Raw genomic sequence first — 220936 nt, 5'->3', positions numbered from 1 at the left:
CATCGGACGTTCCGAGCGTGGTCACGCAGATCGCCTGCGTTTCGCCGCGCGTGAACAGGGCCGAGCCGTGCGTGCGGGGCAGGAAACCTGCCTCGGCGACGATCGGACGGATCTGGTCCAGCTTGCGGCCGTCGATGCGCTCACCCGTTTTCAGGATGTCGCCGCGCACGACCGAAGCTTCGGCTTCCTTGAAGGCAGCCTTGAACAGCTCTTCCGACATTTCGCCGGGCGCTTCCGCGGTTCCGACGAGGGCGGCTTTCGCCTTGTCGCGGGCTTCGCCGACAGCGGCATAGCGCTCGGCTTTCGCGGTGATCTTGTAGGCTTTCGACAGGTCCTTGCCGACGATTTTCTCGATCGCCTTGACGGCACCGGAATTGTCTTCGGCCTGGAATTCGAACGGCTCTTTCGCGGCTTTCTCGGCGAGCGCGATGATCGCATCTAGCACCGGCTGCATCGCGTCATGACCGGCGACAACGGCGCCGAGCATCACTTCTTCTGAAAGTTCGTAGGCTTCCGATTCCACCATCATCACGGCGTCGGCGGTGCCGGCGAGGACGAGGTCAAGATCGGAGTCTTCGAGTTCGGCGATGGTCGGGTTGATGACGTATTCGCCGTTGATGTAGCCGACGCGGGCCGCGCCGATCGGGCCCATGAACGGGGCACCCGACAGCACGAGCGCGGCAGACGCGCCGATCATGCCAACAACGTCTGCATCGTTCTCGAGGTCATACGAGAGCACGGTGACGACAACCTGGACTTCGTTCTTGAAGCCTTTGACGAAGAGCGGGCGGATCGGGCGGTCGATGAGGCGCGAGGTCAGCGTCTCTTTCTCGGTCGGGCGGCCTTCACGCTTGAAGAAGCCGCCGGGGATGCGGCCCGATGCGAAGTATTTTTCCTGGTAGTTGACGGTCAGCGGGAAGAAGTCCTGTCCCGGCTTGGCCGACTTTGCGTAGACGGCGGTCGCGAGAACCGTGGTTTCGCCATAGGTAACCATGACGGCGCCATCGGCTTGACGCGCCACATGGCCCGTCTCGATTGTGAGTGTGCGGCCGGCCCATTCCAGCGACACGGATTGCGTATTGAACATGTCTGTCTTTCTTTCACATACAAAAAGCCCGCCGCGGCCCTATTGCCCGGCGGGCTTGTTTCGGACCTAGCGGCGGATGCCGAGTTCCGTGATGAGCTTCGTGTAACGCGCCTCATCCTTGCCCTTGACGTAGTCAAGGAGCTTCCGGCGGGTGGCGACCATGGTCAGCAGACCCCGGCGGGAGTGGTTGTCTTTCTTGTTGGATTTGAAGTGGTCGGTCAGGTTGTTGATGCGATAGGTCAGGATCGCGACCTGCACTTCCGGCGAGCCCGTGTCGCCCGGTTTCGTGGCGAACTGCTTGATGAGCTCTTGTTTCTTCTCAGGGGTAATCGACATCGGATAGCCTTCTGGTTTCGCGCCCAAGGGCGCTGGTTTCTATAAACGCCTGAATTGGCGGGATTTTTTGGGAACGGCCCTGTTCAATTGGCCACAGCCGGGATGTCGTCCAGCAGGGTCAAGAGGCAAGCCTCCGCCCCAAAAGCGGGCTTATGACTCAAATGGGGGGCTATGGGAAGGGGTGGGGGTGATTCCGGCGCCGTTCAGCGTACGCTGCAGCGAGATTCGCTCTGGACCCGCACCATGACCCCCACCCCCCGTCCCTGAAGACATCGCCCATATCATCCAGCTCGCCATCGTGCCCGTGTTCACGCTGGCGGGCATCGGCGCGCTGCTCAATCTGATGGCGAACCGTCTCGCCCGCGTCGTGGACCGCTGGGGGCGCTGGAGTGCGAGTTGCCGGGCGCGCCCTGCCCGGACTCGTCCTAGCGCCGCACGCCGTCTCACGAATGGGGCCACACGCACCGGACGACCCCCGCCGTACCGGCCGCATGTGCTGCCTGCACTCCGGTCCTTGCTGGACACAGCCGCCCGCAAGTGAAACGCTGGGTCCAACAAAACGAACCGGGAGGACACGAACATGCAGGTTGCCGCTTACGCCACGCAGGGCGCCACCGAACCGCTGAAACCCTTCGAGATCACGCGCCGGAACCTGCAGCCGGACGATGTGCTGATCGACATCACGCATTGCGGCATCTGCCATTCCGATATCCACGCAGCCCGCAATGAATGGGGCCGCTCGCGCTATCCTTTCGTGCCGGGCCACGAGATCGTCGGCCGGGTGCGCGAAATCGGCCCGAAGGTAACGAAACACAAGGTGGGCGATCTGGTCGGGGTCGGCTGTCTCGTCGATGCCTGTCTCAAATGCCCGGCCTGCCATGACGGCGACGAGCAGTATTGCGAGAAAGGCTCGGTCGGCACCTATGGGGGCACCGAGCCGGTGATTGGCGGGCCGACCTTCGGGGGCTATTCAAAACAGATCGTCGTACGCGACGAATTCGTGCTGAAGATATCGGAGAAGCTCGATCCTGCCGCAGCCGCGCCCCTGCTCTGCGCCGGTATCACCAGCTGGTCGCCGCTCAAGCATTGGGGCGTCAAGAAAGGCGACAAGGTCGGCGTCATCGGTCTCGGCGGCCTTGGCCATATGGGCATCAAGTTCGCGGTGGCGATGGGCGCCGATGTGGTAATGATCACCACCTCACCGGAAAAGGGCGAAGACGCCCGCCGTCTCGGCGTGAAGGATGTGCTCGTCTCGACCGACCGTGCACAGATGAAATCCCATCTCGGCAGTTTCAACTTCCTGCTCAACACCGTGCCGGTGAAGCACGATCTCAATCCCTATCTCGGCCTGCTCGCCCGCAACGGCACGATGGTCATCGTCGGCGCCATCGAACCGCTGGAGCCGATGCATGGTGGCCTGCTGCTCGCCAACCGCCGCCGCGTCGCGGGCTCCGGCATCGGCGGCATCGCAGAGACGCAGGAGATGCTCGACTTCTGCGCCGAGCACGGCATCGTCTGCGACATCGAGATGATCAACATGAAGGACGTGAACCCCGCCTATGACCGCGTGGTCAAGGGCGAAGTGAAGTACCGCTTCGTCATCGACATGGCGACGCTTTAAGCGCGATCAGCCTGCGAACACACGCACCGGCTCGAAATGGCCGGCGCGTACTTCGCCGAGGGCGACCGCGTCGTCGCCGGCGAGGGCCAGCGCCAACCGGTCGTCATCATCGCTGCGGCCCGCACGCCAGGCTTCCACGACATGCGGCATCAGCATGATCGTGCGGCCTTGGCGCAGGCTGCCGGCATCGTTTGCGCTGATCTGGACCTGCGGCATGGAGGTGAGCACAGCATGCAAGGGCTTCAGATGCGCCATCAGGGCCGGACGGTCATCCGCCAGCGCCTGGAGGTCGGCGATGGAGACGGCGCCGGCCGCATCGAAAGCGCCGACGCGCGTGCGCCGCAGCTGGCTGATATGGCCCTCGGCGCCGAGATCGGCCGCCATGTCGCGGGCCATCGCGCGGACATAGAACCCCTTGCCGGAGACGACATGAATCACCGAATGATCCGCATCCGGCATACCGATCACTGTCGCCGCGTGGACATCCACTTCGCGGGCTTCCAGCTCGAACGTCTCTCCGCCGCGGGCCAGGTCATAGGCGCGCTCGCCGTCCACCTTGATGGCGGAGAATTTCGGGGGGATCTGGCGGATCGTGCCGACATAGGCCTTCAGCGCCGCTTCCACCGCTTCGCGGCCGGGGCGGACATCGGAGGTGGCCGTCGCCTCCCCTTCCGCGTCCTGGCTGGCGGTCGAAATGCCCCAGCGGATGGTGAAGACGTATTCTTTGTGCGCATCCATCGCCCACTGGACCGTCTTGGTCGCCTCGCCGAGCGCGATCGGCAGGATGCCGTCCGCCAGCGGATCGAGCGTGCCGCCATGGCCCACCTTCTCGGCATTAAACAGGCGCTTGATGATCGCCACCGCCTGGGTGGAGGTCATGTCGACGGGCTTGAAAAGGTTCAGCCAGCCCGTGACGGGCTCGCCCTTGCGTTTTCTCTGACGGGACAACGGGGTCTCTCCACTGGGTCCGGACGGGCGGGTCGAACGCGGGGCCGGATCGGAACACTTCTGGGGGGCGCATACCCGGTGCCTGCGGCCCGCGTCAATCGTCCGGGCTGCATACTGCACGCAATCCGATTGCGTCATCGCCATTTCACCCCATATTTAGCAGACCAGACCGGGGCCCCGCCATGACGAACACCGAAGATCCCCTGCTTCTCGACAACCAGCTCTGCTTCGCGCTCTATTCGGCCTCGCTGCAGATGACCAAGGTCTACAAACCGCTGCTCGACGAGATCGGCCTCACCTATCCGCAATACGTGACGATGCTCAGCCTGTGGGAAGAGGACGGCGTGACGGTCAGCCGGCTGGGCGAACGCCTGTTCCTCGATTCCGGCACGCTGACGCCGCTGCTGAAACGCCTCGAAGCGGCGGGCCTGGTCACCCGCACCCGCAATGCCGAGGACGAGCGCCAGGTGCTGGTGCGCCTGACCCCGGAGGGCCGGGCGCTGAAGGCGAAGGCCGCGTGCATTCCGGTCAGGCTGGCCGAAGCGGGCGGGTTCTCCCCCTCGGAGATCCAGAGCCTCCGCCAGAAGCTCAAGAAGCTGCGCAGCGCGCTGAGCGCACGCTAGGGCAAGGGCCAGGTACGGCAAAAAAGCCGCTTATTGTCTTGTACACAATTTAATTGCTCTCTATATATTTAGCCTGAAGCAAAGGAGCCTCCGATGAACGTCCTCTACACAGCCCACGCCACCTCTTCCGGTGGCCGCACCGGCGAAGCGAAAACCGATGACGGGCGCCTCAGCGTCCAGCTCGACACGGTCAAGGAGTTCGGCGGCGCGGGCGGGCCGGGCACCAATCCGGAACAGCTGTTTGCCGCCGGCTATGCCGCCTGTTTCCATTCAGCGCTGAAATTCGTCGCCGGCCAGATGAGGGTGAAGGTGCCTGCGGATTCGTCCGTGCGCGCACATGTCGGCATCGGCCAGAATCCCAAAGGCAAAGGCTTCGCGCTCGAAGTCGCGCTTGATGTGTCACTGCCGGGCGTGGACCGCGCGGAAGCCGAGGCACTAGTGCATGAAACGCATCAGGTCTGCCCGTACTCGAACGCAACGCGCGGCAATATCGACGTGCATCTCAACGTCGTCTGACCCGGGTTTTGGCGGCGGCCTCAGGAAACCGTCTTGGGATCCAGGAGGTCGTCGTCATCCTCGACCGGCGGCGGAATGACGACGCGCGGGCTGGCAGCCGTGGCCGCACCGCGCGGCAGGCGAAGGTTCACGCTGTCAATGTTGAGATCGAAATCGCCGGTGACCGTCGTGTCGCCGGTGTCCATCTTGTGACGGATGACATCGCGGATCTTCACCAGGACTTCCCGGTTGTTGTCGACCAGCGGGATCTGGCGCCCGTCCGACGTGCCGATCAGCAGACGGTAATAGGGCTCCTTCTTCTTCAGCCGCATGGCGATCATCGCCGCCCGCGTGCCGAGGAAGAGGCCGACCAGCATTAGGAAGGCCCCGGTCATCAGGGCGAGGACGCCCGCTTCCGGATTGCCCGACATTACGGCCCAGGCGGCGACGCCGACAAGGCCGAAGAACAGGAAACCGACGCAGGCGGTAGCGTAAACGCTCTGGGTCTTGCGATTGGCCGGCGTGTCCCACGGGAAGAACTCGTGGCGCTCCACACTCATTGTCGCGATGCGGCGAATGGCGATCGTGTCGTCGCCCAATTGCAGCGATGCGGCGGACACTTCGCCCTGGCGCGCACCTTCTTCATCAATCGTCTGGCGTTGCATGCCCTAAATCCCCGGCTTTCTGCCCAGTCTCCCTCTCGGAAGTGGGCGAGCCCCTGTCAAATGACAAAGCATCAAGGCAGAAACGCGGCAAAAGCTGCGCCGGCGTCAGCCTTCGACGTCGCGGCGCACGCGCGGATCGGCCAGCAGCCGGTCGATGGCGGTGGCTTCATCATACGATTTGTCGGCGATGAAATGCAGCTCGGGCGTGAATTTCAGCTCGATTTCGCGCCCCAAACGGCCCCTCAGGAAAGCCGACGCCCGGTTCAGGGCCGCCGCGAGTTTCTGGCGGCCTTCCTCCGTATCGTCACCGAGCGGCGTGACGAAGATATTGGCACGCTTCAGGTCCGGCGAGCAGCGCACTTCGCCGACCGTCACCAGCACACCGGCCAGTTCAGGATCGCGGAAATCCTCGCGGGCGATCAGCTCGGCCAGGGCGTGGCGAATGATTTCCCCGGCGCGCAGCTGGCGCTGCGACGGAAGGCCGGGTGTGGAAGTCTTGCGGGCCATCAGCGGCTCACCTTTGCGGTCACATAGTCTTTGAACGCGGCGCAGCGCGCGGAATCGCGCCCAAACCAGTCGTCCGGGATGATCAGCATATCGGCGCCCTCCACAAACACTGCAAGGTGTCCGTTGTTGGATGACACTTTGCGCACACCGTCCCAGGCAATCCGGGTCTCGACCGCGCCCCGGCGCACGACCAGCCCCTCCGGCGAGGCCTCCACGCTTGTCTCGTGGCTGCTCTCGGTGCCCCGGCCCGGGCGGTGGCGGTAGGACCAGCGCATGAAGATCACATACCAGGTGATGCCAGCGAACACGGCCAGGCTTGCCGAGGTCATCATCTGGGAATAGGCGTCCCAGCCCAGCGAGCGGGCCGTATCCTGGGCGAGCAGGGCCACGCTGGCCGAGATGATCGGCGCCGTGAGGCCGGCATAGTACAGCGTGGTCGGCCCGACGGTCCCGCTCCGGCTCAGCCGGATCAGACGCTTTAAATCGCGGCTTTTCAGCCGCCCGGAAACTGAAAGTAACTCGCTCATCCGGAAGAGATTAAGCGAGTGTCCTTGCAATTTCCTCTACCTGGAAGCATTCAATCTTGTCGCCGACGCGAATGTCTTCGTAGCGCTCGAAGGCCATGCCGCATTCCATGCCCGCGTTCACTTCGGTCACCTCATCCTTGAAGCGCTTCAGCGTTTTCAGGCGGCCTTCGTGGATAACCACGTTGTCGCGCAGCAGGCGCACACCGCAACCGCGAAGCACCTTGCCTTCGGAAATCCGGCAACCGGCGACCTTACCCGTCTTCGTGATGTTGAAGACCTCGAGGATGTCGGCATAGCCAAGGAAGGTTTCGCGCTTCTCGGGCGCCAGCATCCCCGACAGGGTCGCTTTGACGTCGTCGATCAGGTCGTAGATCACCGAATAGTAGCGGATTTCCACGCCTTCCCGCTCGGCGAGGTCGCGGGCCTGCTTGTTGGCGCGGACGTTGAACGCGAAGATCGGCGCGCTCGACGACTTGGCCAGCAGGACATCGGATTCGGAAATCCCGCCAACAGCGCCGTGGACGACACGTCCGCGGACTTCCTCGGTCGAGATCTTGTCCAGCGACATCGAGATGGCCTCGACAGAACCCTGCACGTCGGCCTTGAGCACGATCGGCAGTTCGCGGGTTTCGACAGCACCATCCTTGAGGCGGCTGAGCAGCTGGTCGAGCGAGACGCGGGCGGCCACACCGGCATTGCCGGCAATCTGGCGTTTCGTCCGGGCACGGTATTCCGTGATCTCCCGGGCACGCGATTCGCTGTCGACCACGACGAGGGCCTCGCCCGGATCGGGCGCGCCATCTAGACCCAGCACTTCCACCGGAAGCGACGGGCCGGCTTCGCCGAGCTGTTGGCCGCGCTCGTCGACGAGTGCGCGCACCTTGCCCCACTGGGCGCCGGCCACGACGATGTCGCCGCGTTTCAGGGTGCCGCGCTTGATGAGCACGGTGGCGACCGGGCCGCGGCCCTTGTCGAGCTTGGATTCGATCACGACACCGTCGGCAGCCCGGTGGGGGTTGGCCTTCAGTTCGAGGATCTCGGCCTGCAGCGTGATGGCATCGGTCAGGTCATCAAGGCCCGCGCCGGTTTTCGACGAGACTTTCACAGCCTGCGTCGCGCCGCCCATGGCTTCGACCTGGATGTCGTGCTGCAGGAGGTCTGTGAGCACTTTTTCCGGGTTGGCATCATGCAGGTCGGTCTTGGTGACCGCCACGATGATCGGCACACCGGCCGCCTTGGCGTGATTGATGGATTCCACCGTCTGCGGCATGATCGAGTCATCCGCCGCAACCACGAGCACCGCGATGTCGGTGGCGTTCGCGCCGCGGGCGCGCATCGCCGTGAAGGCCGCGTGACCCGGTGTGTCGAGGAAGGTGATGCGTTCGCCGGATTTCAGCTGGACCTGGTAGGCACCGATATGCTGCGTGATGCCGCCGGCTTCGCCGGAGACAACATCGGTCTTGCGCAGGGCGTCGAGCAGCGAGGTCTTGCCGTGGTCGACGTGGCCCATGATGGTCACGATCGGCGGACGCGGCTGCAATTCGCCCTCATCATCGGCCTCGCCTTCGAGACCGATCTCGACGTCGGCTTCCGACACGCGCTTCACGGTGTGGCCGAACTCGGCCGCGATCAGCTCTGCGGTATCAGCATCGACGATATCGTTGCCGCGCAGCATTTCGCCCTGCTTGAACATGAACTTCACGACGTCGGCGACGCGTTCGTTCATGCGCTGGGCGAGATCCTGCAGCGTGATGGTTTCCGGCAAGGTGACTTCGATCGAGACTTTCTCACGGTCACCCGCGCCACCCATCTTGCGTTCGCGTTCGCGTTCGCGGGCACGGCGCACAGAGGCGAGCGAGCGCTGACGGTCGGCATCGTCGCCGAGCGCCGATGCGATGGTCAGCTTGCCACGGCGGCGTTCGCCGGTATCACGGCTGCGGGCAGCCGCTTCGCGGGCCCGGTCACCGCCGGCGCGATCATCCTTGGCAACCTTGCCGCCCCGCTTGACGCGGCCGGCATCTTCATCCTCGACCGGCGCAGAGGCGGCCGGCACGGCGGCAGCAGCGCGCGGACGCGGGCTGGCGGCGCGCTCGACCGGCTGTGCGGCGGCAGCAGCCTCAGCGGCCTTGCGGGCTTCTTCCTCGGCCTTGCGGCGGGCTTCGGCCTCTTCGCGTTCGCGGCCTTCCATGGCCTTGCGCTCCTGCTCGGTGCGCAGACGGTCCTGGGCGGCCTTTTCCTTCTCGGCATCCTTGGCGCGCGCGGCTTCTTCAGCCTTGCGCTGCTCAAGCACCTTCTGGCGGGCCTTCAGCTCGGCGACGGTGATGCCGAGCTTGGAGGCGAGCGCAACGAGCTTGGCCTCCATCGACTCGCTGGCCGGCGCCTCAGCCTCCGCAGGCTGGCCGGACGCAGGCGCCCCGCCAGCGGTGACGGGACGGCGCTTCTTCGTTTCGACCACAACCTGCTTGGAGCGGCCGTGGCTGAAACTCTGCTTCACCGTGCCGGAGGTTTTCCGCACGACGGTAAGCGGCTTGCGCCCACCGGAATTGCCTTGATCGTTGTTATCGCTCATTCGTCCTACATATCACAGTCTTGGCCGGGCCGCCCATGCGTCCGGCATGATTTCGTTACCGTTCCGGTTCTGGGAACCAGTCAAGTTCCGGCGCCAGGCGAAAACCGACAAGACGCCGATAGGCCGTCTCCCAGTTCTTCGCGATGGCACCACGACGGACGAGGCCGTGTATCACACGGTCGCGTCCGAAAGCCATGCCCAATTCCTGAGAGTTGAGCGCTCCGGCCACTTTCACGGCGCTATATATGGCTTTCGCCAGAAAATACACCTTCTTGCGGCCATCCTCGGCCCCGTCTGATGCTTCCAGCAGGAAGGCGGGCTCTTCATTGCGCAGGACATCGCGCACCTGGTCGTGGCCCTGGATCGCCTGCCCCGCCTTGCGGGCAAGGCCGAGGAGCTCGATGCAGCGCTTCAGAAGAAGGCGTTCGGTAAGGTCCGACAGGTCTGGCGGCACGGTGACGGCCGACTTGAACCCGCGCGCGAATGCGCCCTTTGCGGCGGCCGTATCGACATGCCGGCGCTCGGCCGTGACCCAGACGCCGCGTCCGGGCAGCCGGGCGGCAAGATCGGGCGTTACGACATTGTCCGGCGACAGAACAAAGCGGAGCATCGCCTCCTTGGGAAGGCGCTCCCGCGTGACCGCGCACTGACGCTCCGGCGATGCCGAAGCATCGCCGTCGCTGTCCATTTCATTGTCGGGGATCAGACCCGGTTCACTGCTCGGGTACGGCTTCTTCATCGCCGCCCTCCGTCTGCAGGTCTGCCAGGTCGATACCGAGTTCCTCTGCAAGGGCGTCGGTGTCGTCGTCGTCATTGTTGCCCAGTTCGCCGAGGGCGAGGAGCGCGCGCTCCTCTTCCGTCAGCTCCGGTGCCGCGCCTTCGGTGCTGGCCTGTTCGGCGAGCATCGCGTCGATCGCTTCCTGTTCGATCCAGCCCGCGAGGACGCGTGCCTTCATGATGAACATCTGGGCGTCGTCCTTGCGCATTTCGCCCTTCTTCAGGATGCCCTCGACCCAGACCGGTTTGCCGTCCGGACCGGGCTCGCGATAGCCGGTGATATCGTCGGGCACGAGGCCGGCGACGTCTTCCACCGTCTTCACGCCTTCCTGGCCGAGCTTCACGGCGAATGCGGGCGTCATGCCTTCGAGTTCCATCACCGCATCTTCCACGCCGAGTTCACGGCGCTTGGCATCGTTCTCGGCGGCGACACGGTCAAGGAACTCGCGGGCGCGTTCCTGCAGCTCTTCGGCCACATCCTTGTCGAAGCCTTCAATGGTGATGAAGTCTTCCGGCGCAACAAAGGCGATCTCTTCGACCGATTCGAAGCCTTCCGAAGCGAGGAGCTGGGCGAGCGTTTCGTCCGCATCCAGAGCTTTCATGAACAGGTCGGTACGCTCCTGGAACTCTTTCTGGTAGCGCTCCGAATCCGACGACTCGGTGATCAGGTCGATCTGCCAACCGGTGAGCTGGGAGGCAAGACGGACGTTCTGGCCGCGCCGGCCGATAGCCAGCGGGAATTGGTCGTCCGCAACCACAACCTCGACGCGGCGCTCGTCTTCATCGAGTACCACTTTCGACACTTCGGCCGGCTGCAGTGCGTTCACAATGAACGTGGCGGCGTCATTGTTCCACGGAATGATGTCGATCTTCTCGCCCGACAGTTCGCCGACAACGGCCTGGACGCGCGCACCGCGCATACCGACACAGGCGCCGACCGGATCGATCGAGGAATCGTTGGAGATCACGCCGATCTTGGCGCGGCTGCCCGGGTCGCGGGCGCAGGCCTTGATCTGGATCACGCCTTCATAGACTTCCGGCACTTCCTGGGCGAACAGCTTGCGCATGAAGTCCGGCGCGGCGCGCGACAGGAAGATCTGCGGGCCTTTCAGCTCGCGGCTGACCTTGTAGAGATAGGCGCGGACGCGGTCGTTCGGCTGGAAGTTTTCGCGCGGGATACCGTCATTGCGGCGAATGATGCCCTCAGCGCGGCCGAGATCAACGATCACGTGGCCGTACTCGACGCGCTTGACGATGCCGTTGATGACTTCGCCGACACGGTCCTTGTACTCATTGTACTGACGTTCACGCTCGGCATCGCGCACTTTCTGCGTGATCACCTGCTTGGCGGTCTGGGCCGCCACACGGCCGAAATCGAAGGGCGGAAGCTCTTCCTTCAGTTCGCTGCCGATCTGGAGGGTGACATCGATCTTCTTGGCATCGGCCAGGCGCAGCTGTTTGGCTTCGTCTTCGAAGTTTTCGTCGCCGACCACGGTCTGCACGCGCCACAGCGTCTGCTCGCCGGTCGCGGGATCGATCCGGGCGCGGATGTCGTGCTCCTGACCGTACTTTGCCTTGGCGGCTTTCTCGATAGCCTCCTGCATCGCTTCGATCACGATGCGCTGGTCGATCGACTTCTCTTCCGCGACCGCTTTCGCGATCTGGAGGATTTCGAGCCGGTTGGCGGATACGCCTACGGTGGTCATTGGAGATCTCCTGTCTCTTCGTCAGTTTCGTCTTCGGACTCGTCGATTTCAAAATCGTCGAGCATGTCTTCGTCGGGTTGGGGCGGCAGGTTTCCGCTGGCGCGGGCCGCTTCGATCAATTCGTCGGTCAGCACGAGGCTAGCCCGGCTCATTTCATGGACGCCGGCGACCAGTTCGGTCTCGTCGTCGAGTTCGATATGCACGCCGGCTTCGTCTTCCGACATGATGGTGCCGGTAAACCGGCGGCGCCCATCAATCGGGCGCGCCAGTTCGATCCGGGCCGCGTGGCCGATCCAGCGCGCAAAATCGCCCGGACGGGTCAACGGCCGGTCGATGCCGGGCGTCGAGACCTCGAGGATATAGGCCTCCGAAATCGGATCCTCGGCTTCCAGCACCGGCGACACCGCGCGGCTGAGCCGGGCGCAGTCTTCCACATCGGTCGGCGCGCCCCCTGCCCGCTCGGCCATGATCTGCAGGTGCGGGCGCCGGCCTCCGGAGACCCGCAGGCGCACGATTTCCATACCAAGCCCTTCCGCAACGGGGCGGAGCAGGTCCAGCAGGCGGCGTTCCTGTTCAGTCAGTGCAATCATACGCGGCGCGGCAAATCCGGATAAAGAAAAACGGCGGACCCGTTTCCGGACCCGCCGCCGATATATTTCGACTTGGCGGCTAGATAGTCGCGATTTGCCCCGATGTCGAGGGGGGCGCTGAACCAAACGAAAAACGGCGGCCCGGTTTCCCGGACCGCCGCTTCCTGACCTTGGCGGGCCGACAGGCTTAGAGGATCTTGAGATCCACAGCCGAGGTCTTGCCGCGGCGCTCGTCCTTGTGCAGCTCATACGAGATGGCCTGGTTTTCTGCGAGCGTGCGCAGGCCAGAGCGCTCAACGGCGGAAATGTGAACGAAAACGTCCGCACCACCTTCATCCGGCTTGATGAAGCCGAAACCTTTTTGGTCGTTGAACCACTTAACTTTTCCGGTTGCCATTATGGCCTTCCTTTACCGTTACCGGGCCGCAGCAGTCGCGGGATTGCGACGGGCTGGTGCCCATCGAAAGCGGAGGAGGGAAAGTCATTGCCGTCGGTCTGACGGGGTCTTGATATTCAGACCGACCGGTTTCGATGGTCGGTATAAGCGCATAAAACGGCCAAATCGTCAAGATTATCCACAGGCTCAGCGCCGCTGGAAATCCAGGAAGACCGGCGCGCAATCCCCGAGTTTCTTGGTCTCGTAGCGGGTGGTGACATGATCCGCAGGCGCCAGGCGCCAGTCATCGGCCCGCTCTGCCGTCCAGTCGAACTGGCCGCTGGAGAGGACGGCCAGCAAGGCCTCATCCGCATAGCTGGCCACGTCGGTGGCAAAGCGCACCGCAGCGCCCGGCGCCAGCACGCGGGCGAGCGCATTCAGGAAAGCGGGCTGGACCAGACGGCGTTTCTGCTGGCGCCGTTTCGGCCAGGGATCCGGAAACAGGATGAAGGTCCGCGCAATCGAGGCCGGCGCGAGGGCCTCCAGCAACAGGCGCGCATCATCCGGCCAAAGTCGGACATTGGCGAGCTGGTTGTCCTCGATCCCGGCAATCGCCTTGGCGACACCTTCGACGAAGGGTTCGCAGCCGATGAAGCCCACCTCCGGATGCACGCCGGCCTGCGCCACCAGATGTTCGCCGCCGCCAAAGCCGATCTCGAGCCAGACGGGCGGCGCACCCGCAAAGAGGCTGTCCGGGGCAAATTGCGCTGGGAGCGGCGGAGGCACGCGCCAGTGATCGAGCCGCGTGTCGAACAGAGCCTGCTGACGCGGCGACAACGCCCGCCCGCCGGTACGGCCGAAGGTGCGGATCGGGCGATCCCTGAGGTCCTTGTGATCAGCGTTGTTCATCTTGCGCCGCGTCAGTCGGCGCTGGAGCGACTGTCGAAGGCGGAAGCCGCCGCGCGCACGGTGTTGAGCAGCGATTTACGCAGCGACACGTCTTCGATCTTGTGGAAGGCCGAGATCAACTCAAGCGTTTCCGGCGTCATCACCGGGGCATGGGGTTCGTCCTCATCCTCGGCAAATTCTGCATGTTCGGCATCCAGGAACTCTTCCGCGCCTTCGAAGAAGTAGCTGATCGGCACGCCAAGCACACCGGCGATTTCATAGAGGCGCCCGGCCGACACTCGGTTGACACCCTTCTCGTATTTCTGGACTTGCTGGAACGTCAGCTCAAGGAGTTCACCCAGCCGTTCCTGGGTCAGCTTCAACTCGCGGCGACGCCACCGGATTCGCTGTCCGACGACCCGATCGATTCCGCTCGGAAGCTTGCTGTCCGTCATATTTTCCCCGTTCGGCCTGCGATGCCATCGAAGATACGGACTTAACGCCTCCAGCTCAGGAAGGCCAGTAGTGCGAAGAGGCAGAGGCTGAACCAGAACAGTCCCGCGCCCAGACGGGTTTGGTAAACAGTGGGCGGTGCCGGTTCGGGAATCCGGTCTCGGCCATAGGTGGTTGACCAACCTTCCGGTGCGGTCTCCGCAGGCAATGTGCGCATGGTTTCGCGGCCATAGCCATCAACGATGCCGGACATGCCGCGATTGGCTGCGCGCACAAGTGGCAGACCGGTTTCAATCGCGCGGTATCTGTTCTGCGCATAGTGCTGGGCCGGGCCCATGCCGGCGCCGAACCAGGCATCGTTGGAGACGAGCACAATCCATTGCGCGCGGTCGATGAGGTTGGCCTTGCGGGTGATCTCCGGGAACAGGCCCTCATAGCAGATCAGCGTCACGAATGGCGGGATCCTGCCGGTGTCGATCGCGGTCGCGCCGGCGCCGGGCCGGAAACCGGAGGCGGCGAGGCGCTGCGTGGTAGGCGGCAGGAGCGCGGCGAATTCGCGCCCGAAGGGGATGAAGTCCACCGCTGCCAGTTCGCCGAAGGGCACAAGGCGGTGCTTGTCATAGAGCGAGATCGGACCCGTCTTGTTGGCATTCGCATCGAGCACGGCGAGGCTGTTGTAATAGACCGGCGTATCGTCCGTGAACCATTCATAGCGCGTCGCGCCGACGATCAGCGTGCGCTCGCCGATATAGGCAGAGATGGCATCCAGCGAGGCCGATTCCTGAAGCAGGAAACCCGGCACGGCGCCTTCCGGCCAGACGACGATGTCGCCGGGCTTGCTGTCGGGATAGTTCAGCATGCTGACATAGACGCCGAGCACCGGACCGCTGGGCAGACGGTCCCACTCCGCTTGCGGCACGCCGGCATCCATCACCACGACATACTGATCGGTCAGCGGCGAACGCTCGGCCGTGCGCTCTGCGCCCCAGGCCCAGCCGAAAGCGAGCAGGATCACCGCCCCGAAGGACGGCGCAAGGCGCAAGCCGAGGCCGCGCGCGTCGCGCGTGTCCACCAGCGCCGCAGGCGCCGCCATCACGAACACGGTGATCAGCGTCAGCCAGTAGACACCGCCAAGCGACGCGGCTTGCGACAGCGCGCCGCCGGGAATCCAGGTCGTTCCCGGCAGGTTCCACGGGAAGCCGCCGAACAGGTGGCCGCGGATCCATTCGGCGATGGCGAAGAACAGGGCAAAGACAAAGATGCGCGACGGCGAGGCGGACCAGAACGCGCCCGCCATCGCCGCGCAGGCGCCCCAGATGAGACCCATGCCGGCTGGGAGCACGATCAGCGGCAGCCAGATGAAGGCCAGGCTTTCGGCCGGGTTCACCAGGAAGGGCATCGCCGTCCAGTGCATGCTGATGAGGAAGAAGCCCGACCCGAAGGCCCAGCCGCGCAGCGCCACTGCCCTGCCCCAGCGTTTGTGGGCACGCGCGCCGTCGATCAGCCAGACGAGGGCCGGAAAGGACACCGCCAGCACCGCGCTGAAATGGAAGGGCGCAAAAGCGAAGGCGGCAAGCGCGCCGAACAGGGCGGCGGCGCCGGCCGCGGGCCAGCCGGTGAGGCGCGCGAGCGACTCGTGCAAGGGCCCCAGAGCCGTGAAGCCGTGGCTGCGGACAGCGGTGGACATGAAACTCTACTCCTCGGGGGTCGCGGACGCGGGGGGTTCTGGCAGTCGCAGTTTCAACCGCCGGACGCGGCGCGTGTCGGCTTCCATGACTTCCAGCTCCGCGCCGCCGGGATGACGCAGCACCTCGCCGCGCAGCGGCACCTTGCCGGCCAACGCAACTGCAATGCCGCCCAGCGTATCGATTTCAGCATCGCTGTCGGTGAGGCCGAGATCGATGCCCGATTCTTCAGCGAATTCCTCGACCTCCATCCGCGCATCGACTTCCCAGATCCGGGCGCTGCGGCGGATGAACATCGGATCGTCATCATCATGTTCATCTTCGATGTCACCGACGATCACCTCGACGAGATCTTCCAGCGAGACGAGGCCGTCCGTGCCGCCATACTCATCGACAACAAGCGCGAGATGGATGCGCGTCGCCTGCATCTTCACGAGCAGGTCCGTGAGCTTCATTGATGGCGGGACATAGAGCACTTCGCGGTGCAGGCGTTCCAGCGGGCGCTTGGGCGGCGGGGTGTCCTTGGCGAGTTCGCTGACGACATCCTTGATGTGCACGAAGCCTATGGGGTCATCGAGCGTCTCGCGGAACACGGGCAGGCGCGAATGGGTGACTTCGGCAAAGACTTTCAGGAGATCCGGGAACTCCGTGCCGGCCTCAACCGCCTTGATCTCGGCACGCGGGACCATGACGTCGAACACGCGCAGCTTCTCGAACTCGGCGAGGCCGAGGCGCATGACCTGGGGGGCGCCGTCTTCCTTTGCCGCTTCGGCCACAGCGGCGGTTTCGGCCGCTGTCGGCTTGCGGCGGAACCCGAAGAGACCGCGTATCCGGCCGGTAGACGGGGCGTCGGAGGAATCAGAATCACTCATTGGGGCCTGTGTCGCAGAGCAGATATGGATTGGCTATACCGAGCGAGGCAAGCGCCCGGATCTCCTTCGCCTCCATCACCGCCGCCTCGTCGGGCGTTTCATGGTCATGTCCGAGAAGGTGAAGATAACCATGAATGAGCAGATGGGCGAGATGATCCTCCAGCCTTTTGCCCTGGAGGGCTGCATCGCGCGCCGCCACCCCATGGGCCACGGCGATGTCGCCGAGCAGCGGCCGGTCCATCGGCAGCGCGGGAAAGGAGAGCACATCGGTCGGCTTGTCCTTGCCGCGGAAGTCGCGGTTCAGCTGCTGAAGTTCCGTGTCATCGGTCAGCAGCAGGGAGACGAGACCCTCGGCCGGTTCCTCGGCGGCGGCAGCGGCAAAGGCGCGCCGCGAGAGGCCGTCGAGATCGCCCAGGGCGGGCCAGGCCTCCCCTTCCACGATCAAGGCAAGGTCAATCATGGCCGCGCTCAGCTCTCGCCTGCTGCGGCGTAGGCATCGATGATCCGGCTGACGAGGCCGTGACGCACAACGTCCGCGGCGGTCAGGCGGTGGGTGACGATGCCCTCGACCGGTTCGAGGATCTTCAGCGCATGCTTGAGGCCGGAAGGCTGGTTGCCGGGAAGGTCGACCTGGTCCGGGTCGCCGGTGACGACCATGCGGCTGTCCCGGCCAAGCCGGGTCAGCACCATTTTCATCTGCGCGACGGTCGTGTTCTGCGCTTCATCGACAATGACGAAGGCGTTCTTCAGTGTACGCCCGCGCATGAAAGCGATAGGGGCCACTTCGATCTCACCGCGCGTCATGCGCCGTTCCATCTGTTCCTGACCCATCAGCTCGCGCAGCGAGTCCCAGATCGGCAGCATGTAGGGATCGACTTTCTCCTCCAGCGTACCGGGCAGGAAGCCGAGCTTCTCGCCGGCCTCGACCGCCGGGCGCGTTACGATCAGGCGCTGTCGCAGGCCCGCCTGCAACTCGGCCACCCCGGTGGCCACCGCAAGAAAGGTCTTGCCCGTGCCGGCGGGACCGACGCCGAAGACCAGCGCATTGTCCGGCTGGGACAGGAGTTCGATATAGCGCGCCTGGCCGCGCGTCATCGCGGTGACCGGTTTGCGCAGGCCTTTCAGGGCATTGAAGGACTGCGACGGCGACATCGCCGCCTGAAGCGCGCCGTCGAGTTCCATCTCGCTGGCTTCCGATCCGTTGCGCAGGCGCCGTTCGAATTCGGCCAGCGCCGCTTCGGCCATCGACACGCCTTCTTCAGTGCCATCCAGACGGATGCCGCCCCCCTGGCTTTCGGCGCGCAGGCCAAACTGCTTCAGCCGCGTCTCCAGCAGGGTGAGGTTGCGATGGTGCGGGCCGCACAGGTCGCGCAGGCGCTCGGCCTGGTTGACCGGGTAGACACGGCTTACAGTCTCGGGGGTCTGCGGACGTTTCGCGCTCACTGAGCGGGCTCGCAGACCCGGACAAGCTCGCCGGTGAGGGAATTGAGGCTGGCATCGACGATCCTGAGATCGACGAGCTGGTTCAGCTGGGCTTCGGTGCCGTCGAAATGGACGGCCTGCAGATAGGGCGAACGGCCGTGCATCTGGCCTTCATTGCGCCCCTTCCCCGTGACGAGGACCGGTATCGTGCGGCCGATCTGTGCGCGGTTGAACGCGGTCTGCTGATCGCGCAGCAAGGCCTGCAAAGCCTGGAGGCGCCGGTCTTTCACGTCCTCGGGCACATGCAGCGCCATCTCGGCTGCCGGCGTGCCCGGCCGGGCGGAATACTTGAACGAATAGGCAATCGCGTAATCGATATCGCGCACCAGTTGCATCGTTGCCTCGAAGTCGGCATCGGTCTCACCCGGGAAGCCGACGATGAAGTCCGATGCGATGGCGATATCCGCACGGGCAGCGCGCACGCGGGCGATGATGTCCCGGTACTGGTCCGCCGTATGGCCGCGGTTCATCGCCTTCAGGATCCGGTCCGAGCCGGACTGAACCGGCAGGTGAAGGAAAGGCATCATGGCGGGCGTATCGCCGTGGGCGGCGATCAGGTCGTCGTCCATATCGCGCGGATGGCTGGTGGTGTAGCGGATGCGCTCGATGCCGCCGATGCGTGCGAGGTGGCGCACGAGCTGGCCGAGCGTCCAGTCCTCGCCGCCCTCAAGGCGCGGAGCCGGACCATGGAAGGCGTTGACGTTCTGGCCGAGCAGCGTGATCTCACGCACGCCCTTGCCCGCAAGGTCGCGCACTTCGGCCACGACATCATCGACATTGCGCGAAATCTCGGCGCCGCGCGTGTAGGGCACCACGCAGAAGGTGCAGAACTTGTCGCAACCCTCCTGCACCGAGACGAAAGCCGTGGGGCCGTCCGGATCGCGCGTTTTGGGCAGGGCGTCGAACTTCTCGACCGTATCGAACTCGGTTTCGAGCCGGTCGCCGACCGCGCGGCTGGCCCGGGCGATCATTTCCGGCAGCTTGTGGTAAGCTTGCGGTCCCAGCACAAGATCGACCGCAGGCTGGCGGCGGATGATCTCTGCGCCCTCGGCCTGGGCCACGCAGCCGGTGACCGCAATGGTCATGCGCCCACCGGACGCCTCTTTCATGCGCTTCAGCTTGCCGAGCTCTGAATAGACCTTCTCGGTCGCCTTCTCACGGATATGGCAGGTGTTGATCACCACGAGGTCGGCGCCTTCGGGCGCGTCCACGGGTGCATAGCCGAGCGGCTTCAGCACATCGCGGATGCGCTCGGAGTCATAAACGTTCATCTGGCAGCCGTGGGTCCTGATAAACAGGCCTTTTAACGGCTTCGCGTCGGGGGCAGCACTCATCGGGCGGCTTATGCCTCAAATGCGGGCAGGCTGAAAGAACCTTCCGCCATTCGGGCGGGCTCAAGGCAGTGAACGCCTTCACACGCCGGCAAACGCGGTTAGGGTGCCCCCAAATTGACACGATTGGCGCCGGGGAGGCCCTTACACATGTTCGAAACGATCTATCCAGCGCTGGAGCACGGCGTGAACAATGTCAGCGGCTTTATCTGGGCCGGTGAATGGGACGGCCAGTCCGTCCTGCCGTTCGGGCCGATTGCCGTTCTGTTGCTGGGGACCGGCTTGTTTTTCATGATCCGGATCGGCTTTCGCCCGGTGGTGCGCCTTTTGCCCGCGATGGGCGAGGTCTGGGCCGGTCGCAAGGGCAATGGTGACCCGAGCGCCATCACGCCGTTCCAGGCGCTGACGACCGCCCTGTCTGGCCAGGTCGGCACCGGCAACATCGTCGGCGTGGCGACCGCCATCACGCTGGGCGGACCGGGAGCCGTGTTCTGGATGTGGATCACTGCCATCTTCGGCATGGCGCTGGCCTTCGCCGAAAGCTCGCTGGCCATCAAGTTCCGCGAACGCGACGAGTATGGCCGCCTCAATGGCGGCCCGATGTACTATATCGCCAACGGTCTCGGCAAACACTGGAAGTTCCTGGCGATCCTCTTCTGTATCGGCACGATCCTTTCTGCGACGGCGACTGGCGGCATGGTCCAGGCCAACGGCATGACCCAGAATATCGTTTCCGAACTCAGCCCCTTCGGCATCAACGCGCCGACCTGGCTGATCGGCGTGATCGTTGCGGCCCTCGTGTTCGTCATCATCATCGGCGGGATCAAGTCGATCGGCAGCGTCGCTGAGAAACTCGTGCCGGCGATGGCGATCGTCTACGTCTCGATGTGCCTTGTGGTGCTCGGCCTGAACGTCCAGGAACTGCCGCACGCCTTGGGGATGATTTTCTCGTCCGCCTTCGGTCTGCAGCAGGCAGCGGGCGGCCTTGCCGGCTATGCCGTGCTGTCCGCCATCCGCTTCGGAATCGCGCGCGGCCTGTTCTCCAACGAGGCCGGACAGGGCTCAGCGCCCATCGCTCACGCCGCCTCGCAAATGAAGAACCCTGCGACGCAGGGAGAGATCGCCATGATCGGCGTGTTCGTCGATACGCTGGTGATCTGCACCATGACGGCCCTGGTGATCATCACGGCGGAAGGATCGTTCCAAACCTCTGCGAAGTTCCTGGCCGATCCGGCGATGGTCGCCGCCGGCCTCGGCGAGACGACCTCGCACCTCTGGCTGGCCGAAGGCGTCAACCCGGCCACGCTGACCAATCATGCCTTCACCGATGCCTTGCCCGGCCCGGTGGGCGGCTGGATCGTCACGCTCTGCCTGACGCTCTTCGCCTTCACTACGATCATCGGCTGGTCCTACTATGCCGAACAGGCCGTGACCTACCTGATCGGGGAATGGGCCACGAAGCCGTTCCGCTATCTCTGGTGTGTGATCATCTTCATCGGCGCGATCGCGCAGGTGAACTTCGTCTGGCTGTTCGGGGATATCGCCAATGCGGCGATGGCCTTCCCGAACCTGATCGCGATCCTGGCCCTTTCGGGCGTGGTGATCGCCATCCACCGGGCAAATGGCGATCCAGACACGGAAAATGGCGAGAGCGTGATTCCGCTGTCAGAAAAGGCGAAAGCCCTCGGCGTGGCGGAGACACCGGCCGAATAGGCCGGCGTCTCCGCTGCCGCGGGACCTAGATCGTCAAGACGATCTTACCGAAATGCTTCTGGCTGGCCTGGTGGGCGAAGGCGGCGGCGATCTGGTCCAGCGGGAAGGTGCTGTCGATCACCGGCCGGATGCCGCTCGCGTCCAGCGCATCGACCATGTCTTCCTGATGGCGGCGTGAGCCGACCGTAATGCCCGAAAGGGTGATATTGCGCGAGAAGAGCGCGGCGGTCGGCACCTCGCCGGAGACGCCGGTCAACACGCCGATCAACGAGATGTGGCCGCCCGGTCGGCAGGCATTGATCGACTGGGCCATGGTGCCCGGGCCGCCGATTTCGACGACCTCGTCCACGCCGCGCCCGCCCGTCAGCTCAAACGCTTTCCTGCCCCATTCCGGCGTCGTCTTGTAGTTGATCACATGATCTGCGCCGAGGGCCTTCAGCTTCTCCATTTTTTCGTCGGAGGAGGATGTGGCGATCACCCGCGCGCCGGCCGCCTTGGCAAACTGCAGCGCAAAGATAGAGACGCCGCCGGTGCCCTGGACGAGCACCCAGTCGCCGGGCTTGGTGCGGGTTTCCACGAACATGCCCCGCCAGGCGGTGAGCGCCGCGCAGGGTAGCGTTGCAGCTTCCTCGAAGGACCAGCCCGCCGGCATGCGCGTGAAGGCCGTTTCGGGTGCGGCGACGAGCTCGGCGCCGAATCCATCTGCGCCGTCTCCCGGCACGCTGGCGAACCCGGCCGCTTCGATCTGGCCGGACTGCCAGCTGGGGAAGAAGAGCGAGATGACCTTGTCACCCACCTTCCATTTCGTGACGCCCTCGCCGACGGCGACCACTTCACAGGCGCCATCCGACATGGGGATGCGCCCGTCGGGGGTCGGGATGCCGCCCAGCACAACGACAAAGTCGTGATAGTTGAGCGAACTCGCCCGCACGCGGACCAGTACTTCGCCGGCTTTCGGCTTGGGGTCCGGACGAGTCTCGATGACGAGCTTGTCGAGCCCGCCGGGTTTCTTGACGGCTGCTACTTTCATGGAACGTTCCTCCTGTTTGTGGCCTACGGGAGGTGGCGCGCCCTAGGGGAAGTCAAGAGGTGGCCAGGCGGGCCTCGCGCAGCGCCTTGCGCCGCACCTTGCCGGCATCATCACGCACCGGCTCGGTCACGTATTCGAACTGTTTCGGGATCTTGTAGCGCACCAGCCGTTCCGCGAGATGGGCCTCCATCGCTTTCGGATCGGCCGGTCCTTCCGGCCGGTCGACCACCGCGTAGAGGCGCGCGCCCATGTCTTCGTCCGGCAGGCCGATGACGGCGGAGGAGCGCACGCCCGGAAAGGCGTCGATCGCGGCCTCGACTTCGGCCGGGTAGATGTTGGCGCCGCCGACGAGGATCATGTCCGACAGCCGGTCGGTCAGATAGAGGTAGCCTTCGGCATCCATCCAGCCCATGTCGCCCAGGCTTTCCCAGCCGCCTTCGATCGATTTGGCTTCCGCGCCGATATAGCGGTAGGTGGTGCCCGCGCCGGCCAGCGGACGGATGAAGACTTCGCCGACTTCGCCGCGCGGCAGCGTCGCACCGTTTTCATCCACCACCTTCATTTCGCACGTCTCGACCGGCCGGCCGACAGACCCCTTGTGGGTCAGCCACTCCGTACCCTGAATGGTCGTGGAGCCCTGCCCTTCCGTGCCGCCATAGAGTTCCCAGATCACTTCAGCGCCGAGCCATTCGATGAAGCATTCCTTCAGCCAGGGCGGGCACGGCGCCGCGAGATGCCAGAGCGCCTTCAGGCTGGAGACATCATACTTCGTGCGCACTTCTTCCGGCAGCGCCCAGATGCGCCGCATCATGGTCGGTACCGTATAGATCACGTCGACCCTGTGCGCCTCGATCAGGCGAAGCGTTTCCTCGGCGTCGAACCGGGTCGTGACGACGACGGTGCAGCCCTTGAACAGCGCGGTCATGGCCCAGAGGAAGGGGCCGTTGTGATAGAGCGGCCCGGGGATCAGCATGCAGCCTTGCTGCTCGATGTTGAGTAGCGGCAGGTCCGGATCGGCCGCGGCCGGCGATTTCGACACGATCAGCTTGGGCCGGCCGGTCGATCCGCCCGACGTCATCGCCTTGTAGCTGGCGGCCGTGACCTCCGGGAGCGGAGCATCGGAGAGCGATGCATCAGGAACATAGCCCGCCGGCAGGCAGGCGGTCGGCGCATATTCGCCGGGCTCGACACCGACCACCAGGCTGGGTTCACCGACCTCGACGATCTGGTCGCGCTCGAATTTCGGCATGCGGGCCGAAACCGGTTGCGGCGTGGCGCCTGCTTTCCAGGTCGCAAGGCAAGCTTCGAAGAACTCGATGCCGTTAGGCAGCGCGATGGTGACGAAGTCATCCTGTTTGACGCCCAGCGCCTTATAGGCGCGCGCCAGCCGGTTGGTGCGCGCCTCAAGCTGCGCCCAGGTGACCGAGTGGCCTTCGTGAACGAGCGCCGCGCAGGACGGCTGGATCGCTGTCCAGTGCGCGATGATGCGCGAAAGCGAAATGAGTGACATGCAGTTTGGCCTCCCCTGTGTTTTTGTTTGTAGGCTGATGTTCAGATGCCCGCGCGCTTCAGCAGGCGCTGAAAGCCGGACCAGAACTCCGCGCGCCGGTCGTCAGTCTCCATCAGGATTTCGTGCATCGCGCCCTCGACGGTGATGTGCTCGCAATCCTTCAGGCGGCGCGCGATCTCCGCATGCGAGGCATTGTCGACCAGCTTTTCCTCCCCTGCCGAAGCCACGAAGACCGGGATCGTGACTTTCGACAGCGCCTTCGGCTTGGTGAAGGTGGCGAGGATGTCCAGCGACGCGCCGAGCCAGCCCCAGGTGACCGGGCCGAGCTCGAGATCCGGCGCTGCTTCGATCAGATCGCGCTGCATCTCCCAGCGCCGTTTGTCGTGGGTGACGATATTGTTCTCGAACCGCTCCGCCGGTCCCGGCTGAATGGCATAGTCGCCCGACCGGCCGGTCGCGCGCATGGCCCAGACGAGATAGCTCATGCCGAAGAATTTTGACTTCAGGCCCCACATCGGCGCCGAGAAGGCGGCCGCATCGACCTTCACCAGTCCTTGGGCGATGGCCGCCAGCGCAATGGCGCCGCCCATCGAATGGGCGAGGCAGACGCGCGGCTGGGGCAACTGGTCGTTGAACGTCTCAAGACCCCGCGCCAGCGCGCCCATGAAGGTCTCGAACCGGTCGATATGGCCCTTCTTGCTGTCCTCGAGCAGACGCTCGGACAGGCCCTGCCCCGGCCAATCGAGGATCAGGACCGCAAAACCCATCTTCTGGAGTTCGCGGCCGACCTCGAAATATTTCTCGATGAATTCGGTGCGGCCCGGACAGACGATGACCGTGCCGCGGGGCTTGGACGCCGACAGGGCCGGCGCAAGACAGGTACGCAGGGACCGGCCTGAGGCACCCTTGAACCAGACGACCCGGGCGCCGCCCGGCGCCGGATTGTTCTTCACATGGACAAACTCGGACGGTCTCGACTGCGTGTCAGCCATGTCGCGCCTCCTGCTAAAAAATGAAAGGCCGCCCGAAGCTGTCTCCGGGCGGCCTTCAAGGTCAAGCCCTGACGGGCGGGCAGGTTCAGCCGGCGAGCTTCTTCATGAGGCTCTGCAGCTGCATGGCGACCGACATGTCGCCGGCCACTTTCAACTTGCCCTGCATGAAGGCCATCGTGGGATCCATGGCGCCCGACGCGATCTTGGCGAAGTCATCCCAGTTCACCGAAATCGTCGCATCGGCCGGATCGTCCGAATTGTTGGCGGTGTTGTTGACGCCATCGATCAGCAATTTGCCGACGCTGCCGAAGTCAAATTTGACTTTTTTCTTGAAATCGCTGCCGCCTGCCATGGCAGCAGACGCGCGAGCGGTGAGTTCTGCGAGATCCATCCGGGTGATCCTCCTTGGAATTGGGTCTGGCAGGGATAAAGCAAACCGGAACGCGAGGAGCAAGAAGATTCCCTTGACGCGCCCAACGGCAAGGCGATCACCTGCAAATCATGAGTTGGGAAAAGTCGATCGAAGAATTGCGCCGGCGCGAGCGCCTGGCTGAACGGATGGGCGGCGATGAGCCGGTTGAACGCCAGCGCGGGCGCGGCAAGCTGACGGTACGGGAACGTGTCGCCTTCCTGGCCGATCCCGGCAGCTTCCATGAAATCGGCAAGATCGCCGGCAAGGCGGTCTACGGGCCGGACGACACGCTCGAAGCCTTCACGCCGTCTACCTCCGTGACCGGCCGGGCGCGGCTCGAAAACCGGCCTGTGGTGATCCTTGCCGACGATTTCACCGTGCGCGGCGGGGCCTCGGACGCGTCGATCTGGCAGAAGATGGTCCAGATGATCAAGATGGCGACCGAATACCGGATGCCCCTGGTTCAGATGATCGATGGCACAGGCGGGGGCGGCTCGGTCAAGAGCCTGGAGAAGGACCCGCGCACCTACATTCCCGAAACGCCGGGCTGGAACGAGATCGTGCACGGCCTGTCGCAAGTGCCGTTCGTGTCGCTGGCACTGGGCCCCTGCGCAGGCATGGGCGCGGGGCGCGTGGCCGCCAGTCACTTCTCCGTGATGGTCAAGGAACTCAGCCAGGTCTTCGTCGCCGGGCCGCCGGTGGCGATCGCGCTGGGCGAGAATGTCACCAAGGAAGAACTCGGCGGATGGAAGATCCAGGCCCAGAACGGCACGGTCGACAATGTCGTCGATTCGGAAGCTGACGCATTTGCGGCGGCCCGGCGGTTCCTGTCCTACTTGCCTTCCTCCATCCATGAGATTCCGGAGCGCCGTCCGCCGACGGACGATCCGAAACGGCGGGAAGAGAGCCTGCTCTCGATCGTGCCGAAGGACGGGCGCACGCCCTACAAGCCGCGCCGCATCATCGAGGCTGCGGTCGATCAGGGCAGCTTCTTCGAGATCGGCCATGACTGGGGCCGCGGCATCGTCACAGGTCTCGCCCGGATCGATGGCTATGCGGTCGGCATCCTGGCCGGCGATCCCTTCTTCCTGGACGGGGCCTGGACGGCTGATGTCTGCGACAAGGTCACCCGCCACATGGACCTGTGCTCGACCTTCCACCTGCCGGTGGTTCACTTCGTCGATTGCCCCGGCTTCGCCGTCGGCGTGAAAGCCGAGACGGCCGGCGTCACCCGCGCCGGCGTGCGCGCCATGACGGCGGTCTATCAGGCTGACGTGCCGGTCTGCTCGGTGGTGATCCGCAAGGCTTACGGTCTGGCCGGGTCCGCGATGATGAACCAGTCGAAGACCAAGTGGCGCTATTGCTGGCCCAGCGGCGACTGGGGCTCGCTGCCGATGGCAGGCGGGATCGAGGCGGCGTTTCGTAAGGAATTGTCGGAAGCGGAGAATCCGGAAGAGCTGAAAGCCCAGCTTTACCGCAAGTTCGAAGCGATCCGTTCGCCCTTCCGGACGGCCGAGAGCTTCCTCGCCGAGGAGATCATCGACCCGCGCGACACCCGCGCGCTTCTGGTCGATTATATCCACCACGCGCAGCGTGTCCTCACGCCCGGCGAGCGGCGCGTCACCTTCCGGCCCTGATCCTCACGCAAACTCACCCCGGTTCGGGCAACCTCTTGCCATTTTACGGGCGATGATGCGTGAATGCCCATCTGGGGAGGACCATACCATGAAACTCAGACATCTGCTGGCTGCCGGAACATCGGCACTCATGCTTGCGGCCTGCGGCGCACCGAACCGCGGCTATGAATCCAGCCCGGCGATGGCGCCTGAAGCGGCCATGAAAATGGCCGAGCCCATGTACGAAGCGCAAGAGTCCGCCATCGGCGGAGAAGGCGCCAGCGACGGGTCCGTCCAGCCGGGGCAGGAACAATACATCGCCTACATGCACTCGATCGGAATGCGCCTGCCGGTCAAGGCCATCGAGCCGACCATGCAAGGCCATATCGACGCCTGCAACAAGGCGGGGCCGTCCGTCTGCATTATCACCAACTCCTGGCTCAACGCCTATTCCGAGGACGAAGCCTCCGCATCCCTCAACCTGCGCGCCACACCGGCCTGGATCGAGGCCTTCCTGAGCGGGGTCGAAGCCGAAGCTTCGGCCGCCAAGGGTGAGATCACGACGCGCCAGACCACGGCCGAAGACCTGACCGTGTCCATCATCGACACCGATGCGCGGCTCAAGGCTCAGGAGACGCTGCGCGGGCGTCTGGAAAAGCTGCTCGAAAGCCGGCCCGGTGAATTGAAGGATGTTCTCGAAACCGAGCGGGAACTGGCCCGCGTGAATGGCGAGATCGACTCGCTCAAGTCCAGCCTTGCCGCCTTGCGCGTGCGGGTCGACATGAGCCAGCTGTCGGTCAGCTATGAGACGAAGCGCAACCCGGTCTCGCAAGGCGCGCTTTCGCCGCTCGGCGACGCGTTCGGCAACTTCTTCTACAACCTGGCGAGCGCCATCGCAGCCGTCGTCACCGCCTTTGCGGTGGGGCTGCCCTGGCTGATCCTCATCGGCGCGCTGCTCTGGATCTGGCTGCGCCTGATCTGGCCGCGCATCCGCCGCAAGAAACCGTCGGCCTGACCCCGGAGGGTCAGGCGCGTTCGGCCTGCTTCTTCTTCGCCGGAACTTTCCGGGCCAGAAGCAGCGATGCGATTTCCTTGGGCACGATCATCAGCATCTGGCTGAGGGTCGTCTCCCAATTGTCGATCAGGTCCTTGCCGCGCACGGAGCCGGTGCGCCGCGCATGTTCTTCAATCAGGGCTTTCGCCTCGCCGATATGCTCTTCCGGCATGTCGGCCAGCGGATACCAGTCAATCGAGTCCGGATTGACGACCTGTTCGAACCGGCCCGACGGATCCCAGATGAACGCCGCCCCGCCCGTCATGCCGGCGCCGAAATTGTCGCCGACCGGGCCGAGGATCACAGCGCGGCCATTGGTCATGTACTCGCAGCCATTCGCGCCGCAGCCTTCGACCACCGCCTTCGCACCGGAGTTGCGCACGGCAAACCGCACGCCCGCCGTGCCGGCCGCGAACAGCTTGCCGGCGGTTGCGCCATACAGGCAGGTATTGCCGATAATCGCATCGCCGAGCGCCGTACGCCGGTCGCGCGGACGCGGGGTGACCACGATGGTCGCGCCGGACAGGCCCTTGCCGACATAATCGTTCGCATCGCCCAGCACTTCCAGCAGCAGGCCCTGCACGCTGAACGCGCCGAGCGACTGGCCGGCCGAGCCTTCGAGCCGGATGTGCAGCCGGCCTTCCGGCAGCGACTGCATGCCGAACTTGCGGGTGATGCGTGAGCTTGCCCGCGCGCCGATGGCCCGCATCGTGTTCTGCACGCCGTATTCCAGCTGCATCTTCTCGCCGCGCTCGAAGAAGGGTTCGGCATCGCGCAGGATCTGTGCGTCGAGCGTGTCGGGCACCGGCTCGCGGCGGTTGGGCTTGTAGACCACCGGCGCTTCGGAATCGACCTGCACGAGGAGCGGGTTGAGATCGAGGTCGTCGAGATGGGCGGCGCCGCGGCTGACCTGCTTCAACAGGTCGGTGCGCCCGATCGCTTCGTCCAGCGAGCTCAGGCCGAGCGAAGCCAGGATCTCGCGCACGTCCTCTGCGATGAAGCTCATCAGGTTCACGACCTTTTCGGGATTGCCCGAGAAGTGCGCGCGCAGCGCCTCGTCCTGCGTGCAGACACCGACCGGACAAGTGTTCGAGTGGCACTGGCGCACCATGATGCAGCCCATCGCCACCAGCGAGGCTGTGCCGATGCCATACTCTTCCGCGCCGAGCATCGCCGCGATGACAATGTCGCGCCCTGTCCGCAGGCCGCCGTCCGTGCGCAGGGTAATCTTGTCGCGCAGGTTGTTCAGCGACAGCACCTGATGCGCTTCCGCCAGGCCGATCTCCCACGGAAGGCCGGCATACTTGATCGAGGTTTGCGGGCTGGCACCCGTGCCCCCCACACCGCCGGCGATCAGGATGATGTCCGCCTTCGCCTTCGCCACACCAGCCGCGACCGTGCCGACGCCGGACTGGGCGACGAGTTTCACGCAAACACGGCAATCGGGGTTGATCTGTTTCAGGTCATAGATCAGCTGGGCCAGATCTTCGATCGAGTAGATATCATGGTGCGGCGGCGGCGAGATCAGGGTCACGCCGGGCGTGGCATGGCGCAGCTTCGCAATCAGTTCGGTCACCTTGAAGCCCGGAAGCTGGCCGCCCTCGCCGGGCTTGGCGCCCTGGGCCACCTTGATCTCGATCTCGCGGCATTCGTTCAGGTATTCGGCCGTGACGCCGAAGCGGCCCGACGCGATCTGCTTGACCGCAGAGTTCATGTTGTCGCCGTTCGGCAGCGGCCGGTAGCGCGCCCGGTCTTCCCCGCCTTCTCCGGACACGGACTTTGCGCCGATCCGGTTCATCGCGACGTTCAGCGTGCCGTGTGCCTCGGGCGACAGCGCGCCGAGCGACATGCCAGGGGTCACGAACCGTTTGCGGATCTCGTTGATCGACTGGACCTGCGACAGTGGCACCGGCGGGCGGGCCGCCTTGAAGTCGAGGAGGTCGCGCAGCTGGATCGGGTCGCGCGCGTGCACGGCGTCGACATATTTGCGATAAATCGCATAGTCGCCGCGGTCACAGGCCGCCTGCAGTGTGTGGATCAGCGTGCCGTCGAGCGCGTGCAGTTCGTCCGACGCGCGCAGCCGGTAGAACCCGCCGACCGGAAGCGAGATGACGTCTTCGTCAAACGCCTTCTGGTGGCGCGCAAGGGCATTCTCCTCAAGGCCCGCAAGTCCAAGGCCGGAAATGCGGCTCGACATGCCAGGGAAATAGTCCGCCACCAGCGCCCGCGAGAGACCGAGCGCCTCGAAATTGTATCCGCCCCGGTAGGACGAAATGACCGAAATGCCCATCTTGGAGATGATTTTCAGAAGGCCCGCCTCGATCGCTTCCTTGTAGTTCTTCACCGCCTGGCCGAGCGTGATGTCGCCGAGCAGGCCGCGCGCGTGGCGGTCCGCAATAGCATCCTGCGCGAGGTAGGCGTTGACGCAGGTCGCTCCGACGCCGACGAGGACGGCGAAATAGTGCGTATCCAGACATTCGGCCGAACGCACCGTGATCGAGCAGAAGGTGCGCAGGCCCTGCGCAACGAGGTGCGAATGCACCGCGCCGGTTGCAAGGATTATCGGCACGGCAATCCGACTCGCCGATTGGTTCTCGTCCGTCAGGATGATGTGCTCGCGGCCCGCGCGGACGGCTTCCTCTGCTTCGCGCCGGATGCGCTCCAGCGCTGCCTTGAGCGCCTCCCCTTCCGCCGCCGTGACGTCCTCGGCCGCGAAGGTACAGTCAATGATCTCGGTGCCGAGGCCGAGCCGCGTCAGCAGGCGGTCATACATGCCGGTGGTGAGCACAGGGCTCTCCAGTACGAAGATCTCCTGCTGGGACTTGTCCGTATCGAGCACGTTGCCGAGGTTCTTGAACCGTGTGCGCAGGCTCATCACGCGGCCTTCGCGCAGCGGATCGATCGGCGGGTTGGTGACCTGGCTGAAATTCTGCCGGAAGAAATGGCTCATAGGGCGGAAGGCCGAAGACAGGACGGCCGGCGCGGTATCGTCGCCCATCGACCCGATTGCTTCCTTGGCGCTCTCCGCCATCGGCGCGAGGATCAGTTCCAACGTCTCCAGCGAATAGCCCGCTGCCGTCTGGCGCCGCAGCATGTCTTCGCGGTTGAACAGCACAGGCTCCGGGCCCGGGCCGATTTCCGGCTCGAGCTCGGTCACCGCCTGCAGCCACTCCTCATACGGCGCCTGCGCCGCGAGATAGTCGACCATCTCGCGGTGTTCGTAGAACTTGCCGGTCTTCAGGTCGGCCGCGATCATGCCGCCGGCGGGGATCGAGCCGCGTTTTGCAATCTCGTGATTGCCGAGCGGGCACATGCCGGTTTCGGATCCCACCGCCAGGATACCGTCCGTCGTCAGAGCATAGCGCAGCGGACGCAGGCCGTTGCGGTCAAGCCCCGCGACAGCCCAGCGGCCATCATAGGCCGCAATTCCCGCCGGACCGTCCCACGGCTCCATCACCGAGTTGCAATAGTCGTAGAGCGCGCGGTGCGCCGTCGGCATCACCGATTCGCGTTTCGACCAGGCCTCCGGAATCAGCATCGCCTTCGCCATCGGCGCCGGGCGGCCGGACTTGCAGAGCAGTTCCCACACCGCATCGAGCGCGCCAGAATCCGATGTGCCGTCCGGGATGATCGGCTTGATGTCGTCGACATGCTCTCCATAAGCCTCCGAGACCATGCGGATCTCGTGGCTCTTCATCCAGTTCTTGTTGCCGCGCAGCGTGTTGATCTCGCCATTGTGCGCGATCATGCGGAACGGCTGGGCCAGCGCCCATTGCGGGAACGTGTTGGTCGAATAGCGCTGGTGGTAGATCGCGAAGGCCGAGATGAACCGTTCGTCGCGCAGGTCGAGATAGAAATTGTCGATGTCAGCCGCCAGGAACATGCCCTTGTAGATCAGCGACTTGTGGCTGAGCGAACACACATAGAAGGACGGGATAGCCATCTCGCGCGCGCGGCGCTCGATGCGGCGGCGGCAGATGTACAGCGCACGTTCCAGCTCTTCCGGGCTACGGCCGCGCGCGTCGCGGAACATGATCTGCTCGATGGCGGGGCGCGTATCCTTCGCCTTCTGCCCGATCACCGAAACATCGACCGGCGGCTGGCGCCAGCCATAGATGTAGAACCCGAAGTGCAACACTTCGCGCTCGACCAGCGTGCGGCCGGCCTCCTGCGCGCCGAAATCCGTCCGCGGAAGGAAGATCTGCCCGACGCAGATCCGGTCATCGGTCGGCGTATGGCCCGTTCGGCTCACATGTTCGCGGAAGAAATCCTGCGGCACGTCGAGACGGATACCGGCGCCGTCGCCGGTCTTGCCATCGGCGTCCACGGCGCCGCGGTGCCAGACATTCTTGAGCGCCGCGATCCCCATGGCCACGATCTCGCGCTTCGGCTTGCCGTCGAGCGAGACAACGAGGCCGACGCCGCACGCGTCCTTCTCGTCTTCCGGATTATAGGCATGGCCGTCGATCAGTTTCTGACGGTTGGCTTCGTACTGCTTTACGTATTCGCTCATCAACTTACTCCGCCGCCACTCGGTCAGACGCCATGGCTTTCATGGCCTTGTGCATCGCTTCTGCCGCATCGCGGCCATCCTTGATCGCCCAGACCACAAGCGAGGCCCCGCGCACGATATCGCCGGCGGCATAAACGCCCGGCAGACTCGTCTGCATCGTCGCATAATCCACCCGCACGGCGCCCCAGCGGTTCACGGTCAGGGCCGGCTCATCGAACAGTTGCGGCAGGTCTTCCGGATCGAAGCCGAGCGCCTTGATCACAAGGTCTGCCTTTACATCGAACGTCTCGCCCGTCTTCATCGGGCTCTGGCGGCCGGATGCATCCGGTTCGCCCAGTTTCATCCGGCTTGCGCGCACGGCTTTCACCTTGCCCGCCTTGGTGTCGAGGATGGCTTCCGGATTGGCGAGCCATTCGAACACGACACCCTCTTCTTCCGCATTCTGAACTTCGCGCTGCGAGCCCGGCATGTTGGCCCGGTCGCGCCGGTAGAGACAGGTCACTGATTTCGCGCCCTGGCGGATGGCGGTGCGCACGCAGTCCATCGCCGTATCGCCGCCGCCGATCACAACCACGCGTTTGCCTTCGGCATTCAGGTCGCCGGAGTCGAATCCGGGAACCTCGTCGCCAAGACCCTTGCGGTTCGAGGCGGTCAGATAGTCGAGGGCGGCCAGCACGCCGTCAGAGCCGCTGCCCGGGCACTTGAGATCCTTCGCGGCATAGACGCCCGTCGCGATCAGCAGCGTGTCATGCTCGACGCGCAGGGCCGCAAGCTTCACGTCCTTGCCGACGCGGGTATTGAACTTGAAGGTGATGCCGGAGGCTTCGAGATGCGCGATGCGGCGCTCGACGACATCTTTTTCCAGCTTGAAACCCGGAATGCCGTACATCAGCAAGCCGCCGCCCCGGTCATAGGCGTCGTACACTGTGACCTGATAGCCCTTGCGGCGCAGCTGCTCCGCCGCAGCAAGGCCACCCGGCCCCGCCCCAATGATGCCAGCCGACTGCGTACGTTCGCGCGGCGGCTTGATCGGCTGGACCCAGCCTTCGGCCCAGGCCGTGTCCGTGATGTATTTCTCGATCGAACCGATGGTCACCGTGCCATGGCCCGATTGCTCGATCGTGCAGATGCCTTCGCACAGCCGGTCCTGCGGGCAGATACGGCCGCAGATTTCCGGCATGTTGTTGGTGGCCGAGGAAACGCGCCAGGCTTCCTCAAGCCGGTCTTCTGCCGCCAGCTTCAGCCAATCCGGAATATTATTCTGCAAAGGGCAACCTTGCTGGCAGAACGGCACGCCGCATTGCGAACAGCGGCTGGCCTGCGCATGCGCGGCCTCGGGCGAGAAGTCTGCATAGATCTCATCGAAATCGGCCGCGCGCACCGGCGCAGGGCGCTTGTCCGGCATCGACCGGGACACTTTCGTGAATTGCAGCATACGCTCCGCCATACCGGCTTCTCCCTGTCGTCGCACAATCCCACATGGGCGCACGCGGAGCCCTGCTGTTAGAGCGCCGCCGCCCACACGCCAAGTGCGATTTCAGAGAACAATACCATATTGATATCTTAATGGCCATTTTCTGTGTGCTGGAATACAATTTGCAGCTGCTTGTCAAAAATCTAGTATCATTTTGATATTTGGATTTCTGAGGGCATGGGCCAGCCGGCCCTGCGGGGTTTTCACATCGGGCGCAGCCGCAAACGATTCAATCGTTCACCTTTCTGCGCTAAGGGCAGAACTGTTTGCTGTCAGCGGTGCCCGGTCCATGTCCCTTCTCCAGATCCTCATCATCTCGATCGTCCAAGGCATCACGGAATGGCTGCCGGTCTCCTCCTCCGCCCACGTGCTGATCGCGGCAGACTATTTCGGTTATGTCGGCCGGGACGAGCTCTTGATCAACGCGGTCGCCAATTTCGGCACGGTCGCCTCGATGCTGATTTATTTCCGCAAGGAGATCGGCGAGGCGATCTTCGGCGTTTTCGCCCTTCCGGCCGCGCTGAAGGAAAAACGCCCGCTCAGCTCCGGTGAGCGCCTGGCGATGAACCTGCTCGCCTCCCTGCCGCTGACCATCGTCGGCCTCGCCGCCGCCAAGCTTCTTGTGTCCGACGAGATGAACGCGGCCGTCCGTTCGGTGCACGGCGTCGCCATCCCGCTGATCGGCTTCGGCATCCTGCTCGGCCTTGCCGACATGTTCGGCAAGCGTACCCGCACGCTCGACGACCTGACGCCTGTCCATGCGATGATGATCGGTGCGGTCCAGGTGATCGCAGCCGTCCTGCCCGGCACCTCGCGGTCCGGCATCACCATGACCACCGCGCGGGCCCTCGGCTATTCACGGCCGGACGCTGCCAAGTTCGGCATGCTGGTCGGCGCGCCGGTCCTCTCGGCGGTCGGGCTGTACATGATCGCGGAATTCTTCTTCGGCAGCGAAGTCGGCTCCGTCACGGTCACTGCCTCCGAAGCCATTGCGATCGGCATCGGCTCGGCCCTGTCCGGCCTGGTCGCGATCTACATCCTGATGTCGCTGGTGCGCCGAATGAGCTTCCTGCCCTTCGTCGCCTACCGCATCCTGCTGGGCATCGCCCTCATCGCAATGATGCCGGTGCCGGTCGTCTGAGCCTGTCTCAGGCTTCGCTGGGCTTGTGGAACTCGCCGTAGCTGCGGAAGCGCCACAGGTAGCGCGGCACGATCGCCTCGACCGTTTCAAGCCCGGTGACGCCGAGATCAGCAATCGTCAGCGCGCCTTCGCCCACCACATTGTCGGTCTTGAGCAGTTCGATCTGCGAGCCGGTCACCGGCGGGCCGCCCAGCATGCCCCACGAAAAGGGCGGCATATACCGCCACACCGCGCCGGCCAGGTAGCCGAGCGGCTGGGCGATGAAGAACGGCAGACCGATCTTGAAACGCTTCTCGTCGATGGTTTTCAGGATCACGTCGAACAGCTCGTTGAACGTGTAGACCGACGGCCCGCCCAGTTCGAAGGTCTTGCCGTCGGCCGCCTCTGAACTGACAGCGGCCGCAATCGCCTCGGCGACATTGCCCGCATAGATCGGTTGGAACTTCGTCTTGCCGCCGCCGATGGCGGGCAGCATCGGTGCCGATTGGGCCATACCGGCAAAGCGGTTGAAGAAATCGTCTTCCGGCCCAAACACGATGGACGGGCGCAGGATCGTCGCGGTGGGAATCGCCTCACGCACCGCCGCCTCACCGGCCGCCTTGCTCTTCGCGTAGGGCGACTTCGAGGTTTCGCTGGCGCCGATGGCCGAGACCTGGATGAACCGCGTGATGCCCTTGGCCGCTGCCGCTTCCGCCACGAGGGCCGCGCCATCGACATGGGCGCCTGTGAAGGTCTGCTTGCCGCTTTCGTAGAGGATGCCCACGAGATTGATCACCGCATCGGCGCCGTCCAGCGCCCGGTCGACCGAGGCGCGATCACGCACATTGGCCTGCACGATATCGACCCAGCCCGGCGGTCCGGCGAGGCGTACGTCAATCGCAGTGTGGACCCTGCGGCAGGCGACGCGCACGCGCCAGCCTTGCTCCACCAGAGTCCGGGCGGTGTAGCGGCCAATGAAGCCCGACCCGCCAAAAACCGTGACCAATCCCTTGCTCATGCCCGATGCCTCTTGCCGGCCGCCCTTACAGGCGCCGCGATTGCCAGATTCAGTCGCCTTTGACCACAGGAACCTTGCCCCTGTCCATGCGGCATGCGCGGCGCGCGCGGCAGGCCCGTCAGGACCGCATCAGGCCGGAGGCCTTCAGCAGCTTGCCGGCCCGGATCACGCGCTGCAGCTTGTGCTCGCTGGACCGGTCGCCCTTGTTCGAGTCCGGATGGAAACGCCGGACATATTCGGCATAGCGCGCCCGGATCTCTGGCGGCGCGGCGTCCGGCTCCAGGTCGAGTTCGCGCAGCGCCCGCACCTGCAGGCTGGAACGGTGCTTGGCGACATTGGCTTCGGCGGCCGGCATGTCATCCAGATCGAAGAAGCCGCGTCCGGCCCAACGGCGCGGATCATGCACCTGCGCGCTGCGCTTGCCGCCCACTGGCCCGCTGCCGAACCGCCAGGTCCGCTTGTGTCCATAGCGCTCCGACCGCACGAAGGCGGCAGCTTCGGCCTCGCTCATGCCTTCGAAGAAGTTGAACCGGCGATTGTATTCGGAGACGTGCTGCTCGCAGAAGAAATGCCGTCCCTTGCCATTCCGGCGCGGCGCTGGATGGGCCCCTTCCAGATCGCAACCCGGTTCGTCGCACACACGCGTCTGCTTGGCGCGCTCACGCGACGCCTCGTCCGCGGGAGGTTTCACGCGTATATCCTTGAACTTAACGCGGTAGCGGAAGGGATCGCTGTCGGACATGGCCTGTGATAATAGGGAGCACCGCTTAAAGATGCCACAACCAAGTGACAGACAGACGCGAATTGAAGAGGCCCTGACCGAAGCCTTCGCGCCGGTTTCGCTCAAAGTCAGCGATGACAGCGCCAAACATGCGGGCCATGCCGGCGCGTCACCCGAAGGCGAAACGCATTATTCGGTTGAGATCGTCGCCGAAGCGTTCGAAGGTCTGTCGCGGGTTCAGATCCAGCGCACCATCATGATGGTGCTGCAGAAGGAATTCGACACCGGCCTGCACGCCCTCGCGCTGAAGGCCAGTGCGCCGGCAGCAAATCCCTGATCAACTGACTTCGGCCTTTGACACGTTGAGCCCGGTCACCTGGTTGCGGGCGCGGCGCAGGATGTTGAACCGGTAGCCGTAGAAGACGAAGCTCTGTCCGGTCTCCGGAATGGTCTGCGCTTCGTGGATCACGAGACCCGCCACGGTGACGGCTTCTTCATCCGGCAGATTCCAGCCGGTTGCCCGGTTGAGATCGCGGATCGGTACCCAGCCATCGACATTCACCGATCCGTCTGCCTGCACGCGCACACCCTGGATCTGGACATCATGCTCGTCATGGATCGCCCCGACGATCTCTTCGAGGATGTCTTCCAGCGTGATCATCCCCTGCAACTCGCCATACTCGTCGATCACGAGCGCAAAATGCTGGCCCTTGGACAGGAACTGGTCGAGCTGGTCCTTCACCGGCGTCGTCTCCGGCACGAACCATGGCTTGCGCAGGATCGTGTCGAGATCGAGCTTCGAAAGGTCTCCTCCGAGCGGCAATGCCGCACGCAGCAGGTCCTTGGCATGGAGGATCCCGATGATCTCTTCCTTCTCGCCCCGGTAAAGCGGCAGGCGCGTGTGCGGACTGGCCAGCGCCTTCATCACCAGCTGGCGCCGGTCGAGATCGGCGTTCAGCATCTGGATGTTCTTGCGATGGATCATCACGTCTTCGACGGTAAGTTCCTTCAGGTCGAGCGCGCCGACGAGGCGCAGGCGGTCTTCCTGTTCCACTCCGCCTTCCATGGCGTGCAGATCGATGGCCCCGCGGATCTCCTCTTCCGCCGAAACAGGTCTCGCCGGCGTGCCGAGACCCAGGACCGAAAGGATGAAGTTCACGATGAACTGGATCAGCTTGATGATCCATGAGGCGACCCGCACCAGAAGCCCGATGGGCCGGGCCACGACCAGCGCGACACTGTCCGGGCGCGAGATCGCATAGGTCTTCGGCATCACTTCCGAAAAGATCAGCACCGTGATGGTCATGACCGCCGTCGCGATCGCCAGCGCCAGCCCGCCCTGCCCGAACAGCGCGGTGAACATCGTCGTAGCCAGAACCGATGCCAGGATGTTGACGAGGTTGTTGCCCAGCAGGATCGCGCCGATGAAATCCTCGCGATTGGCCAGCAACCGGTTTACCGCACGGGCGCGCTTGTCGCCTTCCTTGTCCAGTTGGTGCATCCGTGCGCGGGAGGCAGCCGTTAGCGCCGTCTCGGAGCCGGAAAAAAATCCAGACAAGCAAAGCAGCAGGGCGATGGCAATCAGGTAACCGGCAATCATGTCGGGTAAAAGGTCTCTTCAGGCTGTTTCAAGGAGTTCTCGGTCGAGGAAGGCTTCGATGGACGCAAGATCCGCATCCGGATGAATATAGGCGGCGCCGATGCCGCGGGCGAGAATCAGCGGAACGCGGCCGCCGCGCGCCTTCTTGTCCTGCTGCATAAGTTCGGCAAGCCGTTTGGCGGTAAACCGGGCGCGGTCGCGTCCGGCAAGGCTGACCGGCAGGCCGGAGGCTTCGATGACATTCGCCACATGCGCGGCGTCCGCCGCCGGGGTGACGCCCAGCTCTGCGCCGTACCGGAAGGCCAGTGCCATGCCCAGCGCCACGGCCTCGCCGTGCAGCAAGTCCGGTCCATAGCCGTTCGCCGCTTCCAGCGCATGGCCAAACGTATGGCCGAGGTTCAGCAGCTGGCGTACGCCGGTTTCAGTCTCGTCCTCGGCGACGATCGCCGCCTTGGAGGCACACGACCGCGCGACTGCCTCCCGCGCAGCGTCCGGCTCCAGCGCCAGCACCCGGCTGCCCTGCTGCGCCAGCCAGGCGAAGAAAGGGGCGTCATTGATCAGGCCGTATTTGAGGATCTCGGCATAGCCGGCTTTGAGCTCTCGTTCCGGCAAGGTGGAGAGCAACTCGGTATCGGCGATCACGAGGCGCGGCTGGTAGAAGGCGCCGACCAGGTTTTTCCCGCGCGGCGTGTTCACGCCCGTCTTTCCGCCCACGGAGGAATCGACCTGCGCCAGCAGGGTCGTCGGCACCTGTACAAACCCCATGCCACGCTTCATCAGGCTGGCTGCCAGGCCGCCCATGTCGCCGATCACGCCGCCGCCGAACGCGATCAGCACATCGCCCCGGTCTGCCCCCCCCGCCAGCAGCCAGTCGAGCACGCCTTCCAGCTGCGCGAAGGTCTTCGTCTGCTCGCCGGGCGGCACGGCACGCCAGTCGAGCGCGATGCCGGCCTTGGCGACGGCCGCTTGGAGCCGCGGCTTGTGCAGGCGCATGACCGTCTCATCCGTCAGCACGAAGGCGCGCGGGCGCTTGACAAGCGCAGACAGCCGCTCGCCCAGCGCCGACAGGGCACCATGGCCGACGAGAATGTCATAGCTGCGCGCGTCCAGCGCGACGCGAACGGTTTCCAGGGGCAAAGACGGGGTCATGCAGGCGTCCAGGTTTGCAGCGCCTTGAGGATGGCGTTGACAGTATTGGTGTGCGGGCCGTCCTTGGACAGGACATGCAGGTCGGCCTGGGAATAGAAAGGCTGGCGCTCGGCCACGAGATTGGAAAGGTGCGCCTTGGCGTCGGCGCGCTTCAGCAAGGGCCGGTTGTCGCGCTTCTGAACGCGCCGCCACAGCGTCTCCAGATCGGCGTTCAGCCAGACGCTGACCGCCTTCTCCTTCATGACGGCGCGCGTCTCGGCGTCGAGGAAGGCCCCGCCGCCGGTCGCCAGAACATGCGGCGGCAGGTCCAGCAGGCGTTTGAGCACCTGTTTCTCGCCGCGTCGGAAGTCCGCCTCGCCATGCAGGGCGAAGATGTCGGAGATGGACAGGCCCGCCGCCTTCTCGATTTCGGCATCGCTGTCATAGAAGGCGCGTCCCAGCTTTTCCGCCAGCCGGCGCCCGACGGTCGACTTCCCGGCGCCCATCAGCCCCACAAGCGCGATCGTGCGCCCGGCATAGGCGGGGCCCGTTATCGTGTCGGGCCTTGAAGGGTCAGTTTCGTCCGGCATGTCTCTCTCTTACCCGGCGTTGCACGCATGTCCTAGACCTGCCACATAGACGGCGCATTCGGGCGGCAGGATTCGCTCGCAAAATCAGCTTTCGGGGCAGAAATCCATGCGCAAATACCTGATCGGCTTCGTCGTGCTCCTCGTGGCGGCACTGGGCGGCATGTGGTGGCTGGGGCAGCAGGCCGTCAAGAACCCGCCGCCGGACACCGAGACCCGGATTCCCGTCGAAGGCGTTTTCTAGCCGCTTTCTTTCGGTGAACCTCAGGGTAAACGGCGCCTGACGCAGCGACTCGTGCGCGCTGAAACCCCAAATCGCCCGCGCCTATTTCTATCTTAATCTGCGCGTCGTCCCGCGCAGAAATAGAAGCCCGGTCCGCCCGGGCGTCAGTATCTGCCGCTTCACGCGCCCTTAAACCGGATGGCCTAGCCTTGCCGGCATGTCAGACCGCCAGCGCATCGGCGCCTTCCTCGAAATGATGTCCGCCGAGCGGGGCGCCAGCCCCAACACGCTCGATGCTTATGGCCGCGACCTGATCGATGCGTCCGAATTCTGCCGCGGTCGCCTGACCCGGGTGAAAGCCGCCGAACTCAGCGCCTGGGTCAACGACCTCGCCGAGCGCGGCCTCGCCCCTGCCTCGCAGGCCCGCAAGCTGTCGGCGTTGCGCCGTTTCTTCCGCTTCCTTTTTGAGGAAGGCGACCGCAAGGACGACCCCACCGCCCGCCTTGACGGCCCCTCCCCCACACGCGACGTGCCGGACGTGCTGAGCCGCGAGGAGATGAAGGCCCTGATCTTCGCCTGCGGGGACGACACGCGCCTGCGCTGCCTGGTGGAACTGCTCTACGGCGCCGGCCTGCGCGCCTCCGAACTCGTCTCCCTCACCCTCGGCAGCCTGCCCCGCCGCAAGGGGCCGCGCTGGGTGACCAGCGACATCATCATCCGCGGCAAGGGCGGCAAGGAACGCCTCTGCCCCCTCGGCCGGCCCGCACTGGAGGCCCTCGCCGACTGGTTGGCGACTCGCACCAGGGAGAAAGCCCCGGCCCGCGCCGAGGACTACGTCTTCCCCTCGCGCGGCGCGAGCGGCCACCTGACGCGCCGCCGTCTCGGCCAGTTGCTGGAAGGCCTCGCGGTCGAAGCCCGACTCGACCCCGCGCGCGTCCACCCGCACGCCCTGCGCCACGCCTATGCGACCCACCTGCTACAAGGCGGCGCGGACCTGCGCGCCGTGCAGATGCTGCTAGGCCACGCCGACATCGCGACGACGCAGATCTACACCCACGTCCTCACTGACGAACTCCAGGAATTGCTCGAGACCGCCCATCCGATGGCAGGCTGAACCCGTAGTCAGGGCAACCTCCGGAGGATTGCCATGTTCCGCCGCGCTGCCCTGTCGCTTGCTGCCGCGCTGTCGGCCTGCGTCTCTGCCTCGCCGCCCTTCGGCGAAGTGCCCCTGCGCACCGCCGCCGAGGTTCGCCGCATTGAGGGCGGCCTCGAAATCTTCTTCCGGTACCTGGACGAGCCCTCCGCTGACGGCCCTTCCACCTACCTGATCGACCCCGGCGGAACCGCGATCGACGGCGAGCCTGTCATGTCGCGCGAGGTTCTCGCGAATGGCGATGTCGTGGTCGAAACGCGGGGACTTTGCGAGGACAACGACCTCCCGGCCGTGTGCACCCACACCTACACGCTCGGCGAGACCCGTTTTTCGATCCGCAAGACGATCGATCCGGACGGTGAAGCAACCGCCTTCCAGCGCAACGCCTACACGTTCACGCGCTGAGCCGCCGCCAGCGGTAAAACACCCATTGCGGGACGATTTTCGCCGTGAGATACGGGCAATTGTGCCAGCGCGTGCTGGTGTTTGCCTTCGGGGAATTGCATGGGCCGCACACTTCGTGCCCTGATTGCCACGCTTCTCATGGTCGAGATCGCCGCAATCTTTTTCGGAACCTCCACCTGGGCCATCCTGTCCGAGCTGCACGCCAGCCAGCCGATCATCTTCGGCGGCGAGGGCATTGCGGCCGTGATCGTGCTGGCCATCGGCGTTGTGGTCTTCCGGCGCGCCCTGGCCGCCGAGCGTCGCATCGAAGCTGGCCTGTCCTCGTCCAGCTGAGGCTTGCCGCCGCAGGCCGCCCCCGCCCTTTGACGCAGCGCAACATGACGCCTATTCCTCTGGCATAACCGGAGGGGGCCAGCATGTCTCAGAAAACGCCGCGCAATTTCTTCAAGCCGCTCGCCATCGGCGCGCCCGAACCGATGCGCGACCTGCCCATCCGCCTCGAGCGGATGATCCATTTCGTCCCCGGCCATAACGAAAAGATCCGCCCCAAGGTGCCGGAGATGGCCAAGCAGGTGGACGTGATCCTGGCCAATCTCGAGGACGCGATCCCCGCCGACGCCAAGGACGCCGCCCGCGCAGGCGCCGTCGAGATGGCGAACATGCGCGACTGGCAGAAATCCGGCACCGGATTCTGGAGCCGCGTGAACCCGCTGAACTCACCCTGGTTCCAGGACGATGTCTCCGAACTGGTCCTCAAGGCCGGCCACCAGCTCGACGTCATCATGCTGCCGAAGGTCGAAGGCCCGTGGGATATTCACTTCGCCGACCAGTACGTCGCCCAGCTCGAAGCCAAAGCCGGCCTGACGCGCCCGATCCTGTTTCACGCCATCCTCGAAACCGCGCAGGGCATGGCGCGCGTCGAGGAGATTGCCCTCGCCTCCCCCCGTATGCAGGGCATCTCGCTCGGCCCGGCAGACCTGGCCGCAGACCGCAAGATGAAAACCACCCGCGTCGGCGGCGGTCACCCCTTCTACCGCGTGCTGGAAGATCCGCATACGGATGGAAGCGCGCGCGCCAACGCCCAGCAGGACCTCTGGCACTACACGATCGCCCGCATGGTCGACGCCTGCCGCATGGCTGGCATCAACGCTTTCTACGGCCCGTTCGGCGACATCTCCGATCTCGATGCCTGCGAGCAGCAGTTCCGCAATGCCTTCCTGCTCGGCTGTTCCGGCGCCTGGTCGCTCCACCCGAACCAGATCGCCATCGCCAAGCGCGTCTTCTCTCCGGACCCGGAGGAAGTGAAGTTCGCCCGCAAGATCCTCGCCGCCATGCCGGACGGCACCGGCGTGGCCATGATCGACGGCAAGATGCAGGACGACGCCACCTGGAAACAGGCCAAAGTCATCTCCGACCTCGCCGACCTCGTGGCCTCGAAAGACCCCGACCTCGCGGCCGCCTACGCCGCTTGATACTCGCCGCGCATTGACGTCTCCCGCTGCTGCAATGAAGATACCGGTGGGAGAAACGCCATGTCAGAGCAGATCAACGAGGACGTTCGCGCGCTGCTTGACGAACTGACCCCGAGTCCGATCAGCGCCGCGCCCGGCCAGAACATGCTGCCGCCGAATGCGCGCTGCGATGTCGGCGATACCCCACTCTGGCGCGGACATACGGGCCCCGCGACGCTGTTCGTCCATGGCTGGAACGACACGCACCGCATCTGGCGCCAGTTCGCACAGGACTTCCTCGCAAGCTCGCGTCCAGTCCTCCTGATGGACCTGCCCGCACATGGCGCCTCGAAACTGATGGAATATGGCGGCGAGGTCGCCGGAAAGTCGGTGCTCGAAGTCTGCACTGCCGAAGCGCCCATTGACACGATCATCGCGCATTCGTTCGGCTGCGTCGCGACAGCCAACGCCATCCGGAATGGTGCGCGCGCGGACTATGTCATCCTCATTGCTCCGCCTGTGCTCGGCTGGGCCGAAGCCAAGCGCCGGCAGGGCACCGATCCTGCCGTGCTCGAGCGCGCGCTTGAGATCATCCGCGCAAACGGCGGCGGCGAACTTGGTCCGTTCGACTTTGCCGGCGCCCTCGGCGGTTTCAAGGGCAAGCTTCTGTTCATCGGCTCCGAGGCAGACGTTGGCTGTCCGCTTGACGAAATCTCGCGTGTCGCCGCAAGCTTGCCCGGGGCCGAAGTCCACGGTGTCACGGGTCTCGACCACCGCGAGCTCTGTCTTGACCGCGGCGTGCTCGCAAGGATTCTGTCCTTTCTCGGGTACGCGTGAGTCCGAAAACTCCGATTGTGGCGCTGCCCTGCCCCGTTTAATCTCGCGCGCCGGAGGACCTCATAATGGCAAAGCACCTGATCCCGACCACCGGCCACAGCCCGAACCTGCAGGCCTGGTTCGACTGGATGGACCGCGACCACTCGCCCGGCGGCCTTGCGCCCCTGCTCGCCGATGACGTCGTCTTCAAAAGCCCGGTCGTCCACACGCCGCAGCAAGGCAAGATGATCACAATGGGCTACCTGCTCGCGGCCGGCGAAACGCTGGGCAATGACAGTTTCCGCTATACCCGCGTTTTCGATTGCGGCGACCGGGCGGTGCTGGAATTCGAGACCGAGATGGACGGCATCCTCGTCAACGGCGTCGACATGATCGAGTGGAACGCCGCCGGCCAGATCATGGACTTCAAGGTGATGGTCCGTCCCCTGAAGGCCATCCAGACCGTTCACGCCGCCATGGGCGCGATGCTGGCGAAGATGAAAGCCGGCGCGTGAAGGCACCCGTCCTCGAAACCGAACGGCTTTGCCTGCGTCCGGCCGAACGTGCCGACCTTGAGCCGGCTGCCGCCATGTGGGCCGATGAGGGCGTTGTGCGCTTCATCGGCGGCAAGCCACGCTCACGCCAGGAGGTCTGGTTCGCGCTGCTGCGCGGCGCCGGTCTTTGGGCCATGGTCGGCCATGGCTATTGGGTGGTCACCGACCGGGCGACCGGCGAATTCCTCGGCGAAGGCGGCTTTGCGGAATTCAAACGCGGCCTGCCCGAACACCTTGTCCCCGGCCCGGAAGCCGGCTGGGCCTTTGCGCCCGCCGCCTGGGGACGCGGCATCGCCTCCGAAGCGGTCGGAGCGATGCATGAATGGCTGGACGCAAACCGGCCCGGCATCAGCAGCTGCGTGATCGAGCCGGCCAATATCGCCTCGGCGAAGGTCGCTGCGAAAATGGGTTATGTGCAGACCGGTGAGACCCTGCTTGGCGGCGAACGCGTGAACACTTACCGGCGCGGCGCCTGACGTTCCTGGAAGTCCTGGATCTGGCTGGTCGCCGAAGGGTTCCAGGCGCGCAGGAAATCCAGGAAGGCCGCTTCCGGCAGGCCGGGGCTGTAGAGGAAGCCCTGCGCCATCGTGCAACCGCGCCGCCGCAGGAACTCGGCCTGCTTGGTCGTCTCGACGCCTTCGGCCACCGTCTTCAGGCCAAGCGTTTCGGCCATCGCGAGGATCATCTCGACAATCGCCGGCGCCTGCTTGTCGGTTTCAAGCGCGGAGACGAACTGCCGGTCGATCTTGAACACGTCGAAGGGCAACTGGGTCAGCGTCGCAAGGTTCGAATGGCCGGTCCCGAAATCGTCGATCGCGAGCTTGGTGCCCATCGCACGCAGCGGCGAGATGAACTCGGCCACGCGCGCCGGATCAGACACCGCCATGCTCTCGGTGATCTCCAGCTCCAGCCGGTTCGGATGCAGACCGGTGCGGCGCAACACCGCCATGATCGAGTCGGTCAGGTCGTGGCGCTGGAACTGGCTCGGCGAAACGTTCACGGCAACGGTCAGGTCGAAGCCTTCGAGCTGCCAGGTGCGCGCGGCTTCGCACGCCGCTTCGAGGATCTGCATGCCGATCGCATCGATCAGCCCGGCCTGCTCGGCCACCGGAATGAAGGTCGCGGGCGAGATCAGTTTGCCGTTCGGCCGGCGCCAGCGGGCCAATGCCTCGGCGCCGGTGATCCGGCCGGTCTGGAAGTCGATCTTCGGCTGGAAGACGGCCTTGAATTCCTTGTTGCCCACCGCGTCGCGCAGCTCGGCCTCGAACCGGTAGCGGCCTTGCACGATCCGCGTCAGGCGCGGCGTGAAGAAGCGGAAGCCGGACTGCGCTTCTGAACGCACAAGCCGCACGGCCAGCTTCGCGTTCTGCATCAGTTTCGGGAAGGACTCCGCATCCTCCGGTGCCATCACGATGCCGCCAGAGATCGACATCGTCACCTGCCGGGTCGGCAGGTCGAACGGTTCAGCGAACGCTGCCCGGACGGCGCGGGCGATGGAGATGACATGGTCACGGTTGATGGCCGAAGGCAGGTAGAGCGCAAACTTGTCCGCCGAGATCGCCGCCAGCATGCTGCCTCGCAAGGCGACCGCCGCCGGATCGCCGAGCTCGGCCAGGGCGCGGGTCAAGCGCTTCGAAGCCGCTTCCAGCAGAGCGTCGCCATTGGCCGCGCCAACCTGTTCGAGAAGCTGGCCGAACCGGTCGATGTCGAGCAGCAGGAACGCAGCCGGATAGTCGAAGCTCGCCTCAGGCAGGGTCGCGTTGACATGGCGTTCCAGCGCAATCGCGTTCGGCAGGTTGGTGCGGCCATCCTTGTAGGCAATGTGGCGCAGCACTTCGTTTTCGCGGCGCAGCTTGCGGACCGCCCGGGTGCTCGCAACCCGCAGACGGCGCAGCTCGGGAAACTGCAGCGAGTCGAGTTCGGCCTGGGCGTCCAGCCGGTCGGTCAGCATGTAGGCGGTGAAACGGTTGAACAGGTCCTGCAGCGGCTTGGCCGTGACATAGGCACCGGCAGCTGAGAGCACGGTGCAAACGAAGAGCAGTGTCGACCAGACCTGCCAGGGCACGGCCAACCCGAACGGCAGGCCCAGCACGAAGGCCCTGTAACTCATGACCGCGAGCAGCGCGACGCTGTACAGGATGAAGGCCAAAGAGGCGCCCGCGATTGCGGCGAAGGCCGTAATCGAAAGGCTACCGGTCAACCGGCCGAGGAAGGTTACGCGTTTCAATCCAATGCCGCCTGGGGCCCCGATTCGGAAAATCCCCTGCAAACTGCGGCATAGATGTTTAGGAATCTGTGAACATCCTGCGCTAGCTGTAATGTTCGCTACGGACTATATGCCTGCCATGACCAAGACCCGCACCGCCACGATCACCCGAAAGACCAAGGAAACGGACATCACTGTCACCGTTGACCTGGACGGAACCGGCAAATCCGATATCGACACCGGGATCGGTTTCTTCGATCACATGCTCGACAGCCTGTCGCGCCACTCGGCAATCGACCTGACCGTGCGGTGCAAGGGCGACCTGCACATCGACATGCACCACTCTGTTGAGGATACCGGCATCGTCATCGGCCAGGCCATCCTGAAGGCGCTGGGCGATTTCGCCGGCATCACGCGCTTCGGCCATGCCTATATCCCGATGGACGAGACGCTGACCCGGTCGAGCCTGGATCTGTGCAAACGGCCTTACCTGATCTGGAAAGTCAGCTTCTCGCGCGACAAGATCGGCGAAATGGACACCGAACTCTTCAAGGAGTTCTTCCATGCCCTCGCCGGCAATGGCGGCATGTGCCTGCATGTGGAAAACCTCTACGGCGAGAACTGCCACCACATCGCCGAAAGCTGTTTCAAGGCCACAGCGCGGGCCCTGCGGACGGCGATCGCGGTCGATCCGAAGCTCGGCGGCAAGCCGGCCAGCACCAAGGGCAGCCTATAGAAACGCCCTGAATACAGGGCCTTAGATCATCCGGGCGTCGACGACCGCCGGGATCAGCGCGCGGTCAGCCGGCACCTGGCCGTCGAGCATCAACATGGCGAGGCCGTGCACCAGCGACCAGGCTTTCAGCCGGCGTGCCTCGCGCACATGCTTGGGCATTTCGGCGCCGAAGACGCCGTCGATTGCATCGACCAGCATCTGCATGCCGTTATGGTCCGTCCCCTCCCCCAGCCCGGGCACCGGCACGGGACCGCTTCCCGGCTGCGCCATCATCAGACGGAAAAGCGAAGGATGGTCGAGGGCGAAATGGACGTAAGCCCGGCCCATGGCATTGAACGCCTCCAAGCCCGGCTGGGCCGCCTGCATCGCATTGCGGAACGCGCGGGCCAGCATCACCTGGCCTTCCGCACACAGCGCGCCCAGAAGCGCGGCCTTGTCCGGGAAGTGCCGGTAGACCGCGGTCGCCGACACGCCTGCATTGCGCGCAATCTCGCGCAGGCTCAGCGCTTCGGCCGGGCCTGAGTCGATCAGTTTCAGGCCTTCGGCAATCAACGCGGCGCGCAGATCGCCATGATGGTAGCGACTTTTGTCGGATGGTATGTTGACAGTGTTATCATTCTCGGGCATGTTATCGGTGTAAACATTATTCCGCGCCCGTTCAACCCGCACACTTCGTCACAGGAGCCTTCCATGCCCAGCCCCGTTGAAACTGCCATCCGCGGTGTCGTCACCCAAGGGATCATGACGGTCGCGAACTTCAACCGGACCCATCGCAAGGCGAAGGAGCCGAACCCCTACCTGACCGGAATCCACACCCCGCTGAGCGCCGAGCAGACCTTCACGGACCTGAAAGTCACCGGCACGATCCCGGCGGGGCTGAACGGCCTCTACCTGCGCAATGGCCCGAACCCCTTCGCCCCGCCCAACCCTGCTACCCATCACTGGTTTGCCGGCGACGGCATGCTGCACGGCGTGCGCCTCGAAGGCGGCAAGGCACTCTGGTACCGCAATCGCTGGGTCCGCTCGGCCGCGATCAGCAAGGCGCTCGGCGAAGCGACCATCCCCGGACCGGCGACTCGTTTTGAAAGTCCGAACACGAACGTCGTGGCGATGGCCGGCAAGATCTGGGCGATCGTCGAAGCCGGCGGCCTGCCCGTCGAAGTCTCCGAAGACCTTGAAAGCCGCGCCCGCAACGATTTCGGCGGCCTGCTGGCCAAGGGCTTCACCGCCCACCCGCACGAGGATCCGCTAACCGGCGAGACCCACGCCATCTGCTACAATGCGATGGAACAGACCACTGTGTGGCACACCGTGATCGGCAAGGACGGCCAGGTAATCCGCCATGAGCCCATCGCCGTGCAGGACGGCCCCTCGATCCATGACTGCATGCTGACGAAAAACTATGTGATCGTCATGGACCTGCCGGTCACCTTCTCTATGTCCGCCCTCGTGGCCGGCGAAAACTTCCCCTTCCGCTGGAACCCGAAGCACGCTGCCCGGATCGGACTCCTCCTCCGATCCGGGAAAGGCAACGATATCATCTGGTGCGATGTCGAACCCTGCTACATCTTCCACCCGGCCAACGCCTACGAAACGGAAGACGGCACGGTGATCATGGACGCGGCGGTGCATTCGCGCGTGTTCGACGACGGACAGAAAGGCCCGAATGCACCGGTTACCGATTTCGAAAGCCTCGAGATCAACCCGGTCACCCACAAGGTCACGCGCACCGTCATCGACGCCGCGCCGCAGGAATTTCCGCGTCCGGACGAACGCCGGATCGGCCAACCCTACCGCTTCGCCTACACGGTCGCCCTGCCCCCGGCCGGCGTGGCCGAATGGATGGGCGCGACCTGTATCTACAAGCATGATCTTGGCGCGAGGACGCGCGAGGTCCATGATTTCGGTTCGGGCCGCGTGCCGGGCGAATTCGTCTTCGTGCCGGCCCATGCGACGGCAGGCGAAGACGAGGGCTGGCTGGTCGGCTACGTGATCGACACGAACACCGACACCACCGATCTCGTCATCCTGGACGCGCAGGACTTTACCCGCGCGCCGGTGGCGGCGGTGACCATTCCGCACCGCATCCCGCCGGGCTTCCACGGCAACTGGATCCCGCTGGGCTAACCTCAGCCGGTCGGGTCTTCGTCACGGGCCGGCAGGCGCGACAGCAGCAGCTTGTCGATCCGCCGGTCATCCATGTCGATCACTTCGAACCGCCAGCCGTTCGAGACGATCGTGTCGGACAACTGCGGCACGCGCTGGAGATGATGGATCACGAGGCCGGCGGCGGTGGCGAAGGAGGCGTCCTCCTCGCTCCGGACATCCGTGCCGAGAACGATCTCCAGATCCTCCAGCGCCATGCGTCCGTCGATCAGCCAGGAGCCGTCTTCGCGCTTCTGCGGGCGCGCCAGGCCATCACCGTCCGAGAAGGCGACATCGCCGGCAATCGCGCCGAGCACATCGGCGGCCGTCACGATGCCTTCGACGTGTCCCAGCTCATCAACGACCAGTGCGAGCTGTACCGGGCTTTTCTGGAGATTCTCGAGCAGGTTCAGGACCGTCATCGTATCCGGCACGAACAAGGGCGGATGCCCGGCCGCCTCGAAGTCCGGTATCCGGCAGCCGCCGGATTGCGCCAGAAGATCCTTGGTCTGAACGATTGCGATCACTTTCTCGAGGTCATCGCGCGCGACCGGAAAACGGGAATGGCCGCTCTCTGCCATCCGCTTCAGCAGGTCCTGCGGCGGATCGTCAAGGTCGAGCCAGACCACATCCTTGCGCGAGGTCATGATCGAGCGCACGTCGCGGTCGGCGAGGCGCATCACGCTGCGGATCATCGTGCGCTCGCCGTCTTCGATCGCGCCGCTCGCGGCGCCTTCCTCGATCACGCTTTCGATCTCTTCTTCCGTGACCTGATGGGTGTTGACCTTCGCCAGACCCAAGATGCCGAGGATCAGGTTGGTCGAGCCACGCAAGACGAACACGAGCGGAAAGGCTACCCGCGAGAGTAAGGCCATGGGCGGCGCAATCGCGCAGGCGAAGGCTTCCGGCGCGGTCATCGCGATCCGCTTCGGCACCAGCTCGCCGATGACGAGCGACAGGTAGGTCGTCGCCGCGATCACCACACCGAAAGCGATCAGCCCGGCCTGATGCTGCAGCGGCGGCATCGTCCGCGCGATCCAGGGCGCGAGATCCTCGGCCAGGGCGGTGGCGCCATAGGCGCCCGCAATAATGCCGATCAGCGTGATGCCTACCTGCACAGTGGACAGGAAGCGCGAAGGATCGGCCTGCAGGCGCAGCGCGGCCTTGGCGCCCCGGTCGCCCTTTTCGGCGCGCAACTGCAGCCGCGTGTGGCGGGAAGACACGATGGCGAGTTCGGACAGAGCGAACAGGCCGTTCAGCGCGATCAGCGCAAGAAGAATGATGAGGTCCATGGGCCACGCCTATCGCACGATTGCGCCGCCGCCTCCAAGCCGATTCGCGGTCAGGCGGGGCAGATCAGGTCGAGCGGCGTGGTGCCCTCGGCCGGGTCGATCTCCTGCCGGATCTGGTCGAGGATCATCGGCAGGGCCACGCCGAACCCGCTGCGCGGACTGTCGAGCCGGATTCCGGGAACCGAGCCGATATGCACGGCAACGACCTGCCCGCTGGTCAGGTCGAACACTGGCGCACCGAAGGCGCCAAGCGTGGTCGAATGGGCATAATAGATCCTGTACGGATCAGACGCGTCTTCGAGCTCCGACACGAAAAGGGTGACCGCCTGCCCGCCCAAGGCGGCGTCGCCGATGCCGTAAAGGGCCAGCGGCCGGCCCGGCATGTTGGCCGGGCTCACCTCCCCTTCCAGGATGCTACAGGCGATGTCTTCGCTTACCAGCGGCCGCGCGCCGAAGGGCGGCGGCGCGTCGAGCCGCCAGAGTTCGAACGGATCTACCCCGCTCATGTGCATGGGCGTCGACCAGATCAGCTCCGCCCCCTTGATCCAGGTCTCGCCATCGAGCACCGGGAACAGCGCACGCAGGCTGACCGGCGGCCCGGCAGACGTGAAATTGACAATTTTCTGTTCCAGCGGCGGTGCATCCAGCGGCACTTCGCCGGCTTCGAATCCATCTTCGACCGGCGGGCTGGACTCGTCCGCACCGGGAACGAAGGCGTTGGGCAGCACGAATGCGGCGGCATCCTCCGCCACGCTGCGCATGGCGGGCACGAGGAGATAGGTGCCGGTATCGCCGCCGCGCAGCAGGCTGCCATCGATCAGCATGCCGGACTGAGCGGCGGCGAGCCGGCCCTCCGCATCCTGCCGCTCGACCTTGGCGATGGCGCCGGAGAACTTCGCAGCCAGCGGAAACCAGCCGCCCTGGATCGTCACGTATCTCGCGCCCGAGGGCGGCGCGCGCAGCGCAATGTCCGCAGACAGACGTAGGTTTGATTTCTCCAGCTCGTTTGTTTTCACGTCCAGCGCATCGAGTGCCGCGATGGCCTGCACCTTCAGGTTCTCCTGGACCTTCTTCGCCTCGAGCGCCTCGAGGGCCTGCCAGCCAGCCCCGGCTGCCAGCAGCGTCATGGCGCCTGCGACCAGCATCGACAGGACCACCGCGCCGCGCCGTTTGACCCGGGCCTCGCGCTCGGCGGCCTCACGCGCGGCAAGGCTTGCGGCAATATGATCCGAGTGCAGATCGGTCAGCGCCGGCGCGCTGGGCGGCCGGGCCGCCGCCCAGTCGCGCGCCGCGTTCAGCTCCTCGCCGCGCAGCAGCGCTTCGTCCGGCCGCCCGCGTGCATCCCAGCGCCGGGCGAGCGCGCCGAGGCGTGAATGCTCGCGGATCCAGCCGACATCCACCCGCAACGCCTGCGCCAGATCGGCGAGACCGCGCGCGAAACTCTTGCCGCCATCGAAGAACACGAAATTCAGCCGCGATAGTTCCTTCGGCATCTGCGTTTCCGGCACCGGCGCCCACACGACCGGCAACAGCCGTTTCGACATCCGCAGCGTCTCGGACACTTCCCAATGGCATTGTTCGGAATTCACCGAATGCGGCGAGATCACATAGATGACCGTATCGGCCTCCGCGATCAGGCCCGACAGTCGCGTTTCCCAGGCTTCGCCGGGCGCGATGTCTTCCCGGTCGATATAGGCCTCGAAGCCGCAGGCCTGCAGGCCGGCCACCAGTTCGTCGGCAAAGGCAGCGTCCTTGCGCGAATAGGAGAGGAACACCTTCGCGGATTCCGTAGCGGGGCCGGGCGCAGAAGCCGGGCCGGCGGGCTGGTTCGGTTTCGTCCCCATAGGTCAGCCTCGCATTTGCGGCGTGGACCAGCAGATTACCCCAAACACCTCTCAATTGCCACGGCCCGCCCGCGCCGCTATGAGCCCGGCCATGTCCCGCGTTGCGCTCATCGACTATGGCTCCGGCAACCTGCACTCGTGCGGGCGCGCCCTTGTGGCCGCCGCCGCCGGCGCGCACGACATCCAGATCACCGCCCGGCCGGACGACCTCGCCGCCGCCGACCGGATCGTGCTGCCGGGCGTCGGCCACTTTGCCGACTGTGCGGGCGCCCTGCGCGCCGTTCCGGGCATGATCGAAGCGCTGGAAGACGCCGTGCTGAAGCGCGCGCGCCCGTTCCTCGGCATCTGTGTCGGCATGCAGCTGATGGCGGACCTTGGCCTTGAGGACGGCGAGACGCGCGGCCTCGGCTGGATCCACGGGCTGGTCGAGGGGCTGGTGCCCGCGCCCGGCCTGCCGGTGCCGCATGTCGGCTGGAACGAGCTCGCCTTCCCGGACGCGCACCCCGTGCTCGCCGGGCTCGGCGCGGGCACGCATGCCTATTTCACCCACTCTTATGTCTTCCGCCCGGAAAACGAGGCCGATGTCGCCGCCTGGTGCGATTACGGCTCGCCCTTCGCGGCGGCGGTTGCCCGCGACAACCTGTTCGGCACGCAGTTCCACCCGGAGAAGAGCCAGAAGGTGGGGCTGGCACTGCTCGGCAATTTCCTGAACTGGACCCCATGACCTTCACCCTCTACCCCGCCATCGACCTTAAGGACGGCGCCTGCGTGCGCCTGCTGCGCGGCGAGATGGACGCGGCCACGGTGTTCAACACCGATCCCGGCAACCAGGCCGCCGCCTTTCACGCGATGGGCTTCACCCATCTGCATGTGGTGGACCTGAACGGCGCCTTTGCGGGCGCGCCGGTTAACCGCGACGCGGTCGCCTCGATCCTGAAATCCACGCCCGCTCCGGTTCAGCTCGGCGGCGGCATCCGCACGCGCGCGCAGATCGACGCCTGGCTGGAGGCCGGCATCTCGCGCGTCATCCTCGGCACGGTGGCCCTGCGCGATCCGGAACTGGTGAAGACTGCTGCCCGCGCCCTGCCCGGCCGGATCGTGGTGGGCATCGACGCGAAGGACGGCATGGTGGCGGTGGAAGGCTGGGCCGAGACGAGCGACATGGCGGCGGTGGACCTCGCCCGCGCCTTCGAGGATTGCGGCGTGGCCGCGATCATCGCCACCGATATCAGCCGCGACGGCCTGAAGACCGGCGTGAACGTGGCCTTCACCTCGGGCCTCGCCAATACCGTCCGTATACCAATCATTGCCTCGGGCGGGGTTGCCAGCGTGGACGACATCCGGCGCCTGCGCGCCGCCCCTGGCACCCCCATCGAAGGCACAATCCTGGGCCGCGCGCTGTATGACGGCGATATTGAGGTGGCGGAGGCTGTTGAGGTAGCTTCCAAGAATCTCTAAAGTTTAACATTTACAAGGCGAATCGGCTCATGATGACAAAGAAAGATCAGAGCCGGTTGGCGCCCGTTTGCAATATTGTCGCCGACCGGAAGCTGCGAGCGGCGGAATTGAGGTAACCTTTGACAAGGTTGAAAATTTATTCCGGAATTTCTGGAGTAGCGAGCGATTTGGTGGGATAGTTTAAGCTGTAGTCCATCACGCCTTTGCTCATCCGTAAACGGATCGAAGCTGCATAACCCTAACCGGAATTTCATCGCCCACGGCTTTGACTTTTTTATCGTGTTCGTGTTATGTTCTTCACATGCTCGTCGAGCCGCCCCGTGCACCGCCTCTGGTGCTTAGCCCACCTCAGCTGCCTTTGGTGCGCCCCGCGTTGGCCAAGCTGCCGATTTTCGTAGTGGCCGGACTCTTCCTGCTGTGCGGGCTGGCCGCGCTGTGGCTGGCCGCCATCGGCTCGGTCTGGTCCGTGCTGGCGCTGATGGTCATCCTGCCCCGGCTGGTTCTCGATACACTCATCGTGCTGACGGGAATTATCGGCGCCGCGCTCATTCTGCCCATGTCGGAAGCCGCATGGAACGCTGTGCCAGCGCTTCATCCGTATTGGCCGCTGATGCTGGCCGCTGCCGTGCCTGTGCCGCTCGCGCTGATGGCGGACCGGATTTTCTTCCGGCGCTAGCGCGCGGAGGAGAGCGGCCGGCGCAGCATACGGCGGTTGCGCAGGGCGTGGGCGAGGTCGGTTTCGGTTTCGTCCGGCGTGCCGGCATCGGCCTGCAGCTGGGTGAGCCGCGCAGCGAGGCGGCAGAGGTTCTCAGTGTCGTCCTGGCGGATCCGCTCGGCGGCTTTCAGGGTTTCACGTTTCAGGCTCATGTCTTTCCTTTCCCGGGCGCGCTGCGCCCTTCTGTTTCAAGACCCCCGCGCCTCTATAGCAGAAACACGGCCCCGCCCCAAACGGGCCGGGCGCTTCAATCGAACTCAACGCCTTTTGCAATGAGCGCGCCGCGCACGGCGTCAAACTCCGCCTGCGCTTCGGCCACCGCGGCGTCGAAGGCTTCCGGCGCAATATCCTGACGGCGGATGAGCAAGGCGTAGCAGGTCTCGTTTGCGGCGCCGAGGCCCCAGGCCGTCATCGAAATCGAGGCCGACAAAGTTCCGGCACCACGGTCAGACACGAGCTGGGCCTGGTGTTTGCCGACATCAAAAATTCCGTAGCGCATCAGCTTTGAATAATAACCGCCGAAGGTCTTCTTGTTGTTATTGACCCGGACCATGTCGGAAAGGAATTCACACTTTTCACGCCTGGAAAAAATGCGCTTGAGCGGACCGTCATCATCCGCGTCGTAGCTCGCGGCTGACAGCACTTCGTCCGGTGTGCGGGTGGGAGTGGCAACCGCCGGCGCGGACATATCCGTCGCGCACAGGACCTCGACCTCGGCCTTGTCGTAGCCGGCCTTCGCCAGCTCGATGCGTTGGTCCACCGAGCAACCTTGTGCCGCTGCGCCCAGCGAGCCCGACAGGAGCACGCTGAACAGGCAAGTGATCAGTACTTTCATGGTAGCGTCCCCTTCCGGCCCGCGAGCCTACCTGCCGTTCCGGCAATCCGGAAACCTTTTTTGCCCGGGCTAGTGGTTTGCCGCCTGGGCGCGCTGTGTCCACGTAACCTCGGCGTCGAGCGCGCAGTTCTTGCCGGCGAGCTTGGCCTGGTAGAGCGCATGGTCGGCGCGGCTGAGCAGGGTGGAGACGGTTTCGCCCGGCGCCGCGATGCAGAAACCGAGGCTGATGGTGAGGCGGCCCTGACGCTCGATGGCAAGGCCGGCTTCGGCGGCCACCCGCGCGACCATCTGCTCGCAGAACACCTGCGCGGCATAGCGGTCGCCGAACACGCCGGCCATGGCGAATTCCTCGCCGCCGAGGCGCGCGATGATGCCGGAGCCGGGCGTCATGGACCGGAATATTCCGCCTACGGTTTTCAGCACGCGGTCGCCAGCCTCGTGGCCGAACGTGTCGTTAACCTGTTTGAAATTGTCGATGTCGGCGATAGCGCAGACGAAGACGCGGTTCTGGCCGGCCGCCGCCTGCAGGCCCTGGGCCGCGGCGAAGAAGGCGCGCCGGTTGGGCAGGCCGGTCAACTCGTCGACATTGGCCAGCCGGTGGTTTTGCCGCGCCAGCTGGTCGGCGCGCAAACGGGCGCGGATGATGTAGAAGGCACAGCTCGGCGCGATCAGCATCGGCAGCACCAGGGCGCTGAGCAGGACATCAGGCGCGCGGATCACGGGGTCGATCTGCAGCCAGATATAAGTCGGCACGACCGAGGCGAAGACGGAGAACGCCGTGATCAGTCCCCCGGATACGAGGCCTCTTCGCAGATCGGCAGACAGGCGCATTCTCACTCCCCTTTGTTGACCTTTTTGTACCTGGGACGGGTTAAATCCGCCTCCGGACGATCGGCGCAATTTCACCGATCGGCTTCAGCGGCGTGCAGGACCTGGCGTGACTCCGCCGCTTTGTTCATTTTATGTTTCTCGGTTGATTGGGCCGGATTGGGGATGGCGCACGCGGCGCCGGGAGGCTAAACCGCGCGCATGCTGAAGACGCGCATCATCCCCTGTCTCGATGTGAAGGACGGCCGCACCGTGAAGGGCGTCAATTTCGTCGACCTGAAAGATGCCGGCGACCCCGTGGCGCTGGCGCGCGCCTATGATGCGCAAGGGGCGGACGAGCTCTGCTTCCTCGACATCACGGCCAGCCATGAAGGCCGCGGCACGCTGCTGGACACGGTGAGCCGCACGGCCGAGGCGTGTTTCATGCCGCTGACGGTGGGCGGCGGCGTGCGCTCGGTGGAGGACATGGTGGCCCTCCTGCGGGCGGGCGCGGACAAGGTGGCGATCAATTCCGCCGCCGTTGCCGACCCGGCGCTGATCTCCGCCTGCGCGGCAAAAGCCGGCCGGCAATGTGTGGTGGTTGCCATCGACGCGCGCAAGTCCGGCGAAGGATGGGAGATCTTCACCCATGGCGGACGCAAGGCAACCGGCATCGACGCGGTGGAATTTGCCCGCGAAGCCGCCCGGCGCGGCGCGGGCGAAATCCTCCTCACCTCGATGGACCGCGACGGCACCAAGTCCGGCTACGACATCGCGCTACTGAAGGCGGTGTCCTCGGCAGTCACCATTCCCGTCATCGCGTCCGGCGGCGCGGGCAGCGTGAACGATTTCGCCCCGGCCGTTCTGGAAGGCGGCGCGAGCGCGGTGCTGGCCGCGTCGATCTTCCATTTCGGCGAAGCCACCCTCGCTGAGGCACGCGGCGCGCTGAACAAGGCCGGCGCGCCGGTGCGGACGGTCTGACTAATCGGCGAAGGACGGGCGGCGCTTCTGCATCTCGGCCATCACCGCTTCGATCTGGTTCGGTGTGCGGATGACCTTCAGCTGCTCGGTGCTTTCAAGGGCGAGCAGCTCGGCGTCGGTGGCATCGGCCATCGCATTGCAGAGCCGTTTGGCCCCGCACATCGCGGCCGGGTGTTTGCCGGCCATGAGCTTCGCGAGCCACAGCGCATCTTCCAGCGGCGTGTCGGAAACCTGGGTGGCGAAGCCGAGTTCGTGCGCTTCGCGGCCCTTGAACTCGCGGTTCGTATAGGTCAGCTCACGGATCACATCGTCGCGCACATTGCCGCGCCAAAGCGGGAAGCCCGCCATGTCCGGCACAAGGCCCCACTTCATTTCCATGATGGCGCAGCGCGTATCGGGATGGATGATGCGGATGTCAGCGCCCGACATGATCTGGAACCCGCCGCCGAAGGCGACGCCGTGCACGGCCGCGATGACCGGCACCGGAAGCTCGCGCCAGCCCCAGGCGACATATTGCGCGAGGTTGGCGATGCCATGGCTGCGGCTGCCGAGACTGCCGGTGGCGCCTTCGCCCTGCTTCTTGCCGTCGCCCGGCTGGGCCATGGAGGAGAGGTCCAGCCCGGCGCAGAAGGCGCGGCCTTCGCCGGACAGCACGACCACGCGCAGGCCATTGGTTTCCTTCAGCTGGGCAATCGCCTCGGCGATGCCGGCGAACATCAGGTTGTCGAGGGCGTTCATCTTGTCCATGCGCACGAGGCGCACATCGGCAACGCCGTCTTCAAGCATGGTAATCGTGACGCGGTCTTTCATGGCATTTCCTCCGGATCCTGTGCCTGAAGCTGGCGCCCTTCCGCTGGGGACGTCAAGCGTTGCCGGGTGACGCGGGACCGCCGGGGCGCTAAACGGCGGGGAACAGGAGACTGACCCATGACCGCCCTTGCCTCCCCTGCCCGCCTCGGCGCGGTGCTGGCCCACCTGGCCGAAACGATCGATGCGCGCGCCGCCGAAGGCGATGCCGGCAAGAGCTGGACCGCGCGACTTCTCGCCAAGGGGCCGGACGCCTGCGCGGCCAAGGTGGCCGAGGAAGGCGGCGAGCTGGCGGACGCCGTGCGAGGCGAGAGCGATGCACGGGTCGCGAGCGAGGCGGCGGATGTGCTCTACCATGTCTTCGTGGCGCTCCGGTCGCGCGGCGTGAGCCTGGATGATGTGGCCGCGGCGCTGGAGGCCCGGCAGGGCACCAGCGGAATCGACGAGAAGGCAGGGCGGAACGGCTAGACCGTTCGGCCCCTCACCCCGAGCCTGCCCGCAAGCGGGGAGCAAACATGCCAATCAACGTCGGCCTGTCCGCCTATCCCAAAAAGCGAGGCGCCGCCCTCCCCTCACCGACTGGGCGGAGGGCGTGGACGCAACCCTACTTCACCTCTTTCGGGGGCTTCAGGCGGCGTTTGGTCTGGTGGGCGTCGGCTTTGTCGCCGGTGGGTTTTTCGCCGCGCATGTAGTGGCGTTGCCAGCGTTCTTTCATGGCGGTCTGTTCGCCGGATTTGAGGCGGGTGTTGAAGTCCGCGCGGCTGTCGCGCCAGGCGTTGTATTCTTCGACAAGCTCGGGATTCGTGCGCATCAGCTTGCGCTCCGGCTCGATCTCCTCGAGGCGCTTGTGTTCCATCAGCGTTATGAAGGCGAAAGGCTCACCCTTGCGGAAAATGACTTCGCCGGGGCGGGTCATCTGCCAGTTCATCGTGAACGGGAAAGGCAGCCAGTCGGTTTCGACAAGGCCGGTGAGCGGGGCGATGCCGTCCTTCGGCCAGTTCGGCGGGCCGGTGACCCAGACGCCCCAGCCAGGCGGGGTACGGAACAGGTGGCCTGTGTGGAAGGTGACGATGCCGCGCATGAAATGGGCGTCGGCGAAGCTGGCGATGGCGGCCGGATCGCCGGTGGTTTTCAGGATGATGTCTTCGTTGCGCGGGCCGCCATTCCAGATGACCTTGATATCGATCGGGCAGAGGATTTCCCAGCCCGTGGAGTTCGCCATGGTGAGCGGCAGGCAGCGATAGGGGTGGCGGTCCACGAACGCGTCCATCCAGGCCCGGTCAGACCGGCCGGGGACAATCTCCGGGGCGACATCGTAGATCTTGTAGCATTCGAGGCGCATGTCAGCTTGGCAATCGTTTCTTGACGGGACGGGCAAGTCTTGGCGAATGGGCGCCATGCCTGCAAGCCCTGATGACCTGTTCGCCTATCTCGATGCCCTCGGCATTGCCCATTCGACCGTGTGGCACGAGGCCATGTTCACGGTCGAGCAGTCCTCCGCGCTGAAGGCGGACATGCCGGGCGCGCACACCAAGAACCTGTTCCTGAAGGACAAGGACGGACAGCTGGTGCTGATCGCGGCGGAAGCACATGGATCGATCCGCCTGAACCAGCTGCACAAGCTGATCGGAACGGCGCGGCTGTCCTTTGGAGCGCCGGGGCTGATGACCGAGGTCCTGGGCGTGGTGCCGGGCTCGGTGACGGCGTTTGCGCTGATGAACGACAAGGCGGGGCGCGTGCGATTCCTGGTGGACGCCGTGCTGGCAGCGGCGGAGATGGTGAACTTCCACCCGCTGGTGAACACCGGTACGACCGCGATTTCACAAGCCGATTTCCGCCGCTTCGTGGAGGCGACAGGGCATGGATTCGAGGTGTTGGATTTCAGCGTGCTTTGAGCAAGGCCCTCACCCGTCCCGGCCCGATCGGACCGGTCCGCCCTCTCCCGCACGCGGGACGGGTGTTTAAGGTCAGACGCGGGCTTTTGCGGTTGCGGGTTTTAGGATGCCGCGGTTCAGGAGTTCCTCGGCGATCTGGACCGCGTTGAGGGCGGCGCCCTTACGCAGGTTGTCTGCGACGCACCAGAAGGCAAGGCCATGCTCGACCGTCTTGTCGGTACGGATGCGGCTGACATAGGTCGCCCATTCGCCGACACATTCCTTCGGCGTGATGTAGAGGTCTTCGGCCGGATCATCAACGACCATCAGGCCCGGGCTTTCGCGCAGCAGGGCGCGGGCCTGCTTGGCGCTGAGCGGGCCATTCATCTCGATGTGGACAGCTTCGGAATGGCCGACGAAGACCGGCACGCGCACGCAGGTGGCGACCAGTTCGATGGCGGGGTCGAGGATCTTCTTGGTCTCGACGGTCATCTTCCACTCTTCCTTGGTGAAGCCGTCCTCCATGAACACGTCGATCTGCGGGATGACATTGAAGGCGATCTCCTTCTGGAAGACTTCCATCACCGGCTCGTCGTTTACGAACACGCCGCGCGTCTGGTTCCAGAGCTCGTCCATGGCCTCCTTGCCGGCGCCGGAAACGGACTGGTAGGTCGACACGACAACGCGTTTGATGCCAACTGCATCGTGGATGGGCTTCAGCGCGACGACGAGCTGGGCGGTGGAGCAGTTGGGGTTGGCGATGATGTTCTTCTTCGCATAACCCATGACGGCCTCAGCGTTCACTTCCGGCACGACCAGCGGCACGTCCGGATCCATCCGCCAGGTGGACGAATTGTCGATCACGATGGCGCCGGCCTTGGCGATCTTCGGTGCCCACTGCTTGGACACCTTGCCGCCGGCCGACATCAGCACGAGGTCGACGCGCGAAAAGTCGAACTGTTCCAGGTCGTGGCACTTCAACGTGCGGTCGCCATAGGAGATTTCCTTGCCGATCGAACGGCGCGAGGCGACGGCGAAGACTTCGTCCGCCGGGAAGAGACGCTCGTCCAGAATGTTGAAGAGCTCGCGCCCCACATTGCCCGTTGCGCCGACAACCGCGATCCGCGTGCCCATGAGTGTCTCCAGTTCCAATGACAGGGGGGCTATATGGCGCATCTCGCCCCCGGCTTAAAGCGGCTTGTGCAATCCGCCCCTGGCTGGCAGGAGGGGGAACCACTCAAAAAGGGATCTGCGCGCCGTGCTGGACGAGATCATCCGCCGTTATATCGCAAGCTATAATGACCGTGACATCGACGCGATGCTGGCCTGTGTGACCGATGATGTCGTGTTCGAGAACATCTCAAATGCCGGCCAGTCGATGCGCCTGGATGGCAAGGCGATGATGCGCCAGGTGGCGGAAGTGTCCGGCAATGCCTTCTCCTACCGCCGCCAGCGGCTGATCAATATTGTCACAGGAACCGGCAAGGCCGCCGCCGAAATCGAGTTCGAGGGCCGCGCCGCCGTGGATCTGCCGAACGGCGTGCGCGCAGGCGAGACCGTGAAGGTGCGCGGGGCCAGCTTTTTCGAGTTCCGCGGCCCCCTGCTCTGCCGGATTGCGGATTATAGCTAGGCGCTCTCTTTCATTTGCGGCCGACGCAGTTCCGGCGCGAGGCCTTCTCCCATCAGGTCGATGAAGTTTTCCGAGTAGAAGTTCGTGATCTGGGTGGGGGTGCAGCCGGAGAGCGTTTCGTCGAAGCGTTTGAGCGGATTGCGGCCGCCTTCGACGTGCGGGTAGTCGGAAGAGAAGAGGCAGATCTCGTCGCCCGAATTGCGGATGATCCAGCCAGCATCCTCGTGCGGATAAGGCGCGGCGCGGAACTGGCGGCGGACGATCTCGGAGGGCCTGGCCGAGAGTTTCTGCAGGCGTTCCTCATTGCGGATGAAGGCGTGCGCGGCCGAATCCATGGAGCGCATCCAACCCGGCACCCAGGCGGCGCCGAGTTCGATGGCGCCCCATTTGAGACGCGGAAACCGGTCGAACACGCCGTCGAAGATCAACGTGGCGAGCGTCTGCATCGCCGATTGCGGGATGGGCATGTAGGAGACGGAGGTAAAATTGTCGTCGCCGCCATGGAAATCCGGCACCGGCGGCAGGCCGTTTTCCTTGTAGACGGGGTTCAGCTTCTCCTCGCCGCCGACATGCAGGAGGATGGGCAGGCCCGCCTCTTCCGCCGCGCGCCAGACGGGGTCGAGGCCAATATGGCTGGGTGAGTGTTTCTGTGGGCATGCGGATGGAACCATGATGCCCTTCGCGCCAAGCCTGATGGCGAGTTTGACCGTGGCCTCGGCGCGGGCGAAATCCTCCAGCGGCACATAGGCGACCGCCAGCAGGCGCGGATCGACGGCGCAGAAATCGGTCATCATGCGGTTGTGCGCATCGGCGGCGGCGTAGCAGAGCTCCATATCGCCGGACTGGTCGAGGCCGAAATTGCCGAGACAGAAGGTGGTAAAGACAAGCTGGCTGGCGAAGCCCAGCCGGTCGAGCGCGGCGGGCCGGTCTTCGCGCCGGAAAGATCCGAGGGCTTCGTAATTCTTCTTCAGCAGGATCGCCTCGCTCGCAGCGGCGCGGTAGGCTTGGTCCTCGTGGCGGGCGCGTTCCTTGTTCATCCAGGACGCGTGGGCGTGCTTGGCCTTGTAGATCGGCAGGTCATGGTAGCGGGCCTGAAGGCGCGCCTCGAAATACGGATCGAGCACGTCCGTCATTTCCATGAGATGGGAGTCGGCGTCATGGATCAGACGCCCGGCAGCATACGACATTTCATTTCCTCCGCACTTTTTTGCAGAGGATGTCACAGACGGGCGGCTTGTCCAGCCGGATCAGAGTGCGGCGATGATCGCGTCGGCCATCTGGCTGGTGGTGAGCTCGCCGCCGAGGTCGCGCGTGCGGGCGCCCCGGTCGAGCGCCTTGCCGACGGCGGCGAAGAGGGCGTCGGCCGCCTTTTCCTTGCCCAGCGACCAGCGCAGCGCCATTTCCAGCGAGAGGATGGCAGCGCAGGGATTGGCGATGCCCTGCCCCGCAATGTCCGGCGCGGAGCCATGGACCGGTTCGTAGAGGCCCGGCGTGCCGGGCGCGCCGAGCGAGGCCGAGGGCAGCATGCCGATCGAGCCGGTGAGCATGGCCGCTTCATCGGAGAGCAGGTCTCCGAAGAGGTTGTCGGCGAGGATCACGTCGAACTGTTTCGGCGCGCGGACGAGTTCCATCGCGCAGGCATCAGCGTACATGTGGGCGAGGGATACGCCGCCGCCGAACTCGGCGTGTGCGAGGGTGACTTCCTGACGCCAGAAGAGGCCCGATTCCATGACGTTCGATTTCTCGACCGATAGGACACGGCCGGTGCGGCCGCGGGCAATATCGAACGCGACGCGGGCGACGCGCTCGATTTCCGGATGGGTGTAGATGGCGGTGTCATAGCCGCGGCGCAGGCCGCCGGCTTCGTCGATGCCGCGCGGTTGGCCGAAATAGACGCCTCCCGTCAGCTCACGGACGATCATCAGGTCGAGGCCTTCGACCTTGTCGCGCTTCAGGCTCGACGCGTCGACCAGGGCCGGGAAGCAGAAGGCGGGGCGCAGGTTTGCGAATACATCGAGCCCCTTGCGCAGAGCGAGGAGGCCGGCTTCGGGGCGCTTGTCGCGGGCAGTGCCGGTCCATTTCGGGCCGCCGACAGCGCCGAGCAGGACGGCGTCCGAATGCCGGGCGCGCTCCAGCGTCTCGTCTGTCAGCGGGGTGCCATGCGCATCGAAGCTGGCGCCGCCAACCAGGCCGGTCTCGATCTCGATGTCGGGCACGAGCAGTTCGGCGATGCGGCGCGCCTGGGCGGTGACTTCAGGGCCGATGCCGTCGCCGGGCAGGAGGAGGAGTTTCTTCTTCATGGGTCGGGCTCTCCGCGCACATCACAGTTGACGGGGTCAGTAGCGAGCCGGGGGCCCGCGCGCAACCGGGGTCAGATCGGCTCGGGGGCCGCCTCGTAAAGGCGCAGGTCGCGGCCCGTGATGCCGAGCTGCGGGAAGAAGGCGCGCCAGGTTGCCATATGCGCCGTCTTGAAATGCGCGGCGAGCACCTCGCGGCTTTCCCAGCGCTCGGTGACACGGATCAGGCCGGGGTCAAGCACGTCAATGCTGTAGGCATAGTCGATACACCCCGCCTCGGCGCGGCTGGCGCGGATCATCTGCTCCATCACCGGGCGGGCGGCCTCTAGATTTTCCGGCGGAATGCGGACCGTGCCCTCGATGACAATCATTCAGCGGTGTCCGGCGCCGGTTCGGCATCCCCGTCCGGCGCGTCCGCATCGGCGGGCGCAGTCTTCTCCGGAATTTTCACGCCGGGCACTTCAGGCTTGATACTGAAGGGATCGTTGTGACAGGCGCCGAGCGCAGACAGGAGGAGCAGCGGCAGGATCAGGCGGGCGGGGCGGATCATGGCGTTGTCTCCCATCGGGCGCTAGCGGGCGGGTTCGAGCCAGGGCGTGGCAGCGCGGCGCTGCTGTTCGAACCGGTCGATCTCCGGCGCGGCGGTCAGCGACGCGCCGATCTCGTCGAGGCCGGCCATCAGGTTGGACTTGCGCCCCGGATCGACATCGAACCGGAAGGTCTCGCCGTCGGGCGTGGTGACGGTCTGCGTGGCAAGGTCCACCGTGAAGACATGGTTGGCGCCGCCGGCGGCCTTGGCGAGCTTCTCGCACACATCAACCGGCAAGCGGACCGGCAGGATGCCGTTCTTGTAGCAGTTGTTGTGGAAGATATCGGCGAAGGATGGGGCGATCACGCAGGTGATGCCCTGGTCGAGCAGCGCCCAGGGGGCGTGTTCGCGCGAGGAGCCACAGCCGAAATTCTCCCCCGCGATCAGGATCGAGGCCTTGGCATAGGCCGGCTTGTTCAGCACGAAGTCCGGATTGGGCGAGCCATCCGCCTTGGTTTTCAGCTCATGGAACAGGCCCGTGGCGAGCCCGGTGCGCGTCGTCGTCTTCAGGAACTGTTTTGGGATGATCATGTCGGTGTCGACATTCGACATCGGCTTGCCCTTCTCGAGCAGGGGCGCGGCAGTTCCGGTGAGGGATGTGAATGGGGTCATGGAGCTGCTTTTAATCCGCCACGCCGGAAATGAACAGGGTGGGCACGTTCAGGGTACCGTCGCGGACGGTGAAGACCTGCGTGCCGGCACGCCGGCCTGTGCGCACATCCGAGACATTAAAGCCCTGACCCGCAAGGCGGGCATGGGCGGCCGCGATATCGCCGACGCGCCAGGTAAGGCCCCAGAAACTGTCCGGCCCGGCGGCATCTTCGTCCTGACTGAGGCGATGGGCAATCTCGACCGTAAGGCCACCGGTGCGGAAGAAGATAAGGCGTACGCCCCATTCCGGCGCGGAGCGGTCCAGCGCGAGGCGCAGGCCGAGCTTGGCGCCATAGAGCGCCATCGCGCGGTCAGGGTTGGGCGTGTTGATCACCAGATGGTCGAGCGCATGGACGGAACCGAGCGGCACTTCGGCCGGCTCCGGGGCGCCGTCGACCGGCTCGACGAAGAACCAGCGCACACCCGCCGTGTGCTCCGGCGGGCAGCGGAAGCGGCGCCAGGTGCGGGTCACTCCGCTCGCGGCATGCCTGCTGGCACCCTCTTCGATGGCGGTGGGCGCCAGGGCGAGGCGGCTGAGCGCGCGGTGATCGCCGGCGAGGTCGCCCGAGCGGAAGGCGAGCGACTTGAGGCCCGGGCCTTCTGAGGTAATGCGTTCGCGCAGGTGATCGGCCGCAGGCGTGTCGCCGGCGGGGGCAACGAGTTCAAGCGCCGTATTGCCAAGCTGGAACAGCGCGGTTGCGATGCCCGCCTCGCTCGTCGCCTGCCAATCCGGCGCACGGCCGAGCAGCGCGGCATAGACCGCCGTGCCGGCCTCGATCTCCGGCGCGAGGATCACGATGTGATCGACGCCGTTGATCATGCCGCCACGCTCGCCTGCGGCAGGCAGGTGTTGACGTCCTTGAAGCCCGGCAGGGCCTCGACCCGGGCCATCCATTTGCGCACGTTCGGATAGGGTTGCAGGTCAATGCCGGCCTGGCCCGAATAGGCGGCGATGCCGTAGATATCGATGTCGGCGATGGTGGGGCCCTTCCCCACCAGCCAGTCGCGGCCGTCCAGCAGCGAGTTCAGTTCCTTCAGCCCGCCGAGGGCGAGCTGCAGGTTCGCCTCGGCGACCTGTTCGGGAAACTTGAAGAAGCCGAGCTTTGCCGCGCGCGTGCGATAGATGCCTGTGGTCAGCGTACCCGCGCCCCAGAGCTGCCATTCGCGGGCGCGCAGGCGCTCACCCCGGTCCTTGCCACCGAACTGGCCGGTCTCGTCTGCGAGATAGTCCAGGATCACCGAGGATTGGCAAAGGCAGTAATCGGTCTGGCTGTCTTCCAGCACGGGCACCTGGCCATAACGGTTCTTGATCAGGAAGGCGTCGGCCTTGTGCGCGCCGGCCCGGAGGTCGACATGCTCATAATTGAACGGCGTAGCGGTGAGGCGCAGCATCAGGCCGACCTTGTAGGTGGGGCCGGACGCGAAAATACCGTGCAGTGTAAAACGGGCCATCGGGAACTCCTGTTTGCAGGCCACCTTATGCAAGCAATGGCGGAAAATGGAAATCATGCCGTAGGGGGATTGGGGGCTGGCAGCACGGGATCGCGGCGCTACACTCCCAGCGAGCCGCACCGCCTGACGGGTACGGACGGAGGACATGTCCATGAAAAGCAGGCTTCTGGCTCTGGCCTTTGCCGTAGCTGCCTTTGCGCCGTCGGCCTCGGCTGAAGACGCCGTGCTCTACCAGTACCGAGCCGGCATGATCCGGGATGGCGCGTCCGGCGCGGTGGCGCAGCTCCAGGCAGCGATGAACCCGGCGCTGGCAGCCTGCGGCATCGACAAGGTCCTTCAGCCGGACGGTGCCTTCGGGCCCGGCACGCGCAGCGCCATCACGCAGCTGAGCGCATGCGAAGCCGTTTCCGCCCGTCTTGAACCGGACAGCCCGGCCCGAAGCGGCGCGATCACGGCGGCGCTGTGGCAGGTCCTGCTGCCGGGCACGCCGTTGCCGGATGTAGACACACGGGCCGCCGCGCTGAAGCTGACCTTCGAAGCGACCGACTATGACCGCATGGAATGGAACTATTGCCAGAGTTCGCCGCGCTACAATCCGGAAGAAGGCCAGCCGGTCTGCTATTCCAATGACCGCGCCTCCTACATCACATGGGGGCCGAACGGCGCGACGGCGGGGCATGGGCGCGAAGTGCAGGCCATTCTGAATGCGTTTCTCGCCGCGAAGCCGGAAACGAGCGGAGCGGAACTCGACGCCGCGTTTGGCAGCGAGGCGCCAGCGGTGCGGCGCATGCTGGAACTGAACGACGCGAACGCGGACTCACCCCTCGAAATCTACCTGTGCGGTGTGTGGATGGACCCAGCGCGGCGCGCGGCGTGGAAGGTGGGCTTCAAGACGTTTGGAACGATCCCGGCCGTCGGGGAGATCTACCGGGATGTGTACCAGTCGCAGTCCTTCGATGGGGGTAAGATCGCAACCTTCTACAAGGTGTGGACCTCTCCGGAATTTGCCCTGCCGGTCACCGAGATCGACCATGCTTTCTTCGTCGACCGCTCTACGCAGATGAGCATTTCTGGCCCGGCGCTGACCAGCGCGCTCCGTACACTGAAGGCTGAACGAGGCGAAGCCTGGCCGCCCTCCCCGGCAGACGTGCGCCGTCACATTGCACTCAATGTGCGCGCATCGAACAAGGCGGTGGTCGCCGATCGTCTGGGCCGTGACCTCGCCTTTTACGCCGCACAGATCGGCGCAGACGCCTTGACCGACGAAGAGCGCAGCGCGGAAAAGCGTGGCAGACCGAACGCCGACGACCTCGGCCTTAGCGATGCGCGCGTAATGCCCGCCTTCAGCCCCACCCCGACACTACCGCACCCGATGCCGGCCGGCACCGTGACGCCGGACGAGGCGGCGATGTGTCCGGTCGCCGTGCTCGCCCCGCAATTGCCGCCGAAGAAGTAGCCCGCGTCACAGCCCTTCGAACAGCGCCGTCGAGACATAGCGCTCGGCGAAGCTGGCGAGGATGACGACGATGGTCTTGCCGGCCATCTCGGGACGCTTGCCGAGCTGGACGGCCGCATGGGCCGCCGCGCCGGACGAGATGCCGCCGGGAATGCCTTCCATCTTCGCAAGCTTGCGGGCTGTGGCGAGGGCGTCTTCGTTCGAGACTTTCAGCACTTCGTCGATCAGGGATGTATCGGCATTGGCGGGCACGAAGCCGGCCCCGATACCCTGGATCATGTGCGGGCCGGGCGCGCCGCCGGAGAGCACCGGCGAGGCCGCCGGCTCCACAGCATACATCTTGAGGCCCGGCTTGCGCGGCTTCAGCACGCGGCCGATGCCGGTGAACGTGCCGCCCGTGCCGATGCCCGAGATGACCGCATCGACGGCGCCGGCCGTGTCGGCCCAGATCTCCTCGGCGGTCGTGTTCTCATGGATGGCGGGGTTGGCCGGATTGTCGAACTGGCTGGGGCTGACCGAGCCGGGGATCGAGTCCAGCAATTCCTTCGCCTTGGCGATGGCGCCGCCCATGCCTTTTTCCTTCGGGGTGAGTTCCAGTTCGGCGCCGAGGAAGGCCAGCATCTTTCGCCGCTCGATCGACATCGATTCCGGCATGGTAAGGATCAGGCGGTAACCGCGCTGGGCCGCAACGAAGGCGAGGCCGATGCCGGTATTGCCCGAGGTCGGCTCGATCAGCGTGCCGCCGGGCTTCAGCTTGCCGGACGCTTCCAGCGCGAGCACCATGGCGAGCGCGATGCGGTCCTTCACGCTGGCCAGCGGGTTGAAGAATTCGAGCTTGAACAGGAGGTCTGCGCCGACACCTTCGGCCTTTGCGAACTTCTCCGCCCGAACGAGCGGGGTGGCGCCAATGGTTTCGAGGATGGAGCCATAGACGCGGCCACGGGGGCCATCGAGCGCAATGCCGCCATCGAGTTTCACGGTCCCGGACATATGTTTCTTCCCTTCAGAGATGATCTTGAAGGGCCGAATATCGGCCTGTGCCCGCAGAAAGACAACCGAAGGGCCGGTTTAGAGGAACTGATGCCCGGTTGAGCCCGCCTGCGCGAACCCTCCTCCGGCACTCAGCCCTTCGAACAGCCGCCGCCGACGGATTCCAGAAGACGGGCGTCCTTGTCGGCGCCGGGCAGCGGTGTGGTCAGAAGCCGGTCGCCGACGAAGATGGAGTTCGCCCCGGCCAGCAGGCAGAGCGCCTGGCCCTCGGGGCTCATCTGTTCGCGGCCCGCCGAGAGGCGCACCCAGCTTTTCGGGAACACGATGCGACACGTGGCAATGGCGCGGGCCAGCTCGATGGAATCAATTTCCTCGCTGCCGCCGAGCGGCGTGCCCTTGATCGGGACAAGCTTGTTGACCGGAACGCTTTCCGGATGCGGGGTCAGTTTCGACAGCTCGTGGATCAGGCCGATCCGGTCGTCGCGCGTCTCGCCCATGCCGAGGATGCCGCCGCAGCACAGCTTGATGCCAGCCTGACGGGCGCGGCCGAGGGTTTCGAGCCGGTCGTCATAGGTGCGTGTGCTGACGACTTCGCCATAGTACTCGCGCGAGGTGTCGAGGTTGTGGTTGTAATAGTCGAGGCCGGCCGCCTTCAGCGCTTCGGCCTGGCCATCTTCGAGCATGCCGAGCGTGACGCAGGTTTCGAGGCCTTCCGCCTTCACGGCCGTGATCATCTCGGCGACTTTCGGCAGATCACGGTCCTTCAGCGACCGCCAGGCGGCGCCCATGCAGAACCGGTCGGCCCCATTGGCCTTGGCGCGGCGGGCCGTCTCGACCACTTCGTCCAGCGGCATGAGCTTTTCGGCCTTGAGGCCGGTGTCGAACTTAGCGGACTGGCTGCAATAGCCACAATCTTCCGGACAGCCGGCGGTCTTGATCGACAGGAGCTGAGACTTCTGCACGGCGCCGTCGGCCCAGTTGGCCGCCTTCACGGCCAGCGCCCTGGCCATCAGCTGGTCGAGCGGGAGTTCATACACCGCAGCGATTTCGGCCCGCGTCCAGTTCTGGCGCGGCAAGAGATCCGTCGTCATGGTCTTGTCCTCGATTTGTAGTCTGATTATCCGATCACGCCATTGAGGGCGGCGCGGGCGGCGAGCGCAGGGCTCATGAGATGAGTGCGTCCGCCGCGGCCCTGACGGCCTTCAAAGTTGCGGTTCGAGGTGGAGGCGCAACGTTCGCCGGGCGCGAGGATGTCGGGGTTCATGCCAAGACACATCGAACATCCGGGCTCGCGCCATTCGAAGCCGGCGGCCAGGAAAACCTGGTCGAGGCCTTCGGCCTCGGCCTGTTTGCGCACGATCCCCGAGCCAGGCACGACCATGGCGCGCACACCCGGCGCGACCTTGCCGGTCTTCGCGACTTCGGCGGCCGCCCGCAGATCCTCGATACGGCTGTTGGTGCACGAGCCGATGAACACGCGCTGCACCGGTATGCCGGCAATCGGCTTTCCGCCCTCTAGGCCCATATAGGCCAGCGCGCGTTCGCAGGCGCCCGCCTTGACCGGATCAGAAAAATCCTCCGGACGCGGAATGAGTCCGGACAACGCGATCGCCTGCTCCGGGCTGGTGCCCCAGGTGATCGTCGGCTCGACGTCTTCGCCCTTGATGTGCAGCACATGGTCGAACACGGCGTCGTCGTCGGAGAACAGGGTCTGCCAGTAGCGCACCGCGGCGTCCCAGGCGTCGCCCTTCGGCGCGGCGGGACGGCCTTTCACATAGGCGAAGGTCTTTTCGTCCGGCGCCACGAGGCCGGCGCGCGCGCCGCCCTCGATCGACAGGTTGCACAGCGTCATGCGCCCTTCCATCGACAGGGCACGAACCGTATCGCCGCGATACTCGATCACGCAGCCGGTGCCCCCTGCTGTGCCGGTGATCGCGATGATGTGAAGGGCCAGATCCTTGGCGGTCACGCCGGGGCGCAGCTCGCCCGACACCTCGACCGCCATGTTCTGCATCTTCCGCGCGCGGAGCGTCTGCGTCGCCAGCACGTGCTCCACTTCGGACGTGCCGATGCCGTGCGCCAGCGCGCCGAAGGCTCCGTGGGTCGAGGTGTGGCTGTCACCGCACACGATGGTCATGCCCGGCTGGGTCCGCCCCTGCTCCGGGCCGACGACATGGACGATGCCATTGCGCAGGTCGCCCATCGGGAAATATTCGATGCCGTATTCAGCGACATTGCGCGTCAGCGTTTCCAGCTGGTTGCGCGCTTCAGGATCTTTCACGCCCGCAAGACCGGCAGCCTGGTTCTCGGTGGGCGTGTTGTGGTCGGCGACGGCCAGCGTCAGCTCCGGGCGGCGCACCCGGCGGCCAGCGGCCTTCAGCCCGTCGAAGGCCTGAGGCGTCGTCACCTCATGGATCAGGTGAAGGTCGATATAGAGAAGGCTCTCGCCAGAGGCGGGGTCCGTGTGGACGACGTGCGTGTCCCAGATCTTGTCGTAGAGTGTCTTGCCCGGCATGGCGGCCTCTCTGTTGCGCGGCGCACAATAGCGGCTGATGCGCCGGAGGAAAGCCCGGCGCGGGCCTGCGCATGGCTCCATTGCGCAAATTTATTGCGCGAGGCGGCCCGAACCGGCATCCGGCAGGCAAAGCTTGCCTGAATGCCGCCAGAACGGAAAACGCCCCCGCCGGATGGCAGGGGCGTTTCGTGAAATCCAGGCCGTAGCCGGAAATCCTATTCCTCGGCGGGCTTCTCAGCCGCGGCGGCTTCCGCAGCAGCGGCTTCGGCGGCCGCGACAGCCTCAGCGGCCGCAGCGGCTTCGGCCGCTTCAGCGCGGGCTTTTGCAGCCGTGTCCTTGCGGGCGGCCTTTTCGGCGTCCTTCTGGCGGCGTCGCTCGGTTTTCGAGACAGCCACTTCCTGGGTCTCGATGCCGTGGCCCGTGGTGCGCTCGGCGATACGGGCACCTTTGCCGCGCAGGTCGCGCAGATAGTAGAGTTTCGCACGGCGGACGCGGCCCTTTCGGACCACTTCGATCGAGTCGATCGAGGGCGAAACAACCGGGAACACGCGCTCGACGCCTTCACCGAAGGAAATCTTGCGAACCGTGAAGCTCTCGTTGAGGCCCTGACCGGCGCGGGCAATGCACACGCCTTCATAGCGCTGCACGCGCTCACGGTCGCCTTCCTTGATCTTCACGTTCACCGCCAGCGTGTCGCCGGGCGAGAAATTCGGAATTTTCTTGTCGCCGAGGACGCGGGCCATTTCGGCCGTCTCAAGCTCTTTAATCAGGTTCATCGCCAGTCTCCGGCGCAGTAGGTGTCGGGGGTTCGGAGTAAGCGGCGTATAAATCGGGGCGGCGATCAAAAGTCAACGCCTTTGAGCGGCTCAAACGCCACTCTTCTATGCGCTTGTGGTCGCCGGAGAGGAGAATCTCCGGAATCCCCTGCCCTTCCCACTCCCGGGGGGCGGTATATTGGGGGTATTCGAGCAGCCCGGTCTCGAAGGACTCCCCGGTCAGCGAAGCCGAATTACCCGCAACGCCGGGCAGCAGGCGCACCGCCGCCTCAACCATGGCCATGGCCGCCACATCGCCGCCGGCGAGCACAAAGTCGCCGAGTGAGACTTCCTGCATGCCCCGCGCCTCGATGGCGCGTTCATCGAGACCCTCGAACCGGCCGCAGAACATCACGACGCCGGGCCCGGCCGCCCATTGGCGGGCCATTGCCTGATCAAACCGGGGCCCGCGCGGGGAAAGGTAAACCAGCGGACGCCCGCCACGCCCGACGCTGTCAATGGCGGCGCAGGCCACATCCGCGCGCAGGACCAGCCCGGCCCCGCCTCCGGCCGGGGTGTCATCGACCTTGCGATGCTTGCCGAGGCCGAAGGTGCGCAGGTCGACCGTCTCCAGCGCCCACAATCCTTCGGCGCGGGACCGCCCGAGGATCGAGACGCCCAGCGGGCCCGGATAGGCGTCTGGCACTAGGGTGATGCAGGTGGCGGTGAACATGGGCGGGGTGTAACGCGCGGGCGCTCATCCGCCAATCGTGCTTTCGTCCGGCTTGATTTCCGGCGCGTCCACGTCTTTTGGCTGGTCCGTCCCGCCATTGCCGACCATCAGTTCACGGCCGGCATGCCTGCCGCCGGTGAGCTGGAGGGCGAAACGCTCCTCGTCGCGGCGGCGCAGTTCATCGATCGCATCGTCGATGGCGTCCTCGGGTTCGCCCAGCCGGTCGAGCGCGGCGCGGGCGAACTTGATTGCGGATTCGAAGGTTTCGCGGACCGGATAGTCCACCCCGGCCTTCACCAGTTCCAGGCCGTGTTCCCGATCATAGGCGCGGGCGAGCAGCAGGGCGTTCGGGAATTCATGGCGCACCAGCTCGACCATTCGGGTCGCCGCCGCACGGTCATCGACGCAGACGAGGATCAGCGAGGCGTTGCCCGCGCCGGCCGCGTGGAGGATGTCCAGCCGCGCGCCATCGCCGAAATAGACCTTGAAGCCGAAAGACGCCGCGACGCGGATCATGTCCGGATCATTGTCGATGGTGGTGACCGAATAGCCGCGCGCGAGCAGCGGTTGGCTGACGATCTGGCCGAAACGGCCGAAGCCGATCAGCAAGGCCGTTCCCACCGCATCCTTCGGGGTTTCCATGCCGCTGTCGTCAATCTCGACTTCCGGCATCAGGCGGTCGTGGATGACCACCATCAGCGGCGTCATCACCATTGAGACGATAATGATGGCCGTCAGGATGGCGCTGCCCTCGGTATCGATCAGCCCGACGCCGAGCGCTGCGCCATAGAGCACGAAGGCGAACTCGCCGCCTTGCGTCATCAGCACCGTGCGTTCGACCGCTTCGCGGTGATTGGCTTTAAACAGGCGCGCGACGCCGTAGACGCCGATCGCCTTGAGGATTGTGAACGCGACAACACTGATCGCGATCAGCCGCCAGTTCTGCACGACGACATCAAGATCGAGCGACATCCCGACGGCGAGAAAGAAGAGGCCGAGCAGGATGCCGCGGAAGGGCTCAACATCGGCTTCAAGTTCATGGCGGTAGGACGATTCCGACAGCAGCACGCCGGCGAGGAAAGCGCCCATCGCCGTGGACAGCCCGCCGAGCTGCATGCCCCAGGCCGCGCCGAGCACGATGAGCAGCGCCGCTGCGGTCATCACCTCGCGCGCCCGCGCCGCCGCCAGCAGCCGGAAGATCGGGTTCAGAAGGTAGCGGCCCGCCACCACCAGCGCGGCAATCGCGCCGAGCCCGACTGCCACGCCGTGCAGGCGCTCGGCCATCGACACCTCTCCCCCGCCCGGCGCCAGGAAGGCGACCAGTGCCAGCAGCGGCACGATCGCAAGGTCTTCCAGCAGCAGGATGGAAATGATCCGCTGGCCCTTCTCCTTGGCGAGATCCCCCCGCTCCTGCAGCATCTGCATGACGATGGCCGTGGAGGTGAGGACAAAGCCGGTGCCGGCGATCAGGGACACGCGCGGCGAGTAGCCGAGCGCAACTCCGACCCAGGACAGAAGCAGGATGCAGGTGAGCACCTGAACCAGGCCGAGCCCGAAGATTTCCTTGCGCATCGACCAGAGCCGCGAGGGCTGCATCTCGAGTCCGATGATGAAGAGGAACATCACGACACCCAGTTCGGCGACATGCAGGATCGCTTCCGGTTCGGTGAACACCCGGAAACCAAAAGGGCCGATCACGAGGCCTGCGGCCAGGTAGCCGAGCACCGAGCCGAAGCCGATCCGTTTGAAGACCGGTACAGCCAGCACGGCCGAGCCCAGAAGGATGACGATGGCGCCGAGATCCGGCCCGTGGGATTCGACTGCCATGCGGGTCTCCTCGATCACCTGTGAACCTTACAGCGCCGCTGTGTTGTCGCAAACGCAAGGGGCGGAACGGACAATATTACATATCGTTGAGTTAGGACTTAGCAGGATTCTGGCTCATACTAGGCCGTCAGACCAAAAGGAGACGCTTAATGAACCCGTCACGCCGTCAACTTCTGGCCGGTACCGGCCTTACCCTTGCCGCCGTCTCACTCAGCGCCTGCGGCACGATCATGTATCCCGAACGCAAAGGCCAGATCGACGGCAAGATCGATCCCACGGTCGCGATCCTCGACGGCATCGGCCTGCTCCTGTTCCTTGTCCCGGGCGTGATCGCCTTCGCGGTCGATTTCTCGAATGGCACGATCTACCTGCCAGGCAGCGGCCGCCGCTCGGACGCGACCGAGGTGAAGGAGGTGGCCTTTGCCGGTGACCTGACCGAAGCCCGCCTCAACAGCGTCTGGACCGAAACCTACGGCTACAAGGCCCCGTTCGCGATTTCGGACCTGGTAAGCCGTCCGGTCGAGAGCCCGGCCGTGCTGCGCGCCGAGCTGACCCGTCATGCCGGCGAACAGGTCTTCGCGGGCTGATCCGCTGTCGCCAATTGGAATCCGGCGCGGGCTGGACTAGGCAAGAGCCGCATGACCCAAGCCCCTGCCCTGTCCGTGCTGATTCCCTTCTTCAACGAAGCCGGCAACGTGCACCCCGTTCTCGACGAGGTGCACGCTGCGCTTTCGGGCATCGATTTCGAGATCGTCTGCGTCAATGACTGTTCGGGCGATGCAACCGGCGCCGAGCTGGCCGAGGCCATGGCAATGCGGCCGGGCACGGTCCGTGTGCTGACCCACATCGCGCGGCGCGGGAAATCAGCCGCCCTCTTCACCGGTCTCCGGGAAGTGCGCGGCACCTGGGTGCAGCTGCTGGACGGCGACGGACAGAACGACCCGGCGGATACGGCCCGCATCTGGCACGCGCGGATTGCGCCCGGCGCGCCGCCGCGTCTCGGCATCATCGCCGGCAAGCGCAACAGCCGGAACGATTCCGGGTTCAAATGGGTCCAGTCGCGTGTCGCCAATGGCGTTCGCCGTTTCGTGTTGCAGGATGACGCGACCGATACCGGCTGCGGCTGGAAACTGATCCGTACGGCCGCTTTCCGCGACCTGCCCTTCTTCGCCTCGATGCACCGTTTCCTGCCGGCGCTGATCAAGCGAGCGGGCTGGGAGGTCAGCGAGGAACGCGTCAACGACCGACCGCGCCTGGCCGGTCAGTCAAAATACGGTTTCCTCGGCCGCCTCGGCGCTGGGATCTTCGATCTGATCGGCATGTTCTGGCTGGTACGCCGGGGCGGATACGGCGTCGCCGCCGAGTGGAACGATCCACGCGGCGGCTAGCCAGCTCCAGTTCAGTTCGGCCTAGTCGTCGCCATTACGGCGGCGGAACCCACCCTTGCCACTGTCACGCGGCTTGTCGCGGCTGACTTCCGGACGTGAGGGTGGCGCTGCCGCAGGGGGCGGAGGCGGAGGCGGCGAATAGGTTGCCGGGGGCGGATCGGACCGGCGGCCAGAGCCGCTATCGCTGCGTCCACCGCGATCTCCATCACCACCCCGGCCGCGCCGCCAGCCATCGCGGTCGCCCGGTGGATCTGAAACAACCGTAGACGGACCACCCAGCAGGCTGCCCGGTTCGCCATCGCGCAGGCGGCCGTCCGGACGCGGACTATCGGTTGGTGCCACAGCAGGCGTACCTGGCGAGAAACCGCCGCCGCTGCCGCGTCCACCCCGTCCGTCCCGGTCACCCCGTCCGCCGCGTCCCGTGCCGGGATCGGACGGTACGGGTGTGGTTACGCTATCGCGGCCACGCCGGTCACCGCCGCCCCGGCCGGGGCGCGGATCTGTCGGCACAGGCGCCACGGCGCCGGACCCACCGGCACCCGGACCCCAACGGTCGCCCGGAACATCCCGGCGCGGACGATCACCGCCGCCGCCCGTGTCACCCGGACGCCAGTCACCGCCTCCGTGGCCATCACCACGGCCGCCCCCATGACCGTCTCCGCGGCGATCGCGATGGTCGCGCCAGTCATCACTACCGCGCCAGCTCCAATGACCCCGCCGCCAATCGGCGCGGCGATAGTCCCATCCCGACCAGTAGGGATTGATCACCACCGGCCGCGGCAGACGGCGATAGGTGGTCGTGGTGTAGCGGATCGAGCCGCGCGGGCCCCAGGCGAAGCCGTAGGGATCGTAGCCCCAGGTCGGGCTGTAATAGCCGTACCGGTAGTAGTCCGACGAATATCCATAGTGTGAAACGCTGATTCCCCAGGAGCTGGCATAGCCATGGCTCCAGGTGTCGTAGCCGTAGACCTCATTGTCCGCGTATCGGATGTAGCCATACTTGTCGCGGGTGAACATGAGGCCATGCTGGGCCTCGGTATATTCAAAGACCGGACGCACCGAGGTGACCTTGCCGGCGAGACCGAACCAGCCGAGATCGCTGACATCCTCGCGGATGAACACGCAGCGGCCGGTGAAGTTCCAGTGCTCGCACAATTCCCATTGTCCGGCGAAGACCGCAACCGAACGCGCCCGGTCGCTGAAGCCGAGATCCTTAAGCGTACTGAAGGGATCGTAGACATCCCGCACATCACCATAGAAGTTCTCCTGGCTGAACAACGCGATGGCGGCCGGCGGATCGTCACCGCCGCGTCCATAGTCGGCCGCGTACTGCGCGAGCGCAGACGGCGAGGCGAGGAAAGCGGGAACCGTCAAGGCAACGACGGCGCGCAGGGATAAGCGGCGCATGCGGACTCCTTTCGTCCATTACACCGTCAAAATGACACGGGGGATATGAACCCTCCGCAACACGCGCCCGCCAAACTGCTATTCGTCGCCGGATTCCTCTTCGGGGCGAGTGCCCGGCTCGCTCCACATCTGGAGTTCCGGGATCATCACGCGCCGCGCCGCCATATCGACGACCGGCACATCCGCGCGGGTGAACGGCACGAAGACAGTCGATGGCAGGCCGGGCACCTCCACTTCGAGCAGGTCGCCGGACCCGAAATTCTGCACGGACCTGATCCGGCCTGCGGGCGCCTCTCCGCCGGCATAGACGTCCAGCCCGGCAAGATCCTCGATGTAGAACTCGTCTTCCTCGGCCGCCGGCAGGCGCGCGCGGGGCACGTACAGCAAGCGGCCGCGCAGCGCGTCCCAGTCTTCCTTCTGCTTCATTTCCTTAGGGCGGACGATGAAATGGTCCTTGCCGGGCCGGGCCGATTTGGGCGTCAGCACCACAGCGCCATATTCATCAGTCAGCGGCCCGTAGCCGAACAGGGCTTCGGGGTCGGCTGTGTAGCTCTTCACGCGGACTTCGCCGCGCACACCATGGGCGCCTTTGAGGACGCCCACGGCAATCAATCTGTCATCGGTCTTGGCTGGCATGCGCCGCTTCTAGCGGCAGAGCACGTCCGAGAGAACAGGGCCCGGTGCTTTATATGCGGCTTCGTCGAAACCGTTCTCCTGGCAGAAGCGGGTGGCCGCCCCGTCCCGGTTGCTGATGCGGGCACCGCGAACGGTCGGCGCCGGGAAGAAGACCGACTGCTCGCCTTCGAAGCCCCCTGCTCCGCCATGGCCCGGCGCCGGCACCGGCGGACGCCACGGGCCTTCGCGGCGGACGTCGTAGCGCCGGAACGAGGTGATCGCATCGTTCATTCCGATAGCGCTGAGATCGCTGACCGAGGCGTCGAGCAATTCGCACCGGCCGCGATAGTCCGCATGTTCGCAAACGAGCCAGGTGCCGCGATTGATCATCACCGAACTGGCGGTGTCGTTGAACCGGAACGGCGCGAAGCTCGCCTCGCCCTCGTCGAACCCCACAAAGGCGCCGCGATAGTTGCCGTTGGCGAAGAAGGTGATGTCATAGCCGCGCGGGCTGCGGTCATACGAGGTGAGCTGGGCCGAGGAGATGTTTCCGGACAGGCCGATCTCGCCGAGATTGCTGACTGTGCGATCGACATATTCGCAGTGGCCGCGCAGGCCGGAATCTGAGCAGAGCTGCCAGACACCGCCTTTCACTTCCACGCTGCGGGCCTTGTCGTTGAAGCGCAGGCTGGCGAAGCTCTGCTCATTGCCGACCAGGGTCACTGCCGTGCCGCGCAGGCTGGTGCCGGAATAGAAGGTGATCTCTGCCGGGCCGCTGGCCGGCGGCGGGCTGCGCCGATGGGCTTCGACATCGCTCTTCTGGGCGCTGGCGCCGGGCGCTGCAGCGATCACCAGGAAGGCAGCGGCCAGAAGGGTTTGAGCGAGAAAATCACGGGGCATGGCACAGTCTCCAGATAACGCGGACTGTTTTGCTGCCGCGCGCCTGAACGGCCCATGCGCGGGCCGTTGGCATCCGTTCACATGAAAAAGCCAGCGCCCCGGAGGGAGCGCTGGCTGTTCCAGACATGGCGATAATCGCCGGTCCGCTCAGGCTTCGGCAGACTCTTCAGCAGCCGGTTCAGCGGCAGCGGCGGCTTTGGCAGCGGCCTTGTCGGCGCGCTCTTTCGCGCGCTCCTGGGCTTTCTTGCCCGGGGCGCCCTTGTTCGGGTTGTTGCTGTTGGTCCAGGTGGCGACCGGCTTGCCGTCGACTTCGACTTTCGAGAGGAAGCGCAGCACGCGGTCGGTCGGCTGGGCGCCTTTCTTGATCCAGTCGGCAGCCTTGACGGCATCGACCTTCACGCGCTCGGCCGAATCCTTGGCGAGGCGCGGATCATAGGTGCCGATCTTCTCAATGAAGCGGCCGTCACGCGGCGCGCGGGCGTCGGCAACGACGATCGAGTAGAAGGGGCGTTTCTTGGACCCGCCGCGGGCGAGCCTGATTTTGAGTGACATGGGGATCTCCTGTTAAGTCTTGTCTCTCGGGGTTCTTGTTCTATTCGGCCTCATGGCCACGGATCTGTTCATGGTGGCGGATCACTTCCGCCACGATGAAGGCGATGATTTTCTCGGCGAAGGCCGGGTCGAGCCCGGACTCATGCGCCAGCGAGGTGAGCCGCGCGATCTGCTGGGCTTCGCGCGCCTTGTCCGCAGGCGGAAGATTGTGCAGCGCTTTCAGCTTGCCCACTTCCTGGGTCAGCTTGAAGCGCTCGGCCAGCGTGTGGATCAGGATCGAGTCCATGTTGTCGATGGACGCGCGCAGCTGGTTCAGCTGGAACAGGGCGAGGGTCTGGTCGGGGTTGGTCATTTCTTCTTGCTCCCGGGAAGGCCGGGCAGCGATCCGCCGCCGAGGCCGGGTAATCCGCCAGCGGACGGTCCGCCGAGACCCGGCAGGCCTCCGCCCATGCCGCCGCCCATCTTGGCCAGGTCAGCCGGGCTGATACCGGCCGCCTGCGCGGCGCCCATCATGCTCTTCATGCCGCCCTTGGTGCGCATCTTCTTCATCATGGTCGACATCTGCAGGTGCATCTTCAGCAGTTTGTTGACGTCTGACACATCCACACCGGCGCCGGCCGCAATCCGTTTGCGTCGCGAGGCGTTCAGCAGCGCAGGCTTGCGGCGCTCGGCCTTTGTCATCGACAGGATGATCGCTTCCTGACGCTTCAGCACGCGGTCATCGAGATTGGCGTTGGCCATCGCTTCCTTGGCTTTGCGCGCGCCGGGCATCATGCCCATGATGCCACCAAGTCCGCCCATGCGCTGCATCTGGCGAAGCTGGTCGGCGAGGTCGTCGAGATCGAATTCGCCCTTCTTAAGCTTCGCGGCCATCCGCTCGGCTTTTTCGGCGTCCATCTGCTCGGCGGCCTTCTCGACCAGCGAGACAATGTCCCCCTGCCCGAGGATGCGGCCGGCAACGCGCTTGGCATCGAAAGCGTCGAGACCGTCCAGCTTCTCGCCGACGCCGAGGAACTTGATCGGCAGGCCGGTGACCGCGCGCATCGACAGCGCCGCGCCGCCGCGTCCGTCGCCGTCCATCCGTGTCAGGACAAGTCCGGTCAGCGGCAGGCGTTCGTGGAAGCGGCGCGCCGTCTCCACCGCGTCCTGGCCGGTCAGCGCGTCGGCGACCAGCAGCACTTCTGACGGATTAGCGATGGCGGCGATCTCGGCCGCTTCGCTCATCATCTGTTCGTCGATCGAGGTGCGGCCTGCGGTGTCTAGGAAGAGGACGTCATAGCCGCCGATCTTGGCGGCCTGCACGGCGCGCCGAGCAATGTCCGCCGGCAGCTGGCCTGCGATGATCGGCAACGACGCAACGTTCGGCCCGGCCTGCTGCGCGAGGATCGCCAGCTGTTCCATAGCAGCCGGGCGGCGCACGTCGAGCGAGGCGACCAGAACGCGCTTCTTGCCGCGATCAGCGAGGCGCTTGGCAATCTTGCCGGTCGTTGTGGTTTTGCCCGAACCCTGAAGGCCGGCCATCATCACGACAGCAGGCGGAACATCGACGCGAAGATGGGATTCCGCTTCGTCCGCCCCCAGCATGTCGACGAGGGCGTCGTAGACGATCTTGATCACCTGCTGGCCCGGGCGGACCGAACGGATCACCTCTTCGCCCACCGCGCGGCTGCGGACGCTGTCGATGAAATCCTTCACCACCGGCAACGCGACATCGGCCTCGAGCAGCGCAACACGGATTTCGCGCAGCGCCTCGTTCACGTCCTTTTCGGACAGCGCGCCGCGACCGGTCAGGCCGTCGAAAATACTGCCAAGGCGTTCGCTCAGGGTGTCGAACATCGCTTCCGTCTCCTCATGACGCGCAAAGCCGAAAAGCCCCGCTGAGCGAAACTTCGCCGGGCGGGGGGCCCCGCTTGCCTCATGGGCCAGTCAGGGCGCGCTTATTGGATTGCGCGAGATGTGCGGCGCGTAAAGCACGCTGTATTCCACAGGTCAAGCCGTCTGGAGGGCCTCGACCCGGTCCTGGAGCAACGTCATGGCGGTACGAATCTCATTATCAACAAGGGCGTAGATCGCCATATTGGCCCAGGTGCCCTTGGCGGCCCGCATATAGCTGCGCAACACGCCTTCGCGTGTCGCGCCCAGCCGCTCCACCGATTTGGTGGCCGCCACGTTCTCCTCATCGATCTGGAATTCGATCCGCCGGATCCGGCAGAGCCGCGCCCGGGTAATCAGCGCCAGCGCGGTGGCCGCCGGCACGATCCCGCTGCGCATCGATTGCGGATGCCACTGATAGCCGATCCGCAGGCGCCGGTGGGTACGCGAGATATCGAGATACGCCGCCACACCCGCAAAGGCGCCATCCGACAGACGGGTCACCGCGAAGGGAATCGAGCGACCGTCCCGGGCGTCGGCCAGCGTGTGATCGAAATAGGCCGTAAAATTGGTCCCTGTCGGGATGACCGGCATCCACTGCCACATCGCCTCGACGGCGCCCGAGTCGGCCAGCGCAGCCCGGTGGGCCTCCGTCAGCAGGTCCAGCCGTACACCAGCAACCTCAAGTCCGGGCGCATCCAGTTTCATGGCGCAAGTCGTGCCATAATCGGGGCGGCCGGACAATTCACATGGGCGCGACCCGGGCACGCTGCCCGAAATGGCCGGAAGGCACTAAAAAAAGACCCCGCGGCACCTGGGTCCGCGGGGCTGGAGAGTCAGCAAGGGGATGGATGGTTTCTTATTCTTCCCGCCCGGACATCATCGAAAGGATGAACTGGAACAGGTTCACGAAGTTCAGGTACAGCGACAAAGCGCCCAGCGTCGTCGCGACCGCCATGGAGCGCTGGTCGCCCTGCAACGCGTAGTAATCGTTCTTGAGGCGCTGCGTATCGAACGCCGTCAGGCCCGAAAAGATCAGCACGCCGAGCAACGAGATCGCAAAGCCCAGCACCGAGGACGCGAAGAACAGGTTGACGAGCGAGGCAAGAACCAACCCGACAACGCCCATGAGAAGGAACGTCCCGAAGCCGGAGAGGTCCCGGCGGGTCGTGTAGCCCCACAGGCTCAAGGCGCCGAAGGCCGTCGCCGTGATGAAGAAGGCCTTCGCGATGGTCAGGAAATCAACGCCAACGCCCGCCCGCGCCGCCATGACCCACGCGCCCAGGCTCGCGCCGATGAGCGCCGTCACGGTCCAGTAGACGAGACCGGCCCCCAGCGGTGACGGACGCCGCATCGCGAAGGCCGAAACCAGCAGCAAGGCCAACGGGCCGAACATCACGACATAGCGCAGCGGCGTGCCGAACACGAGCGCAGAGAGGGCGTCTGAGCTTCCGATCGCGCCCGCAATCGCTGCGGACAGGACGAGGCCCATTGCCATCTTATTGTAGATGCCCAGCATGAAACCCCGCAGCCCGGCATCGACCGCCATATTGGCAGGCGCCGATGAACGCGCGGCGATGGACTGAAAGTCAGACACTGTTTGCTCCCTTACCTGACACACCAACGCCGGACAGTTTTGCCCGGCGTTGGAACATTGTTGTCGCGGCAGAGGTCGGCATTCAGCTCGAACGCTTCAAATACGAAATTCCTTCCGGGCCGATAGGATCCGGCTATGGGGCGCCCCTACTCCTCCGTCTTCGAAAACAGCTGGCGCGTCAGGTAGGTGAATTCGAGCGCCGAGCGTTTGGCGCGCGCTGTCTGGTCTGCCGCCGCCGCGTGGCCGCCGTCGGTGTTCTCGAAATAGAGGAAGGGCAAACCCGCCTCTTCGAATCGTTTCGCCATCTTCCGGGCATGACCCGGATGGACGCGGTCGTCCTTGGTGGAGGTCACGAAGAAGGGCACCGGATAGGGCTTTGAAGCCTCGAAGTTCTGATAGGGCGAGATCGTCTCGAGGAAGGCGCGCTCTTCCGGCACGTCCGGCGAGCCATACTCGCCCACCCAGGACGCGCCCGCCAGCAGCAGATGGTAGCGCAGCATGTCGAGCAGCGGCACCTGGACCACAACCGCGTTCCACAGATCCGGCCGCTGGTTCAGGATCACACCCATCAGGAGGCCGCCATTCGAGCCGCCCATGATGCCGAGATGCTCGGGGCTTGTGATGCCTCGCGCAACAAGGTCTTCGCCGACGGCTATGAAATCGTCATAAATGCGCTGGCGGTTCTGTTTGAGGCCGGCCTGGTGCCAGTTGGGGCCGAACTCGCCGCCGCCCCGGATATTGGCGAGCACATAGGCGCCGCCTTTCTCGAGCCACAGCCGTCCGGTGACCGGGCTGTAGCCGGGCGTCATCGACACCTGGAAGCCGCCATATCCGTAGAGCAGCGTCGGCGTCGTGCCGTCGAGCTTCATGTCCTCGCGGTGGACGATGAAATACGGCACCCGCGTGCCGTCCTTCGAGGTGGCGAAGAACTGGTCGACCCTCAGGCCCGCCGTGTCGAACTTGGCCGGCAGGCTTTTCAGCGTCGTCACTGCGCTGCTCGCAATGTCATAATTCAGCAGCGAGGACGGTGTCAGGAAGTCCTCGTAGTTGAGGAACACGGCCGTCTCGTCTTCATCCGCAAACGCGATGCCGACCTGTCCGGAGCCCGGCAGCTCGATCGGCGCCGTGGTCCATCCGCTGGCGGACGGTTCAAGACGCAGCACCTTGCCCACCACATTGTCGCTGATCGCCAGCAGGGCCGCGCCCTTGGCGACCGCAACCCCGTCCACCGCCTGCGTGGCAGAGGGACGGAAGGCCAGCTCCACCTTGGGCAGCTGGCGCTTCTTCAGGAAGTCTTCGAGGTTGAAAGCGACAAGATCCCCGGCCTTGAATGCGCCCCGACCTTCCGGCGTCCAGTCCTGCTGCAGCGAGAACAGGAGCTGGCCCTTGTAGACGCCATTGACCGAGACCATCGGCGGCAGCGGCCATTGCACCGCCGCCGTCTCACCGTCCGGGAACCAGAAATACTTCGACGTGAAGAAGGTTTCGGCCTGCACTGCGCCTTGCAGGACGCGGCCGTCTTCCAGCTTAATCGTCATCGGCCACACGCCGACATCGGTCGGCGCACCGCGGAGAAGTTCCGCAGCGTCTGCCAGCGGCGTACCGCGCGACCAGCGTTTCACAATGAAGGGATAGCCGGACTCGGTCAGCGTGCCCTCGCCCCAATCGGTGGTGACCAGCAAAGTGTCAGGGCTCGCCCAGGCGAGGCCTTGCTTGGCCTCGGGCGTGACGAACCCGCCGTCCACGAACGATTTCGTTTCAAGATCGAACTCGCGGTTGATCACCGCGTCCTTGCCGCCATTCGACAGTGAAATGAGGCAGCGATACGTGTCGCCCGCTTTCGGGCGGAAACAGTCCGCGCCCTTGTAGACCCAGTTCTGGCCTTCATCGGCCGCCAGTTTGTCGAAGTCGAGAATGGTCTCCCAGTCCGGCGTGTCGGTCGCATAGCTGGCCAGCGTCGTGCGGCGCCAAAGGCCGCGCACGTTGGTCGTGTCCTGCCAGAAATTGTAAACGAGACCGTCGCGCACGGTGCCATAGGGAATCCGCTCGCTGGAATTCAGCGCGTCGAGCGCCGCCGCTTCGAAACCCGCATAATTCGGATCGGCAGTCAGGTCGGCGAGCGTGCGCGCATTCTGCGCCTCGACCCAGGCGAGGGCATCTTTCCCTTCGACTGCTTCCAGCCAGAGATGGGAATCAGGATCGAAGGCAGCCGCTTGGGCCGTAATGTCTGGGGTCACGAGTGTCTCCGGGGTTGGACCTGCCACGCAGGCAGCGAGCGCGAAAGCGCTGAAGAACGCAAGAATGAGGCGCATGAGGAGTCCTGAGGGTTCCGGGATGCGCCCCCGGCAGCGGCAAGCGCAGAGCGCGTTTGATAATCAACGCGCCGTCGCACTGTAAATCCGCTCAAGGCAGCCGTTCGAGTATGATGCGCTCGACGAGGATGCCGCGCCGCTTGTTCGGCACGACCGGGCGCACGGCGATGTAGTCCACGCCCTGGTCGCCGACGACGGCCGGCACGTCATACTCGAAGCTGAAATCGGCAAAGTCCGGCTGAAGTGCGAACGTGTGCCATCCCGATTCGCCGGCGCGGCCGGTTGAATAGTTGACCTTCATCTCCATCGCGCCCTGGTTTTCGGCCGGGCGCGCGCGCACCGTCACGCGGAGCTTCCGGCTGGAGAATTGCTGTTCGATGTCGGGTGCCAGCCGGAAATGGGGGCCGAGCTCGGGCGCATCGGCCAGCGCATCGGCTTCGGCATCGATCTGCAGCACATACCGCTTGTCTGGCAGACGCTGCAGCCGCGTGCGGGCCTCGCCGCCGGCAATCACCTTATTCAGGTAAGCGCCTTCGATGACGATCCGGTCATAGCTGACCCCGTCGCCGGCCACGGCGCCGGTCGGCAGCTGGCCGATGCCCGGCTGGAGGCCGAGGAACACCATCAGGATTACCAGCAGGCCAGCCAGAGGAAAGAAGATCCGGTCGCGCATGCTGCTTTCCTCCGTCTCGGGCGCCTGCCCTGCTGGCCAAGCCTCGAGGCTCCTGTTAGCAGGGTCGCGGGCAGATTGGCGAGCCATTTGCAGCGCAGGACCTGCAACCGGGAGATTGCACCAGAATGACGACAAGCGCCCTTCGCCGCCGCGCCAAGGAAGCCCGCCACTGGCTTTTCGACAGCTGTTTTCCGCTCTGGGCGGAGCACGGGCTGACCCCGGCCGGCCTGTTTCCGGAGGTCCTGAGCCTTGACCATGACGAGCTGGACCGCGACCTGACCCGCGTCCGCGTCCAGGCGCGCCAGACCTATGTTTTCGCCGAAGCCTGGCGTCTCGGTTGGAAGCGCGACACGGCCGCCCGTCTTGTCCAGGCCGGCGTGTCGGTGCTGTCCGGGCCCGCCCTCGCCCAGACCGGCCTTCCCGGCCGCACCCTCCAGACCAACGGCGCTGGCCTCGCCGATGCCTCGGCCGATCTCTACGATACCGCTTTCGTGCTCTACGGCCTCGCTGAAGCGGCCCGCAGCGCCGATCTTGGCGACGCGCCGCTCGCGCCCGCACGCCAGATCCTCGCCGCGCTGGACCGGCTGGCCCGCGACCCGGTCCATGGCGGCTATGCGGAGGTCCTGCCCGCCCCCGCCACGCGCCTGCAGAATCCGCACATGCACCTGCTGGAGGCCTGCCTGTCACTGCACCGGTCGGACCCGGCCGGCGGCCATCTCAACCGCGCCGCTGAAATCATCGACCTGTTCGACACCAAATTCACCGCCGGCCCGGGCGGCCTGCTGGGTGAGAAATTCGCGGCCGACTGGTCCGCGCCGGAAGGCGACGCCGCCCGGATCGTCGAGCCCGGCCACCAGTTCGAATGGGTCTGGCTGCTGCACACCTGGTCGCGCCTCGTCCAGAAGCCGCTGCCGGAGGCGGCTGTCCAGCTCTACACGTTCGGCGTCTCCACCCTCGATGCCGCCGGGCGCGCCTGCCAGGAAGTCACCCGCGACGGCGCTCCCCACGACGCCTCGCGCCGCACCTGGCCCCAGACCGAAGCCCTGAAGGCCCACCTCACCCTGTTCGAACAGCGCGGCGAGGCCCGCTTTGCCGCCGCCGCCTGCCGCAGCTTCGATGTGCTGATGGATGAATTCCTCACCGAAGACGGCGGCTGGATCGACCATTTCAGCGCGGACGGCGCGGTACTCGCCAAGGACATGCCCGCCTCCACCGGCTATCATGTCGTGCTCGCCTTCGCCGAACTCATCCGCATCATGGACGCATGAAATCTTTCACTTTTGGAACGCATAAGGCGCCAACTTCCGCGCCCAACCGATCAGGATCCGCATGACCAAGCTTGTTCTTATCCGCCACGGACAATCCGCCTGGAACCTCGAAAACCGCTTCACCGGCTGGTGGGACGCCGACCTCACGGCACAGGGCGAAGCCGAAGCGCGCGCTTCCGGCAAACTGCTCGCCGAGCTCGACGCCGATTTCCGCGCCGGGTTCACCAGCGTGCAGACCCGCGCCATCCGCACCATGTGGCTCGCGCTCACCGAGATGAAGCGCGTCTGGCTGCCGCTGGAAAAGGACTGGCGCCTGAACGAGCGCCACTATGGCGGCCTCACCGGCCTCGACAAGGCCGAGACGGCGGCAAAGCACGGCGAGGAGCAGGTCCACGTCTGGCGCCGCAGTTACGACATCCCGCCCCCGCCGCTGGAAACCGGCAGCAAGTATGACCTGTCGACCGATCCGCGCTATCGCGGCATCGCGATTCCGAACACGGAAAGCCTGAAGACAACGCTAGAGCGCGTGCTGCCCTACTGGGACGCCCGCATCGCGCCCGAACTCGCCGCCGGCAAGGACACGCTGATCGCTGCGCATGGCAACTCGCTGCGCGCACTCGTCAAACACCTCTTCAAGGTGCCGGACGAAACCATTACCAGCGTCGAGATCCCGACCGGCAATCCCCTGCTGATCGAACTCAATACCAGCCTGAAGCCGGTCTCGGTGCGCTATCTCGACCAGGCCCGTGCACAGAAACTGCCGGCCCTGCCGTGAGCAAGCGCCGCGACCAGCGCCGCATGGGCCGCGCGCTGGCGCTGGCGGGACTCAACCAAGGCCTGACTGGGCCGAATCCGTCCGTAGGCTGCGTGATTACCGATGCCGCCGGCCATATCGTGGGCGAAGGCGTCACCGGCCATGGTGGCCGTCCGCATGCCGAAGAGATCGCGCTTGAGGAAGCCGGGGCCCGGGCCCGTGGCGGCACCGCCTATGTCACTCTGGAGCCTTGCCGCGAACGCTCCAGCGGCGCGCCGTCCTGTTCGGCAAAACTTGTCAACGCCGGCATTGCCCGCGTCGTAGTGGCTGTCGAAGATCCGCACCCGACCGCGCGCGATGGTATCCGTGTCCTTCGTGAGGCCGGCGTCGGCATCTTGATCGGGCCCGGCGCTCGGCGCGCCGCACGCCGCTATGCGTGGTTCCTTGCCAAGGCTGGAAACTGATCAGCCTACGAACGGTCCGGCATGGGCCCGGATCTTTTCATACAGCGCCAGCGAGTCGCGCTGGAACACCGTTTTGGTGAATTGCGCCTCATAACTTGCCCGGCCGCCCTCAACCAGCTTGGCCGCCAGCGATTTGTCATAGATCACCCGGCCAAGCGCCGAAGCGAGCGCGTCGACATCATTCTTGGCGATCAGCAATCCGTTGACGCCGTCCTTCACATAGGCCGCCGGGCCCACAGCATCAGCCGCCACCAGCGGACGCCCGGCCGCCCAGGCATCAACCGTCACCGTGCCGAAAGGCTCATAGCGCGAGGGGAATGCGACAACATCGCATGCCGCCAGCAGCGCGCCGCGATCATTGCGCCAGCCGAGAAAGCGTACGCGGTGATCAAGGCCGAGCTGCGTGCACTGCGCTTTGAGTTCCGCTTCAAGCGGCCCCTCCCCCGCGATCCAGACGAACAGGTCCGGCAGGCGCGCAGCCGCATCGAGCAGCGTGTCGAGACCCTTCTTCTCGTGCAGGCGCGCAAGCGCCAGCGCCACGGGCGCGGTCTCCGGCGTTGACTGGCGTTCGCGTGACGCCGGCGCGGCGCCTTCGAAATCGGCATAGGTGTGGATGATCACCGAGCGATCCTCGGGCACGCCCTGCTCGCGGATATGGCGAAGCAGGTCGATCGTCAGGCCGACATGCCATTCACAATTCCGGAAGCGCGAGAGCTTGTAATAGCCGCCATACCAGGCAATCGAGCGCGACCGGTAAGCGGCGGGCGCAAACTGGCCGGCGCGGCCCATCCAGTATTCGATTACATCCGGTTTGAATTCGGTGATCGCCGCGTCGATGATACGGCGGCTGGGAAACGGCCAGCTGGTATTGAAGGTCGCCGTCGTCACGCCGATGCCGGCGTCTTCGAACTTGCCGATCCGGAACGTATTGCCCGGCCGCGTCACGACATGCTGGGTCAGCCCCGCCTCGGCAAGGGCAAGCACGGATTCCAGCATGATATTCTCTGCGCCGCCCTCATCCGCACCGGCCATTACATGCATCACGCGCATCACTGTCTCCCACCCGTCATCGTTACCGGGGCCTTAAACCTGTAACTTTGCGATTAGCTGGGAAAGTGGCTGCGGGCAAACGCCGCTTGGCAGCCCGGCATGAACTGCCTAGACAGGCGCGAAGAAACCCCGGGTGACCTGATGGCCGCGTATCGCCTCTTCGGCGCAGAGACGTCTCCTTATTCGTTGAAGGTGCGATCCGCCCTTCGCTACAAGGGGCTCGCCTTCGACTGGGTCTCACGCTCGGCGAGCAATGAAGCAGAATTCCGCAAGAGCGCCGCGACCCCCACCGTGCCGCTGCTCCTGTCGCCGAACCATGCCCCCGCTCAGGATTCGACCCTGATCCTCGCCGCGCTCAATGCCGCGCACCCCGAACCGGAAGCGGTTCCGGAAGAGCCGGCCTGCGCCGCCTTGGCGCTGATCCTTGAGGATTATGGCGACGAGTGGCTCAACAAGTGCATGTTCCAGCAGCGCTGGGGCCAGCAGCCGGACCGCGACGCGGCCGCCTTGCGTGTTCTGATCCAGCTCAATGATGGCAAACGCCCGCGCGCCTTCAAGGCGCCGGCCAAGCAGATCGCCAGCCGGATGCTCGCCCGCCTGCCGCTGGTCGGCGCCGAACCGGACAATGCGCCGACACTTGAAAGCTCCTACCGCCGATTCGCGCTGCGCCTGAACACACACCTGCAAAGCCATCTCTTCCTCTTCGGCGGACGGCCGAGCGCGGCCGACTTCGCGATCGCCGCGCAGTTCCAGCAGATGCTGACCGACCCGACGCCTGCAATCTGGCTGAAGGACCGTGCGCCCTTCGTCGTTGCCTGGTGCGAACACATGGAAGACCCTAAACCGTCGGGCGGTTACCAACCGCTCGAAGAACTTTCGGCGACGCTGTTGCCGATCTTCGAAGGCGAAGTTTCACGCACCTACCTGCCCTGGACCTTCGCCAATGCGGCAAGCGCCTCCCGCGAGAAGAAGCGCTTCTCGGTAACACTCGATGACGGCCTGTTCGAACAGGCAACGCAGGCCTACGCAGCGCGCGCCTTTGCGTCGGTGCGGGCGGATGTCGCCGCGCGCATGGGCGACCCCGCCCTACCCGCCTTCCTCGACGCAGCGGGCGCGCTGACTTACTTCCAGCAATAGGCCAGGCCGAGGGGGCGTCGATTGAAGGTTCTGGTTCTTGGCGGATACGGCCTGATCGGAACCGCGATCACGCGGAAACTACTGCGCGTTGGCCACGCCGTCACCGGCCTCGGCCGCTCCGCCCGCAAGGGCCGGATGGCCGCGCCGGCAGCAGACTGGATCGAGGCCGACCTTTCACGCCTTCTGACCACGGACGATTGGCGCGCGCTCCTTTCGGGCTTCGACGCGGTCATCAATGCGTCCGGCGCCTTGCAGGATGGGCTGCGTGACCGCGTAGCCGCCGTACAGAGCCAGTCGATCCAGGCGCTGATCGGTGCCTGCGAACAGGCCGGTGTGCGCACCTTCGTGCAGATTTCCGCGCCCGGCGCCGGCCCGGAGGCAGACACGGCCTTTTTCCGGACCAAGGGCGAAGCCGACCGCGCGCTGAAAGCGAGCGGCCTGCGCTGGGTGATCTTCCGGCCCGGACTGGTTCTCTCCCCGCACGCCTATGGCGGCACGGCGCTGCTTCGTCAGTTGGCGGCGTTTCCGCTGGTCCAGCCCCTCGTGCTGGCCGGATCCCGGATCCAGACCGTGCATGTGAACGATGTGGCGCAAGCCGTGTCGCTGGCATTGGAACAGGACCTCACCGCGATCGATGCGGATCTCGTTGAGCCGGAAGCCCACCGGCTGGAAGACCTTGTCGCACGCGTGCGCCTTTGGCTCGGCTTCCGGCCAGCGCGCGCCGTGCTGAAATTGCCGGTATGGGCGGGCCGGACCCTTTCGCTGTTCGCGGATATAGGCGGCTGGCTTGGCTGGCGGTCTCCGCTTCAGTCGACCGCGCTGAAAGTCCTGCAATCGGATGTGCGCGGCGATCCGACGGTCTGGGAAGCTGCAAGCGGACAGGGCCTGCGCGGCCTTGACGCGTCGCTGCAGGATCTGCATTCGACCCTGCAGGAGCGGATCTACGCCCGCGCCATGCTGGTGTTCCCGGTCCTGCTGCTGACCCTGTCCCTGTTCTGGGTCCTGTCAGGCGTGATCGGCCTTGTCCGCAGCGAGACGGCACTGGCGGTGCTGGACGGGGCCCTGCCCGCGCCGCTGGCTGGGGCGGCGGTGATCGGCGGCGGTCTGGCGGACTGCGCCATCGGCGCCGCGTTGCTTTTCCGGCCTTTTACCCGTCTTGCCTGCGCGGCCGCCATCGGCCTCAGCGCCGCCTACCTCGCCGGCGCGACGCTATTCGTGCCCGATCTCTGGCTGGACCCGCTCGGCCCGATGGTGAAGGTTCTTCCCGCCATGGCGCTGGCACTGGTGACGGCGGCCCTGACGGAGGAGCGATGATGGAATGGGTTCACCTCCTGCGCTGGGCGCACATCCTGAGCGCGACCGTGCTGATCGGCACCGGCGCCGGAATCGCCTTCTTCATGGTGATGGCCCACCGCACGCGCGACGCCCGGATCATCGCGCACACAGCCGCGGTGGTGGTCATCGCCGACTGGATTTTCACCGCGTCTGCCGTTGTCCTTCAGCCCGTGACGGGCGCGCTACTGGCAGGCGCGATGGGCTGGCGGCTCCATGAATTCTGGATCGTGGCCTCGCTGGGACTGTACGTCCTGATCGGGGCCTTCTGGCTGCCCGTCGTCTGGATCCAGCACCGGATGCGCGATCTGGCGCGGGCGGCGGCCGCCTCGGGCGAGGCCCTGCCGGAGGCGTATTTCCGGCTCTACCGGATCTGGTTTGCCTGCGGTATTCCGGCCTTTGCCGCGATCCTTGTCATCGTCTGGCTGATGATCACCCGGCCGACGGTTGGCTGAAACGAAAAACCCCCGCAGGAGGGGCTGCGGGGGTTCGTCCGGGTTCGGAAGGTTTACGCTCAGGCGGCGTCAGAGGCCTTTTTCTTGCCGATCAGGCGCGGCTCGTTGGACACGGCCGGGGCGCCGATCTCGATCTTGCGCGCTTTCTTTTCTTCCGGGATCTCGCGGATGAGCTCGATCCGGAGCACGCCGTGCTCGAGGTTCGCCCCGGTCACGATTACGTGATCGGCAAGCTGGAACCGGCGGATGAAGCTGCGCTGGGCAATGCCGCGATGGAGGAAGTTGCGGCCGGGGGCGTCTTCGGTCTCGGCTTTCTTGCCGGCGACGGTCAGAAGGCCTTCCTTAGTTTCGATGTCCAGCTCGGCTTCGGTGAAGCCGGCGACGGCGATGTCGATCGCGAAGGCATTTTCGTCAACGCGCTCAATGTTGTAGGGTGGATAGCCCTGCGTGCCATCGAGGCGGGAGGCCTGGTCGATCATGCCGGCGAGGCGGTCAAAGCCAACCATGGTGCGGTAAAGGGGGGTGAGGTCGATAGTGCTCATTTTGATATCCAGTCCTTTCGCTTCAAGCGACTGTGGACGGTCCATACCGTCCGGATTGAGGTTCGGCAGTTTCCGCATGGCCAGCCCGTAACACGGCACTGGCAGGAGACTCCCGGTCACGGCCCGATGCCGGCGCCGTGACAAAACCTATTTGGGTAGCGTATGGGGTCTATCAAGAGCCCCCGTAATGGAGACTGACAATGAAAAACCTTGTGTTCATCGCCGCATCGGCCTTCGCATTGGCCGCCTGCACACCGGCCAAGACGCCTGCGCCCGCCTCCGTGGAAGCCGAAGCCGTAGTTGAAGCGCCCTTGATGACGCTGCAGGAGGCGGTCGCCTCGGACCTGCGCAGCGAACAGGAAAAGGCCCGCGACACGTGGCGCCATCCGGTCGAAACACTCGAATTCTTCGGCCTCCAGCCGACCCAGAAAGTGGTCGAGGTCTGGCCCGGCGGCGGCTGGTACACCAACATCCTGGCGCCCTGGATCGGATCGGGCGGCGGCACGCTGGTGGCAGCCGGCTTCGACGCAGCCGCGATCGAGGACCCCGAGCGGCGCGCGCGCACCGAGGAACGCCTCGCCGAATTCAAGGCGGCCTATGCCGATCCGAAATTCGGCAACATGGAATATACTGTGTTTTCAGCCTCTTCCGGCCCGCTGACCGAGCCCGGCACGGCCGACGCCGTGCTGACCTTCCGCAATCTGCACAACTGGATGGCCTCCGGCTATGCCGAGAAATTCTTCGCCGATGCCTATGACGCGCTGAAGCCCGGCGGCACGCTGGGCGTGGTGGAACACCGCCTGCCCTCGACCCATGCGCAAGACCCCAAGGCCTCCAGCGGCTATGTGCACGAGGACTATGTGAAGGCTCTGGCAGCTGCGGCCGGCTTCGAATTTGTCGAATCGAGCGAAGTCAACGCCAACCCAGCCGACACGGCCGACCACCCGTTCGGTGTATGGACCCTGCCGCCGAACAACGCCGCTGCAGACCGCGACGGCAACACGCCGGACGATTTCGACCCGGAAAAATACAAGGCCATCGGTGAGAGCGACCGCATGACCCTGAAGTTCCGCAAGCCGGAATAGGGCCCGCGATCCACCCCTGAACCCGTCCACAAACCGTCCACACGCGTGTGGACGGTTTTCGTGTTTTGGGGCTCTGGCATGATGCCCTAGGGCATTGGCAAACGTCCGGAACCGGGAGAGTCCGGTCATGGGCTGGCGCCGATCGGGAGGTCCTGTTTTGGCCCGTTCCGTTCATTTAGCCAGCCCAAGCTATCGCGCCCTGTTCACGCTCCCGGTTCAGTTTCTCCATAGAGCGCCTGAATGGTAGCAATGTCGGCTTCGAGCGTCGGGCTGTTTGGTTCGTTGCGGCGCCATAGCCGCTCCGCCTGCGTCAGGTTCCACCCTGCCTTGCGAGCCGTTTCGATATGCCTGCGCGCATCTGTGTCGCGTCCAAGCTGCATCGAGATGTGGGCCTTTAGGACGTGAAGCGGCGGATGTGCCGGATACAGATCTAGGCTTTCGTCAATGGCCGAATTCGCCTCTGCCCAGCGCTCAAGTCCTGTGTAAGCGCGGGCTTGCCCATACTTGATAGCCCACATCAGGTATGAGCCGGGCATCAGACGTTCCGCCGTATTGCAGTGCGACAATGATTCCGCATGACGATTGAGCATCGCGCAAGCGGCGCCATGAATCAGGTGCAAGAAGCCGCTGCCCGGCGCCTTGCGCACGGCGCGTCGAGTGTAGCGCTCGCCTTCCTCGGGAGAGCCGGTGAAGCATAGGGCTTCCCCGACCCAGCAGAGCACAGGCGCATCGTCCGGCGCCAGGTCCAGCGCGCGCTTTGCGATGGCACGAATCCGCTGGACCTCCGCCGGGTTGTCTGGGCTAAATAAGTACGCGTCGGAGAGCGCAGCAGCGAGATTGGCATGTCCCGGCGCGTAATCCGGCGCGATGGCGACGGCGCGTGCGGCTTCTTGAATGCCACGCTGCAAAGCGGCAGAGTCGTATTCGCGATACACTGACATGCTGCGCGCCACTGCTTCCCAAGCGGTAATGTCGGCAGGTTTCTTGAGCGCCCTTTCCATCTCCTGACTGTAAACCTCAACATCGAGGCTGGCGGCTATGTCTGTGACCAACTCCTCCTGAAGCTCGGCAAGCTCCGACAACGGACGATCGAACTTCGCGGTCCATATTGCTGTGCCTGTCTCCGCCTCCAGCAACTGTGTGGTGACGCGCAGATTGGCACCTACGCGACGCACATTGCCTTCGAGCAGATAGCGCACGCCCAACTGGCGTCCAAGCGCTGCTACGTCAGTAAGCGCAGCGCGTTTGAGCATCGCGGTGGCGGTTGAGCCCAGCACACGGACGTTTACAGCTTGCGAAAGCGCCGAAATCACATCCTCTACCATGCCCTCGGCGAAGACCTCGTCCTCGGGAAGGCTGGAGCGATTGGTGAAGGGCAGTACCGCCAGCGACGGCGCCGACCCGCTCTGGCCGGGCTTGAGGGTTTCCTGGACCGTGGGCGCCGCGAGCGGAGTGGCCGGGGCTTCTGCCGCTGGTGCGGGTTCCTTCGACACAAGGCGCTTCACGTCCTCCAGAAACGCGACCCATGCCCGGTCCGTTGCATCCCCCGTCCAGTGGCTCAGCTCCGCCGTCTGCGTCAACTCAAACATGATCGGTCGTTCGCAGGGCTCGATCATGCAGGGAACAAGGGTCTTGTTGCGGTCCGCAAGCGTCGCTTCGGCGCGCACCCACCGGCTCTCGACCGACTTCTTCGACCAAAGAACAACGACAGCCTTCGCTGTCTTAAGGGCCTTCTCGGTAACCTGGTCATAGGCCTCGCCCGTCCGGAGGCCTACATCCCACCAGACCTTGAAGCCCTGCGCCTCGAACGCTGCCGCAAACAGCTTCGCCCGCATCTGATCCTCGCGGTTGTAGGAGAGGAAGATGTCGGTCACGCGCGCCCCATAAACGTTCAGCATAACTGCTAGCTCATGCAGAAAAGCCGGTCGAGGTCGCGGGCGTTCGCCGGTGGGTGCCGATGGCCGGTTTTCGGCGATTTCCGTCCAATGGGCTGGGGCGAGAGTGGCATGTTGGGACGGAAGTAGTCTGGAGGCTGGTGATGCCCTCTCCGCAGGTGGCTGCTTTTAGGGGTGGGCGTCGACGCCCTCCGTCAGCCGGCTTTGCCGGCTGCCACCTCCCCCGCTCACGCGAGGGAGGACAAGAGGGCGCCGAGGTTTGACGCAGCGTGATGGCTGCGGGCGACTATACCCGGGTGCGACATTCATGCATCAATGTGGCGGAAGAAACCCGGATGCCAAAGCGCCCGGACGAGGGAGGAGACCGCCATGGCCGTTTCGGCAAAGGACACGTTAACTGAACGCCAGCCCATCGACGCGCTGATCGTCGGCGCGGGATTTGCCGGCATGTACATGCTGCACAAGTTGCGCGGGCTGGGCTTCAACGCCAAAGTGGTGGAAGCGGGCAGCGGCGTGGGCGGCACCTGGTACTGGAACCGGTATCCCGGCGCGCGCGTCGACATACAGAGCCTGGAATACAGCTTCGGGTTTGACGAAGAGCTGGAACAGGAGTGGCGCTGGTCCGAACGCTATGCGCCACAGCCGGAGCTGCTGCGCTATGCCGAGCACGTGGCCGAACGGTTCGACCTGAAGCGCGATATCCAGTTCAACACAAAGGTGACCGCGGCGCACTGGGATGAGGCCGGGCAGGTCTGGAATGTCCAGACGGATGCCGGCGACCCGGTGCGCTGCCGCCACCTGATCCTGGCGACCGGCTGCCTGTCGATCCCGACGGACGTCACCTTCCCCGACCTCGACACGTACAAGGGCGACATCTACCGCACTTCGCGCTGGCCACATGAGGGCGTGGACTTCTCCGGCATGCGCGTCGGCATCATCGGCACGGGCTCGTCCGCGATCCAGTCGATCCCGATCATTGCGCAGCAGGCGGATCATCTGACCATATTCCAGCGCACGCCGAACTATTCGATGCCGGCCCATAACGGCCCGATCCCGCAGGCCGATTTCGAAGCCTGGGCGAAGGATCCGCGCGCCTATCGCGCCGCTTCCAAGGACACGGTGGGCGGGTTCCAGAACGAGGCCTCCGAAGCGCTCGCCACCGAAACGGCGCCCGAAGAGATCAAGGCGGAGCTTGAGCGCCGCTGGGCCTGGGGCGGCTTCCGCATCCTCGGCGCGTTTGCCGATACGTCCATCGACCCGGAAGCCAACCGCATCGTGCAGGACTTCATCGCCGGCAAGATCCGCGAGCAGGTGTCCGACCCCGCGGTCGCCGACCTGCTGACGCCGAAGGATCACCCGTTCGGCACGAAGCGGCCCTGCGTCGACACCGGCTATTACGCCACCTTCAACCGCCCGAATGTCGAGCTGGTGAACCTGCGCGCCGAGCCGCTGGTAGGGTTCACGCCGGAAGGCATCGAAACCTCGGCGAAGACCTACGCATTTGACGCCGTCGTGCTCGCCACCGGGTTCGATGCGATGACCGGCGCGATTGACCGCATCGACCTGCGCGGTGTCGGCGGCCGGCGGATCAAGGACCACTGGGCGGAAGGGCCGCGCACCTATCTCGGCGTGATGGTTGCGGGCTTCCCGAACTTGTTCACCATCACTGGGCCGGGGAGCCCCTCGGTGCTGACCAACATGATAAACTCCATCGAACAGCATGTCGAATGGATCGCCGATTGCCTCGTGGCGCTGAAGCAGCGCCAGCAGACGAGCATCGAGGCATCCGAAGAGGCAGAAGCGGCGTGGTGCCGGCATGTGGCCGAGGCGGTGACGCCCTCGCTGCTGCCGCAGGCCAACAGCTGGTACATGGGCGCCAACGTGCCGGGCAAGCCGCGCATGTTCATGCCGTATGCGGGGGGGCTGAACACCTATACCGAGATCTGCAACCAGGTAGCGGCGAAGGATTATGAGGGCTTCATCATCCGCCAAGGTGACCGCATGCTGTCGGAGTCGCGCACCTTCACCAGCCATCCGCCCATGGGCGAGATTCCCGAAAAGCTGATGCCGATCATCGTGGAGCGGCTGACCGCAGCGGGGCTGATGCCCTCCCCTGAATAGGACGAGACGGGCCGCGCCCGCCGCGCGGCCCGTCTGACCCGGCCCGAAACCGTCCGCACCCGCGTGCGGGCGGTTTTGTTTTCCGGGGGGAGAATCCGGATTGACGAACGAACCGACTGGTTGGTATGTTTTGGGCGAGGGAGACTTCCATGGGCCGAACAGCAAACCCGGCAACCCGCGACGGCCTGATGGAGGCGGCGTTCGACCTGGTGCGGGCCAAGGGGCTGGCGGCGACCAGCGTGGACGAGATCTGCGCGGCGGCGAGCGTGTCGAAAGGGGCGTTCTTCCACCACTTCAAGAGCAAGGAGCAGCTGGCAGCGGCGGCAGCGGACCACTGGTCCGAGACGACGGGCCGGATGTTCGAGGCGGCACCGTATCATGACGCGGACGATCCGCTCGACCGGGTGCTGGGCTATATTGCGTTCCGCGCGCAGCTGATCGACGGCGCGCCGCAGGCCTTCACCTGTTTCGTCGGCACGATGGTTCAGGAGGCCTATGCGACGAGCCCGGCGGTGCAGGCCGCGTGCTGGAACAGCATTTCGGGCCACGCAGAAAGGCTGGTGGAGGATATCGAGGCCGCCGTCGCAAGATACGGCATCGATGCGGACTGGAGTGCGCGGAGCCTGGCGCTGCATACGCAGGCCGTTTTGCAAGGCGCCTTCATCCTGGCAAAAGCCAGCGGCGAGCCGGAGGCGGCGCGGGACACGGTGCACCATCTGAAACGCTATGTGGAACTGCTGTTCGGGCGCACAGGCCGCGCATGAGACGGATCACAATCCTTGAACACGTCTCGCTGGACGGCATCATCCAGGCGCCGGGCGGGCCGGACGAAGACCGCGATGGCGGCTTTGCGCATGGCGGCTGGGCGGCGCCGCACGATGACCCCGCCGGCGGCGAGGCGATCGGCGCGGCGCATGGCGATCGGTTTGACCTGCTGATCGGACGGCGGACGTATGACATCTGGGCGGGCTACTGGCCGCATTCGCAAGGTCCGATGGCGGACCAGATCAATGGCGCCACGAAGTATGTGGCAACGCACCGGCCAGAGAGCCTCGCCTGGGGCCCCGCGGAAGCGTTGGGGCCAGACCTTGCGGCGGGGATCCGGCGCATCAAGGACACGAAGGGTCCGGACCTGATTGTCTGGGGAAGTTCTTCGCTGACCTCGCTGCTCATCAGCCAGCAGCTCGCTGATGAGGTGATCCTGATGATCTTCCCTGTGCTGATCGGCACCGGCAAACGCCTCTTCGGTGGCGGCGAAGCGCCGGCCGAACTCAAACTGATCCGCAGCCGGACGGGCGAGTCCGGCGTGATCGTCAACACCTACACGCCCGCCGGCCCGATGCGGACCGGCGCCTACTGACCTCCTTTTCCCAGAACGGAGACTTGCCATGACCGACACTTCCACCCGCACTGCCGCCAATTACGCGCTTGAGCTCAACCGCGTGCTGGACGCGCCCGTGAAAAATGTCTGGCGCTGCTGGACCGAGCCGAAGCTGATGGAAGACTGGTTCTGCCCGAAACCGTGGCGCGCGACTGGCATCTCCATCGACCTGCGGCCGGGCGGCGAGATGACCGCCATGTTCCGGGGGCCGGACGGCGAGTCGTTCCCGCAGGCGGGCGTCTTTCTCGAAGTCGAACCGATGCGGCGGCTGGTCTCGACGGACGCCTTCCGCGCCGGATGGGTGCCGTCCGACCGACCCTACATGGTCACGGAAGTCCTGCTCGCCGATGGCGGCGAGGGGCGCACGCAATTCCTCTGGCGGGCGCTGCACTGGACCGAGGAAACCCTGAAGGAACACGAAGCAATGGGCTTCGAGGCCGGATGGGGCGCGGCCACCGATCAGCTTGAAGCGCTGGCGAAAAGCCTGTAACGCGCGCGGCCATGCGACACCTGTTTGCCAGCCTGATCGAAGAGACGCCGGTTGGCGACGCGGCCTTGCGTGAAAGTCTGGAGCGCGCGATCTGGGTGCTGTCGGATGATGACGTGGCGGGCAATGCCTGGTGTGAGGCCGAAGGCTATCCGGGCTATACGTCTTACGCTTCGCTGGACGACCTGCCGGAACGGTTTCCGGAATTTGCGGCGCTGAAGAAACATCTCGACAAGGCGGCCGCCGCTTATGCGCGGGCACTGCACTGGGACATGGCGGGGCTGAAGCTGGAGCTCGACGCCCTCTGGGTTAACATCCTCGGTGAGGGCGGGCACCATTCGGGCCATATCCATCCGGGCTCGGTGATTTCGGGCACGTATTATGTGTGCGTGCCGGAGGGCGCCGGACGGCTGAAATTCGAGGACCCTCGCCTCGCAATGATGATGGCGGCGCCGCAACTGGTGGACGATGCACCGGAGGCGGCGCGGCGGTTCGTCTATGTTCAGCCTACGGAGGGCCATTGCCTCTTGTGGGAAAGCTGGCTGCGGCACGAGGTGATGCCGAGCATCAGCGAGGACGCGCGTATTTCGGTGAGTTTCAATTATGCTGCGAGGCGGACCGCATGATCCTCGTCACCGGTCACGTACTGACGACGCCGGAAACGGCCGGCGAGATCACGCGGCTTTGCGTGGCGCATTCGGTGCGTTCGCGAGCCGAGCCGGGATGCATCGCGCACAATGTTCATGTCGATTGCGAGGATCCCTGGCGGCTGGTGTTCGTGGAAAAGTGGGCGGACATGGACGCGCTGAATGCGCACTTCGCGGTGCCGGAGAGCCTTGCTTTCGTGAAGGCGATCCGCGCGCTTTCGCCGGAGCCGACCGCGATGCAGATGTTCGAGGCGGCGGAAATGCACCCCTCCCGTTAACCCTTCTGGTGGGCGCGGGACCTTGACGTTTATGCTGCGGCGCGTCATCGGAGCGCCGAACCTCCTGCCCTCCCACGCCGAAGGACTTTGTCGCGCCATGGACCTTTCCAAGATCAAGACCGGACACAACCCGCCGGACGATGTGAACGTGCTGATCGAGGTGCCGCTGGGCGGGGATGCGATCAAGTACGAGATCGACAAGGAATCCGGTGCGATGTTCGTGGACCGGTTCCTGTACACCGAGATGCGCTACCCGTGTAATTACGGCTTCGTGCCCCATACGCTGAGCCTCGACGGCGACCCGATCGACGTGATGGTGGTGGGCAACCGTCCGCTGGTGCCGGGCTCGGTGCTGCGCGTGCGCCCGGTCGGCGTGCTGATGATGACCGACGACAAGGGCCAGGATGAGAAAATCCTCGCCGTGCCGCACCCTAAGCTGACCGCCTATTACGACAAGATCGCCACCTATCACGACCTGCCGCAGACCCTGATCGACAAGGTCCAGCACTTCTTCCAGCACTACAAGGATCTGGAACAAGGCAAGTGGACGCGCGTGGACGGCTGGTACGGCGTCGACAAGGCGCGCGAGCTGATCCGCGACGCGGTCGAGCGCGGCAAGACCGAGAAGTAAGCCAGACACCGGAGCGCAGCCTTTGGACCTGTCCGTCTGGGTTGCGCTGCTGATGCTGTTCATCGCGGGCGGTCTGACGCCCGGCCCGGCCGTGATGCTGGTGATGAGCACGGCGCTGCGCTACCGCGCGCCGACCGCGATGATTGCGGGCATGGGCGTGGCCGCGGCGAATTTCGTCTGGATCACGCTGGCCGCGACGGGCCTTGCCGCGTTTGCCGCCAGGTTCCCGTCCCTGCTGATCGGCCTGAAGGTTGCCGGCGTCGGGTTCATTGCCTGGCTCGCCTGGACAATTGCGACTTCCGACCCCGACCGGCCGCGAGCCCGCGCAGAAGATGCGCCGCCACGCGGGCGGCTGTTCCTGCGCGGCGTCGGGCTGCAACTGATGAACCCGAACGCGCTGGTATTCTTCGGGCTGCTGTTGCCGTCCTATTTCGATGTGACGAAACCTGTGGCGCCGCAAGCGTTGGTCATGCTGGTGACGATCACGGCGTGCGAACTGTTCGGACTGGCCGTCTATGCCTGGCTGGCGGATACAATGAATGCGCGCTTCCAGTCACCCACATTCACGCGCTGGTTCAACCGAGCCGCTGCCACGGCGATGCTTGTCGCGGCGGTGTTCGCGTCGGTGATGACCGGGAGATGAGCGGAATGGTGGAGACGAGGAGGATCGAACTCCCGACCTCGGCATTGCGAACGCCGCGCTCTCCCAGCTGAGCTACGTCCCCATTCCGGCGGCAGATATAATCGGCCCGGCGAGTGTTTGGAAGAGGCGGCCCCCGGGACGTTGCGTCTCACGCCGGGCGGCGCGTTCAGGGGGCGACGATCTCGAAACGCCGGGTTTTGGGGTTCCGCCAGTGCAGTTCGCCGTGCTTGATCGCGAACCACGCGCCGTGGAGTTCAAGGTCGCCCTTCTGGACGGCTGCGGCGACCCAGGGAAAGCTCATCAAGTTGGCGAGCGAGGTTTCGATGCCTTCGAGCTCGAGCGCGAATTGCGGGTTCACCGAGCCGCTTTCGCGGACCCGGTCGCGGGCCTCATCCAGCAGCTTCACCCAGGGGGCCACGAATTCGCCGATCAGCGGGCTCTTATCGTCAGACAGGGAAGCCGAAATGCCGCCGCAGCCGCCATGGCCCATCACCACGATATGGCGCACCTTGAGGACGCGGACCGCGAACTCGAGGGCCGAGGAGACCCCGTGCAGACCGCCATCCGGCTTGTAGGGCGGCACGAGGTTCGCGACGTTGCGGACGACGAACATCTGACCCGGCGCAGCGTTGAAGATATCCGACGGCTCTGCGCGGCTGTCAGCGCAGGCGATCAGCATGATGTCCGGGTCCTGACCCTCGCCGAGTTCCCTGTAAAGCTGGGCCTGTTCAGCGTAAACGCCCGCACGAAAGCGCCGGTAACCAGCGATCAGGTCGTCGACCGTTTTCATGCTCGTCTCCTGAAGTCTCGACGCGCGAGATAGGCAATTCCTGTTACGGCGCAAGCAAATTCGAAACCTATCGCACTTAGAACGGAACGGTCAGTATCGCCCCGCTGCCGATTCCGGCTATAACCGCGCGGGGGATCAAGGAGCCCAAGATGAATACGCCGACCGATGCGCAAAATCCCGCCCCTGCTCCGGCAGCGGCCAAGTCCCGCAAGGGGCCGACGCGCAGCGAAGTGTCGAAGTCGGCGATCCTCGAAGCCGCACGCGAAGAGATGGCGGAAAACGGCTGGCGCGGGTTCAGCGTCGACTCGGTGGCCAAGCGGGCGAGCGCTTCGAAACAGACGATCTATCGCTGGTGGCCCTCGATCGGCGCGATGTGCGTCGATGCCGCCCTCGCCCTGATCCCCGATGCGCCCGAAGGCGGACGCGACCCGCAGGAGCGCATCACCGCGCTGATCATCCCGCTGGAAGCGGCAGCCCGGACCGGCCATGGCCATGCAGTGCTGCGTGTGGCGCTGCTGGCGGCCGCCGATGACAAGGATGCCGGCGAAGTCTGGCGCGCCTGGGTCGGGCGTGACATCCGACAGCCGCTGCGCATGATCCTGGCCGAACTGGCCGCCAAGCGCGTGATCCGACGCGACTTCGAGCTCGACGATGTGATCGAGCAGCTGCTCGGGCCGATCTTCCACCGCCTCACGATCATGCGGGCGCCGGTCAAGGACGGGTTCTGCGCCGACCAGTCGGCAGCTTTCCTGCGCACCTACGGCGCAATCTGAACTTCTGAACTCGTCCAGCAGGCCCGCAGGCGCGCTTTCGCCTGCGGCGCGAAGACCGTTGTGGGCCTCGGAGGATCATGGTAATAACTGACTGGTCAGTTATTTAACAGGTTCACACGATGCGGCGGGCAAGAAGTGACGATGCCAAGGACCAGCGGCGCGAGTTGCTGCTGTCGGCGGCGCTCGATGAGTTTTTCGAGAAGGGCTATTCGGCCGCGCGCATGGAAGACGTCGCCGGCCGGGCGAACCTGTCGAAGGGCACGGTGTACCTCTATTTTGAGTCCAAGGAAGCGCTGTTCCGGGCGCTGATTGAGTCGCGCACCACACCGAACCTGGACCGGATCGCGCAGATCGCGGCCGCCGCGCCCTCGATCAGCCTGATGCTGGACGGGCTGGCCACGTTCGGCCCGCAAATGATCCGCACGAGCGATATCCCGCGCGTCATGAAAGTGCTGATCGGCGGCTCCCACACCTTTCCAGCGCTGATCCGTGAATACCGGACGGGCGTGGTCGAACGGATTCTCGGCATCATGGCGGACGCGCTGCAGCGAAGTGCCGATCGCGGCGAGATCGAGATCGCGGACGCCGGGCTCACGGCGCGCCTGGTCATGGCCCCGTTCGCCTTCTCGGGACTGTGGCAGGCCGTCTTCGGACGCGACGATGACGCCCGGTTCGACCTCGACGCCTTGTTCCGTCTGCATGCTGACTTTCTAAAATCGGCGCTCAACCTGAAGGATGGATCGCAATGAATCGGCTACCGATCCTCCTCTGCGCCGCCGTGCTGGCGGCCTGCACGCCGGCTGCGCCAGACGACCTCCATATCGGCTATGTCGAAGCCGATTGGCGCTATGTGGCGGCTCCGGATGCCGGCTGGATCATCGAAACCGCCGTCGAGCCCGGCAGCCGGGTCAGCGAAGGCGACGTCCTGTTCCGGCTGGACCGGACGGCGCAGCAGGCGGGCGTCTCTGATGCCGAAGCGCGCATCCTTCAGGCAACGGCGCAATCGCGCGATACCTCGACCGGCGCGCGCACCGCCGAGATCCTGGCCTTGCAGGCCCGGCTCGACGAAGCCCGCGCCCGCGCGGAGGAAGCCGCAGCCGAGCGCGCACGCACCCGCCAGCTTGTCGAAAAGCAGGTCGCGTCAAAGGCCGCCGGCGACCGGGCCGAAGCGGATTTCAAGACGGCAGAAGCGGCCGTGAAGGCTGCTGAACAGGCGATTGCGGTAGCACGCCTTGCCGCGCGCCCAGCGCAGCGCGACGCCGCCGCGGCCGCCATTGCCGCCGCCGAAGCGACCCGCGAAAGCGCGCAATATCGCCTCGACCAGCGGGACGTGACGGCAGGCGCCGCCGGACGAGTGGAAGATGTGTTCCGGCGTCCCGGTGAATATGTGACCCCCGGCACGCCGGTGATCGCGCTGCTTCCGGACGACGGGCTGAAGGTGCGCTTCTTCGTTCCGCAGGCGGAGCTTCCGTCATTGCAGGTCGGGCAGACCGTGCGCGTCAAGGCCGATGGACTCGCGCAGCCAGTGGACGCATCGATCAGCTATATCTCCGCGACGGCGGAGTTCACGCCGCCAGTGATCTATTCCCGCGACGCCCGGCAAAAGCTCGTCTTCGTGGTCGAAGCGCGCCTGCCGGCGGGCATGGGCCTGCATCCCGGCTTGCCCGTCGAGGTGAGTTGGTGAACGACGAACTCGCCATCGACGTCCGCGGCCTGGTCAAACGGTTCGCCAACAAGACCGCGGTCGGCGGCGTCGACATCCAGATGCCGCGCGGCGCGGTGTGGGGGTTCCTCGGGCCGAACGGGTCAGGCAAGACCACGACGATCCGCATGATCTGCGGCCTGCTAAAAGCCACCGAGGGCGAAGGCACCTGTCTCGGGTTCGACATCCGCCGCGATACGGACCGGATCAAGGCGCGTACCGGGTACATGACGCAGAAATTCTCGTTCTGGAGCGATATGACGATCCGCGAGAATCTCGAATTCGTTGCCCGGCTCTACCGCCTACCCGATCTCAAGCCGACCGTGGACGAAACGCTGGACAAGCTGGGCCTGACGCACCGGCAGGGGCAGTTGGCGGGTGCGCTGTCGGGTGGCTGGAAACAACGCATGGCGCTGGCGGCGGTGACGATGCACCGGCCGCAACTTCTGCTGCTCGATGAACCCACCGCCGGGGTGGACCCCCTCGCCCGGCGTGAATTCTGGGACGAGATCCACGCCTTCGCGAGCGATGGCATGACCGTGCTGGTGTCTACACATTACATGGACGAGGCCGAGCGCTGCGACCGGATTGCCTATCTGGCCAACGGAAAGAAGATCGCTGAAGGGCGGGTCGAGGACATCCTCGCGCGGTCGGGCCTGATCACCTTCCGGGGCGAAGGCGCGGATGTGCGGCGCCTGTCCGAGCTGCTGAAAGGCAAGCCGGGTCTGGATCATGTCGCCTATTTCGGCGCGGCGCTGCATGTCAGCGGCAAGGACCGCTCAAAGCTGCAGGCCGGCCTCGCCAGCGTCGGGGCGTCGGATGTCGTTTGGCAGGAAGTCCGCCCGAGCCTTGAGGATGCCTTCATCGCGCTGATGTCGGAAGCCGGGGCAGATACGCGGGTGCACGCATGAACCGGGTGCTGGCGTCCCTGTCCCGCGTCTGGGCCGTGTTCATGAAAGAACTCGTCCAGATGCGCCGCGACCGGCTGACCTTTGGGATGATGTTCGGCATACCGATCGTGCAGCTGATCCTGTTCGGTTTCGCCATCAATACCGATCCGAAACACCTGCCGGCGGCGCTGGTGGTGGAAGAGAACACACCCATCGTGCGCACACTAGTGAAATCGCTGGAGACGTCAGGCTATTATGATTTCGTTCTTTCTACGGATGATCCGCGTCAGAGCGCGGACCTGCTGGCTGAAGGCAAGGTTGCGTTTGTGGTGTCGATTCCCGCCGGCTTCACGCGCGGTCTGATCCGCGGCGATCATCCCCAGATCCTGATCGAGGCGGACGCTTCGGACCCCTCGGCCTCCTCGAATGCGCTGTTCCTTGCGCAGACGATCCTTTCGCAATCACTGCGCCATGATCTCAAGGACGTAACGATCACGCAGGCCGGCGAAAGTGATCCGTTCGAACTGGTGCTGCAGCCGAATTTCAACCCGGAACGGATCACCAGCTACAATATCGTGCCCGGCCTGCTCGGCGTGATCCTGACCATGACGCTGGTGATGATCACCGGTATGGCGATGACCCGCGAGGTGGAACAAGGAACGATGGAGAACCTGCTGGCCATGCCCGCCCGGCCGGGCGAGGTCATGCTCGGCAAGATCCTGCCCTATGTGCTGGTGGGTGCGATGCAAACGGCCGTGATCCTCATCGCTGCGCAGGTGCTGTTCCACGTGCCGTTCGCCGGATCCCTGTGGGTGCTGCTGCTGGGAGTGACGATCTTCGTGATCGCCAACCTCGCGCTTGGCTTCACGTTCTCGACAATCGCCAAATCGCAGATGCAGGCGATGCAGCTGACGTTCTTCTTCTTCCTGCCTTCCCTGCTGCTGTCTGGATTCATGTTCCCGTTTCGCGGCATGCCGGGCTGGGCCCAGTCCATCGGCGAGGTGCTTCCGTTGACGCATTTCCTGCGCATCGTGCGGGGCGTTATGCTGAAGGACGCGAGCTTTGAACAGCTGCACGCCCCGTTCCTGATGATGAGCCTTTTCACCGCCGCCGTCACGGCGATCGCCATGCTGCGGTATCGCAGGACGCTGGACTGATACGCGCGCGGCCAGGGGCTACTTCGAGCGGCGCCAGACCATCAGGGGATCGAACGCACCGGTTTCGGCCGCTTTCTGGAGCTGCGCGATCTGGTCCGACACGGGATTCGACGCCGTTTTCGTCTTGGTGCCCTGATAGAGGGCCTCATCGAGCCGGCAGATCTGCTCATAGAGCGCCTCGGCGCGGCCCACGAGATCGAGGAAACGGGGCGGCAAACCGCGGCTGCGCTGCGCTTCGGGATTCAGGGGCGGTTCGTCGCGCTTGATCCGGTACTTGCGGGCGCTCGCATCTTCGCGGCGCATTTCGCCGTCGCGCACGGCTTTCTGCATCACCAGCCAAGACGCCGCCTGCATCAGGCGCGTCGTGAGCTCCATGCTCCAGGCGGAGTAGGTCAGGCTTGCATCGCGGGGCAGCGTCTTCGCCTGATCGCGGCCAGGGCCGTCGAGATAGGAGGCCGTTTCCTCGACCAGAGCCATACCGCGCGAAAATACGGTGTCGAACAGCTTGCCGCCTGTGAAGTGTTCCGGCGTCGTCACTGGTTCCAGCGGATCAGTTTCTGCCATGTGCGCCCCTCCGGCCATCCGTCTGCAACATCGAACCCTAGCCTCCCAGCCCTTTCGCGAGACTTAACTGCCGCCACCAAACAACGCATCGGCGGCGCGTTTCTGCGCCTTCTTGCGTTCGATTTCGGTTTCGCAGGCTGCGATTTCCGCCTTCAGCTGTTCGATGCGCACTTCCAGTTCGGCGACCGACATCTGGTCGAGCGATTGCGGGCGCTTGATCAGCACCGGTTCTTCATCGGACACGGCCATGGGCTTTCCTCCCGTTTGGAGTTTCAAGAAAGCAGAAAGACCGGTTAGATGCGACTCGAAATCCACGTTCCCCCTTTCCTTCCGGAGGCGCCGACATGACAGCCATGATGAAAGCCGCGGCAGCAGCGGCAGGCGAACCGCTGGTTCTGACCGAGATGCCCCGGCCGGAGCCGGGTCCGCACGAAGTGCTGATCGAGGTGGCGGCAGCGGGCCTGAACCGGGCCGACCTGGCGCAGAAATCCGGCAATTATCCGCCGCCCGCAGGGGCCTCCCCGATCCTCGGGCTTGAGGTCTCGGGCATTGTGGCGGCGGTGGGCGCCGAGACGACACGGTTCAAGGTGGGCGACCGGGTGGCCGCGCTGCTCGGCGGCGGCGGCTATGCCACGCATACGGTGGTGGACGAAGGCTCGGTGCTACCGGTGCCGGCGGGGTTCGACCTGACGCTGGCCTGCTGCTTTCCCGAAGCCCTGTTCACCGTATGGGCTAACGTGTTCGACCGGGCCGGCCTGAAGCCGGGCGAGTCATTCCTCTGCCACGGCGCGACCAGCGGCATCGGGGTGATGGCATTGCAGATGGCGAAGGTCTGGGGCGCAAACCCGATCTTCGGCACCGCCGGATCAGACGAAAAGTGTGCGCTGGCCCGTGAACTTGGTGCCACCCGCGCCATCAATTACCGTACCGAGGCGTTCGAGGAGATCGTGAAGGCGGCAGGCGGCGCGGACGTCACGCTGGACATGGTCGGCGGCGACTACATCCAGAAGAATATCTCCGCTGCAAAAGTCGATGGCCGGATCATCAACATTGCCTATCAGGACGGCTTTGCCGCGAGCGTGAACTTCGCGCCGGTGCTGATGAAGCGTCTGTCGATCCTGGCGACCACACTGCGCGCCCGGCCGCTGGCGGAAAAGCGCCGGATCCGGGATGCGGTGGAGCGCGATTTCTGGCCGCATGTGATCTCGGGGCGGATCAAGCCGGTGCTCGACGGCGCCTTCCCGCTGGCCGAGGCCGAGGCCGCCCTGGCCCGGATGGCCAGTGGCGGACATTCGGGGAAAATCCTGCTCAGACCGTGATTTCGGGCCGAATCCACCCGGTCCCTTCCCACCGGCGCACATCTGACGTATAGCCCTCTGCAAGGTACCAGCTGTCCTGGACCCGACCCGCCCGGCACCCCAAGTGCCGGGCGGCTGCATTTCAGGCGGCAAACACGAATTCAGGAGAATACCGATGTCCGACGTTCTGATGCCCCGCGCCACTGCGGTCTGGCTGCTCGACAACACCACGCTGACCTTTGCGCAGATCGCGAAATTCTGCGGCCTGCATCACCTCGAAGTTAAGGGCATTGCCGACGGCGATGTGGCCGAGAACATGCGCGGCGTCGACCCGATCGCCGGCGGCATTCTCTCGCGCGAGGAAATCAAGAAGGGCGAAGAGAACCCGGACCATGAGCTGAAGATCGCCGACTCGCGGATCGATCACATCCCGCAGCCCAAGCGTAAAGGCAGCCGCTATACGCCGGTCATCCGCCGCGCCGACAAGCCGGACGCTGTCGCCTGGTTCATCCGCAACCACCCGGAAGTTTCCGACGCCCAGGTGATCAAGCTGATCGGCACGACCAAGGCGACGATCAACAACGTGCGCGACAAGTCGCACTGGAACGCGTCCAACATCAAACCGGTCGACCCGGTAACGCTGGGTCTGTGCTCGCAGATCGAACTCGACGAAGTGATCGCGAAGGCCGCCGACAAGCGCCGCAAAATGGACGCCGAGAAAGCCGCCCGTTCGGAAGGCCCGGGCCTTGCACCTGCGCAGGACACCCCGGCCTTCGAGCCTGAGGCGGAGCCCGAGGACTCTTACAAGAAGAGCATCTCGGCCGACGATGTGTTCCGCGACTTCGAGTAAGACCCCGGAGAACCAGACGTGACAGACAGACTTCCTGCCCGGCCCCGCGTCGGGATCGTTGGTGCGACCGGCCTTGTCGGCGAAATGATGCGTGAAATCCTGGCCGAGCGGAACTTCCCGCTCAGCGGGATCCGCTTCTTTGCCTCTCCGCGTTCAGCCGGCACGAAAATCGACTTCAACGGCGAGAGCGTCGTCGTCGAGGATGCCTCGACGGCCGACTATGCCGGACTCGACATCGTGTTTTTCTCCGCAGGCGGATCAACCTCCAAAGCGCTGGCGCCCAAGGTGGCGGCTGCTGGCGCGATCGTGATCGACAACTCGTCGGCCTGGCGCAGCGATCCGGACGTGCCGCTGGTTGTGGCCGAAGTGAACCCGCATGCGCTGAAATCGATCCCGAAGGGCATCATCGCGAATCCGAATTGCACGACGATGGCTGCGATGCCGGTGCTGAAACCGCTACATGACCGCGCAGGTCTGAAGAAGCTGGTGGCCAGCACCTATCAGGCGGTTTCCGGCGGCGGCGTAGCCGGTGTGGACGAACTGCAGTCGCAGATCGACGCGGTGAGCAAAGGCGCGAGCGCGCTGGCCCGTCACGGCGATGCTGCTGACTTCCCGGCGCCGAAGAAATGGGTTGTGCCGATTGCTTTCAACGTCGTCGCGTTGAACTACTCGCTTGGCGAAGACGGATACACGGACGAAGAGTTGAAACTGCGCGACGAGTCCCGCAAGATCCTCGAGATTCCCGGCCTGCCTGTTTCCGGCACCTGCGTGCGCGTGCCGGTATTCACGGGCCACTCCGTGTCGATCAATGCCGAATTCGAACGTCCGATCAGCGCTGAAGAAGCCACCGAGATCCTCGGCAAGGCGCCCGGCGTTGTGGTCAGCGAGGTGCCGAATGCGCTCGGTGCAACCGGCCGCGACCCGGTCTATGTCGGCCGTATCCGGCCCGACCGCACCGTGGCGCATGGCCTCGCGCTGTTCCTCAGCAATGACAATCTGCGCAAGGGTGCGGCCCTGAATGCAATCCAGGTGGCCGAAGTTCTGCTGCAGCAGCGCGCCGGCTAGTCCTTCCGCCTGAGGAAGACATAGAACGCCCCTGCCCCACCATGCTTGGGGTGGGATTCTGCGTAGCCTGAAACGAGGCGGCGCGAGGGTGGCGAGTCGAGCCAGAGCAGGAAATTGCGGCGCAGCACGCCCTGACCCTCCCTGCCCTTGCCGGTAATGACCAGGACGCAGCGTGCACCGTCTGCCTGCTGACCTTCAAGAAAGGCCGGCAAGGCGCGCGCGGCGCTGGTCTGCGTGTGTCCATGCAGGTCGAACTGTGCGGCGAGTGTGAGCTTTCCGCGCCGGACCTTCTTCTCACCGCTGCGTTCGGCCGGCGGCGCGGGCGTCTTCGGGGCTTCGAGCTTGCGGGTCTTTGCTGTCTTTGCGGGTGCTGTATCCGGAAGGACAGGTTCGCCGGAGCCAAGCGCAGCTGAAAACTCCTCGAGGTCCGCCGCACGCGGACCGATCGGTTTGACTGTCGCTGCGACGCGCGCCCAGGCGCGGGCCTCTTCGGGCGACAGGCTGCGGCGGCTCATCCGCCTGCGTGTCCTGAGTCGGGCAGACCCGCGACCAGACCGGCGGCGAACATCCGCTCGGCCACGGCGCGCGGCAGCAGGACCCAGAGCCGGCCGGGTGCGTTCATGGTGCCCGCGCGATTGCCGGCATCGTGGCCGGTGCCGAAATAGATGTCGCCGCGCACCGGGCCCTTGATGGCGCCGCCCGTGTCCTGCGCGATCAACAGGCCGGACCATTGGCCGCCCAGGCCGGGCGCCGTGGTCTGCACGAACATCGGCACGCCAAGCGCATGGAATTCCGGATCGACCGCCATTGAGCCAAGCGGTGTCAGCGACACATTGTGGGCGCCGTTCGGGCCAAGGGTAGGATCGCCCTCGGGAAGCGACTGGAAGAAGACGAAACGCGGATTGATGTTCATCGCCTCGCGCACTTCGGCGGCGCTGGAGCGGTCCATCCAGGCCCGGATACCCTGCATCGAGCCTTCGGCCTTGGTGATGCGGCCGGTCTGGATCAGCCAGTTGGCGACCGATTTGAACGGCTGGCCGTTATGGGCGGCGTAGGCGGCGCGCAGTGTGGTGCCGTCCGGAAAGGTCAGACGGCCGGAACCCTGGACCTGCAGGAAGAAGACGTCCGAAGGATGGGCATAGGCAATCGCCTGCCCGCCCCGCGCCGTGATCTCGGACCGGGCCGGATAAGGCCGGGTGGACCCGTCCGGCAGGCGTTGCAGCGGCTGGTCGCCATTGGCCACGAAGTCCGATGGCACGGCAAAGACCGGTTCGGTGAACGGCGGTTCCGGCGTGTGCCGGGCTTCGTACAAGGGCTCGTAATAGCCGGTGAAACGCGGCTTACCCTCCCGGTCGATGATCTCGAGCGGGACAAACTGCGTCTCGAAGATGATGCGGGCCGCCGCTTCGTCGCGCGCCGCGATCAGGGCTTCGCAGCCTGGCGCCCAATCCTGCGCGGTACCGGCCCAGGGCGCGCTCTTCGACAGCGGCGCATCCCAGGCGCGGCGGCTGAAACGGTCACAGGTGCGCCGGAAAGCCTGCAGCGGCGCGGCGAGCGAAGCCGCGCTCCAGCCGGGAAGCTCGCGATAGGTTGCGGGGTTCGCCGACGGCAGGACCGTGCCAGGGCCGAGGCCGCCCGGAATGACAATCGGGGCGGGCTGCGTCTGGCAACCGGCAAGCATCAGGAGGACGGGAAGCAGGATTCTGAGACGGCGCATGTCGCCGGATATGCCGCAGAAAGCGCCCGCCTGTCACCCGGCGATTCACCCGGCGCGCGAGCGCAGCTGTGGTTCAGGCGAGTGGATCAGGCCGCGACGTCGACGTCGTCGAGCAGCCAGTTGGGGTCGCTGGAGGCCACTTCGCGCTTGAACGTCCAGATTTCCTTGGCCGTGCGGGTGGTCTCGCCATCGCCGAGATCGGCTTCGTAGCGCACCCAGACGCGGGCGATGCCGGCGTCGAGTTCTGCTTTTTCGATCTCGGCGCGCTTGATCCGCAGGAGTTCGAACGGGCGATCATTCGAAGAATCGCGCGCCGAGATCGCGGCGTCCCAGGCTTCGTAGACGTCATCGTCTAGCAACGGGCGAAGGCCGGCCCGGTCGCCGCGCGCATAGGCGCCGACGATTATCTGGTAAGCGGCCTTTGCGCCGCGCAGGAAGCCTTCGGCCGTGAACGTGCTGTCGGCGCCATAGATGTCTTCGAGGCCGGCCGCGGCCGGGCCGGTGAACATCGGGCGCTCGACATCGGGGCGGCGCTGGGCCGGTGGCGGCGCATCCTGCGCACTGCCGCGCTGCTCCGGCGCGGGTGCCGGACGCTGCATCGGCCGATCGTCCCCTCCCCGGCCAAGCGCCACATAGAGACGCCACAGCACGAAAAGTGCCACGGCCGCCAGGATGAGGACTTCGATCACGGGATTGGACATTGCAGACACGGGTTCCTTAAGCATTCCACAGGGGGTAGCGGGTAGATAGTGCACGCCTCGTGCCGGTTCCAGCCTTTGCGTTGCGCGGCCAAGGGGCGCATGTTAGGCGCTCGGCCCCGAGGAAAGTAGAGGACAGATAATGACAGATACCAGCGCGCCCGCAAACCCCACGCCTGAAGACAAGGGCCCGGCCGCTCCGTCGCTGCGTGTGCTTGGCCAGTATGTGAAGGACCTGTCATTCGAAAACCCCGGCCACCCTCCGGTCCAGACCCAGCCGAATATCGACCTGGGCATCGATGTCGGCGCCGCGCCGCATGCGGACGGAAACGGCCTGTTCGAAGTGTCGCTGAAGCTCTCCGCCAAGGCGGTGGCGGGCGAGACGACCCTGTTCATCACCGAACTCGACTATGCCGGCCTGTTCCAGCTGTCGAACGTCACCGAGAAGCAGATCGAACCGATGCTGCTGATCGAGTGCCCGCGCCTGCTGTTCCCGTTCGCACGCCGGATTATCGCCGAAATCACCCGTGAGGGCGGCTTCCCGCCCCTGATGATCGATCCGGTCGACTTCGTGCAACTGTATCAGGCCCAGTATCGCAAGGCTGCTGAACGCGCCGGCGCGCCCGCAACCGAGGGCTAAAGCACGACATTCCAGATTGCGCCGGCGCCAAGCTTTTCGATGAGCTCTTCGTGCGCGGCGAGCTCGTCGGCCGAAATCGACCGGGCGAGCGGCTGCGGACGCTGACGCGCCAGCGGCCGCACTGCGCCGTCTTCCAGACCGCCGGTGCCTTCGAAACTGAAGGCGCGTGCCCGTCCGCCGAGAAGTTCCAGGTAGACGCTGGCCAGCAACTGGCTGTCGAGCAAGGCGCCGTGGAAGGTGCGGCTTTCGAGCGAGATGTCGAACCGCTTGCACAGCGCATCAAGGTTGGCGGGTGCGCCCGGAAAGCGTTTCCTCGCGATGGCGACCGTATCGACCCATCGGCTTTCCGGGACCGGCGCGCGCCCACAACGGGCCAGTTCCGCGTTGAGGAAGCCCCGGTCGAAAGATGCGTTGTGGGCGACAAGGGTCGCATCGCCGATAAAACTCAGGAAGGCGTCAATAACGTCCGGATGCTCGAAGGGCGGGCAATCCTTCAGGTCGTCATCGGTGATGCCGGTGATACGCACCGTCGCTTCGGAGACCGGTTTGCCGGGATTGATCCGCGTGTGGAACGTGCGTCCGGTCGGAATGTGATTGATCAGCTCGACCGCGCCGAGCTCGATGATCCGGTCTCCCTGCGCCGGGTCAAGGCCTGTCGTCTCGGTATCGAAGGCGATCTCGCGGATCTTCTGGTTCATCCGTTCTGGTCCCTGGCGATGCGAATCATCAGGGCGACTATGGCGCGAACCTGGTCGCGGGCAAAGTCGAAGCCATGGGCCGTGGAAAGGATGAAATCCGCGCGGGCGCGCTTGTCGGCGTCCGGCATCTGGCGGGCAAGGATGGCTTCGAAGGTTTCCGCCGTCACGCCGGGGCGGGACAGGACTCGTTCGCGCTGGATATTGGCCGGCGCGGTGACCACGAGCGTATAGTTGCAGTTCCGGTCGCCGCCGGTTTCGAACAGGAGTGGAATGTCGAGCACCGCAAACTCCGCGCCCTCGACTTTGGCCTTCTGGCGGAACTCGACCTGCGCCGCGCCAGCGAGCGGATGCACGATGCCCTCGAGCATTTTCATTGCGGCCGGATTGTCCAGCACGCGGGTCCGTAGACGGGTTCGGTCAACCGAACCGCCCTCGACGACTCCCGGAAAGGCCGCCTCGATCGGCGCGACGGCGGCGCCCCCTTCGGCATAGAGCGCGTGGACTGCCGCGTCGGCGTCATAGACCGGCACCCCCTCCTCGCGGAAAAGGTTTGCCGTGGCAGACTTTCCCATACCGATTGATCCCGTCAGTCCCAGGATGATCATTGCGTCGCCTCCAACAGGGAACGGGCACGCGCGTGCGCGGCCGCCAGGTCCGGGGTGACGCCGAACCAGTGTTCGAAGCTAAGCGCGGCCTGCGCCACCAGCATGCCGAGACCGTCCAGCGTACGCCAGCCCTTGCGACCGGCTTCCGCGAGACTGGCAGCCGCGCCTTTGCCATAGCTGATATCGTAGAAGATGCCGCCTTCTGCGGCCGGCAACGAAAGCACGCCGCCGCTGTGGCCGAGGCTCAGCGTGTTGATCACAAGGCTCGCTTTGGCTAATTGGCCGATGCCGTCATCCAGCGACAGGATCCGCGCAGCGGGCGCGAGATCCAATGCCAGCGCTTCGGCGCGGGCGATCGTCCGGTTACAGATGGTGAGTCGCGCGCCTCGGCGCGTCAGCACGTCGGCCACCGCGCGCGCGGACCCCCCTGCCCCGAGGAGGAACACCTCGCGGCCTTCGACCGGGATGTCGCCATAGTCGAGTGTCAGGGCGAAGCCGGGCGCATCGGTATTCTCGGCGCGCCACGCGCCCTCCGGTATGGGCACCAGGGTGTTGGCCGCGCCGATCCGGCGCGCGGTGTCGCCGGCCTCGGCCGCCAGTTTCAGCGCAGCCTCCTTGTGCGGCAGGGTGACGTTGAGACCCAATGCGCCATGCGTCCGCAGGGACGCCAGCGCGGTGTGAAGCTCAGCTGGTTTGACTTCCAGCGCGGCATAGACCGCATCGATCTCGTTCTCGCGAAGCCACTGGTTATGGATGTACGGGGAAAGCGAATGGGCGACGGGATCGCCGATGACACCGAGCAGGCGTTTCATTGGGCGAGCACCTTCCGGACACGGAGATAATCAAGCAGCGGCAGCAGCGGCAGGCCGAGGACCGAGAAGTAATCTCCCTCGATGCGGGTGAAAAGCTGCGCGCCAAGTCCTTCCAGCTGGTAGGCTCCGACCGTGGCGAGCAGTTTTTCGCCGCAGCTTTCGACATAAGAATCAATGAAGTCTGGTGACAGAGGACGCATGGTCAGTTTCGGACGCGCCAGATGACGCCAGACCGGGATGCCGCCTTCACAGACCACGATGGCGGTTTCCAGCGTGTGGGTTTTTCCCGACAGCCGGACGAGGTGGTTCCTCGCGTCCGCAAGGTCGCGCGGCTTGTCGAAGGCTTCGTCTCCGAGGGCGAGCATCTGGTCCCCGCCAATCACCAATCCTTCGTGGGACTGCGAGACGCGCACGGCTTTCATTTCGGCAAGACGCATCGCCTGATCGCGCACCTTCACCCCGTCTGCGCGCATCGCAGTGCGGAAGGAGTCCTCATCCACATTGGGCGCAACGGCTTCAGCTATGACGCCGGCCGCGGCGAGCACGGCGCGGCGGCTTGCGCTGCCGGAGGCCAAAATGACACGCGGCGTCATAGATGGCCCCGGCGCTCGCTGAGCAGATTCAGGATCGCTGCCGCCGTTTCCTCGACCGATCGGCGGGACACGTCGATGGTTTTCCACTGGTTGCGCTGAAACAGGCGGTTCGCCTGGGTGATCTCGTCACGCACGGATTCCTCATCCGCGTAATCGCCGGCATCATCCTGGTTCAGCGACAACAACCTCTGCCGCCGGATTTGTACGAGACGTTCCGCCGAAATCTTGAGGCCGACAACGAGCGGACCCTTGTCGCCCATCTTTTCGATGAAATCCGGCAGCGGCACGCCCGGCACCAGCGGGATGTTTCCGGCGCGCACCTTGCGGTTGGCAAGGTACACACAGGTGGGTGTCTTGGATGTCCGGCTGACGCCCAGAAGGATGACATCGGCGCCGATCAGGCTGTCGACATTCTGGCCATCGTCATGGGCAAGCGTGAAATTGATCGCTTCCATCCGCTCGAAATAGTCCTCGTCCATCGCGTGCTGACCGGCGACGCGGTTGTTCGCGGAAATGCCGAGATGGCGGCCGAGCATGGCGATCGACGGGTCGAGCACCGGCAGCGTCGGAATGCTCCGCTCACGGCAAAATGCCTCCAGCCGCGCCCGCAGCACGCTGTCCGAGATGGTGTACCAGACAACACCCGGCGCGGCCTCGATTTCGCGGGTCACGCGTTCAAGCTGGCGTTCCGAGCGCACAAGGTAGTAGTTATGTTCCAGTGGCTGGATGTTTTCGAACTGGGCACAGGCCGCGCGCTGGACGGCGTTCAGCGTCTCTCCGGTCGAGTCCGACACGAGATGGACGTTGAAATAGATGGCGGGTCGGGTCGGCCGGGTCATGCGTTTCTCTTGCCGGGGCTTCTCGATTTGCACAAGGGTTGTGACTCGCCTGTGCAAAACCGCGCACTGCACAGGGACTCACATGCTTTCCACAGTTGGAAGGAATCGACTCCGGATGATCGCATCTTGTTCCGCGCTGTGATTCCAAGGGGGCCGTTAACACCCCGTTAACTTTGAGACTCGTGAAGATTCTATTCGCCTCCCAGGCGAGCGACTCCTGTGACTCCCTTGTGGATTTTGGTGGACAAAGCCGGTGAAACTGCGCTCTCCAACCTATTCGCAGCATCATAATGATAAGCGCCCTGACGGGCTGGGTTGAATTGAGGTTTGAAGGGGGGTCTGCATGGCGGGCAGCAGCGGAAAGAAAATACTGGACGTTCTGGCGGGTCAGGTCGTGTCGCCGCCTCCGGTCTGGATGATGCGGCAAGCTGGCCGCCATCTGCCGGAATACCTCGAGACCAGGGCGCGGGCACGGGACTTCCTCGACTTCTGCTACACGCCGTCCCTCGCCGCTGAAGCGACACTCCAACCCATCCGCCGCTACAGCATGGATGCAGCGATCCTGTTTGCCGACATCCTTCTGATCCTCGACGCCATGGGTCTCGGCGTACGGTTCGAGAAGGGTGAAGGCCCGCTGGTGGAGGAGATTTCGCAGCCTTCGGACCTGCGGCGGATCAAACCAGAGGCAGCGGCGGACAAGCTGTCGCCCGTTTATGAAACGGTCGCCCGGGTTAAAGCGGCCTTGCCGCGGGAAACGACCCTCATGGGTTTTGCAGGCTCGCCCTGGACGGTGACGCTCTATGCCGTCGAAGGTCGGGGCAAAACCGACAAGTCGGCTGCCTGGCGCTGGGCGCATGGCCGCCCGGTGGACCTCGCCGAAGCCATGGATCTCGTCGGCGAGGCGACAGCGCATTACCTCGCCCGCCAGGTGGAAGCCGGCGCTGATGCGCTGATGTTATTCGACAGTTGGGCCGAAGGTCTGCCGGACAATATCTTCGAGGAAGTTATCATCGCGCCGACGAAAAAGCTCGTCGACCGACTGCGCGGAATGGGGATCACCGTGCCGATCATCGGTTTTCCGCGCGGAGCCGGCGTCATGGTGCCGGACTATGTGAAGGCGACCGGCGTGACCGGGGTTGGTCTCGATACAGCGGCGTCCCCGAAATTCATCAATAGCACGCTGCCGGCAAACTTCCCCGTTCAAGGCCATCTTGATCCCCTCCTCCTGATCGAAGGCGGCGGGCGTCTTGACGCACGGGTGGATCAACTTCTGGACGCCTATCGCGGGCGGCCCCATATCTTCAATCTCGGTCACGGGGTCAGGCCCGAAACACCGATCGCCAACGTCGAGCGTGTTCTGGACCGGATTCGAAAAGGATAAAGCCGCGCATGGGCCGCAAAATCGCCGTCGTATTATTCAATCTCGGCGGTCCCGACAAACCGGCTTCGGTGCAGCCTTTCCTGCAAAACCTGTTCCGGGATGCGGCCATCATCCGCGCGCCTCTTCCGATCCGCTGGTTTCTGGCGCGCCTGATCTCGCGAACCCGCGCGCCGGCGGTGAAAAAGAACTATGCGATGATGGATGCTGACGGGGGCTCTCCCCTGCTCCGCGAAACCGAAGCGCAAGCGCGCGCACTTGAAGCGGAATTGTCGAAGGCACTGCCGGGCGACGACGTGAAATGCTTCATCGCGATGCGCTACTGGCACCCGTTCACTGAAGAAGCGGCCGCCGAAGTTAAACGCTGGAAGGCGGACGAAGTGGTGCTGCTGCCGCTTTATCCCCAGTTCTCGACAACCACGACGGGGTCATCGTTGGATGCCTGGAAGAAAGCTTATCGCGGCTCGGCACGAACGGTCTGTTGCTATCCCTTCGAAGAGAATTTCGTCGCCGCGCATGTCGACAAGATCAACGGCGCCCACCGCCGGGCAGGCTCACCGGAGCAGGTCACGCTTCTCCTGTCGGCTCATGGCTTACCCGAACAGGTCGTCAAAGACGGCGATCCCTACCAGTGGCAATGCGAGGCGCTGGCCGAAATGATTGCCGGCCGGGTGCCGGCGGAATGGGAGGTCATCCCCTGCTACCAGTCGCGCGTCGGGCCGCTGAAGTGGATTGGCCCGGCAACCGATCTCGAAGTCGAGCGTGCGGCGAAAGCCGGAAAGAACATCCTGATTGCGCCGATTGCCTTCGTATCCGAGCATATCGAGACGCTGGTCGAACTCGGCGAGGAGTACCGCCTGCTCGCCGAAGGGCATGGCGCTGCGAGTTATACCCGCGTCGAAGCGCTGGGTGTGCATGAGGGGTTCATCCAGACCCTGACCCAGGAAACGCTCGCCGCACTGGATATGAAAGGCGCACTACGCTCCTGCGCTGGCGGTCGGCTCTGCCCGTCGGACTGGACGGGCTGCCCGCATGCCGTCACACATCAGAAAGCCGGCGAACGGGTTATCGAAACAGCGGTCTGAGGGGGCCTGCGTGGATATTTATCTCTGGGTGAAGGCCGCCCACCTCATCTTCGTGGTCGCGCTGATGGCCGGGCTCCTGGTCTATCCGCGCTACAAGATCCACCAATTATCCAGCCGCCCGGGCGAACCCCTGTTCGAAACAATGAAAGATGCGTCGAACCGGCTGAAACGCATCATCCTGAATCCAAGTATCATACTCGTCTGGGTGTTCGGGATCCTGATGGTGTACCTGGACTATTCAGGCGGCGGGCAATTGTACCTCCAGCCGTGGTTTCACGCGAAACTGTTGCTGGTCCTCGGAATCAGCGGCTTTCACGGCTATTTCATCACGCTCGGCAAACGGGTGGATGCGGTGACCGGCACGGTCCAAGCGCGGACCCTGCGTATGCTGAACGAAGTGCCTTTCATCCTGATGATCGGTGTCGTCATCCTGGTGATCGTCCGGCCGTTCTGACCGGACATCCTTTGCGGCTTGACCTTTTGAGACAAATTGGCGAAGAGAGGCGCATGCCGGTGCGCCCATTCCTCGTGGCGCCACCTCTATTCCCCTGACCGGCACCCCCCCTTGCTAGATCCAAAATCCGGACCGCTCCGAATGGCTTCCTCGATGCTCGACAACCTCACCAGCGTCACGCTGCGCGAACTTAAAGCGAAAACCCCTGAAGAGCTTCTGCTCTACGCCGAGGAGCTTGAGGTCGAGAATGCGTCCTCAATGCGAACCCAGGACATGCTGTTCGCGATCCTGAAAGAGCTCGCCGACAGCGAAGTCGAGATCACAGGGCAGGGCGTGCTTGAGGTTCTGGTCGATGGCTTCGGCTTCCTGCGCTCGCCGGAATCGAACTACCTGCCTGGCCCGGACGACATCTATGTCAGCCCCGAAGTGCTGAAGAAGGCCAACATCCGCACCGGCGATACGGTCGAGGGCCCGATCCAGGCGCCGCAGGATGCCGAGCGCTATTTCGCCCTGACCGATGTCAGCCGGATCAATTTCGAGGATCCGGACAAGGCCAACAAGAAAGTCCACTTCGACAACCTGACCCCGCTCTATCCGGATCGCCGCCTGAAAATGGAAAGCCGAGATCCGACCAAGAAGGATCGTTCCGGCCGGGTCATCGACATCGTCGCCCCGATCGGCAAAGGCCAGCGCGCCCTGATCGTCGCTCCGCCCCGCACCGGTAAGACGGTCCTGATGCAGAACATCGCGTCTGCGATCGAAGAGAACCATCCCGAGTGCTATCTGATCGTCCTGCTGATCGACGAGCGTCCGGAAGAAGTGACCGACATGCGCCGCACCGTGAAGGGTGAGGTCATCGCTTCGACCTTCGACGAGCCGGCGACCCGCCACGTCCAGGTCGCCGAAATGGTGATCGAGAAAGCCAAACGCCTCGTCGAGCACAAACGGGATGTCGTCATCCTGCTCGACTCGATCACGCGTCTCGGCCGCGCCTACAACACGACCGTCCCCTCCTCCGGCAAGGTGCTGACCGGGGGTGTCGATGCCAACGCCCTTCAGCGCCCGAAGCGTTTCTTCGGTGCGGCGCGGAACGTCGAGAATGGTGGCTCGCTGACCATCGTCGCCACGGCCCTGATCGATACCGGCAGCCGAATGGACGAGGTCATCTTCGAGGAATTCAAAGGCACGGGTAACTCCGAAGTCGTGCTCGACCGGAAGATCGCCGACAAGCGGACCTTCCCGGCCATCGACATCATGAAGTCCGGGACTCGGAAAGAAGAGCTCATCACGCCGCAGGACCAGCTGTCGAAGATCTACATCCTTCGCCGCATCCTCGGACCGATGGGCACCAATGATGCCATCGACTTCCTGATCGACAAGCTGCGCCAGACGAAGACCAACGACGAGTTCTTCGAAGCGATGAAGAACTAGGGTCGCGCACATGGGTGCGCAGGACACAATCTGTGCCCTCGCTTCCGGGCCACCCCCATCGGCGATTGCGGTCGTTCGGGTTTCAGGCCCGGCGGTTCCCGATATCTGCGGACGCCTATTGGCATCTGGTGTGCCAGAACCACGCCGGGCGGTCCTGACACGGATCACGGATTCCGGCGGCGCCGAGATCGATCACGGGCTCGCCTGCTTCTCCCCTGCCCCGCACTCCTATACCGGCGAGCATACGCTCGAGCTTTACCTCCATGGCGGACCGGCCGTGATTGCGCACGCGCTCGATGCCTTGACCGCCTTGCCCGGCGTTCGTCTGGCGGAAGCCGGGGAGTTCACCCGCCGCGCATTTGAGGCCGGGAAGCTGGACCTGACCGAAGCCGAAGGAGTCGCGGATCTGATTGAAGCCGAGACCCTCGGCCAGAAGGCGCAAGCCCTTCGCCAACTCTCGGGCGGATTGTCCGACACATATAATGAATGGCGTGACGAGCTGACCGGACTGCTGGCCCTCGTTGAAGTAATGGTCGACTTTCCGGATGAGGGTGATGTCGATGCCGGCGCCGCTTCGCCGGTCCGCGGCCGGATCGAAAGCCTGATGGCCGAAGTCGAAGCAGCGCTCGGCGATGGCGGAATCGGCGAACGCATCCGCGACGGATTCCGGATCGCCATCGTCGGTCCGCCGAACGCCGGCAAATCGTCGATCCTGAATCGTCTCGCCCGGCGAGAGGCCGCCATCGTCACCGACATCGCGGGCACGACCCGGGACGTGGTCGAAGTGCGCCTTGTCCTTGGCGGACAGGTTGTGTGGATCGCGGACACGGCGGGTCTGCGCGAAACGGAAGACGTCGTCGAAGCCGAAGGGGTTCGCCGGGCGAAACGGGCGGCCGCCGAAGCCGACCTCCGCATCCATGTGATCGACGCCGAAGACCCCTCCCCTCCCCCAGGCCCAGTCCTCGCACAGGACATTGTTGTCTTCAACAAAGCCGACTTGCGGTTCCCCCTTCTCGCCCCGGACGGGGCGTTGCCGGTTTCGGCGAAGACCGGCGAAGGCCTGGACCGGCTCGAATCCTCGATATCCGGTTTCGTCTCGCAGCGCGCCGCTTCGGTCGAAGCGCCTGTCATCACCCGGGCCCGGCACCGCGAAAAACTCACCCGGGGCCTCGCCGCGCTCAAGGCCGCGCGGGACGCCATGGATCAGGATCTCGGCTTCGAACTTGTGGCCGAGGATCTCCGCCTGGCCATCCGCGAGATGCAATCCATCGTCGGGGAGATCGGGGTCGAGGATGTACTCGGCGCCGTATTCTCCCGCTTCTGCATCGGGAAATAGTCTCTAGGGTTTGGGGGCGCCCGGCGTTATATAGCCGCCCGTACCCCCTGCTTAAGAGATGGTTAATGCCGGACCCGGCCGACTTTGATGTGATCGTGATTGGCGGCGGCCATGCCGGCTGCGAAGCCGCGGCGGCCTCCGCCCGCTTCGGCGCGCGCACCGCTTTCGTCACGCACAAGCTGTCGACCATCGGCGAGATGAGTTGCAACCCGGCCATCGGTGGTCTGGGCAAGGGTCACCTCGTGCGCGAGATTGATGCGCTCGACGGCGTCATGGGACGCCTCGCCGACAAGGCCGGCATCCAGTTCCGCATGCTCAACCGGTCCAAAGGTCCGGCGGTCTGGGGCCCCCGGTCCCAGATCGACCGCAAGCTCTACCGCCAGGCCATGCAAACCGAACTCGCAGACTATCCGAACCTAACCCTGATCGAGGACGGCGCCGAAGACCTGATCGTCGAAGACGGCAAGGTCGCCGGCGTGGTCGGTCTGACCGGAACGGTCTACCGCGCGGGCCGGGTCGTCATCACGACGGGCACCTTCCTCAAGGGGGTTATCCATATCGGCGCCCGGCGCATCCCGGCGGGCCGGGTCGGTGAGGCGCCGGCGATCGGACTTTCGGACCGCCTCTATGCGCTCGGTCTTCCGATGGGCCGTCTCAAGACCGGAACACCCGCGCGTCTCGATGGCCGGACCATTCATTGGGACCGTCTCGAAATGCAGCCGGCCGACGAAGCCCCGATCCCGTTCAGCTTCCTGACGGACGAAATCCGCGTGCCCCAAGTATCGTGCGGCATTACCTGGACGACGCCGGAGACCCACGCGATCATTGACGCGAACATGTCCCAGTCGGCGGTCTACTCCGGTGCGATTGCCGGACGGGGTCCGCGCTATTGTCCCTCCATCGAGGACAAGGTCCAACGCTTCGCCGACCGCGACCGCCACCAGATCTTTCTCGAGCCGGAAGGCCTCGACGATCACACCGTCTATCCGAACGGCATATCGACTTCGCTTCCTGAGGAGATCCAGGACAAGTTCATCCGGACCATTCCCGGCCTCGAGGATGTCGTTATCCTCCAGCATGCCTATGCCATCGAGTATGACTATGTTGACCCGCGCGCCCTGAGCCCGGCCCTCGAAGTGAAAGCTCTCGCGGGTCTCTATCTCGCAGGACAGATCAACGGCACGACCGGATACGAGGAAGCTGGCGCCCAAGGTCTGATGGCGGGGCTCAACGCCGCCCGGGCGACCGCCGGAAAGGACCCGGTGATCTTCGATCGTGCCGAGGCCTATATCGGCGTCCTGATCGATGACCTCGTAACGCGGGGGGTCACCGAGCCCTATCGCATGTTCACCTCCCGCGCGGAGTACCGGCTCGCGCTTCGCGCTGACAATGCGGACCAACGCCTGACACCGCGAGGTCTGGAAGCCGGATGCGTCGGCCCGGAACGCGCCGCCATGTTTCACGTGAAACATCGCGCACTCGACGAGGCGCGCGCGACCCTTAAGTCGTTGACCCTGTCGCCAGCCGCCGCCGCCAAGGCCGGATGGACCGTGAACCAGGACGGCCGTGTGCGGTCGGCCTGGGAGTATCTTTCCTACAAGGACATCACGTTCGAGCAGCTCCGGTCTGTCTGGCCGGAGCTCGAGTCGATCCCGGCGCCGGTCCGTGCCCAGGTCGAGATCGAAGCGCTTTATGCTGCCTATCTGGATCGGCAGACTGAAGACGTCGCCGCCCTTCGCCGGGACGAAGCGCTGACCCTTCCGGCTGATCTCGATTACGCGGCCATCGGTGGTCTCTCGAACGAGGTCCGTCAGAAGCTCATCGCGGTTCGTCCGGCGACGCTCGGACAGGCGGCCCGGATCGAGGGCGTCACGCCGGGCGCCTTGACGGCGCTGCTCGGTCACGTGAAACGGATCCGCCGGGCAGGATAAAGATGACAGACCAGAATGACCGCGCGGCGTTTCTCGCCGCTCACGATGTTTCACGTGAAACACTCGCGCGGCTCGATCGCGTGATCGCCACGCTCGACGACTGGCGAACGCGGAGCAACCTCATCGGCCCGAAAGAATGGCCGCAGATCTGGACCCGCCATGTCGGCGACTCGGTCCAGCTCCTCGACCGCATTCCGGATACGGCGAAAGTCGTCGACCTCGGATCGGGCGCCGGCTTTCCCGGACTGGTGATCGCGGCCGCGCGTCCGGCGGGCCATGTGACCCTGATGGAGAGTGTCGGAAAGAAGTGCGCCTTCCTTCGGGCGGCGATCGAAGCGGCCGATCTCCCGGCGAACGTCTATCAGGGCCGCATCGAATCCGCGCCCCCGATCGAGGCCGATTATGTCACGGCACGGGCCTTTGCGCCGATGACACAGCTTCTCGATTATGCCGCGCCCTGGCTGTGTAATGGAGCAACAGGGGTTTTCCCAAAGGGCGAACGCTGGAAAGAAGAATTGACGGCGGCCCAGCAAAGGTGGAATTTCGCGTATCAAGCGATTCCAAGTCGCAGTGGTGGGTCCGGGGTCATTTTAATTGTCAGGGAGGCGGCGCGACGTCATGGCCAGGCCTAGGATATTTGCGGTAGTCAACCAGAAGGGCGGCGTCGGAAAGACGACGACCTCGATCAACCTCGGCACGGCGCTCGCCGCCGTAGGGCGCCGGGTCCTGATCGTCGATTTCGATGCCCAGGGCAACGCATCGACCGGACTCGGGATCACGCGCGCGGAGCGTCTGCGCACCTCTTATGATCTGGTCGTGGACCGGATTCCGCTCGAAGAAGCGGTGCTATCCACCATCGTGCCGCGGCTCGACATCATCCCGGGCGACGAAAACCTGTCCGGCGTCGAGACCGAACTGGCGGGCGATTCCCACCGGTCCTACCGTCTCAAGGAAGCGCTGCAGACCTATATCGCGCGCGCTGAGACCGGCGACCTCGTGAAATACGACTACGTCCTGATCGATTGTCCGCCGTCGCTGTCGGCGTTGACCATGAATGCCATGACCGCCTCGGACGCCTTGCTGGTTCCGCTTCAGTGCGAGTTCCTCGCGCTCGAAGGACTGTCCCAGCTTCTGCGTACTGTCGAAGTCGTCCGGTCCGGCCTCAACCCGACGCTCGAAATCCAGGGCGTGGTGCTTACGATGTATGACCGCCGCAACAGCCTGTCAGACCAGGTGGCCAACGAGGTCCGTGCCTTCTTCGGCAGCAAGGTCTACAACACCGTCATCCCGCGTAACGTACGCCTGTCCGAGGCGCCGTCCTTCGGCAAACCGGCCCTCCTTTATGATTACCGCTGTCCGGGCAGCGAGGCCTATATCCGTCTCGCGTCCGAAGTGCTCCAGCGTGAGAAGGCGAGGGTGGCATGAGTGCGGATCCCCATGACGATGGCCGCGGCAAGCCTTCGCGTCTTGGGCGCGGACTGTCGGCCTTGATCGGTGAAGTCGAAGCCATGGGCGTGCGCTCGCCGAACACGCAAGCTCCGGCGCCCGAGCTGCCGCCGACCGAGCGGCCCAACGAAATCAACATCGACAATATCCGCCGCAACCCGGCCCAGCCGCGCCGCAGTTTCGACGACGCCGAACTGCGTGAGCTGGCCGAGTCCCTGAAAACCAAGGGCGTGCTCCAGGCCATTTTGGTGAGGCCCGATCCGAAGGAAGCCGGCAAGTACCAGATCATCGCGGGCGAGCGCCGGTGGCGCGCCGCGCGGATGGCGGGCCTCACTTCCATTCCGGCGGTGGTGAAAGATGTCGACGAACTCGCACTGCTCGAGATCGGTATCATCGAGAACGTCCAGCGCGCCGACCTCAACGCGATCGACGAAGCGGAAGCCTATGACGCGCTGATCAAACGGTTCGGGCGCACGCAGGACAGCCTTGCCACCAGCGTCGGCAAGAGCCGCGTCCACATCTCGAACACGCTGCGCCTGCTCCAGCTTCCGGAGGGCGCGCGCCGCCATGTCCGCGATGGCCGCATCAGTGCCGGGCATGCCCGGGCGGCCCTTGGCGGGGCGGATCCTGAAGCCCTGATCCAGATGGCCATCGACCGCGGCCTCAGTGTGCGCGAACTCGAAGCCAAGGCACGCGAGTCGCGCGAGACGCCGAAGCTTGAAACGAAGTCGATGCCGCCGAAACCGGCAACCGAGAAAGACGTCGATACCGAAGCCCTCGAAGCGGACATCAGCCGCGAACTGGGCCTCGTCGTCGACATCCGTCACGGCCGGGAAGGGGGCGAGATCCGGATCAAGTACCGTACGCTCGAGCAGCTCGATGATGTCTGCAAACGGCTGACCGCCAAGCGCAAGCTTTAGGTGTCACCGGGCCGCTTCGGCAGCCCTTGCCAAATCGTTAATCAGTAGACGGACAATTGGCTCCGCCGTTGCACCGGCCGTCTTGGCCGCGTGCTCTGCGTCGTGGATCCGCTCCATGATCCGCATCAGGCGCTTCGGCGGCCAGGCATTCATCCGGCTACGGAACGCCGCCCATTCGTTTGGCCAGACCGGCGGCCGGAGGCTCCGGCCCGGATTGGAATCGCCGGCCGTAACCTTCTCATGTGCGCTTAGCATCCGGAGGGTTTCCATCTGGAGTGCGCGCAGAATCGAGATCGGGCTCGTGCCGGCTTCTGTCAGTCGGTCGAGAGCATTGTGCGCCTCAGCCGGTTTTCCGTCGAGCGCCGCCAGCAAGACGCCGCTGATATCCTGGCGCAGGCTGGTCGCCGTCAGCGACCGGACGTCCTCCACCGACACCGGCCGCCCCAGCCCCCGGGAATAAAGCGCCAGCTTTTCGATCTCGGCATTGGCGATGGCCCGATGGCCCGGCAGGTCTCCGACGAACAGGTCCAGGGCGTCGTCCTCGATCGTGGCCCCGTTGGCCAGCAAGGCGGCCCGCACCCGTTCGCCGATATCCCCTGCTTCTTCGGCGAAAAGCTGGAGGCAGGCTGTCCGTTCGGCCTTCTCGGCGGCCACGCGCAGTTTAGACTTTGCGGAGAGGCTGCCAGTCTCCACTACCAGCCGCGCGGCATATCGCCCGGGTTCGGCATCCCCCGCCTCGATGGCTTCGACGAGCAGCGCGGCAATCTTGTCGCCGCTGGTGCGCACCCGCACCGCCCGTTTGTCGCCGAGCAACGAGACCGCTTCGAGCGCGTCAAACAGAAGGGAAGGGTCTTTCTTGATGGCGTCATCGTCGAGCACGGTGACATCCAGTCCGGCCTTGCCGCCCCAAGCCGCGAGTACGGATTGGGCCGCGTCCGCGGCCAGACCGTCATCTTCGGAAAAGGTCAAGACCGCCCAGAAGGCGTCGCCAGGCCGCCGGGCAAAGCTTTCGGCTTGCCGGCCCTTGTGCAGCATCAGTTGCTGGCGAACTGCAGGCGGATGTCGTCGGCAATCCGCTTGGCGAGCACCCGCATCGCCCGGTCGGACGCGCTGGTCTGGGCGGCGATGTCACCGAAGGGCGAGTCTGGCACCAGGAAGCCGGTCTCGACATCGGCAGAGCCTTTGATCGAAACCCTGTCGCCCGACAAAGTATATTGGCCCGTCGCCAGCACGCTGGAGCGCGACGCGGCGCCGTCCGGCTGGAAGGCGAGGCGGGCGAGATTGTCGTCGAGGGTCACGTCCAGCGTGGCCTTTTCGGTCAATCCCGGCACGCCGAGCGCCAGTTCCTGCATCAGCGCCTGACGCAGCAAATGACCGGCCCGGCCCTGGATCGGGCTGACCTCGATCAGTCCGCCCTCGGCCAGCTTGCCATCGACGGGCGCATAAACGGGGCGGAACCCACACGCGCCGAGAGGGGCACCGAGGCTGGCGACAAGCAGGGCGGCGGCGAGGCGTTTCATGCCACGACGATATTCACGATGCGTCCCGGCACGACAATGGTTTTCTTCACGTCCTTGCCCGCGATGAACACCTCGACCTCGGGCAGGGCCCGCGCGATGGCCTCGACCTGGTCATTGCCGAGATCCTTGGCGACCGTGATTTCGCCGCGCCGTTTGCCGTTCACCTGAACGGCCAGCGTCACCGAATCGTCAGTCGTCAGGGCCGGATCGGCTTCCGGCCAGGGCGCCGAGGAGACGAAGCCCTCTCCGCCGATCCGCGCCCAGGCGCTTTCGGCGAGGTGAGGCATGAACGGCGTCACGCAGCGCGCCAACATTGACATTGCTTCCGCCCGCGCGCCGGTCAGACCCTCGGTCTGTTCGGCCTTCTTCAGCGCGTTCACCCATTCATGGATCGTCGCGATGGCGGAGTTGAACCGGAATTCCTCGATGGCCTTGTCGACCGCTTTCGCGGCGCGGTGGCTTACCCGGCGGAGGTCGAGCGACGCGGCATCCTCGCCCGGGGCAGGGTAGGGGCCTTCCGGCAGGGCGTCGGCGAGGCTCCAGATGCGCTGCGCAAACCGGCCGGCGCCTTCGACGCCCGACTGGGTCCATTCGACATCGCGTTCCGGCGGGGAGTCGGACAGGACGAACCAGCGCGCGACATCGGCGCCATAGGTGGCAACAATCGCGTCCGGATCGACCGTGTTCTTCTTGGACTTCGACATCTTCTCGATCGCGCCGGCCTCGACCGGGGAACCACTCTCGATTTCGATCCAGACACCGTCCCGCTTCTCGACCGCTTTCGGCTCCAGCCAACGTCCGTCCACAGACTTGTAGGTCTCGTGCGTCACCATGCCTTGCGTGAACAGGCCCGCGAAGGGCTCGCCCGAGGGCAGACCCAGCTCGCCGCAATCGCGCATCGCCCGCGCGAAGAAGCGCGAGTAGAGCAGGTGCAACACGGCATGTTCCACGCCGCCGACATATTGATCGACCGGCAGCCAGTAGGCGCGCTCGGCCGGATCATCACAGCTGGCGAAGCGGGCATAGTACCAGGAGCTGTCCACGAACGTGTCCAGCGTGTCGGTCTCGCGCCGCGCCGGCGTGTTGCAGTTCGGGCAGTTCACATGTTTCCAGGTCGGATGGCGTTCCAGCGGATTGCCCGGCTGGTCGAAGGCCACGTCATCGGGCAGGCGCACCGGAAGGTCGGCGGCCGGCACCGGCACGATGCCGCAGCTCTCGCAATGGATCACCGGGATGGGGCAGCCCCAATAGCGCTGGCGCGAGACGCCCCAGTCGCGCAGCCGGTAATTGACCGTACCTTGACCGTGTCCGGCCGCCTCGATACGCGCAATCGCCTGGCGCTTGGCTTCGTCCACCGGCAACCCGTCCAGGAAGCCGGAATTGAAGATGCGGCCCGGGCCGGTATAGGCCTTGTCGTCCACCGCGAAGGTCGCAGGGTCGGCGTCCGGTGGCAGAACCACCGGCACGACGTTCAGGCCGAACTTGCGGGCAAAGTCGATGTCACGCTGGTCGTGCGCCGGGCAGCCGAAGATCGCGCCGGTGCCATAACCCATCAGCACGAAGTTTGCGACCCAGACCGGCAGCGTAGCGCCTTCGATGAACGGGTGCGCCACAGTGAGGCCGGTATCGAAGCCCAGCTTCTCGGCTTTCTCGATGGCTTCTTCGCTGGTGCCGATCTGCGCACACTTCGCGCGGAAGGCTTTCAGTTCGGAGGATGTGTCGGCCAGCTTGATCGTCAGAGGATGGTCGGGCGAGATCGCCACGAAGCTTGCGCCAAACAGCGTGTCGGGCCGCGTCGTGAACACTTCGATGCCGCGTTCGGACCCGTCCGGCGCCTTGCCGGTAAAGTCGAAGCGCAGCTGCAGTCCTTCGGACTTGCCGATCCAGTTGGCCTGCATCGTGCGGACCTTCTCGGGCCAGCGCTCCAGTTTCTGGACTTCCGTGAGCAGATCATCCGCATACGCTGTGATCCGGAAGAACCACTGCGTCAGCTCGCGCTGCTCCACGATGGCGCCCGAGCGCCAGCCGCGCCCGTCGATCACCTGTTCGTTGGCGAGCACGGTATTGTCGACCGGGTCCCAGTTTACTTTCGAGGCCTTGCGATAGACGAGGCCTTTTTGCAGCATCTTCAGGAACAGGGCCTGCTGTGCGCCATAATATTCCGGATCGCAGGTCGCGAACTCGCGGCTCCAGTCCAGCGACAGGCCGAGCTTCTTGAACTGCGCCTTCATGGCGTCGATGTTGGCATAGGTCCATTTGCCGGGATGGACGTTGCGCTCCATGGCCGCGTTTTCCGCCGGCATGCCGAACGCGTCCCAGCCCATCGGGTGGAGCACATTGTATCCCTTGGCGCGGCGGTGGCGGGCGACCACATCACCCATCGCATAGTTGCGCACATGGCCCATGTGCAGGCGGCCGGACGGGTAGGGGAACATCTCGAGGACGTACGCCTTCGGCGCGTCGCCGGCTTCCGCCGGAGATTTGGCTCGGAACAGGTCAGCTGCGGCCCAGGCATCACGCCATCTGGGCTCCGCAGCCTGCGGATCATACCGGGTTGCCATGGGGGGCTCCCTCTAAGGCATAAGAAGAAAGATCGAAGTTCGGCCCTTTAGCCGATCTCGGATGCCTTAAGAAGTCGGGCCCGCTCAAGAATCTTGTTCTCGAGCTGCTGGGCCGTTTCCGGATCGACGGCCGCATCGGTCCACGCGCCTTCGGAATTGACCTGACGATACAGGCTCACCTTCACGCCGTCTGCGCGCAGGCGCGAGTCGAGGATGTAGACGGTGGCTTTGATCCGTTCGTCCGGTGCGGTCTCAAAGCTCTTCCAGTCATAGATTATGAGACCGCCGACCGGGTCGGCGCTGGTCACCGGCAGGGCGGCCATCGTGTCCAGCGAGGCGCGCCACAGATAAGGGTTGGCCACGCTCACGGATTCAGCTGCAGCAAACGCCGCCTTGTTCTTGCCGCCCGAAGATTGGCAGCCGGTCACGGCGATCACTGCTGCCATGGCAGCGACGGTTGTCAGCTTCATCATTGTCTCTGTTCCCGGATGCAAGACCTTGTTCACGGGGCGTGTATAACAAGGGGGTCTAGGCCTCGCCAGTGTTGTTCTGCGCAAGGCCGCGCGATCAGCTTTCACGCAGGAGCCGCTTCATGCGCCAGCATCTGACAGGTTTGGTCCTCGCCTGCGCCGCCGTAGCCGCGCCCGCCGCCGCCCAGGATGTCTGGGACGATCCGGGCGGCATTGAAACCTCGGCGACCTATGAAGTCGGCGCCGTCCTCGCGCCGGACGCTGACGAGTCCGCTCTTTATGTCCTGCGCGGCGGGTTCGAGGCGAACTTCGTGCTCGAGAACGGCGCGGAGGTGGGCGTGCGCACCTCCGCAGCCCTCGGCAAGGATCATCCGGACCGGGCCGGCTTCAGCGGTGTGTTCGGTCCGGCCCAGCCCGTATCCGGTCCGGCCGGCGCCTATAGCGGCCTCGCGCGCGGGCCGGGCGGCGAAGACACCGGCCCCCACGGCCGCTTCGAAACCGGATACATCTATATAGACGGCGGCTACGGCGAATTGCGCGCGGGCCTCGACGAGGGGGTCGCCGCCCGCTTCTTCGAGGGTGGGCCGACCCTGTTCCGGCAGGCGGGCCTCGTGAATCCGGCGCTTGATCCGACGGGCCGTGTCCTCGCCCGTACCGACCACGACCTGACCGGCCCGTCCCTGAAGGTCAGCTACGCGAGCCCCCGCATCCTCGGGGTGAGGGCGGGGGCCTCGTTCACACCGGAAGCCAGCTCCGGCAGTCTCGACCGCGACCCTGTCCGTAGCCTCGGCAGCGCCGCCCAGCCGGATATCGAGAATGCGGTCGAAGTGGCGGTCAACGTTTCCCGCCGCCTGCCGCGTAGCGGCGTGCGCCTGCGCGCCGCCGCCGCCTATAGTGAAGCCGACGCAGCCCTCGCGGCGCTGCCCGGCAGCTATGACAAGGTCGAGACCTGGTCGGCCGGCGGGTCTGTGGAATTCTCCGCTCTGGCCTTCGGCCTCAGCTATCTTGAAAGCAATAACGGCCTCGCCGCGCCCGGCGGCGATTATTCGGCCCTGTCCGCCGCCTTCCGCCTGACGCTCGGCAAATATGACGCCGGCTTCGAGTATTCGGACGCCGAAGACGAGAATATCGGGGCTGATTCGGAGGCCATCGGCCTGTCGCTCGGCCGAAATTTTGGCGAAAACCTGCGTATTGTGGGCGGATGGCAGCGCTTTGATACCCGTTTCAAGGGAAATCCGCTGCCGCTGGCCCCGGTCACGCGGGACAGGACGGACGGTATTGTGATCGAAATCACACTATCGGGCTAAAAGCCTGCGGTTTCAGAATGTTAATCTTCCATTAACTCCCGGCGACCACTATCCTCAATGTTCAGGATGACGAACATGCGGGCGAAATTTGCACTTTCCTTTGCTTTTGCGGCGGCGGCCTTTACGGCCCCGGCGATCGCACAAGTGCATCCGACGGACGACGCCATCCGAATCGAAGCCCCCACCCTGTCGGAAACCCCCTCGGCCCGCGCCGAATGGTACCGCCAGTTCTCGGACACCAAATCCGCGGCCAGCCGCCCGCAATGGGAAGCCGAACCGTCGCAGGATTTCTCGATGCGCCTCGGCGGAAATTCCCGCTGGGAACTGAACCTCGACAAGTTCACCCGCCTCGGCACCTCGCCGCTGCCGCGTGAAGAGGTCCAGGCCGGCGCCTCCTTCAAGATCACCCCGCGCTTCTCGGTCGGCGGCGAAGTTAGCATCCGTGCGGATGACCTGAACAGCCTCAACGACTCGGCCCGCTGGGAAAACCAGGATGTCGAAGCCGGCATCCGGCTGAAATCGGCCTTTAAGTTCTAGGCTCCGGCCTTCCCGAAAGGCCGCATCCCTTCCACTGCTGCAAAACCTGCGCATCCGGCGATACGCCCGGCATTTTCCGCTGTCACGCCGCCGAGCGCATAGACCGGCACGCCGGCCGCCTTTGCGCGCCGTACGAAACGCCCGGCGCCCATCGCCGTGCCCGCACTGGCACTGCCGGAGGCAAATACGGTCGACAGCATCACCGCGTCCACCGGCAGCCGCGCCGCCGCGCGCAACTCCCACCCCGAATGGGCGCTCACCGTCTGCAGCGCGAACCGGCCCTGCCATCGCCGCGCGCCCTGGCGCAGCCGGAACGGCCAATGCACCCCGTCGGCGTGCACCTTCATCGCCAGCTCGGGGTCCGCCGCAATCAACAAGGCGACGCCCCGCCGGCGGCAGATCCGCGCCAGGTCTTCGGCGACCTGCGACCGGTCGCGCGCGCCGAAATGCCGGTAAACCATGCCAAAGCCTGCGGGCAGGCCGTGTGCGATCGCGCGCGGATCGGCAATCCGGGCCGGATCCGTCACGAACAAGGCCGGGGGAAGGGCAGGGCCCAGTGCGACCGCGCTCCGGCGCGCAGCGGCGAGCAGCTTGCGCCGCGCCCGGCTTTGGGGTTCTACGCTCATGATCATGACCGATACGCTGGAACTTGAAATTTCCAAACGCCGCGATGCCATCCTGGCCGAGCTCGCCGCCGCCGCTGCGCCGCCGCCGGTGCTCATTGCCGTCTCCAAGACCCAGCCCGATGCCGCCATCGAGGCTATGCTCGCCGCCGGCCAGCGCGTGTTCGGTGAAAACCGGGTCCAGGAAGCCGCCGCCCACTGGCAGGACCGCCGCGACGCCTATCCGGATCTCGAACTCCACCTCATCGGGCCGCTGCAGACCAACAAGTCCGAAGACGCGGTGCGCCTGTTCGATGTGATCCAGACGCTCGACCGCCCGAAGCTCGCCGACACGCTGGCCGCTGCAATGGCGAAAACCGGCCGCCGACCGCGCCTGTTCATCCAGGTCAACACCGGCGAGGAGCCGCAGAAGGCGGGCGTTACACCGGCCGGGCTCGCGGCCTTGCTGGACCACGCCCGCAACAAGGCCGGTCTCGAAATCGACGGCCTCATGTGCATCCCGCCCGTGGGCGAGCCGGCCGGGCCGCATTTCGCGCTCCTCGCAAAACTCGCACAGGCGCAGGGCCTGTCGAAACTGTCCATGGGCATGAGCGGCGATTACGTCCTCGCGGCCCGCTACGGCGCCACGCATGTCCGTGTCGGCACCGCCTTGTTCGGCGAACGCGCTATGCCCTGATCTCGATCACCGACCCAGTGCCGAGGCGCCCCAGCACCGCGCGCAGGTCCGCCTCGGCCAGCGCCACGCAGCCTTCGGTCGGCAGATAGCCGGCCCGCGCGATATGCAGGAAGATGGCGCTGCCTTTGCCCGGCTCCGGCGGATCGTCATTGTATCCGAGCTCCACGAACAGGTCGTAGAGGCCGTCTTCCCGCCACAACCGCTCATGGCTGACCCGGCAGGGCAGGGTGACGAGGCGGTTATAATAGTCTGGCGCGCCGGCATCATCGCACCAGCCATCCGTGGGCCGCAGCGCAATCGCCGGCAGGTCTGTCTCCGGCGCCGCGCCCCGGTCCGGCCGGAAAAACACCCGCCGCACCGGCCAGCGTCCGAGGGGTGAGGCGCCGTCGCCCTCGCGCTTGTCGGCGGCGGGTTTCACGCCCCCTTGGCCCAGGGCGCACCGGAAGGACAGGCCCTCGCCTTCGAAGCGGCCGTCCGCGAAGGCGATGAAATGGCTTGCCAGCGTGCGCTCCCGGGAATGTTATTGGCGTCAGGATACGCCCCGAACTATGCAGCGCGGGTCATCCGGCGCCAAGAGGCGGCGGAGCCCCAGCCTGTTACGGGCCAGCAAGGATACGGCCATGACCGGCAAGAAGCACATTCTCATCGTCGATGATGAGGCAGACTTCCGCGAAACGCTCTCCGAACAGTTCGAGCTGAGCGAGGGCTTCGAAGTCACCGGCGCGGGCACCGGTGAAGACGCCCTCCGCCTCGCCGCGTCGCAGCGCGTGGACATTATCGTTCTCGATGTCGACATGCCCGGCATCACCGGGATCGAGACCTGCAAGCGCCTGCGCGCCGCCGGGGTGCGTGCCCCGGTCATCATGCTCACCGGCCGCACCGGCGAGGCCGACACGGTCGCCGGTCTCGATGCCGGCGCAAATGACTATGTCTCCAAGCCCTTCACCTTTTCGGTCCTGCTTGCCCGCGTGCGCGCGCAGCTGCGCACCTTCGAACAGACCGAAGACGCGACATTCGAAATCGGCCCTTACGAATTCCGCCCCTCCACGAAGACGCTGCGCACGAAGGAAGGCAAGCGGATCCGGCTGACCGAAAAGGAAACCGAGATCCTGAAATATCTCTACCGGGCCGGCGGCCGGCCTGTAGCCCGGGAAACTCTGCTCACGGAGGTTTGGGGCTACAACGCCGCTGTGACCACCCACACGCTGGAGACCCATATCTACCGCCTGCGCCAGAAGGTGGAGCCCGATCCCGGCAATGCCCGCCTGCTGATGACCGATCCGGGCGGGTACCGCCTGCAACCATGATCATCGCGCCTGCCGATCCGGCCGATTATCCAGCGCTCGCAGACCTCTGGTATGACAGCTGGATGTCGATCGGCATCGCCAACGATACCGATCTTGACCGCGACGGCGTGCGAGCCCGCTTCTTCCGGGAGACCGCCCACTGGGCGCTGTTCGCCGCAAAGACCGGCGGAGAGGTGGCCGGGCTTCTCGCCCTGCTGCCGGCGGAAGACCGTATCGACCAGATCTTCGTGCATCCGGACCGGAAAGGGCAGGGGATAGGCCTTGCGCTGCTGGCCGAATCGAAGCGGCAGATGCCCGGCCGGATCGTCCTCACCACGCATGAAACGAATTTGCGCGCCCGGTCTTTCTATGAACGCGAAGGCTTTCGCCTCGATTGGCACGAAATCGATGACGTCCATCGCCGCGTGAAGTATCACTACATCTGGACGCCGGCCTGAAAGCCTAGACCTTCACATCCACACTGATCGGTGCGTGGTCGGAAGGTTTCCATCCACCGCGCCAGGCAAGGTGTACACGGAAGGAGTCCACTTTCGCGTCTCCAAGCGCTTCCTTGTTGGCCCAGATATGATCCAGCCGGCGGCCCTTGTTCGACGCCGCCCAGTCTGCTGCGCGGTAGCTCCACCAGGAATACAGCTTCTGCTCGTCCGGCACAGCCAGTCGGGCGATGTCTGCAAATCCGGCCGCTTTGCGCGCCGCCTCCAGCCGTTCGGTCTCTTCCGGCGTGTGGGACACGATGCCGAGCAGCTGTTTGTGGGACCACACATCGTTCTCATGCGGCGCCACGTTCAGGTCGCCCACCAGGATGCGCGCCGCGCCTTTCTTCAGTTTCTTGTAGCCCGGGCCCAGCCGGTCGAGGAAATCCAGCTTGTGCGCGAACTTCTCGTTGGCGGCCGCATCCGGAACATCGCCGCCGGCGGGCAGGTAGATGTTGTGGATTTCCAGGCCGGATTTAAGCCGCGCGGCAATCACTCGCGCATGGCCTTCGCGGCACAGGTCCGGCGTGTCGACTTCCTCAAGCGGCAGGCGCGAGGCGATCGCGACCCCCGCATGGCCGCCGCGTTGTCCGCGCATCACGACATGGCCGAGCCCCATGTCCTTGAACGCCTTCAGCGGGAATTCCGCATCCTGGCACTTGGTTTCCTGCAGGCACACCACGTCGGGTTTTTCGGCCGTGACGAAGCTCTCGACGTTCGGCGCCCTCAGGCGGACCGAGTTGATGTTCCAGCTGACGATCTTGAGGGGTTTGGCCATCCGGTCTGACTAGCAGCGCTGCCCCAAACGTCAACGCGCCCGAGCGCGGGGAGGCTCGGGCGCGTTGGACGTTCCTGAGAACGTCTCTTTTCAACCAGCCGATCAGGAGCCGGTCTCGACGGGAGCGGGAGGGGTCGCAGCGGGGGGGTCGGTGCTGCGTGAGGTTTCCTTGACCGTCGACAGTTGTATTATTGTCACTCGCCCAAGGATTCTCAAGTTAATTGGGCGTAATTCTCTTGACGGGGTTACCGGTTGTCAAAGTCGCGCAGGATGAACAGGCGCGGGTTCAGCTTGGCGCCGACTTCCACGCCGCTCAGCAGTACGCTCGTGCGTCCACCGCTTGCATCAACGGTCCGCCAGCCGGTCAGTGCATTGTCCTTGTTGTCGAGGATCACGGTCAGCGTGCCATCGGTTTCGCCCGACTTGTCGCGCACCGTGATGTTCGTCCGGTCGGCCGTGCGGCGCACGTCGATCACCTCGGCCTGCTTCTCGAAGTCCAGCTTGTCCGACAAGAGCAGCGATAGCGGCGTCTGCGACAGCGGCACGCGGTCGGTCGTCTCCAGCTCGCTGTCCTGCAGCGCCACGGTCGTACCGTCGCTCACCAGCAGCAGCGGCGTCGGATCGTCATAGTCGAACCGCACCTTGCCGGGACGCGACATCGCGAACTGGCCGGTCGAAAGCGAACCGTCCGGCGAATACTGCTCGAACTTGCCCCGCGCCGTTTTCACGTTCGCGAGAGCCTTCGAGGCTTCCTTCAGCAGCCTTGTGCGTTCGGCCGCCGTCATCGGCGCAGTCGTCTGCGCCTCGGCGGTTACGGCCGGCTTGGGCTGGACCTGTTTCAGTCCCACGGTCAGCGGTGCACCCAGGATCAGGGCGATGGCGCTGGCACTGGCGATCAAGTTCATCATGTTTCGGCCTCCTGTGACCTTTCGATCAGGATCTACACTTAAGCGTCTGAACCCTGCCTAAACAGGGCAAAAGGCTGATTTGTCTGCCACAATCGGTTGGCGGGCGTTCAGGTCCGCCGCCGCGAGGCGCGCCGGATGAACGCAGGTTCCGCGCCTTGCGGATTTTCCGGCGGCATCCCATCTTGCGCCCTGACTCTCAAGGGACATCCGATATGGCAACCGCAGGCCTGCAGCACACCTCCGACGGCACCGATCAGGGCTTTATGGCCGACGTGGTCGAAGCTTCCATGACCCAGCCGGTGATCGTGGACTTCTGGGCACCCTGGTGCCAGCCCTGCCGCATTCTCGGCCCGGTCCTCGAAAAGGTCGTCGAGGCCAAGAAGGGCGCGGTCAAGCTCGTCAAGATCAACACCGAAGAGCACAACGCCTATGCGAGCCAGCTCGGCGTGCGCTCCATTCCCGCCGTTTACGCCTTCCACAAGGGCCGCCCGGTCGATGGCTTCATGGGCGCCCTCCCGGAATCGCAGGTCTCGGCTTTTGTCGAACGTCTGCTCGGCGGCACCGACAGCGCGCAGGTGATCGCCGAAGCGCTCGGCCAGGCCGAAGCAGCCAGCCAGGCGGGCGACATCCCGCTCGCCGCCGAGATCTACGCCGCTATCATCCAGGAAGATCCCGAGAACACCACCGCCATCGCCGGCCTCGCGCGCTGCTACCTCGCCAATGGCGATACGGCCCGCGCCCTCGCCACGCTCGACATGGTTCCCGAAGCCAAACGCAACGAAGCCGCCGTCAAGAGCGTCCGCCTCGCCATCGAGATGGCCGCCGAGGCGCCCGCGCCGACCGAGCTGGATGCGGCCCTCTCCGCCGTCAGCGCCGATCCCGGCAATCACGACAAGCGTTTCGAACTCGCCGAACAGTATGCTGCCGCCGGCCGCTACCAGGACGCGGCCGATCATCTGCTGATCATCCTCTCCGCCAAGCTCGGCTGGGCGGAGGGCAAGGCCAAGGACAAGCTTCTGAAAATCTTTGAGGCCGCCGGCCCGACCGATCCGGTCACCATCGAAGGCCGCCGCCGCCTCGCGTCGCTGATGTTTGCCTGACAGGGGGCTTTGCCCCACCTTGTCGGGACACTGATCCAGAAAGGCAGGGCCATGGTGCCGATCCGCAAGATCTCAGACCTGCCGGAGACGCTCGCCGTCTTCCCCTTGCCGGGCGTGCTCGTCTTTCCGCGCTGGGACTTGCCGCTGAACATTTTCGAGCCGCGCTATCTCAACATGGTCGATGATGCGATGGCCGGCACCCGCCTGATCGGCATGATCCAGCCGGTCGGCGGCTCACGGGCGCATCCGGATCTCGCCCGCGTTGGCTGCGCGGCCCGCATCACCCGCTATAGCGAAACCGAAGACGGCCGCTACCTGATCACACTGACCGGCATCTGCCGCTTCGCCGTGCGCGCGGAGCTGGACGTCACGTCGCCCTACCGGCAGGTCGTACCGGATTGGTCGCCCTTCGAGGCGGACCTGTACGAAACCCCCGCCACAGGCCTCCCGGACCGGCTCGCGCTCGTCGGCGCGCTGCGCAGCTATACCGAGGCGAACGCGCTGCAGGCGGACTGGGCCGCCGTCGACATGGCGCCGATCGAAACTCTGGTGCATGCGCTCGCTTCGGGCTGCCCGTTCGATCCATTGGAAAAGCAGGCACTCCTCGAAGCGGACACGCTCGCCGACCGAGCCCGCGTGCTGACCAGCCTGCTCGAAATCGGCGGTAGTGGCCCCGCGCCCGGACCCATGCAATAGGAAACCCCATGAGCGATCCTGAAACCTACCCGGCCTTTGCCCCCTCCGGCGTCGATCCGCGCCTCCTCGAAATCCTGATCTGCCCGGTCACGCGCCTGCCGCTGGTCTATGACCGCGCCGCGAACGAGCTGATCTCGAAGAAAGCGCGCCTCGCCTATCCGATCCGCGGTGGCATTCCGATCATGTTGGAAGAAGAAGCCCGCGACCTGGATGAAGAGCCCGCCGGCCCGGCAGGGGAGGGCGCATGAGCGCGCTTGCCTGGCCCGCCCGGCTCACCTTCCGCGCCGGCGCGCAGGAGATGCTCGCCGAATTCGATGACGGCAAGTCCGGAACGGTCGGCTACAAGCGCCTGCGCGAGGAAAGTCCGTCTGCGGAGGTTCAGGGCCATGGCGGTGGGCCGAAGCCGCCACAGGCGCCGGTGCCGGATGACATCCGTGTGCTGAAGGCCGAACCGGTCGGGCGCTATGCCGTCCGCCTCTTCTTTTCGGATGGTCATTCGAGCGGCCTTTATACGTGGGACCTGATCCGCGCGCTGACGGTCGGGGACTGACGGAAGCTGTATCCGGAGTGGAGCGGCGCGCGGACGGCGCCGCTTAGCGCATCAGGCTCGGCATCGTCGCCTGCGCGGCGCTCGCCTGTCGCGCCATCGCGCGGCGCAGCGGTCCCACCCGGTTTGCCACCGTCAGGGCAATGCCCCGCAGTGGCTTCAGAACCGGATTGTCGTTCGAGAAGGTCCGGTCGATCAGGTCCATCGACATCGCGGTCGCATAGGAATCGAACCGGCGCCATTGCTGGTAGCGCGACAGCACCGTGTCGCTGCCCGGGTCAAGGCCGGCGGCGCGCGCCTCGGTCATCACATCGATCAGCGCACCGACATCCTTGAAGCCGAGGTTCAGGCCCTGGCCGGCCAGCGGGTTGATACGGTGAGCGGCATCGCCCAGAAGCGCGGTGCGCGGACCGGTCATGGCCAGCGCCACCTGCATCACCAGAGGATAGGAGAGGGGAGGGCCGTCGAGATGCATCTCGCCGGCAAAGCGGGCGAAGCGCGCATTCAGTTCGGCTTCGATGGCGGCCTTCGGCTGTTTCACCAGCGCTTCTGCGGCGCCGCCCTTCATATACCAGGCAAGGTTCGCGCGGTTGCCGGGCAGGGGCAGGGTCGCAAACGGGCCTTCCGGGGTGAACAACTGGCGTGCGATGCCGTGGTGTGGCCGCTCCAGCGTTACGTCCGCCGCGAAGACGGACTTGCCATAGCTGCGACCTTCGGTGCGGATGCCCAGCGCGGTGCGCACCGGTGAGTGCAGTCCGTCACAAGCCGCCACCAGTCCGGCCCGCAAGGTCTGCCCGTTCTCCAGCGTGATAACAGCCCCGGCCGGACCGGTTTCCATGCCCGAAAACCGGGCACCCTTCAGCCAGGTTAGGCCCTGCGCCGCGGCTGTTTGACGGTCCAGGGCGGCCTGCAGCGCGGCCGCAGGCACCATCTGGCCCAGCGCGTCCTTGCCCGTTCCGCCGCCGAGGTCGTCATTCGAGAAGGCCACATGCGGCGCTCCGAACCAGTGGGTGCCGCCATCTTCGGCTTCGAGTCCGTTGAGAGGCGTGATCACATCCGCCAGTTCGCCCGTCACGCCGGTCGCGCCGAGCAGGCGCCAGCTGCCGCGAACAATGGCAAAAGTCCTTGTATCTCTTGTTGTTACGGGATTTTCTAGCCGCGCATCGATCAGCGTTACGGAGAAGCCGGCGCGCGCCGCAAGGATACCCAGCGACGTGCCGACAGGACCCGCGCCAACGATGGCGAGGTCGCAGTCCTGAAGGGGATCAGCGTGTGTTTCAGCCATAAGAAAGCGTTATCCATGCTGCAGTGCGGCGTCCAGTGGTGGCAGCGATTTGGGCGTTTGGTCGCAAGCGTGCACAAGGATTAACCAACGGGCACTCGAATCGGGCGCCGTGAGCGTGTGCCGTGCGACTTTTTCGGGCAGGCGAAATCATATCGGCTCCGGGAGAACACGGGGGGTCCTGGGTTCTGCAGCACTGAAACAAAGGAGGGGCCGATGGGCCGATTGACTGGATTATTGATCCGCGGGGCGACACTTGCACCGCTGTCGCTATTGGCGGCCGGGGTAGCATTCGCCCAGGAAGCCGCGCCGAGCCTGGAAGAACGACTCGCAGCACTCGAAGCGGCCACCGCCGTGCCGGCCTATGTCGACAACAGCTACCTGTTCCTGATCGGCGGCCTCGTCGTCATGTTCATGGCCGCCGGATTCTGTATGCTCGAAGCGGGCCTTGTTCGCTCCAAGAACGCCGCCATGCAGTCGATGAAGAATGTGCTTCTCTTCGCTGTGGCCGGCCTGATGTTCTGGCTCACGGGTTACAATCTGGCCTATCCGGGTGACTCCACCCTGCTGTCCGGCCTTCTGCCGACCAATCTCTCGATCTGGTCGCCCGGTTCACTCGAAGAAGACAATGGCGGCTATGCGTCGGGCTCTGACTGGTTCTTCCAGATGGTGTTCGTGGCAACGGCGGCATCGATCGTGTCCGGCACCGTTGCCGAGCGCGTAAAGCTCATTCCGTTCCTTCTCTTCACCGTCGTGCTGACCGGCGTCATCTACCCGGTGGTCGTGTCGTGGGAATGGGGTGGCGGCTACCTCGACGCACAGTGGGCCTTCTCCGACTTCGCTGGCTCGACGCTCGTTCACTCGGTCGGCGGCTGGGCAGCTCTCACCGGCGCCCTGATCATCGGCCCGCGCACCGGCAAGTATTTCGGCAAGGGTGTAAACCCGATGCCCGGCTCGAACATCCCGCTTGCTGCCCTCGGCACGCTGATCCTGTGGCTCGGCTGGTTCGGGTTCAACGGTGCCTCCCAGCTTGCGGCCGGTACCATCACCGACATCAACTCGGTCTCGATCATCTTCGTGAACACCAACATGGCGGCCGTCGGCGGTTGCCTTGCAGCGGCGGTCACCACGGCGGTGCTCTACAAGGGTAAGATCGACGCCACCATGGTCTTCAACGGCGTCATCGCGGGCCTCGTCTCGATCACGGCTGAGCCGCTGACCCCGACCATCGGCCAGGCCGTCCTGATCGGCGCTGTCGGCGGTGTCTTCGTGGTCATCACGGTTCCGCTGCTCGACAAGCTGAAGATCGACGACGTCGTCGGCGCCATCCCGGCTCACCTTGTCTGCGGTATCTGGGGCACGATGATCGTTCCGCTGTCGCATGGCGGTGCCATAACTCCGAACGAAGCCGGTGACCCGAGCTATCTCGGCCAGCTGGTCGGCGTCGGCCTCACCGCGGTGTTCGTGATGATCGCCTCGACCATCGTCTGGTTCGCCCTCAAGTTCACGCTCGGCGTCCGCGCCAGCCAAGAAGAAGAGATGATGGGCATGGACCGCGCCGAAGTCGGTCTGGAAGCCTATCCGGAGTTCACCCGCACCTGAGCGCGGCCCCTTCGGGAACAACCTGGCGCCCCGGTGGAGAAATCCACCGGGGCGTCCTGCTTTGGCTTTCAGGAATTTAACCTCGCCGAATTCCAGTGAAATCAGGCCTTCGGGCATGAAAAACCTGCGAATTCCACAGCCTCCGTTTGCCGCATGTTAAGGCTAACCGGCGAAACCTGTTGCTCCGCCTCTCGCCAACTCCGGAGCGTTTTCCCCCATGCAAGACACCGACATCCGAGACGAAGAGCTGCGCACGGTGAGCGATCCGGTCTGGCGGATCCTCACGGGCGCTGCCGCGTTCGGGGCAGGGGTCTTCGTCTGCGGCAGCGTCGGCTCCTACCTGCCGTCCGATCCGAGCTGGAACGCCGCCACCGGCGCCGACGTGCAGAACCTGTTCGGTTCGCCCGGCGCCATTTTCGCCGATGTCGCGCGCCAGCTGCTCGGCTGGTCGGGCTGGATCGCCGGTCTCGCCCTGATGATCGGCGGCGCCATGCGCGCCGTCCTCGTCGGCAAGCCGCGCATCCGCCGCTGGATCTACGGCACCGTCGCCGTGCCTCTGTCGGCTGCCGCCTTCGCGGCCTGGCCGGTTCCGGAATCCTGGCCGCTCAGCGCCGGCCTCGGCGGCATGTTCGGCGACGGCGTGTTCAACCTGGCCGTATTGCCCTTCCGCGCCCTGATGCTGCCCGCGCCCGCCAGCTGGGCCGGCTTCCTCCTCGGCGCCGCTGCCCTCTGGGCCGGACTCGCCGCGCTCGGCTTCCGCCGCCGCGACGCGCTCCTCCTTCAGGAAACCGCCACCCGCTCCGGCAAGCATGCTGCAGTTTCCGCCGCAGGCCTCGGCGGCTTCCTGATCCGTCTCGGCCAGCAGCTGTCCGAGCGCCAGCCGCAGCCGGTTCGCCTCGACGAGCCGGTTTCGGGCGACCGCACCCTGATCATCAAGCATGACGACGACTATGTCCCGTCCTCGCGCTACCTGCCGGACGATGCCGACGAAGATGACGACACCGGCTATGGCGCCTCCGCCTGGGACGAGGATGAAGACCTCGACGACGATGCTGAGCCCGCCGCCCCGCCGCCCGGCCTGCGCTTCGCCGTGCCGCGCCCGGCGCCGCGCACCGTCGCCCCGAAAGTCGCCAAGCCCGAGCGCCGCCGCGTCTCCACCCGCCTGCCATCGCTTGACCTGCTGCAGGTCCCCGAAGAGCGCCGCGAAACCTTCGACGAGGACGCCCTCCTCGCCAAGGCCGCCCGCCTGTCCGAAGTCCTCAAGGAGTTCGGCATCCAGGGCCGCATCAAGGAAGTGCGCCCCGGTCCGGTCATCACCCTGTTCGAGATGGAGCCCGCCCCCGGCGTGAAGTCCTCGCGCGTCATCACGCTCGCCGACGACATCGCCCGCTCCATGTCCGCCGTCTCGGCCCGTGTGGCGGTCGTACCCGGCAAGAACGCCATCGGCATCGAACTGCCCAACGATGAGCGCGAGAAGGTCTTCCTGCGCTCCATCCTCCAGTCGGATGCCTATGTGAACTCGCGCGCTTCGCTGCCCGTTGCCCTTGGCGAGGATATCGGCGGCCAGCCCACCGTGGTCGATCTGGCACGCATGCCGCACCTGCTCGTCGCCGGCACCACCGGTTCGGGCAAGTCGGTCGGCGTCAACGCGATGATCCTGTCGCTGCTTTACCGCCACACGCCGGAACAGGTCCGCCTGATCCTGATCGACCCGAAGAAGCTCGAATTCACCGTCTATGAAGGCATCCCGCACCTGCTGGCCCCGGTCATCACCAAGGCGCCGGAAGCCGTCAACGCGCTCAAATGGGCCGTGCGCGAAATGGAAAGCCGCTACGAGCTGATGTCCAAGGCCGGCGTGCGCAACCTGGCCGGCTTCAACGAGAAGGCTTCGAAATACCGTGCCGCCGGCGAGCCGCTGGTGCGCAAGGTCCAGACCGGCCTCGATGAATTCGGCAAGCCGGTCTACGAAACCGAATCCCTGCCGATCGACCACATCCCGCAAATCGTCATCGTCATCGACGAGATGTCGGACCTGATGGTCGTCGCCGGCAAGGAGATCGAAGGCTGCCTGCTGCGCCTCGCCCAGATGGCCCGCGCCGCCGGCATCCACCTGATCACCGCTACCCAGCGTCCGTCCGTGGACGTCATCACCGGCACGATCAAGGCGAACTTCCCGACCCGTATTTCCTACATGGTCACCAACAAAGTCGACAGCCGCACCATCCTCAACGAGCAGGGCGCCGAACAGCTGCTCGGCAACGGCGACCTCCTGCACCAGGAACCCGGCAAGAAAACCCAGCGCCTGCACGGCCCCTTCGTTTCCGACGAGGAAGTCTGTCACGTCGCCGACTGGCTGCGTGAACAGGGCGAGCCCGACTATGTCATGGACGTGCTGGAATCGAAGGATGACGGCTCCACCGGTTCGCCCGTCATGGACGCGATGCTCGGCATGGGGGAGGGCGGCTCGGGCGGCAGCGACGACGACAACGCGCTCTTCTCCGAAGCGGTTCAGGTCGTCATCCGCGACCAGCGCGCCTCGACCTCCTACCTCCAGCGCCGCCTCAAGGTCGGCTACAACAAGGCGGCCGGCCTGATCGACCGGCTTGAGGAAGAAGGCATCATCTCCGCCCCCAACCATGCGGGCAAACGCGAAGTCCTCACCAAGGGCAAGAACGCCGCCTAGGCGGCCGCTGCAACAAGCTTTGGTGGGCACAAAGATAAGGGCTCCCGACCTCCCGGAGATGGAGGCGGGAGCCCGGTTCGTTTGAGCACCTGAGTCTTGCGTGCACCCGGCAGAGAACGCCCAAACCCCTCTCCCGTCCCCCGGGAGAGCAGGGCCATCGCCCACATGCGATCGCCCTGCCATTCATGGGGAGGGTTGGGGCGGGTCCCCTACCAGGCTCACCCCATCGGATACAGGATCTCTTTCGTCACCGCGTCGCAGGCCTTCATCACTTCCGGCGACAGCTCCAGGTCGGCCGCCGCCAGAATGTCCGCCAGCTGATCGAATTTTGAAACACCTACAATCGTGGAGGCCACGAAGTCATGTTGCTTCGACCACGCGGTCGCCAGCGTCACGACGCTGGTGCCGGCCTCGGCGGCGATCTTCATGAAGCGTTCGGTGGAGGCCAACGTCTTCTCGTTGACGAAGCGCTGCGCCATCGCCGTATGGCGGCCGCCGAGATTGATATAGCGCGAGAAGCGTGCGCCTTCCGGCGTGGCGCCGTTCTGGTATTTGCCCGACAATACCCCGCCGCCGATGGGGGAGTAGGGGATCAGGCTCACGCCTTCCTCGCGGCACACTTTCGCAAGCGCATCCTCGAAGCGCCGGTTGTTCAGCGAGAAATTGTTCTGGATCGTCTGGTAGCGCACCGCGCCGAGGCGGTTGGACGCCTCGATGGATTTCATCAGGCCCCAGGCGTCCTCGTTGGAGCAGCCGACGATGCGCACAAGACCTTCGCGGCAGAGCTCGTCGAGGGTCTCCATCGTCTCGTCATAGGCAATGCCATGGTCGGGCCAGTGGGTCTGGTAGAGGTCAATATAATCCGTCTGCAGACGGGTCAGGCTCGCTTCCACGGCGCGGCGGATATTGTGGCGGTCAAGCGCCGTCATGCCGGCGCGCTGCGATCCCTTGATCCAGCCATGCGAAGGTCCGCACACCTTTGTGGCGAGGATGATCGCGTCGCGGTCCTTGGTCTTCATCCAGCGGCCGACGATCTCTTCCGTCAGGCCGCCATACTTGATGTCCGGCGGCACGGGATAGTTCTCGGCCGTGTCGAAGAAGTTGATGCCGGCATCGAGGCTCGCGTCGAGAATCCGGAACGCTTCCTTCTCGTCGGTCTGCGTCCCGAAGGTCATGGTGCCCATGCAGATGTCGGACACGTAGATGGCGCTCTTGCCCAGGCGGCGATGTTTCATGTTGGATTGTCCCTCTGACTTTGGCGATCTGACCGGCGCCGCCCTCTTCAGGTAGCGGTTCTTTCCCCGGGCGCAAGGCAGCCCGCCGCGTCAAGCAGGTCGAGCGCCGGTTTCAGGCCGGCCTCATACCGCTTCCAACGGGCCAGCGCCGAAGTGTAGAGCGGCTCGCGCACCTGCGCCGAACTCGCCGTCGCCACCGGCGCCGCATTCTCGTGGAAGGCCAGACAGGCCGGCTCGAAAGGCAGGCCGCAGAAGTCCAGCAGCCGCCGCGTCTCGGTCTCGAGATCCGTCACCACCTTCTCGTAATGCACCACCGAGAACCGGCCGGCCGGCAGCGCCGCCTCGAAGGCCCGCACCATCCGGTCGAACTGGATATAGTAACGGGCCGTGTCCTCAAGCCGGTAGGCGTAGTTGTAATAGGAGAAGCTGGTCGCGAACATCTGCCGGTAGTTCGACAGCACCGTATCCGCCGGATGGCGCCGCAGGCAGATCACCCGCGCCTCCGGCAGCGCCGCGAGGATCACCGGGGCGAGCAGGATGTTCAGCGGCATCTTGTCGGTGAACCGTCCGGTCAGGCCGAGCGAGGCCGCCACGCTCGCCATGTAGGCGTTGCCCAGCGCCGTCAGGTCGAGGCGGGCTGCCGCGTCCAACGTGGGCGGGTCGAGCACCAGGTTCGACGGGGTCCGCGCCATCCGCTTCAGGCAGAGCGCGAAGTCGGTGAGCTCCCCGGCGGCGGACAGCTGGCTATGGCTCGACAGGATCCGGTCCACCAGTGTTGTGCCGGTGCGCGGCATGCCGCAAATGAAAACCGGCGCGCCCGTCGCCGTGCTCGTCGGCGTCCGGAGGGTTCCGGCGGCGCGGATCGCGGCTTCGGCGAGCGCGGCATCGGCGGCAGGGTCATGCGCCAGACGTGTCCGCTTGTGGGCTTTCGCCTTCTCCAGCCAGTCGAGCGCGACTTCCGGCTGGCCGAGATCCTCGGCCGCCTTGGCCAGTGCATGGCCGATGCGAAGCGCCGCGTCGGCGTCGGCGCCCCGCGCGGCGAACATCGCCTCCAGCGCGGCCACGTCATTGGCAGCCGGTGTCTGCCGGGTGATCTGGACAATGGCGGGCAGGCCGCGCGTGTCGTTCGGGTCCGCCTCGGCGCAGCGTCGGTAGGCCTCGCGGGCCGCATCCATCTGGCCGGCAAACTGCAGGGCAGCGGCGTGATTGTAATGGTAGTTCGCCTTGCCGGGTTCGGCGCCCGCGGCCCGGGCATAGAAGGGCAGGGCCTCGCTGTGCAGCCCCGCCCGGCTGAGCACCACGCCGATCGTGTCCAGCGTCAGGGCATCGTTCGGCTTCAGGCGCGCGGCGGCCCGGGCGGCCTCCACCGCTTCACTTCGGCGTGACAGGGCGATCAGGCACCGCGCCCGCTGGGCATGCGCCCCGGCATGGTCGGCCCGCCGCGCCAGCGCCGCGCGGAACAGCTCGTCGGCCTTGGCATAGTTCTCATGGTCGCTCGTCAGTATGCCCAGCAGGTAATAGGCCTCGGCATTCGCCGGTTCATCCTTCAGCACGGCGAGGCACAGACCGTGTACGGTCTGGTACGCCTTGCGCGCCAACAGCTCCGCCGCCTCGACCATCCGCGGGTCGTTTACGCCTGAATTTTGGGCAGTGTAGGCCAAGGCATCCCCAAAAGTGGTTCCATGGATGTCAGTCTGTGCCCTTTTTGCTGCATCTCGTCGCAAAATGAAAGCAGGCCCGTTTCACCCGCTTGCACAATCGCAAGCGTCCGAACCTTATTGACGTGTCGAGGGACGGTTCTGTAGCCGAGAAGGAATAAAAAATGTCGCGCAAAAATCTTCTGCTCACCGCCAGCGCGGCGGTGCTCGTATCATCTATTGCCCTGTCTGCCTCCGCCCAGGAGGCCACCGATTCCGCTGACAGCGAATTGCGGGTCGAGGCCGTCACGGTCACCGCCACGCGCCGCGCCGAAAGCGTCCAGGATATCCCACTGAACATCGCCGCCGTCGGCAGCGCACAGATCGAGGAGCAAGGCTTCGACGAACTCGCCGATGTGCTCGCCTATGTGCCGGGCATCAACGTGGTCGACCGCGGCGGACGCCAGGGTAATCCGATCATCGTACGCGGCCTCAACGCCGATGGTCTCGGTTCGGGTGATGGCAACAATGACGGGGGCGGCACGGTCGCCACCTATATCGGCGAAGTCCCGGTCTTCCTTGACCTGAAGCTCAACGACCTTGAGCGCGTCGAAGTGCTGCTCGGGCCGCAAGGCACGCTGTACGGCGCCGGCACGCTCGGCGGCGCGATCCGCTACATCCCCAGGAAGCCGGACTTTGCCGGCGACACGCTGGACCTGCGTCTCGAGGCCTCGCAATATTCCGAGGCGGACAGCCTGTCCTATGACACCGGCTTCACCTTCAACAAGGCGATCACGTCCAACTTCGCGGTACGTGGCTCGCTCGATTTCGAAAACGATTCGGGCTTCACCGATTATCCGTTCGTCGTGCGCGAGATCGGCGTGTCTGATCCGGACCCGGATTTCTCAGATCCTGCCGCCGTTGCCGCCAACACCTACCGCATCAGCGATGCGGACAGCGAGGAGGTCATCTCCGGCCGCCTCGCCGCGCGCTGGCAGCCGACCGACTGGCTCGATGGCACGCTGACCTATTATCTCCAGAAATCCGATATCGGCGGCCGCCGCGGCGTGAGCCAGCAGCCGACCGTGCCGACCGGCGATTATGAACTCGCCAAGCGTGTGCCGGAGCCGAACGAGATCACCAACCAGCTGCTCGCGCTGGAAGTGGTGGCCGACCTCGGCTTTGCCGAGCTGACCTCCGCGACCGGCTATTCGCGGTACAATGATGACGGACAGCGCGACCAGACCGATTTGCTGATCACGCTGGAATATAGCTACGAAGCCTTCCCGACCTTCACCGCCTATACGCATGAGAAGGGCAAGGAAGAGCGCATCAACCAGGAACTGCGCCTCGTGTCGAAGACCGAGGGCCCGCTGAACTGGATCGTCGGCGCGTTCTACAATCAGCGTGAATCGGCGTCCTACTCGGCAGAATACACGCCTGGCTATGCCGCGTATGCCGGCTTCAACCGGCCGGACGATCTCGAATACTATTCGCAGTTCTTCTCGAAACTCGAAGAGTCCGCCTTCTACGGTGAGATCGGCTATGACATCACCGACAAGTGGAGCGTCACGGTGGGGGGGCGCTACTACAAGTACGATCTGGAATCGTACAACGATGTCGACTTCCCGCTGTTCGACCCGACCTTTGCGCCGGTTGGCGTCAGCTCGCTCCAGGACAGTCTGCAGGCGGACTATGCCGCTGGCAGCCCGAATGGCACCGAGAAGACCGGCCAGTCTGACAACGGCACGCTTTTTAAGTTCAATACGTCCTACAAGTTCACCGAGGACTTCCTCGGTTACCTGACCGTGTCGGAAGGCTACCGGATCGGCGACGACAACGGTGTCGGCGATTGCCCGGCCTTCGATCCGCTTGCGCCGAACGTGCAGGGCGCCTGCGCCCTTGCGCCGGGCCAGCAATATGGACCGAACGCGGGCGACATCTCGACCCGTGACGAACGCCAGTACTTGTCGGACACGACGACCAACTACGAGGTGGGCTTCAAGTCCACGCTCGCCGATGGCCGGGTCACGCTGAATGGCGCAGTCTATTATGTCGAATGGAACGACCCGCAGCTGTCTTCGGCCACGATCAATGCGTCGATCCCGATCATCGTCAACGCGGACGGTGCCGAGTCGAAAGGCGTGGAACTCAATGGCCAGTGGATCGTTTCCGACGCCCTGTCGCTGCGCGGCAGCTACAGCCATACCGAGGCTTCGCTGACGGCGCTCGCGCCGGGCCTGGTCAGCACCATCTCGCCTCCGGGCTTCGGTACCGTGCTGCTGGATGGTCAGGATGGCGACCGCCTGCCGGGTTCGCCGGAAGACCAGTTCTCGCTCTTCGGTTCCTATGTCCACGATCTCGCGGACGGGCGTACACTGACCTTCAACGGCGGCTATGCCTGGCAGGGCGATGTGCTGACGCGCACCGGCGGCCGGGGCGGCGGCATCACGCTGGACAGCTACGGCGTGGCCAACGCGTCGGCGGTGTACGACACGGGCAAGTGGTCGGCGACACTGTTCGTTAATAACCTGCTTGATGAGTATTACGAGACCGGAGTTGTATCCACGCCGCTGTTCAACCAGGTGCTGACAGACGATGATGGCGGCGACGTCAACACGCGCAGCTACTACACCTATGTCGGCGCACCGCGCGTCATCGGCGTCCGGTTCAATTACAAGATCGGATAATCAGAAGGTCTGAAGCGGCCCGGCTTGCCGGGCCGTCGGGGCACCGGGGGGTGTTCAGACTGGAAAAGGCCGCCCGTCGGGGCGGCCTTTTTTGTTTGTGGGCAGTGCAGGCGGCGGGGAGGGGCTACTCGCCCAGCCCGTTAAAGAAGACAGCGCCGTCCTTCATGACGAAGTCGACGTCTTCCAGCTGGCGAACGTCCGCCAGCGGATCACCGTCGACGGCGATGATGTCAGCGCGTTTGCCGGCCGTCAGGCTGCCGATTTCGTCCTTGAGGCCGAACAGTTCGGCATTGCCGAGGGTCGCGGCGCGGATCGCCTCGGCGGGCGTCATGCCCCATTGGACCATGTAGGCAAACTGGCGGGCGTTGACCCCGTGCGTGTAGACGCCGGCATCGGTGCCGAAGGCGATCTTCGCGCCGGCCTTCACGGCCGCCTGGAAGCGTTCACGCTGAGCCTTGCCGACGGTCTTTTCCTTCTCGAGCGATTCCGGAAGGATGCCGGCCGCTTCGCCTTCGCTGAGGATGAAGTCCGAAACATAAATGTCCATCGACAGGAAGATGCCCTTCTTGATGGCGTCCTTCAGGCTCTGGTCGGAGATCAGGCTGGCATGCTCGACCGAGTCGACGCCGGCCTCGATGGCGGTCGCGATACCCTTGGCGCCGTGGGCGTGAACGGCCACCTTGAGGCCCAGCTCATGCGCCTCGCTGACGATGGCCTGCATCTCTTCCAGCGTGAATTGCTGCGCGCCAATCGTGGTGCCTTTCGAGAGGACGCCGCCGGTGCCGCAGAACTTGATGACCTCTGCGCCGTATTTCTTGTTCTCGCGCACCTTCTGGCGCACCGCCCACGGACCATCAGCGACGCCGCCGCCGACCGAATGGTCTTCATAGGGAAGCAGGTTAGAGTCGCAATGCCCGCCGGTGATGCCGATGGACTGGCCTGCCGGGATGATGCGCGGGCCCGGAACCTCGCCGCTGTCGATGGCATGCTTCAGGTCCACATCGGTGAAGCCCGGCGCGCCGAGATTGCGCACGGTGGTGAAGCCGGCGCGCAGGGTCTTCTCCGCATTGGCGACGCCGGAAATGGCGGCGGCGGGGGTGGAGACGGTGAGGCGGCGGAAGCCGTGCAGGTCGGCGCGGTTCGTGAGGTGGACGTGGCTGTCCGACAGGCCGGGCAGCAGCCAGGCGCCGGCCATGTCGATCTTCGTGGCGCCCGAGGCGCCGAGCGTGCCCGTCCGGCCGACCGCCTTGATCTGCCCGTCCTCGACCAGCACGTCGTGGTCCTTCATCACCACGCCGCGCTCGACATCGACGACATGGCCGCCCGACAGGAGCAGGGTTTCGGCGGAGGCGGCGGCACTGACAGCCAGCAGGCTGGCGGCGGCAAGGAGGGTTCGGAGCATGGCGTGATTCCTGATCGGCTGACCCTTGAGACCTAGCCGTCCGGGGGCGGCTTGGCCAGTCCGGGGCGGACCACAAAATCCGGGTGGCGCGGCTTTGGGCACAGGCCTATAGGACCGTCGATGAACGCTGCGCTCCGCCTCGGATTTCCTGCCGCTCTCGGCTGCTACCTGATCTGGGGCAGCCTGCCTTTGTACATCCGCGCGATGAAACATGTCGGCGCGTTCGAGCTGCTGGCCCAACGGGTGATCTGGTCGGTGCCGACCGCCATCGTGCTGATCGCGCTGGCGGCCAACTGGCGGGACGTGAAAGCGGCGTTCAAGCCCGCGAACCTGAAATGGCTGGCCCTGTCGGGCGTGCTGATCGGCGCCAACTGGGCGACGTACATCTGGGCCGTGAACGCCGACCACGCGATGGAGGCCTCGCTCGGCTATTACATCAACCCGTTGGTCAACGTGTTGTTCGGCATGCTGATTTTTTCGGAAAAGCTGCGCCCGGCGCAATGGGCGGCGGTGGCGATTGCGACCGTGGGGGTGTGCGTCATGGCGTTCGCCTTCGGGCATGTGCCCTGGGTGGCACTTGCGCTGTGCGTGACGTTCGCCTTCTACTCGGTGATCCGCAAGAAGGTGGCCATCGACAGCCGGGCCGGTTTCCTGGTCGAGGTTGTCGTGCTGGTGCCGCTGGCACTCGGCTGGTTGGTCTGGTTTGCAAAGACGCAGCCCGGCGGACGCTGGATGGGGGAGGGCGGCTGGGATGTTGCCCTGCTTATGGCGGCAGGTCCGATCACGGCCTTCCCGCTGATTCTGTTCGCGCTGGCGGCCAAGCGGCTGAAGCTCTCGACCGTCGGCATGATGCAATACATCGGGCCGACGATCCAATTCCTGATCGCGCTGTTCGTGTTCCGCGAACCGTTCAGCCCGGTGCATGCTGTGGCGTTCGGGTTCATCTGGACGGCGCTGGTCGTGTTCACGGCCGACAGCCTGATGGGCGAGGCCAAGGCCCGGCGCCTGGCGCGGACCGCACGGCCGGCCTGACGAGTCAAAAAAGCGGCGGCTCCCGAAGGCGCCGCCGCGAAGTCTCTTGAGTCAGATGGGCTTCCGATTCGGGTGTTACGGAGCAAGGCGCGTGCCAGTTCGCCTCACACGCGCATCGGGGTCAGCGCGATCCAGATCGCGATTCCCGTCAGAAGGCCCGCAAATAAGAGGCGCGCGGCCAGCGAGGTGCGCCAGGTTTCCAGCCGCGCACCCAGCGAATCGGCCAGCAGCACGATGAAGATGTGAACGGTCGCGGCGATGGTTAAGTGGATCAGTCCCAGGATGAGACTTTGCAGCCAGACCGGCCCGTCGGAGGCATCAATGAACTGGCCGATCAGCAGCACATAGAAGACGAGCGCCTTGGGGTTCAGCACATTGGCGATCACCCCGCGCACGAAGCCGCGCGCGGCGTCCATGTTGGCTGGCACGGCCGAGCGACCGTCCATGAAGGCTTCACAGGCGAGGTAGAGCATGAAGGCGACGCCCGCCCAGTGGAGCAGGGTGAAGACGGACGGGGCGGCGGCTACGAGGGCGGCGAGGCCAGTGATCGCGGCGAGCAGCTGGAGGCTGAGGCCGAGTGTGATGCCGGCGACGGCGGCAAAGCCGGCCTTGCGGCCCTCGCGCATCGACAGAGCCGCCAGCCAGCCCATGTTCGGGCCGGGCGTCAGCTCGACCACGACCATCGCAAACATGAAGCCGACCCAGTCGATGCTTGCGAGCATGCTCAGAGGCACCCTGCCACAGTCTCCACCAGGCGCACGGCGCGCGGGTCCCCGACAAGGATGTTCGACTGCCGGTTCATCACATAGGCGCAGGTTAGGCCGCGCGACGGCGAAGCAATCGCCAGCGAGCCGCCCCAGCCGCAATGGCCGAGCCCGTCCTCGAACGGGCCGAAGGACTTGTAGCTGTTGTGCATGATGCCGGCGCCGAAGCGTGTGGTCAGCGGGAGCACGAGGTCCGGCCCGTCCACGCGGGGTGTGATGAGGGTCTCGAAAGTGGCGGGACGCATCAGGCGCTTGCCGCCGATCAAGCCGACATGAGCATAGGCATTGTAGAGGGTGGCAGCCGCCGAGGCGGTGCCATGTCCGTTGGCGGAGGGAATCTCGATCTCGCGCCAGATGGCGCCGCCCCGGTCGGGCGCGGACCATTTCGACACGAAGGCCGCGCGGCGGGCGGGTGTGATCTCGCCGAGATCGGCGAGCGCCTTCGGACGGAGGATCTCTGCCACGCGGGCATGGTCGGCTTCGGGCAGGCCGATCTGGAAGTCGATGCCGAGCGGCGCGCAGATGTCTTCGCGCAGGATCGTGCCGAGCGTGCGCCCGGTGATCCGGGCGACGATCTCGCCGACGAGATAGCCCCAGGTCAGCGGATGGTAGCCGTGCGCGCTGCCGGGCGGCCACATCGGGGCGAGCTCGGCGAGGGCACCGGCACAGGCAGGCGGGTCGAGCCAGAGGGCGGGGTCGATCTCCTCGGCAAAGCCCGGCAGGCCGGCCTGATGGCTGGCCACTTCGCCGATCGTGACCGCGCCTTTTCCGGCCGCGGCGAATTCCGGCCAGACTTCCGCGACCGGCGTTTCATACCCGGCCGGCAGTGCCTCGGTTGCCATCGCCAGCACGAGAGCGGAGATGCCCTTGCTGGTGGAATAGACCGGCACGAGGGTGCGCGCGTCCCAGGGCCGGGTGCCGGCCCGGTCGGCCCAGCCGCCATTGAGATCGACGACGACTTCGCCGTCGAGGATGACGGCAAAGCCCGCGCCCTGTTCATCCCCGTGCGCAAAGTTCTCGGCGAAGGCCTCCTCGACCGGCTCGAAACCGGGCGCGACAAAGCCGGAAAGGGGGAAGGGGGCGATGTCAGCCATTGAGGAATTTCTCCATGTGGAAGCGTTGGAAGGTCTCGCCGCCAAGGCTTACCGTTTCCGGCGCGACGACCGCAAAGCCCATGGCTTCGAAGGGCGACTTCGCATGCAGGCTCGCATGGGTCCAGAGCCGGTTGTGGCCGCGCAGCGCGGCTTCGGCCTCCAGCGCTGTATAAAGTTGTCGGAACAGGCCTCGTCCCTGTGCTTCGGCACGGATGAAGGCAAGGTCAACTTCTCCTTCCTGTGTCAGGGTCAGAAAGCCAAGGGGGCTCCCTTCTGCCGCCGCCATCCAGACCCGCTGCGAACCCAGTCGCGCAGTCCAGTCGGCGCCCTCGCGCGGGGCAGGCGACCATGCGGCGCGCTGCGCTTCGGAATAAGCGGTCGCGGCCTCGCGTACAGCGTCGTGCAGCACCTGGCCCAGCGCGCCGAAATCTGCCGGGTTTGCTCGCCTGATCTGGACATCACCGCGCATGCGGGGCATCGCTCCCTTGAAAACCAGCCACAGCTCTAAGGGGTCAGCCGCCTATGTCCACCGCTCACCGTCCGCGCCGTTCCTGCCTGTACATGCCCGGCGCCAATGCCCGCGCACTCGAAAAGGCCCGCGACCTGCCTGCCGACACGCTGATTCTCGACCTCGAGGACGCCGTCGCACCTGAGGCCAAACTGGACGCGCGCGCAGCGATTGCGGCGGCGCTGAAGGCCGGCGGCTATGGCAAGCGCGAGCTGGTCGTGCGGATGAACGGACTGGACACGGAATGGGGCCATGGCGACCTCGAGATGGCGGTGGCGGCCGGCGCGGATGCGGTGCTGGCGCCGAAGGTGACCAGTGCGCGCGACATCGAGCGCCTCGACGCGGCGCTGAAGAAAGCGGGGGCCGCCCCCGATTTTGCGCTCTGGGTGATGATCGAGATGCCGCTGGCCATTCTCAACATCAAGGAAATCGCGGCGGCGAAGATCGGCTCGCACCTGACGACTTTCGTGATGGGCACCAATGACCTGGCGAAAGAATACCGTGCCCGGATGACCCCGGACCGGCTCGCCTTCCAGACGGCGCTGCAGCTGACCATGGCCGCAGCGCGCGCCTATGGCGTCGTCGCCATCGACGGCGTGTACAATGATATCAAGAACGAGGACGGCTTCCGCGAGGAATGCGAGCAGGGCCGCGATCTCGGCTTCGACGGCAAGACGCTAATCCACCCCTCGCAGCTTGAAGAGTGTAACCGCATCTTCGCGCCGAGCCCGCATGACGTGGAGCAGGCGAAAGCCGTGATCGAGGCGTTTGCCGACCCGGCGAATGCCGGAAAGGGCGTGCTGAAGGTCAATGGCAAGATGACCGAACTCCTCCACCTCGACGAAGCGCGCCGGACCGTGGCGATGGACGACGCGATCAAGGCGATGGCGAGGTAGGGTAGGCCCGGCCCCCCGACAGACGGGAGAGGGGTTGGCGCGTCACGTCGATGGCTTAAATACCCGTCAGTAACTTCAGGAGCGCGCCATGGCCTATGTCCTCATCCACAATCCCGGTTGCGGGTCGTCCAAGAAGGGGCTGGAGCTGCTCGAGTCCAAGGGCGTGAAGGTCGAGGTGCGCAAGTACATGGGCGTGGCCGAGCGGCTGTCGCTTGCGGAGCTGAAGGACATCGCGGCGAAGATGGGCGGGGTGAGCCCGCGTGCCTTCCTGCGCGAGAAGGATGCGGCGGCGGCTGGCCTTCCGGAGAGCGCGAGCGATGCCGAAGTTTTTGCCGCGATGGCGGAGAACCCGAAGCTGATCCAGCGCCCGATCGGCATCAACGGCAAGAAGGCCGTCCTGGGCCGGCCGAATGACAGACTGCTGGAGATCCTCTGAGGCCGGGCGCTGCGCATTTTGTCGCAGTGCAGCATGGGCCGGGCCAGATCGATCAAATTTCACCGACCGGATTCGCCGAATCTCAGCCCTGCGCTGGCAAGGTGGCGCAATGATCACCTTTGCCCTCGTCCTTGCCGGTCTGTTGCTGGCCTTTTCGGCCTTCACGGTCGTTGGTGTGCCCTATCTCGTGATGGGGCCGCGCGCGTTCGAGGCCTTCGGGCAGCCGCTGGATCTGCAGGACCTGTAAGGGGCCAGCGCCCGCGCCCGTTGTGGGCGGCGTCTTGATTTCTCCCCGTCGTCAGTAGCAGGTGTGCGCCGAGACAAGCCCGGGCGCACCGGACCGGAGCCGGAGACGGCCCCCGCGCGTGCCCGCAGAACAGGATGCGCGCGCCATGACCAAATCCAATCCCGGCAATTTCTTCGAAGACTTCACCCCTGGCAAGAAGCTGATCCACGCCACGCCGCAGACGGTGACCGAGGGCGACCTGGCGCTCTACCGCGCGCTGACCGGCAACCGCTATGCCCAGTATTCCTCCGCCGAGTTCGCCAGGACGGTGGGCCTGCCGGGACTGTGCGCCGATCCGCTGCACGCCTTCCATATCGTGTTCGGCAAGACCGTGCCGGACATCTCGCTGAACGCGGTGGCGAACCTCGGCTATGCCGATGGGCGCATCCTGCGCGCGGTGGTGCCCGGCGATACGCTGCGCTCCGAGAGCGCGGTCATTGGTGTGAAGGAAAACTCCAACGGCAAAACCGGGGTCGTCTGGGTACGGACGAAAGGCATCAACCAGCGCAGCGAAGAGGTGATGTCCTATGTGCGCTGGGTGATGGTGAACAAGCGCGATGCGGCCTCGCCCGCCCCAGAAGAGGTGGTGCCGGACCTGCCGCCCGCCGTCTCGGCCGCCGACCTTGCGGGCTATCCGGAAATGAAGAGCTGGCCGTTGGCGCAGGCCGGCAGCCGGCATGTGTATGAAGACTATGCCATCGGCGAGAAGATCAACCACGTGGACGGCATGACCGTGGAAGAAGCCGAGCACCAGATTGCGACGCGCCTCTACCAGAATACGGCGAAGGTGCATTTCGATGCGCATGGCCAGAAGGCGAGCCGGTTCGGCAAGCGGCTGATCTACGGCGGCGTGGTGATCTCGATTGCCCGCTCGCTGGCCTTCAACGGGTTGGAGAATGCCGGGCAGATGCTCGCGATCAATGCGGGCACGCACGTCTCGCCGCTGTTTGCGGGCGACACGGTGTATGCGTGGAGCGAAGTGCTCGGCAAGGCGGAGCTGTCGGAGACGGCGGGCGCGCTGCGCCTGCGGCTCGTGGCCGTGAAGGACCAGGACCCCGGCGCCTTCACCTATCGTGACACGGCCGGCAAGTATGCCGAGGGCGTGCTTCTGGACTTCGACTATTGGGCCGCCGTTCCGCGCGCCCGCTGACGAACGCCGGATGGCACCCTATATGGGGGCGATGGGCGGCTATCCACCTTATGCAGGGTTTACCGAATTCGCGATCGCGGTGGGGGTCATCCTTTCGGCGATCGTCAGTCTTGTCGGCACATCCGCGCGCAAGCGCTCGATCGTGCTGGGCGAGGCGAAACTGTCCGACCTGGCGGAAATGACCGGCATTCTTGACCCCCGGCGCGTGCTCGCCGTGTTCGGCCCGCCGGGCATGGGCCACACCTGGCCGAGCGTGACCCTGCTGGACGTGCGCCGCGCGCGCACGCCGATGGGCTGGCTGCTGTCGAGCGATCTTGTGGATTATGCCTGTATCCTGGCGACGGTCGCAGCGCTGAATGTGCACCACAAGCTGATGCCGCTGGCGCTGATGGGCGCATTGGCCGTGCAGCTGGCCGGGTGGATCGTCTCGACACGCGTGCCGAAGTAAGCCGCGAGGCCGCTTCCCGACGGACCGGAAACCCGATAGGACATCACCCCATGAAGCTCTGGAAGATGAACGGTGCCGGCAACGCGTTTGCCATCTTTGACGCGCGCTCGACGCCGTTTGCGCCGAGCGTGGAGCAGATACGCCAGATCGCGGCTGACCTGAAGGCAGACCAGGTAATCGCGCTGGAGCGGGACGCGACGAAAGACGTGTTCATGCGGATCTGGAACGCGGACGGCGGGCAGGTCTCGGCCTGTGGCAACGCCTCGCGCTGCGTCGGCCAGCTGATCCTCGACGAGACCGGCAAGGACCGGATCACGATCCAGACCGAGGCTGACATGCTGAAGGCCTTCCGGGCCGAGGGCGGCCTGATCACGGTGGACATGGGCTCGCCCCTGATGGGCTGGGCCGACATTCCGCTGTCAGAGAAGATGGATGTGCGCGGGGTCGACCTGAAGATCGGGCCGATCGACAAGCCGATCCTTGCGCTGCCGGCCGTGGTGTCGATGGGTAATCCGCATGCGGTGTTCTTCGTCGAGGACGTGAACGCCTATGACATCCCGAAGATCGGCCCGCTGGTGGAGCACCATCCGTTGTTCCCGCAGGGTACGAATGTCGGCTTTGCGCAGATCATCGACAAGCAGACGATCCGCCTGCGGGTCTGGGAGCGCGGGGCAGGGCTGACGAAGGCGTGTGGCACAGGCGCGTGTGCGGCATTGGTGTGTGCGGCGCGGGCGAAACTGACCGGCCGCAAGGCGAAGGTCATCGTCGATGGCGGCGACCTGCACATCGAATGGCGCGAGAGCGACGACCATGTCTTCATGACCGGGCCGGTCGAGCTGGAATTCGTCACCGAGGTCTGAGGGGACTTGCCGGAGGCGCCGGCGCCGTCCAGTCTGCGGGGCAGGACTTAAGGAGACCGGCGATGCGCGTTGCAACGATACTTTTGCCCCTGATGCTGGCGGCGGCGCCGGCGCTAGCCGAGCCGCTGAAAGTGGCGAAAGGCATGTGGTCCTCGTCCACCGACATCTATTTCGACGTGACCGTGGACGGTGAGCCGATGGAGATTCCCGCGGACCATTCCGTGATTGAGGAATGCTGGAGCACCGACCAGGAAGTGACCATCGACGAGACCATGGTCTCCTTCTTCGAGGGGTGTACGGCGACGGGCCTGCGCAGCGAGGCGCACGCTTTCGGCATGGACCTCGCCTGTGACTTCGACGGGGTGCCGATGACCGGCACGGCGGAATTCGTGGCGAACAAGGACCGGGACGGTTTTGCAGGCCGGTTGCTGCTGACGGGCTATATCGAGGGGGCCAGAATGCAGGCCGACGGCGTGCTGCTCGGCCACCGGACGGGGTCTTGCGCAGCGCAGAACTGATCAATCCGGCGCTGCCCGCTTGCATTTCCCCTGTATCGGCGCGATCTGACGGACCCATGCCGGATACTGCCCCGCCTTCTGGCCCGACGGTGATTACCCTCGGATGCCGCCTCAACACCTATGAGGCCGAGGTGATGCGCCGCCATGCGCTGGAGGCGGGCCTGGGAGATGCGGTGATCATCAACACCTGCGCCGTGACGTCCGAAGCGGTGCGCGGGGCGCGCCAGGCGATCCGGCGGGCGGCGAAGGACAATCCCGGCGCGCCGATCCTGGTGACTGGGTGCGCGGCGCAAACCGATCCGGGCATGTTCGCAGAGATGCCGGAAGTCACTCGTGTGATCGGCAACCACGAGAAGATGCAGGCTGAGACCTGGAAGCCGGCCGACCTGCTCGGCGGTGTGGAGAAGGTCCGCGTCAACGACATCATGAGCGTGCGCGAAACGGCGGCGCATTTGATCGACGGGATGGACGGGCGGGCGCGCGCCTATGTGCAGGTGCAGAATGGCTGCGACCACCGGTGCACGTTCTGCATCATTCCGTTCGGCCGCGGCAATTCGCGCTCCGTGCCGGCAGGGGAGGTGGTGGCGCAGGTGAAGCGTCTCGTCGAGACCGGGCATCATGAAGTGGTGCTGACGGGTGTGGACCTGACGAGCTGGGGCGCGGATCTGCCGGGCGCCCCGCTGCTGGGAAACCTGGTCCAGCGAATCCTGAAACTGGTGCCGGAGCTCCGCCAACTGAGGATCTCTTCGATCGATGCGATCGAGATGGATGAGGCGCTGATCGAGGCGCTGGGCGAGGCGCGCGTGGCGCCATACCTTCACCTGTCGCTGCAGCACGGCGACAACCTGATCCTGAAACGGATGAAGCGCCGACATAGCCGCGAGCAGGCGATTGCGCTGACAGACCGCCTACGGACGATCCGTCCGGACATCGCACTTGGCGCAGATATCATTGCGGGCTTTCCGACCGAGACCGAGGCGCATTTCGAAAACTCGATGCGCCTTGTTGAGGAATGCGGACTGTCTTTCCTGCACGTATTCCCTTACAGCCCGCGCCCGGGCACGCCGGCCGCGAAGATGCCCCAGGTGGCTAAGGCTGATATCAAGACGCGCGCAGCGCGCCTTCGGGCAGCGGGCGAAGCCGCCCTGACGCGCCACTTTGCGCGCCATGTCGGCGAGGTGCGCGAGGCGCTGGTGGAGCGTGGGCCGGCGGCGCGCCTTTCCGACTTCACGCAGGTTCTGCTCAGCGATTCAGGCCTTGAGGCTGGACGCACAGCGCCCGTGCGGATAACCGGCCATGACGGAAAACAGCTTCTGGGCACACCCCTCACATGATCCTCTGGTTCGGCAAGAAAAAGAAACTCGATGAGGCGAAGGCCGCCGGCGCAGCAATGCCGGCGCCGGAACTGTCGGCCGAGGAGCTGGCGGCACAGGATGCCGCTGCGCGCGAGAAAGCCGAGATCGAGGCGAAGGTTGCCGAGGCGAACCGTGCCTGGGAAGAGCGCCAGCGCCGCGCAGCGCAGGAAGCCGCCGATGAGGCCGTCCGCGCCAAGGCGGCCGCTGAGCTGAAACTGCTGGAAGAGCGACGCGAGCATGAACGCCTTCGCGCCGAGGCCGAGGCGGCGGCGCGCGCCGCGGCGGAGGCCGAAGCGAATGATCCCGGCCTGTTCGGCAAGCTGGGGCAGGGCCTTGCCCGCTCCACCGCGCGCCTCACCGAAGGCCTTGCGGCGCTCGGCCGGCGCAAGCTCGACGCCGCTGCGCTGGAAGAACTCGAAGACCTGTTGATCACCTCCGACATGGGCGCCAAGGTGGCAGCCCGTGTGACCAAAGGCCTCGCCAAGGGACGGTTCGACCGCGAGATTTCGGGCGAGGAAATCCGCCGCGTGCTGGCCGAGGAAATTGAGGCGATCCTGAAGCCGCGCGAACAGGTGGTGGATTTCTCGGACGGCCCGCGCCCGCGTGTGGTGCTGTTTGTTGGCGTAAACGGTTCCGGCAAGACGACGACGATCGGCAAGATTGCCTCCAAGCTGCAGGAACAGGGCGCGAAAGCGCTGCTGGTGGCCGGCGACACATTCCGCGCCGCCGCGATCGAGCAGCTGACCGTCTGGGGTAACCGGGCCGGCATTCCTGTGATGTCCGGCGCGCCGGGCGCCGATGCGGCCGGCCTTGTCTATGGCGCGGTCGAACGCGCGCAGGCGGAGGACTTAGACCTCGTGCTTGTCGATACGGCCGGGCGCCTGCAGAACAAGGCTGAGCTGATGTCCGAGCTCGGAAAGATCGTCCGGGTGCTGCGCAAAGTTGATCCGACCGCGCCGCATGATGTGATCCTCGTGCTGGACGCGACGGTTGGCCAGAACGCGCTGAGCCAGGTGGAGGCGTTCCGGCATACGGCGGGCGTGACGGGCCTCGTGATGACCAAGCTGGACGGCACCGCCAAGGGCGGCGTGCTGGTGGCGATCGCCGAGGCGCACGACCTGCCGATCCATTTCGTCGGCATCGGCGAAAAAGCAGAAGACCTCCGCCCGTTCAGTGCGGAGGCCTTCGCAAAGGCGTTGGTGGGCCTGAAAGCCTAAGGCCTCATTCCGCCGCCTGGGCGGAAGCTTCTCCATCCAGGAAGATGTCTTCGATGCGGCGCCCGAACAGGCGGGCGATGGCGAAAGCGAGGGGCAGGGACGGATCGTACCTGCCGGTCTCGATGGCGTTGACCGATTGGCGGGAGACATTGAGCAGATCCGCGAGTTCGGCCTGGCTCCAGCCCTTCTCGGATCTCAGAATACGGACGGTATTCTTCATCAGGATCACACCGTCTTTCCGAACTGCAGAAGGCAGACGCTGAGCCCATAGGCGAGGAAGAACAGCGTGCCGAACCAGAAAATGTCGATGCTGCCGATCACGTTGAAGATCTGAAGGAAGCCAACAAGGAAGGCGATGCCGGCGGTAATGGCGCCGCCCTGGGCCAGCGCCGTCAGCTGGCGCAGGCGGGTATATTCGTCCGTTTCAGCCACGCGGCGCAGGATCGCCCAGAGCGCGCCGATGATCGGAAGCGTGGCCGCCAATGCGCCGGCCACTTTCAGCCAGAGCGGGGACGTATCTTTATCGATCAGGAAGGACGCGCCGAGGATGATCGCGACATAGGCGGCCATGAACGGCCAGAACACGTAGAGATAGCGGCGGTTGGCGGATCGGAAGCCTTTGGTCCTGGACATGTGTTTCTCCTGTCTGGTTTCCTTGTCTATATGACAAGGAACCTTGACTGGTCAAGTGTCCTTTACAAAATGCCTTGAAGCCGACGGCGCTGCCCTCCGGACGCAGGGCGTCCGGAGGGGTGGCATGAAGCTTCGGGGTCGTAGGGTGCCGGCTATTCCGCCGCCAGCGCGGAGGCGGGCGCGCGCTGGGCCCCGCGCACGAGGCGGCCGGGCCTGGCGCCGGTCGGCGTGCCGTCGCGGTGGGTGATCTCGCCCTTGAGGATGGTGGCGGTGTAGCCCGAGGCGCGCTGCATCAGGCGCCGCCCGCCGGCCGGCAGGTCGCGGATGACCTCCGGCAGGTGCAGTTTGAGGGCGGAGAGGTTGATGACGTTCAGGTCTGCCCGCATCCCCGGCGCGATCAGGCCCCGGTCCCACAGGCCGATCCATTCGGCGGTGGCGCGGGACTGGCGATGGACGAGGAATTCCGGCGAGAGCTTCGGTCCGCGTGTGCGGTCGCGGATCCAGTGGGTCAGCATCGTGGTGGTGAAGGAGCCGTCGCAGATCATGCCGACATGGGCGCCGCCGTCCGACAGGCCGGGCAGGGTCGCGGGGCTCTGCATCATCTCGGCGATCGGATCGAGCGAGCCCTGGGCATAGTTCAGGAAGGGCAGGTAGAGCATGCCCTGGCCGCCGCGTTCCAGCATCAGGTCGAGGGCGGCTTCCTCGGGCTTCACGCCGCGCCGGGCAGCGATGGCCTCCAGCGTGCGTTCGGGGCCGGGCTCGTAATCGACCGGGTCGGACAGCTGGAAGATCTTGCCGAAGCTGCGCAGCATCACCTTCAGGAAGGGATTGTCTGTAGACGGCTCATCGGCGAGCAGGCGCGCGCGGAACTTCGGATCGTTCAGCCGGGCCACACGGTCAGCATGCGGAAGATGGGTGATCTCGCGGTAGACAGGGTGAGCGCTGAACGGATTCAGCGTGAGGTCGAGGCCGAGCAGCACGCCGACCGGGCGCGGAGCGACCTGTGCACGGATCGGAAGGCCTTCGGCGGCGGCCGTCTCGATGGCGCCCAGCAGGAGACGCCAGCCTTCGGGCGCGACGTCGGCCTGCGCAAGCGAAACCGAAAGCGGGCGTCCGGAGACTTCGACGAGGCGGCGCAGCATGGCTGCTTCTTTCTGGGGGTCGTTGAAGTCCGACACGAATTGCAGCACGCCGCGCCCGGCCTCGGCGAGACCCATGGCGATGCCGGTGAGTTCCTCCTGAGAGGCGGTGAGCGTCGGCGTCGGCTGACCGTCCGAGGTGCGATGGTTCAGCGTGCGGGAAGTGGAAAAGCCCATCGCGCCGGCCATCACGGCTTCCTTGGCGAGGGCCTTCATCGCGGCGATGTCGGCCGGTGTAGCGTCTTCGCGGTTGGCGCCGCGGTCGCCCATGACGAACACGCGCAGGGCCGCGTGGGGCAGCTGCGCGCAGAGATCGGTGTCGAACCGGCGGGTGGAGAGGAAATCGAGATAGTCCGGGAAACTCTCCCAGGCCCAGGGCAGGCCTTCGGCCAGCACGGGGTAGGGGATGTCTTCCACGCCTTCCATCAGGCGGATCAGGCGGGCGTGATCGTCGGGCTTGCACGGCGCGAACCCGACGCCGCAATTGCCCATCACGGCTGTGGTGATGCCGTGCAGCGAGGACGGGCTGATCGCTTCGGCCCAGGCGGCCTGGCCATCATAATGGGTATGCAGGTCCACAAAGCCCGGGGTGACGACCTGGCCGCGGGCATCGATCTCTTCGAGTCCCTTGCCATTTACCTTGCCGATGGCCGCAATCACGCCGCCGGAGACGGCCACATCGCCCTCGAAGGCGGGCGCGCCGGAGCCGTCGATGAGGGTGCCGCCCCGGATGATCAGGTCGTAAGTCGTCATGGCGTGTTCCTCCACCCCGGAAGGATGCCTCAAGGACAGGGGGTGTCAAACCCTGACGCTGCTTCCCCCGCCGCAAAAACCTGATTATGCGGGGCGGCCATGCCCGCGTCCCTGTTGCCCGTCGCGCTCTGCCTTGCTTCGGCGCTGACCGTGGCGATCACCAATGTGATGGTGAAACGGGGCGGGGATGTGCTGACGACGCGGGCGATCGTGGCGCTGGTGATGGCGGCGACGGTCGTGCCGTTCGCGCCCTTCGTGCCGCTGCCGCCGCCCGGCACCTGGGGGCTCATCGGCCTGTCGATGGTGGTGCACTGGGTTTACCAGCTCTGTGCAATCCGGGCGCTGCATCGGGGGGCGCTGTCGCTGGTATTCCCGGTGATGCGAGGCCTCGGCCCAATGGCGACGGCCGCCTTTGCGGCGCTGTTCCTGCACGAACACCTGTCGCTGCTGCAACTGGCCGGCCTGATCGCGGCAAGCCTGTCGATCCTCGTCTTTGCCTTGCCGACAGCAGCCACGCACGACGCGCGCCGGCTGGACCGGGCGGCGATGATCTGGGCGATGATGACCGCCGTGGGCGTCGGCCTCTATGCCGTGGCCGATACACGCGCGGCGCGGGCGATGGAGACGCCGTTCACGTTTATCGTCTGGCTGTTCCTGATCGACTGGATCGGTGTGACGGCGGTGCTGGTCTGGCAGCGCAGGGGCCGGGTGATCGCCAGCATGAAGCCGGAGCTGCGCAACGGGATCATCGGCGGGGTTGCGGGGTCCATCTCCTACGGCCTGGCCATCTATGCCTACACGCTGACCGATGCGGCGGCGGTAACCGCACTTCGGGAAACCTCGGTCGTGTTTGCGGCGGCCCTGGGGGCCTGGCTGCTGAAGGAAGGCTTCGGCCGGCGCCGGGTGGTGGCGGCGGCGACGCTGGCGGCCGGGCTGGTGCTGATGCAGGCCGCCGGCTGATGCACGGCCCATCTTCCGGGCGCCGGGAAATTCGGGCAGAGCAGCGCATCACTTTCGGGGCGCCGTGACGGGCCGGGATCTTTCATGTTTCAGAAGACGGTGGACTGGACGCTTTCGCTGGCCGGGCGCAGGAGTGCCGAAGTCTGGCTGGCGGTTGTCGCCTTCATCGAAAGCTCGGTGTTCTTCCTTCCGGCGGAACTGCTGTTCATCCCGATGGCGCTGGCCCGGCCGGAGCGGGCCTACCGGCTGGCGTTGATCGCCTCTGTCGGGTCGGTGCTGGGCGGGATCGCGGGCTATTTCATCGGGGCTATCGCCTTCCAGGAAATCGCGGCGCCCTTGCTGACGGCGATGGGCAAGATGGAGGCGTTCGAGCAGATGAAGGCCTGCACCGGCGAAGACACGATGATCACGCTGCTGCTGACCTCCAGTCTCGCGCACATCCCGCCGATGAAGGTGGTGACGATTCTCGCCGGGGCGGCGAATGTCAGCCTCGCGATATTCGTGGCAACCTGCGTGGTGGCGCGCGGCGGCCGGTTCCTGGCCATGGCCTGGGCGCTGAACACCTATGGCGAGAGCATCCGGCACTTCATCGAAAAACATCTCGGTCTGATCGCCATGATCGGTGGGGCCGTACTGATCGCTGCCTATGTGGCGTACAAGGTCTATTTCGGCCATGGCGTTGCGGCTTGCTAGACGGGCGATGCCAAACCGGCAGGCTGCGTGCTAGGTCGGTCGCATGAGTCTCGCCCGCCATCTTGCCGGATAGCTGCCCGTGAACCTCGCCAGCGGCCTGGCTTCGTTCGGCGCGGTCTAAGTGTTCACGCGCGTCATGGGTGCGGACAAGTACGGCATCTATGCCCTCATGCTGTGGACCATGGCTGTGATCCACACGATCAGCCTCACCTGGGTGGGGCGGCGGCCTGCCGGTTCACTGCAGAGGCCGAAGCCCGGGGTGATCTGGCGGGCCATATTCGAACGGCGATCAGCCTGATGCTGAAGGCGTTGGGGCTGGCCTTCGCGCTGGCGGCGCTCGTCTGCCTCGCGCTGCGTGACCAGCCGCACTATCCGGCGACCCGTCCGTGGATCGCGGCGCTGCTGCCGATCACTTCTATTGTTCAGATCTCGTTGCAGGCCCACAAGGCCGGCTTGCGGGTGGGGCGCTACGCTTTCACCGAAACCTTCCGGATACTGATGGGTTTTGCGCTCGGCGAGGCCTCGCCTTTCATTGGCCTGACGATTGCGGCGGGACTGATGGCGCTGCGCGAAGGTGTCTGGCTGGCCGGGGTTGCCAAAGGCGGCGTGACCAGCGCAGCGCGCCAGAAGGCCTGGCTTGGCTACGGTGTTCCGGTGGCGGGCAGTCCGCTGGTGATGGCTGCCTATGAGCGCGGCGGGAAGGATGCGGCGGCCGAGGAAGCGCGCGGCCTTGTCCGCACACTGTTGCTGATCGGTGTTCCGGCCGCAGCCGGCATCGCGCTGGTGGCGCGTCCACTTGGCGAAGCGATGATCGGCGAGGCTGTGCGCGAACAGGCGATTGCCATCATGCCCTGGATCGCAGCCTCGGGCTTGCTCAACGGATTGCTGATCCACTATTTCGCGGAAGCCTTCCAGCTCGCCCGGCGCACGCGGGAACGCGCGATCCTGATGCGGGTGCCGGCCAAGGTGAGTGCGGTGCTGAACTTCCTGCTGATCCCGTTTCTGGGTCTGATGGGCGCTGTGGTGTCGACGTTGGTCTGTTATGTGACGGGCCTGCTCTTGCTGGCGCTGGCCGGGCGCCGGCATGTGGGGTTGCCCCTGCCGGTGATGGAGGCGGTGCGCATCGGCCTTGCGGCGCTGGCGATGTGGCCGGTGATTGCGGTGATGCCCGCGCTGGGCGGATGGCCGGAGCTCATCCTGAAGGCCGGGGCAGGGGCGATCACGTATGGTGTGGCCGCGCTGGTTCTGGATGCTGGCGGCGCGCGGACGATCATGCGAAACAGGCGCGGATGAACCGGCGGCGAACCGAATACGTAGGACTGGGTATGAGCGAGACAATCAAGACGGAAAGCGGCCTCGAAACGGCGGCGGGCAAGGCGAACCAGCTTTGGGCGGACTTTGTTCCGGTGATCGGCTTTGTGCTGGTCTACAATGTGTTCCGGCGCGTCGACCTGCTGGACGGTCTGATCAACAAGGACACGGCCATCTTCTGGGCGACGGGCGTCCTACTTGCGCTGATGCTGGGTTTCCTGGCGCGCCAGCTGATCACGCGCGAACCGGTTTCGCAGATGATGCTGTTCTCGTCGAGCATCGTGGCCGGCTTCGGCTTGATCGGTATCCTGCTCCAGGAGAAGGCCTTCATCTATGTGAAGCCGACGATCCAGCAGCTGTTCATGGCCGTGATGATTTTCGTGCCGCTGATGTTCGGCCGCAACATCTGGAAGTCGCTGTTCTCGAAAGTGTTCGACCTGCCGGATTTTGCCTGGCGCACGCTGGCGATCCGCTGGGGCGTCTTCTTCATCGCGATGGCCTGCTGGAACGAATATCTCTGGCGCACCTATGCGCCGGGCTTTGATGTGCCGCTTGTGATGGCCGGAATTCCGGTTGCCCCGGCGGGAACCTATCAGTTCCTTGGGCTGACGTTCGGCGCCAAGGATGCCGAGGATGTCTGGGCCAACTGGAAGCTCGGCAACATGCTCATCGTGCTGCTCTTCGGCGCGCTCAACACGCCCTACACGCTGAAACACCTGCGTGAACCGAACGAAGCCGGCGCCGCCTAGCGCGTAAGCTTGTCCGTGCCGGGCGGATTGGCGAAGGGCGCGAATGCGTCCTGATGCCGCGTCTCTGCAAAATGTGTCAGCGCCCACACAACCGTTGGAAAGGCGAGTTGCGACCACGGAATGTCTTTCCAGTGGACCAGTTTCACCTCTTCGCTTTCAGGGCCGGGCGCGATGTCTGACACGAGGCGTGCGCGGAACATGATCTGAACCTGCGCGATGCGGGGTACGGAATACACGGCCAGCAGGCGATCTATCTCGATCTGTGCGCAGGCTTCTTCCAGCGCTTCGCGCCGGGCGCCGTCCTCGACGCTTTCGCCCTCCTCCATGAAACCGGCCGGCAGGGTCCAGTAGCCCTTGCGCGGCTCGATTGCCCGTTTGCAGAGCAATATCAGGTCGCCCTTGGTCACTACCGAGCCGGCGACAATCTTAGGATTTACGTAATCGATGAAGTTGCAGCGGTTGCAGATACGCCGTACCCTGTCTTCGCCCTCCGGTACGGCCAGTCGAAAATCTTCATTCTGGAAAGAAGTTGGCAATTGATCAGTCATCCAATCTTTATCCTGTCGCCTGTATGGGGAATGCGATTGATCCGCCTACGGGGTTCTTGTTTAACGGCCCCAAACGTGGATTGACCCTGTTCAAACCCCTCGTCCTCCCCGGACATAAACTTTAGCAAAACGGAAACCCCACCATGGCCTACAACCTCAACGCTTCGCCCAGCCACCTCCTGCACCGCGCTCAGCAGATCGCCGCCAACCATTCGGCAGCTGCCCTGAAGTCGGCCGGTCTCACGCTGCGCCAATTCTCTGTCCTCGCTGCCCTGTCGGGCAATGAAGGTGTCAGCCAGTCCGATCTTGTCAATGCCACCGGCATCGATCGCTCCACCCTCGCCGACATGGTCGCCCGCATGGAAGCTGGCGGCATGATCAAGCGTTCGGATTCAAAAACCGACGCCCGCGCCAAATCGGTCTCGCTGACCGCCAAAGGCAAAAAAGCTTTCGACAAGGCCCTCCCAGCCGTCACCAAGGCTGACGCGGCCCTCTTCGCCACCCTCGCAAAAGCCAAGCAAGACGCCCTGATGCAGGGCCTCGGCGGTCTCGTGGAAGACGCCGAGAAGAAAGACGCTGCTCCGGCGCCGAAAGCCAAGAAAGCCCCGGCCAAAGCTGCGGTGAAGAAAGCGGCTCCGAAAGCTGCGAAGAAAGCACCGGGCAAGAAAAAGAAATAAGCTCCGTTTCCGAGCGGACCTGAATTACGAGCGAGGCGCCCCAAGCGCCTCGCTTATTTTTTGGACGGACGCTTCGTCCAGCGGCCCGGCGATGTGGAGAATGACTTCACCCTCGCCGGAGATGACAAAGGTTTCCGGCACGCCGGTCAGGCCGAAATCCAGTCCGCCCTTTCCCTCCGGGTCAAGCGCAATCGTGGCGAACGGATTGCCAAGCCGGGCGAGGAAGTCTTCGCCGTTCTCTACCGTGTCCTTGTAGAGGATGCCGTAGAGCTGGCCCGGATGCTTCGCGCCGAGTTTCATCAGCATGGGGTGTTCGGCTTCGCAGGGCGCGCACCAGCTGGCGAACAGGTTCACCGCCACGGTCTGGCCGCCGGGGGGCGGGGCGAAGGAAATCTCACCGCCCTGTTTCAGCGCAAAGACGAATTCCGGGGCCGCGCGCGAAATCCGCTCGAACTCACCCTTTGCAGGGTAGAGCATCCGCACCGCGCCCAACACGCCCAGAAGGACGAGCAGGGCGACCGGCACCGCGAAGATCCAGCGTTTCATCTCAGACGTCCTTGCCGCCGGCCGCTTCCAGCGCTTCGAGCTGCTTGCGCGCGGCGCGGGCTGCGAAGGCCACTTGCACGGTCGTGATCAGGATCAGCGCGGCGCCGAGGGCGAAACAGGCCCAGATATAGGCGGCGTTCTTGTCGAACTCGGGCATTGGGTCAGCCTCCTTCCAGAGCGGCGGCGCGCAGGCGGGCGATGCGCCGGTCGCGGATTTCCGTCCGCATGCGGGTCATCACCAGACCGCCGAACAGAAGGGAATGGCCGATGGCACTGATCATCAGCGGCCAGAGATAGACGGCCGCCATCTTGGGGCCTTCCATCGTGATGACGCTGGCATCCTGGTGCAGCGAGGTGAACAGGTCGACCGAGAACTTGATCAGCGGCACATTCAGCGCGCCGACCATCGCCAGAATGGCGCCGGCGCGGGCGGCCTTCTGGCGTGTGTCCATGGCGGCGCGCAGGGCCATGTAGCCCAGGAACAGGAAAAACAGGAACAGCACGGACATCATCCGGGCGTCGTCCCATTGCCACCAGGTGCCCCAGGTGGGCTTGCCCCAGATCGAACCCGTGGCGAGGCAAAGCGCCGTCCAAACGGCGCCGAGCGGCGCGATGGACTTGGCGGCGATGTCGGCGAGTTCGTGGCGCCAGATGAACCAGACGAAGCTGGCCACCGCTAGCGCCGAATAACTGGCCATGGCGAGCCAGGCCGCGGGGACGTGCACGAACATCACGCGCATGATGTCGCCGCCCTGGTACTCGTCCTTCGGCACGACCCAGAGGCCCTGCCAAAGACCCCACAGGATGCAGAGCGTTCCGGCAGTGTAGAAGGCAGGCGCCAGCCAGTCGGACAGGCGAAGGAATTTGTGCGGGTTGGCGAAATAGGACCACATGGAAATCTGACCTAGCTTCCTCTTAGTCTGCCGCCAAGCGTAGCGCCGCAGACATGGCAAAGGGCGCAATAGCGCAGGCGAAAAGCGTGGAGGCCCCCAGCAGCAGCGGCGCGCCCGCCGATCCCGGCCCGCCCGACATGGCCAGCGCGCCGAAAATGGCGGTCGGAACGTAGAGGGGCAGGGCGATCAGGCTGATCAGAAGCCCGCCGCGGCGCACGGTCGCCGACAGCGCTGCCCCGACCGCGCCCCAGAAGAAGAACGCGAGGCTGCCGAGCGCATAGAGGCCCGCATTGATCAGGAGTACGGGGCGCGCCTCGGCCTGGAACATCAGGGCCAGAAGCGGGGAGAACAGGGCCAGCGGCAACCCGGCCGACAGCCAGTGCGCCAGCGTCTTGGCCGCCGCGATGGCCGAAACCGGCGCGCCGGCCTGCAGCCAAAGGTCCAGGGTGCCGTCTTCGGCATCGGCCTGGAAGATCCGTTCGAGGGTGACGAGGCTGGAGAGCGCGAGCGCCACCCAAAGGATGCCGGGGCCGACCGCTTTCAGCGTGTCGGTGTCGCTGCCTATGCCCAGCGGCACCAGAACCGCCGCGCCGCCCAGAAAGCCGAGCGGGAGCAGTGCGCCCGCGCCGCCCGCCCAGGCCTCGCCGAGGGACTGGCGGAAAGCGGAAAGGAGCGGGGCCGGGCTCAAAGGGCCAGCTCCGATGTCGCGGCAAACCCCGCTTCGCCATGAATGGCCGCCACCACGGCGCCGCCCTGGGCGCGGTGATCGGCAATCAGGCCGTCAACCCGGGCGCGGCCTTCAGCGTCAAGCGCCGTGTAGGGTTCGTCCAGCAGCCAGACCGGGCGCTGTTCCAGCAGGAGCCGGGCGAGCGCGGTGCGGCGGCGCTGACCGGCGGACAGGTAGCGCGCGGCCACATCGGCGGGTCGGGCAAGGCCCATTCCGGCGAGGATGGACGCGATGTCGGCGTTCGAACCCCAGGCCTGCGCCCAGAGGTCCAGGTGGGCGCGCGGGGTTTCCTGCGGCTTGAGGCCTTCGCGGTGGCCGAACCAGTGAATCGCGGCCGGGCGGTTGACCGATCCGGTCTCCGGACGGGTCAGGCCCGCGAGGATGCGCAGCAACGTCGTCTTACCGGTCCCGTTCGCCCCGCGCAGCACCAGTGCGTCGCCGGGGCGGACCTCAAGCCCGATCTCCCGGAACAGCATGCGCTCGCCCCGGATCATGCCGAGACCCGTGCCGGTGAGGAGGGGCGCTGCTTCAGATTGCATCAGCGCAGGGATAGCCGGTTCCGAAGCGCGCGCAAACGCGGCCTTGTCGCGCGGCTGACGCGGCCAGACCGATTGCGCCCGAAGGGTCGGGCCTATAAGAGACCCCCAGCACAGCAAGGCGGACCCGCCCGAGGCGTCCGCGTGACAGGAGGCAAAGGCCCACATGCCGTCTAAAGACAGCTTCAAATCGAAAAGCACGCTCACTGCCGGTGGCAAGAGCTACACCTATTATTCGCTGGAAACGGCCGGCAAGAACGGCCTTGGCGACATGAAGCGCCTGCCGGCCGCCTTGAAAGTGCTGCTCGAGAACATGCTGCGCTTCGAAGACGGGCTGACGGTGGTCAAGGATGACATCCTCGCCTTCGCCGAATGGGCCGACAAAGGCGGGCAGAACCCCCGCGAGATCGCCTACCGGCCGGCGCGCGTGCTGATGCAGGACTTCACAGGCGTTCCGGCCGTGGTGGACCTGGCGGCCATGCGCGACGGCATCAAGGCGCTCGGCGGCAATGCCCAGAAGATCAACCCGCTGAACCCGGTTGACCTGGTGATCGACCACTCGGTGATGATCGACGAGTTCGGCAATCCGCGCGCCTTCCAGGCCAACGTGGACCTCGAATACGAGCGCAACATGGAGCGCTACACGTTCCTGAAATGGGGCCAGAAGGCGTTCAACAATTTCCGCGTCGTGCCGCCCGGTACCGGCATCTGCCACCAGGTGAACCTCGAATACCTCGCCCAGACGGTCTGGACCGACAAGAATGACGAAGGCGAGATGGTCGCCTATCCGGACACGCTGGTCGGCACCGATTCGCACACCACCATGGTCAACGGTCTTGCCGTGCTCGGCTGGGGCGTCGGCGGGATCGAAGCGGAAGCCGCGATGCTGGGCCAGCCGGTTTCGATGCTGATCCCGGAAGTCGTGGGCTTCAAGATCACCGGCGCGCTGAAGGAAGGCGTCACCGCCACTGACCTCGTGCTGAAGGTCGTGCAGATGCTGCGCAAGCATGGCGTCGTGAACAAGTTCGTAGAATTCTACGGCGAAGGCCTCGACAACATGCCGCTCGCCGACCGCGCCACCATCGCCAACATGGCCCCGGAATATGGCGCCACCTGCGGCTTCTTCCCGATCGATGACGAGACGCTGCGCTATCTGCGCCAGACCGGCCGCGACGAAGACCGCATTGCGCTGGTCGAGGCCTATGCCAAGGAAAACGGCTTCTGGCGGACGAAAGACTACGCTCCGATCTACAGCTCGACCCTCAGCCTCGACCTCGGCGAGGTCGTCCCCGCCATTTCCGGCCCGAAACGCCCGCAGGACCACGTGGCCCTCGACGCCGCCGCCAAAGTGTTCGGCGATTATATCCGCGGCGTTCGCCAGCCCGCCATGGCAACGGCCGGTCAGAAATCCGACATGACGGAAGAAGGCGGCAAGCCCTCGCCGGCGCATCTGCCGGGTGAGACCAATGGCTGCAAAACCGCCGCCGTCGAAGGCCGCGACTGGAAGCTGAATGACGGCTCGGTCGTCATCGCCTCCATTACCTCGTGCACGAACACGTCGAACCCTTATGTGCTGATCGGCGCCGGCCTCGTTGCCCGCAAGGCGCGCGCGCTGGGCCTCACCCGCAAACCCTGGGTGAAGACCTCGCTGGCGCCCGGATCGCAGGTCGTGTCCGAATACCTGAACGCCGCCGGTTTGCAGGAAGACCTCGACGCGCTCGGCTTCAACCTCGTCGGCTATGGCTGCACGACCTGTATCGGCAACTCGGGCCCGCTGGCGCCGGAAATCTCCAAGTCGATCAACGAGAACGATCTCGTCGCGGTCTCCGTCCTCTCGGGCAACCGCAACTTCGAAGGCCGTATCAGCCCCGACGTGCGCGCGAACTATCTCGCCTCGCCGCCGCTGGTCGTGGCCTATGCGATTGCCGGTGACATGAACATCGACATCACCAGGGACCCGATCGCCACCAGCAAGGATGGCAAGCCGGTTTACCTGAAGGACATCTGGCCGACGACCAAGGAAATCGCGGACATGGTCCATGCGGTCGTTACCCGCGAGATGTTCATCTCGAAATATGCCGACGTGTTCAAAGGCGATGCCAAGTGGCAGGGCGTGAAGACGACCGATGCCGAAACCTATGACTGGCCGGTCAGCTCCACCTACATCCAGAACCCGCCTTATTTCCGCGGCATGTCGCCGGAGAAGGGCGACATCAACCCGATCAAGGGCGCGCGTGTGCTCGCCGTGCTCGGCGACATGATCACCACGGACCATATCTCGCCGGCCGGTTCCTTCAAGGCGACCAGCCCGGCGGGTAAATACCTGACCGAGCGCCAGGTGCCGGTGAAGGATTTCAACTCCTACGGCTCGCGCCGCGGCAACCATGAAATCATGATGCGCGGCACCTTCGCCAACATCCGCATCAAGAACGAGATGCTGGACGGCGTTGAAGGCGGCTACACGATCGGACCGGACGGCCAGCAGACCTCGATCTATGACGCCGCCATGGCCTGGATCGACAAGGGCGTCCCGCTGGTCATCTTCGGCGGTATCGAATACGGCGCCGGCTCCAGCCGTGACTGGGCGGCCAAAGGCACGAACCTGCTCGGTGTGAAAGCCGTGATCGCGGAAAGCTTCGAACGTATCCACCGGTCGAACCTCGTCGGCATGGGCGTCATCCCGTTCGAATTCATGCCGGGCGAGAACCGCAAGACGCTCGGCCTGAAGGGCACCGAAACGGTCGATATCGAAGGCCTGGACAACGACATCCGTCCGCTGTCGACGGTGCCCTGCAAGATCACCTATGCCGATGGCACGGTGAAAACGATCCAGATCAAGTGCCGGATCGATACCGAAATCGAGGTCGAGTACGTCAAGCATGGCGGCGTGCTGCACTATGTGCTGCGCGATCTGGCCAAGTCGGGCGCCTGACCTCGCGTCACACCGGACAAGCCTGCCTCACCGATGGGTGGGGCAGGCTTTTTCGCAGTCTCTCACGCGGGTGTGACTGTGCGGCGCGGCCGGGAACACATATAACCCCGCCCATGACACGCCTTCTTTTCGTCCTGACCCTGCTGCTCAGCGCCGCCGTCCCCGCCCATGCGGAAGGCCCGATGGTGGTTGAACTGTTTGCGTCCAAGAACTGCCGCGCCTGTCCGGCGGCCTACAAGACCCTGAAAGCGGTCGAGGCGGAGCGGGACGACAAGGTGCTCGTTCTGACCTGGGCGGTCGATTACTGGGACTATCTCGGCGGCAAGGAGGGCATGGCCCTGCCGGAGTCGAAAGAACGCCAGCGCGCCTATGTGGACCATTTCTCGCTGCGCGGGCCCTATACGCCCCAGACGGTCTATAACGGCCTCGAACAGACGGCCGGCAACAAGCCCACCAAGGTCGGCGCGGCCCTGATAAAGGCCGAAATGGCGTCCCCCGTGGACGTTCATCTCCAGCGCAGCGGCAAACGCGTGACGCTGACCGGCCAGCCCGGCGGCCTCGCCGATATCTGGTGGGTCAGCTATCTCGAAACGGTCGACAACAAGACGCCGATGCCGAACCCGGTGACCAGCGTGCGCCAGATCGGCCCCTGGCTGGGCGGCAAGGCGGAGATTGAACTGCCCGCGTGCGAGTCCGGCTGTGCCCTGATCGTGCAGGAAGCCGGCATGGGCCGCGTGCTCGCGTCGATGAGGGCCGGCTAAGGCGCCCGGACAATTGACGACACCAGCGGGGTGTAGTCCGCCCAATCCGTTTCCGTCAGCTGGAAGGCCCAGCCTTTGGTGCGCTCGTTGATGGCGGCGGCGCGCTGTGCGCCTTCACCGGCTTCGACCGCGCGGATCGTGATGAAGAAGCCGTCCCGCTCCCGATAGGCACGCACATCCACTTCCAGCCCGTCATGCGTCTGGGTGATGTGGCGGGCGACTGCCGGCGTGCGAAGCGCCGCAGCTGGCTTCACGCCGATCGGCAGGAACCGCGTCAGGGCGAGCGCCGGGCCGGTCACTGCGATGCGGCTCACCAGCCGGTAATTCTCATAGGGCGGGGCAGGGCGGAACGCGCGGTCGCTGGCGCCGATGGTGCGCTGGAGGAAAAGGCTCGCCCCTTCGGAATCGGTCAGGCGCACGGCCGAGATCGCGTCTTCGTGGATGTCGAGGAAGCCGAGATCCAGCCAGGCTTCGGAACTGTAGAGTGGCGGCAGGTTGCCGGTGACGCGGAAGGCCTGCTGTTCGCCGGGCCGGCGCGCGTAGATGGAGTCGCCCTTGCGGCCAGTGATCAGCGCGGCGTTCGGTTCGCCGTCCTGGCCGAGCACTTCGATCAGGGCGCCGGTCCCGCCTTCGCGTGGGTCACCCAGGCCGAGCCGGTTCAGCTTTTCCGGATCTTCCGTACGCGGTGTATCCCAGACCAGGCTTTCAAGCCCCTCGGACAGTTCGGCCAGCCTGTCCTGCCGGATCGGATAGCCGGTCGGCGTGCCGAAATGCCAGCCGTCGCCGGTGGCCACCAGCGTGTAGCTTTCATCACCCAGCGTGACGCGGATGGCGCTCGTCTCGGCGCGCTGGTCCGCGAAGTCCGGGAACACGGGTTCGCCCGTCCGGTCACTGCGCGGCATCGCCGGGCCGCCGCCCAGATGCGACAGCGCCGCGATGAGAACGAGCACGCCGGCCAGCACAGCCATGGCAAGCGTGCGGCGGGTGCGTTGCTGGTCGCGGACGGTGCTCATGCGGCAGGCCTCCGCGGCCGCTTCTGCCGCCGCCAGACGATCAGCCCGGCGAGCGCGACGAGGATCGGGCCGCCCCAGATGTTCACGGCCTTGAGGGTCGCTTCCAGCCGGTCGATGCCGCGCCGGTAGTCGCGCTCGGTTTCGCGCAGGCGCCCGCGCAGGTCGAGGATGTCCTGACGCAGCGCGGCCAGTTCGCTGCGCTGCTCGTCGTTGAGTTCTGCCTCCGGATCGCCGGCGAAGAAGCCGTCGCCGGTTCCGGAATCCTGCAGTTCAGCCAGGCGGCTCTGCGCGGCGGCGAGGCGGGATTCCAGTTCGGTCTGCTGGCGCAGGTATTGTTCTTCCGCTTCGTTGCGCATGCGGTTGATGCGCGTCATCTGGCGCAGGGCAGGCGCGCGAGACCGCAAACGTGAGAGCTCGCTGCCGCCGGCCAGCGCATCCAGCGCGTTCAGCACCAGCGCGCCATTGTCTGCGACCGCCACTCCGCCGCCCTCCACGATGTAGAATTCGTCCGCAATGAAATCGGCGTCGGCCACGATCACCACTTCGGCGGGCTTTTCGCCAACGCGGATATGTTCGGGCAAGGCCGCAGCGGCGGCCCGGGCAGCTTCGGCGAGGGCCGGATCGCGCGGCAGGTCGATGGCCGGGGCGCCGCCCGGGAAGGCCGTGACGAGCAATCCGGACACCCGAACCGCCAAGGGCAGGGGCGCCGCCTCGCTCTTGTAATTGCGCAGCACTTCGGCCGGGGTCATGTTCCGCGCGGCCTGTCCGGCATCGATGAAGGACGGATTAGGGCCGCTGGAAATAAGAGGTGTGATCGTCGCGCCGGCCGGCGGTGTGCCGAGCAGCAGCGCACCGGGCGCGCCGAAATTCACCACCCGCATCAGGTCTGCCGTGATCGGATCATCCCGGCTCATCGCGTCGGCCGGTACGCCGAGGAACAGGGGATGGGCGAGTTCCTCGACGCGCCCGCCTGTATCGACTGGAACCGGCAGGGCGAAGGCAACATCGGCCACGGCATCGGGTGCGAGTTCCACGCCCCAGGCGCGGCCGAGGCGGCCCAGGCTGGACCGGGCGAGCTCATTGCTCGTGCCGAACACATCGCCGGTCACGGCGGTCTTGGCGGCCGGGTCCACGAGGAAGACCGCGCGCCCGCCGCGCAGCAGGTATTGGTCGATCAGCCATTCCTGACGGCTCGACAGCGGCGGCGGATGGGCCACGAGCAGCACGTCGATGTCCGGCGGCAGCGCGACAAAATCCTCCGGCACCGGATCGATCTCAAAGCTGCGCGCGATGTCCTGCAGCAGGACATAGCCGCCGTCCGGATCCGGTGCGTTCATGCCGGGCAGGGAAGACAGGATGCCGATGCGCGGCGGCTCCGGATGGTTCAGCCGCGAGATCATCCGGGTCAGGTCATATTCCAGCGTCAGTTCCTGCTCCGGCGCGAGGAAAGGCAGGATGCGCGTATCATCGATTGTGTTGCGTCCGATGATGCCGAAATAGAGCGGGTCGTTGCCGCCCGTCTGCACCGCCGGAATGCCCGCTGCGAGTGCTGTGTCCTCGGCTTCGGAGAAGGGCGAGGGGTCGATCTCGTGCACCCGCACCCGTCCGCCCGATGCCGCCTGATAGCTCGCCAGCAATTCGCGCACCCGCGCCGCGTGGGCCTGCACGGCCGGATAGGCCTGGCCCACCTGGCGCGCATAGACGAGCGTCAGGTCCACCGGCTCGCTGATGTCCTCCAGCGTCGTGCGGGTCGCGTGCGACAGCGTGTAGAGGCCGCCTTCGGTGAAATCGATGCGCGCCCCGGCCAGCAGGCGCTGGGCCGCGATGTTCCCGGCGAGCAGGATCACGCCGGCCAGCAGGGTGGATATGAAGAGATAGCGCTGCGCATTCATGCCGGCGCCCTCAGCCCAGTCTCTGGCGCGAGGCCCAGAGGCAGTTGAGATAGGCGAAGGTCGCCGTGAAGCCGAGGAAATAGGCGACGGCCCGCAATTCCAGCACGCCGCGCTGCGCGCCTTCAAACTGGGTGATGAAGGAGAAGCGCGCGATCAGGTCTGCAAAACCGGTTCCGAACAGGGCCTGCACTGTGGAGAGGACCAGCGGCCAGCCGGCGGCCGTGAACACGAAGGCGATCACCACGCTGATCACGAAGGCGGCGACCTGGCTGCCGGTCAGCGCGGACACTGCGGCGCCGATCGACAGATAAGCGCCCGCCATCAGTAGGCTGATGAAATAGGTCAGCGCAATCGCCGTATTGTCCGCGGGGCCGAGGAAGTTGACCGACACCCACATCGGGGCCGTCAGCACTAGGCCGGCTGCCGCAACCGTCCAGGCTGCCAGCAGCTTGCCCAGCACCAACCCCGGAATGCCGACCGGCAGCGACAGCAGCAATTCATCGGTGCCGCTCGCCGCTTCATCCGCCCACAGCCGCATGGCCAGGGCTGGCAGGAAGATCATGTAGAGCCAGGGATGCCACATGAAGAAGGGCTGCAAGTCCGCGACGCCGGTGTCGAAGAAGCGGCCGGCCTCCCAGGTGAACATGCCGAGCGCCAGAAGGAACACGGCGAGGAACACATACGCCATCGGCGTTGCGAAATAGGCGCCCAGCTCGCGCCGGTAGGTCGCGCTGAAGCCGCTCATCTGCCGGGTCAGGAAGCCGTTCATTGCGTTTCGTCCTCCACCTGGTCGGTGAGGCGCGTGAAGGCCGATTCCAGCGTGCCGTCCTCGGAGCGCCTGGCAATTCCTGCCGGCGTGTCGTCCGCGATGATCCGTCCCCGGTCGATCAGCACCGCGCGGTGGCACATCGCCGGCACTTCGGTCAGCGTATGGGTCGAGATGATGATCGCCTTGGTCGGCGCCATCCGGGCGATCAGCGCGCGCACGGCACGCTTCTGGTTCGGGTCCAGCCCGTCGGTCGGCTCGTCCAGCACCAGAACGGGCGGATCGTGCAGGATGGCCCCCGCCAGGCCGACCCGGCGGCGATAACCCTTGGAAAGATCCCTGATCCGCTGATGGCTGACCGTCGAAATGCGCGCATCGGCAATCGCCCGGTCGATGGCATCGCGCCGCCCGGCCCGGGGCAGGGACCGCGCCTCGGCCAGGAAGCGCAGGAATTCCGGCGGCGTCATGTCCTCATAAAGCGGCGCGCCTTCCGGCAGGTAGCCGAGGGCTGCCTGCGCTGCCCGCCGGTTCGCGATGATCGACTTGCCATCGATGAGCGCATCGCCGGCATCCGGCTCCAGCACACCGGCAATCATCCGCATGGTCGTGGACTTGCCCGCCCCGTTCGGCCCGAGAAACCCGAGCACGGTGCCTTTTTCCACGGTGAACGATACACCGCGCACGGCCTGTTTCGGGCCGTAGGATTTTTCGAGTGCCTTGACCTCGAGCATACTGCCTTGGTTGCCTCACCTTCTGGCCTTCGTGGATAGACCGCTTGGCTTAACGCTTCCAGAGCAGGCCTGCGAAGATTGCGCAGAATTCAGGCACCAAACCGCGCCACGTCCTCGATCAGGCACTTGGCAGCCGCCGCGACGATCTTCTCGCCGTCCGCCGCGTTGGACTGGGTCGGATCCGACCCGATGCGGCCATCCGGGAAATCCCGGCGATAGCTTACCGCGTCGCTGATCGTGCCGTTCGGGGCGATCTTCGGGCTCATCTCGGTATGCTGGCGCTCGCGGTCCGGATAGGCCCAGTAGGTGACCGAGACCTCCGACGCGGTGGCGTGGCTGCCATGGCCAACCGGATAGAGCTGGTTGCAGAGCCCCATCACCTCCTTGAAGTCCCACCAGTCGCGCCGCTTCAGGCTGAGGCCCGGCCGGTTGTCGGCGCCGCGCGGATCAAAGCTGCGCCGGGCGTGGATCTCGGCGAAGGCGGCCTCGATGGTCGAGATGTTGCCGCCATGACCGTTGAACCAGTAGATCCGCTCGAACCCGTGACGCATCAGGCTCTCGGTCCAGTCCGCCATCGCGGCAATCATGGTTGACGGGCGCAGTGTGATCGTGCCGGGAAAGCCGAGATGGTGCTGCGCGCAGCCGACATTGAAGGTCGGCCCGATCAGCAGGTCGTCCGGCGCAAGGCTTTCGGCATGGTTGGCAATGATCTCCGGGCACAGCGCATCGGTTCCGATGAAACCGTTCGGTCCGTGCTGTTCCATCGAGCCGATGGGCACCACGATGGTTTTCGATTTCTTGAGCCAGGCTTCGATGTCCGGCCAGGTGGAGACGGGAAGGCGCATGGGTTCAGTCCTTTCGCGGGCCGAGGCGGCGGGTGATGTGGCCCATCTTACGCCCCGGACGGGCTTCGCGCTTGCCGTAGAGGGTCAGCGTGTCATGGGGCCCGAGGCTCGCCGGGCTGACAAGCCCCGCTTCGCCGATCAGGTTGATCATCTCCGCGTCGTGCAGCCGGTGCGTATCGCCGAGCGGCCAGCCAGCCACGGCGCGGATATGTTGTTCGAATTGCCCGGTCTGGCTCGCTTCGGGCGTCCAGTGGCCGGAATTGTGCACGCGCGGGGCAAACTCGTTGGCCAGCAGCATGCCGTCCTGCAGCACGAAGAATTCCAGCGCCAGCACGCCGACATGATCGAGCGCCTCGGCCAGCTTCATCGCCTTGGCGCGGGCTTCGTCCTCGATCGCTTTCGGCAGGCCCGAAGGCACGGAGGACACCGCAAGGATGCCGTCCTTGTGCAGGTTGCGCGGCGGCGCCCAGGTGCGCGTGTCGCCATCCGGCCCGCGCGCGACGATCACCGAAATCTCGCACTGGAAAGCGATGGCGGCTTCCAGGATGGCCGGCGCGCCGCCGATCCGGTCCCAGGCCGTCTCGGCTTCTTCCGCGGACCTGATCCAGGCCTGCCCCTTGCCGTCATAGCCTTCGCGGCGCGTCTTCAGCACGCCCTTTCCGCCGAGCGTCGCCAGCGCGGCGGTGATGTCGCCCGGCCCGTCGACCGGCTCGAACGGCGCAGTGGTGATGCCCTGTTCGTTCAGGAAGGTCTTCTCGGTGTATCGGTCCTGCGAGATCTTCAGGGACGCCGAACCCGGGCGCACCGGCGTTCCGGCGGCTTCTACCGTGTCAATCGTCAGTACCGGGACGTTCTCGAATTCCAGCGTCACCACATCGCAGGCTTCGGCAAACTCGGCCAGCGCTTCGCCATTATCCCAGGCCGCGCACCAGGTGCCGGCTGCGACCCGTCCGGCGGGCGAGTTTTCCTCCGGCGAATAGATCAGCATGTCGAAACCAAGCTGCGCGCCCGCGCAGGCCAGCATCCGGCCGAGCTGGCCCCCGCCGAGAATCCCGATCGTGGCGCCGGGCCTTAGCGGCGTCATCCTTCCGGAACCTCTTTCACGCCATCGGTCTGGGCGGCGCGGAAGGCGTCGAGCTTCGCGGCCACGCCCGCATCTTCGAGCGCGATGATCGAAGCGGCCAGCAGGCCGGCATTGGCCGCGCCCGCTTCGCCGATGGCCAGGGTGCCGACCGGCACGCCTTTCGGCATCTGGACAATCGACAACAGGCTGTCGAGGCCGGACAGGGCTTTCGATTGCACCGGCACGCCCAACACGGGCAGAGGGGTCATCGCGGCCGTCATGCCGGGCAGATGGGCCGCCCCGCCGGCGCCGGCGATGATCACCTTGATCCCGCGCCCCTTGGCCGTCTTGGAATAGTCCGTCAGCCGGTCCGGCGTCCGATGGGCCGAGACGATGCGCGCCTCATAGTCAACCCCCATCGCCTCCAACATCCGGGCGGCTTCCTGCATGACCGGCCAGTCCGACTGGCTGCCCATGATGATGCCCACAACCGGGGTCTTGCCCGTTCCCATACCCGCCTCGCTGCCGGAAAACGCGCACCATAGGAGCGCGCGCGGGCCGGTCAACCATTCGCGTCACGCGCGAAGTGCGGGCAGGGCTCTACAGGGGGCTGATTCGGCGCTATCCTGCCCGCCATGGCGAAGGACTTTCCCATGTCGGATCCCGGCGAAACCCGCGCCCTTCTGGACGCGCTGGGTCTCGACCTGACCCAGCTTGACCGGCGCACAAGGGCGGCGGTGGAGGCCTTGAGCGAGGAGGTCATGGCGCTGCGCGACGAATCCGCGATGCTGCGCGCCGCTTTGGCAGAGTCCGAGCTGCTGGCGGACAATGACGCCCTGCTACCGATCTTCAACCGCCGGGCCTTCGAGCGCGAAGTGCGCCGCGAGATCGCCCTGTCAGGCCGGTTCCAGACGCCGCTGTCGCTGATCTTCATCGATCTCGACAACTTCAAGCTGGTTAACGACATCTATGGCCACGCGGCCGGCGACAGCGTTCTGCTCAAGGTCGCCGAAATCCTGGCCCAGCGGACCCGCGAAACTGATATTGTCGGCCGCCTCGGCGGGGACGAGTTCGGCGTCGTGCTGGCCCATGCCAGCTTCGAGGACAGCCGGCGCAAGGCGGCCCAGCTGGCCGAGGCCATCGACGCCCTTGAAGTGCGCGACGAGGCCAGCGCCGAAACGCCCATTGTGCGCATCGGGGCCTCCTGCGGCGTCGTGGAATGGCGCCCGGGCCAGGGCGCTGCCGCCCTGATCGCGCGGGCCGACCAGGCCATGTTCGTCGAGAAATCCCGCCGCAAGACCGACGGGCGCGCCGCGCGCTGACTGGGTAAATGACAGTTAACGTATTCGGGACCCGGTGTCGCATGACTCTCGTCTGCACCTGTGGCATGCTGCGCGTACGGCTTCTCAAATGCCGTGCTGAAAACAAGGAGACTGCCCATGTCGCTCGATGGTCGGATCAGTGAGCTTGCCAACAAGCACCGCCAACTGGACGAACAGATATCCGCCGAACAGAAGCGCCCTTCCAGCGATGATTTGACGGTCAAGGATTTGAAGCGACAGAAACTCAGGATTAAGGAGCAGCTGCGACAGTTGAAAGCCAGCTGACGCCAGCCCCTTTGGCCCGCTTCTTGCGGTCTGGCCGGGACTCAACCTGGTCGCAGCCGTCTGGAGAATGGGCCGATGACACCTGATTTCGATCTTCGCGGCGCGCCGCCTGCGGCTGGTTTCGCCCGTGGGTGAGCCCGTAACCCTCGTTCTCGGGCTCGGCCGCGAAGTCGGCGACGCGATCGCCCGCACCTTCCAGGAAGACGGCCACCGCGTTCTGGTGGCCGATCCGTCGGACGAACGCCTTGAAGTGGCCCGCGACGCGCTGGAAGACGGCGCGGCCACCTATCATGGCGAGCTGCATTCGCGCCTCGGGCTGCGCAATGCGATCACGGCCGCGCTGGAAGCCTTCGGCCGCATCGACAATGCCGTGATCGTTCCCGAGATCGAGGACAGCGACCACCTGCTCGATTTCGCCCAGGAGAAGTTCGAAAAAGCGCTCGCCCGCTCCGCCCGCGGCGCGGCGCTTGCGCTGCGTGTCATAGCCGAGCGCCTGCTCGACCAGGAAGACCTGCCACAGGCCGGTGTCGAGCGTATCCGTCAGAAGGGGACGATCACCTTCATCCTCGGCTATGCCTCGATTGCCTCGATGCCAGGCCGGTTCACCGAAACCGTCGCCCAGAGCGCCATTCTCGGTGTCATGCGGGCCGGCGCGCTGGAACTGGCCGAGCACGGGATCCGCGTGAATGCTGTGGTCGCCATCCGTCCGCGCGAAGAGCGCGCCGAAAGCTGGACCGCCCGGCGCGTACCGCTCGGCCGCGCCGCGCAAGCTGATGAAATCGCCGAGGCAGCGCGCTTTATCGCATCTCCCGCCGCTGCCTACATGACCGGCCAGAGCCTGATTCTCGATGGCGGCCGTTCGACCCTGTCGGGCCTGCTCGACTAGACCGGCGACAGTGCGGTCACACTGCCCTTGTCCACCGAAGCGGCATAGCTCGCCACAGTCGCTGCCGTGTATTCCGACGCGTAGATCGTCGACACCGTCCGGTAATCGGCGCGCGCCGATTCCGGTGTCAGCGTGACCAGCGTGAAGCCATGGCTGAACGGGTCATGCCAGACGACTTCCGGGTTCACGTCGGCGATCAGCTGGCCGAGGTCCGGCACCGCCTTCACATACGCGCCCATGCCGGGGGAGCTGACCGAGGTGCACGCAAACTCGACCCCGCGCCGCACGCCGACTGCGTCATAGAGTTCGTTGGCAAATGCCGTGTGCGTGTCGCCCGCCAGCGTCACCAGTGCGGCGCCGGCTTCGGCCACGCTGGCATAGAGCCGCTCGCGCGCCATCGGATAGCCGTCCCAGGCATCAAGGTTCCAGGGCAGGCCGAGCGCCGTGAAGGGCAGCATCGCCAGCACTTCAGGCCGGTCCTGCGCGGCCTTCTGTTCCTCGGTCATGATCGTCGTGAAATCGGGCAGCCGGTTGCGCGCCATCACGACCTGGTTGGCCAGCACCTGCCACGTCGCGCCGGACTGGACTGAGGCTTTCAATTCACCCGCCAGCCAGGCTTCCTGCTCGGCGCCCAGCATCGTGCGTGCGGGGTCCGCCACCGCCTGCATCGTCGCCATCACGCGTGCGCCGATCTCTTCCTGCGTCGCCGCGCCAGCGAGCGCCGAGCCCCAGTCCAGCGGCTCGGACCGGCCGGTGAGGCGTGAGTCGAGCGCGTGGACCGTGGCCACATTGCCGAACCGGAACGTGCGCCAGACGGCGGATGTGACTTCGCCCGATTTTGGCTCACGGATCGGCATCCATTCGAAATAGGCCTGCAGCGCGCGCATCTTGCGATCGCTCCATTCGCCTTCGCCCTTGTCGGGATTGTGGTTTTCGGCGCCCGTCCGGTAGGAATCGTTGGCACTCTCATGGTCGTCCCAGGTGCAGATCCAGGGCGCCGCGGCATGGGCGGCCTGCAAGTTCGGGTCGCTCTTGTACTGGGCATGCCGGCGGCGATAGTCGGACAGCGATATGATCTCGGTGGGCGGATCATGCGGCCGGCCAAGCTGGGCCGCCACGTCGCCGCCATACCCGTCGGTGCCGTACTCGTACATGTAGTCGCCCAGGTGCACGATCGCGTCGAGGCCTGGCTCATTGGCCATCTCGCGGTACACATTGAACAGGCCGAACTGCCAGTTGGCGCAGGACGCAACCGCCAGCTTCACCGGCGCGCTCGCGTCCGCCGACGGCGTGCGCGTGCGCCCTTCCGGCGAGATGACGTCTCCGTCGGCAGCCTTCGCCTTGAACCGGTACGTGTAGGCCGTCGCAGCCTTCAGCCCGGTCGCATCGGCCTTCACCGTATAGTCGCGGGCCTCGGAGGTCACCACCTCACCAGACGCTGCCGGGGTCTGGCTGCCGGCCTCGAAGACTTCCCAGGTCACCGTCACCGGGCCAGTGCCGGACAGCGGGGTCACCCGGGTCCAGAGGATCATCGCGCCGGGCAGGGGATCGCCGGAGGCTACGCCGTGCAGGAAGGCGAGTTCGCCCTGGAATCCTTCGTCCGCGACCGGCGCCGTCTTGCAGGCCGCCAGGCCGATCGAGCCAAGGGCTGCGCCGCCCAGAAGTCCGCGCCGTGTCACCTGTACCATCTGGAATCTCCCCGAAAGAATGCCGCCTTATGAACCGGCAGTGTGAAGCCAGCATGACGCAGCCCGCAGGCCTCGTCTATAAGGCGCCATCATGAGCCAGATCGAAATCACTGCCACGCCTGAAGATGCCGGCCAGCGGCTCGATGCGTTCCTCGGCGCGAAGGCGGCGGAAATCTCGCGGTCGCGCGCCCGGGCGCTGATCGAGGAGGGCGTGGTCACGGTCGATGGCCGGGTCGAGATCAGTCCCCGCGCCCCGGTCAAGGCGGGCAGTATCTATATCGTGGCCCTTCCGGCACCCGTTGCGGCCGAGCCGCAGGCCGAGGCGCTCCCGCTCGAAATCCTGTTCGAGGACGACCATCTGGTGGTCCTGAACAAGGCCGCCGGCATGGCGGTGCATCCGGCGCCCGGCAATGAGACCGGCACGCTGGTCAACGCGCTGCTGCATCATTGCAAGGGTCAGCTTTCCGGCATCGGCGGGGTCGAACGCCCCGGCATTGTCCACCGGCTCGATAAGCTGACCAGCGGCGTCATGGTCGCTGCCAAGGCCGAGATCGCCCATACCGGCCTTGCCGCCCTGTTTGAGCAGCACGACATTGAGCGGATGTATCTCGCCGTCACGCGCGGCGCGCCCCGTCCGCTCACTGCCACCATTGACGCGGCCATCGCCCGCTCGCAGACCGACCGGAAGAAGATGTCCGTGCACAGAAATCCGGACAGCCCTTCCGCGCGGCGCGCGGTCACCCATTACAAGGTTGCCGAAACCTATGGCGTGCGCGACAAGCATACCCGCGCGCCCGCCGCTGCGCTGGTCCAGTGCCGCCTCGAAACCGGCCGCACCCACCAGATCCGCGTGCACTTGGCGCATATCGGCGTGCCGGTGATCGGCGATCCGGTCTATGGCCGCCAGATGGGCATCTCGGCGCTCGGCTCGGGCGACGCGCATGCGGCCGCGTTGGCGGTTGCCCGCGCCTTTCCCCGTCAGGCCCTGCATGCGGCGGTGCTCGGCTTTGTTCATCCGGTCACCGGCAAGACGCTGCATTTCGAAGCGCCGGTACCGCCGGACATGGCGGAACTGATCCATGCACTCGAGGGCCTGCCCAAGAACGTGTAACCGATAGCCACCGGTTACTGCTTCGCGTAGGCTGCGGCCCGCCGCACCGCGATGTCCACCCGCAGGAGAGTTCAATGTCGAACGCCGCGTCATCGCCCCCCGGAAACGAGCCCGAACAGGTCCCCGCGCCAATGCGCGCTGGGCGATGATCGGCATCTTCCTGATCATGGCCTTCGGCGCGCTTTCGGTCGCGTAGTTGGTGTTCATCCCGATTGTCACCGCAGTCATCCTCGCCCTCGTCTTCAGTCCCGTCCGTCGCGCGCTCGGAAAGCTCGGTATCGGCCCGGGCCTTGCCGCCACGCTGATCTTCGTGTCGGCGCTCTCCGCCGTTGCGCTGATCATCTACGCGGCGTCCGACACGCTGGCCCAGCGGCTGAACAACGCGCCAGAGATCATGGAACAGGCCGAACTGGAAATCCGTGAACTCCTCGGCAAAGCCGGGATTGTCTGTTTCTGGATGTCCTATGCTTTTGGGGCCGGCTACAGGATGCCGGCCTAAGCCCCCGGCATCCTGCACCTGTTGCTGCGGCCGTGCCGGGATGGGGCTCGATCAGAGCCCGTTGTCATCGTGGTGCGCGCACGGTTGGAATGCGCAGCCGAAAGCGGCTTTCCCAAATGCAGAGCCGGACGGCTGTTCCCGGCGTGACTGCAGTCATATCGCAGATCACGTGGATTATGGTTCTTTGCCCAGTTCACGCAGGCGCCCATGTACCATTTCGTTGGTTTCGCGATACTCGCGGCTTAACTGCTGAAGCGTGAAGTCGAGGCCGCTTAGCATCATCATTCGGTAGATGAGCAGATTCCGGAACTCCAGCGTCTGGACGAGTTCTAATTGAGATTCGCGTGGGAAGTTTGTGACAGGCCAATACTGTTCGGCCGACTCTGTCACCACCGTCCCCGATCCATTCGCGATTCCTCGCAGATCATAATTGGCGATCAGATATGAATCGACTTTATCGAACACGAGGCGCCGTTGTTCATCCATCGATTGTTCAACGTCAACTATGGTGGGTTCAAGCTCCAGGATGCGCCTTCGAATATCCGCATTTCGTATCAGGTTGATCTGACCTGAGGTCTTCAGATCCTCGACAGAAGCGCGTCTTGGTTCCGGAAGCAGAAGCAAATAAACCGCATCTGAAACCAAGGCGTCGAGTTCGGCGGGGGTAACATCCAATCGAACACCATCGACAACCTCCGCCAATTCCAACTGTCGCTGTGTTTGACGCTCAATGCGAAGCAGGAACGCGTCGAAGGATTCTATCGCGCCTTCAAGGTCTTGAGATAGCGCTTCAAGAACAACGACTTCCTTTTGCAACAGCCCGCGTTCTTCGTTCCAGTTCGAAACCTGCAAACCGATAAACACGCCAAACACGACGATCAAGAAATCGAGGCCCACTGCAAACCAGTTCTGCTCCTTCACGTGCCTTGTCATTGCTCGCAGCAGCATATGTGTCCCCTCGTTCTCGTTCTAACGATTAGGTCTGCAGCGAAGAGTGACAAATAGAAAGCGGCTTTATCGGCGCTGCTGCGCAGAGACCAATGAGCGGAAGGGTTTGATCGTACCGAGACCTACAGATACTGCGCGGCGACGGGTGAATTCGGGCCAAACCCGAACGTCCGGTCTTAACCGTCCTTGCCCGGAGTACCTGTCGACGCGGTGACCAGAGGTTCGAAGCGCAGGGTGCGGGCGGTCAGGGTGATCTTGCCGACCTTGTCCGTGTCCGCCACGATCTTCACCGGCACGTAGGCGCCATTCTCCAGTGGGGCGAGGTACATCTTCAGCGGGCCGGAAATGCCGGTCAGCGTGTCATTGTTCACTTCGCCCTTCTTGTAGCCGGCAATCTTGTCCATCGTGACATGGCACTCGATCGCCTGACCGCTCCAGCCATTGGTCTTCACCTTCACCGTGCCGGTCCCGGCGCGCTTCAGGTGCAGGTAGGTGAGCTGGCGGCCATCGAACACCTTGATCGGCCCGCCGCAGGCATCTGCGCCCGGCGCGCGCGGCTCCAGCGCGAAAGTGATCAGCGCGGTCAGCGGGTCATTCGCCAACACCACCTGTTCGGCGGTGGCGGCCGGGTCGCCGAGGTTTCCGAAGCGGGGCTTCGCCGTCATCGAGAAGCCGGTATCGGTCATGCTCAGCTCAACGCGGCGGTTCTTCTTCCCGTCCTTGTTCTGCGAGATGTATTTTGTGGCCTTCAGGCCGTCGGGGCGGGTCTTGCCCTCGGCGTTCAGCGACATGTCATAGTTGACGAAAATGTCGGCCAGACCGGTCGTGCGCACGCGCGACTTGATGGCATAACTGTCGGGCTTCATGTCCACGGTGAAGCTCGCCCGGCCGGTGGCGGGCAGGATGAACACCATGGCCTTGGCGTCCAGTTCGTAGAGCATGCGGGTCGGCGCGCCCGCCTTGATGCTGGCGAGAACGGCCGGTTTGTCGGCATGCGGGGCGGTCTCGGCGGCAGAGGCGCCCAGCAGGGCCAGCGAGGCGGCGGCGATCAGGAGGCTGCGCTTCATCGGGTTCGTTTCGTCCTTTCCGGTGCGGGAGGCACCATCGGCCCCCGGCTTACAACGCCCCTTCCCAACATGGCCTGAACAGCCTTGCCCGGAGGATGCCTCATTTGGCCCCGGCCGCCCACTGACATAAGATGACAGCGCGTGACAGCAAGCCTTCGGCCCGGAGACAGGAATTGCCTGATTCGTCGTGGTTGACAGGAGGCGCCCGCAGACTGTAGGAGCGCGCCTTCAGATCAAACATGCCCCTTTTACCCGGAGCGAGGCCCATGTCCCGCGAATGTGAACTTACTGGCACGAAGCCGATGGTCGGCCATATCGTCAGCCACTCCCAGATCAAGACCAAGCGTCGGTATCTGCCGAATCTTGTGCAGGTTACGCTGCATTCGGAAGCCCTGGACCAGGATTTCCGCCTGCGCATCGCCGCAAAGGCTCTGCGCACGGTCGACAAGCTCGGCGGCCTGGACCCCTTCCTCGCCAAGGCGAAAGATGAGGCGCTTTCCCCGAAAGCCCTGAAAATCAAGCGCGACATCGAGAAAAAAGCCGTCACCGCCTGATCGGGACGCCTTTCGAGACTTCCGCAGCGCCGGGCCCGAGGGGGTCCGGCGTTTTGCATTCCGGGGCTGTTTGCGGGGTCCCTCGAAGCGTGCAACCTTGCGGGCTGACCTTCTGAGGGAGTGCCCCATGCGTCTTGCCAGCCTTCTGACCGCCGCCCTCGCACTCGCCGCCTGCGCCGGGCCCGCCCCGACCCAGGCCGCGGCGCCGGACCCGGCCCCTGCCGAAGATCCGCGCGTCACGGTTTTCACCAACGGCACGATCTATACCGGCCTCGAAGACCCCGCGACCGTCACCGGCGTCGTGGTCTATCCGGACGGGCGCATCCTCGCCACGATCCCGCCAATGTCCGCCGACTGGGGCGACGATACCAGCGAGATCCATCTCGTCGATCTCGGCGGCGCCTATCTCTATCCTGGCTTTACCGATGCCCATGCCCACCTGCTCGGCATCGGCCAGCGCGAGCTGACCCTCAATCTTGAGGGCACGGCCTCGGTCGCCGAACTCGTCACCCGTGTCGAAGCCGAGCTGCAGGGGCTGGCGCCCGGCGAAGTGCTCTACGGGCGCGGCTGGATCGAAACCGGCTGGCCGGAAGGGCGCATGCCGTCAGCTGCCGATCTCGACCCCGTCAGCCCGGACAATCCGGTCATCCTCGGCCGCTCGGACGGCCATGCGGTGGTGGCCAATACGTCGGCGCTCAAGGCGGCGGGCCTCTATCACATCACCGGCGACCCCGAAGGCGGCAAGGTCGAGCGCGGCCCGGACAATCTCGCGACCGGTATCGTCCTCGACAATGCCATGTACCCACTGACCCAGCTGATCACGGATCCGAGCGAAGAGGATGTCCGGCGCGCCTATGAAGTGGGCGCGAAGACCTATGCGGCCCGCGGCTGGACCGGCGTGCACAATATGAGTGTTCCGCGCCTGCATGCGCCCTGGCTGCAATCGCTCAGTCAGGCCGGGAAGCTGCCGCTGCGCGTCTACAATGCGTATGACGAGAACGGCTTCGATATCGCCGCCGGCCGCCTCTACGAAACGCCGACGATCACCAACCGTACCGTGAAGCTCTATATGGACGGCGCCCTCGGCAGCCGGGGCGCGCTGCTGATCAAGCCGTATGCTGACCGTCCGGACACCAGCGGCCTCGCTCTGCTGGAGCCCGAGGCCCTGCACAACCTGATGATGGATGCCAAGGAAAAGAACGTCCAGCTCGCCATCCATGCCATCGGCGATCTCGCCAACCGCCGCATCCTCGATACGTTCGAGGCGCTGGGATACGGCCCGGACCTGCGCTGGCGCATCGAGCATACGCAGGTGCTCGCGCCGGAAGACATCGCCCGCGTCGGCGCGCTCGGCCTGATCGCCTCGATGCAGCCGAGCCACGCCATCGGCGACCTGCACTTCGCGCCTTCCCGCCTCGGGCTGGACCGGCTGCGCGGCGCCTATGCCTGGGCGAGCCTCTTGGCCTCCGGCGCCCACCTCGCCGGCGGTTCGGACGCCCCGGTCGAGGTCGGCTCGCCGCTGATCGAGTTCTACGCCGCCGTCGCCCGCAAGGACCTGAAAGGATTCACTGGCGAAGGCTGGCACCCTGAAGAGGCGCTCACCCGCCAGCAGGCGCTTGCCCTGTTCACCTCCGGCCCGGCCTATGCCGCCTTCCAGGAGGCCGATCTCGGCACCATCGAGCCCGGCAAATGGGCCGACTTTTCGGTCTTCGACCGCGACTTGATGACCATTCCCGAAGGTGACATTCTCTCCGCCAGACCGGTGATGACCGTCATCGCCGGAAAGGTGGTCTGGCGCCAAGATACAGACGTCCCGGAGGAGGGGGCGGCGCCGGAAGGGGAAGAAGGACAAATTCCATGAAGACGTTTCTGCCCGGCAGCGCCGCTGCCCTAGCGTTCGCGCTGGTCTCGGCCTGCTGTTCCACGCCGGCCGCGCACGAGGTTGCGCCCGCGCCGGAAGCCGCTGCGGTCGAGGCGGTTGTCGTCGCTGAAGAGCCTGCGGCCGCCGCGATCGACTATGCGGCCTTCGTCGACACGCCCGAACGTCCGGAGACGGACATCCTCGCCGATACGAACCGCAAGCCCGCCGAAGTGCTCGCCTTGATGGCGCTCCAGCCCGGCGACACGGTCCTCGAGATCGAGGCGGGCGGTGGTTACTTCACCGAGATCCTTTCCCGCACGGTCGGCGCGGACGGCAAGGTCTACATGCAGAACCCGGCCGCCTTCGACGCCTTTCTCGGCGACCGGGTGTCCAAGCGCCTGGATGGCCGGCTGACCAATGTCAGTGTGATCAAGTCGAATTTCGACGCCTTCGGTCTTGCCGACGGCGCCGTCGACACGGTCACCTGGTTCCAGGGGCCCCATGAGCTGGCCTACTTCCCGGACGATACGCCAGAAGGTTTCGGCGCCCCGGCTGCCGCCTATGCGGAAATCGCGCGTGTGCTGAAATCCGGCGGTGAGTTCGTCGTGATCGACCATATCGCCCCCGCCGGTTCGCCCGAAACCACGGGCGGCGACACCCACCGGATCGACCCCGCCATCATCAAGGCCTATGCCGCCGCGGCGGGCTTCACGCTGGAAGCGGAGTCAGACCTCCTGGTCAATCCGGACGATGACGGCACGAAAAACGTGTTCGATCCGGAGATCCGGGGCCATACGAGCCAGGCGCTGCTGATCTTCCGCAAACCTTAAGCTCGCAGGGCTCAGCAATAACTGTTGCCCGGCCGGCAGGACGAGGAATAGACCGTGCCGATATTGGCCGTGGCACGCCGTGCCTCGTTCCAGTCGCGGCTCGCCTGCCACGCCGCGACATTCCCGGTCGAGCTGCCCGGATTGGCGGATGAATAGCTGCCGGATGTTCCCATGCTGTCGGATTGCGCATACGCGCCCGCGCCGCTGGCCAGCGCGGCGAAGATGCCGCCAATCGCATTGTCCACGCTGCGCCCCCAGTTTCCGCCTGACTCCGTGGGCACCGATCCCGGCGGCGGACCCAGCATCTGCGCCATCTTCATGGCGAGGTTGCAGGAGAGTGGCACGCCGCCGTCGAAGCAGGCCTTGACCGAATAGGTGCGGATCGTCTCCCAATCGTTCAGTCCGTAGTCGGTATAATAGTTGAGCCACGCCACATTGAAGCAGGCGTCATAATCGGGATTGTCCGAGTCGCAGACCGGTTTGAAATAGCGCTCCGCACGGTAGCCGTTCGAACGGCCCGCGCTCGGCCCCACAAAGCCGGTCAGATCCGCGTGCACCTTGCAGGCATTCGGCACGCCCTGATCGCAGGCAAAGGCCAGCGGTGCGAGTGATGCGGGCACGTCCTGGCCGTAGGGTGAATTGCCCGCGCCCAGGTACATCCCGAGGAAGTAGCACGCGCCCGGCCCCTTGAAATCGCACAGCGTCTTGAACTGGTGATAGGCCTCCCAGTGATTGCCGGCCTGCATCTCGCCTACGGCCATGTCATAGCCCTCTGACGAGACGCGCTTGATGTTCGCAAATTCCGCGTCGGATTTGGTGAAGCTGATTTCGTAGGCCTTCGAATACCAGACCAGCGCCTGGGACAGGTTGCGCTCCACGCCGTTGGGCGCGGTGTCATACATTCGGGCGGCTTCCAGCATGCACGTATAGCAGCCCTCTTCCGCGCCCATGGTGTAAAGCATGGCGGCTTCGAAATTGTCGTCCGTCCGGTCGCCGGTGGTGACTTGTCCGGTCTCCTTCATCCTTCCGGCGCGGGCATACCCGATCGATATGCCGGCATCGGCTGCGTCGAGATAGGCAACATAGGCGGCCTCAAAGTCCGCCGGGCCCGACGCGCGGGCGAGGTAAGCATCGCCTTGTGCCAGCTGGGACGGACCTTCCGCCTGTTGCGCCGACGCCGTCAGTGCCAGACCTAAAAAAAGGGCCGCCAGGCCCGTCAAATACCGGAATCGCATCAAATCTACCTTTGAATTCAGGCCCGCAGCCTAAAAGGTGCCGCCGGCCAAGTCATCACCCTCCGGGGGGGGGGCCGCCTGCGCACTTACGCTACGTCGCACTAGGCGCGCGGCCATCCCGTGCTAGAACGCATGGTTCATCCTTATGTCTCTGCTGGCGAGTTCCGCGAATCCATGACTGCAATGACCTCCACCGACACGCTCGAAGGCCTGAAACCGACCGAAAAGCTCAATCTGAAAAAGCTGTTCGGCCTCGAAACGGCGATGGTCGTGCACGGGTTCAAGACGCGCACCGAGTATGTGCCGGAGATCGATCCGTCCTACCGGTTCGACCCGCAAACGACACTCGCCATCCTCGCGGGCTTCGAGCACAACCGCCGCGTCATGGTGCAGGGCTATCACGGCACCGGCAAGTCGACCCACATTGAACAGGTGGCTGCGCGCCTCAACTGGCCGATGATCCGGGTCAACCTCGACTCCCATGTCAGCCGGATCGACATGGTCGGCAAGGACGCCATCGTCCTCAAAGACGGCAAGCAGGTTACCGAGTTCCGTGAAGGCATCCTGCCCTGGGCCCTGCAACGCCCGGTCGCCATCGTGTTCGACGAATATGACGCCGGCCGCCCCGACGTGATGTTCGTCATCCAGCGCGTGCTGGAAGCTTCCGGCAAACTCACGCTGCTCGACCAGAACCGCGTGATCGCGCCGAACCCGTATTTCCGGCTGTTCTCGACCACCAATACGGTGGGTCTCGGTGATACAACCGGGCTCTATCACGGCACCCAGCAGCTCAACCAGGGCCAGATGGACCGCTGGTCCATCGTCACCACGCTGAACTATCTCGCCCATGATGCCGAGGTCGAGATCGTCAAGGCGAAGGCGACCGGTGTCGAGGATGCGACCCTCGCCAAGATGGTCACGCTGGCCGATCTCACCCGCAACGCCTTCATGGCCGGAGACCTTTCCACCGTGATGAGTCCGCGTACGGTCATCACCTGGGCCGAGAACTTCGCCATCTTCGGCGACCTCGGCCACGCATTCCGCATGACCTTCCTCAACAAGTGCGACGAGCTTGAGCGTCCTCTCGTGGCGGAGATGTACCAGCGCTGCTTCGGCGTGGAACTCCCCGAGAGCGCCCTGATGGTGAAGGTGGCCTGATCCCCGGGAGGGTCCTGCAATGATGGAAAAGCGGATCGAACTGACCGGCGCGTCCGGCTTCACGTTCGGCGCCCTGCATGTCGCGCCGGTTGGCGCGCGCAAGGGCGGCCTTGTCCTCATCCAGGAGATCTTCGGCATCAATTCCTACATGGCCGCCGCCGCCCAACGCTTCGCCGCGACCGGGCTGGAGGTCATCGTGCCCTCGATGTTCGACCGTCAGGAGAAGGGCTTCGTGCGTGAAGGCCATGGGCCGGACGACATCGCCGCCGGTGGGGGCCATGCCCGCGCCAACGGCCTTGAGAACGCCCTCACCGATATCGCTGCCTGCATCGCCGCGCTCGAAGGCCCGGTCTTCATCTCCGGCTACTGCTATGGTGGCTCGATGGCCTATCTCGCCGCCTGCAACCTCGACGGCCTGGCGGCGGCCTCCTGCTACTATGGCAGCCTCGTGCCGGGCCTGAAGGACCGTGCGCCGCGCTGTCCCACGATCACCCATTTCGGCCGCCAGGACGCGCACATTCCGGTTCCCGGCGTCGAAGCCTTCGCCGCCGCACGCCCGGACGTACCGACTTGGATCTACGAGGCCGGCCATGGCTTTGCCCGCACCAGGTCTGCTGATTATGACGCCGCCTCTGACGCCCTCGCCTGGCAGCGCACGCTCGACCTCTTCGAAAAGGCCTCCGCCCGCTAGATGGCCAAGGACACCACCCCCCAGGACCTGTTCAAGGCCGCCCTTGCCGCCACCACCAAGGCGATGAGCGCGGAGCGTGAACTCGAAGTCGGCTTCGGCGCCGATGCCGGCGACCAGGGCGACCGGCTCGTGCTGCGCCCGCCGCCGATCGAACTCGCGCCGGAAGTTGCCGCCCGTATCCGGGGCGAGGCCGACGCCATGGCCCTGCGCCGGGCTCACCATGACGCCGCCGCCCATTTCGCAAACCGTCCGCAGGGCGAGCTGGCCCGCCGTGTCTATGAAGGCGCCGAAACCGCCCGCATCGAAAGCCTTGGCGCCAACGCCATGTCCGGCACCGCCGGCAATCTCGACGCCGCGCTCGATTTCCGCTGCCGGTCCACCAATTTCGGCGCCGGCTCGGAAGACCCCGAAGCCGTCCTCGCGCCGGCGCTGGAATTCCTGCTGCGCGAACGCCTCACCGGGCGCGAGCTGCCCGAAAGCGCCCGCCGCGTGGCCGATGTCTGGCGCGAGAAGGCCGAGGCGCGGGCAGGGGAGGCGCTCGACAGCCTCATCAGCCAGCTCCACGACCAGGCGCAGTTCGGCAAGACGATCCGCTCGATCATCCGTGACCTGACGGCTTCGGATGTGCCCGGCGAGGATGTCGAGACCGACGAGCAGGAAGACAGCCAGCAGCAGGACGACAGCGAAACCCAGACCGGCGAAGACGATGTCTCCACCGAGGAACAGATGGGCTCTTCCTCCGACCAGATGGAGGCCGGCGAGACCGAGGACATCGATGGCGAGGAGGCCAATGTCTCGGTCGACCAGGAAGCCGATCTCGACGCGGACGATTCGCCCGACGACGAGGATGACGGCACCAAGCCGCTGCGCCCGAACTTCCAGCCGGGCGACGACCGCGACCGCTTTGTCTACAACGTGTTCACCCGCGCGCATGACGAGACCGCCAATGCGCCGGACCTGTGCGACGCCGAGGAACTGACGCGCCTGCGCGCCTATCTCGACCACCAGCTGCAAGGCCTTCAGGGCGCGGTTGCCAAGCTCGCCAACAAGCTGCAGCGCCGCCTGATGGCGCAGCAGAACCGCTCCTGGTCCTTCGATCTTGAAGAAGGCGTGCTCGACACCGCGCGCCTCACGCGCGTCATCACCGATCCCACCGCGCCGCTCTCCTTCAAGCAGGAAGACGACACCAAGTTCCGCGACACGATCGTCACGCTGCTGCTCGACAATTCCGGCTCCATGCGCGGCCGCCCGATCATGGTGGCGGCTCTGTGTGCGGACATTCTCGCCCGCACGCTGGAGCGCTGCGCCGTGAAGACCGAGATCCTCGGATTCACCACCAAGGCCTGGAAAGGCGGCATGAGCCGCGAGGACTGGGTGAAGGCCGGCAAGCCGAACAGCCCGGGCCGTCTCAACGACATCCGCCACATCATCTACAAGGCTGCCGACATGCCGTGGCGCCGTGCGCGCCGCAATCTCGGCCTGATGATGCGCGAAGGCCTCCTGAAGGAGAACATCGACGGCGAGGCGCTGCTCTGGGCGCACGACCGCATGCTCGGCCGGCCCGAACAGCGCAAGATCCTGATGGTAATTTCGGACGGCGCACCCGTCGATGATTCCACGCTCAACGTCAATATCGGCAATTATTTGGAACGCCACCTACGCCAGGTGATCGACCAGATCGAGAACCAGTCCCCGGTCGAACTGATCGCCATCGGCATCGGCCACGATGTCACGCGCTATTACAAGCGCGCCGTGACCATCGTCGATGCAGAACAGCTCGGCGGCGCGATGACGGAGCAGCTCGCCTCGCTCTTCGACGAACACCCGCCGAACCCCGCCGCCATGGCCATCCCTCCGCTCACGGAGCGCACCACCCGCGGCGCGGTCTCGGGCGCCGCCTCCGGCGCGCCCAGCTATGGTCGGAAGGTCGGCACGGGCCGGGATGTGAAGACCACCACGCTGCAGGCCGTGAAGCCGCCGGGTAAGAAGTAAAAAGGGCCCGCAAATGCGGGCCCCCGTTCAGGTCGGTTTGGCAGGCGAGGTCAGGCGTTCTCGGTTGCGCCCTGCATCTGGTGCACATCGCGCGCTTTCAGGAGCTGGCCACCGATGCCCCAGTCGCCTTGCTCGACTTCCATGATCCGCACCCAGGTCACGCCGCGCAGGGCTTCGCCCTCCACGGAGACCATCGCATCCGTCACCTTGCGGATGATCTCTTCCTTTTGGGCGGGGCTGAACACGTCCTTGATCACGTCAACAGTCACGAGTGGCATTGCAGTTCTCCTTGGTCTGTCTTGTCGGGCCGGACCATCCGGCGACAGGGAGGTTTTGCCATGGGCCCGCCGGCCTGTTCAGTTCGCGGGTTGAAGTAGCGCACTACACTAATGGAAGCGACACACTTCAGTTTTGGGGTTTTACTGCGGTCACGCGGTTTCGGAGGGACGCCCGCATGAAATATGGCCAGTATTGCCCCATCTCGTCGGCGGCCGAGATCCTCGGCGAGAAATGGAACATCCTGATCATCCGTGAGCTGTTGATGGGCGGGCGCCGGTTCAACACGCTGCAGCGCGGCCTCGGCGATATTTCGCCGGCCCTGCTCACCGCGCGTCTCAGGTCTCTCGAACAGCAAGGCATTCTGGTGCGGCGCAAGATCCCGGGCCAGAAGGGCTAAGAATATTTCCCCACGGCCGCCTGCGAATCGCTGCTGCCCGTGCTCATCGCCATCGGCGAATGGGGCATCATCTGGACCAAGGAAACCATGCTCGACTCCGATTTCGATGTGGAGATGCTGATGCTCTACATGGAGCGCAGCATCGATCCGTCGAAACTCATCGGCAATGAAAGCGTCATCCAGTTCAAGTTCTCCGATCTCGAGGAGCAGAAGGATTTCTGGCTGCTGGTGAAGGATGACCGGGTCGATCTCTGCGTCACGGATCCCGGCCGGGACGTGGACGTCTATTTCAACTGTACAGTCCGCACGATGTATGAGGTCTGGATGGGCGACAAGACGTTCAAGGAAGTGCTGCGCACCGGCGAGATGCATGTGCAGGGCGAGCCGGCGCTGCTGCGCAACATCAATGCCTGGCTGCGCCCCGGCGTCTTCGCCCAGTCGCCGCGCCTGCGGGTTGCCGCCAGCTAGGGCGCGCCCGGCTCCGGGCCTGTGCGGGGCTCGATTCATCCTGATACGGACGAGGACCAGGCCTCTTGCTCGGGAAATCGTATACGGCTTCTCGTCCTCGCAAGCGCCCTGTTCCGGGGAGGGGACAGGTCACTTTTCGGGGCTATGTCACCGATAAGCGGGCGAAGAAGGGGGGGCAAGGGCAGATACGTCTTGAAGGCGTCCGTCAGGTCGGCAATCCGGCCTTTGCAAAGATCTCCTGCGCCAGTTCCTCGGCGCGCGCGCAGACGCTTGCCAAGCGCGCGTCCCGGTCCGCGCCGTAAAGTTCTCCTGCGAGCGATTTCAGCACAGCGGTCATCTCAAGGCGCAGGTTTTCGTGCGCGTTCGGGTCGACATAGTTTTTCCCGGCGTCAGGATCGTCCATGAGCAGCATGATCCAGGCGCCCGTCATCAGCGTGTCCTTGCGGGCGTCCGGCCAATGCTGTGCTACTGGCGCAATGCGCTCCTTACACAGACGGTCTGGCACGATATCGCCGAAGAACCATTGCTCCCAGATGTCGCGCCCGAAGTCGATCATTTGTCGGGAATGACCGCCTGGAAGCAATGCGTCCGCAGCGCCGGCCAGAACGCGGTCCATATAAAACCCGCTCCGGTAAAAGCCGATGCCACATCCGAGCGCGTAGAAGAAAGCGTCTTCGGGGTGTTCTTCGGAAGGGGCCGGGTTCGGCTCCGGTTCCGGCATGCGGGCGGCAGGTTGAGGTGCGGGCACGGAGGATTGTCCGGTCCCAGCCTTGCGTTTGGTCAAAAGCCATCCGACCGCCGCCGCCAGAACGGCAACGAGAATCCAGGGCAAAGCTCCGTCGGGCTTGATCTGCCTCCTGTGCGTTTGTCTACAGGCGCAGAAAACGGGCCGTACCTTTCAGTAAAGTAAACCCGGCGTCAGTTCTTGCCGAACTTCCGGTCCCGGCCGGCCATCAGGCGCAGGCGCAGCGCGTTCAGCTTGATGAAGCCTTCCGCGTCTTTCTGGTCATAGGCGCCGTGATCATCCTCGAAGGTCACGATCTTCTCCGAGTACAGACTATAGGGCGACGAGCGCCCGATCAGGTAGGCCGTGCCCTTGTAGAGCTTGATCGTCACTTCGCCCGTGACCCAACGCTGCGAATGATCGATTGCCGCTTGCAGCATCTCGCGCTCGGGGCTCCACCAGAAGCCGTTGTAGATGAGCTCTGCATATTTCGGCATCAGCTCGTCCTTCAGGTGGCTTGCGCCCCTGTCGAGGGTCGCCTGCTCGATGCCGCGGTGGGCCACAAGGAGGATCGTTCCGCCCGGCGTCTCGTAGATGCCGCGGGACTTCATGCCGACGAAGCGGTTTTCGAGCAGGTCAAGCCGCCCGATCCCGTGCTTCTTGCCATAGGCGTTCAGCGCGGTGAGCAACGTGGCCGGGCTCATCGCTTCGCCATTGATAGACACGGCGTCGCCGCGCTCGAAGCCGATGGTGATGATTTCGGCCTTGTCGGGCGCATCTTCCGGCGCAATCGTTCGCATATGGACGAATTCCGGTGCGGCCTCTGCCGGATTTTCCAGAACCTTGCCCTCGGAGGAAGAGTGCAGCAGGTTCGCGTCGACGGAGAAGGGGGCCTCGCCCCGCTTGTCCTTGGCAATCTCGATGCCGTGTTCTTCTGCGAACTTGAGGAGGTCGGTGCGCGATTTGAAATCCCAGTCGCGCCATGGCGCGATCACCTTGATGTCGGGGTTCAGCCCATAATAGCCGAGCTCGAAGCGGACCTGGTCGTTCCCCTTGCCGGTCGCCCCGTGGCAGACGGCATCGGCGCCGACCATGTCGGCAATCTCGATCTGGCGCTTGGCAATCAGCGGCCGGGCAATCGAGGTGCCGAGCAGGTAGACGCCTTCATAGACGGCGTTGGCGCGGAACATCGGGAAGACGAAATCGCGCACGAATTCCTCGCGCACGTCCTCAATGAAGATGTTTTCCGGTTTCACCCCGGCGGCGAGGGCTTTCTTGCGGGCCGGCTCCAGTTCCTCGCCCTGGCCCAGATCGGCCGTGAACGTCACCACTTCGCAGCCGAATTCGACCTGGAGCCATTTCAGAATGATCGAGGTGTCGAGGCCGCCGGAATAGGCAAGAACGACCTTTTTGGGCTTCACGGAGGACTTGGACATGGAATTCCTGACGCATTTTTCGGCTGAACGGGGAAAGTGTTGCCTTAAAGTCCCGCCGATCACCTGACAAGACGGAGCGGTTCGGTGATTCCAGTGGTTTACGCTTTCCTAAAGCGTTATAGTGAATTGCCTTTATATGGGTGGCCACTGGCAGGGTCGCCGCAGGCAAGGTGGCGCCTATGTTGAACGATCCGATGGACCAGGTAACCGGCCGCAGCCAGGTTTTGCCCGACAGCCTTCGCCAGGCCGTCCGGGAGGCTGAAGCCACAGGCCGCGCCGCCGAAGACCGCGCCCAGTCCGCCATGCCGTTCCGCGCCCGGCTCCGGGCCCGCGACGCCGTGCGGCCCCAGCCGACCTTGTCGATCCTTACCCATTCCCGCCCGATCACCGCCGGTTCGGTGTCGCACACCGCGATCTCGGAAGTGCGCGCCCTTCGCCGCGAACCCGTCCTGCCGCCGCCCGCCCGCCCCGAGCCGGTCAAGCCGCCACCCCGTCCGCCGGTCACCTCAACCACGGCGCTCGTTCCGGTGCGCCGCAGCCAGGTGGTCGTGCCGCCTAAGCCGTCGAACGATGACGATGATGACAAGCCGGGCTTCCTCGGCCGTCTCGGGGATTTCTCTCAATTCGCCTTTGCCGGTCTCGCTGTGCTGGGCCTTGCCGGCCTGTCGGTCATGGCGGCCGAAAATGCACTCGGCACGAAGCCGGATACGGACGATGCCGACGCCGACACAAACCTGCAGACCGCCAGCCTCGATACGGCGCCGGCCGCTGCCACGTTGGCTGCACCGGCCGCGGCGCCGGCTGTCACGCCCTGGTTTGACTATCGCGGCACCGCCGACCTGCTGAAGACCCGCGTTGCGGCCCTGAAGGCGGAAGAAGAGAAGGCGACACGTCTCGCCGCGTCGGAGGCCGAACAGTCCGCGGCCCTGGCGATCGCCAATGCGGAAGCGGCCCGTGTCGCGGCTGAAACGCCGGCGGCCTCGACAGGACCTGCCATCATCGATGCCCGCGTGCGCGACCGCGTCGCGGCTGAAGAAGCCGCTCGCGCGGCCGCGGCAACGGCTGCAACCCAGCTGCAGGCCGATCAGGCCGCTGCCGCTGCAAGGGTCGAGGCCGACCGTCTGGCTGCGGAAGAAGCCGCCCGCGCCGCCGCGCTTTCGGCTGAGCGCCAGCGCGCCGCAGAGGCCGAAGCCTCCCGGCTGGCAGACCTTGAGGCCAAGCGCCTCGCCGATCTTGAGGCCAAGCGTCTTGCGGCGGAAGCCGAAGCCAAACGCCTCGCTGAAGCCGAAGCGCAGAAAGCGGCCAAGGCCGCCGAAGCCAAACGGCTTGCGGAAATCGAAGCCAAGCGCGCCGCCGATGCGGAAGCCGCCCGTCTCGCCGCGCTTGAAACGCAGCGCGCCGCCAAGGCCGCCGAGGCGAAGCGTGTCGCCGACATCGAAGCGCGCCGTCTGGCGGACGCCGAAGCCGCCCGGCTGAAAGCCGCCGCCGCTGCAGCTGCCGTCACCACGGCCGCTGCCGAGCCCGCGCCGCGCGTCTGGACGAACCCGCCGGGCCGCGCCTCGCTGAAGCCGGTCCGTCCGGCCGCGCCGAAACTGCTCGCCTCTAAAGACGTAACCGTTTCGCGGCCCGTTCCGACGACGCTCAAGGCGTCGCCGCCGGAAGTCCGCCCACTGATCAATGCGCCGCGTCCGGTCGATGACTTCATTGCAGAGCGCGCCGCGTACACGGCAGACCGCGCGCTGGATCAGGGCGGTCTGGACGCACTGAAAACCGATTTCCTCGCCCTCGTGGAAACGAGCCCCGACGGCGCCCATCACCAGCTACTGACGCCCGATGGCCGTCCGCTGCTGATCCATTTCGAGCGGACGCTGTCAGTGGATGCGGCCACGGCCAGCGTTCATGCGATCGGCTACCGGCCGACGGCGGAAGGCTTCGTGACGCGCGCCTATTCGGAGCCGGCGAATGTGAACGTGAAGGTCATGTGCCGCGATGTGGCCTATGCCTTCCCGGGCCAGGAACGCGGCCGGTTTGCCGCCTGCCAGGGCACCAACGGCACGTGGACAATGGCGCGCGCATCGATGCCGACGGGCAATCCGATCTAGCCTCCCCGACACGCATAAGTGCCTTGCGTGTGCATGATTGCGCGTGCCCGCAAAGCCTGCGACAGGTTCCTGCATGACGCCGACACTCGCCTACAAACTCCTCACCGAGGCCGATTGGGCCGCCGCGCAGGCGAGCGGAGTCACCGCTTCGGCGGTCGATCTGGCTGATGGCTATGTGCATCTTTCGACGGCCGAACAGGTGCGCGAAACGGCGCGGCGCTATTTTGCGGGCGCCGGGCGTATCCGCTTGCTCCGTTTCGAACTTGCCCGTCTCGGCGATGTGCGCTGGGAGAAGAGCCGGGGCGACGATCTCTTTCCGCATCTCTATGGCCCGCTGGAAATCACGAAGGCGAACGCTGCCTGGTGGCTGGATCCGGGACCGGACGGGCTGCCGGTCTTTCCGAGGATGATCTGATGCTGGCAGATTTCGGGGCCCGCGCGATCCGCATCCTGCCGCCGGAAGCGGCGCATGTGGCCACCGTCCGCCTGCTGAGCAAGGGGCTTGGCGCGCCGGCCCGGGCGCCGAAGCTGCCGCCGGACCTCACGGTCACGCTGCCGAAATCCGGCTTGAAATTCGCCTCGCCGATCGGGCTGGCTGCCGGGTTCGACAAGAATTGCGATGTGCCGGATGTGATGGCGCGCTTCGGGTTCGGCTTCGTGGAGTGCGGCACGGTGACCCCGAGGCCGCAGCCGGGCAATCCGAAGCCGCGCCTTTTCCGTCTCGATGAGGACCGTGCGGTCATCAACCGGATGGGCTTCAACAATTATGGCCTCGACTATTTCGTGCGACGCCTGTCGCGCCTGTCGCATGCCGTTCCGGTGGGCGCGAATGTCGGCGCGAACAAGGACAGCGAAGACCGGATTGCTGATTACGTGACGGGCATCGAAGCAGTGGCGCCGTATGCGGACTATATCACGATCAACATTTCCTCGCCGAACACACCGGGCTTGCGCGGCCTGCAGGACAAGGCGTCGCTCTCCGCGCTGCTCTCGCGCTGCGGAGCGGCGGACCGGAAAGGCAAGCCGGCCTTCCTGAAAGTGGCGCCGGACCTTGATGCCGAAGGGATTGCAGATGTCTGCGGCGTCGTGCGCGCTGAAGGCAGCTGGCTGGCCGGCCTGATCGTGTCCAACACGACGCTCGCGCGGCCCGCCTCACTTAAGAGCACCCACAAGGGCGAAGCGGGCGGCCTGTCAGGCGCGCCGCTATTCGATCCGTCCACGGATGTGCTCCGTCAGTTTGCCCGCACACTTGATGGCGCATTCGACCTGATCGGCGCCGGCGGTATTTCCTCGGCCGAACACGTCCGCGCCAAGCTGGCCGCAGGCGCCCATGCCGTGCAGATCTACTCCGCCCTCGTCTATGAAGGCCCGGGCCTCGTGCAGAAAATCAACCGGGAACTGGTTCCGACACCCGCCGGATGAGGCCGGGCAGGTAGGCGCCGAGCGAGGCGGCGCGGAAGACGTACATCAGCAGGAACGCGGTCCACACGCCCGCATTGCCATAGGCGGGGCGCAGCAGGAGGTCTGCCGAGATGTACAGCACCGCAACAATCACCCCGGCATTGCGCAAGGCGCGGCCCTGGGTCGTGCCGAGGAAGAGGCCGTCGAGTTGCCAGGCCGCGACGCCGAGCAGCGGCACGGCAGCGCAGAAGGGCAGGTAGGCGCGCGCGGCTTCGCGGGCTTCGGGGTCGCGGATGAAGGCGTCGATCACATAGGCGCCGCCGGCGAAATAGGCGAGCGAGAAGAGCGCGCCGAAGAGGAGGGCGAACTCGGTGGTCAGGCGCATGGCGCGCACCAGGGCGGCGCGGTTGTGCGCACCCCAGGCTTCGCCGGCGACCTTTTCGGCGACGAAAGCGAAACCGTCGAGCACAAAGGCGGCGACGGTGATGAATTGCAGCAGCACCTGATTGCCGGCGGTCACGGCTGTGGAAATCAGCGTTCCGGACCGGATGAACCAGCTGAACGCGAGCAGCAAAGCCAGTGTACGGATCATGATGTCGCGGTTGGCGGAGAACATGGCGGCAAGACGTGCCCGGTCGAACAGGCCCTCGCGCGCGCCGAGCCCGCTGCGCACGAGCCAGAGGCCGAGGGCGAGCGCGGACCATTCTGCGATGGCGGTACCGGCGCCGATGCCGGCGGGTCCGAGCTTCAGCCCGGCGACGAACCAGATATCGAGGCCTGCATTGATGGCGTTGAGGACGATCTGGAAGACCAGCATCTGGCCGGTCTTGCCCGTGCCGAGCATCCAGCCGGTGACCGCGATTCCCATCAGGTAGGCCGGCGCGCCCCAGATGCGGGCGTTGAAGTAGCCCTCCGCGAGGCCTTCGACCCGCTGGGTGCCCGCAAAGGCGCTGGCCATTGCGAGCTTCAGCAAGGGAGAGATCAGCACAAGGACGGTGCCGATGGCCGCGCCGAGTAGCAGGGCGCGCACGAGGATCGCGCGCCGCTCATCTTCGTCGGCGCGACCGCCGGCCTGCGCGGTAAGGCCCGTGGTGGACATGCGCAGGAAGCCGAAGGCCCAGTAGATGAAGCTGAACGCGACGGCGGCAATGGCGACGGCCGCCAGATCCGCCTTGCCCCCAAAGCGGCCCATGACGAGCGTATCGACGAGGCCGGTCGTCGCTGTCGCGGCTTGCGCCGCGACGACGGGAAGGGCGAGCGCGAGGACCTTATTCCGGGTGAGCATGGGGGAGGGGTAAGCGAATCCCTCCGTTTCGTCATCCCGGGTTTTAGTCCAGCACCACAACCTGGCGGGCGACGGTGCCCTTGTTGTTCTTGAGGTTCTGCATGGCGCCGGTGATCCCGTCGAGGCCGATCCGATCTGAGATCAGGTCGTCGAGGTGCAGCTTGCCCTGTCGGTAGAGGTCGACGAAGCGCGGGAAGTCGATCCGGAAACGGTTGGAGCCCATGACGGCGCCCTGCAGGCGCTTCTCGGTGACGAGCAGCTCGATGCCGGGGATCTCAATGTTCACGCCGGGTGAGATCATGCCGATGATGGTCGCGACGCCGCGCGGGCGGAGCATGTGATAGGCGAGTTCGGCGGTCTGCTTGCTACCGACGCATTCGAAGGAATAGTGCACGCCGCCCTTGGTGAGCTCCTTCACCGCTTCGATGGCGTTACCGTTCTTCGGGTTCACCGTATCGGTGGCGCCGAACCGGGTGGCGAGTTGCAGCTTCTCGGGCGAGAGGTCTACGGCGATGATGCGGGACGCGCCGGCAATTGCCGCGCCGTTGATCGCCGCCAGGCCGACCCCGCCGCAGCCGATGACGGCGACGGTCGAGCCGGGCTCGACCTGGGCGGAGTGGAAGACCGAGCCAACACCGGTGATGACGCCGCAGCCGATCAGGCAGGCGCGGTCGAGCGGCATGTCCTTGTCGATGGCGCAGAGCGCGTTTTCGTGCACGAGGATCTGCTCGGCGAAGGAGGAGAGGTTCAGGAACTGGCCGACCTTTTCCTTGCCGATAGAGAGGCGCGGCGCTTCATCCGGACGGCGCTTGAACTGGTCGCCGTTCACCGTGTGGCAAACCGACATATGGCCGGTCAGGCAATACTCGCAGACGCCGCAGAAGGGCGAGAGGATGGAGATGACATGGTCGCCGGGTTTCACGGCCGAGACCATCGAGCCGACCTGTTCGACGACGCCGGCGCTTTCATGGCCGAGGATCACCGGCATCTCGGTGGGAAAGTTCCCGTCCCAGAAGTGGACGTCCGAATGGCAGACCCCGATCGCCTTGAGGCGCACGAGCACCTCGCGCGGGCCGGGCTTGGAGATGGTGACCTCTTCGATCGACAGAGGCTTGTTTGCCTCCCGCATCACAGCAGCTTTCATGGCAGGTTTCCTCCGGTTCTGTTTTGACCAGCATCGCGCAAGGCCGGGCGTTTGACCAGATTGACGCTGCGGCACCGGCGAGTCAGCCGGTCCAGGCGATCCCGAGGAAGATGCGGCCGGTGATCATCGCGACGAACAGCAGGAGCAAGCCGGTCCAGAGCGTGAGGATCGTGGCGGTCAGGCGCCAGCGTTTCGGGGGCAGGCCCTGGATCAGGAACGCGGCAATGCCGGCAATGTTGATGCAGACAAGGTTGGTGGCGAAGAGGAACAGGGCGCGCAGGGCAAGTTCGAACGCGCCGTGTGAAAAGTAGACGCCGGCGGCGGCCAGCGGCGGGACGAGCGCGACCGCGATCATCACGCCGACCAGAGAGGCACTTGCCCCCTTGTTGAGGGCGAGCACGCCCGCCATGCCGGACGCGAGCGCGAGGGCGATGTCGGCCAGATGCACGACGGTGCGGCTGTGCAGTTCCGGCGCGAGGAGATCGAAATCGATCAACAGGCCCAGCCCGGCAGTAAAGATCAGCACACTGACCGCGCCCGCAGCGAGTGTCCGGATAGCCTTGATGCCGAGCGCGTGGTTGCCCACGGTCGCTGACATGGCGAGCGCCAATGTCGGCGACAGGAGCGGGGCGATGACCATGGCCCCGATGATGATGGCCACCTGTCCGCTGCGCATGCCGAGCGCGGCGATCAACGCGGACAGGACGGTGGTGAGCAGGAATTCGAAGTCGACCGAGACGGCGTCGGCAATATCATCATAGATCTCGTCCGTGCTGCGTCGGTCCCGGCTGAGGAAGCGTTCCAGCGCATTAGGTGGGCGCTGCGCCGTCTCGGTCTCCGGATCATCTTCGAACGCCGCATCGAAGGGCGGGAGCACGGCTTCGGTCTCCATCACGACGGCCGAAAATCCGGGAGCATCCCCGAAGCGGCCGCGCAGGGTGCGCAGCAGGCTTTCGGTCCGGTGCGCGGCGACAAGGCCGGAGAGCTTCTCGCGGCCGGCAGGCGCCGATTCCTGCCAGACGCGTGCGCCGTGGGCCAGCAGGAGCGTGCGGGCATCGGCCACATCGGAGTCGTTGACGAAGATTTCGATCAGGCGTTCGGACATGGGCGTCAGCTGGCCATCGCGTGGAGCGCCGTGCGGGTTGCATCATCGGCCGGAAACAGGAGCTCAAGGCGCAGGTCGCGGACGGTCACGTCTTCGCTGGTTCCGAAATGCACGATTGTGGACAGGAAGCTGAGCTGGCCGTCGGGCAGGTTGACGATCAATGGCACGAGCGGGCGGCGCTGAAGGCCGCCGGGCAGAGGATGGCGCCGGCTTGCCGCATCGAGCGCGTCGAGGAGCGTGCGCAGGACGGGATCGTTGCCAGCCTCCAGCGCCTCCAGCGCAATGCGCCCGCGCATTTCGTGAATCACTTCGGCGAGGTTCGCGATCATCGCCTGCGCCGTCCTGGTCTCCGTCAGCATGCGGACAAGGTTTGTTTCGCCCGCCTCGGCTTGAAGCGGCGTCAGCAGGCTGGTCGCTGTGGAATTGGCGGCGCGCAAGACCCAGTGCCGGTCGCAGAGGATGGCAGGGTAGGGCGCGTGACGGTCCATCATGTCCTGCAACACGGCGCGGAAAGGGCCCAGCGCTTCGGAGTCCAGCGGGGAAGCTGGAAAGACCGGCGCAAAGCCGGCGGCTTGCAGCAGGGCGTTCTGGCTGGACAGAGGCAGGACCAACCCGTCCGCGAGTTGCAGCACCATCTCGCGGCTTGGTCTCGCGCGGCCTGTTTCGAGGAAGGAGAGGTGGCGCGCCGAGACATCGCAGTCCAGCGCGAGGTCAAGCTGGCTCATCCGCCGCGCCGTGCGGAAGCGGCGCAGCAGGGCGGCGAACGGATCGCTGTCGGCGCCGGGCAGGGCTGGATCGCGCAGGCTCATGTGCGCATGGTTACAGGCGCGCGGGAGCAAGTCCATGACCTCTGACGTAATTGCGGTCACTACGTAGGTGAGCCCATCCTTGCGTCCTCAACGGCAAGGGAGATTCACATGGCCGGACTTTGGAAAAACTGGATCACGGTCTGGTGCTGGGCCGTCATCGTGTTCGGCGCAGTGCTGGCGGCGGCAGGTTTGCCGGCGACGGATGGTGTGGCGCGCGTCCTGTTCGGGGTCGTGGGCGGCCTGCCGGCGGATCCGGCGATGTTCGAGCCGACCGGCATGCGCTTCGCGGTAGCCCTGATGGGGGCGGTGACGCTGGGCTGGGGTTTCACCATCCTGTTCCTGCTGCCGGCCATTCACGCCGCCGGCGCGCCGGCCTGGAAAGGTCTGACAGCGGCCATCCTGATCTGGTTCGTCATAGACTCGGCATTCTCGGTCGCGACCGGTTTCGCGCTGAACGCCGTATCGAATACGGGATTGCTGATCGCCTATCTCGTCCCCGTGCTCGCCAGCGGCGCGCTGAAAGCCGCCAACTAGCCCAACCCGAGCGGAGCGACTGCCATGAATATTCCCGAAGCGACCCCCGCCGAAACCGTACGTGCCTTCCTAAAGGCGATGGCGGTCCTCGACTACGACTCCGCGCTCACCTTGATCGCAGACACCTGCGAATACGAGAACATGCCGATGGGCAAGGTGACCGGACCGGCGGGTGTGCGCAGTGTGCTCGAGCCCTTCTTTGCGCCGACGCTGGAAAACGAGTTCCGCATTCTCCGGGAGCTTGCCAGCGGCAATATCGTCATGGCGGAGCGCCTCGACCGTCACCGCCTGGCGACCGGTTGGGTCGAGCTGCCGGTTATGGGCGTTTTCGAGGTTGAGAACGGCCTCATCACCCTGTGGCGAGACTATTTCGATCTCGCCACAATCATGGGTAAATGGCCGTCGGCAGCCGCCTAGATTTATTCTGTCGCAGGTGCCGGGATCAGGCCAAGGGCACGGCCCATGACGTGGAAGATCTCGTTCTCCTCGATCACGCCGGTCAGGAGGTTTGATCCCGGTCCGGAGGCGAGGGCGGCAACGTCCTCGCCGCCATGCGTTTCCGAATACATCGGCACGAGGGCGGGCTGGCGGAAGTCCGGCGCGAGCGTGTCGACATTGGTCAGGTCCTGCCGCGTGCAGCTGATGATGTCCTTGCCGTCCTTGTCCTTGCCGCTGACATGGCAGGCGCCCGGGCCGTTGGCGTAGGACAGCGTCGTGTAGGGAAGACCGTCGCCGGTCGAGCCGCCCTCGCCGCCTTCACCTGAAACCGAGAGGCCGAGGATCGGGTTGCCGCGCTTGGCGTAACCGCTGATGGTCAGCGTGTGCGAATGGTCGGCGGTGACGATGATCAGCGTGTCGTCCGCGTTGGTCATCTCCAGCGCCGCTGCGATGGCGGCATCGAAGGCCATCGCGTCTTCGAGCGCGCGGATGGCGTTGCCGGCATGGTGGCCATGGTCGATCCGGCCGCCTTCCACCATCAGGATGTAGCCATCCTCATCCTGCGACAGGCGGGTGATGGCAGCCTTCGTCATCTCGGCCAAGGAAGGCTCGCCCGCCTTGTCCTTGTCGCGGTCCAGTTCGAACTGCATGTGCGAAGGCTCGAACAGTCCGAGCACTTTCACATCCGTGCTGAAATCGGTGGCGGCAAAACCGGCCTCGTCGAACACGAATGTGTGCGACGCGTCCTTGGCGGTCCACTCGTCAACCAGGTTGCGGCCATCGGAGCGCGCGCCTTTCTGGTCGGGATATTCCGGGTCCGTGATATCCTTGGGCAGGAATTTCGAACGGCCGCCGCCGAGCACGATGTCGAAATCGATCGGCGATTCGATCAGCTGGCGGGCGATGTCGCGGCAGCTGTCGGACGAGGCGCCGCGCATGTCGGTGTCCGATTCCCAGTCGCGGTGGGCCACCTTGGCATAGGTGGCGGCCGGCGTGGCATGGGTGATGCGGGCAGTAGAGACGACGCCGACGGCGAGACCGGCGCGCGAGGCCAGTTCGAACAGCGAGTCGCCCTCCGTACCCGGAAGGCTGGCGCAGTTGCCATAGGCGATGTCGCTGGTGACGCCGAGCACGCCGGAGCGGGTTTTCATGCCGGCGGTCATCGCGGTGGCGGTGGCGGCAGAATCGGCGATCTGGAAATCGTGGCTGTAGGTTTTCGACAGGGCCGAATAGGGCAGGGTGTCCATCGCCAGCACATGGCTTTCGCCGTCCTCGCCGAGCGACTGGCCGGCATAGATGCGCGTGGCGGTGATGGTGGACACGCCCATGCCGTCGCCGATGAAGAGGATGACGTTCTTCGCCGGCTTCACCCCGCGCGCTTCGATCCGGTGTTCGACGGCGCCGGCGGCCTGCACGTAATAGGCGTCAGCGGCCTGTTTCGGCAGCACAGCCTCGCGGACGGGCGCCAGCGGGGCATCGGGCAGGTCGGCTGCAGGCGCCGGCGCCGTAGTGGCGCAGGCGGCGAGAACGGCAAGGCTGGCGGCGGCGAGGAGATGGCGCATGAAAAAGGCTCCGGATCTGAATCAACCCGACCCCTCTAACCCAGCTTTGTTACAGTTGCGACCCTCAGACCGCCGGAACAGGCCGGGCCTTGGGCTTCTGCTGCGCCAGCCAGACGGCCAGCAGCACAGCGCCGCCGCCCGCGGCCTGAAGAGCTGTCAGCGGCTCGTTGAAAAGCTGCCAGGAGACGGCGGCGGCCACGACCGGCTGGATGAGGACGAGCACACCGGCGAGCGCTGCGGGGGTGCGGCCGAGGCCTGTGATGATCAGGCCCTGTCCGGCGACCTGGACGAGCAGCGCAAGACCGAGCGGCGCGGCAAAGCCGGCCAGCGTTGCGGGAAGGAAGTCCTGTCCGGTGGCCAGCATCAGGAGGGCCGCAACGACGGCTTCCACCACGGTCAGCCAGAAGATGGCGTGCAAGCCGCTCAGCGTGCGCCGGGCGAGTTTCGAGAACAGCATGTAGCAGGCGACGAAACAGGCCGCGCCGACAGCAAGCAGGTCACCGCCGATGGCCGAGGGCTCGCGGGCCGCGCCGCCGAGCGACAGGGCCGCTGCGCCGCCAATCGCGATCAGGGCGGCGGCAAACCAGATTGCCGTCGGGCGCTCGCGTAGCACCAGCCAGGCGGCGATGCCGACGCAGACATTGCCGAGGTTCACAAGGAAGGTCGCGTTGGAGACCGACGTGTAGGTCAGCGCGGTGTGCCAGAGCGCCATGTCGAAGGCGAAACAGGCGCCGGCGATGATGATGAAAAGGTTCGGCTTCGGCGGCAGGCGTTTGCCGGTCAGCAGGACAAGGCCGAAGAGGACCGGCAGCGCGAAGATGTAGCGCCAGAAGGCGATGGCCTGCGGGCCGAGATCATCGAGGCCGAGGCGCAGGCCGATCGGGGCAAAGCCGATGCAGATGCCGCCCGCGAGCACCATCAGAGGGCCGGCGAGGGCATGGCTTCCAAACCGTGTTTCGGTTGGAGCAGCGGGAAGGGCGGCAGCGGGATCAGTCATCAGGCGCGCGTCATGGCGCGAATATTGTCCGGCGTCATCCCCTCGGCGCGGTAATCAAGAAGAGTTTTGCTGCCGAAACGTTTGGACAGCTTCTTGCCGTCCGGGCCTAGTATCAGGGGATGAAAGCGGTAGGTGGGGCGCGGCCAGTCCATCAGCGCCTGCAGCAGGGCGTGGATTCCGGTCACGGCGTGCAGGTCCTCGCCGCGCACGATGTCGGTGATGCCCTGCAGTGCGTCGTCATGGCAGCAGGCGAGGTGGTAGCTGGTCGGCGTGTCCTTGCGGGCGAGGACCACATCGCCGAAGCGTTCGGGCCGGGCGGGCACGACCTGCACGCCGTCCGGAGTCCACTGCCTGTAGGTGAGGGCGCCGAACCGGTCGCCGAGCGCGCGCCGGGCGGCATCGAGCGACAGGCGCCAGGCGAAGGGCTGGCCACGGGCAAGGCGCGCGGCTTCATCCTCCGGCGTCAGCGGGTGGCTGACCAGGCCACCTTCGTCCGGATCGGCCCCGGCGGGCAGGCGCGCGGCAATCTCGCGCCGGGTGAGAAAACAGCGGTAGACGAGTTCCCGTGCGCGAAGGTCGTTGAGAACTGTGGTATAGTCGTCAAAGTGATCGGATTGGCGGCGGACCGTACCCGTCCAGTCCAGACCCAGCCAGGCCAGGTCTTCCAGGATGGCGGCTTCGAACGGCGCCCGGCAACGGGTCTGGTCGATGTCCTCGATCCGCAGGCATACCTCGCCGCCCGCAGCGCGGGCCGCGTCCCACACCGCAAAGGCGGAGGCGGCGTGCCCAAGATGCAGGCGGCCGGTCGGGGAAGGGGCGAAGCGGGTGCGGAACACGGCCTGAGTCCTGTTAGAACAGCGTTTCCTTGTTGCAAGGATTTGGTAAGAAACGTATCGCCTTGAGCAAGGTGAGGGTAGCATAGATGTTGATCGCCGGCTGGCTTGAAACCGCCGATAAGTGGCTGAAAACGAACGTGCCAGGCGCCGAATGGCTGGACCTGCTCGGCGCAGCCTTGGCGGTCGTGGCCCTCGTTTACCTTGCAATCAAGATCCTGGGCAGCCTGCGCGGTATCACCAGCGCAATCTACAATTCGGGCAAGGCCCGCCGCGCCAAGGCCAGCAAGGCGCCCGGTTTCCGTATCCTGCTCGCCCGTCCGGCCGGCGCGGCCAGTCGCCGCACCGGCAAGTGGCTGAGCGAGGCCCTGTCGCGCCATCTGCCCACCTTTGCGTTTGGCGCGCCTTTCTCGCTGGTGCCGATGGGCCGGATCGACGGCGGTCTGGGCACGGCGTCGGTATCGCTGGCCCGCAAGCGCATGGCCACCGCCGATGCCGACCTGTTCGTCTGGGTCAGCCGCGCGGGCAAGGGTGAGCGCGGCCTGGAGCTGCACGGTCTCAGCCGCGGCGGCGGCCTCTCGGCAGCCGAAGCCCGCCTGTTCACCATTGCGCTACCCGGCGCCCGCAAGGCGCAGACCGCCGCGGTGGCCCGCGTGGCGGCCTATCTGGTCGCCAAGCAGCTGCAGCCGGCGCTCAGCGATCCGCAGGCGTTCCGTGTCGAGAAGATCCGCGACCTCGCCGGCGAACTGGAAAGCATGCTGGCTGAGCCGTTGCCGGTATCCTCGAAACTGCTCGGCGAGATCGAAGCCGATTTCTGCGCCGCTGGTGTGCGCGTCGCCGAGGAACTCGGCGAGCTGTCCGCACTCGACCGCGTGATCGCCATGCGCCGGGCGCATCTGGAAGCCGCCACGACCACGGCCGATACCGGCCGGATTATCCAGGCGAAACTGGAACTCGGCCGTGCACTGATTGTCCGGGCGGAAAAGCAGTTCGACCAGAACGTCGTCAAGGAAGCGATCAGCCACCTCGCCCAGGCCGTGGAAGGCCTGCGCACCGATCCGGCGATCCAGCGGGCCCAGTCGGCGTCCGACGCCCTGTTCAAGGCGCAGACGATGATCGAGAACCGCAAGCGGTTCTCGCTGAACTTCGGGTCCTAGGGACCAGGCCTTTCCGGCATTGCGCAACATCCTGACCCTCGCCGCGAGCGGGGAAGGAGGGGCGCAACTTTTTCAGGATACTGCTAAGCGTGCGCCGCCACTCAGGGCGTTACTGCGCCCGAACCGGCGGGAGCGGGCAGGACACGCCTGTGCCGCCGATGCCGCAATAGCCGTGCGGGTTCTTGGCCAAGTATTGCTGGTGATAGCCTTCTGCGAGGTAGACGTCCGGGCAGGGCGCAAGTTCGGTGGTGACCGAGGCGCGGTGGCCGGCAGCGGCGAGTTCGGCGTTGTAGGTGCCAACCATCTCGCGGGCGGTCTGTTCCTGTGCGGGTGTCGTCCAGTAGAGCGCGGAGCGGTACTGGGTGCCGACATCATTGCCCTGACGCATGCCTTGCGTCGGGTCATGGCTTTCGAGGAACAGTTTGACGAGCTCGGCGAAGGTCACCTCAGCCGGGTTATAGATCACTTCCACGACCTCGGTATGCCCGGTCTGGCCCGAGCAGACTTCCTCATAGGTGGGGTTCGGGGTGAAGCCGCCGGCATAGCCGACGCGGGTCAGCCAGACGCCCTTGGTCTGCCAGAAGACGCGCTCGGCGCCCCAGAAGCAGCCGAGACCGAACACAGCCGTATCGAACCCGGCAGGCGCGGCCGCCTCCAGAGGGCGGCCATTGACGAAGTGGGCGGCCGCCGTGCCGATCGGCGCGGACCGGCCGGGCAGGGCGGTGTCTCGGGTGGGCAGGACGGCAGGCTTGCGGGCGAAAAACATCAGCAGTCTCCCTTGTTTTGGCCCCTGATATGGGAAGGAAACGAACGAGACGCAATCACAAGCTTGCGAGCGGGCGGATCATCCGGTATCTGCTCGCCCTTCGCCGCCTGCGGCGTACGGAGAGGTGGCCGAGTGGTCGAAGGCGCACGCCTGGAAAGTGTGTAGACGGGTGACCGTCTCCAGGGTTCGAATCCCTGTCTCTCCGCCAGCCAGACCCCCAAACAGAGAAAAGTGCAGTCACCTCCACGCAAAGCCCCACACACCGGGGGCTTTGGCGCCAGGGCTGCGTCTCCGTTTCCGGATTTCCCGGATATAGCGCCCCAAATTCGGCGAAAATCTCCATTAGCGAAAAGCAACAGTACCCTTAAGGCTGAAATCCCATTTCACTGATTAACAGGGAAATATGCTGGTTCGAGGGTCCTTTGCAGACGTCCAGGCCAGAATAACTCAGTAAAATCAATGGATTTTGGCGTGAATTCCAGTTCGAGAACAGGGAATAGTAAATGACAGAACAGGGAATTTGAATCCGAAAACAGGGAACTTCTGCGCCGGTCAGTCAGTGTCGCCGAAACCGAACTCCGTCCATTGCTGGTCCCAGTCCAGGGGAATATCGGACTTCACAAGTTGGGTGAGCGTCAATCCATCTGGTTGCCGGCCCTCAAGGATGGCCTGCACGATTCCTGGTGACAGGAAAGCCAGACGGATACGCTCGCGGACCATGAGGCTTGGCCAGCCGTAGCGTTCGGCAATGTCTTTAATGCAGGTGCCGGATTTGACCTCGTCCAGCCAGGAATGCGCGAGAGCGACCATGCGGATCAGCTTGAGATCCGGGGCAGATGAAGACGCCCCGAATACAAGCTTGGTTTCCCCGCAGCGTCGCCGGATCCTGAAGCGGGCTGTGAGCTCAAGCTGTGTACTGTCGAGTCCGGCGTCAGGAATATTGAGACAATCGGACATCGCTTCTGCAGACAGCTTGATGTTGAGCTCACCGGGGTTTACCTGGACACGCTCGACGAAATCGAAAGCTGCATTCGCTGACAATGCTGCAAGTCTGGTTCTCAGATTCTCCATCTGAGCGGCGCTCGGTCTTGCGAGCAATCTCGATGTACTACCTTCGATGTGCTGGAGGACGGTTCGACCCACCACATCTTCAAGCTGCTTTGCCGGGAGCCTCCATCCGGACGGATCAGGTTGAGAGCCTGCCAGCAAACGGCCGGAAACATAGTAGCGGTATCGGCGATTGCCTTTCTGAGAATGTGTTGGCGTCAGGAAGTCGCCAGTCTCATCAAAGATCCGACCGGTCAGCAAGGCGCCTGACTTCGAAGGACTGCGGGATTTCTTTGGCGATTTCTGATCAAGCTTCGATTGAACCGCATCCCAGGCTTCCTGATCAATGATCGCGTTATGCAGACCCTCATAGGTTTCAGTCTTGTGACGGATGCGCCCGAGATAGACTGGATTGCGGAGGATGAAATTGATCTGCCCTCGGCGCAATGGTTGCGATCCGGTTGTCCTTCCATCAGCAAATGCGCGTTTTTTGGATCGGTACCCGCGGCGAACGACTTCTTGTTCGACCTGGCGAAGGCAGCCATGTTTCTCGTAGAGCTGAAATATCTCCTTCACCGTTTCAGCTTCGGCTTCATTGATCACCAATGTCCGCATCTTCGGATCAGGATGTTTGTCATATCCGAGCGGCAGAAGGCCACCCATCCAGTACCCCTTTTTCTTGGAGGCGGCGATCTTGTCCCGGATCCGCTCGGCTGTGACTTCGCGTTCAAACTGGGCGAAGGAGAGTAGCACATTCAGCGTCAGCCGCCCCATGCTGGTTGAAGTATTAAATGACTGAGTGACAGAGACGAAGGAACATTCCGCGGCATCGAAGCGGTCGACCAGTCTGGCAAAGTCGGCCAGTGACCGGGTGAGCCGGTCAATCTTGTAGACAACGACCAGGTCAACCGTACCGCCTGCGATGTCTTCAAGGAGTTGCTGAAGAGCAGGACGCTCCAGGGTTCCGCCCGACAATCCGCCGTCATCATAATGGGTGGGGATCAGTTTCCACCCCTCATGCCGCTGACTGGCGATGTAGTGTTGATTGCCGTTGAGAATTGACCCTGGGAGGGCAGAAATTTCCACTGAGAACTGACCCATGTTTGAACCGGTCCCGGGCTTTGGCGAGCGGGGGACCATGGAGTGTTGGACATGGCATTATTGAGCGTTATCCGGCG

The 220936-nt window shown here is 65.2% G+C and carries 233 protein-coding genes and 2 tRNA genes (1 of these 235 cut by a window edge); 111 read left to right on the top strand and 124 right to left on the bottom strand.

Annotated elements, in window-relative coordinates:
* Both pnp and rpsO read right to left on the bottom strand, forming a co-directional pair.
* Positions 1-1087 carry the 5' portion of a polyribonucleotide nucleotidyltransferase gene (gene pnp / locus GC148_RS07485; protein ID WP_291070044.1) on the bottom strand. It extends 1049 nt beyond the left edge of the window, so 1087 of the gene's 2136 nt are visible here — the first part of the coding sequence; the start codon lies at positions 1085-1087; the stop codon falls past the left edge of the window.
* 66 nt (positions 1088-1153) lie between these two features.
* Positions 1154-1423 (bottom strand): 30S ribosomal protein S15, encoded by a 270-nt coding sequence (gene rpsO / locus GC148_RS07480; protein ID WP_291070043.1) that lies wholly within the window; start codon positions 1421-1423, stop codon positions 1154-1156.
* A 271-nt stretch (positions 1424-1694) separates the two neighbouring features.
* Here rpsO and GC148_RS15925 point away from each other — a divergent pair, with 271 nt between their 5' ends.
* Both GC148_RS15925 and GC148_RS07475 read left to right on the top strand, forming a co-directional pair.
* Entirely contained in the window at positions 1695-1964 is a 270-nt protein-coding gene (locus tag GC148_RS15925) for a DUF2721 domain-containing protein (protein ID WP_366063420.1), read from the top strand.
* Positions 1965-2003: 39 nt separating this feature from the next.
* Positions 2004-3044: an NAD(P)-dependent alcohol dehydrogenase gene (locus GC148_RS07475; protein ID WP_291070042.1), complete on the top strand. Its 1041-nt coding sequence runs from the start codon at positions 2004-2006 to the stop codon at positions 3042-3044.
* Positions 3045-3050: 6 nt separating this feature from the next.
* On the opposite strand, the gene truB is transcribed toward GC148_RS07475, so the two are convergent.
* Positions 3051-3992, bottom strand: coding sequence for a tRNA pseudouridine(55) synthase TruB (gene truB / locus GC148_RS07470; RefSeq protein WP_291070041.1), 942 nt, complete (start codon positions 3990-3992; stop codon positions 3051-3053).
* A 182-nt stretch (positions 3993-4174) separates the two neighbouring features.
* Between truB and GC148_RS07465 the strand changes: the two genes are divergently transcribed.
* Together GC148_RS07465 and GC148_RS07460 are read left to right on the top strand one after the other, a co-directional pair.
* Positions 4175-4615, top strand: a complete 441-nt coding sequence (locus GC148_RS07465; protein ID WP_291070040.1) for a MarR family transcriptional regulator — start codon at positions 4175-4177, stop codon at positions 4613-4615.
* 93 nt (positions 4616-4708) lie between these two features.
* On the top strand, positions 4709-5131 hold the full coding sequence (locus GC148_RS07460) for an organic hydroperoxide resistance protein (RefSeq protein ID WP_291070039.1): 423 nt from the start codon (positions 4709-4711) through the stop codon (positions 5129-5131).
* 20 nt (positions 5132-5151) lie between these two features.
* Here the strand turns inward: GC148_RS07460 and GC148_RS07455 are convergent, their stop codons facing one another.
* From GC148_RS07455 to miaB, 15 genes are all read right to left on the bottom strand, one after another.
* Positions 5152-5775 carry a hypothetical protein gene (locus GC148_RS07455; RefSeq protein WP_291070038.1) on the bottom strand — a complete coding sequence of 208 codons (624 nt, stop codon included), beginning with the start codon at positions 5773-5775 and terminating at the stop codon, positions 5152-5154.
* Positions 5776-5880: 105 nt separating this feature from the next.
* On the bottom strand, positions 5881-6282 hold the full coding sequence (gene rbfA, locus GC148_RS07450) for a 30S ribosome-binding factor RbfA (RefSeq protein WP_291070037.1): 402 nt from the start codon (positions 6280-6282) through the stop codon (positions 5881-5883).
* Positions 6282-6809, bottom strand: coding sequence for a YcxB family protein (locus tag GC148_RS07445; RefSeq protein ID WP_291070036.1), 528 nt, complete (start codon positions 6807-6809; stop codon positions 6282-6284). The genes rbfA and GC148_RS07445 overlap by 1 nt, the downstream gene beginning before the upstream one ends.
* 10 nt (positions 6810-6819) lie before the next feature.
* Positions 6820-9378 carry a translation initiation factor IF-2 gene (gene infB, locus GC148_RS07440; RefSeq protein ID WP_291070035.1) on the bottom strand — a complete coding sequence of 853 codons (2559 nt, stop codon included), beginning with the start codon at positions 9376-9378 and terminating at the stop codon, positions 6820-6822.
* Between the two features lie 55 nt (positions 9379-9433).
* Positions 9434-10117 carry an RNA-binding protein gene (locus GC148_RS07435; protein ID WP_291070034.1) on the bottom strand — a complete coding sequence of 228 codons (684 nt, stop codon included), beginning with the start codon at positions 10115-10117 and terminating at the stop codon, positions 9434-9436.
* A complete protein-coding gene (nusA, locus tag GC148_RS07430) occupies positions 10092-11861 on the bottom strand; it encodes a transcription termination factor NusA (RefSeq protein ID WP_291070033.1) in 1770 nt (589 codons plus the stop codon). The genes GC148_RS07435 and nusA overlap by 26 nt, the downstream gene beginning before the upstream one ends.
* Complete coding sequence (rimP, locus tag GC148_RS07425) at positions 11858-12451, bottom strand: ribosome maturation factor RimP (RefSeq protein WP_291070032.1); 594 nt, start codon at positions 12449-12451, stop codon at positions 11858-11860. The genes nusA and rimP overlap by 4 nt, the downstream gene beginning before the upstream one ends.
* A gap of 187 nt (positions 12452-12638) precedes the next feature.
* Entirely contained in the window at positions 12639-12848 is a 210-nt protein-coding gene (locus GC148_RS07420) for a cold-shock protein (protein ID WP_291070031.1), read from the bottom strand.
* Between the two features lie 186 nt (positions 12849-13034).
* Positions 13035-13736 (bottom strand): tRNA (guanosine(46)-N7)-methyltransferase TrmB, encoded by a 702-nt coding sequence (trmB, locus tag GC148_RS07415; protein WP_291070030.1) that lies wholly within the window; start codon positions 13734-13736, stop codon positions 13035-13037.
* An 11-nt stretch (positions 13737-13747) separates the two neighbouring features.
* Entirely contained in the window at positions 13748-14170 is a 423-nt protein-coding gene (locus GC148_RS07410) for a helix-turn-helix domain-containing protein (RefSeq protein ID WP_291070029.1), read from the bottom strand.
* 41 nt (positions 14171-14211) lie between these two features.
* Positions 14212-15855: an apolipoprotein N-acyltransferase gene (gene lnt / locus GC148_RS07405; protein ID WP_291070028.1), complete on the bottom strand. Its 1644-nt coding sequence runs from the start codon at positions 15853-15855 to the stop codon at positions 14212-14214.
* Positions 15856-15861: 6 nt separating this feature from the next.
* Positions 15862-16725 carry a transporter associated domain-containing protein gene (locus tag GC148_RS07400; protein ID WP_291070027.1) on the bottom strand — a complete coding sequence of 288 codons (864 nt, stop codon included), beginning with the start codon at positions 16723-16725 and terminating at the stop codon, positions 15862-15864.
* Positions 16718-17185: an rRNA maturation RNase YbeY gene (ybeY, locus tag GC148_RS07395; protein ID WP_291070026.1), complete on the bottom strand. Its 468-nt coding sequence runs from the start codon at positions 17183-17185 to the stop codon at positions 16718-16720. Before ybeY ends, GC148_RS07400 begins: the two co-directional genes overlap by 8 nt.
* An 8-nt stretch (positions 17186-17193) precedes the next feature.
* Entirely contained in the window at positions 17194-18168 is a 975-nt protein-coding gene (locus GC148_RS07390) for a PhoH family protein (protein ID WP_291070025.1), read from the bottom strand.
* Positions 18165-19541: a tRNA (N6-isopentenyl adenosine(37)-C2)-methylthiotransferase MiaB gene (miaB, locus tag GC148_RS07385; protein WP_291070024.1), complete on the bottom strand. Its 1377-nt coding sequence runs from the start codon at positions 19539-19541 to the stop codon at positions 18165-18167. Before miaB ends, GC148_RS07390 begins: the two co-directional genes overlap by 4 nt.
* A gap of 147 nt (positions 19542-19688) precedes the next feature.
* Between miaB and GC148_RS07380 the strand changes: the two genes are divergently transcribed.
* Complete coding sequence (locus GC148_RS07380; protein ID WP_291070023.1) at positions 19689-21251, top strand: sodium:alanine symporter family protein; 1563 nt, start codon at positions 19689-19691, stop codon at positions 21249-21251.
* Between the two features lie 25 nt (positions 21252-21276).
* Here the strand turns inward: GC148_RS07380 and GC148_RS07375 are convergent, their stop codons facing one another.
* From GC148_RS07375 to GC148_RS07360, 4 genes are all read right to left on the bottom strand, one after another.
* Complete coding sequence (locus tag GC148_RS07375; protein ID WP_291070022.1) at positions 21277-22281, bottom strand: NAD(P)-dependent alcohol dehydrogenase; 1005 nt, start codon at positions 22279-22281, stop codon at positions 21277-21279.
* A gap of 52 nt (positions 22282-22333) precedes the next feature.
* Positions 22334-23791, bottom strand: a complete 1458-nt coding sequence (locus tag GC148_RS07370; RefSeq protein WP_291070021.1) for an AMP-binding protein — start codon at positions 23789-23791, stop codon at positions 22334-22336.
* A 41-nt stretch (positions 23792-23832) separates the two neighbouring features.
* The gene (locus GC148_RS07365; protein ID WP_291070020.1) at positions 23833-24783 is read right to left on the bottom strand and encodes an alpha/beta hydrolase; all 951 of its coding nucleotides are present in this window, start codon (positions 24781-24783) and stop codon (positions 23833-23835) included.
* 85 nt (positions 24784-24868) lie between these two features.
* Positions 24869-25174 carry an SCP2 sterol-binding domain-containing protein gene (locus tag GC148_RS07360; protein WP_291070019.1) on the bottom strand — a complete coding sequence of 102 codons (306 nt, stop codon included), beginning with the start codon at positions 25172-25174 and terminating at the stop codon, positions 24869-24871.
* A 110-nt stretch (positions 25175-25284) separates the two neighbouring features.
* On the opposite strand from GC148_RS07360, the gene GC148_RS07355 reads away from it, so the two are divergent.
* Both GC148_RS07355 and GC148_RS07350 read left to right on the top strand, forming a co-directional pair.
* Positions 25285-26832 carry a carboxyl transferase domain-containing protein gene (locus tag GC148_RS07355; protein ID WP_291070018.1) on the top strand — a complete coding sequence of 516 codons (1548 nt, stop codon included), beginning with the start codon at positions 25285-25287 and terminating at the stop codon, positions 26830-26832.
* Between the two features lie 88 nt (positions 26833-26920).
* The gene (locus GC148_RS07350) at positions 26921-27826 is read left to right on the top strand and encodes a DUF4349 domain-containing protein (RefSeq protein WP_291070016.1); all 906 of its coding nucleotides are present in this window, start codon (positions 26921-26923) and stop codon (positions 27824-27826) included.
* A gap of 10 nt (positions 27827-27836) precedes the next feature.
* On the opposite strand, the gene gltB is transcribed toward GC148_RS07350, so the two are convergent.
* Positions 27837-32378: a glutamate synthase large subunit gene (gene gltB, locus GC148_RS07345; RefSeq protein WP_291070014.1), complete on the bottom strand. Its 4542-nt coding sequence runs from the start codon at positions 32376-32378 to the stop codon at positions 27837-27839.
* 4 nt (positions 32379-32382) lie between these two features.
* The gene (locus tag GC148_RS07340) at positions 32383-33825 is read right to left on the bottom strand and encodes an NAD(P)-dependent oxidoreductase (protein WP_291070013.1); all 1443 of its coding nucleotides are present in this window, start codon (positions 33823-33825) and stop codon (positions 32383-32385) included.
* A 316-nt stretch (positions 33826-34141) separates the two neighbouring features.
* On the opposite strand from GC148_RS07340, the gene GC148_RS07335 reads away from it, so the two are divergent.
* Entirely contained in the window at positions 34142-34993 is an 852-nt protein-coding gene (locus tag GC148_RS07335; RefSeq protein ID WP_291070011.1) for an undecaprenyl-diphosphate phosphatase, read from the top strand.
* Between the two features lie 7 nt (positions 34994-35000).
* On the opposite strand, the gene GC148_RS07330 is transcribed toward GC148_RS07335, so the two are convergent.
* A complete protein-coding gene (locus GC148_RS07330) occupies positions 35001-35990 on the bottom strand; it encodes a complex I NDUFA9 subunit family protein (RefSeq protein WP_291070009.1) in 990 nt (329 codons plus the stop codon).
* A gap of 118 nt (positions 35991-36108) precedes the next feature.
* The gene (locus GC148_RS07325; RefSeq protein ID WP_291070007.1) at positions 36109-36732 is read right to left on the bottom strand and encodes a J domain-containing protein; all 624 of its coding nucleotides are present in this window, start codon (positions 36730-36732) and stop codon (positions 36109-36111) included.
* A 31-nt stretch (positions 36733-36763) separates the two neighbouring features.
* Between GC148_RS07325 and GC148_RS07320 the strand changes: the two genes are divergently transcribed.
* Entirely contained in the window at positions 36764-37048 is a 285-nt protein-coding gene (locus GC148_RS07320; RefSeq protein WP_291070005.1) for a BolA family protein, read from the top strand.
* Here GC148_RS07320 and GC148_RS07315 read toward each other — a convergent pair whose 3' ends face one another.
* From GC148_RS07315 to GC148_RS07305, 3 genes are read right to left on the bottom strand one after another with little or no spacing between them, the layout of a single operon-like run.
* The gene (locus tag GC148_RS07315) at positions 37049-38311 is read right to left on the bottom strand and encodes an HlyC/CorC family transporter (RefSeq protein ID WP_291070003.1); all 1263 of its coding nucleotides are present in this window, start codon (positions 38309-38311) and stop codon (positions 37049-37051) included. It lies immediately after the preceding gene.
* 18 nt (positions 38312-38329) lie between these two features.
* Positions 38330-39460: a 3-dehydroquinate synthase gene (gene aroB, locus GC148_RS07310; RefSeq protein WP_291070001.1), complete on the bottom strand. Its 1131-nt coding sequence runs from the start codon at positions 39458-39460 to the stop codon at positions 38330-38332.
* Complete coding sequence (locus GC148_RS07305) at positions 39457-40029, bottom strand: shikimate kinase (protein ID WP_291069999.1); 573 nt, start codon at positions 40027-40029, stop codon at positions 39457-39459. Before GC148_RS07305 ends, aroB begins: the two co-directional genes overlap by 4 nt.
* Before the next feature lie 106 nt (positions 40030-40135).
* On the opposite strand from GC148_RS07305, the gene GC148_RS07300 reads away from it, so the two are divergent.
* From GC148_RS07300 to GC148_RS07265, 8 genes are all read left to right on the top strand, one after another.
* Complete coding sequence (locus GC148_RS07300) at positions 40136-40270, top strand: hypothetical protein (RefSeq protein WP_291069997.1); 135 nt, start codon at positions 40136-40138, stop codon at positions 40268-40270.
* A gap of 196 nt (positions 40271-40466) precedes the next feature.
* The gene (locus GC148_RS07295; RefSeq protein WP_291069995.1) at positions 40467-41363 is read left to right on the top strand and encodes a tyrosine recombinase; all 897 of its coding nucleotides are present in this window, start codon (positions 40467-40469) and stop codon (positions 41361-41363) included.
* A gap of 33 nt (positions 41364-41396) precedes the next feature.
* A complete protein-coding gene (locus tag GC148_RS07290; RefSeq protein WP_291069993.1) occupies positions 41397-41807 on the top strand; it encodes a hypothetical protein in 411 nt (136 codons plus the stop codon).
* Positions 41808-41906: 99 nt separating this feature from the next.
* The gene (locus GC148_RS07285; RefSeq protein ID WP_291069991.1) at positions 41907-42140 is read left to right on the top strand and encodes a hypothetical protein; all 234 of its coding nucleotides are present in this window, start codon (positions 41907-41909) and stop codon (positions 42138-42140) included.
* A gap of 83 nt (positions 42141-42223) precedes the next feature.
* Positions 42224-43279 carry a CoA ester lyase gene (locus GC148_RS07280; RefSeq protein ID WP_291069990.1) on the top strand — a complete coding sequence of 352 codons (1056 nt, stop codon included), beginning with the start codon at positions 42224-42226 and terminating at the stop codon, positions 43277-43279.
* Positions 43280-43339: 60 nt separating this feature from the next.
* Entirely contained in the window at positions 43340-44095 is a 756-nt protein-coding gene (locus GC148_RS07275; protein WP_291069988.1) for an alpha/beta hydrolase, read from the top strand.
* Between the two features lie 65 nt (positions 44096-44160).
* A complete protein-coding gene (locus GC148_RS07270; RefSeq protein ID WP_291069986.1) occupies positions 44161-44589 on the top strand; it encodes a nuclear transport factor 2 family protein in 429 nt (142 codons plus the stop codon).
* A complete protein-coding gene (locus GC148_RS07265; protein WP_291069984.1) occupies positions 44586-45104 on the top strand; it encodes a GNAT family N-acetyltransferase in 519 nt (172 codons plus the stop codon). Before GC148_RS07270 ends, GC148_RS07265 begins: the two co-directional genes overlap by 4 nt.
* Here GC148_RS07265 and GC148_RS07260 read toward each other — a convergent pair.
* Positions 45086-46855: a bifunctional diguanylate cyclase/phosphodiesterase gene (locus tag GC148_RS07260; RefSeq protein WP_291069982.1), complete on the bottom strand. Its 1770-nt coding sequence runs from the start codon at positions 46853-46855 to the stop codon at positions 45086-45088. The two genes, GC148_RS07265 and GC148_RS07260, sit on opposite strands and share 19 nt — an antisense overlap.
* Before the next feature lie 118 nt (positions 46856-46973).
* Between GC148_RS07260 and hisB the strand changes: the two genes are divergently transcribed.
* Positions 46974-47570 carry an imidazoleglycerol-phosphate dehydratase HisB gene (hisB, locus tag GC148_RS07255; RefSeq protein ID WP_291069979.1) on the top strand — a complete coding sequence of 199 codons (597 nt, stop codon included), beginning with the start codon at positions 46974-46976 and terminating at the stop codon, positions 47568-47570.
* A gap of 21 nt (positions 47571-47591) precedes the next feature.
* On the opposite strand, the gene GC148_RS07250 is transcribed toward hisB, so the two are convergent.
* The gene (locus GC148_RS07250) at positions 47592-48197 is read right to left on the bottom strand and encodes a TetR/AcrR family transcriptional regulator (RefSeq protein WP_291069978.1); all 606 of its coding nucleotides are present in this window, start codon (positions 48195-48197) and stop codon (positions 47592-47594) included.
* 63 nt (positions 48198-48260) lie between these two features.
* Between GC148_RS07250 and GC148_RS07245 the strand changes: the two genes are divergently transcribed.
* Entirely contained in the window at positions 48261-49697 is a 1437-nt protein-coding gene (locus GC148_RS07245; RefSeq protein ID WP_291069976.1) for a carotenoid oxygenase family protein, read from the top strand.
* Positions 49698-49699: 2 nt separating this feature from the next.
* On the opposite strand, the gene GC148_RS07240 is transcribed toward GC148_RS07245, so the two are convergent.
* The gene (locus GC148_RS07240; RefSeq protein ID WP_291069974.1) at positions 49700-51007 is read right to left on the bottom strand and encodes a hemolysin family protein; all 1308 of its coding nucleotides are present in this window, start codon (positions 51005-51007) and stop codon (positions 49700-49702) included.
* Between the two features lie 50 nt (positions 51008-51057).
* Positions 51058-52851 carry a toll/interleukin-1 receptor domain-containing protein gene (locus tag GC148_RS07235; RefSeq protein WP_291069972.1) on the bottom strand — a complete coding sequence of 598 codons (1794 nt, stop codon included), beginning with the start codon at positions 52849-52851 and terminating at the stop codon, positions 51058-51060.
* A gap of 91 nt (positions 52852-52942) precedes the next feature.
* Between GC148_RS07235 and hisH the strand changes: the two genes are divergently transcribed.
* From hisH to GC148_RS07220, 3 genes are all read left to right on the top strand, one after another.
* The gene (gene hisH, locus GC148_RS07230) at positions 52943-53575 is read left to right on the top strand and encodes an imidazole glycerol phosphate synthase subunit HisH (protein WP_291069970.1); all 633 of its coding nucleotides are present in this window, start codon (positions 52943-52945) and stop codon (positions 53573-53575) included.
* Positions 53572-54309 carry a 1-(5-phosphoribosyl)-5-[(5-phosphoribosylamino)methylideneamino]imidazole-4-carboxamide isomerase gene (gene hisA / locus GC148_RS07225; RefSeq protein ID WP_291069969.1) on the top strand — a complete coding sequence of 246 codons (738 nt, stop codon included), beginning with the start codon at positions 53572-53574 and terminating at the stop codon, positions 54307-54309. Before hisH ends, hisA begins: the two co-directional genes overlap by 4 nt.
* A gap of 361 nt (positions 54310-54670) precedes the next feature.
* Positions 54671-54985, top strand: coding sequence for a hypothetical protein (locus GC148_RS07220; RefSeq protein ID WP_291069968.1), 315 nt, complete (start codon positions 54671-54673; stop codon positions 54983-54985).
* Here GC148_RS07220 and GC148_RS07215 read toward each other — a convergent pair.
* From GC148_RS07215 to GC148_RS07205, 3 genes are all read right to left on the bottom strand, one after another.
* On the bottom strand, positions 54982-55176 hold the full coding sequence (locus GC148_RS07215; RefSeq protein ID WP_291069967.1) for a hypothetical protein: 195 nt from the start codon (positions 55174-55176) through the stop codon (positions 54982-54984). The genes GC148_RS07220 and GC148_RS07215 overlap by 4 nt on opposite strands.
* Positions 55177-55271: 95 nt before the next feature.
* Complete coding sequence (locus GC148_RS07210; protein ID WP_291069966.1) at positions 55272-55859, bottom strand: hypothetical protein; 588 nt, start codon at positions 55857-55859, stop codon at positions 55272-55274.
* Positions 55860-55928: 69 nt separating this feature from the next.
* Positions 55929-56690 (bottom strand): GGDEF domain-containing protein, encoded by a 762-nt coding sequence (locus GC148_RS07205; RefSeq protein WP_291069965.1) that lies wholly within the window; start codon positions 56688-56690, stop codon positions 55929-55931.
* A gap of 198 nt (positions 56691-56888) precedes the next feature.
* On the opposite strand from GC148_RS07205, the gene hisF reads away from it, so the two are divergent.
* Positions 56889-57647: an imidazole glycerol phosphate synthase subunit HisF gene (gene hisF, locus GC148_RS07200; protein WP_291069964.1), complete on the top strand. Its 759-nt coding sequence runs from the start codon at positions 56889-56891 to the stop codon at positions 57645-57647.
* Here hisF and GC148_RS07195 read toward each other — a convergent pair whose 3' ends face one another.
* On the bottom strand, positions 57648-58457 hold the full coding sequence (locus GC148_RS07195; protein ID WP_291069963.1) for a crotonase/enoyl-CoA hydratase family protein: 810 nt from the start codon (positions 58455-58457) through the stop codon (positions 57648-57650).
* A 117-nt stretch (positions 58458-58574) separates the two neighbouring features.
* Between GC148_RS07195 and hisE the strand changes: the two genes are divergently transcribed.
* Positions 58575-58922: a phosphoribosyl-ATP diphosphatase gene (gene hisE / locus GC148_RS07190; RefSeq protein WP_291069961.1), complete on the top strand. Its 348-nt coding sequence runs from the start codon at positions 58575-58577 to the stop codon at positions 58920-58922.
* A 136-nt stretch (positions 58923-59058) separates the two neighbouring features.
* Here the strand turns inward: hisE and GC148_RS07185 are convergent, their stop codons facing one another.
* A complete protein-coding gene (locus GC148_RS07185; protein WP_291069959.1) occupies positions 59059-59796 on the bottom strand; it encodes a DUF6065 family protein in 738 nt (245 codons plus the stop codon).
* Between the two features lie 55 nt (positions 59797-59851).
* Here GC148_RS07185 and GC148_RS07180 point away from each other — a divergent pair, with 55 nt between their 5' ends.
* Entirely contained in the window at positions 59852-60349 is a 498-nt protein-coding gene (locus tag GC148_RS07180; RefSeq protein WP_291069957.1) for a prolyl-tRNA synthetase associated domain-containing protein, read from the top strand.
* A gap of 72 nt (positions 60350-60421) precedes the next feature.
* Here GC148_RS07180 and GC148_RS07175 read toward each other — a convergent pair whose 3' ends face one another.
* Positions 60422-61462 carry an aspartate-semialdehyde dehydrogenase gene (locus tag GC148_RS07175; protein WP_291070150.1) on the bottom strand — a complete coding sequence of 347 codons (1041 nt, stop codon included), beginning with the start codon at positions 61460-61462 and terminating at the stop codon, positions 60422-60424.
* 124 nt (positions 61463-61586) lie between these two features.
* On the opposite strand from GC148_RS07175, the gene GC148_RS07170 reads away from it, so the two are divergent.
* Positions 61587-61958: a nuclear transport factor 2 family protein gene (locus GC148_RS07170; protein ID WP_291069955.1), complete on the top strand. Its 372-nt coding sequence runs from the start codon at positions 61587-61589 to the stop codon at positions 61956-61958.
* Here the strand turns inward: GC148_RS07170 and GC148_RS07165 are convergent.
* The 7 genes from GC148_RS07165 to GC148_RS07135 form a co-directional block, all read right to left on the bottom strand.
* Entirely contained in the window at positions 61955-63145 is a 1191-nt protein-coding gene (locus tag GC148_RS07165; RefSeq protein WP_291069954.1) for an amidohydrolase family protein, read from the bottom strand. The genes GC148_RS07170 and GC148_RS07165 overlap by 4 nt on opposite strands.
* 60 nt (positions 63146-63205) lie before the next feature.
* Positions 63206-64258: a 3-isopropylmalate dehydrogenase gene (gene leuB / locus GC148_RS07160; RefSeq protein WP_291069952.1), complete on the bottom strand. Its 1053-nt coding sequence runs from the start codon at positions 64256-64258 to the stop codon at positions 63206-63208.
* Positions 64259-64329: 71 nt separating this feature from the next.
* Positions 64330-64626: a putative quinol monooxygenase gene (locus GC148_RS07155; protein ID WP_291069951.1), complete on the bottom strand. Its 297-nt coding sequence runs from the start codon at positions 64624-64626 to the stop codon at positions 64330-64332.
* Positions 64623-64805, bottom strand: coding sequence for a hypothetical protein (locus GC148_RS07150; RefSeq protein ID WP_291069949.1), 183 nt, complete (start codon positions 64803-64805; stop codon positions 64623-64625). Before GC148_RS07150 ends, GC148_RS07155 begins: the two co-directional genes overlap by 4 nt.
* 21 nt (positions 64806-64826) lie before the next feature.
* Positions 64827-65456, bottom strand: a complete 630-nt coding sequence (leuD, locus tag GC148_RS07145; RefSeq protein ID WP_291069948.1) for a 3-isopropylmalate dehydratase small subunit — start codon at positions 65454-65456, stop codon at positions 64827-64829.
* A gap of 10 nt (positions 65457-65466) precedes the next feature.
* On the bottom strand, positions 65467-66315 hold the full coding sequence (locus GC148_RS07140) for a VOC family protein (RefSeq protein WP_291069946.1): 849 nt from the start codon (positions 66313-66315) through the stop codon (positions 65467-65469).
* Complete coding sequence (locus GC148_RS07135) at positions 66312-66947, bottom strand: glutathione S-transferase family protein (RefSeq protein ID WP_291069945.1); 636 nt, start codon at positions 66945-66947, stop codon at positions 66312-66314. The genes GC148_RS07140 and GC148_RS07135 overlap by 4 nt, the downstream gene beginning before the upstream one ends.
* A gap of 151 nt (positions 66948-67098) precedes the next feature.
* Here GC148_RS07135 and GC148_RS07130 point away from each other — a divergent pair, with 151 nt between their 5' ends.
* Positions 67099-68403 carry a hypothetical protein gene (locus GC148_RS07130; protein ID WP_291069943.1) on the top strand — a complete coding sequence of 435 codons (1305 nt, stop codon included), beginning with the start codon at positions 67099-67101 and terminating at the stop codon, positions 68401-68403.
* Positions 68404-68409: 6 nt separating this feature from the next.
* Here the strand turns inward: GC148_RS07130 and cysK are convergent, their stop codons facing one another.
* From cysK to GC148_RS07100, 6 genes are all read right to left on the bottom strand, one after another.
* The gene (gene cysK, locus GC148_RS07125) at positions 68410-69393 is read right to left on the bottom strand and encodes a cysteine synthase A (protein WP_291069941.1); all 984 of its coding nucleotides are present in this window, start codon (positions 69391-69393) and stop codon (positions 68410-68412) included.
* Positions 69394-69524: 131 nt separating this feature from the next.
* A complete protein-coding gene (gene bioB / locus GC148_RS07120) occupies positions 69525-70484 on the bottom strand; it encodes a biotin synthase BioB (RefSeq protein ID WP_291069939.1) in 960 nt (319 codons plus the stop codon).
* 26 nt (positions 70485-70510) lie between these two features.
* Complete coding sequence (gene leuC, locus GC148_RS07115; protein WP_291069937.1) at positions 70511-71908, bottom strand: 3-isopropylmalate dehydratase large subunit; 1398 nt, start codon at positions 71906-71908, stop codon at positions 70511-70513.
* Positions 71909-72123: 215 nt separating this feature from the next.
* Entirely contained in the window at positions 72124-72684 is a 561-nt protein-coding gene (rplS, locus tag GC148_RS15920; protein ID WP_366063338.1) for a 50S ribosomal protein L19, read from the bottom strand.
* Positions 72671-73396, bottom strand: coding sequence for a tRNA (guanosine(37)-N1)-methyltransferase TrmD (gene trmD, locus GC148_RS07105; RefSeq protein WP_291069935.1), 726 nt, complete (start codon positions 73394-73396; stop codon positions 72671-72673). The genes rplS and trmD overlap by 14 nt, the downstream gene beginning before the upstream one ends.
* A 24-nt stretch (positions 73397-73420) precedes the next feature.
* Entirely contained in the window at positions 73421-75223 is a 1803-nt protein-coding gene (locus tag GC148_RS07100) for a monovalent cation:proton antiporter-2 (CPA2) family protein (protein WP_291069933.1), read from the bottom strand.
* A 149-nt stretch (positions 75224-75372) separates the two neighbouring features.
* Here GC148_RS07100 and GC148_RS07095 point away from each other — a divergent pair, with 149 nt between their 5' ends.
* Together GC148_RS07095 and GC148_RS07090 are read left to right on the top strand one after the other, a co-directional pair.
* On the top strand, positions 75373-75810 hold the full coding sequence (locus GC148_RS07095; RefSeq protein WP_291069932.1) for a hypothetical protein: 438 nt from the start codon (positions 75373-75375) through the stop codon (positions 75808-75810).
* A gap of 51 nt (positions 75811-75861) precedes the next feature.
* The gene (locus tag GC148_RS07090; RefSeq protein ID WP_291069930.1) at positions 75862-76611 is read left to right on the top strand and encodes a glycosyltransferase family 2 protein; all 750 of its coding nucleotides are present in this window, start codon (positions 75862-75864) and stop codon (positions 76609-76611) included.
* Between the two features lie 21 nt (positions 76612-76632).
* Here the strand turns inward: GC148_RS07090 and GC148_RS07085 are convergent, their stop codons facing one another.
* From GC148_RS07085 to GC148_RS07040, 10 genes are all read right to left on the bottom strand, one after another.
* Positions 76633-78018: a beta/gamma crystallin-related protein gene (locus tag GC148_RS07085; protein WP_291069928.1), complete on the bottom strand. Its 1386-nt coding sequence runs from the start codon at positions 78016-78018 to the stop codon at positions 76633-76635.
* A 78-nt stretch (positions 78019-78096) separates the two neighbouring features.
* Positions 78097-78654 (bottom strand): ribosome maturation factor RimM, encoded by a 558-nt coding sequence (gene rimM, locus GC148_RS07080; RefSeq protein WP_291069926.1) that lies wholly within the window; start codon positions 78652-78654, stop codon positions 78097-78099.
* A 9-nt stretch (positions 78655-78663) separates the two neighbouring features.
* On the bottom strand, positions 78664-79533 hold the full coding sequence (locus GC148_RS07075; RefSeq protein ID WP_291069924.1) for a beta/gamma crystallin-related protein: 870 nt from the start codon (positions 79531-79533) through the stop codon (positions 78664-78666).
* 147 nt (positions 79534-79680) lie between these two features.
* Positions 79681-80085 carry a 30S ribosomal protein S16 gene (gene rpsP, locus GC148_RS07070; RefSeq protein WP_291069923.1) on the bottom strand — a complete coding sequence of 135 codons (405 nt, stop codon included), beginning with the start codon at positions 80083-80085 and terminating at the stop codon, positions 79681-79683.
* 40 nt (positions 80086-80125) lie between these two features.
* The gene (locus tag GC148_RS07065) at positions 80126-80437 is read right to left on the bottom strand and encodes a chorismate mutase (protein WP_291069921.1); all 312 of its coding nucleotides are present in this window, start codon (positions 80435-80437) and stop codon (positions 80126-80128) included.
* Positions 80434-81921 carry a signal recognition particle protein gene (gene ffh, locus GC148_RS07060; protein ID WP_291069920.1) on the bottom strand — a complete coding sequence of 496 codons (1488 nt, stop codon included), beginning with the start codon at positions 81919-81921 and terminating at the stop codon, positions 80434-80436. The genes GC148_RS07065 and ffh overlap by 4 nt, the downstream gene beginning before the upstream one ends.
* A gap of 153 nt (positions 81922-82074) precedes the next feature.
* Positions 82075-82665 carry a GNAT family protein gene (locus GC148_RS07055; protein WP_291069919.1) on the bottom strand — a complete coding sequence of 197 codons (591 nt, stop codon included), beginning with the start codon at positions 82663-82665 and terminating at the stop codon, positions 82075-82077.
* A gap of 151 nt (positions 82666-82816) precedes the next feature.
* Positions 82817-83554, bottom strand: coding sequence for a Bax inhibitor-1/YccA family protein (locus GC148_RS07050; protein WP_291069918.1), 738 nt, complete (start codon positions 83552-83554; stop codon positions 82817-82819).
* Positions 83555-83700: 146 nt separating this feature from the next.
* On the bottom strand, positions 83701-85866 hold the full coding sequence (locus tag GC148_RS07045) for a prolyl oligopeptidase family serine peptidase (RefSeq protein WP_291069916.1): 2166 nt from the start codon (positions 85864-85866) through the stop codon (positions 83701-83703).
* Positions 85867-85957: 91 nt separating this feature from the next.
* On the bottom strand, positions 85958-86539 hold the full coding sequence (locus tag GC148_RS07040) for a hypothetical protein (protein WP_291069914.1): 582 nt from the start codon (positions 86537-86539) through the stop codon (positions 85958-85960).
* 125 nt (positions 86540-86664) lie between these two features.
* Between GC148_RS07040 and GC148_RS07035 the strand changes: the two genes are divergently transcribed.
* The 3 genes from GC148_RS07035 to GC148_RS07025 all read left to right on the top strand — a co-directional run bounded on the left by GC148_RS07035 (position 86665) and on the right by GC148_RS07025 (position 89025).
* Complete coding sequence (locus tag GC148_RS07035) at positions 86665-87807, top strand: AGE family epimerase/isomerase (RefSeq protein ID WP_291069912.1); 1143 nt, start codon at positions 86665-86667, stop codon at positions 87805-87807.
* A gap of 61 nt (positions 87808-87868) precedes the next feature.
* Positions 87869-88582 (top strand): 2,3-diphosphoglycerate-dependent phosphoglycerate mutase, encoded by a 714-nt coding sequence (gpmA, locus tag GC148_RS07030; RefSeq protein WP_291069911.1) that lies wholly within the window; start codon positions 87869-87871, stop codon positions 88580-88582.
* Positions 88579-89025 (top strand): bifunctional diaminohydroxyphosphoribosylaminopyrimidine deaminase/5-amino-6-(5-phosphoribosylamino)uracil reductase RibD, encoded by a 447-nt coding sequence (locus GC148_RS07025; RefSeq protein ID WP_291069909.1) that lies wholly within the window; start codon positions 88579-88581, stop codon positions 89023-89025. The genes gpmA and GC148_RS07025 overlap by 4 nt, the downstream gene beginning before the upstream one ends.
* On the opposite strand, the gene GC148_RS07020 is transcribed toward GC148_RS07025, so the two are convergent.
* The gene (locus GC148_RS07020) at positions 89026-90075 is read right to left on the bottom strand and encodes a glycosyltransferase (protein WP_291069906.1); all 1050 of its coding nucleotides are present in this window, start codon (positions 90073-90075) and stop codon (positions 89026-89028) included. It abuts the gene before it with no gap.
* 141 nt (positions 90076-90216) lie between these two features.
* On the opposite strand from GC148_RS07020, the gene GC148_RS07015 reads away from it, so the two are divergent.
* The 3 genes from GC148_RS07015 to GC148_RS07005 are packed head-to-tail and all read left to right on the top strand — an operon-like array spanning position 90217 to position 92999.
* On the top strand, positions 90217-91212 hold the full coding sequence (locus GC148_RS07015; protein WP_291069904.1) for a glutathione S-transferase family protein: 996 nt from the start codon (positions 90217-90219) through the stop codon (positions 91210-91212).
* Positions 91213-91233: 21 nt separating this feature from the next.
* Complete coding sequence (locus tag GC148_RS07010) at positions 91234-92526, top strand: SDR family oxidoreductase (RefSeq protein ID WP_291069902.1); 1293 nt, start codon at positions 91234-91236, stop codon at positions 92524-92526.
* The gene (locus GC148_RS07005) at positions 92526-92999 is read left to right on the top strand and encodes a DUF2269 domain-containing protein (protein ID WP_366063417.1); all 474 of its coding nucleotides are present in this window, start codon (positions 92526-92528) and stop codon (positions 92997-92999) included. The genes GC148_RS07010 and GC148_RS07005 overlap by 1 nt, the downstream gene beginning before the upstream one ends.
* Positions 93000-93058: 59 nt before the next feature.
* Here GC148_RS07005 and GC148_RS07000 read toward each other — a convergent pair whose 3' ends face one another.
* Complete coding sequence (locus GC148_RS07000) at positions 93059-93541, bottom strand: Hsp20 family protein (protein ID WP_291069899.1); 483 nt, start codon at positions 93539-93541, stop codon at positions 93059-93061.
* 200 nt (positions 93542-93741) lie between these two features.
* Here GC148_RS07000 and GC148_RS06995 point away from each other — a divergent pair, with 200 nt between their 5' ends.
* Positions 93742-94626 (top strand): hypothetical protein, encoded by an 885-nt coding sequence (locus tag GC148_RS06995; protein ID WP_291069897.1) that lies wholly within the window; start codon positions 93742-93744, stop codon positions 94624-94626.
* A gap of 203 nt (positions 94627-94829) precedes the next feature.
* Here GC148_RS06995 and GC148_RS06990 read toward each other — a convergent pair whose 3' ends face one another.
* Positions 94830-96500, bottom strand: coding sequence for a TIR domain-containing protein (locus GC148_RS06990; protein WP_291069895.1), 1671 nt, complete (start codon positions 96498-96500; stop codon positions 94830-94832).
* A 390-nt stretch (positions 96501-96890) separates the two neighbouring features.
* On the opposite strand from GC148_RS06990, the gene GC148_RS06985 reads away from it, so the two are divergent.
* The 8 genes from GC148_RS06985 to GC148_RS06950 all read left to right on the top strand — a co-directional run bounded on the left by GC148_RS06985 (position 96891) and on the right by GC148_RS06950 (position 102709).
* Positions 96891-98642, top strand: a complete 1752-nt coding sequence (locus GC148_RS06985) for an NAD(P)/FAD-dependent oxidoreductase (protein ID WP_291069893.1) — start codon at positions 96891-96893, stop codon at positions 98640-98642.
* Positions 98643-98791: 149 nt separating this feature from the next.
* Positions 98792-99406 carry a TetR/AcrR family transcriptional regulator gene (locus tag GC148_RS06980; RefSeq protein ID WP_366063327.1) on the top strand — a complete coding sequence of 205 codons (615 nt, stop codon included), beginning with the start codon at positions 98792-98794 and terminating at the stop codon, positions 99404-99406.
* The gene (locus GC148_RS06975; RefSeq protein ID WP_291069892.1) at positions 99403-100002 is read left to right on the top strand and encodes a dihydrofolate reductase family protein; all 600 of its coding nucleotides are present in this window, start codon (positions 99403-99405) and stop codon (positions 100000-100002) included. The genes GC148_RS06980 and GC148_RS06975 overlap by 4 nt, the downstream gene beginning before the upstream one ends.
* A gap of 28 nt (positions 100003-100030) precedes the next feature.
* Positions 100031-100513 (top strand): SRPBCC family protein, encoded by a 483-nt coding sequence (locus GC148_RS06970; protein ID WP_291069890.1) that lies wholly within the window; start codon positions 100031-100033, stop codon positions 100511-100513.
* An 11-nt stretch (positions 100514-100524) separates the two neighbouring features.
* Complete coding sequence (locus tag GC148_RS06965) at positions 100525-101136, top strand: TIGR02466 family protein (protein ID WP_291069888.1); 612 nt, start codon at positions 100525-100527, stop codon at positions 101134-101136.
* Positions 101133-101435, top strand: a complete 303-nt coding sequence (locus GC148_RS06960; protein WP_291069886.1) for an antibiotic biosynthesis monooxygenase — start codon at positions 101133-101135, stop codon at positions 101433-101435. Before GC148_RS06965 ends, GC148_RS06960 begins: the two co-directional genes overlap by 4 nt.
* A gap of 97 nt (positions 101436-101532) precedes the next feature.
* Positions 101533-102066, top strand: coding sequence for an inorganic diphosphatase (gene ppa, locus GC148_RS06955; protein WP_291069884.1), 534 nt, complete (start codon positions 101533-101535; stop codon positions 102064-102066).
* 22 nt (positions 102067-102088) lie between these two features.
* Positions 102089-102709, top strand: a complete 621-nt coding sequence (locus GC148_RS06950; protein WP_291069882.1) for a LysE family translocator — start codon at positions 102089-102091, stop codon at positions 102707-102709.
* A 6-nt stretch (positions 102710-102715) separates the two neighbouring features.
* On the opposite strand, the gene GC148_RS06945 is transcribed toward GC148_RS06950, so the two are convergent.
* Both GC148_RS06945 and GC148_RS06940 read right to left on the bottom strand, forming a co-directional pair.
* A tRNA-Ala gene (locus tag GC148_RS06945) sits at positions 102716-102791 on the bottom strand.
* 84 nt (positions 102792-102875) lie between these two features.
* The gene (locus tag GC148_RS06940) at positions 102876-103499 is read right to left on the bottom strand and encodes a carbonic anhydrase (RefSeq protein WP_291069880.1); all 624 of its coding nucleotides are present in this window, start codon (positions 103497-103499) and stop codon (positions 102876-102878) included.
* Positions 103500-103648: 149 nt separating this feature from the next.
* Here GC148_RS06940 and GC148_RS06935 point away from each other — a divergent pair, with 149 nt between their 5' ends.
* The 5 genes from GC148_RS06935 (at position 103649) to GC148_RS06915 (ending at position 108021) form a co-directional block, all read left to right on the top strand.
* A complete protein-coding gene (locus GC148_RS06935; protein WP_291069878.1) occupies positions 103649-104272 on the top strand; it encodes a TetR/AcrR family transcriptional regulator in 624 nt (207 codons plus the stop codon).
* 119 nt (positions 104273-104391) lie between these two features.
* Positions 104392-105021: a TetR/AcrR family transcriptional regulator gene (locus GC148_RS06930; RefSeq protein WP_291069876.1), complete on the top strand. Its 630-nt coding sequence runs from the start codon at positions 104392-104394 to the stop codon at positions 105019-105021.
* The gene (locus GC148_RS06925; protein WP_291069874.1) at positions 105018-105956 is read left to right on the top strand and encodes an HlyD family efflux transporter periplasmic adaptor subunit; all 939 of its coding nucleotides are present in this window, start codon (positions 105018-105020) and stop codon (positions 105954-105956) included. Before GC148_RS06930 ends, GC148_RS06925 begins: the two co-directional genes overlap by 4 nt.
* Positions 105953-106885 carry an ABC transporter ATP-binding protein gene (locus GC148_RS06920; protein ID WP_291069872.1) on the top strand — a complete coding sequence of 311 codons (933 nt, stop codon included), beginning with the start codon at positions 105953-105955 and terminating at the stop codon, positions 106883-106885. The genes GC148_RS06925 and GC148_RS06920 overlap by 4 nt, the downstream gene beginning before the upstream one ends.
* Complete coding sequence (locus GC148_RS06915; RefSeq protein ID WP_291069870.1) at positions 106882-108021, top strand: ABC transporter permease; 1140 nt, start codon at positions 106882-106884, stop codon at positions 108019-108021. Before GC148_RS06920 ends, GC148_RS06915 begins: the two co-directional genes overlap by 4 nt.
* 18 nt (positions 108022-108039) lie before the next feature.
* On the opposite strand, the gene GC148_RS06910 is transcribed toward GC148_RS06915, so the two are convergent.
* On the bottom strand, positions 108040-108585 hold the full coding sequence (locus GC148_RS06910; protein ID WP_291069868.1) for a DUF1465 family protein: 546 nt from the start codon (positions 108583-108585) through the stop codon (positions 108040-108042).
* A gap of 63 nt (positions 108586-108648) precedes the next feature.
* Complete coding sequence (locus GC148_RS06905; RefSeq protein ID WP_291069866.1) at positions 108649-108834, bottom strand: DUF1192 domain-containing protein; 186 nt, start codon at positions 108832-108834, stop codon at positions 108649-108651.
* A 95-nt stretch (positions 108835-108929) separates the two neighbouring features.
* On the opposite strand from GC148_RS06905, the gene GC148_RS06900 reads away from it, so the two are divergent.
* The 3 genes from GC148_RS06900 (at position 108930) to GC148_RS06890 (ending at position 111798) form a co-directional block, all read left to right on the top strand.
* The gene (locus GC148_RS06900) at positions 108930-109904 is read left to right on the top strand and encodes an NAD(P)H-quinone oxidoreductase (RefSeq protein WP_291069864.1); all 975 of its coding nucleotides are present in this window, start codon (positions 108930-108932) and stop codon (positions 109902-109904) included.
* Positions 109905-110058: 154 nt separating this feature from the next.
* Positions 110059-110733 carry a cell cycle transcriptional regulator TrcR gene (locus tag GC148_RS06895; protein WP_291069862.1) on the top strand — a complete coding sequence of 225 codons (675 nt, stop codon included), beginning with the start codon at positions 110059-110061 and terminating at the stop codon, positions 110731-110733.
* Positions 110734-110751: 18 nt separating this feature from the next.
* Entirely contained in the window at positions 110752-111798 is a 1047-nt protein-coding gene (locus GC148_RS06890; protein WP_291069860.1) for an aspartate-semialdehyde dehydrogenase, read from the top strand.
* On the opposite strand, the gene GC148_RS06885 is transcribed toward GC148_RS06890, so the two are convergent.
* The 3 genes from GC148_RS06885 to GC148_RS06875 all read right to left on the bottom strand — a co-directional run bounded on the left by GC148_RS06885 (position 111795) and on the right by GC148_RS06875 (position 114216).
* Complete coding sequence (locus GC148_RS06885; RefSeq protein ID WP_291069858.1) at positions 111795-112313, bottom strand: Smr/MutS family protein; 519 nt, start codon at positions 112311-112313, stop codon at positions 111795-111797. The two genes, GC148_RS06890 and GC148_RS06885, sit on opposite strands and share 4 nt — an antisense overlap.
* Positions 112310-113515, bottom strand: coding sequence for an MltA domain-containing protein (locus GC148_RS06880; protein WP_291069856.1), 1206 nt, complete (start codon positions 113513-113515; stop codon positions 112310-112312). Before GC148_RS06880 ends, GC148_RS06885 begins: the two co-directional genes overlap by 4 nt.
* An 86-nt stretch (positions 113516-113601) precedes the next feature.
* A complete protein-coding gene (locus GC148_RS06875) occupies positions 113602-114216 on the bottom strand; it encodes a Tim44/TimA family putative adaptor protein (protein WP_291069854.1) in 615 nt (204 codons plus the stop codon).
* Between the two features lie 139 nt (positions 114217-114355).
* Here GC148_RS06875 and secB point away from each other — a divergent pair, with 139 nt between their 5' ends.
* On the top strand, positions 114356-114853 hold the full coding sequence (gene secB / locus GC148_RS06870; RefSeq protein ID WP_291069852.1) for a protein-export chaperone SecB: 498 nt from the start codon (positions 114356-114358) through the stop codon (positions 114851-114853).
* Here secB and dnaQ read toward each other — a convergent pair.
* From dnaQ to GC148_RS06845, 5 genes are read right to left on the bottom strand one after another with little or no spacing between them, the layout of a single operon-like run.
* Positions 114850-115551 (bottom strand): DNA polymerase III subunit epsilon, encoded by a 702-nt coding sequence (dnaQ, locus tag GC148_RS06865; protein WP_291069850.1) that lies wholly within the window; start codon positions 115549-115551, stop codon positions 114850-114852. The two genes, secB and dnaQ, sit on opposite strands and share 4 nt — an antisense overlap.
* Complete coding sequence (coaE, locus tag GC148_RS06860; RefSeq protein ID WP_291069849.1) at positions 115548-116156, bottom strand: dephospho-CoA kinase; 609 nt, start codon at positions 116154-116156, stop codon at positions 115548-115550. Before coaE ends, dnaQ begins: the two co-directional genes overlap by 4 nt.
* Positions 116153-116968: a shikimate dehydrogenase gene (gene aroE, locus GC148_RS06855; protein WP_291069847.1), complete on the bottom strand. Its 816-nt coding sequence runs from the start codon at positions 116966-116968 to the stop codon at positions 116153-116155. The genes coaE and aroE overlap by 4 nt, the downstream gene beginning before the upstream one ends.
* Positions 116965-117561 carry a Maf family protein gene (locus GC148_RS06850; protein WP_291069846.1) on the bottom strand — a complete coding sequence of 199 codons (597 nt, stop codon included), beginning with the start codon at positions 117559-117561 and terminating at the stop codon, positions 116965-116967. Before GC148_RS06850 ends, aroE begins: the two co-directional genes overlap by 4 nt.
* Positions 117558-118400 (bottom strand): pyruvate, water dikinase regulatory protein, encoded by an 843-nt coding sequence (locus GC148_RS06845; protein ID WP_291069844.1) that lies wholly within the window; start codon positions 118398-118400, stop codon positions 117558-117560. The genes GC148_RS06850 and GC148_RS06845 overlap by 4 nt, the downstream gene beginning before the upstream one ends.
* 343 nt (positions 118401-118743) lie before the next feature.
* Here GC148_RS06845 and hemE point away from each other — a divergent pair, with 343 nt between their 5' ends.
* From hemE to GC148_RS06800, 9 genes are all read left to right on the top strand, one after another.
* Positions 118744-119781: a uroporphyrinogen decarboxylase gene (hemE, locus tag GC148_RS06840; protein WP_291069842.1), complete on the top strand. Its 1038-nt coding sequence runs from the start codon at positions 118744-118746 to the stop codon at positions 119779-119781.
* 8 nt (positions 119782-119789) lie between these two features.
* The gene (hemH, locus tag GC148_RS06835; protein ID WP_291069840.1) at positions 119790-120863 is read left to right on the top strand and encodes a ferrochelatase; all 1074 of its coding nucleotides are present in this window, start codon (positions 119790-119792) and stop codon (positions 120861-120863) included.
* Positions 120864-120873: 10 nt separating this feature from the next.
* Positions 120874-121317, top strand: a complete 444-nt coding sequence (locus tag GC148_RS06830; RefSeq protein WP_291069839.1) for a CopD family protein — start codon at positions 120874-120876, stop codon at positions 121315-121317.
* A gap of 141 nt (positions 121318-121458) precedes the next feature.
* Positions 121459-122748: a transcription termination factor Rho gene (rho, locus tag GC148_RS06825; RefSeq protein WP_366063314.1), complete on the top strand. Its 1290-nt coding sequence runs from the start codon at positions 121459-121461 to the stop codon at positions 122746-122748.
* Between the two features lie 10 nt (positions 122749-122758).
* Positions 122759-124084 (top strand): tRNA uridine-5-carboxymethylaminomethyl(34) synthesis GTPase MnmE, encoded by a 1326-nt coding sequence (gene mnmE, locus GC148_RS06820; RefSeq protein ID WP_291069838.1) that lies wholly within the window; start codon positions 122759-122761, stop codon positions 124082-124084.
* Positions 124085-124149: 65 nt separating this feature from the next.
* Positions 124150-126015 carry a tRNA uridine-5-carboxymethylaminomethyl(34) synthesis enzyme MnmG gene (gene mnmG / locus GC148_RS06815; protein ID WP_291069836.1) on the top strand — a complete coding sequence of 622 codons (1866 nt, stop codon included), beginning with the start codon at positions 124150-124152 and terminating at the stop codon, positions 126013-126015.
* 2 nt (positions 126016-126017) lie between these two features.
* Positions 126018-126647 carry a 16S rRNA (guanine(527)-N(7))-methyltransferase RsmG gene (rsmG, locus tag GC148_RS06810; protein ID WP_291069834.1) on the top strand — a complete coding sequence of 210 codons (630 nt, stop codon included), beginning with the start codon at positions 126018-126020 and terminating at the stop codon, positions 126645-126647.
* Positions 126634-127440 (top strand): ParA family protein, encoded by an 807-nt coding sequence (locus GC148_RS06805; protein WP_291069832.1) that lies wholly within the window; start codon positions 126634-126636, stop codon positions 127438-127440. Before rsmG ends, GC148_RS06805 begins: the two co-directional genes overlap by 14 nt.
* The gene (locus GC148_RS06800) at positions 127437-128381 is read left to right on the top strand and encodes a ParB/RepB/Spo0J family partition protein (protein ID WP_291069830.1); all 945 of its coding nucleotides are present in this window, start codon (positions 127437-127439) and stop codon (positions 128379-128381) included. The genes GC148_RS06805 and GC148_RS06800 overlap by 4 nt, the downstream gene beginning before the upstream one ends.
* Before the next feature lie 3 nt (positions 128382-128384).
* On the opposite strand, the gene holA is transcribed toward GC148_RS06800, so the two are convergent.
* From holA to GC148_RS06780, 4 genes are read right to left on the bottom strand one after another with little or no spacing between them, the layout of a single operon-like run.
* A complete protein-coding gene (gene holA, locus GC148_RS06795; RefSeq protein ID WP_291069828.1) occupies positions 128385-129416 on the bottom strand; it encodes a DNA polymerase III subunit delta in 1032 nt (343 codons plus the stop codon).
* The gene (locus GC148_RS06790; protein ID WP_291069826.1) at positions 129416-129901 is read right to left on the bottom strand and encodes an LPS assembly lipoprotein LptE; all 486 of its coding nucleotides are present in this window, start codon (positions 129899-129901) and stop codon (positions 129416-129418) included. The genes holA and GC148_RS06790 overlap by 1 nt, the downstream gene beginning before the upstream one ends.
* On the bottom strand, positions 129898-132462 hold the full coding sequence (leuS, locus tag GC148_RS06785; RefSeq protein ID WP_291069824.1) for a leucine--tRNA ligase: 2565 nt from the start codon (positions 132460-132462) through the stop codon (positions 129898-129900). The genes GC148_RS06790 and leuS overlap by 4 nt, the downstream gene beginning before the upstream one ends.
* 47 nt (positions 132463-132509) lie before the next feature.
* Positions 132510-132935, bottom strand: a complete 426-nt coding sequence (locus GC148_RS06780) for a DUF3576 domain-containing protein (protein WP_291069822.1) — start codon at positions 132933-132935, stop codon at positions 132510-132512.
* Between the two features lie 119 nt (positions 132936-133054).
* On the opposite strand from GC148_RS06780, the gene GC148_RS06775 reads away from it, so the two are divergent.
* A complete protein-coding gene (locus GC148_RS06775) occupies positions 133055-134239 on the top strand; it encodes a porin (RefSeq protein WP_291069820.1) in 1185 nt (394 codons plus the stop codon).
* A gap of 75 nt (positions 134240-134314) precedes the next feature.
* Positions 134315-134776 (top strand): NtrZ family periplasmic regulatory protein, encoded by a 462-nt coding sequence (locus GC148_RS06770; protein WP_291069818.1) that lies wholly within the window; start codon positions 134315-134317, stop codon positions 134774-134776.
* On the opposite strand, the gene GC148_RS06765 is transcribed toward GC148_RS06770, so the two are convergent.
* Positions 134773-135402 (bottom strand): thiamine phosphate synthase, encoded by a 630-nt coding sequence (locus tag GC148_RS06765; protein WP_291069816.1) that lies wholly within the window; start codon positions 135400-135402, stop codon positions 134773-134775. The two genes, GC148_RS06770 and GC148_RS06765, sit on opposite strands and share 4 nt — an antisense overlap.
* A gap of 4 nt (positions 135403-135406) precedes the next feature.
* Here GC148_RS06765 and GC148_RS06760 point away from each other — a divergent pair, with 4 nt between their 5' ends.
* The gene (locus GC148_RS06760) at positions 135407-136075 is read left to right on the top strand and encodes a YggS family pyridoxal phosphate-dependent enzyme (RefSeq protein WP_291069814.1); all 669 of its coding nucleotides are present in this window, start codon (positions 135407-135409) and stop codon (positions 136073-136075) included.
* Here GC148_RS06760 and GC148_RS06755 read toward each other — a convergent pair.
* On the bottom strand, positions 136065-136577 hold the full coding sequence (locus tag GC148_RS06755; protein ID WP_366063415.1) for a L,D-transpeptidase family protein: 513 nt from the start codon (positions 136575-136577) through the stop codon (positions 136065-136067). The genes GC148_RS06760 and GC148_RS06755 overlap by 11 nt on opposite strands.
* A 118-nt stretch (positions 136578-136695) precedes the next feature.
* On the opposite strand from GC148_RS06755, the gene GC148_RS06750 reads away from it, so the two are divergent.
* On the top strand, positions 136696-137382 hold the full coding sequence (locus GC148_RS06750) for a response regulator transcription factor (RefSeq protein WP_291069812.1): 687 nt from the start codon (positions 136696-136698) through the stop codon (positions 137380-137382).
* Positions 137379-137819, top strand: coding sequence for a GNAT family N-acetyltransferase (locus GC148_RS06745; protein WP_291069810.1), 441 nt, complete (start codon positions 137379-137381; stop codon positions 137817-137819). The genes GC148_RS06750 and GC148_RS06745 overlap by 4 nt, the downstream gene beginning before the upstream one ends.
* A 4-nt stretch (positions 137820-137823) precedes the next feature.
* Here the strand turns inward: GC148_RS06745 and GC148_RS06740 are convergent, their stop codons facing one another.
* Complete coding sequence (locus GC148_RS06740) at positions 137824-138633, bottom strand: exodeoxyribonuclease III (protein ID WP_291069808.1); 810 nt, start codon at positions 138631-138633, stop codon at positions 137824-137826.
* A 245-nt stretch (positions 138634-138878) separates the two neighbouring features.
* Positions 138879-139541 carry an outer-membrane lipoprotein carrier protein LolA gene (locus GC148_RS06735; protein ID WP_291069806.1) on the bottom strand — a complete coding sequence of 221 codons (663 nt, stop codon included), beginning with the start codon at positions 139539-139541 and terminating at the stop codon, positions 138879-138881.
* Positions 139542-139753: 212 nt separating this feature from the next.
* On the opposite strand from GC148_RS06735, the gene GC148_RS06730 reads away from it, so the two are divergent.
* Genes GC148_RS06730 through GC148_RS06715 form a run of 4 tightly spaced genes read left to right on the top strand, consistent with a single transcriptional unit; the run spans position 139754 to position 141887 of the window.
* Positions 139754-140641 carry a co-chaperone YbbN gene (locus GC148_RS06730; RefSeq protein WP_291069804.1) on the top strand — a complete coding sequence of 296 codons (888 nt, stop codon included), beginning with the start codon at positions 139754-139756 and terminating at the stop codon, positions 140639-140641.
* 51 nt (positions 140642-140692) lie between these two features.
* Positions 140693-141337: an LON peptidase substrate-binding domain-containing protein gene (locus GC148_RS06725; protein ID WP_291069803.1), complete on the top strand. Its 645-nt coding sequence runs from the start codon at positions 140693-140695 to the stop codon at positions 141335-141337.
* An 8-nt stretch (positions 141338-141345) separates the two neighbouring features.
* Positions 141346-141585 carry a Trm112 family protein gene (locus tag GC148_RS06720; RefSeq protein WP_291069801.1) on the top strand — a complete coding sequence of 80 codons (240 nt, stop codon included), beginning with the start codon at positions 141346-141348 and terminating at the stop codon, positions 141583-141585.
* Positions 141582-141887: a DUF971 domain-containing protein gene (locus GC148_RS06715; protein ID WP_291069800.1), complete on the top strand. Its 306-nt coding sequence runs from the start codon at positions 141582-141584 to the stop codon at positions 141885-141887. Before GC148_RS06720 ends, GC148_RS06715 begins: the two co-directional genes overlap by 4 nt.
* Before the next feature lie 43 nt (positions 141888-141930).
* Here the strand turns inward: GC148_RS06715 and GC148_RS06710 are convergent, their stop codons facing one another.
* Positions 141931-143169 carry an FAD-dependent monooxygenase gene (locus GC148_RS06710; RefSeq protein ID WP_291069798.1) on the bottom strand — a complete coding sequence of 413 codons (1239 nt, stop codon included), beginning with the start codon at positions 143167-143169 and terminating at the stop codon, positions 141931-141933.
* Between the two features lie 213 nt (positions 143170-143382).
* Between GC148_RS06710 and GC148_RS06705 the strand changes: the two genes are divergently transcribed.
* Together GC148_RS06705 and GC148_RS06700 are read left to right on the top strand one after the other, a co-directional pair.
* The gene (locus GC148_RS06705; protein WP_291069796.1) at positions 143383-144768 is read left to right on the top strand and encodes an ammonium transporter; all 1386 of its coding nucleotides are present in this window, start codon (positions 143383-143385) and stop codon (positions 144766-144768) included.
* A gap of 217 nt (positions 144769-144985) precedes the next feature.
* Positions 144986-147451, top strand: coding sequence for a DNA translocase FtsK (locus tag GC148_RS06700; RefSeq protein WP_291069794.1), 2466 nt, complete (start codon positions 144986-144988; stop codon positions 147449-147451).
* 218 nt (positions 147452-147669) lie between these two features.
* Here GC148_RS06700 and GC148_RS06695 read toward each other — a convergent pair whose 3' ends face one another.
* Complete coding sequence (locus tag GC148_RS06695) at positions 147670-148686, bottom strand: aldo/keto reductase (protein ID WP_291069793.1); 1017 nt, start codon at positions 148684-148686, stop codon at positions 147670-147672.
* A 47-nt stretch (positions 148687-148733) separates the two neighbouring features.
* Positions 148734-150305, bottom strand: a complete 1572-nt coding sequence (locus GC148_RS06690; RefSeq protein WP_291069791.1) for a tetratricopeptide repeat-containing sulfotransferase family protein — start codon at positions 150303-150305, stop codon at positions 148734-148736.
* 203 nt (positions 150306-150508) lie between these two features.
* Between GC148_RS06690 and GC148_RS06685 the strand changes: the two genes are divergently transcribed.
* Entirely contained in the window at positions 150509-153013 is a 2505-nt protein-coding gene (locus GC148_RS06685) for a TonB-dependent receptor (protein WP_291069789.1), read from the top strand.
* Positions 153014-153137: 124 nt separating this feature from the next.
* Here GC148_RS06685 and GC148_RS06680 read toward each other — a convergent pair whose 3' ends face one another.
* A complete protein-coding gene (locus GC148_RS06680) occupies positions 153138-154415 on the bottom strand; it encodes an amidohydrolase family protein (RefSeq protein WP_291069787.1) in 1278 nt (425 codons plus the stop codon).
* A 120-nt stretch (positions 154416-154535) separates the two neighbouring features.
* Between GC148_RS06680 and rarD the strand changes: the two genes are divergently transcribed.
* Entirely contained in the window at positions 154536-155447 is a 912-nt protein-coding gene (rarD, locus tag GC148_RS06675; protein ID WP_291069785.1) for an EamA family transporter RarD, read from the top strand.
* 104 nt (positions 155448-155551) lie between these two features.
* On the opposite strand, the gene GC148_RS06670 is transcribed toward rarD, so the two are convergent.
* Genes GC148_RS06670 through GC148_RS06660 form a run of 3 tightly spaced genes read right to left on the bottom strand, consistent with a single transcriptional unit; the run spans position 155552 to position 157774 of the window.
* A complete protein-coding gene (locus tag GC148_RS06670) occupies positions 155552-156169 on the bottom strand; it encodes a LysE family translocator (RefSeq protein WP_291069783.1) in 618 nt (205 codons plus the stop codon).
* A gap of 2 nt (positions 156170-156171) precedes the next feature.
* Entirely contained in the window at positions 156172-157305 is a 1134-nt protein-coding gene (locus GC148_RS06665; protein ID WP_291069781.1) for a serine hydrolase domain-containing protein, read from the bottom strand.
* On the bottom strand, positions 157298-157774 hold the full coding sequence (locus GC148_RS06660) for a GNAT family N-acetyltransferase (protein ID WP_291069780.1): 477 nt from the start codon (positions 157772-157774) through the stop codon (positions 157298-157300). The genes GC148_RS06665 and GC148_RS06660 overlap by 8 nt, the downstream gene beginning before the upstream one ends.
* A gap of 53 nt (positions 157775-157827) precedes the next feature.
* Between GC148_RS06660 and GC148_RS06655 the strand changes: the two genes are divergently transcribed.
* The 9 genes from GC148_RS06655 (at position 157828) to ftsY (ending at position 164979) form a co-directional block, all read left to right on the top strand.
* Entirely contained in the window at positions 157828-158709 is an 882-nt protein-coding gene (locus tag GC148_RS06655; protein WP_291069778.1) for a CoA ester lyase, read from the top strand.
* 88 nt (positions 158710-158797) lie between these two features.
* Entirely contained in the window at positions 158798-159145 is a 348-nt protein-coding gene (locus GC148_RS06650) for an ArsC/Spx/MgsR family protein (protein ID WP_291069776.1), read from the top strand.
* Between the two features lie 109 nt (positions 159146-159254).
* Positions 159255-159392 carry a hypothetical protein gene (locus GC148_RS06645; protein WP_291069774.1) on the top strand — a complete coding sequence of 46 codons (138 nt, stop codon included), beginning with the start codon at positions 159255-159257 and terminating at the stop codon, positions 159390-159392.
* Between the two features lie 145 nt (positions 159393-159537).
* Complete coding sequence (locus tag GC148_RS06640) at positions 159538-160581, top strand: MaoC family dehydratase (RefSeq protein ID WP_291069773.1); 1044 nt, start codon at positions 159538-159540, stop codon at positions 160579-160581.
* 10 nt (positions 160582-160591) lie between these two features.
* A complete protein-coding gene (locus GC148_RS06635; RefSeq protein ID WP_291069771.1) occupies positions 160592-161029 on the top strand; it encodes a hypothetical protein in 438 nt (145 codons plus the stop codon).
* Positions 161030-161079: 50 nt separating this feature from the next.
* Positions 161080-161889: a diaminopimelate epimerase gene (gene dapF / locus GC148_RS06630; RefSeq protein WP_291069769.1), complete on the top strand. Its 810-nt coding sequence runs from the start codon at positions 161080-161082 to the stop codon at positions 161887-161889.
* 62 nt (positions 161890-161951) lie between these two features.
* Complete coding sequence (locus GC148_RS06625; protein WP_291069768.1) at positions 161952-162407, top strand: hypothetical protein; 456 nt, start codon at positions 161952-161954, stop codon at positions 162405-162407.
* A gap of 56 nt (positions 162408-162463) precedes the next feature.
* Positions 162464-163741: a tRNA (N(6)-L-threonylcarbamoyladenosine(37)-C(2))-methylthiotransferase MtaB gene (gene mtaB, locus GC148_RS06620; RefSeq protein ID WP_291069766.1), complete on the top strand. Its 1278-nt coding sequence runs from the start codon at positions 162464-162466 to the stop codon at positions 163739-163741.
* Positions 163738-164979 carry a signal recognition particle-docking protein FtsY gene (gene ftsY, locus GC148_RS06615; RefSeq protein WP_291069764.1) on the top strand — a complete coding sequence of 414 codons (1242 nt, stop codon included), beginning with the start codon at positions 163738-163740 and terminating at the stop codon, positions 164977-164979. Before mtaB ends, ftsY begins: the two co-directional genes overlap by 4 nt.
* Before the next feature lie 4 nt (positions 164980-164983).
* On the opposite strand, the gene GC148_RS06610 is transcribed toward ftsY, so the two are convergent.
* The 3 genes from GC148_RS06610 to GC148_RS06600 all read right to left on the bottom strand — a co-directional run bounded on the left by GC148_RS06610 (position 164984) and on the right by GC148_RS06600 (position 167504).
* Positions 164984-165199 (bottom strand): helix-turn-helix transcriptional regulator, encoded by a 216-nt coding sequence (locus GC148_RS06610; protein WP_291069763.1) that lies wholly within the window; start codon positions 165197-165199, stop codon positions 164984-164986.
* A 5-nt stretch (positions 165200-165204) separates the two neighbouring features.
* On the bottom strand, positions 165205-165612 hold the full coding sequence (locus GC148_RS06605) for a hypothetical protein (protein ID WP_291069761.1): 408 nt from the start codon (positions 165610-165612) through the stop codon (positions 165205-165207).
* Positions 165613-165764: 152 nt separating this feature from the next.
* Positions 165765-167504 (bottom strand): amidohydrolase family protein, encoded by a 1740-nt coding sequence (locus GC148_RS06600; protein WP_291069760.1) that lies wholly within the window; start codon positions 167502-167504, stop codon positions 165765-165767.
* Positions 167505-167603: 99 nt separating this feature from the next.
* Between GC148_RS06600 and GC148_RS06595 the strand changes: the two genes are divergently transcribed.
* From GC148_RS06595 to GC148_RS06580, 4 genes are all read left to right on the top strand, one after another.
* A complete protein-coding gene (locus GC148_RS06595) occupies positions 167604-168464 on the top strand; it encodes a DMT family transporter (RefSeq protein ID WP_291069758.1) in 861 nt (286 codons plus the stop codon).
* An 84-nt stretch (positions 168465-168548) separates the two neighbouring features.
* Positions 168549-169157, top strand: a complete 609-nt coding sequence (locus GC148_RS06590) for a YqaA family protein (RefSeq protein ID WP_291069756.1) — start codon at positions 168549-168551, stop codon at positions 169155-169157.
* Between the two features lie 297 nt (positions 169158-169454).
* Entirely contained in the window at positions 169455-170450 is a 996-nt protein-coding gene (locus GC148_RS06585; protein WP_291069754.1) for a polysaccharide biosynthesis C-terminal domain-containing protein, read from the top strand.
* A 32-nt stretch (positions 170451-170482) separates the two neighbouring features.
* Positions 170483-171217 (top strand): septation protein IspZ, encoded by a 735-nt coding sequence (locus GC148_RS06580; protein WP_291069753.1) that lies wholly within the window; start codon positions 170483-170485, stop codon positions 171215-171217.
* Here GC148_RS06580 and GC148_RS06575 read toward each other — a convergent pair.
* Positions 171214-171765 carry an NUDIX hydrolase gene (locus GC148_RS06575; protein WP_291069751.1) on the bottom strand — a complete coding sequence of 184 codons (552 nt, stop codon included), beginning with the start codon at positions 171763-171765 and terminating at the stop codon, positions 171214-171216. The genes GC148_RS06580 and GC148_RS06575 overlap by 4 nt on opposite strands.
* A gap of 143 nt (positions 171766-171908) precedes the next feature.
* Between GC148_RS06575 and GC148_RS06570 the strand changes: the two genes are divergently transcribed.
* Positions 171909-172442, top strand: a complete 534-nt coding sequence (locus GC148_RS06570; RefSeq protein ID WP_291069749.1) for a MarR family transcriptional regulator — start codon at positions 171909-171911, stop codon at positions 172440-172442.
* Positions 172443-172466: 24 nt separating this feature from the next.
* Here the strand turns inward: GC148_RS06570 and GC148_RS06565 are convergent, their stop codons facing one another.
* Genes GC148_RS06565 through ccmA form a run of 5 tightly spaced genes read right to left on the bottom strand, consistent with a single transcriptional unit; the run spans position 172467 to position 175147 of the window.
* Positions 172467-172988 (bottom strand): redoxin family protein, encoded by a 522-nt coding sequence (locus GC148_RS06565; protein WP_291069747.1) that lies wholly within the window; start codon positions 172986-172988, stop codon positions 172467-172469.
* A 1-nt stretch (position 172989) separates the two neighbouring features.
* On the bottom strand, positions 172990-173145 hold the full coding sequence (ccmD, locus tag GC148_RS06560) for a heme exporter protein CcmD (protein ID WP_291069745.1): 156 nt from the start codon (positions 173143-173145) through the stop codon (positions 172990-172992).
* Positions 173146-173149: 4 nt separating this feature from the next.
* Positions 173150-173881 carry a heme ABC transporter permease CcmC gene (ccmC, locus tag GC148_RS06555; RefSeq protein WP_291069743.1) on the bottom strand — a complete coding sequence of 244 codons (732 nt, stop codon included), beginning with the start codon at positions 173879-173881 and terminating at the stop codon, positions 173150-173152.
* Between the two features lie 22 nt (positions 173882-173903).
* The gene (gene ccmB, locus GC148_RS06550) at positions 173904-174569 is read right to left on the bottom strand and encodes a heme exporter protein CcmB (RefSeq protein ID WP_291069741.1); all 666 of its coding nucleotides are present in this window, start codon (positions 174567-174569) and stop codon (positions 173904-173906) included.
* The gene (gene ccmA / locus GC148_RS06545) at positions 174566-175147 is read right to left on the bottom strand and encodes a heme ABC exporter ATP-binding protein CcmA (RefSeq protein ID WP_291069740.1); all 582 of its coding nucleotides are present in this window, start codon (positions 175145-175147) and stop codon (positions 174566-174568) included. The genes ccmB and ccmA overlap by 4 nt, the downstream gene beginning before the upstream one ends.
* A gap of 163 nt (positions 175148-175310) precedes the next feature.
* On the opposite strand from ccmA, the gene acnA reads away from it, so the two are divergent.
* The gene (gene acnA, locus GC148_RS06540) at positions 175311-178076 is read left to right on the top strand and encodes an aconitate hydratase AcnA (RefSeq protein ID WP_291069738.1); all 2766 of its coding nucleotides are present in this window, start codon (positions 175311-175313) and stop codon (positions 178074-178076) included.
* A 113-nt stretch (positions 178077-178189) separates the two neighbouring features.
* Entirely contained in the window at positions 178190-178837 is a 648-nt protein-coding gene (locus GC148_RS06535; RefSeq protein WP_291069737.1) for a DUF1223 domain-containing protein, read from the top strand.
* Here GC148_RS06535 and GC148_RS06530 read toward each other — a convergent pair.
* From GC148_RS06530 to purE, 7 genes are all read right to left on the bottom strand, one after another.
* A complete protein-coding gene (locus tag GC148_RS06530) occupies positions 178834-179850 on the bottom strand; it encodes a DUF4340 domain-containing protein (protein WP_291069735.1) in 1017 nt (338 codons plus the stop codon). The genes GC148_RS06535 and GC148_RS06530 overlap by 4 nt on opposite strands.
* On the bottom strand, positions 179847-181742 hold the full coding sequence (locus GC148_RS06525) for a Gldg family protein (protein ID WP_291069733.1): 1896 nt from the start codon (positions 181740-181742) through the stop codon (positions 179847-179849). Before GC148_RS06525 ends, GC148_RS06530 begins: the two co-directional genes overlap by 4 nt.
* A gap of 10 nt (positions 181743-181752) precedes the next feature.
* Entirely contained in the window at positions 181753-182511 is a 759-nt protein-coding gene (locus tag GC148_RS06520) for an ABC transporter permease subunit (RefSeq protein WP_291069731.1), read from the bottom strand.
* A complete protein-coding gene (locus GC148_RS06515) occupies positions 182508-183239 on the bottom strand; it encodes an ATP-binding cassette domain-containing protein (RefSeq protein ID WP_291069730.1) in 732 nt (243 codons plus the stop codon). Before GC148_RS06515 ends, GC148_RS06520 begins: the two co-directional genes overlap by 4 nt.
* Before the next feature lie 89 nt (positions 183240-183328).
* Positions 183329-184084: a creatininase family protein gene (locus GC148_RS06510; RefSeq protein WP_291069728.1), complete on the bottom strand. Its 756-nt coding sequence runs from the start codon at positions 184082-184084 to the stop codon at positions 183329-183331.
* A gap of 4 nt (positions 184085-184088) precedes the next feature.
* A complete protein-coding gene (locus GC148_RS06505) occupies positions 184089-185168 on the bottom strand; it encodes a 5-(carboxyamino)imidazole ribonucleotide synthase (RefSeq protein ID WP_291069727.1) in 1080 nt (359 codons plus the stop codon).
* Positions 185165-185659, bottom strand: coding sequence for a 5-(carboxyamino)imidazole ribonucleotide mutase (gene purE, locus GC148_RS06500; protein WP_291069725.1), 495 nt, complete (start codon positions 185657-185659; stop codon positions 185165-185167). Before purE ends, GC148_RS06505 begins: the two co-directional genes overlap by 4 nt.
* Before the next feature lie 123 nt (positions 185660-185782).
* On the opposite strand from purE, the gene GC148_RS06495 reads away from it, so the two are divergent.
* The 3 genes from GC148_RS06495 (at position 185783) to GC148_RS06485 (ending at position 187640) form a co-directional block, all read left to right on the top strand.
* The gene (locus GC148_RS06495; protein ID WP_291069723.1) at positions 185783-186469 is read left to right on the top strand and encodes a GGDEF domain-containing protein; all 687 of its coding nucleotides are present in this window, start codon (positions 185783-185785) and stop codon (positions 186467-186469) included.
* Between the two features lie 117 nt (positions 186470-186586).
* Positions 186587-186754: a DUF465 domain-containing protein gene (locus GC148_RS06490; protein WP_291069721.1), complete on the top strand. Its 168-nt coding sequence runs from the start codon at positions 186587-186589 to the stop codon at positions 186752-186754.
* Between the two features lie 127 nt (positions 186755-186881).
* Entirely contained in the window at positions 186882-187640 is a 759-nt protein-coding gene (locus GC148_RS06485; protein WP_291069720.1) for an SDR family oxidoreductase, read from the top strand.
* Here the strand turns inward: GC148_RS06485 and GC148_RS06480 are convergent.
* The gene (locus tag GC148_RS06480; protein ID WP_291069718.1) at positions 187637-189328 is read right to left on the bottom strand and encodes an alkaline phosphatase D family protein; all 1692 of its coding nucleotides are present in this window, start codon (positions 189326-189328) and stop codon (positions 187637-187639) included. The genes GC148_RS06485 and GC148_RS06480 overlap by 4 nt on opposite strands.
* Before the next feature lie 91 nt (positions 189329-189419).
* On the opposite strand from GC148_RS06480, the gene GC148_RS06475 reads away from it, so the two are divergent.
* Together GC148_RS06475 and GC148_RS06470 are read left to right on the top strand one after the other, a co-directional pair.
* Positions 189420-190439: an RluA family pseudouridine synthase gene (locus tag GC148_RS06475; RefSeq protein ID WP_291069716.1), complete on the top strand. Its 1020-nt coding sequence runs from the start codon at positions 189420-189422 to the stop codon at positions 190437-190439.
* A 199-nt stretch (positions 190440-190638) separates the two neighbouring features.
* Positions 190639-190938 (top strand): hypothetical protein, encoded by a 300-nt coding sequence (locus GC148_RS06470; RefSeq protein ID WP_291069714.1) that lies wholly within the window; start codon positions 190639-190641, stop codon positions 190936-190938.
* A gap of 174 nt (positions 190939-191112) precedes the next feature.
* Here GC148_RS06470 and GC148_RS06465 read toward each other — a convergent pair whose 3' ends face one another.
* Positions 191113-191886, bottom strand: coding sequence for a hypothetical protein (locus GC148_RS06465; RefSeq protein ID WP_291069712.1), 774 nt, complete (start codon positions 191884-191886; stop codon positions 191113-191115).
* 176 nt (positions 191887-192062) lie between these two features.
* Positions 192063-192953, bottom strand: a complete 891-nt coding sequence (locus GC148_RS06460; protein WP_291069711.1) for a DUF3108 domain-containing protein — start codon at positions 192951-192953, stop codon at positions 192063-192065.
* A gap of 266 nt (positions 192954-193219) precedes the next feature.
* Between GC148_RS06460 and rpmB the strand changes: the two genes are divergently transcribed.
* The 3 genes from rpmB (at position 193220) to GC148_RS06445 (ending at position 196198) form a co-directional block, all read left to right on the top strand.
* Positions 193220-193507 (top strand): 50S ribosomal protein L28, encoded by a 288-nt coding sequence (rpmB, locus tag GC148_RS06455; RefSeq protein ID WP_291069709.1) that lies wholly within the window; start codon positions 193220-193222, stop codon positions 193505-193507.
* A 127-nt stretch (positions 193508-193634) separates the two neighbouring features.
* Complete coding sequence (locus GC148_RS06450) at positions 193635-195368, top strand: amidohydrolase (protein ID WP_291069707.1); 1734 nt, start codon at positions 193635-193637, stop codon at positions 195366-195368.
* Positions 195365-196198: a methyltransferase domain-containing protein gene (locus GC148_RS06445; RefSeq protein ID WP_291069706.1), complete on the top strand. Its 834-nt coding sequence runs from the start codon at positions 195365-195367 to the stop codon at positions 196196-196198. Before GC148_RS06450 ends, GC148_RS06445 begins: the two co-directional genes overlap by 4 nt.
* Before the next feature lie 11 nt (positions 196199-196209).
* Here the strand turns inward: GC148_RS06445 and GC148_RS06440 are convergent, their stop codons facing one another.
* Entirely contained in the window at positions 196210-197433 is a 1224-nt protein-coding gene (locus GC148_RS06440; RefSeq protein WP_291069704.1) for a tetratricopeptide repeat protein, read from the bottom strand.
* Between the two features lie 174 nt (positions 197434-197607).
* Here GC148_RS06440 and cobS point away from each other — a divergent pair, with 174 nt between their 5' ends.
* From cobS to cobT, 3 genes are read left to right on the top strand one after another with little or no spacing between them, the layout of a single operon-like run.
* The gene (gene cobS / locus GC148_RS06435) at positions 197608-198591 is read left to right on the top strand and encodes a cobaltochelatase subunit CobS (RefSeq protein WP_291069702.1); all 984 of its coding nucleotides are present in this window, start codon (positions 197608-197610) and stop codon (positions 198589-198591) included.
* 19 nt (positions 198592-198610) lie between these two features.
* On the top strand, positions 198611-199282 hold the full coding sequence (locus tag GC148_RS06430; RefSeq protein WP_291069700.1) for a dienelactone hydrolase family protein: 672 nt from the start codon (positions 198611-198613) through the stop codon (positions 199280-199282).
* On the top strand, positions 199283-201274 hold the full coding sequence (gene cobT / locus GC148_RS06425; RefSeq protein WP_291069698.1) for a cobaltochelatase subunit CobT: 1992 nt from the start codon (positions 199283-199285) through the stop codon (positions 201272-201274).
* Positions 201275-201324: 50 nt separating this feature from the next.
* On the opposite strand, the gene GC148_RS06420 is transcribed toward cobT, so the two are convergent.
* Complete coding sequence (locus GC148_RS06420) at positions 201325-201552, bottom strand: tautomerase family protein (protein WP_291069697.1); 228 nt, start codon at positions 201550-201552, stop codon at positions 201325-201327.
* 176 nt (positions 201553-201728) lie between these two features.
* On the opposite strand from GC148_RS06420, the gene GC148_RS06415 reads away from it, so the two are divergent.
* Both GC148_RS06415 and GC148_RS06410 read left to right on the top strand, forming a co-directional pair.
* Positions 201729-201950 (top strand): helix-turn-helix domain-containing protein, encoded by a 222-nt coding sequence (locus tag GC148_RS06415; RefSeq protein ID WP_291069696.1) that lies wholly within the window; start codon positions 201729-201731, stop codon positions 201948-201950.
* A gap of 39 nt (positions 201951-201989) precedes the next feature.
* On the top strand, positions 201990-202418 hold the full coding sequence (locus tag GC148_RS06410; RefSeq protein WP_291069694.1) for an alkyl sulfatase C-terminal domain-containing protein: 429 nt from the start codon (positions 201990-201992) through the stop codon (positions 202416-202418).
* Between the two features lie 205 nt (positions 202419-202623).
* Here GC148_RS06410 and GC148_RS06405 read toward each other — a convergent pair whose 3' ends face one another.
* Positions 202624-203166 (bottom strand): hypothetical protein, encoded by a 543-nt coding sequence (locus tag GC148_RS06405; RefSeq protein ID WP_291069693.1) that lies wholly within the window; start codon positions 203164-203166, stop codon positions 202624-202626.
* Positions 203167-203336: 170 nt separating this feature from the next.
* Positions 203337-204578: an argininosuccinate synthase gene (locus tag GC148_RS06400; RefSeq protein ID WP_291069691.1), complete on the bottom strand. Its 1242-nt coding sequence runs from the start codon at positions 204576-204578 to the stop codon at positions 203337-203339.
* A gap of 179 nt (positions 204579-204757) precedes the next feature.
* Here GC148_RS06400 and GC148_RS06395 point away from each other — a divergent pair, with 179 nt between their 5' ends.
* From GC148_RS06395 to GC148_RS06385, 3 genes are all read left to right on the top strand, one after another.
* The gene (locus GC148_RS06395) at positions 204758-206680 is read left to right on the top strand and encodes a hypothetical protein (protein WP_291069690.1); all 1923 of its coding nucleotides are present in this window, start codon (positions 204758-204760) and stop codon (positions 206678-206680) included.
* 73 nt (positions 206681-206753) lie between these two features.
* Positions 206754-207095, top strand: a complete 342-nt coding sequence (locus GC148_RS06390; RefSeq protein ID WP_291069688.1) for a DUF952 domain-containing protein — start codon at positions 206754-206756, stop codon at positions 207093-207095.
* A complete protein-coding gene (locus tag GC148_RS06385) occupies positions 207095-208102 on the top strand; it encodes a quinone-dependent dihydroorotate dehydrogenase (protein WP_291069687.1) in 1008 nt (335 codons plus the stop codon). Before GC148_RS06390 ends, GC148_RS06385 begins: the two co-directional genes overlap by 1 nt.
* Here the strand turns inward: GC148_RS06385 and GC148_RS06380 are convergent.
* From GC148_RS06380 to GC148_RS06365, 4 genes are all read right to left on the bottom strand, one after another.
* A complete protein-coding gene (locus GC148_RS06380; RefSeq protein ID WP_291069685.1) occupies positions 208068-209366 on the bottom strand; it encodes an MATE family efflux transporter in 1299 nt (432 codons plus the stop codon). The genes GC148_RS06385 and GC148_RS06380 overlap by 35 nt on opposite strands.
* A 43-nt stretch (positions 209367-209409) precedes the next feature.
* Entirely contained in the window at positions 209410-210510 is a 1101-nt protein-coding gene (locus GC148_RS06375) for a Zn-dependent alcohol dehydrogenase (protein ID WP_291069683.1), read from the bottom strand.
* Positions 210511-210592: 82 nt separating this feature from the next.
* Entirely contained in the window at positions 210593-211615 is a 1023-nt protein-coding gene (locus GC148_RS06370; protein ID WP_291069681.1) for a TIGR00341 family protein, read from the bottom strand.
* Between the two features lie 5 nt (positions 211616-211620).
* On the bottom strand, positions 211621-212424 hold the full coding sequence (locus GC148_RS06365) for a helix-turn-helix transcriptional regulator (RefSeq protein WP_291069680.1): 804 nt from the start codon (positions 212422-212424) through the stop codon (positions 211621-211623).
* 108 nt (positions 212425-212532) lie between these two features.
* Between GC148_RS06365 and GC148_RS06360 the strand changes: the two genes are divergently transcribed.
* The gene (locus GC148_RS06360) at positions 212533-212958 is read left to right on the top strand and encodes a hypothetical protein (RefSeq protein ID WP_291069678.1); all 426 of its coding nucleotides are present in this window, start codon (positions 212533-212535) and stop codon (positions 212956-212958) included.
* 24 nt (positions 212959-212982) lie between these two features.
* Positions 212983-213375 (top strand): limonene-1,2-epoxide hydrolase family protein, encoded by a 393-nt coding sequence (locus GC148_RS06355; protein ID WP_291069677.1) that lies wholly within the window; start codon positions 212983-212985, stop codon positions 213373-213375.
* Positions 213376-213377: 2 nt separating this feature from the next.
* On the opposite strand, the gene GC148_RS06350 is transcribed toward GC148_RS06355, so the two are convergent.
* The 3 genes from GC148_RS06350 to gluQRS form a co-directional block, all read right to left on the bottom strand.
* The gene (locus GC148_RS06350) at positions 213378-214958 is read right to left on the bottom strand and encodes an alkaline phosphatase (RefSeq protein WP_291069676.1); all 1581 of its coding nucleotides are present in this window, start codon (positions 214956-214958) and stop codon (positions 213378-213380) included.
* A 64-nt stretch (positions 214959-215022) separates the two neighbouring features.
* Positions 215023-215955 (bottom strand): DMT family transporter, encoded by a 933-nt coding sequence (locus GC148_RS06345; RefSeq protein ID WP_291069675.1) that lies wholly within the window; start codon positions 215953-215955, stop codon positions 215023-215025.
* Positions 215955-216791 (bottom strand): tRNA glutamyl-Q(34) synthetase GluQRS, encoded by an 837-nt coding sequence (gene gluQRS / locus GC148_RS06340; protein WP_291069674.1) that lies wholly within the window; start codon positions 216789-216791, stop codon positions 215955-215957. The genes GC148_RS06345 and gluQRS overlap by 1 nt, the downstream gene beginning before the upstream one ends.
* 86 nt (positions 216792-216877) lie before the next feature.
* Between gluQRS and GC148_RS06335 the strand changes: the two genes are divergently transcribed.
* A complete protein-coding gene (locus GC148_RS06335; RefSeq protein ID WP_291069673.1) occupies positions 216878-217945 on the top strand; it encodes a hypothetical protein in 1068 nt (355 codons plus the stop codon).
* A gap of 109 nt (positions 217946-218054) precedes the next feature.
* Here GC148_RS06335 and msrA read toward each other — a convergent pair whose 3' ends face one another.
* Entirely contained in the window at positions 218055-218711 is a 657-nt protein-coding gene (gene msrA, locus GC148_RS06330; protein ID WP_291069671.1) for a peptide-methionine (S)-S-oxide reductase MsrA, read from the bottom strand.
* A 118-nt stretch (positions 218712-218829) separates the two neighbouring features.
* Here msrA and GC148_RS06325 point away from each other — a divergent pair.
* Positions 218830-218919 (top strand) — tRNA-Ser (locus GC148_RS06325).
* A 344-nt stretch (positions 218920-219263) separates the two neighbouring features.
* On the opposite strand, the gene GC148_RS06320 is transcribed toward GC148_RS06325, so the two are convergent.
* Positions 219264-220859: a recombinase family protein gene (locus GC148_RS06320; protein WP_291069669.1), complete on the bottom strand. Its 1596-nt coding sequence runs from the start codon at positions 220857-220859 to the stop codon at positions 219264-219266.
* Positions 220860-220936: the final 77 nt, after the last annotated feature.

It is taken from the genome of Hyphomonas sp. (genome assembly GCF_016125515.1).
In the GTDB taxonomy this organism is placed as follows: domain Bacteria; phylum Pseudomonadota; class Alphaproteobacteria; order Caulobacterales; family Hyphomonadaceae; genus Hyphomonas.
Note: the sequence above shows the minus strand (reverse complement) of the source record. Positions and strands in the feature narration are given on the sequence as shown.

Coding starts and splice junctions, on each gene's coding strand:
- rpsO (WP_291070043.1), bottom strand. CDS start 1,423: ATGTCGATTACCCCTGAGAAGAAACAAGAGCTCATCAAGCAGTTCGCC.
- GC148_RS07475 (WP_291070042.1), top strand. CDS start 2,004: ATGCAGGTTGCCGCTTACGCCACGCAGGGCGCCACCGAACCGCTGAAA.
- GC148_RS07465 (WP_291070040.1), top strand. CDS start 4,175: ATGACGAACACCGAAGATCCCCTGCTTCTCGACAACCAGCTCTGCTTC.
- GC148_RS07460 (WP_291070039.1), top strand. CDS start 4,709: ATGAACGTCCTCTACACAGCCCACGCCACCTCTTCCGGTGGCCGCACC.
- GC148_RS07455 (WP_291070038.1), bottom strand. CDS start 5,775: ATGCAACGCCAGACGATTGATGAAGAAGGTGCGCGCCAGGGCGAAGTG.
- rbfA (WP_291070037.1), bottom strand. CDS start 6,282: ATGGCCCGCAAGACTTCCACACCCGGCCTTCCGTCGCAGCGCCAGCTG.
- GC148_RS07445 (WP_291070036.1), bottom strand. CDS start 6,809: ATGAGCGAGTTACTTTCAGTTTCCGGGCGGCTGAAAAGCCGCGATTTA.
- infB (WP_291070035.1), bottom strand. CDS start 9,378: ATGAGCGATAACAACGATCAAGGCAATTCCGGTGGGCGCAAGCCGCTT.
- GC148_RS07435 (WP_291070034.1), bottom strand. CDS start 10,117: ATGAAGAAGCCGTACCCGAGCAGTGAACCGGGTCTGATCCCCGACAAT.
- nusA (WP_291070033.1), bottom strand. CDS start 11,861: ATGACCACCGTAGGCGTATCCGCCAACCGGCTCGAAATCCTCCAGATC.
- rimP (WP_291070032.1), bottom strand. CDS start 12,451: ATGATTGCACTGACTGAACAGGAACGCCGCCTGCTGGACCTGCTCCGC.
- GC148_RS07420 (WP_291070031.1), bottom strand. CDS start 12,848: ATGGCAACCGGAAAAGTTAAGTGGTTCAACGACCAAAAAGGTTTCGGC.
- trmB (WP_291070030.1), bottom strand. CDS start 13,736: ATGAACAACGCTGATCACAAGGACCTCAGGGATCGCCCGATCCGCACC.
- GC148_RS07410 (WP_291070029.1), bottom strand. CDS start 14,170: ATGACGGACAGCAAGCTTCCGAGCGGAATCGATCGGGTCGTCGGACAG.
- lnt (WP_291070028.1), bottom strand. CDS start 15,855: ATGTCCACCGCTGTCCGCAGCCACGGCTTCACGGCTCTGGGGCCCTTG.
- GC148_RS07400 (WP_291070027.1), bottom strand. CDS start 16,725: ATGAGTGATTCTGATTCCTCCGACGCCCCGTCTACCGGCCGGATACGC.
- ybeY (WP_291070026.1), bottom strand. CDS start 17,185: ATGATTGACCTTGCCTTGATCGTGGAAGGGGAGGCCTGGCCCGCCCTG.
- miaB (WP_291070024.1), bottom strand. CDS start 19,541: ATGAGTGCTGCCCCCGACGCGAAGCCGTTAAAAGGCCTGTTTATCAGG.
- GC148_RS07380 (WP_291070023.1), top strand. CDS start 19,689: ATGTTCGAAACGATCTATCCAGCGCTGGAGCACGGCGTGAACAATGTC.
- GC148_RS07375 (WP_291070022.1), bottom strand. CDS start 22,281: ATGAAAGTAGCAGCCGTCAAGAAACCCGGCGGGCTCGACAAGCTCGTC.
- GC148_RS07370 (WP_291070021.1), bottom strand. CDS start 23,791: ATGTCACTCATTTCGCTTTCGCGCATCATCGCGCACTGGACAGCGATC.
- GC148_RS07365 (WP_291070020.1), bottom strand. CDS start 24,783: ATGGCTGACACGCAGTCGAGACCGTCCGAGTTTGTCCATGTGAAGAAC.
- GC148_RS07360 (WP_291070019.1), bottom strand. CDS start 25,174: ATGGATCTCGCAGAACTCACCGCTCGCGCGTCTGCTGCCATGGCAGGC.
- GC148_RS07355 (WP_291070018.1), top strand. CDS start 25,285: ATGAGTTGGGAAAAGTCGATCGAAGAATTGCGCCGGCGCGAGCGCCTG.
- GC148_RS07350 (WP_291070016.1), top strand. CDS start 26,921: ATGAAACTCAGACATCTGCTGGCTGCCGGAACATCGGCACTCATGCTT.
- gltB (WP_291070014.1), bottom strand. CDS start 32,378: ATGAGCGAATACGTAAAGCAGTACGAAGCCAACCGTCAGAAACTGATC.
- GC148_RS07340 (WP_291070013.1), bottom strand. CDS start 33,825: ATGGCGGAGCGTATGCTGCAATTCACGAAAGTGTCCCGGTCGATGCCG.
- GC148_RS07335 (WP_291070011.1), top strand. CDS start 34,142: ATGTCCCTTCTCCAGATCCTCATCATCTCGATCGTCCAAGGCATCACG.
- GC148_RS07330 (WP_291070009.1), bottom strand. CDS start 35,990: ATGAGCAAGGGATTGGTCACGGTTTTTGGCGGGTCGGGCTTCATTGGC.
- GC148_RS07325 (WP_291070007.1), bottom strand. CDS start 36,732: ATGTCCGACAGCGATCCCTTCCGCTACCGCGTTAAGTTCAAGGATATA.
- GC148_RS07320 (WP_291070005.1), top strand. CDS start 36,764: ATGCCACAACCAAGTGACAGACAGACGCGAATTGAAGAGGCCCTGACC.
- GC148_RS07315 (WP_291070003.1), bottom strand. CDS start 38,311: ATGATTGCCGGTTACCTGATTGCCATCGCCCTGCTGCTTTGCTTGTCT.
- aroB (WP_291070001.1), bottom strand. CDS start 39,460: ATGACCCCGTCTTTGCCCCTGGAAACCGTTCGCGTCGCGCTGGACGCG.
- GC148_RS07305 (WP_291069999.1), bottom strand. CDS start 40,029: ATGCCGGACGAAACTGACCCTTCAAGGCCCGACACGATAACGGGCCCC.
- GC148_RS07300 (WP_291069997.1), top strand. CDS start 40,136: ATGCGCAAATACCTGATCGGCTTCGTCGTGCTCCTCGTGGCGGCACTG.
- GC148_RS07295 (WP_291069995.1), top strand. CDS start 40,467: ATGTCAGACCGCCAGCGCATCGGCGCCTTCCTCGAAATGATGTCCGCC.
- GC148_RS07290 (WP_291069993.1), top strand. CDS start 41,397: ATGTTCCGCCGCGCTGCCCTGTCGCTTGCTGCCGCGCTGTCGGCCTGC.
- GC148_RS07285 (WP_291069991.1), top strand. CDS start 41,907: ATGGGCCGCACACTTCGTGCCCTGATTGCCACGCTTCTCATGGTCGAG.
- GC148_RS07280 (WP_291069990.1), top strand. CDS start 42,224: ATGTCTCAGAAAACGCCGCGCAATTTCTTCAAGCCGCTCGCCATCGGC.
- GC148_RS07275 (WP_291069988.1), top strand. CDS start 43,340: ATGTCAGAGCAGATCAACGAGGACGTTCGCGCGCTGCTTGACGAACTG.
- GC148_RS07270 (WP_291069986.1), top strand. CDS start 44,161: ATGGCAAAGCACCTGATCCCGACCACCGGCCACAGCCCGAACCTGCAG.
- hisB (WP_291069979.1), top strand. CDS start 46,974: ATGACCAAGACCCGCACCGCCACGATCACCCGAAAGACCAAGGAAACG.
- GC148_RS07250 (WP_291069978.1), bottom strand. CDS start 48,197: ATGCCCGAGAATGATAACACTGTCAACATACCATCCGACAAAAGTCGC.
- GC148_RS07245 (WP_291069976.1), top strand. CDS start 48,261: ATGCCCAGCCCCGTTGAAACTGCCATCCGCGGTGTCGTCACCCAAGGG.
- GC148_RS07240 (WP_291069974.1), bottom strand. CDS start 51,007: ATGGACCTCATCATTCTTCTTGCGCTGATCGCGCTGAACGGCCTGTTC.
- GC148_RS07235 (WP_291069972.1), bottom strand. CDS start 52,851: ATGGGGACGAAACCGAACCAGCCCGCCGGCCCGGCTTCTGCGCCCGGC.
- hisH (WP_291069970.1), top strand. CDS start 52,943: ATGTCCCGCGTTGCGCTCATCGACTATGGCTCCGGCAACCTGCACTCG.
- hisA (WP_291069969.1), top strand. CDS start 53,572: ATGACCTTCACCCTCTACCCCGCCATCGACCTTAAGGACGGCGCCTGC.
- GC148_RS07215 (WP_291069967.1), bottom strand. CDS start 55,176: ATGAGCCTGAAACGTGAAACCCTGAAAGCCGCCGAGCGGATCCGCCAG.
- GC148_RS07210 (WP_291069966.1), bottom strand. CDS start 55,859: ATGAAAGTACTGATCACTTGCCTGTTCAGCGTGCTCCTGTCGGGCTCG.
- GC148_RS07205 (WP_291069965.1), bottom strand. CDS start 56,690: ATGCGCCTGTCTGCCGATCTGCGAAGAGGCCTCGTATCCGGGGGACTG.
- hisF (WP_291069964.1), top strand. CDS start 56,889: ATGCTGAAGACGCGCATCATCCCCTGTCTCGATGTGAAGGACGGCCGC.
- GC148_RS07195 (WP_291069963.1), bottom strand. CDS start 58,457: ATGAAAGACCGCGTCACGATTACCATGCTTGAAGACGGCGTTGCCGAT.
- hisE (WP_291069961.1), top strand. CDS start 58,575: ATGACCGCCCTTGCCTCCCCTGCCCGCCTCGGCGCGGTGCTGGCCCAC.
- GC148_RS07185 (WP_291069959.1), bottom strand. CDS start 59,796: ATGCGCCTCGAATGCTACAAGATCTACGATGTCGCCCCGGAGATTGTC.
- GC148_RS07180 (WP_291069957.1), top strand. CDS start 59,852: ATGCCTGCAAGCCCTGATGACCTGTTCGCCTATCTCGATGCCCTCGGC.
- GC148_RS07175 (WP_291070150.1), bottom strand. CDS start 61,462: ATGGGCACGCGGATCGCGGTTGTCGGCGCAACGGGCAATGTGGGGCGC.
- GC148_RS07165 (WP_291069954.1), bottom strand. CDS start 63,145: ATGTCGTATGCTGCCGGGCGTCTGATCCATGACGCCGACTCCCATCTC.
- leuB (WP_291069952.1), bottom strand. CDS start 64,258: ATGAAGAAGAAACTCCTCCTCCTGCCCGGCGACGGCATCGGCCCTGAA.
- GC148_RS07155 (WP_291069951.1), bottom strand. CDS start 64,626: ATGATTGTCATCGAGGGCACGGTCCGCATTCCGCCGGAAAATCTAGAG.
- GC148_RS07150 (WP_291069949.1), bottom strand. CDS start 64,805: ATGATCCGCCCCGCCCGCCTGATCCTGCCGCTGCTCCTCCTGTCTGCG.
- leuD (WP_291069948.1), bottom strand. CDS start 65,456: ATGACCCCATTCACATCCCTCACCGGAACTGCCGCGCCCCTGCTCGAG.
- GC148_RS07140 (WP_291069946.1), bottom strand. CDS start 66,315: ATGATCAACGGCGTCGATCACATCGTGATCCTCGCGCCGGAGATCGAG.
- GC148_RS07135 (WP_291069945.1), bottom strand. CDS start 66,947: ATGGCCCGTTTTACACTGCACGGTATTTTCGCGTCCGGCCCCACCTAC.
- GC148_RS07130 (WP_291069943.1), top strand. CDS start 67,099: ATGAAAAGCAGGCTTCTGGCTCTGGCCTTTGCCGTAGCTGCCTTTGCG.
- cysK (WP_291069941.1), bottom strand. CDS start 69,393: ATGTCCGGGACCGTGAAACTCGATGGCGGCATTGCGCTCGATGGCCCC.
- bioB (WP_291069939.1), bottom strand. CDS start 70,484: ATGACGACGGATCTCTTGCCGCGCCAGAACTGGACGCGGGCCGAAATC.
- leuC (WP_291069937.1), bottom strand. CDS start 71,908: ATGCCGGGCAAGACACTCTACGACAAGATCTGGGACACGCACGTCGTC.
- rplS (WP_366063338.1), bottom strand. CDS start 72,684: ATGAACCTGATTAAAGAGCTTGAGACGGCCGAAATGGCCCGCGTCCTC.
- trmD (WP_291069935.1), bottom strand. CDS start 73,396: ATGTTCACCGCCACCTGCATCACCCTAGTGCCAGACGCCTATCCGGGC.
- GC148_RS07100 (WP_291069933.1), bottom strand. CDS start 75,223: ATGGCAGTCGAATCCCACGGGCCGGATCTCGGCGCCATCGTCATCCTT.
- GC148_RS07095 (WP_291069932.1), top strand. CDS start 75,373: ATGAACCCGTCACGCCGTCAACTTCTGGCCGGTACCGGCCTTACCCTT.
- GC148_RS07090 (WP_291069930.1), top strand. CDS start 75,862: ATGACCCAAGCCCCTGCCCTGTCCGTGCTGATTCCCTTCTTCAACGAA.
- GC148_RS07085 (WP_291069928.1), bottom strand. CDS start 78,018: ATGCGCCGCTTATCCCTGCGCGCCGTCGTTGCCTTGACGGTTCCCGCT.
- rimM (WP_291069926.1), bottom strand. CDS start 78,654: ATGCCAGCCAAGACCGATGACAGATTGATTGCCGTGGGCGTCCTCAAA.
- GC148_RS07075 (WP_291069924.1), bottom strand. CDS start 79,533: ATGCCCCGTGATTTTCTCGCTCAAACCCTTCTGGCCGCTGCCTTCCTG.
- rpsP (WP_291069923.1), bottom strand. CDS start 80,085: ATGTCACTCAAAATCAGGCTCGCCCGCGGCGGGTCCAAGAAACGCCCC.
- GC148_RS07065 (WP_291069921.1), bottom strand. CDS start 80,437: ATGACCAACCCCGACCAGACCCTCGCCCTGTTCCAGCTGAACCAGCTG.
- ffh (WP_291069920.1), bottom strand. CDS start 81,921: ATGTTCGACACCCTGAGCGAACGCCTTGGCAGTATTTTCGACGGCCTG.
- GC148_RS07055 (WP_291069919.1), bottom strand. CDS start 82,665: ATGAAACTGGATGCGCCCGGACTTGAGGTTGCTGGTGTACGGCTGGAC.
- GC148_RS07045 (WP_291069916.1), bottom strand. CDS start 85,866: ATGCGCCTCATTCTTGCGTTCTTCAGCGCTTTCGCGCTCGCTGCCTGC.
- GC148_RS07040 (WP_291069914.1), bottom strand. CDS start 86,539: ATGCGCGACCGGATCTTCTTTCCTCTGGCTGGCCTGCTGGTAATCCTG.
- GC148_RS07035 (WP_291069912.1), top strand. CDS start 86,665: ATGACGACAAGCGCCCTTCGCCGCCGCGCCAAGGAAGCCCGCCACTGG.
- gpmA (WP_291069911.1), top strand. CDS start 87,869: ATGACCAAGCTTGTTCTTATCCGCCACGGACAATCCGCCTGGAACCTC.
- GC148_RS07020 (WP_291069906.1), bottom strand. CDS start 90,075: ATGCGCGTGATGCATGTAATGGCCGGTGCGGATGAGGGCGGCGCAGAG.
- GC148_RS07015 (WP_291069904.1), top strand. CDS start 90,217: ATGGCCGCGTATCGCCTCTTCGGCGCAGAGACGTCTCCTTATTCGTTG.
- GC148_RS07005 (WP_366063417.1), top strand. CDS start 92,526: ATGGAATGGGTTCACCTCCTGCGCTGGGCGCACATCCTGAGCGCGACC.
- GC148_RS07000 (WP_291069899.1), bottom strand. CDS start 93,541: ATGAGCACTATCGACCTCACCCCCCTTTACCGCACCATGGTTGGCTTT.
- GC148_RS06995 (WP_291069897.1), top strand. CDS start 93,742: ATGAAAAACCTTGTGTTCATCGCCGCATCGGCCTTCGCATTGGCCGCC.
- GC148_RS06985 (WP_291069893.1), top strand. CDS start 96,891: ATGGCCGTTTCGGCAAAGGACACGTTAACTGAACGCCAGCCCATCGAC.
- GC148_RS06980 (WP_366063327.1), top strand. CDS start 98,792: ATGGGCCGAACAGCAAACCCGGCAACCCGCGACGGCCTGATGGAGGCG.
- GC148_RS06975 (WP_291069892.1), top strand. CDS start 99,403: ATGAGACGGATCACAATCCTTGAACACGTCTCGCTGGACGGCATCATC.
- GC148_RS06970 (WP_291069890.1), top strand. CDS start 100,031: ATGACCGACACTTCCACCCGCACTGCCGCCAATTACGCGCTTGAGCTC.
- GC148_RS06965 (WP_291069888.1), top strand. CDS start 100,525: ATGCGACACCTGTTTGCCAGCCTGATCGAAGAGACGCCGGTTGGCGAC.
- GC148_RS06960 (WP_291069886.1), top strand. CDS start 101,133: ATGATCCTCGTCACCGGTCACGTACTGACGACGCCGGAAACGGCCGGC.
- ppa (WP_291069884.1), top strand. CDS start 101,533: ATGGACCTTTCCAAGATCAAGACCGGACACAACCCGCCGGACGATGTG.
- GC148_RS06940 (WP_291069880.1), bottom strand. CDS start 103,499: ATGAAAACGGTCGACGACCTGATCGCTGGTTACCGGCGCTTTCGTGCG.
- GC148_RS06935 (WP_291069878.1), top strand. CDS start 103,649: ATGAATACGCCGACCGATGCGCAAAATCCCGCCCCTGCTCCGGCAGCG.
- GC148_RS06930 (WP_291069876.1), top strand. CDS start 104,392: ATGCGGCGGGCAAGAAGTGACGATGCCAAGGACCAGCGGCGCGAGTTG.
- GC148_RS06925 (WP_291069874.1), top strand. CDS start 105,018: ATGAATCGGCTACCGATCCTCCTCTGCGCCGCCGTGCTGGCGGCCTGC.
- GC148_RS06915 (WP_291069870.1), top strand. CDS start 106,882: ATGAACCGGGTGCTGGCGTCCCTGTCCCGCGTCTGGGCCGTGTTCATG.
- GC148_RS06910 (WP_291069868.1), bottom strand. CDS start 108,585: ATGGCAGAAACTGATCCGCTGGAACCAGTGACGACGCCGGAACACTTC.
- GC148_RS06905 (WP_291069866.1), bottom strand. CDS start 108,834: ATGGCCGTGTCCGATGAAGAACCGGTGCTGATCAAGCGCCCGCAATCG.
- GC148_RS06900 (WP_291069864.1), top strand. CDS start 108,930: ATGACAGCCATGATGAAAGCCGCGGCAGCAGCGGCAGGCGAACCGCTG.
- GC148_RS06895 (WP_291069862.1), top strand. CDS start 110,059: ATGTCCGACGTTCTGATGCCCCGCGCCACTGCGGTCTGGCTGCTCGAC.
- GC148_RS06885 (WP_291069858.1), bottom strand. CDS start 112,313: ATGAGCCGCCGCAGCCTGTCGCCCGAAGAGGCCCGCGCCTGGGCGCGC.
- GC148_RS06880 (WP_291069856.1), bottom strand. CDS start 113,515: ATGCGCCGTCTCAGAATCCTGCTTCCCGTCCTCCTGATGCTTGCCGGT.
- GC148_RS06875 (WP_291069854.1), bottom strand. CDS start 114,216: ATGTCCAATCCCGTGATCGAAGTCCTCATCCTGGCGGCCGTGGCACTT.
- secB (WP_291069852.1), top strand. CDS start 114,356: ATGACAGATACCAGCGCGCCCGCAAACCCCACGCCTGAAGACAAGGGC.
- dnaQ (WP_291069850.1), bottom strand. CDS start 115,551: ATGAACCAGAAGATCCGCGAGATCGCCTTCGATACCGAGACGACAGGC.
- coaE (WP_291069849.1), bottom strand. CDS start 116,156: ATGATCATCCTGGGACTGACGGGATCAATCGGTATGGGAAAGTCTGCC.
- aroE (WP_291069847.1), bottom strand. CDS start 116,968: ATGAAACGCCTGCTCGGTGTCATCGGCGATCCCGTCGCCCATTCGCTT.
- GC148_RS06850 (WP_291069846.1), bottom strand. CDS start 117,561: ATGACGCCGCGTGTCATTTTGGCCTCCGGCAGCGCAAGCCGCCGCGCC.
- GC148_RS06845 (WP_291069844.1), bottom strand. CDS start 118,400: ATGACCCGGCCGACCCGACCCGCCATCTATTTCAACGTCCATCTCGTG.
- hemE (WP_291069842.1), top strand. CDS start 118,744: ATGGCGGGCAGCAGCGGAAAGAAAATACTGGACGTTCTGGCGGGTCAG.
- hemH (WP_291069840.1), top strand. CDS start 119,790: ATGGGCCGCAAAATCGCCGTCGTATTATTCAATCTCGGCGGTCCCGAC.
- rho (WP_366063314.1), top strand. CDS start 121,459: ATGGCTTCCTCGATGCTCGACAACCTCACCAGCGTCACGCTGCGCGAA.
- mnmE (WP_291069838.1), top strand. CDS start 122,759: ATGGGTGCGCAGGACACAATCTGTGCCCTCGCTTCCGGGCCACCCCCA.
- mnmG (WP_291069836.1), top strand. CDS start 124,150: ATGCCGGACCCGGCCGACTTTGATGTGATCGTGATTGGCGGCGGCCAT.
- rsmG (WP_291069834.1), top strand. CDS start 126,018: ATGACAGACCAGAATGACCGCGCGGCGTTTCTCGCCGCTCACGATGTT.
- GC148_RS06805 (WP_291069832.1), top strand. CDS start 126,634: ATGGCCAGGCCTAGGATATTTGCGGTAGTCAACCAGAAGGGCGGCGTC.
- GC148_RS06800 (WP_291069830.1), top strand. CDS start 127,437: ATGAGTGCGGATCCCCATGACGATGGCCGCGGCAAGCCTTCGCGTCTT.
- holA (WP_291069828.1), bottom strand. CDS start 129,416: ATGCTGCACAAGGGCCGGCAAGCCGAAAGCTTTGCCCGGCGGCCTGGC.
- GC148_RS06790 (WP_291069826.1), bottom strand. CDS start 129,901: ATGAAACGCCTCGCCGCCGCCCTGCTTGTCGCCAGCCTCGGTGCCCCT.
- leuS (WP_291069824.1), bottom strand. CDS start 132,462: ATGGCAACCCGGTATGATCCGCAGGCTGCGGAGCCCAGATGGCGTGAT.
- GC148_RS06780 (WP_291069822.1), bottom strand. CDS start 132,935: ATGATGAAGCTGACAACCGTCGCTGCCATGGCAGCAGTGATCGCCGTG.
- GC148_RS06775 (WP_291069820.1), top strand. CDS start 133,055: ATGCGCCAGCATCTGACAGGTTTGGTCCTCGCCTGCGCCGCCGTAGCC.
- GC148_RS06770 (WP_291069818.1), top strand. CDS start 134,315: ATGCGGGCGAAATTTGCACTTTCCTTTGCTTTTGCGGCGGCGGCCTTT.
- GC148_RS06765 (WP_291069816.1), bottom strand. CDS start 135,402: ATGAGCGTAGAACCCCAAAGCCGGGCGCGGCGCAAGCTGCTCGCCGCT.
- GC148_RS06760 (WP_291069814.1), top strand. CDS start 135,407: ATGACCGATACGCTGGAACTTGAAATTTCCAAACGCCGCGATGCCATC.
- GC148_RS06750 (WP_291069812.1), top strand. CDS start 136,696: ATGACCGGCAAGAAGCACATTCTCATCGTCGATGATGAGGCAGACTTC.
- GC148_RS06745 (WP_291069810.1), top strand. CDS start 137,379: ATGATCATCGCGCCTGCCGATCCGGCCGATTATCCAGCGCTCGCAGAC.
- GC148_RS06740 (WP_291069808.1), bottom strand. CDS start 138,633: ATGGCCAAACCCCTCAAGATCGTCAGCTGGAACATCAACTCGGTCCGC.
- GC148_RS06735 (WP_291069806.1), bottom strand. CDS start 139,541: ATGATGAACTTGATCGCCAGTGCCAGCGCCATCGCCCTGATCCTGGGT.
- GC148_RS06730 (WP_291069804.1), top strand. CDS start 139,754: ATGGCAACCGCAGGCCTGCAGCACACCTCCGACGGCACCGATCAGGGC.
- GC148_RS06725 (WP_291069803.1), top strand. CDS start 140,693: ATGGTGCCGATCCGCAAGATCTCAGACCTGCCGGAGACGCTCGCCGTC.
- GC148_RS06720 (WP_291069801.1), top strand. CDS start 141,346: ATGAGCGATCCTGAAACCTACCCGGCCTTTGCCCCCTCCGGCGTCGAT.
- GC148_RS06715 (WP_291069800.1), top strand. CDS start 141,582: ATGAGCGCGCTTGCCTGGCCCGCCCGGCTCACCTTCCGCGCCGGCGCG.
- GC148_RS06710 (WP_291069798.1), bottom strand. CDS start 143,169: ATGGCTGAAACACACGCTGATCCCCTTCAGGACTGCGACCTCGCCATC.
- GC148_RS06705 (WP_291069796.1), top strand. CDS start 143,383: ATGGGCCGATTGACTGGATTATTGATCCGCGGGGCGACACTTGCACCG.
- GC148_RS06700 (WP_291069794.1), top strand. CDS start 144,986: ATGCAAGACACCGACATCCGAGACGAAGAGCTGCGCACGGTGAGCGAT.
- GC148_RS06695 (WP_291069793.1), bottom strand. CDS start 148,686: ATGAAACATCGCCGCCTGGGCAAGAGCGCCATCTACGTGTCCGACATC.
- GC148_RS06690 (WP_291069791.1), bottom strand. CDS start 150,305: ATGGTCGAGGCGGCGGAGCTGTTGGCGCGCAAGGCGTACCAGACCGTA.
- GC148_RS06685 (WP_291069789.1), top strand. CDS start 150,509: ATGTCGCGCAAAAATCTTCTGCTCACCGCCAGCGCGGCGGTGCTCGTA.
- GC148_RS06680 (WP_291069787.1), bottom strand. CDS start 154,415: ATGCTCCGAACCCTCCTTGCCGCCGCCAGCCTGCTGGCTGTCAGTGCC.
- rarD (WP_291069785.1), top strand. CDS start 154,536: ATGAACGCTGCGCTCCGCCTCGGATTTCCTGCCGCTCTCGGCTGCTAC.
- GC148_RS06670 (WP_291069783.1), bottom strand. CDS start 156,169: ATGCTCGCAAGCATCGACTGGGTCGGCTTCATGTTTGCGATGGTCGTG.
- GC148_RS06665 (WP_291069781.1), bottom strand. CDS start 157,305: ATGGCTGACATCGCCCCCTTCCCCCTTTCCGGCTTTGTCGCGCCCGGT.
- GC148_RS06660 (WP_291069780.1), bottom strand. CDS start 157,774: ATGCGCGGTGATGTCCAGATCAGGCGAGCAAACCCGGCAGATTTCGGC.
- GC148_RS06655 (WP_291069778.1), top strand. CDS start 157,828: ATGTCCACCGCTCACCGTCCGCGCCGTTCCTGCCTGTACATGCCCGGC.
- GC148_RS06650 (WP_291069776.1), top strand. CDS start 158,798: ATGGCCTATGTCCTCATCCACAATCCCGGTTGCGGGTCGTCCAAGAAG.
- GC148_RS06645 (WP_291069774.1), top strand. CDS start 159,255: ATGATCACCTTTGCCCTCGTCCTTGCCGGTCTGTTGCTGGCCTTTTCG.
- GC148_RS06640 (WP_291069773.1), top strand. CDS start 159,538: ATGACCAAATCCAATCCCGGCAATTTCTTCGAAGACTTCACCCCTGGC.
- GC148_RS06635 (WP_291069771.1), top strand. CDS start 160,592: ATGGCACCCTATATGGGGGCGATGGGCGGCTATCCACCTTATGCAGGG.
- dapF (WP_291069769.1), top strand. CDS start 161,080: ATGAAGCTCTGGAAGATGAACGGTGCCGGCAACGCGTTTGCCATCTTT.
- GC148_RS06625 (WP_291069768.1), top strand. CDS start 161,952: ATGCGCGTTGCAACGATACTTTTGCCCCTGATGCTGGCGGCGGCGCCG.
- mtaB (WP_291069766.1), top strand. CDS start 162,464: ATGCCGGATACTGCCCCGCCTTCTGGCCCGACGGTGATTACCCTCGGA.
- ftsY (WP_291069764.1), top strand. CDS start 163,738: ATGATCCTCTGGTTCGGCAAGAAAAAGAAACTCGATGAGGCGAAGGCC.
- GC148_RS06610 (WP_291069763.1), bottom strand. CDS start 165,199: ATGAAGAATACCGTCCGTATTCTGAGATCCGAGAAGGGCTGGAGCCAG.
- GC148_RS06605 (WP_291069761.1), bottom strand. CDS start 165,612: ATGTCCAGGACCAAAGGCTTCCGATCCGCCAACCGCCGCTATCTCTAC.
- GC148_RS06600 (WP_291069760.1), bottom strand. CDS start 167,504: ATGACGACTTACGACCTGATCATCCGGGGCGGCACCCTCATCGACGGC.
- GC148_RS06595 (WP_291069758.1), top strand. CDS start 167,604: ATGCCCGCGTCCCTGTTGCCCGTCGCGCTCTGCCTTGCTTCGGCGCTG.
- GC148_RS06590 (WP_291069756.1), top strand. CDS start 168,549: ATGTTTCAGAAGACGGTGGACTGGACGCTTTCGCTGGCCGGGCGCAGG.
- GC148_RS06585 (WP_291069754.1), top strand. CDS start 169,455: ATGCTGAAGGCGTTGGGGCTGGCCTTCGCGCTGGCGGCGCTCGTCTGC.
- GC148_RS06580 (WP_291069753.1), top strand. CDS start 170,483: ATGAGCGAGACAATCAAGACGGAAAGCGGCCTCGAAACGGCGGCGGGC.
- GC148_RS06575 (WP_291069751.1), bottom strand. CDS start 171,765: ATGACTGATCAATTGCCAACTTCTTTCCAGAATGAAGATTTTCGACTG.
- GC148_RS06570 (WP_291069749.1), top strand. CDS start 171,909: ATGGCCTACAACCTCAACGCTTCGCCCAGCCACCTCCTGCACCGCGCT.
- GC148_RS06565 (WP_291069747.1), bottom strand. CDS start 172,988: ATGAAACGCTGGATCTTCGCGGTGCCGGTCGCCCTGCTCGTCCTTCTG.
- ccmD (WP_291069745.1), bottom strand. CDS start 173,145: ATGCCCGAGTTCGACAAGAACGCCGCCTATATCTGGGCCTGTTTCGCC.
- ccmC (WP_291069743.1), bottom strand. CDS start 173,881: ATGTGGTCCTATTTCGCCAACCCGCACAAATTCCTTCGCCTGTCCGAC.
- ccmA (WP_291069740.1), bottom strand. CDS start 175,147: ATGCAATCTGAAGCAGCGCCCCTCCTCACCGGCACGGGTCTCGGCATG.
- acnA (WP_291069738.1), top strand. CDS start 175,311: ATGCCGTCTAAAGACAGCTTCAAATCGAAAAGCACGCTCACTGCCGGT.
- GC148_RS06535 (WP_291069737.1), top strand. CDS start 178,190: ATGACACGCCTTCTTTTCGTCCTGACCCTGCTGCTCAGCGCCGCCGTC.
- GC148_RS06530 (WP_291069735.1), bottom strand. CDS start 179,850: ATGAGCACCGTCCGCGACCAGCAACGCACCCGCCGCACGCTTGCCATG.
- GC148_RS06525 (WP_291069733.1), bottom strand. CDS start 181,742: ATGAATGCGCAGCGCTATCTCTTCATATCCACCCTGCTGGCCGGCGTG.
- GC148_RS06520 (WP_291069731.1), bottom strand. CDS start 182,511: ATGAACGGCTTCCTGACCCGGCAGATGAGCGGCTTCAGCGCGACCTAC.
- GC148_RS06515 (WP_291069730.1), bottom strand. CDS start 183,239: ATGCTCGAGGTCAAGGCACTCGAAAAATCCTACGGCCCGAAACAGGCC.
- GC148_RS06510 (WP_291069728.1), bottom strand. CDS start 184,084: ATGCGCCTTCCCGTCTCCACCTGGCCGGACATCGAAGCCTGGCTCAAG.
- GC148_RS06505 (WP_291069727.1), bottom strand. CDS start 185,168: ATGACGCCGCTAAGGCCCGGCGCCACGATCGGGATTCTCGGCGGGGGC.
- purE (WP_291069725.1), bottom strand. CDS start 185,659: ATGGGAACGGGCAAGACCCCGGTTGTGGGCATCATCATGGGCAGCCAG.
- GC148_RS06495 (WP_291069723.1), top strand. CDS start 185,783: ATGGCGAAGGACTTTCCCATGTCGGATCCCGGCGAAACCCGCGCCCTT.
- GC148_RS06490 (WP_291069721.1), top strand. CDS start 186,587: ATGTCGCTCGATGGTCGGATCAGTGAGCTTGCCAACAAGCACCGCCAA.
- GC148_RS06480 (WP_291069718.1), bottom strand. CDS start 189,328: ATGGTACAGGTGACACGGCGCGGACTTCTGGGCGGCGCAGCCCTTGGC.
- GC148_RS06475 (WP_291069716.1), top strand. CDS start 189,420: ATGAGCCAGATCGAAATCACTGCCACGCCTGAAGATGCCGGCCAGCGG.
- GC148_RS06465 (WP_291069712.1), bottom strand. CDS start 191,886: ATGCTGCTGCGAGCAATGACAAGGCACGTGAAGGAGCAGAACTGGTTT.
- GC148_RS06460 (WP_291069711.1), bottom strand. CDS start 192,953: ATGAAGCGCAGCCTCCTGATCGCCGCCGCCTCGCTGGCCCTGCTGGGC.
- rpmB (WP_291069709.1), top strand. CDS start 193,220: ATGTCCCGCGAATGTGAACTTACTGGCACGAAGCCGATGGTCGGCCAT.
- GC148_RS06450 (WP_291069707.1), top strand. CDS start 193,635: ATGCGTCTTGCCAGCCTTCTGACCGCCGCCCTCGCACTCGCCGCCTGC.
- GC148_RS06445 (WP_291069706.1), top strand. CDS start 195,365: ATGAAGACGTTTCTGCCCGGCAGCGCCGCTGCCCTAGCGTTCGCGCTG.
- GC148_RS06440 (WP_291069704.1), bottom strand. CDS start 197,433: ATGCGATTCCGGTATTTGACGGGCCTGGCGGCCCTTTTTTTAGGTCTG.
- cobS (WP_291069702.1), top strand. CDS start 197,608: ATGACTGCAATGACCTCCACCGACACGCTCGAAGGCCTGAAACCGACC.
- GC148_RS06430 (WP_291069700.1), top strand. CDS start 198,611: ATGATGGAAAAGCGGATCGAACTGACCGGCGCGTCCGGCTTCACGTTC.
- cobT (WP_291069698.1), top strand. CDS start 199,283: ATGGCCAAGGACACCACCCCCCAGGACCTGTTCAAGGCCGCCCTTGCC.
- GC148_RS06420 (WP_291069697.1), bottom strand. CDS start 201,552: ATGCCACTCGTGACTGTTGACGTGATCAAGGACGTGTTCAGCCCCGCC.
- GC148_RS06415 (WP_291069696.1), top strand. CDS start 201,729: ATGAAATATGGCCAGTATTGCCCCATCTCGTCGGCGGCCGAGATCCTC.
- GC148_RS06400 (WP_291069691.1), bottom strand. CDS start 204,578: ATGTCCAAGTCCTCCGTGAAGCCCAAAAAGGTCGTTCTTGCCTATTCC.
- GC148_RS06395 (WP_291069690.1), top strand. CDS start 204,758: ATGTTGAACGATCCGATGGACCAGGTAACCGGCCGCAGCCAGGTTTTG.
- GC148_RS06390 (WP_291069688.1), top strand. CDS start 206,754: ATGACGCCGACACTCGCCTACAAACTCCTCACCGAGGCCGATTGGGCC.
- GC148_RS06385 (WP_291069687.1), top strand. CDS start 207,095: ATGCTGGCAGATTTCGGGGCCCGCGCGATCCGCATCCTGCCGCCGGAA.
- GC148_RS06380 (WP_291069685.1), bottom strand. CDS start 209,366: ATGCTCACCCGGAATAAGGTCCTCGCGCTCGCCCTTCCCGTCGTCGCG.
- GC148_RS06375 (WP_291069683.1), bottom strand. CDS start 210,510: ATGAAAGCTGCTGTGATGCGGGAGGCAAACAAGCCTCTGTCGATCGAA.
- GC148_RS06370 (WP_291069681.1), bottom strand. CDS start 211,615: ATGTCCGAACGCCTGATCGAAATCTTCGTCAACGACTCCGATGTGGCC.
- GC148_RS06365 (WP_291069680.1), bottom strand. CDS start 212,424: ATGAGCCTGCGCGATCCAGCCCTGCCCGGCGCCGACAGCGATCCGTTC.
- GC148_RS06360 (WP_291069678.1), top strand. CDS start 212,533: ATGGCCGGACTTTGGAAAAACTGGATCACGGTCTGGTGCTGGGCCGTC.
- GC148_RS06355 (WP_291069677.1), top strand. CDS start 212,983: ATGAATATTCCCGAAGCGACCCCCGCCGAAACCGTACGTGCCTTCCTA.
- GC148_RS06350 (WP_291069676.1), bottom strand. CDS start 214,958: ATGCGCCATCTCCTCGCCGCCGCCAGCCTTGCCGTTCTCGCCGCCTGC.
- GC148_RS06345 (WP_291069675.1), bottom strand. CDS start 215,955: ATGACTGATCCCGCTGCCGCCCTTCCCGCTGCTCCAACCGAAACACGG.
- GC148_RS06335 (WP_291069673.1), top strand. CDS start 216,878: ATGTTGATCGCCGGCTGGCTTGAAACCGCCGATAAGTGGCTGAAAACG.
- msrA (WP_291069671.1), bottom strand. CDS start 218,711: ATGTTTTTCGCCCGCAAGCCTGCCGTCCTGCCCACCCGAGACACCGCC.
- GC148_RS06320 (WP_291069669.1), bottom strand. CDS start 220,859: ATGGGTCAGTTCTCAGTGGAAATTTCTGCCCTCCCAGGGTCAATTCTC.